Origin of the sequence: Tessaracoccus coleopterorum (assembly GCF_011174705.1) — a bacterium.
Lineage (GTDB): Bacteria > Actinomycetota > Actinomycetes > Propionibacteriales > Propionibacteriaceae > Arachnia > Arachnia coleopterorum.
The window spans coordinates 938,355-1,153,543 of the sequence record NZ_JAANIJ010000001.1; the positions used below are offsets into that span (position 1 = coordinate 938,355).

Here is a 215,189-nt window from a genome sequence, read left to right on the forward strand (position 1 = left end):
CTACCTGTCGCTGGCCATCTACACCTCGGCGTTCGTGGCCGAGGCGATCCGCTCCGGCATCAACGGCGTCCCGATCGGTCAGGCCGAGGCGGCGAGATCCGTCGGGTTGACCTTCGGGCAGACGGTGGGACTCATCATCCTGCCGCAGGCATTCCGGATGACCATCCCGCCGTTGATCAACGTCTTCATCGCCCTGACGAAGAACACGTCGGTGGCTGCCGGCTTCTACGTCGTCGAACTCGTCGCCGTCTCCAAGCAGCTCGCCAACGAGAACGGCAACGCCGTCATCCCGATCCTGATGGGTATCGCGGCGTGTTACCTGATCATCACCATCCCCTCGGCCAGATCGCCGGGTCATCGAGCGGAAGGTGGCGGTCCAGCGATGAGCACCCTCAACGTCCTCTACGACGCACCCGGCCCGCGCACCCGCCGGCTGTCGCGCGTGCTGTCCATCGTCCTGACGATCGCTCTCGCCGGGCTCGCCTTCTGGTTCCTGTGGCGCCTCGGGCAGCCCCGCACCACCGTCAACGGCGCTGTCCTCAGCGGCCTGTGGGACCCGAGCCGCTGGGACATCTTCGCCGAGGGCGACGTCTGGTACTCGCTCCTCGTGCGCGGCCTCCTGATGGGCACGCTGCGGGCCGCAGGCATCGCCGCCGTGCTCGCCCTGATCCTCGGCGTCCTACTCTGCTTCGCCCGCAGCGCCCGATCGGCCTGGATCCGGGTGCCCACCACCATCGTGCTGGAGTTCTTCCGGGCATGCCGGTGCTGCTGATGATGCTGTTCATCCTGCTCGCCCTCGGGCTCTCGGGCATGTGGCCCGTGGTGCTCGCGTTGACCGTCTACAACGGGCCATCATCGGTGAGGCGCTCCGTGCGGGGATCGCGTCGCTTCCCCGCGGCCAGCGGGAGGCGGGCCTGTCGCTCGGTCTGACGTCGACGGCCACCCGACTCATCGTGGAGTTCCCGCAGGCCTTCCGGCAGATGCTGCCGATCATCGTGGCGCAGCTGGTGGTGCTGCTGAAGGACACCTCGCTGGCCTACGTGGTCGCCTATCCCGAGATTCTGCGCACAGCGGGCACCCTGACCCAGTTCTTCGGCAACCGCTACGCCTTCTCGATCTTCGCGGTGGTCCTCGTGATCTACCTGATCGTCAACTTCAGCCTCTCCAGCTTCGCCAGGTGGTTGGCCCGACGCACCGGCCCCAAGGCCGAGGCCGCGCTGATGACGCAGAACACCAAGACAATGGGAGCGGCCGACGCCTGACCTGAGGGTCGGGCGCCGGCCGTTGGGGGTTCGGCTCAGGCGTTAACCTTCGCGGGCAGCGCCGCGACGATCTCCTGAGCGGTCGCCTTGGCGTCACCGAAGCACATCACCGAGTTCTCGTTGAAGAACAGCGGGTTCTGCACGCCCGCGTAGCCCGCGCTCATCGAGCGCTTGAACACCACGACGGTGCCCGCCTCCCAGACGCGCAACACCGGCATGCCGGAGATCGGCGAGCCTGGCTCCATGGCCGCGGGGTTGACGGTGTCGTTGGCGCCGATCACGAGGACCACATCGGTGTCCTTCAGGTCATCGTTGATCTCATCCATCTCGAACACGATGTCGTAGGGCACCTTGGCCTCTGCGAGCAGCACGTTCATGTGACCCGGAAGGCGTCCGGCAACGGGGTGGATGCCGAAGCCGACCTTCTTACCCTGCCCCGCAGCCGCTCGGTGAGCTCCGCGACGGCATACTGCGCCTGCGCGACCGCCATGCCGTAGCCGGGGACGATCATCACGGAGTCGGCCGCCTCGAGCAGGGCCGCGACCTCGGTGGTCGATGCCTCGCGGTGTTCCCGTAGTCACGGTCTCCCCGGTGGCGACGGCGTCGCCGAACCCGCCCAGGATGACGGAGACGAACGAGCGGTTCATGGCCTTGCACATGATGAAGGAGAGGATCGCGCCGGAGGCACCGACGAGCGCGCCGGTGATGATCAGGATGCTCATGTCGAGCATGAAGCCGCTCGCCGCAGCCGCCCAGCCCGAGTACGAGTTGAGCATCGACACGACGACGGGCATGTCCGCGCCGCCGATGGCCGCCACGAGGTGGGCGCCCAGCAGGAGCGACAGCACGGCGGCGATGATCAGCGGCAGGATCGAGCCGGTCGCCAGGTACCACCAGCCGAGCAGTGCGATCGCGATGACGACGGTGAGGTTCAACCAGTGCCGACCCGGCAGCGTCAGCGGCTTGGACTTGATCTTCCCGTTGAGCTTGCCCCACGCCACGAGCGACCCGGTGAAGGTGACGGCGCCGATGAACACACCGAGGAACACCTCGATCGAGTGCAGCGCGTCGGCGTGGCCGCCCGAATCGAGGTGCACGTTGAAGCCGACCAGTACGGCGGCGGCACCAACGAAGCTGTGCAGCAGGGCGACGAGTTCGGGCATGCCCGTCATCTCGACCTTCTTGGCCCGCCACAGCCCGATGGCGCCGCCGATGGCGAGCGCCGCGTACAGCATGATGGCCGCGTCGACCTGGAGGTTGTGGCTGGCATAGTCGCGGTATGCGATGGCGAAGTTGGTCGCCACAACGGCGAACACCATGCCCATGATCCCGTAGACGTTGCCCTTGCGTGCCGTCTCGTGCTTCGAGAGCCCGGCGAGCGCGAGGATGAACATCAGCCCGGCTGCGATGTAGGTCGCGTTGATGAAGTTCGTCAGCATGGCCGATCAGTCCTTCCTGAACATGCCGAGCATGCGCTGGGTCACGGCGAAGCCGCCGAACACGTTGATGGAGGCGAGCAGCACCGCGACCGCCGCGATGATCTTGACGAGCATGGAGTCGCTCGCCAACTGGGTCATCGCGCCGACGATGATGATGCCGCTGATGGCGTTGGTGACGCTCATCAGCGGGGTGTGCAGGGCGTGGGTGACGTTCCACACCACGTAGTAGCCGACGACGCAGGCGAGCGCGAAGATGCCGAACAGGCTGACGAAGGACGCGGGCGCGACCGTGAGCGTCGCGATCAGCACGATGGCCGCGACCCCGACCATGACGACCTGGTGCCACCAGGGCGGGGTTGCTTCGGCTCGGCGACGATGGGAGCGACCTCCGCGGCCGGCTTCGCGACCGGCGCGGCCGACACCTCGATCGGCGGTGGTGGGAACGTGACCTCGCCGTCGCGGACGGTGGTCATGGTGCGCACGACCTCGTCGTCGAAATCGACGACCAGTTGGCCGTCCTTCTCCGGGGTCATCAGCGTGAGCGCATTGACGAGGTTGGTGCCGTACAGCTGCGACGACTGACCGGGGAGCCGGCTCGCCAGGTCGGTCCAGCCGATGATGGTGACGCCACCGTCGGTGGTGTAGCTCTCACCGGGGCGGGTCAGCTCGCAGTTGCCGCCGCCCTGGGCGGCGAGGTCGACGATCACGGAGCCGGGCCGCATGGTGGCGACCATGTCGGCGGTGATCAGCTTCGGCGAGGGCCTTCCGGGGATGGCTGCCGTGGTGACGATGATGTCGACGTCTGCGGCCTGGTCGGCGTACAGCTGGGCGGCCTTGGCCGCGTAGTCGGCCCGACCTCCTTGGCGTAGCCGTCAGAGCTGACGCCCTGGCCCGCCGTGTCGACGTGCAGGAACGTGGCGCCCATCGACTCGACCTGCTCAGCGGTCTCGGGCCGCACGTCGGTGGCTCGGACGATGGCGCCGAGCGAGTTGGCCGCGCCGATGGCGGCGAGGCCCGCGACGCCGGTGCCCGCGACGAGCACCTTTGCCGGGGGCACCTTGCCCGCGGCGGTGACCTGGCCGGTGAAGAAGCGGCCGAACGCGTGCGCCGCCTCGACGACGGCGCGGTAGCCGGAGATGTTGGCCATCGAGCTGAGTGCGTCGAGCGCCTGGGCGCGGCTGGTGCGCGGCACCATGTCCATGCTCATTGCCGTCACACCGCGCGCGGCGAGTCGCTCGGTGAGCGCCTCGTCCTGACGCGGGAACAGGAAGCCGATGAGCACGGCTCCTGCTCTGAGGAGCGCGATCTGCGCGTCGGTGGGCGCGTTGACGGTGAGGACGATGTCGCTCCCCACGCCTCCGTCGCGCTCCCGACGGTCGCTCCCGCCTCCGCATATGCCTCGTCGGGGAACGCGGCGCGGACGCCGGCCCCTGTTTCGATCAGTACGTCATATCCAAGGGCGATCAGTTGCCCGACCGTCTTGGGGGTCGCAGAAACCCGGTTCTCACCGGGCCCGACCTCGTTGGGGATCCCTATCCGCATGTCCTGCACCGTATCGGTCTGGGCCAGGAAGGTCACAACCGGGGTCGCTCACCCGAACTGATCGGACAAAGCCCCTCGTCGGCGTCGCGTCAGAGGACGGAGCCGGGGTGTAGGCGGCGGCCTCCGGGTCGGCGGCGACGACCGCGGCGACCCGCTCGGAGACCCGGGCCACCTGCGCCTGCGCGGTTCCCGCGAGCTCAAGCGGCGACACGATCAGCGCGTCGAGGTCTGCGCGGGTGAGGCCGAGGCGCTCATCGGAGGCGAGCCGGTCGAGGAGGTCGTTGGTGCGGGCCCCTTGCGCAGGTCGAGCGCGACGGCCACGGCATGCTCCTTGATCGCCTCGTGGGCAACCTCGCGGCCGATCCCTTGCGGACGGCGGCCATCAGCACCTTGGTGGTGGTCAGGAACGGGAGGTACCGCTGCAGCTCGGCCTCGATGACGGCGGGAAGGCGCCGAAGTCGGCGAGCACCGTCAGGAACGTCTCGAACAGGCCGTCGAGGGCGAAGAACGCGTCGGGCAACGCGATGCGACGCACCACGGAGCAGGAAACGTCGCCCTCGTTCCACTGATCGCCGGCCAGTTCGCCGACCATCGACACGTAGCCGCGGACGACCACGGCGAGGCCGTTGACGCGCTCGCAGGAGCGGGTGTTCATCTTGTGGGGCATCGCCGACGAGCCCACCTGGCCCTCCTTGAACCCCTCGGTCACCAGCTCGAGGCCGGCCATCAGGCGGATCGTGGTGGCCACGTTGGACGGCGCGGCCGCCACCTGCGCGAGCGCGGTGACCGCGTCGTAGTCGAGCGAGCGGGGGTAAACCTGGCCGGTCGACGTGAACACCTGCGCGAAGCCGAGCTCGTCGGCGATCCGGCGCTCCAGCTCGGCGAGCTTGCCGGCATCGCCGCCGAGGAGGTCGAGCATGTCCTGCGCGGTGCCGACGGGGCCCTTGATGCCGCGCGCCGGGTAGCGACCGATGAGGTCGTCGAGCCGGTCGAGGGAGACGAGCAGCTCGTCGGCTGCCGTCGCGAAGCGCTTGCCCAGGGTGGTGAGCTGCGCGGCGACGTTGTGGGAGCGACCCGTGAGCGGCTGGTCGGCGTACTGGGTGGCGAGGCGCGCGAGCTGCGCCAGGGTGGCGACGACGCGGGCGCGGATGAGGCGCAGCGCGTCGAGCACCTGCAGCTGCTCGATGTTCTCGGTGAGGTCACGCGAGGTCATGCCCTTGTGGATGTGCTCGAACCCGGCGAGGTCGTTGAACTCCTCGATGCGGGCCTTCACGTCGTGGCGGGTGATGCGCTCACGGGCGTTGATGGAGTCGAGGTCCACCTGGTCGATGACGCGCTCGTAGGCGGTGATCACGGCGTTCGGGTCGGCGCCGCCGAAGTCGACGCCGAGGTCGCGCTGGGCGCGGAGCACGGCGAGCCAGAGGCGGCGTTCGGAGACGATCTTGGCCTCGGGGCCCAGATGTCGCGCATCTGCTTGGAGGCGTAGCGGTTGGCCAGGACATTGGGGACGCTCATGGGCCGCATTCTACTGAAGCCGCCCGTGGAGCGGCTTCGCCATCCGCGGCCATCAGCGGGCGCGCTCGGCGGTGACGGTCGGCCGGGGTTATCCACAGCCCCTGGGAACTCCGGGCGTGTGGGGAGTTGCGCTGCCTAAAGTCGAAGACATCTACCCGCTCCTGGGAGGAAGCTGCGATGCACCGTCTACTGCGCGCGATCCCGCTCCCGCTGACCGCCCTGGTCGCGCTCGGCTGCGCGCCTGCCCTCGCGCCGGAGGCGCCGACACCCACCCCTGCACGCTCACCCGCCGCGACGCCGTCCACCTCACCGAGCGCGACGCCCGTGGCGCCGGTGCGGTTGGCCTGGCAGAACCGGGTCGCCCTCGTGGGGGCTCCCGCCGTCACCGACGACGTGATCGTCGCCTATGTCCATGTGGGCTCCAGCCTCGCACTGGTCGGCTACGAGACCCTCACCGGCAACGAGTTGTGGCGGCGCGCAGCAGTGCCCGGGGCGGCACGATCGGGGTCGCCATCAATCCGCAGATCCTCCAGCATGACGGCGCGCTCTGGGCTGCCGCGCTCGCGGCGACCGGGTCCGGTTCCCACCGCGTGATGGTCCTCGATGCGCGCACCGGCGACGAGGTGCGGCTCCCCGCCCTGGAGTTCTGGGGGCTCACCCGGCCGCGGCGGTGCTCGGACGACCATCCTGCGTTCTGTTTCCAGATCCACCGCTCCGACGATGACGGCGGGACGCGGTACCGCGCCGACCCCGTGGCCGGCACCCTGGCGCCCGACCCGTCCTACGTCGCCGACGGCAACGTGCGGTTCCTCGGCGAGCACGTCTACTCGACCAACGACCGTGCGGACGAGGGAGGCACCGAGCTGCTCGGGTACCAGGCCGACGGCCGGACGCTGTGGGAGGTGCCGTATGTGGACGTGTTCGGGCCGCGGTCCAGCTCGGACAGCGGCTGGTCGTGGGACGACGAGGGCGCCGGAGAGCGGATCATCGGCATCGGCGGCGCGGGGTACTACGCGGGGATCAAGGCCGGCGATGAGATCCCGGCGGACGCGTTGCGAGCCGTCGGGCTCGACCGCTCGACGGGGCGGGTCGCCTGGAGCATCAAGGGCGCAAGCCACTGCCCCATGGACGTCGAGGCTCGGCCACGGGTCTCCGACCACTTCATCGCGTGCCGCTTCACCGGGAAGGAGGTGATCGTCGACGCCGGGCCGACGGCCTCAGAACCGACTTCAGCGGCCTGGTCGGCGAGTTGGTCGCGATCGACCGGGCCTCCGGCACCATCGCGTGGCGCCAGTCGATCAGCACCGGGTACTTCGACTTCGACTGGGCGTTCGTCTCGGACGACTCGGAGGCTGTGCTGCGCGGCGTCGGGGACACCGCGGTGCTGGTGGATCTGGCCACGGGCGACGCGGCCCCGGCCGGGGCCGACGAGGTGTTCGCGTGTGGGCGGGAGCGCGCCTGCGTGCCGCTGAGGATGGGTGATGAGGAGCACGAGTTCGCGGCGGGCGAGGGCCGGTTCCCCTGCGACCGCTCGGGCGGGAGGTGGACGCGTGGACACCCGGGTCGCTCAGACGGGCCGGCCAGGAGGGTGGGGCCTCGTGATCGTCGCGGGGCCGACACCATCTCCGGATACCTGGTTTCCCGCTGAGGAGCCGCGGGGTGGACCGACGCGTCCGACTCAGCCGAGGCCGTCGAAGAAGGCGACCAGCTCACCGGTGATCTGCGCCTCCGCTGCCGCCCGCGGTACGGTCGGCACGCCGTCGCCGGCCTGCGGCCCGTAACGACCGAAGAAGCTGTGCACCGCGCCGTCGATGACGACCAGCCGGGTGTCGGCGGGGAGCCTGGCGAGCCCACCACGGATGTCTGCCTCATCGGCCAACCCGTCGTGCTCGGCCATCAGGGACAGCGTCGGGACTCCGGCCGCGGTGAGGTCGTCGCCGTCGGAGGGTAGGCCGCCAGCAGCACGAGTCCGGCAACGGCAGGGGTCTTCCCGGCATGGGAGGCCGCCATCACTCCCCGAGCGAATGGCCGCCGACCACCACGTCGAGGCCCGGTGCCAGCTCGGTTGCGACCTGCCCGGCCCGATCGGCGTCGAGCACCGCCAGGTCGAACGGCATCTCCGGGATGAGGGTGCGCACCCCGTGCCCGGCCAGCGCGTGCCCGATCCACTCATAGGCCTGTGGACGGACCAGGCCGCCGGGGTACAGCACGAACGCGACGCGGGCCTCGCCGTCGGGCGGGTCGATCACGAGCACGTCACCACCCGCGTCCGCGAGGGTGACCCGGGGCACGGTGCCGTCAACCACGGCGTCCTGGCCGACGACGAGAGGGTCACGAACCACGATCGGCTGCGCGACGCCCACACCGTAGCCGACGAGCAGCGCGAGGAGCGGGATGATGAGGTGGCGGGGCTTCACGCGGCCATTGTGCAGGCTCATCGGCCTGCGGGTCGAGCACCCGTTCCGAGCCCGCTTCGCGCCCCCGCCCCGGCGCCGGGCCCGGGGGCACAATCGGTTGATGGGACACCCGATCGAGGACTATGCGCTGCTCAGCAACTGCCGCACCGCGGCCCTCGTCTCACGCAACGGCGACCTCGACTGGCTCTGCCTGCCGCGCTTCGACTCCGGTTCCATCTTCGGTGCGCTGCTCGGCGACGAGCGGCACGGACGCTGGTCGCTGCGCCCGGCCGACCCACACGCCCGGATGGAGCGAAGCTACGACGGCGACACGTTCGTCCTCGTCAACCGTTGGACCACCCCGACCGGCGAGGCCGAGGTCATCGAAGCCATGCCGATCGGCCACGACACGGCCGTGGTGCGACGCGTCCGGGGCGTCAGCGGCAGGGTGGAGTTCGAGTGCCACGTCCGCCTGCGCTTCGACTACGCCCGCGCCATCCCGTGGGTGCGCCAGACGGGTACCCACGACGAGCCCTGCCTGCGCGCCATCGCGGGCCCCGACGCCATCGACCTGCGCGGAGTTCGTCTGCAGGGCCACGGCCACCGGCACAGCACCAGGTTCACGGTGGAGGCCGGCGCCGTCCGCGACCTGACCCTCACCTGGCAACGGTCGCACCTGGACGGGACCCCACCCCGCGACGTGGACGCCGACCTCGCGTCGACCCGCCGTTGGTGGCAGGACTGGAGCGACAAGACCGAGCACGACGGCCCGGAGCACGCCCTGGTGACCCGATCGCTGCTGGTGCTGCGCGCCCTCACCGACGAGCGGACGGGCGGCGTCGCGGCGGCGGCCACCACGTCGCTCCCGGAGGCGATCGGAGGCGAACGCAACTGGGACTACCGCTACGTGTGGCTGCGCGACGCCGCCCTCACGCTCGAGGCGTTGATCGCCCACGGGTTCATCGACATCGCCCACCACTGGCGCGACTGGCTGCTCCGCGCAGTCGCCGGCGACGCCGCGCAACTGCAGATCATGTACGGGCTGGCCGGGGAGCGCGACCTGCCGGAGCGGATCCTCACCAGCCTGCCCGGCTACGAGGGCTCCTCCCCGTGCGGATCGGCAACGGCGCCGTCGACCAGTTCCAGGCCGACGTCATCGGCGAGGTCCTCGTCGCGCTGGACGCGGCGCGGGTGGCGGGCCTCGGTGAGGACAGGTTCTCCTGGTCGCTCCAGCAGGCCCTGGTCGAGCAGGCCATCGAGCGGATCGACATGCCCGACCAGGGCATGTGGGAGGTGCGCGACGAGCCGGAGATGTTCACGCACTCGAGGGTGATGGTGTGGGCCGCCCTCGACTGCGCCGTCCGGGCGGTGCGGACCCACGGGTTGCCGGGCGACGTGTCGCGCTGGGAGTCGTTTCGCGACCACATGCGCCGCGAGATCGAGGCCAACGGCTACGACGCGGAGCGCGGGCACTTCGTCCAGCACTACGGAACCACCGCTGTGGACGGTGCGCTCCTGTTGCTGCCCCAGGTCGGGTTCTGCGCGGCCGACGACCCCCGGATGGTCGCGACGGTGGCGGAGATCGAGCGCAGGCTGCTGGTCGACGGCTTCGTGATGCGTTACAGCACCGACGACGGAGTCGCGGGCGGCGAGAACGCCTTCCTGGCGTGCACCTTCTGGCTCGTCGAGCAGTACGCGATGGTGGGCCGCCTCGACGACGCCACCGCCCTGATGGAGCGGGCGTGCGCGACCGCCAACGACCTCGGCCTGCTCAGCGAGGAGTACGACCCGGCTGCCGCCAGGCAGACCGGCAACTTCCCCAGGCGTTCTCCCACCTGGCACTGGTGCGGGCCGCCGACGCCATCGGAGGCCACGGCGGCCGGGCGACCCACCGAAGGTGAGCCACCCGTCCTTCCGTCATCCCGCTACCCCGACCCCGCAGGTAGTGGCCGAAAGTTCCAACCAGACCGACCAGAACCGGCCACTGGCCGATTTTGCGAGGACACCCCACCGATCCGACCCCGCAGGTAGTGGCCGAAAGTTCCAACCAGACCGACCAGAACCGGCCACTGGCCGATTTTTCGAGGGCGCCCCACCGACCCGACCCCGCAGGTAGTGGCCGAAAGTTCCAACCAGACCGACCAGAACCGGCCACTGGCCGATTTTGAGAGGGCACCCCACCGACCCGACCCCGCAGGTAGTGGCCGAAAGTTCCAACCAGACCGACCAGAACCGGCCACTGGCCGATTTTTCGAGGGCGCCCCACCGATGTCCGAGGTCTGAGCTCCGAGGTCCGGCGCCGGGACGCCCTCAGTGCGGGGTGAGCTCACCGACCAGGTGCGGCTTCCCGTCCTTGTTCACCACCGAGAACCGACGGAGGTCGCCGTCGACCTCGGTGGCGAACCACACCTTGCCCGGCAGCAGGACCGGCTTGGCGAACTGCACCCGCACCGTGTAGGCGGCAGGCAGCCGGCCGGAGAGTGCCGCGAGGGAGCGGGCGTGCACCCACATGCCGTGCGCGATCGCCCTCGGAAAGCCGAACATCCTTGCCGTCACGGGAGACAGGTGGATCGGGTTGGCATCCTCGGACACCTTGGCGTACTGACGGCCGAGGTCGGCCGGCAGCCGCCACAGCTGCGACGGCGCGGCCGTCGGGGCGGCGAGGTGTTCGGCCTTCACCGGCTCTCCCCCACCCCCTTCGCCCCGATCGACAGGTAGTTCGACACCCCCTCCCACACGATCTCGTCGCCGACGTGGATCTGACCGCGCATGTCGAACGAGACCCCTTGGGATGCGGGCTCAGGTTCTCCGCGCACACCCTCATCCGCAGCCGCTCCCCACGGTGACGCGGCGGTGCAGCGTCATGGTGTTGCTGACGTGCACGAGGCCGGCCAGCGACATCGGGAAGTCGTCCTCGGCCATCATGGCCGCCTGCAGCGGGAAGGTCTGTACGTGCAACCAGGTGGCAGGCACCTCGTCGCGCAGCGTGAAGCCGCACACCCGGTCGTAGGCGGCGAGCCAGGTCAGGTCCTGCTTCTGGTCCATCAGCAGGTAGCTGCGGTCGGGCAGCGCGCCCACCTTCATGCCCCTCTTCCGGAACGACCCGACCAGGCCCTTCAGCAGCACCTTCTTCGCGTCGGGCGGCGCCGACAGCGAACGGACATCGCGACCCATGTCAGGCTCCGATCAGGTTCTGGCCGCACACCCGCACGATCTGCCCGTTGACGCCGCCGGAGGCGGGGTCGCACAGGTAGGCGAGGGTCTCGGCGACGTCGACAGGGTTGCCACCCTGCCCGAGCGAGTTGGTTCGCCGGAAGACCTCCCGCTGCACGAACGGGATCGCCGCCGTCATGTCGGTCTCGATGAAGCCGGGCGCGACGGCGTTGATCGTGACGGGCCTGTCCCCAGCGCGTCACGCAGGGCCCACACGTACCCATCACGCCCGCCTTGGAGGCCGCGTAGTTGGTCTGGCCCTTGTTGCCGGCCACGCCGGAGGTGGAGGCGATACCGACGAGACGGGCCTCTGCTGCGAGGCCACCCGGCCTGTCACCTGCGAGCAGGAAGTCGTTGATCCGGATCTGGGCGGCCAGGTTGACGTCCATGAGGCTCGCCCACTGCTTCTCGTCCAGGTTGGCGAGCATCTTGTCGCGGGTGATGCCCGCGTTGTGCACCATCGCCCAGATGCGGGTGTCCGCCCCGTGCCGCGATGCCACGTGCTCGGCGATGCGGGCCCCGGCGTCGGACACGGTGATGTCCAGCTGCAGGGCCGATCCGCCGATCTCGTTGGCCACCTTCGCGAGCGCGTCTCCGGCACCGGGGATGTCGATGGCCACGACGGTTGCGCCGTCACGCGCGAACGTGCGCGCGATCGCGGCGCCGATGCCCCGCGCGGCGCCGGTGACGACGACCAACCGCCCGTCGTAGGGCCTGGGGCTCACCTGATGGGTCACGGTGGCCGGACCGACCCGCCAGGTCTGCCCGTCGACGAACGCGGAGCGACCCTCGAGCAGGAAGGACAGCGTCGACGCCAGGTCGGAGGCGACGGCGCCCTTCCGCACGAACACGAGGTTGGAGGTGCAGCCGTCGCGCAGTTCCTTGCCGACGGTGCGGTTGACGCCGTCGATCGCCTGCGCGACCGCCTTCGCCTCCAGACCGTCGACGGCGAGCGCGTCGCTTGCCAGGAGGATGATGCGGCCCGACGTCTCCAGCGACCGCATCACCGGCCGCAACATCGCCCGGATGCCCTCGAGCTGCGTGATCTCCCGCAGCCCGGTGGCATCGACGATGATGGCGCCCGGCCGGGCCGGGTAGCGGGCCGGCACCGCGCGGCCCTTGTCGTCCTTGACCCGCGCCTCGGGCAGGTCGACGATGGGCTGACCTGGGGTGATGCCGAGCAGGGTGAGGGTCTCGCGGGCGAGCCCCCGCCGGGAAGCTCACCGAGCACGACTGGCCCGGTCGGCATCACGCGGCCGCGGCGCAGCACGGGCGGGTCGCTGAGGCCCACCTTGCGGGCCACGAACTTGCCGGCAGGGGTGCCGTAGATCATCTCGAGAACGCTCATGTGGCTCATGCCTCCAGGATCGCGACGACGCCCTGGCCGCCTGCCGCACAGATGGAAATCAGGCCGCGGGACCCGGGCCCCTCTCGGCCAGCATCTTCGCGAGCGAGGCGACGATGCGGGCTCCGGTCGCCGCGAAGGGATGCCCGGCCGCGAGCGAGGAGCCCTTGACGTTGAGCTTCGACCGCTCGACGTAGAGCCCCTTCTGCTCGAGCGCCGTCAGCGTGGCGAGCACGGTGGACGCGAACGCCTCGTGGAACTCGTAGAAATCGAAGTCACCCATGGCGAGGTTGTTGCGTTCGAGCAGTTCCGGGATCGCCGAGACGGGGCGAGCAGGAGGTCGCCGGCGCCGTTGACGTAGTCGGAGGCCGCCACCTGCGCGTCGACCACCCTCGCCAACACAGGCCACCCTCGACGGCGCGCCTCCTCCTCCTCCGCGAGGAGTGCGACGGCGGCGCCGTCGGTCAGCGCGGTCGAGTTGCCCGCCGTCATCGTGGCCGCGTCGCCCTTGCCGAACACGGGGCGCAGCTTCGCGAGCGCCTCGATGGACGTCTCGGGTCGCAGGATCGCGTCCTTGGAGACCCGCAGGTAGGGGTGACCAGGTCGTCGAAGAAGCCCTCGTCCCAGGCCTTGGCCAGGTTGCGGTGCGACAGGTAGGCGAGCTCGTCCTGCTCGGCGCGGCTGACGCCCCACTTCTCGGTGGTCAGTGCCTGCGACTCGCCCATGCTGAGGCCGGTGCGCGGCTCGACGACGCCGGGAGGCACGGGCATCAGGTCGCCGGGCCGGATCCTGCCGAGCGCCCGGAGCTTCTCGGCACGCTGCGCGCCCGGTTCAGCGCGAGCAGTGCCTTGCGGAGCGACTCGGTCACGACGATCGGCGCGTCGGAGGCGGTGTCGACGCCGCCGGCGATGGCGACCTGCGCCTGGCCGAGCCTGATCTTGTTCGACGCGTAGACGACGGCCTCGAGGCCGGTGCAGCACGCCTGCTGCAGGTCGCAGGCCGGGGTGAGCGGCGAGAGCGCCGAACCGAGCACCGATTCGCGCGTCAGATTGAAGTCGCGCGTGTGCTTGAGGACGGCGCCGCCGACCACCTCGTCGACCTTCTGGCCCGCGAGGCCGAAGCGGGCGACGAGGCCGTCGAGGGCCGCGGTCATCAGGTCCTGGGCTGAGGCGAGGGCGTACTTGCCGCCCGCCTTGACGAACGGGGTGCGGTTGCCACCGACCACCACCGCGTTGCGTGAAGTCATCGTTGATCCTCTCGGGACGTATCTGTTACCGACAGTAGCAGGTACTGCAAGTCTCGGGTACTCTTGCGGGCATGAACGACTCCGAAGCACCGGTAGACGGCCGCGCGGCGCGCTGGGAGCAGCACAACGCCGAACGCAGGCGCGCCCTCGTGGAGGAGGCCGTGCGCACCATCCGGGAACTGGGCCCGGGCGTCGGGATGGACGAGATCGCCGCGCAGGCGAAGACCTCGAAGACGGTCCTCTACCGGCACTTCGGCGACAAGGCCGGTCTCTACCGCGAGATCGTGTCCTCGGTGCACGACTACATCCTGCGCACCCTTCCCTCGAGGACGCCGAGCACCTCGGCCCGCGCGACCTGATCGCCGAACTGGCCGACACCTACCTCGCGGTGGTCGAGCGCGACCGCAACCTCTACCTGTTCGTCTCATCCCGCCCGACCGGCGAGACGCCGACGGAGGATCCCGTGGCGACCATCACCACCAAGATCGGCAACGAGGTCGCCAGGACCTTCCACGCCTGGCTGCACAACCAGGGCCGCGACGTCGAGCCGGCCAACATCTGGGCCCACGGTGCCGTCGGTTTCATCTGGGCCGTCGCCGACCGGTGGATCGTCACGAACCTGCGACGCCCCGGGCCGAGGTGGTCGCCTACATCGACCAGTTCTTCGCACCAGCATTCGAAGCCCAACAAAGGAGTTGAGACCATGACCATCTCGCCCACCGGCGAAGCCCTCCGCAGAGCCCTCGACGGCCCGTTCCACGCGATCAAGCAGCGGTGGCGCGACGAGGTGACCGCGGACGACGTCGTCCGCGACACCGCGCTCTCGATGGAGGACGCGCGCGCATGGACGCTCGATGGCGTCGTCCGCCTGGCACACCGCCAGTTCGTCACGGCCGGCTTCCCCACCGCGCAGGGCGGCACCGGCACCGCGGCCGACTCGGTCGCCAACTTCGAGATGGTGGCCATGGGCGACCTCTCGTTGACCATCAAGTCGGGCGTCCAGCACGGCCTGTTCGGCGGCGCCATCGTCAACCTCGGCACCCAGTGGCACCACGAGACCTTCCTGCCCGACGCCATCAGCGTCGATCTGCCCGGCTGTTTCGCCATGACGGAGCTCGGGCACGGTTCCGACGTGCAGTCGATCGAGACGTCGATCACCTGGGACCCGGAGACCTCCGAGTTCGTCGTCCACTCCCCACCCCACGGCCACGAAGGCCTACATCGGTAACGCCGGGCGCGACGGACGGATGGCCGCCGTGTTCGGCCAGCTCTGGGTGGGCGACGTGCACGAGGGGGTGCACGTGGTCCTCGTGCCGATCCGCGATGAGCAGGGCAACGCGCTGCCCGGCGTGACCCTCGGCGACCACGGCCACAAGGGCGGCCTGCTCGGCGTCGACAACGGCACCATCGCGTTTGAACACGTGCGGGTACCCGTGAGATGCTGCTCGACCGGTACGGCGGCGTCGATGTGGACGGGGTCTACCAGTCGGCGATCAAGTCGAAGAACGCGCGGTTCTTCACGATGCTCGGCACGCTGGTGCGCGGCAGGATCTGCGTCGGAGGCGGTGCCGCCTCGGCCACCAGGAAGGCGCTGACCATCGCCACCAACTACGCCGACCGGCGCAGGCAGTTCCGGGAACCCGGCCTCGGCGAGGAGATCCTGCTCCTCGACTATCTGGCGCACCAGCGACGCCTGCTCCCCAACATCGCGCAGGCCTACGCGTTCGGGTTCGCCCAGAACCAGTTGGCCCTCGACCTGCAGAAGGTGACCGACCAGGCGGGCTCCGACACGCAGGCCGCACGGACGCTCGAGACGTTCGCGGCCGGCATGAAGGCGGCCCAGACCCGCTGGGCCAACGACACCATCCAGCAGTGCCGCGAGGCGTGCGGCGGCGCGGGCTACATGAGCGACAACGCCATCACGTTGCTGCGCCAGGACGCGGACGTGTTCGCTACCTTCGAGGGCGACAACACCGTCCTGCTTCAGCTCGTGGCCAAGGCGCTGCTGCTGCACTACCGCACCTCCTGGGGGAGATGGACCTGCGCGGCACCGCCCAGAAGACGGCGCGTCTGATCGGCGGCACCGTCCTCGAACGCACGACCGCCCGCTCGCTGATCGACCGCCTCATGGCGACGGCAGACCGCAAGCCGGAGACGCAGCGGCTGCGCGCCCGCGGTTGGCACATCCAGATGTTCGAGTTCCGCGAGACGCACGTCATCGAGGGGCTGGCGCAACGGATGCGGGTGGCGAGCAAGGCCGAGGACGCGTTCGGGCCGTCAACCAGTGCCAGCCCCACATGCTGGAGGCCGCGCGGGCCCACATCGACCGCATGGTGCTCGAGACGTTCATCGAGGCCATCGAGGAGTGCGAGGACGACTACGTCAAGGCACTGCTCGTGAAGGTGTGCGACCTGTACGCGCTGTCGACCATCGAGGCCAACCGCGCCTGGTACCTGGAGCACGAGGCGTTCGATCCGCGCCGCAGCAAGGCGGTCACGGCCGCCGTCGACCAGTTGTGCGGTGAGCTGCGCGGCAGGGCGAGGGAACTCGTCGAGGGCCTCGGCGTGCCCGAGGGCTGGCTGACGCATCCGCGCCGGGCGATCGCCCCACTCGTCCCTGACCCGGGTCGACCCGACCCCGCTGACCGGAAGGTCGGCGGGGTCGCTTCTTCTTTCTGGGAATTCCTCTGCGCAAACCCTTGCCTCCCCGCTACTCAGTCTTACTATCTAGTAGTAGTCAATGACACTAGGTACCGGGAGGGCAGGATGGCCAGGCAGGACACCGAGATGCTCAAGGGGACGCTCGAGGGCATCGTGCTGGCCATCCTCTCCCGACGACCCGCCTACGGCTACGAGATCACCGCCTCCCTGCGGGACAGGGGTTTGCCGACATCGCCGAGGGAACCATCTACGCCCTCCTGGTGCGGATCGAGCAGCGGGGTCTCGTCGACGTGGAAAAGGTCCCATCAGAGAAGGGCCCGCCGCGGAAGGTGTACACCCTCAACCCACGCGGCTCGGACCAACTCGACGACTTCTGGAGGACGTGGCAGTTCCTCTCCGAGCGCATCGGAGAACTCCGCGCCCCGACGAACCCCATTCAAGGGAGCAATCATGAGCTGGCTTGAGACCCTCACGGGTCCATTTGAGGAGAAGAAGCAGTACCGGCAGGCCATCGCGCGGATCGCCGCCCTGCCACCGGCACACAGGAGGGCCGCGGAGGCCCTGCTGCGCTACCTGCAGTACCAGGGCGGCATCGTCGACGGCGCATCACTCGTCACGATGGTCGGCGACCTCGCCGACCTGTGGGAGCGGGCCGCCACCGACGGCACAGGCGTGCGCGACATCGTCGGCGACGACCCCGTCGGGTTCGCGGAGGACTTCGCGGAGGCCTACACGGGAAGGCGTTGGATCGACAAGGAGCGCGCCCGCCTGGTCAGGGCCATCGACGAGGCCGAAGGGATGAACGGCCGTGACCGCCGCCGCCATCCGGGCCTCCGGGCTGCGGAAGAGCTTCAAGCACGTGGAGGTGCTGCGCGGCGTCGATCTCGAGGTGCCCGTGGGCAGCATCTACGCGCTGCTCGGCTCGAACGGGGCGGGCAAGACGACCACCATCCGCATCCTCACCACCCTGCTGCGTGCCGACGCCGGCGAGGCGGAGGTGGCCGACCTCGACGTGGCGACCCGCGCCGACGCCGTCCGCGCGGCCATCAGCCTGACCGGGCAGTTCGCGGCGGTCGACGAGATCCTCACCGGACGCGAGAACCTGCGGCTGATCGGTCGGCTGCGTCACGTCGACGACCCGGCCGCGGTCGCCGACGAACTGCTCCGCCGGTTCTCGCTCACCGACGCCGCCGACCGGCGGGTCGGCACCTACTCCGGCGGCATGCGCCGCAGGCTCGACATAGCCATGAGCCTGATCGGAGACCCGGCCGTCGTCTTCCTCGACGAACCGACCACCGGGCTCGACCCGGAGGCCCGGCTCGAGGTGTGGGAGGCCGTCCGCGGGCTCGCCAGGCGGGGAACGACCGTCCTGCTCACCACGCAGCAGTTGGAGGAGGCCGAGCAGTTGGCCGACCGGATCGCGATCCTCCACGAGGGCCGCATCATCGTCGAGGGCACCCTCGAGGAGCTGCTCCGCCTCCTGCCACCCGTCGAGGTCACCTATGTCGAGAAGCGGCCGACCCTTGAGGAGATCTTCCTCTCGCTGGTCGGCACCGGGGCCACGGCCCGGTCGAGAGGAGCGCATCATGAGCGTCCATGTCTTCGGCGACACCGCCACCCTCACCGGCAGGGCGTTGCGCCACATCACCCGTAGCCCCGACACGATCATCACCACGACCGTGATGCCCATCGCGTTCCTGCTGTTGTTCGCCTACGTCTTCGGCGGCGCGATCCACACCGGATCAGACGCCGACTACGTCACCTACCTGTTGCCTGGCATCCTGCTCATCACGGTCGCCTCGGGCGTGGCCTACACCGCGTTCCGGGTGTTCCAGGATCTGCAGGGCGGTCTGTTCGAGCGCTTCCGTTTGATGCCGATCGCCCGCCCAGCGTGCTGTGGGCGCACGTTCTGACGTCACTGGTGGCCAACCTCGTCTCCGTTGCGGTGGTTGTCATCGTCGCGGTCGTGATGGGTTTCCGCCCGACCGCCAGCGCCCTCGGCTGGCTGGCCGCCATCGGAATCCTGGCGCTGCTGACGCTGGCCCTGACCTGGGTCGCCGTGATCCCCGGCCTGACGGCGAGCACCGTCGACGGCGCGAGCGCGTTCTCCTACCCGCTGATCCTGCTGCCGTTCATAAGCTCGGCGTTCGTGCCCACAGAGACGATGCCCGGCCCGTGCGGTGGTTCGCGGAGCACCAGCCCGTGACGGCGATCGTCGATACCCTGCGCAGCCTGTTCACGGGGCAGCCCGTGGGCGGCGACATCTGGGTCGCCCTGGCATGGATCGTCGGCGTCCTCGTGGTCGCCTACGTCGCCGCGATGGCCGTCTACCGGCGCCGCGGTGGGGTGTCGGCGGGGTGAGTCAGGCGACCACGACGTCTGCGGTGGGCCGCGGAAGCTCGATCCAGGTGGTTCCCGGGGCGAGCAGCAGCGGGTCGCCCGCCGCCGTGGTGAACACGAAGGGTTCCGCGATGGCGCCCTTCGTCCAGGTGCCGGTGACCGACGTCCCGCCGGTGGCGTAGGTGAACGCGCCGCTGGCGTCGATCAGGTCCATCACCGGGTCGGGCGCGTCACGGCCCTTGCCGATGCGCTTGTACTCCCAGTCGGCACCGACGATCAGCACGCTGTCGGCGGCCACCCGGGTGCCGTCGGCGAGCAGGTGCTCACCCCACGGCTGGCTGCGCAGGTACCGGCCACCCGCGGCATCGAACGTGTAGCCCATGTCGGCCTTGCCCGGCTTGCCGTACGGGATGGTGATGCTCGTCGCGGGGCACCGTCCGCCGCCGACGATGAGGCGGCGTCGGGCGCGAAGTCCAGGTAATGACCCGGTGCGCCGGCGCGGGCGGCGATCTCGGCGAGCTTCGCGGGTGGGCCTGGATGGCCCGGTCGTACTGGGTCTTGCCGCCGGCCTTGTAGAGGCGCGCCTTGTCGACGCTCATGGCGCCGGTCTTCTTGACCTCGAGGTAGGTCATGCGTTCGAGTCGCTCCGAGTTTGCGTCGATGTAGGCCAGCACCCAGTCGGCGGCACCTGTGTTGGCGACCAGCGGGAAGATCGGTGAAAGCAGCGGCACGTCGGCGGGTCGGAGCGACCTGACGGGCCCGACCGCCTCCGGGTACCGGCTCTGGAACACCGGCACGAGGCGGGTCGATCCGTCGCCGTTGGGCTGGACGATGACGATGTCTGCCGAGTCGATCCCCACTGCGGCTGCTCCACCTTGAGGTTCGGCACCTTGACGGCGACCGCCGGGCGGGTCAGGACCGCGGGGTCGGTGAAGCTGAGGCCGGTCAGCGGCGCCCGCGGCTCCGGCGTGGGCGTCGGGGTCGGCGTGGGCGTCGGGGTGGGCGTGAGCGTCGGGCTTGCGGTCGGGACGGGCCCGGCCTTGGGCGAGCAACCCGCCACCCCATGAGCATTCCTGTGACGAGCAGGCTCCGGCGGGTCGGCTTCACGGGTCTCTCCCTCTGACGCAGGCAACAATGACGCCGCCCAGTGTGGCACGCTCCGACCACCCCTGCGGGAGCGGGCAGGGGAAACGGTCCGCAGCGGTTGAGCGGATGCTGCCCTGGGTCTGTCGGGCAGGCGGAACGCTCCGGCGCCCACGACGTCGAGTGCCGATCCCGGTGGCTAGAGTGAGCCCGGAGACCACCTGGGAAAGGATGGGCGTGGCGTCGACCATCAGCTGGCTGGATGCCTCATCCGAGGAGCAGCGACGCATGCGCGAGATTGTCGAGTTGTTCATGGACCGCGAGAGTCGCGACGAACTCGGCATCGGGGTGATCCGCGACACCATCGCGGACGGCCTCTTCCCTGGCACCTCCACGCTTCTCACCCGGGCCAGGTATCTCCTGTTCATCCCTGGTGTCACCAGTTGGCGTCGCGCCAGAGCGACACGGCGTGGGCCGTCAACCACTACGAGCGTAGATTGATCGGCCCTCTCGCCGGATCGGAGGGCGCCTTTGGACGGGTCAGCGGGAGCGGCCTCAAGCGCCTGCCCAGCTCGGTCTACTGGGCGGCACTCACGCGATGGGGCATCCTCCTCGAGCCCGAGGCGGCGCTGGCGCCCGTGGTGCATCGACTGCAGGATGACGAGGCCGCCCGACACCCCGTCGATGCGTGGAGCCCCACGCTCCCCACCATCCCGGACGGATTCCCGGACGAGGTCCGCGACGGCTTCGATCTCAGCCTCCAGGAGGCCAGCTGGCTGCGCGACCGCATGCTGGCCACCGTCGATGGCTCGCTCCTGACATGGCTGCTCGCGCACCGTCCCCGGGAGTCCGGCCCCTTCTGGAGCGACCCTGCCATCTCCGACGCTCCGGGTGCGATCGGTGACCTCGTGCACCACGCCCGCATGTTCGCGACGGCGATGCAGGGCGCTTCACTTCTCTACAACCTGCTGCTCGCCGACGACCTGGGACGCCTCGCGGTGACCCTCCACCACGGCTTGCCGATTACCGGACCGACTCGCCCGCTGGGGGCCGATGCGGACGCGGTCGGTCTGCGGCAGTGGCGTCCCGACTGGCTGTGGGGGTGGGTCTCGGGGCAGGGCGTACGGATCCCGCCCTCCACCCGCAGGTTCGTCGACGGCTGGGTCACGCAGCTCGGGTTGGTGAGCGGCCTCCCCGATCTGTCGGATGCGACGGCGGCACGGGCGTTCATCCGCGACCGCGAGCGCCAGCACAAGCGTTCGCAGGCTCGGATCGGCAACCGGAAGCGGCTCTCACAGTGGGGCGGCTCCTCGGGTGCCGGCGAGCTGCAGTTCCGCTGGCCACAGGTCCGACGCATCCTGCTGGACATCCACGAGGGGCTGGAACGCGATGCTTGAGCCCGACAACCGCTCGGCCCTGACCGACCTGCTCAAGCCGCCGCGCGGTTGGCGGCTGGCGCGTGCGGTAGGCACGACGTACACCCTCGACCTTCACGCGGCGCTGCGGGTCCCCGTGTCCCTGGCGGCCCACGGCGTCGACGACGAACTGGGTGTCCTGGGTGCCATCGCCAGCGCTGCCGACCGGATCGACGTCTTCGCCCAGGCCGGCGTGATGTCGTTCGGGCATCCGCGCAGTGACCTGGTGGTGTTCCTCGAGCCCATGATCCATCCGGTCACCACCCGCCCAGGGGTCTGTTCCACCCGAAGGTCTGGTTCCTCGAGTTCGCCCGCGGGGACGAGTTGAGCTACCGCTTCCTGTGCGCCAGCAGGAACCTGACGTTCGACCGCTGCTGGGATGCCGTCGTCCGACTCGACGGCGCGCCGACCGTTGACGCCGCTGCCGCAAGCCTCAACGCACCGCTGACGGGGCTGCTGCGGGCGCTCCCCTCGATGGCGGTGAACCCCTCCCCGCGCGCGTCGCACGGCAATCACCGCACTGGCAGACCGCTTCGCGCGGATCGCCTGGGAACTCCCGAGGGTGTGAAGGAGCTTGGCTTCGAGGTGTGGGCATCGGCCAGGACCCGGAGCCGCAGCTCAAGGGTGGCCGCATGCTCATCGTCTCGCCCTTCGTGAGCGAGGGAGGCCTCCGCACCCTGGACACGCACCGGCAGCGGGTCGACCTGGTCTCGCGGGCGGAGAGCCTCGATCAGTTGCCGGCCACCAGTCTCGGACCCAGGCTGCGGCTGAGCACGTTCGACGTCGCCTCCGATCCAGCCGCACCGGAGTCCGACCCGGCCCCGGTTGGGATCGTCGATACTCAACTCAGCGGCCTACACGCCAAACTCACCGTCTCCGAGTACCGGAGATCCGCGTACGCCCGCATCGGCTCTCAGAACGCGACCGAGGCCGCCTTCACCCGCAACGTCGAGGCGATGGTGATGCTGCATGGCCGCATCGACGTGCTCGGCATCGACAAGACCCTGTCCGGGCTCGGCGATCTCCTCGTCGACCACGAACCGCAGCCACCCGCCGAAGCGGATCCGGACCTGGCCCTCGATCGGATGCTGACGGGTCTACTCACCCGCACCGCGGCCACACCGGTCCGCATCCGGGTGCAGCCTGCCGGGGACCACTTTCGCCTGTGCGTGAGCGTCGACTCCCGGGAGGTTGAGCCGCTGCCAACGGGAGTGTCCATCGAGTGGGCACCCGCGACCTCGCCAGGCATCCTCAGTGCGTGGCCTCCCGGTCCGCCCGCTTCACCCACTGTCCTCGAGGGTTCGACCTGGCCGACGTGACTCCTTTCCTGTTGATCACCGCGACCGCGGAAGGCAGGTCCTGCTCCACTGTGCTGCTGGCACGGCTCCAGGGCGACCCGCGGGAAGGCAGGAGGCCGTCATTGCCAGGAAGCTCTCCGATCCGGCCGCATTCCAGCGCTTCGTCGCGCTGCTGCTGGAGCTCGATCACGTCGGTGGCGGGACGGCCGGGGCTCGTGGGGCTCCGCAGGCACCGCCGACGGCCTGCTCGATGCGGACGGGATTTTCGAGCCCCTCGTGCAGGCGGTGGCGGAGGACCACGCCGGGCTCGCTGACGTCGACCGCCTGGTCCGCTACCTGCAGGAGGCCAGGCGCGACGTCCTCCCGGAGGGGTTCGAGTCGCTCTGGGCGGAGCTGTGGCGGGCGCACCAGAGCCTGACGGGCGGTGACGCAGGGTGAGCGGCATGGATCTGGGCCGGGTGCTGGCGGGCCTGAAGGGCTTCCAGCGCGACGCCGTCGAGCACACCATCGACCGCCTGTACGGCGACCCCACCGGCTCGGGTCGGTTCCTCATCGCCGACGAGACCGGGCTCGGCAAGTCGATCATCGCCCGCGGGGTCGTGGCGAAGGCGATCGACCTGCTCCAGGGCGACGACAGCGTCGGTCGCATCGACGTCGTCTACATCTGTTCCAACCAGGACCTCGCCACCCAGAACCTTCAGCGCCTCAACGTGACCGGCGACCCCGACGTGCGGATCGCGAGCCGCCTGACCCTGATGGCCCGCGACGCCGCCCGGCTCAACTCCCACCATGGGCCGGGCAAGAAGGTCAACCTGATCGCTTTCACACCCGCCACCTCGATGCCGGAGAACGGCTATGCGCAGGGCAACGCTCTGGAACGGGCACTGCTCACGTTGCTCCTCGACCGGGTCGAGGATTCGGATGCACAGCGCGGCCACGCGCTGCGAACCCTCATGCAGGGTGCGGTGGCGACCCGCGAGCGCTTCGCCCACTACATCAACGACATGCATACGAGCATCCGGGGACGGATCGACGACGCGATTCTCGAACGGTTCGAGTGCAGCTACCGCGCGGGCCACCGGAAGGCACTGCTGGACCTGATCGCCGCGGTCGGAGACCGCGACACGCTGCCGGACGAGCTGCGTGTCGCGACCAATGCCGTCATCGGCGGGCTCCGGCAGAGCCTGGCCGATGCCAGCATCGGTGCGCTGGAGCCCGACCTGGTGATCCTCGACGAGTTCCAGCGCTTCCGTCACCTCCTCAACCCGAGCTCGGGAGAGGCGGGAGAGCTCGCCGACGCCATGTTCTCCTATCCCGGTGCACGCACCCTGCTGCTGTCGGCCACGCCCTACAAGCCGTTCACCTCGAGCGACGAGATCGACGACGACCACTACCGCGACTTCTTCGCCACCGTCGACTTCCTCTTCGGAAGGGACACGGAAGGCTCCCGACTCGTCCACGCGACGCTGGGCGCGTACCGCCGGGCGATCCTGACCGGAGGCGATGCCCTCGGTGCCGCGGAAGCGGTGCGAACCGCGCTGCTGCCAGTCATGTCACGCTCGGAGCGACCTGACAGCGCCGTCGGCGCCACGCCGCGGCTGCTCAGCGTCCCTCCTCCACCGCGGACGACGTGCGGGAGTACGCGCAGCTTCGCAGGTTCGGCGATGAGATCGGCGCTCCGATCAGCCTCGAGTACTGGAAGTCGATCCCCTACTTCGCGAACTTCATGGACGGCTACAAGCCCGGGCTGCGGGCGCGCGAGTGGTTCGGGACCGAGGGGGGCGCCGAGGCCGAGCGCCTCCTCGGCGCGACCCGGGCGCTGACCCGCGAGCAGATCGAGACGGGCGATTGGCTGGATCTCGGCAACGGCTACCTGCGCTGCCTGGCCGACGAGACCGTCAACCGCGGCTGGTGGCGCCTCCTGTGGATGCCTCCGTCGATGCCGTATGTCGAGCCGGGGCCGGTCTACCGCGACGTGCTCGCCGCCTCCGAGGACCTGGGAGGGATCACGAAGAGACTGGTCTTTTCCGCATGGTCGGGGGTTCCCACGGCCGTCGCGTCACTCCTGTCGTACGTGGCCGACCGCTGCGTCACCCGGGCCGCCGGTGAGAGACAGGAGAGCCGGAGCCGCCTGACCTACCGCCAGGTCGACGGCGAGGCGGGCGCCCTCTCCACGCTCGCGCTGTTCTGGCCCCACGCCGGCCTCGCCCCGTTGGGCGATCCCCTTTCCGCCGCACGCCACGCCGGTCGCATCCTCGATGCCCACGACCTGGTGGAGCACGTCTCGTCAACGCTCCCGCTGGCGAGGGCACGCCACGCCCCTGGGACGCGTTCTTCTCCGTACCAGGCATGACGCCTGAAGGCCTCGACCCCTTGCTGCCCTGACCGCCGTGGCCGAGGGTGACGACGACGCCGGCGATGTCGGGCTGCGGGCCCACATCGAGAAGGCGGCCACCCAGGCGGGTGGGTCCGTCCCGCTCAGTCATCCGGAGCTGGCCCTGTTTGCGGCCTTCGCACCAGGAGTCACGGCGCTGAGGGCGGTGGGGCGCATCGCCGGCCCGACCTCGACCCCGCAGGGCAGGTGGAAGGTGGCCTTCCGGCTGGCAGATGCCCTCCGACGCTTCTTCAACCGGGAGGACGCGGTGGGACCTATCACGGCTGCGTACCCGGACGCGGGACCCTACTGGGGCTCACTGTTGGCCTACTGCGCCGACGGGAACCTGCAGGCGGTCCTCGACGAGTACCTGTTCCAGCTCCACAGCGAACTGGGTGGCCGCGTCGCAGATGACGCGGCGCTGGATCGGATCGGCACCCGGTTCATCGAGGCCCTCTCACTGCGGCCCGCGCGCTACGTCGCCCATGATACGAGCGCCACCCGTGGGCAGATTCCGATGCCTGCCCGGTTCGCCCTGCGCTACGGGGGCGCGAGCTCGGCGGAGGACTCGAAGCAGGCGGCACGCCAGGGTGAGGTGCGCTCGGCGTTCAACTCCCCCTTCGCCCCGTTCATCCTGGCCACGACGAGCGTCGGGCAGGAGGGCATCGACTTTCACTGGTGGTGCCACAGCGTCGTGCACTGGAACCTGCCGTCGAGCCCGGTCGACTTCGAGCAGCGCGAGGGCCGCGTGAACCGGTTCGGCGGTCACGCGGTGCGTCGCAACGTGGCACGCGCGCACTGGGATGACGTGCTCGCCTCCGACTCGCCGAGCCCGTGGAGCACCGCCTTCGACGCCGCGACCGAGGCCTCGCGCGGCGACGCCTGGGGCGAGTTCTCCCCTGGTGGTGTTACCCGCCCGCGGCTGGCGCCCGCGTCGAGCGGGTCATCGCCCGCTACCCGCTCAGCCGCGACGGCGCCAGGTACCAGACTCTGACCAGTTCGCTGGCCTTGTACCGCCTCGCCCTCGGCCAACCGCGCCAGGAGGACATGCTCAGTCTCCTGCAGCAGCGCGGGATCAGCGGAGGTGACGTCCCGACGATCGACCTGCGGCCGCCGCGGTTCGAGCCCTCCTGACGCGCGACACGCCGACGCGCAGGGCACACACACTTCACTTGCTATTTACAAGTTCACTTGCAAAGAGCAAGCTGGGGTTCGTGGTTCAACCGATCAGTATCGATCCGATGGAGGAGATCATGAGCACCACAGGCATCTTCGTCAACCTGCCGACCACCGACCTCGACCGCTCCAAGGCGTTCTACGAGGCCCTCGGCTTCACCATCAACCCGCTGTTCACCGACGAGAACGCAGCCTGCGTCGTGCTCGGCGAGAACATCTACTTCATGGTCCTCACCCGCGAGTACCTCGCCACCTTCACCGACAAGCAGATCATCGACCCGATGACCCAGGCGCAGGTGTCGATCGCGCTCAGCCGCGAGTCGCGCGAGGAGGTCGACGAAGTGATGGCGAAGGGCCTCGCTGCCGGAGGCCGCGAGCCGCGCGAGGCGCAGGACTACGGCTTCATGTACTCCCGCGATCTCGATGACCCCGACGGCAACAACCTGTCGTTCCTGTTCATGGAGCAGGCGGCGGCCGAGGTCGGGCCCGAGGCGTATCTGGCGAGCCGGTCGGCCGCGGAGTAAAGGGCGCCATGGCGACGCGTTCCCCCGCGGCTTCGGCCAGTACAGCGGCGTGGCGCGTGCCGTCGAACGGGTCGGCGAACGATGGGCCCTGCTCATCGTGCGCGACCTGCTCGGCGGCGCCCGCCGCTACAGCGACCTGAAGGCGTCGCTCCCCGCATCCCCACCAACATCCTGAGCGACAGGCTCCGCGAGTTGGGTGACGCAGGCGTGATCCGCCGCGTGCCAACGGTGCGCGGCGGCTACGAGCTCACCGAGCTCGGCCGCGGCCTCGAGCCCGTCCTCACCGCCCTCGAGCACTGGGGCTTCGGCCTGCTCGGCAAGCAGGGTGAGGCTGAGGTCGTCAGTGCCGACGCGCTCGCCTTCACGTTGCGCACAGCTTTCCGCCCCGACGCGGCAGAGGCGCTGCCGCCCACCCGGTACCTGCTGTCCGTCCTGTCCGTCGGGCCCTCCCGGCCGCCGTCACCGTGGCGGCCACCGTCGTCGGCCGCACGCTCGACGTGGCTCCGGTCGGGCCGGGGCACTTCCCCAGCCCCGCCGCTCCACCCACGAACCCGTGCCCGCCTCGGTGCTTTCGCTCGAGGTCGCCCCCGACGACCTGCGGGCACTGCTCGCGGGCACCACAGGCCCGACGGCGCGGCCGACTCGGAGTTGCTGGAGAGGTTCACCGCGACGTTCCGGCTCGGCGAAGGCGCCGTCGAGGGTAGGGCCTCCCAGGGCTCGCGTCAGTGCGGGACCCCGATGTCGCTGCGATGGAAGCCGCCCGGAAAGCCGACCTTGGCCAGAAGGGAGTAGGCGTTTGCGCGGGCCTGATCGACGTCGTCGCCGCGGCCCACGATGCCGAGCACGCGGCCCCATCCGACACAAGGTCGCCATCCCGGAGGCGGGTACCCGCCTGCAGGATGTAGGCGTCGGCCTCATCGACGGGAAGCTCGATGGGAATGCCGGTGGTCGGCGTGCCCGGGTACCCCTCGGCGGCCGACACCACCACGACGGCGGCGCCGTCACGCCACCGCAGCGGCCCGAACCCGTCCAACGCCCGCGGGCGGCCGCGTCGAGCAGCCCGCCGAGCGGGGTCTCTAGGAGGGCGAGCACTGCCTGGGTCTCGGGATCGCCGAACCGCACGTTGAACTCGACCACCCGCAGGCCCTTCGACGTCAACGCGAGGCCGGCGTAGAGCAGGCCGATGAACGGGGTGCCGCGACGGCGCATCTCGGCAAGCGTCGGCTCGACCACCTCCGCCATGATCTGGTCACTCAGGCCAGCGTCGGCCCAGGGCAACGGCGAATAGGCGCCCATGCCGCCGGTGTTCGGGCCGGCGTCGGCATCGCCGACGCGCTTGTAGTCCTGGGCGGGAAGCAGCGCGACGGCGCGCTCGCCGTCGCAGATGGCGAACAGCGACACCTCTGGGCCGTCGAGGAAGTCCTCGATCACGACGCGGCCACACTCCAGGCCGTGCGCGATGGCGGCGTCGCGGTCGTCGGTCACGACGACGCCCTTGCCTGCCGCGAGTCCGTCGTTCTTGACGACGTACGGTGCACCGAACTCGTCGAGGGCGGCCTCGATCGCGGCCCGGTCCTCGCACAGGAACGAGCGGGCGGTCGGCACGCCGGCAGCGAACATGACCTCCTTGGCGAACGCCTTCGACCCCTCCAACTCGGCGGCTGCGGCACCCGGCCCGAAGGTCGGGTACCCCGCGGCGCGCAGGGCGTCGCCGACGCCGGCGACGAGCGGCGCCTCGGGGCCGACCACAACGAGGTCCACGGCCAGCCCGGCGGCGAGCGCAACCACGGCCTCGGGGGACGAGGCGTCGACGGCGTGCAGCGTCGCGATGGCGGCCAGCCCGGGGTTTCCGGGAGCGACGTGGAGTTCGGTGACGGCGGGATCGGCGACGAGCGAGCGGCCGATCGCGTGCTCGCGACCACCGGAGCCAAGCAGGAGGATCTTCACCCGGCTCAGCCTACTGGGGCGCCCCTCTGCGGCACGCCAGCGCCCACGGCGACGGCACCGACCGGGATGGCGTGGTCGCCACGCGTACCGACCCGCCCACGATCCGACCACCCCTCCCACAGGGTCATCGTGGGACGATCGGTGACAGGCCGCGGGAGCCGTGCCACCCAACGCCGCCTGCGACCCGTCCATGCCACGGCCCTGCGTGGTCGGCTAGACTGGGCAAGCGTTTTCCGACCACGTCGCATAGGAGCACAATGGCCATCAGGGTCGCCGTCATCGGAACGGGAGCGATCTCCCGCGACCAGCACCTCCCGGGCCTGCGCGCCCTCGGCGACGCCGTCGAGATCGTCGCGGTCGCCGACCTCGACGAGGCGAGCGCCCGCTCCGCCGCCGCCGAGTTCGGGGTGCCGCACGTCTACACCGACGTGCCGACGCTGCTCGCCGAGCAGCACCCCGACCTGGTCACCCTCGCCACTCCCCCGGCGCGCACCGCGAGGCCGCCATCGCGGCACTCGACTCGGGCGCCTGGGTGCTCTCGGAGAAGCCGCCGACGCTGTCACTCGCGGAGTATGACGAGATCGCCGCGCACGAGGGAGACAACGGCCCTTCGTCTCCTACATCTTCCAGCACCGCTTCGGCTCGGCCGCCGAGCGCCTCCGGAAGCTGACCGCCGACGGCACCCTCGGGCGCCCGCTCGTGGCCCAGTGCCACACCCTCTGGTACCGCGACCCGGCCTACTTCGCCGTCCCGTGGCGCGCCAAGTGGGCCACCGAGGGCGGCGGCCCGACCATGAGCCACGGCATCCACCAGTTGGACATGCTGCTGTCGATCCTCGGCGAATGGACCCATGTGACCGCCGAGATGGCGACGCTGGGCCGCGACACGGAGACCGAGGACTCGTCGTTCGCGGTCGTGCGGTTCGCCTCCGGCGCCACCGCCTCCATCAGCACCAGCGCGCTGGCCCCAGGCAGACCAGCCAGGTGAGGATCGACTACGAACTCGCCACCGTCGAGGTCGAACACCTCTACGGCTACGACAACGACGACTGGCGCTGGACCCCGGCGCCCGGGGTCGATCCCGCAACGGCCGCGTCGTGGCTGCCCGAGGTCAACACCCACAGCTCCAAGCACATCCCCCAGATGCGGCACCTCGTCGACGCCATGGGGCGCGGGGTGCGGCCGCGGGTCAGCGGGGATGACGGCCGCCGCGTGCTGGAACTCATCGCGGGCATGTACAAGTCGGCGCTGACCGGCCGCCGCGTCACGAGGGCCGAGCTCACGCCGGACGACCCCTTCTACCATGCGATGCCCGGCACCGACCCCGCCGAGGCCACCGCCCGGATCCATGCCGCCACCATCACCCGGGCGATCTGAGTGACAGGCTTCCTGATCCGCCGCGACGAGCGGGCCCTCGCCGTCACCGTCGGCGGGGTCGAGGTGGCCAGCTACGTGTTCCATGACCCGACCTGCGACCCCTTCGAGGGCCCGAAGCCGTACCTCCACCCGATCAGGACCCTCGCCGGTCATGTCATCACCGACTTCCGCCCGGCCGACCACCTCTGGCACAAGGGCCTCCAGATGACGCTGACCGACGTGTCGGGGCAGAACTTCTGGGGCGGGAACACCTACATCGACGGCGAGGGGTACGTCGCTCTCGACAACGTCGGCTCCATCCGCCACGACGGCTTCGACGCCATCACGGAGTCGGCGGAGGCGGCGGAGGCGACCGTCGAGGAGAGGCTGACCTGGGTGACCAGGGCCGGAGCCCCGTGGCTCTCCGAGCGACGCCGGCTCCGGTTCCACGGCCTCGACGTGGCGGACGGCGTCTGGGCCCTCGAACTCACGTCGCGGCTCACCAACATCCACGCCGACGCCCTGACGCTCGGCAGCCCCGCGACACGGGGCCGCGTCGGGGTCGGCTACTCGGGCGCCTTCCTGCGGCTTGCCGCCACATTCACCGGCGCGACCGTCGTCACCCCCGGCCCGGTGTCGCATCCCGGCGCCGATGCCGACCGCCTGATGGGAGCGACCCTGCCCTGGTTGGCCTTCGCCTCCGACGACGCCACGGTGGTCGCGCTGGCGGGGCGTCCTCGGGCGCGCCGGCGCTCAGGTGGTTCGTCCGCTCACTGCCGGAACCCGTCGCGGCGCCGTCGCCCACCTTCGACGAGTCGGTGGTCCTCGCCCCTGGGAGCGACCTCACCCTCAGGCACCGGTGGATCTTCGCCGACGGCGCCCTCACACCTGAGGCCACCGCGGCGCTCGCCACCCGTCAGGCGTAGGTGCCCCGCAGGCTGATCCGGGCGACGCCGGGTGCGCGGCCCGTGAGGTAGACCCGCGGCCCACCCATCGCGTCGGTGCCGCCGACGTACTCGTACTCCTCGCCCGCCGAGTAGTGCGCGGAGCCCCGCTCTCCGGTTCCCGGGCCGAACTCGATGGCGGAGGTCCCGACGACGTATCGTCCGACACCCTCGTCCAGGCGCGCGCTGCCGTCGCCGAGCTCCACGCAGCCCTCGAAGGCACCGCCCTCGCGGAAGGCCAGTTCGAGCGCCCAGCCGAGTTGGGGTCCATCGGTGGTGACGGTCAGGTCGACGCCGTCGGCGGTGGGGGTGACGGACACCTCGGTGTGCAGGCGCACCTCGTCGGCTTCCCGCTGCCCGAACGACATGGAGGCCGAGAACCGGCCCTCGTCGACGAGGTCATAGGCGCCGTCGGCGCGGCGGAGGCCGGGCGCGAGGGGCTGGTAGTAGCCACCGGCCAGGTCCTCGACGAGCAGGTGCGCACCGTCGAGGTCGCGCAACTCACCGGGGCGGAACGGGCCGAGCCCGAAGAAGTCGCGGCTGAGCCGGACCGACTCGAGCAGCACCTCGCCGCATTCGAGGCGGAGGAACGTGGGGTTGTTGGCCAGGCCCGAGCGGATCCTGCGTTGCCGCGCGAAATCGGAACCGGCGTAGACGACGAGCCTCCGCCCGGGATCGTCATGGATCACGAGGCGGGACTGTGGCCAGGCGAAGGTGCCGTGGCCCGGCGCCGCGGCGGGTGGTAGTTCCTCGCCCAGCGTCGGGTCGAGGAGCAGCGCCGCGAGCACGGCATGCGGCTCCCCGATGCCGAGGGAACAGGCCAGCCCGGCCGCCCAGGCGAGGTCTCCCCGACCGGTGGCCAGCGCGGCCCGGCGGAGCGGGATCACGTAGGGGTCGAGCGGGTGCCGCGGGTCCTTCTGGTCCTGCCTGCGCGAGTGGATCGTCTCGATGGTCGCGTCGCGGCGGATGAGTCCGAGCGACGACACGAGGTTGCGCTCGACGAGCCCGAGCAGCTCCGGCCGGTCGAGCACCTCGGCCAGCAGCGTGAGCGACGGGTTCGTGACGTGCGACGCGTAGGTCGCGCTCCGCTCCGAGTACTGAGCGTCCCCGTCGATGTCGATCCCCTCGCCGAGCCACTCCTCGGCGCGCGCCACGAGCGCCCCGTCCGGACGCATCCGGTGCAGCCGCGCGAGCGCAGAGGCCAACTCCCAGCGGTGGTTCGGGGTGTGGACCCCGCCCGCCAGCATCGCGGCTCGCGCGTTGTCGGCGATCTCCACCAGCAGCGACTCGAGGACCGCCAGTTCGGAGCGGGCGGCGGGATCGGCGCGGCGGATCACCTCGACGGCGTCGCCCAGGTCGTTCAGGGTGAAGCCCGAATCGGGCGGCGACTCGAGGTTGTCCCCGCCGGTGAACAGTCCGGACGGCGCCTGCAGGTCGGCGAGGGCGGCTCCGTGGGCCACGGCGGCGTCGAGCGCGGCCGGGAACGGTGGTGTCTGGACGACGGCCACAGGTAGACCGCGACCAGGAGCAGGATCCGACGCATCGCCTGCCGGTGCGCACCGTAGGGCGCCCCAGGAAGCGACCCGACTGCCCCGGGGTCGAGCCAGAGGTCGGCGGTCTCGTCGGCCGCGGCGGTGGCCTTCGTCAGGAACGGCTGGTCGGGCATGGCTACTTCCTGTGGAGGAGGAGGGTGCGGACCTCGAACGGCCGCAGGTCGAGGGTGATCGAGTCACCCTCCGGGAGGATCTCTCCACCCGGCGTCTCGACGAGATCGGCGAGCCGTGCCCCTGCGAGCGGGAAACCCACCCGGAGGACGGCGCGGGTGCGGGAACCCTGCGCCTCGTACACGCGCACGACGACGTCGCCGCCCCTGTCCGCGGCCAGCTTCACCGACGAGAGCCGCGCGGAGCCGCCCTCGAGCGACACGAGCGGCTCCGGTGCCTCGGCACCGACGATCGCGCGGGCGGGGCTGCCGATCACGGCCCCCCAGTGGGCGGCCTCGAGCACCGTCGGCGCCGGGGCGACCAGGGTGACGAAGCTGTGGCGGCCCTGGTCGGCGTCCGGGTCGGGATAGGTGGGTGCCCGCAGCAGCGACTGGCGCACGGTGGTGACCACCCGGCCGTCGTCGCTGTCGCGCGTCACGTCGTGACCGTAGACGGCGTCGTTGACGACGGCGACGCCGAAGCCGGGCTCGCCGACGTGCACGTAGCGGTGCGCGCACGACTCGTAGCGGGCCGCGTCCCAGGACGTGTTGGCATGGGTGGGTCGCCGGAGGTGCCCGAAGGACGTCTCGTAGGCGGCGTCGGCGGCGTGCACGTCGAGCGGGAACGCGAGCTTCAGCAGGCGGTGCCGCTCATGCCAGTCGACGTCCGTGTGGATCAGGAGCGCCGCGCCGGTGACGTCCAGGCCGATGCGCTGGGTCACCGAGCTCCGGCCGAACTCCCGCTCGACGACGACCTCGCGCCCCTCGACCCGGACGACGCCACCGGTCAGGTCGGTCGTCGAGAGTCGGTAGGAACGGTCGAGCTCCCAGGCGTCCCACTTGGCGGGCGCGTCGACGTGGAGCTGCAGCAGGTTGCCGCGGCGGCCCTCCGCGATCAGTTCCCGGCCGCTCTCCGACTCGACGATGCTGGCGACGGTGCCGTCGGCGGCGATGAGGACAGTCAACGCCTCCGAGGTGAGTTCGACGGATCCGTCGAGCCTCTCCACCACCCGCACGTCGGCATCGGGCTTCGGCTCGCCGATGCCGAGGGCGGGGATCCCGGCGACGGGTTCGGTCGCCGGGTTGGCGGTGAGGGCCCGCCCGCCGGGGCCGGCGAGCGCGGTGAGGGCGCCGTCGACGAGTTCCTCGAGGCGTGCGGTGACGCGGGCGTGGGTCGCCTCTGCCTCGCGGTGCACCCAGGCGATGGAGCTGCCGGGCAGGATGTCGTGGAACTGGAGCAGCAGCACCTGCTCCCACAGCTCGTCGAGGTCGTCGTGGGGGTACTCGACACCGCGGAGCAGCGTGGCCTGCGCACACCAGGCCTCCGCCTCCACCAGGAGCGACTCGTTGCGACGGTTGCCGCGCTTGGTGCGCGATTGCGAGGTGAAGATGCCGCGGTGGAACTGCAGGTACATCTCCCCGACCAGACGGGCGGGTCGGCATAGTCGGCCTCGGCCTCGGCGAAGAAGTCGTGCGGGGTGCCGAAGCCGACGCGGGCCGAACCCTCGAGGTCGGCCTGCAGGCGCGCGTCGGCCATCATCTCCCGGGTGGGGCCACCCCCACCGTCTCCGAACCCGAACGGCATGAGCGATGTCGAAGAGCCGCCGTGGTCGGCGAAGTTCTCGACGCTGCGGGCCAGCTCGACCGGGCGCATGTCTCCGCTGTAGGTGTTGTTGGGCGGGAAGTGCGTGAAGATGCGGGTGCCGTCGATGCCCTCCCAGGCGAACGAGTGGTGGGGCATCGTGTCGACATCGTTCCAGCACATCTTCTGGGTGAAGAACCACCGGATCCCGGCCCGCTTCATGAGCTGCGGGAGCGACCCCGGGTACCCGAAGGAGTCCGGAAGCCACCCACCTCGCTGCGGCTCCCGAACTCGCGCTCGAAGAAGCGCGTGCCGTACAGCAGCTGCCGCGCCATGGATTCGCCGGAGATCATGTTGACGTCGGATTCCACCCACATGTTGCCCACCGGCAGGAAGCGGCCCTCCGCTACCCGTTCGCGGATCCGTTCGAACAGTGCCGGGTCGCCGCGCTTCACCCAGGCGAAGTGCTGGGCGGACGAGCTGACGAACACGGCCTCGGGTCGCGGTCCATGAGGTCGATGACGTTGGCGTAGGTGCGGGTGACCTTGCGCACGGTCTCCCGGCTCGGCCAGAGCCAGGCGGAGTCGATGTGCGCGTGGCCGGTTGCCACGATGCGGTGCGCGGACGGCACCGCGGGTGAGGCGAGCAGCGGCGCGAGGATCGCCCGCGCATCCCGGGCACCTGCGCAGGGCGCGTCCGGGTCGACGGTGTACAGCGCCGCCTCCAACCCGGCCAGGATCCTGGCCCGGCGCGGCTCGTGGCCGGCCAGCACGCCGGCAAGGCCACGCAGCACCGTCACCTCCCGGAGCAGCGCCTCCACCTCGGTGTCGATGAGACGCAGCCGCATCCCGCCGAGCCGGTAGCGGGGTTCCGAGCCTGCGGTGGCCTTGTCCCGAGGGGTTCGGCGCGTACGCCGTCGGCCCGGCAAAGTCGTTGCCGCCACTCAGGTCGGGGTTCGCGGCTCCCTCGACGAGGAAGGCGAAGCTCTCCCCGGGTGTCGCATCGACCGGAACGTGGTGGTTGCGCGGCTCGAGCCCTTGACCGCGCGGCCGTCGGTGGTGCGCACCAGGCCCTCGCACTGGAAGCCGGGCTTCGCCTGGTTGAAGCCGAGATCGAGCGACAGCTCGATACGGCCGTCGGCGTCCGCCCATTCGGCGGGCACCTCTCCTCGACGCGGAACCAGGTGGTCGCCCAGGGGGCACCCCAGCGGTGACCCTCGGCGACGCCCACGAACTCGGCCCGCTCGACGGCGTCCGCGAACGGGATCGGCTCCCTGCGCCGCACCCGTCACCGGGGACGGTCCATGCGCCCAGCCGGAGCGGCCTCTCGTCTGCGACCACGCCCCGCGGCAGGTACTCGTTGAGGAACCGGTCGACCCTGTTGAGGAGCAGCTCCGGGTGTGGTGCACGTCAGTCCTTCAGTCCCGAGTTGATGTTGGAGGAGGTGATGTACTTCTGGAACACGAGGTACAGCACGACCAGCGGGATCATCGACAGTACCGAGGCGGACAAGAGCACCGACCAGTTGATGTTCTCGGCCCCGACGAGCGCCCGCAGCGCGATCTGGAGGGTGAACTTCTCGGGGTCGCCCAGGATGATGAGCGGGAAGATGTAGTCGTTCCAGCGCCACTGGAAGCTGATGATCGCGAGCGTCAGCAGCATCGGTCGTGCGAGCGGGAGCATGATCCGGAAGAAGATGCCGTACTCGCTTGCACCATCAATGCGGGCGGCCTGGCTGAGTTCGTCGGGCACCGACAGGAAGAACTGTCGGAACATGAACACGCCGGTCGGGGTGACGATCGAGGGCACGATCACACCGGCCAGGGAGTTGTAGAGGCCGAGGTCGCGCACCACCATGAACATGGGGTTGAGGATGACCTCACCGGGCAGCATCGTCATCGAGAGGATGCAGAGCCCGAGCACGCTCAGCCAGGGTTCTTGTACTTCGCGAGGGCGTAGCCCGTCGTGGCGCTCAGGAACACCGTCAGCACGGTCGTGATGGTCGCCACGATGGTCGTGTTCAGCAGGTAGGTGCCGAAATCGACGCGTTCGAGGGCCATCCGGTAACCCTCGATGGTCCACTCACGCGGCAGGAAGGAGAGCGGGTAGGAGAACAGCTCGCTGCCCGGCTTGAAGGAGGACAGCAGGAACCAGAGCAGCGGAAAGGCCATCAGGATGGCCAGCACCCACAGGGCGCTGGTCGGCAGAATCTGCCTGCGGAGCGGCACCGCGCCCTCGCGTCGCCGCTTCTTCGGCTCGGCGGTCAACGTGGCAGTGGACATCAGAATCCCCTCCCGCTCGCCTGCTGATCTTCATCTGGATGATCGCGATCACCATGAGGATGACCAGGAGGATCATCGACGCGGCGCTCGCGTACCCGATCTCGGAGCGCTTGAATCCGGTCTCGTAGATGTACTGGACGATGAGCCGGTTCTGGGTGCCCGGCCCACCGCCGTTGAGCGCCTGGATCATGGCGAACTCCTTCATGTGGCCGAGCGTCGACAGCAGGATGACAAGCACCGAGGTCGGCGCGATCGACGGGAGCGTGATGTGCCAGAAGCGCCTCCAGGCCCCGGCACCATCGAGCTGGGCCGCCTCGTAGTACGACTGCGGCACGTTGTTGAGGGCGGCGATGAACAGCAGCATGTTGAACGCGGCGCCGCCCCAGGCCGACGCAAGGATGACGACGGCCAGCGACAGGTCCGCGTTGGTCGACCAGGGCAGCGGATCGGCGCCGAGTTCACGGATGACGAAGTTGACGAACCCGAAGCTCTCCCCGAAGAGCCAGCGCCAGATGACGCCCGCGACGATCGGGGACACAAGCCACGGGAGGAAGAAGATGATGCGGGCCGCAACCTTGCCCCTGGCCGCCGCCGAGTTGATGGCGACGGCCATGGACAGTGCGAGGCAGTACGCGATCGGCACCGCGAACAGGGTGTAGATGAAGGTGCGGCCGAGCGAGGTGTAGAAGGCGGAGTCGCCGAGCAGCTTCGCGTAGTTGTCGAAGCCGACGAAATTCGCCTCCCCCACCCCCGGTAGTCGGTGAGCGAGTAGGAGAGGCCCAGGATCCCTGGCCAGAGGAAGAACAACCCGAAGAGGCCCGCGGCGGCGACCGTGAAGATGAAGGGCGCCATACGGTACCGGCCGAACGGCTTTCTACGCCTGCCGTCGTCCGGGGCAGCTCCCGCCCGGACGGGGCGGGAACTGCGTTCACTGTGGTGGAGGTCATGGGCTTTCCTACGCTCGGTTCAGGAGAGCTGCTCGGTGGTGACTGTGTTGATCGCCTCGATGGTCTGCTCGAGGCTCTGCTCGCCGTTGAGGTACTTGACCGTCTCGTCCTTCAGCGGTTCGCTGTCGACGGACTTGCCGAGGTACCCGAAGAGCACACCGTCGGTGGTCTGGACCGCGGAAATGGCCGGGAGGCCGCGATCTCCTCGTTGTACAGCTCGAACGCGTAGGCGTCGTCCTTGTACTCGACGTCCAGGCCCTCCAGGGAAGGCAGGCAGCCCGAGATCTCGCAGTATGCCTTGTAGCTCTCCTGGCTGTACATCCACTCGACGAACTTCAGGGTCTCCTCCTCGACGCCTGTGCCGTCGAAGGCGACGATCCAGGAGGCGGCGCCGTAGTTGGTGGCGCGGACCGGCTCCTGCGGCAGCGGGACCGAGAGCCACTCGAAGTCCTTGATGTTCTCCTGGAAGTCGGCGATCTGCCAGACGCCCGACATGTAGGCGGCGACACGGCCGCTCTTGAAGGTGGCGCTGGGGTCGTCACCCGCGCCCCACACCGAGGCGGGCATGAAGCCGGTGTCGTGCATCGCCTTGAAGTACTCGAGCGCCTTGCCCGCCTCGGCGTCCAGCTTCCAGCTGCCGTCGGTCTGCTCGGTGACGCCCTTGCTTCCGAACTCGTAGAGGAAGGCACGGAGGCGGTGCGCGGAGGAGTCCATCACGGCGCCGTACTCGGCATCGGTGGTGTCGACGACCTGCTTGGCCGAGGCCTGGAACTCGTCCCAGGTCCACTGCTCATCGATGGTGGTGGGGTACTTGACTCCGGCCTCATCCCAGAGGGACTTGTTGATGAACATGCCGACGGCGGTCAGCGTGGTGGGGAGGGCCTTGACCTTGCCGTCGGCCGGGTCCTCGACCGCGAGGGTGTCGATGACGCCGACCCTGTCGAAGATGTCGGTGAGGTCGAGCAGTCGGTTGGTCCACGCCGGGTCGGTCGACGGCGATGCGGCGAGAGCGGGGAGGTCGTTGGCCTGGGCGGCGGTGCGGAGGCGGGTGCGGAGATCCGCGTTGGGAACCTCGACCACGTTGACCTTGACGCCGGTCTCGGCCTCGTACTTCTCGGCGAGCATGGCATAGCCACCGCCCTGGTTGATGTCGCCCGACTGGACCAACTCAAGCACGACCTGCTTGCCGCCGGGCTCACCGGATGCGCCACCCTCGGTGGCCCGGAACAGGCCACCAGCGCGAGAGCGCACGTGGCCACGCCGGCCGCTGCAAGTGCGCGGAAGGTACGGGAACGCTTCATTGTGTCTCCAATTTCTGTATCGCTCTCCAGCGAGCGGGGTTCCGGTCAACCCGCCGTGGCACCGCTGCCGGGCTGACTTTCCCCGAGCATAACCAGAACTCGCAGCATTGGCAAGCGCTTTCCACACGGGGAATGCGCTTGCCCGATCCTGCGTTCGCGGCTTCGGCTCGCTCGGTCCACGCGCGCCTCCCCGGGTTTCCGGATTGCCCGGCCCTGGCCGGGCCCCGGGGATCGGGGCCGTGAAAATCGCGTCGGCGCGGCGGTTGCCCGGAAACTGCCGACGTCGAAGCGACCCGGCCAGTGCCGGTGGCGCCGTGCTGTGAACCGGGTGGGCGCTGCCACCCGTGGCGCTGCACGTTCCCGCGGAGATCTCGCAGCACGCAGGCATCATCCGCGAGGCGGGCGACGGCACCGGGGCGTTGGGTTGCGCACCGGGCAACCTACCTGTCGCCAGGCTCGGCCTCCTGGGAGACGTCGGTCGCCTGGGCAGCCTCCGCCTCGCGGTCGGCCCGCTCCGCGGCCTCCTGGGCCCGCTGCACGAGCACCCGGAACCCGATCACGACCAGCAGGAACCCTCCCCGACGGGAACGGTCCACCACCAACCCCAGTTCAGTTCCTCCTGCCAGATCGCGATGATCACGGTTGCGACCATGAACAGCGACAGCAGGGTCACCAACGTCATGACCAGGCGCTGGGTGCTCATGAGGCTCAGATCAGGTCGTTGATCGCGACCGACTGTTCACGGCCGGGGCCGACACCGATACCGCTGATGCGGCAGCCGATGAGTTCCTCGAGCCTGTGCACGTAGGCCTGGCAGTTCTTCGGCAGTTCGTCGAAGGTGCGTGCCTCGGAGATGTCCTCGGTCCAGCCGTCGAGGTACTCGAAGATCGGCTTGGCGTGGTGGAACTGCGACTGCGTCATCGGCATCACGTCGTGACGCTCGCCGTCCACGTCGTAGGCCACGCACACCGGGACCCGGTCCCAGCCGCTCAGGATGTCGAGCTTGGTGAGGAAGACATCGGTGAAGCCGTTGATCTTGACCGCCTGCTCGACGAGCACCGAGTCGAACCAGCCGCAGCGGCGCGGACGACCGGTGGTCGCTCCGAACTCGCCACCCTTCGAGCGCAGCGCCTCGCCGTCCTCGTCGAACAGCTCGGTGGGGAAGGGCCCCTCGCCGACGCGGGTGGTGTAGGCCTTCGCGATGCCGATGGTGCGGTCGATCCGGGTCGGACCGACGCCGCCGCCGGTGGTGGCGCCCGCCGCCGTCGGGTTGGAAGACGTCACGTAGGGGTAGGTGCCCTGATCGACATCCAGGTGGTGCGCCTGGGCGCCCTCGAAGAGCACGACAAGGCCCTGTCGAGCGCGTCGTTGACGTAGCGACCGGAGTCGACGATGTGCGGACGGATCGTGTCGGCGTGCTTCAGCAGCGACGCCACGATCTCCTCGGAGTCGATCGGCCTGCGGTTGAAGATCTTGACGAGCTGCTCGTTCTTCTGGGCGAGGGCCGCCTCGACCTTCTGCCGGAGGATCGACTCGTCAAGGATGTCCTGGATCCGGATGCCGATGCGGTTGACCTTGTCGGAGTACGCAGGGCCGACACCGCGACCGGTGGTGCCGATCTTGCGCTTACCGAGGAACCGCTCGGTGACCTTGTCGAGCACCTTGTGGTACTCGGTGATGATGTGCGCGTTGGCGGAGATGAGCGGGTGGGGCACCTCGACGCCGCGGGAGCTCAGCACCTCGAGCTCCTCGGCGAGCACGTCGAGATCGACGACGACACCGTTGCCGATGACGGTGACCGTGTCGGGGTTGAGGATGCCGGAGGGCAGCAGGTGGAGCACGAACTTCTCTCCGCCGACGACCAGCGTGTGGCCTGCGTTGTTACCGCCCGAGTAGCGAACGCAGACGTCCACGCGGTCACCCAGTTGGTCGGTCGCCTTGCCCTTGCCCTCGTCGCCCCACTGGGCTCCAACCACAACAACACTTGGCATGGAGGTTCACATCCTTGGCTCACTGCATAGAGGAAGCCCACAAGATTCTCCCGGGGCCTTGCGACCGCAGTCTACCGGTCCACGGCCCATCGAGGGCGTTGCGCGTGTCCGCGCTTCGGCCGACGCCCCTGGGCGTTCTCCCACAGAGGCATGACTGCGGCGCACGACTGTGCCGATTCCTGATCCCTCAGAGCGCCCCGGTGCCACAATGGTGACGCGGGCGCCCAGGTAGGCGCCGCCAGTGCAAAGACGCAGGAGGCTCCCCGTGAAGAAGCTCATCAACAACCCCGACAACGTGATCGCAGACGCGCTCAAGGGGATCGCCGCATCCGACAAGGACGTGCGGGTCGATTTCGAGAACCGCGTGATCTACCGGGCCGCACCGAAGGAGGGTGGAAAGGTCGCCGTCATCTCCGGAGGCGGGTCGGGCCACGAGCCGCTCCACGGCGGCTTCGTCGGGGTCGGCATGCTCGACGCGGCGTGCGCAGGCGAGGTCTTCACCTCGCCGACGCCCGACCAGATGCTTGCCGCCACCACCACCGTCGACAACGGCGCTGGTGTGCTCCACCTCGTGAAGAACTACACCGGCGACGTGATGAACTTCGAGATGGCAGCGGAAATGGCCGCCGACGCGGGCGTCGAGGTCGCCACCGTCATCATCGCCGACGACGTCGCCGTCCAGGACTCGCTCTACACCGCGGGTCGCCGCGGGGTCGGTGCCACCGTCTTCGTCGAGAAGATCGTCGGCGCCGCGGCCGAGGAGGGCGGCGATCTCGCCTCCGTCACGGCCGTCGCGCAGAAGGTCGCCGACAACTCGCGCTCCATGGGCATGGCCCTCACGTCATGCACCGTGCCCGCCGCGGGCGCCCCACGTTCGACCTGCCCGAAAACGAGATGGAGATCGGCATCGGAATCCACGGCGAGCCGGGTAGGCACCGTGAGCCCATCGCAGACGCCGCATCCATCGCGAAGCAACTCGTCGACCCGATCCTCGCCGACTACGACTTCACCGGCGCACCGGTGGTGGCGATGCTCAACGGTATGGGCGGCACCCCGCAGATCGAGCTGTACCTGATGTACGGCGAGGTCGTCGCGCTGCTCGAGGCCGCGGGCGTCACCGTCGAGCGCAACCTGGTGGGCAACTACATCACGAGCCTCGACATGGCGGGCTGCTCGCTGACGCTGCTGCGTGCCGATGACGAACTTCTCCGCCTCTGGGACGCCCCGGTCCGGACGGCCGGGCTACGGTGGGGCCTGTGACTGCAACAGACCTGACACTCGACCAGCTGGCCGACTGGCTCCGCCGCTTCGCCGCAATCGTCGATCAGAACAAGACGTACCTGACCGACCTCGACTCCGCGATCGGCGACGCCGACCACGGGGCCAACATGGCGCGCGGCACCGCAGCCGTGGTCCAGCACCTCGATGAGGCAAACACCGTCGACGCGCTCCTCAAGAAGGCGGGCATGACGCTGGTGTCCACCGTCGGAGGCACCAGCGGGCCGCTGTACGGCACGCTGCTGATGAAGATGGGCATGGCCACCGGCGCTGTCACCGAACTGGATACCGCCGCCTTCGCGAAGGCCTTCCGGGCCGGGCTCGAGGGCTGATCGCCCGCGGTAAGACGGAGCTCGGCGACAAGACCATGGTCGACGCGCTCTCGCCCGCCATCGACGCGTTCGACGCGGCCGTTGCGGACGGGGCTGACTGGCCCGCGGCCGCGGCGGTCGCTGCGGCGGCCGCCGCGACGGGTCGCGACGCCACCACCCCGCTGGTCGCCCGCAAGGGTCGCGCCAGCTACCTCGGCGAGCGTTCGGCGGGCCACATGGATCCGGGGGCCACCTCCTCGACGTACCTGTTCGACGCGTTGGTCGAAGCGGTCGGCGCCTAGATGAGTGTCGGAATCGTCGTCGTCTCCCACAGCCTGAGGCTCGCGGAGGCGGCGGTCGAACTGGCACTGCAGATGGTGCACGGCGACCCACCCCGATCAGGGTGGCCGCCGGCACCGCCGACGGGGGCCTCGGCACCGACGCAACCGCCGTGATGGATGCGCTCGGTGAGGTCGACGGCGGTGACGGGGTCGTCGTGTTCGTCGACATCGGCTCAGCCATCATGAGCACCGAGATGGGCATCGAGCTCTACGGACAACCGGAATCCGACATCCGCATCCTCGCGGCACCCTTCGTCGAAGGCCTCGTCGCCGGCGTGATCCGCGCCGCTGGCGGAGCCGATATCGACGAGGTGGCCGGCGAGGCGGGCAACGCCATGGCCCGAAGCTGGCGGCGGTCGGACCCGCCCCGGGCCGGGGACGGCCACGCCGCCCGCGGCACCGGTGGAGGCGGGGCCACCGCGGAGGCCGTCCTGACCAACGAGACGGGCTGCACGCCCGCCCGGGCGCGCTGTTCGTCGCGGAGGCACGCAGGTTCGACGCCGACATCACCGTCAGCAACGGAGGCGAGCCCGTCTCCGCTTCCAGCAGCATCGGCCTCGCGATGCTCAACGCGCGCAAGGGCGACACGCTGCACCTGTCGGCCACCGGCCCAGATGCCGGACCCGCAGTCGCGGCCCTCGCCGCCCTGATCGGCAGCGGATTCGGCGAGTAGTGCACGGAAGGGGCGCCGGGCGTGGGTGACGCCCGGCGCCCCTTTCCGTGTCCGCAGGAGAACCGCGCCGGTTCCAGGGTCTCTGCGGGCCCGCGGCGGACGGCACTAGGCTGTGCTGCATGAGTGAGACGCACCCCAACCTGATGGCCTCGGATGTCGTCGTCCGGCTGCCGGAGGATCCGGCCCTTGCCGACATCGCTGAGCGCGGCCGGGAGCACTTCCTGGACGTCGTCGCGGCGCATCCCGCCTCGTCGCTCGTGTGGGCGCTGCTCGCCGAGACCTGCCTCGCCGAGGACGATCTCGGTAATGCGATCACCGCCTACGCGTACGCCCGCACCGGTTACCACAGGGGGCTGGACACGCTGCGCCGCAACGGCTGGAAGGGATCCGGCCAACTGCCCTGGGAGCACGAGCCCAACCGCGGCTTCCTCCGCGCCCTCTGGGCGCTCAGCGTCGCCGCCGGCCGGATCGGCGAGACCGAGGAGCAGGAGCGCTGCGCCCAGTTCCTGCGCGACTCGTCGGAAGAGGCCTTCCGGGTCCTGTCGCAGGACTGAGCCGCGGGCTCAGAGCCCGACCATCCGCATCCCCGCCTCGCCGTAGCGGTCCCCTGCACCCCGAGGGTCGTGACAAGGCCGTCGAGGGTGGCGATGTCGTCCGCAGACAGCGGCACGGTCGTCGAGCCCGCGTTCTCCTCGATCCGCTCCGGCCGTCGCGTCCCGGGGATCGGGACGATCCACGGTTGCTGGGCCAGCAGCCACCCCAGCGCGACCTGCCCGGGGTTGCCCCGCGCCGATCGGCGATGGCCCGGACGGCCACCAGGAGCTGCTCGTTCGTGGCCCTGTTCTCCTGCGTGAAGCGCGGGATGGTGGTGCGGATGTCCCCCTCGGTGAACCCTGTCGAGGGCTGACGGTGCCCGTCAGGAAGCCCTTGCCGAGCGGGCTGAACGCAGCGAGGCCGATGCCGAGTTCGGCGAGCGTGGCGAGCACGTCGCCCTCCGGGTCGCGCGTCCACAGCGAGTATTCGCTCTGCAACGCCGTCACCGGGTGGACGGCGTGGGCGCGGCGGATCGTCGCCGCCCCGGCCTCGGAGAGCCCGAAGTGGCGCACCTTGCCCTCGGCGATCAGCTCGCCGACGGTGCCCGCGACGTCCTCGATGGGGACGGTGGGATCGACCCGTTGCTGGTAGAGCAGGTCGATCGTGTCGGTCCCGAGGCGCCGGAGCGAACCATCGACCGCCGCCCGGATCCGCTCGGGCCTCGAGGTGACGCCCGCCATCCGGCCGTCGCGGATGTCGAAGCCGAATTTGGTGGCGATCACCACCGACCCGCGGATCGGGGCGAGTGCCTCACCGACCAGTTCCTCGTTGACATGGGGGCCGTACACCTCGGCCGTGTCGAAGAAGGTGATGCCCCGGTCGACGGCGCCGCGCAGGACGGCGATCATGTCGGCGCGGGTGCCGGGGTTGGGCCCGTAGGACTGTGACATCCCCATGGCCCCAGCCCGACGGCCGAGACCTCGAGGCCCTGTCCGAGTGCGCGTGTGTGCATGGCTGATCTCCTTGTTTCAGGTGGTGTGCGGGGTCGGTCAGGCCTCGGGACCGGCCGGCCGTGTGTCTCGAGGGTGATCGCATCAGGTTCGGGGCCGCCGCGCACTCCGGTGTCGAGGGCGTCGATGAGTTCGAGCTCCCGGTCCGTGAGCACGAAGTCGGTGACGTCGAAGTTGGCCGCGATCCGCCCCGGATCGACCGACTTCGGGATGGCGGAGCGTCCCTCCTGCAGGTGCCAGCGCAGCATCACCTGCGCGGGCGTCCGCCCGTGCGCCGCGCCGATCGCCGCGAGGGCGGGGTCCCCGAGCGTGCTGCGCCGTCCCTGGCCACCCCAGCCGGGTAGAAGGTGATGCCGCCGAGCGGCGACCACGCCTGGGTGAGGATCCCGTGCTCCGCATGGAGGGTCTGCAGTTCGCGCTGCTGGAAGTAGGGGTGGACCTCGATCTGGTTGACGGCGGGCACCACACGCGTCTCATCCAGCAGGCGGCCGAGATGGGTCGGCATGAAGTTGCTGACGCCGATGGCGCGGACGAGGCCGTCGTCCAGAAGTGTCTCAAGATCGCGGTACGCCTCGAGGGTGAGGTCGAACCTGGTGGGGAGCGGCTGGTGCAGGATGAGCAGGTCGATCCGTTCCACGCCGAGCTTGGCCGCCGACTTCTCGAACGCGTGGCGCGTGGCGCCCGTCCCGTAGTCGCTGATCCACACCTTCGTCTCCAGGAACACCTCCGCCGGGTCGATCCCGGACGCCGCGACGGCCTCTCCGACGCCGCGTTCGTTGCCGTAGGCGGCCGCCGTGTCGATGTGGCGGTACCCGGTCGCGAGCGCGAGGGCGACGGCGGCCGCCGTCTCGGCCGGCGGGGTCTGGAACACGCCGAAGCCGAGGGCCGGCAGCGTGACGCCGTTGTTGAGGGTGAGCATCGGGACGCCGTTGTCGGGGGTGAGCATCGGGACGGGGTTGTCGTCATGGATCAAGGTAGGTCGCCCGGTTGCGGTGCGGGAGGCCCCGGCATTACCTGGTTCGCCGGTACCCCTCCCGCGTCAGGGGTAACGCCGGCACCTGTCGGCGCCAGCCCTTTCCGAAGTAGCGTTGATGCCATGGATCTGCTGGTCGAGACGCGTGACTTCCTCACCACCCGGCGCGCCCGGATCACCCCGTCCGAGGCGGGTCTGCCTGCCTACGGGGCAAGCGGCGCGTGCCGGGGCTGCGCCGCGAGGAGGTGGCGATGCTTGCGGGCATGAGTGTGGACTACTACACGCGGATCGAGCGGGGCAACCTGCGTGGCGTCTCCGACGAGGTGCTCCACTGCCTGGCCGAGGCGCTCCGGTTGGACGAGGCCGAACGCGGGCACCTGTTCGACCTGGCCCGGGCGGCGAACGCGGGCGGCGCCGCACGGGCCCGCACGCGGCGGGGATCCGGTCAGCTACGCCCGGTCGTCCAGAGGATGCTCGACGCCATGGACACAATGCCCGCATTCGTGCGCAACGGCCGACTCGACATCGTCGGATCCAACCTCCTGGGCCGGGCCCTCTACTCGCCCGTCTACGACTTCGCCGCCCGGGCCGGCGCCGACACCGTCAACACCGCACGGTTCCAGTTCCTCGCCCCGGAGGCGGCCGCGTCCTACTGGGGAGACCAGGCGCCCCGGATCCGCCACGACGCCGTCGCCATCCTGCGTGCGGAGGCCGGGAGGAATCCCTACGACAAGGAGTTGAGTGACCTCGTCGGCGAGCTGTCGACGAGGAGCATGGAGTTTCGCCAGCTGTGGGCCAACCACGACGTGCGCTACCACCGCTCCGGCACGAAGGTGTTCCACCACCCCGTGGTCGGGCGGCTCGAGCTCGACTACGAGGCCCTGCTGCTGCCCGCCGACGAGGGCCTGCAACTCAACGTCTACACCGCGCCGGTGGGTCGCCGTCGCACGACGGGCTCCGGCTGCTCGCCGCATGGGCCGACGGGTCGTTGACCGGACCGGCGCCCGCATCGCAGGACGGCAGAGGCTGACGCCGCGGCGTCCCGCGGCGTCCCACGGCAGCCCGGTGTTAGGTCATGGGGCCTTCCGCGATTTACACTGGTCGACGGCCCTTTTTTCCAACCTGGGAGTTTCCGCCCGTGCCAATTCGCCAAGACCTCCGAAACGTCGCAATCGTCGCACACGTCGACCACGGCAAGACCACACTCGTCGACGCCATGCTGTGGCAGTCCGGGGCCTTCCGCGAGGGAGCCGATATCAACAACCGGGTCATGGACTCGATGGACCTCGAGCGCGAGAAGGGCATCACCATCCTCGCCAAGAACACCGCCGTGCGGCACACCCGCCCGGACGGCACCGGGGCCACCATCAACATCATCGACACCCCGGCCACGCTGATTTCGGCGGTGAGGTCGAACGCGGCCTCGAGATGGTCGACGGCGTTATCCTCCTCGTGGACGCCTCCGAGGGCCCGCTGCCCCAGACCCGGTTCGTGCTGCGCAAGGCGCTGGCCAAGAAGCTGCCGATCATCGTCGTGGTGAACAAGGTCGACCGCGCCGACGCCCGGATCTCCGCGGTGGTCGAGGAGACCTACGACCTCTTCATGGACCTCATCGACGATGACGCCACCGAGGTGCTCGACTTCCCGATCGTGTATGCCTCAGCCAAGGCGGGCCGCGCCTCCACCACGCAGCCCGCGGACGGCTCGATGCCCGACAGCACCAACCTCGAGCCTCTGTTCGCGACGCTGTTCGAGCACATCCCGGCCCCAGCTACGAGGAGGGGCCGTGCTGCAGGCGCACGTCACCAACCTCGACGCCTCGCCCTACCTCGGCCGCCTCGCGCTCTGCCGCGTCGTCGCGGGCGAGCTGAAGCGCGGCCAGCAGGTGGCCTGGTGCAGGACCGACGGGACCATCACCAACGTCAAGCTCACCGAACTGCTCAAGACCGAGGCCCTCGACCGCGTCCCCGCCGACAGCGCCGGCCCCGGTGACATCGTCGCCATCGCCGGCATCCCCGAGATCATGATCGGCGAGACCCTCTCCGACCCCGAGAACCCCAGGCCGCTGCCGCTCATCCATGTCGACCAGCCGTCGATCTCGATGACGATCGGCATCAACACCTCGCCGCTGGCAGGCCGCTCCGGCAAGAACCTGACGGCCCGCCTCGTCAAGGCACGCCTCGACCAGGAGCTGGTCGGCAACGTGTCGATCAAGGTGCACCCGACCGAGCGGCCCGACACCTGGGAGGTGCAGGGCCGAGGCGAACTCCAGCTCGCCATCCTCGTCGAGATGATGCGCCGTGAGGGCTTCGAGTTGACCGTCGGCAAGCCCCAGGTGGTGACGCAGGTCATCGACGGCAAGCTGCACGAACCCATCGAGCGCCTGACCGTCGACATCCCCGATGAGTTCGTCGGCGTCGTCACCCAGCTGATGGGACTGCGACGCGGCCAGATGGCTCAGATGGTCAACCACGGCACCGGCTGGGTCCGCATGGAGTTCCTCGTACCCGCCCGTGGCCTGATCGGTTTCCGCACCGAGTTCCTCACGGAGACGCGCGGCACCGGCATCATGAACCATGTCGGTGAGGGCTTCGCCCCTGGGCGGGCGACTTCCGTACCCGGCCGACGGGCTCGCTGGTCGCCGACCGCACCGGCTCCGTCACCGGCTACGCGCTGTTCAACCTGCAGGAGCGCGGCACGATGTTCGTCTCCCCGGCGCCGAGGTGTACGAGGGCATGATCGTCGGCGAGAACCCGCGCGCCGAGGACATGGATGTCAACCCCACCAAGGAGAAGAAGCTCACCAACGTGCGCTCCTCGACCGGTGACGAGTTGGAGCGGCTCATCCCCGCCAGGCAGATGTCGATGGAGCAGCAGCTCGAGTTCTGCGCAGGCGACGAGTGCCTCGAGGTCACCCCCGCCGTGGTGCGTATCCGGAAGGTGACGCTGAACGCCAACGACCGCGCCAAGGGGCGCAACCGCGCCAAGAAGGCCTGACGGGCCGCCCACAGCGGGCACTGCGAGGAAGACGCCGGGCGACCATCGCCCGGCGTCTTCCTCTGTCCTGACGCGCCGGGCGGGGCAGATCCACGGACTTGTCGGACCCGTCTGGTCGAATGAACCCATGGAAGCTCTCGCGATCGTGCTGTGTCTGCTGGCCCTCGGCATCGGAGCCGTGGCCGGCTACGTGTTCGGCAGGCGCACCGCCGGGTCGTCCCCCGCAGCCGACGCCGACCGGCTCGCCCTGACCGACGCCAGGCAGGACGCCTCGACGGCGCGGGCCGAGGCGAGCAGGGCCCGCGAGGAGGCCGCCGTCGCGAAGGCCGAGGTCGCGCAGATCCTCGCAGACAAGGCCGACCTGCGGGCGGCGGCCGCCGACGCGCAGCGGGCGGTGGCGGAGGCCCGCGCCGAGACGGCGCAGATCAACTCGCTGCTGGCGGGGCCACCGCCGAGCGTGACGCCGCCGTCGGCCGCGCGGCCGAGCAGGCCGCCGACCGGGAGTCGCTGATCGCCCAATTCAAGCTGCTCTCGGCCGAGACCCTCGAGCACCAGAACAGGCAGGCCGAGCAGGCCACCGAGCAGCGCTTCAAGGCAACCGAGCACCTCGTCTCGCCGCTGGCCGACGGGCTCCGCCAGATGCAGGAGAAGCTCCACCTGGTCGAGACCGAGCGGGCCAGGATGTCGGCCGAGCTCGGCGAGCAGGTCAACACGCTGCGCATCTCCAGCGACGCCGTCCGGCGTGAGGCGCTGAGCCTGAGCACGGCGCTGCGCACGCCCCAGGTGAGGGGCTCGTGGGGTGAGGCGAGCCTCAAGCGCATCGTCGAGATCTCCGGTCTCACCGAGCGCTGCGACTTCGACACGCAGCACACCTACGTCTCCGATGACGGCCGGTTCCGACCCGATCTGCGGGTCAACCTGCCGGCAGGCAAGGTCATCTTCGTCGACTCGAAGGTGCCGCTCGCGGCCGTCCTCGAGGCGTACAACACAGAGGACGAGACCGCCCAACGCGGCCACCTCCAGGCGTTCGCCAGGCACGTCCGCACACACATCGACCAGCTGTCGGAGAAGAACTACTGGCAGCTCGACGTCGGCTCGCCCGAGTTCGTCGTGCTCTACCTGCCAAGCGACGAGTTCTACCGGCTGGCCCTCGAGCAGGCCCCCGACCTGCACGACTACGCCTCGCGGCGCCACATCGTGCTGGCCTCCCCGGCCTCCTGATCCCGCAGCTCCAGATCGTGGCCAACGGGTGGAAGCAGGTGGCCGTCACGGAGACGGCAGCCCAGGTCTCGAAGCTCGGTCGCGAGCTGTATGAGCGGCTGGCCACCATGGGGCCCACTTCGACAAGCTCGGCCGCTCGCTGAGCGCCTCCGTCGGGAACTACAACAAGACGGTGGCCGCGATGGAGAGCCGCGTGATGGTGTCGGCCCGCCGCTTCCGGGACCTCGAGGTGAGCGGCTCCGAGTTACCCGAGCTGACGCCGGTGCACGACACCACCCGCGAGCTCGCCGTCGCGGAGATGCTCGACTACCAGGAGCTGCGCGCCCGTGAGGAGGCCGCCCTGGATGCGCCGCTTCTCCTCGACGACGGGCGCAGGCGCCACTCGCAGCGCGAGTCCGGCTGACGGCCCTCACGCGCTTCCGCTGGCGACTTCCCGACCGCGGCGCGACAATGGCGGTCATGACGACTCTCTCGGATCTCGCAGCCCTGATCCCCGACGCGGTCGAACGGCTGCGCGATGTGGCCGCCCGGACCCCGATCCAGCTCGACGAGCGGCTGTCCCAGGCCACCGGCTCGGAGATCTGGCTCAAGCGCGAGGACCTGCAGCCGGTGCGCTCCTACAAGCTGCGCGGCGCCTTCAACCTGATGTCCCAGCTCACCGAGGAGGAGCGGCGCACCGGTGTGGTGTGTGCCTCCGCCGGCAACCACGGCCAGGGCGTCGCCTACTCGGCGGCGGCGCTGGGGATCAGGGCCACCGTCGTGGTGCCCCACACCACCCCGCGCCAGAAACGCCAGCGCATCCGGGAGCTCGGCCGCGGCCAGGTCGATCTCGTGCTCCACGGCACCACCTACGACGAGGCCTCCGAGGAGGCCTCCAGGATGGCCGAGACGGGCAAGGTGCTCGTGCCCGCCTTCAACGATCCGCGCACGGCGGCGGGTCAGGCGACGCTCATCGTGGAGGCCTTCGACCAGCTGGGCTTCGTGCCCGACGTCGTGCTGATCCCCATCGGTGGCGGTGGCCTCGTCTCCGGCGCGGCGGCCTGGCTGCGGGAGCAGCACCCGGAGGTGCGCATCATCGGTGTGGAGCCCGACGGCGCTCCCTGCGTCGCGGCGGCAATCTCGGCGGGACGGCCGGTCACCTTGAACGAGATCGACACTTTCGTCGACGGGGCCGCGGTGCGTCGCATCGGAGACTTCACCTTCGACGCCATCCGTGAGGCCCGCATCGAGCTGACGCGGGTGCCGGAGGGCCAGATCTGCAGCGAGATGCTCGAGATGTACCAGACCGACGGCATCATCGCCGAGCCCGCGGGAGCCCTCGCGGCCGCGGCCCTCCCGACCGGGGGGTCGGCCCGCGGGTGCAGATCACGCCGGGGTCACGGGTGCTCGTTGTCGTCTCCGGCGGCAACAACGACGTGTCGCGCTACGCGGAGATCGTCGAGCGGTCCCTGATCCACGAGGGCCGCAAGCACTACTTCCTCGTCGACTTCCCGCAGCAGCCCGGCGCCCTGCGCACGTTCCTGGACACCGTCCTCGGCCCAGAGGACGACATCACGTACTTCGAGTATGTGAAGCGCAACTCCCGCGAGACCGGGCCGGCGCTGGTGGGCGTCGAGCTCGGCAACCCGACCGACTACCCGTTCCTGGTGCAGCGCATCGAGGACAGCGGCATGCACGCCACCGAGGTGGCCTACGACAGCCCTTCTTCCAGTTCCTGACCTGAGTCAGTCGTTGACCGCCGAGCGGCGCAGATCCTTGCGGAGCTCCGGCGGGAGCGCGAACTGCAGCGTCTCCTCGGTCAGCCGCTCCTCGACCGCGGCCGGGTAGCCCTTCGACTCCAGGAAGTGCAGCACGCCCTGCACCAGATCATCCGGCACCGACGCCCCGCTGGTCACGCCGACGGTGTTGACGCCCTCGAGCCATGCGGGGTCGATCTCCCCGGCGTTGTCGACGCGGTGCGATGCCTTCGCGCCCGCCTCGAGGGCCACCTCGACGAGGCGCACAGAGTTCGACGAGTTCTGGGACCCGACCACGATCATCAGGTCGCAGCCCGCACCCGCGATCTGCTTGACGGCGAGCTGGCGGTTCTGCGTGGCGTAGCAGATGTCGTCGGACGGCGGATCCATCAGCAGCGGGAACTTCTTCCGGAGCCGGTCGACGGTCTCCATGGTCTCGTCCACCGAGAGCGTCGTCTGGCTGAGCCAGGCGAGGTTGGTGCCCTCCGGGATGTCGAGCCCTTCGACGTCGTCGGGGGTCTGCACGAGCGTGGTCACCTCGGGCGCCTCACCCATCGTGCCCTCGACCTCCTCGTGGCCGGCGTGACCGATCAGCAGGATCTGGGTGCCCTGCGACGCGAACCGCTTCGCCTCGTGGTGGACCTTCGTGACGAGCGGGCAGGTGGCGTCGATCGTCTTGAGGGAGCGCTCGGCGGCCTCGGCGTGCACCGCGGGGACACCCGTGGGCCGAGAACACGACGGTTGCACCCTCGGGAACCGAGTCGAGTTCCTCCACGAAGATCGCGCCGCGCGCCTCGAGGTCCTCCACGACATGGCGGTTGTGCACGATCTGCTTGCGCACATAGACGGGCGCGCCGTACAGGTCCAGCGCCTTCTCGACCGTGACGACGGCCCGGTCAACGCCCGCGCAGTACCCGCGGGGGCGGCGACGACAACTCGCTTGGTGGTCTCGGTGGGGTGCTCATGGCACCCAAGTCTAGGTCGTAGGTGCCAATCGGCCCACCTCGCTAACCTTGGCGCATGCCAACGCCCCAACTGCACGCCATCGGCTTCGATGCGGCCACCGTCGACGAGATCATCCACGCCGCCTTCGAGGCGGGGGTCCGCGGGGCGCAGGTTCCCGGCTACTCCCTGATCGGTACCTACACCGATCCGAGCGGCGCACGCCTCGCCTTCGTCCAGCGGGAGGGCAGCCGGTCACCACCACCGGCGCCCTGCGCTCGGAGACGAGCTACCGCGCCCAGGTCGTGCGATTCACCGATGTCCTCGCCCGTGTGACGCTCTACGGGGCCGAGGGCGAAGGCCCGCTGCTCGCACAGTTCCTCGCCATCGTCGACGATCCATTCAGCTACCCGCAGCACGACCTGCGCGACCCCGCGCAGTTCAGCATCGCCGAGAACCTCAAGGTGGGTGCGCTGGCGATCGACGTCGAGGTGCACCCGGACGCGGAGGCGTTCCTCGCGTCGCCCTCGTCGAGGACCGGCGCACTGCAATTGGGCGCCAAAACGCTGATGTCCCCCGGCCTCGTGGGCCTCCAGGCCGCCGCGATCGGGCCGCAGGAAGCCACCCCGACCATGCTGATGGCCGTCACCGTCGACGAGGTCGAGGTCCGCACCAACGCGTTGACGGGCGTCGACTTCCAGTTCGTGCAGGGCGGGGCGCGGTCACGCTCTCGTGCGCGGTGCCGATGGAGCATCGCGTCTCGGTAGGCAACGTATTGTTCGGCACCTGGTTCGGCACCTGCTCCTCGGGGTCTGGGACGGGGGTAGCCCCTCGCGCGGGCGGGGCTAGCCGACGAGGGCCCGCGCAGGCTTCGCGAGCGCGCCGTCGGGCGCTGCGACGTAGAGCTGGACCACCTGCCGCGACGCTCGCGCCCCCGAGTTGGTTACGTCCACCGCGACCCGCACCACGTCACCCGCCTCGAACGTGACACCCGAGTGGCCGAAGGTGGTGTACGACAGCCCGAACCCGAACGGGAACTGCACCGCATCCGGCGCGAAGGTCTCGAAGTAGCGGTACCCGACGAACACGTCCTCGGCGTAACAGTTGTAGGCCTTGTGGCCGAAGTTCGCGGCGGTGGGATAGTCCTCGTACCGGCCGGCGATGGTGTCAGTGAGGCGCCCCGATGGCGACACGGCCCCGGTCAGCACGTCGACGAGCGCGCGGCTGCCCTCCATTCCGCCCTGCCACGCGAGGATCAGGCCGGCGAGGCGGTCCCCATACTCCTCCGCCCACGAGAGGTCCATCACGTTGCCGGTGTTGACGATCGCCACCACCCGCTCGAACCGCGCGACGACGGCGTCCAGCATGGCCCGTTCGGCGTCTGTGAGGTAGTAGGAGCCCTTCTCCAGGACGTTCTCGCGATCCTCCCCGCTGCGCGGCCGAGCACCACGACAGCGGTCCCGGCCGTGTTCGCCGCCCGCGACACCAGCCCGGGGTCCAGCGGCATCTCCTCGAAGTGTCGCGGCCAGTTGCCCCAGTACCCCTGATCGGGCGGGTTGGCGGCGGACCACGCCTCGTACACCTCGGCCACCTCGCCGCTCACCAGCACGCCAGCCTCGCGCAGCGCATCCAGCAGCGACACCTCGTAGGGCGCTTTCACGTCGCCGCCTGAGCCGTAGCCGACGGCGAACCAGTCGCACTGCACGCGCCCGAACACGGCGACCTCGCCGTGCGGCGCCAGCGGCAGGACGTTGCCCTTGTTGCGCAGCAGCACCACCCTTCCGCAGCAGACCGCCGGCACAGCCCGACGATCCGGTCCGAGACGGTCCGATCGGTGTCGACCAGCCCCGCCGACGTCTGGGAGAGGCCGTTGACGACGGTGTGCATCGCCTTGCGGTAGAGGCGCCAGAGTTCCCGCGGCATGGGGATCCTCGAGGGTGGTTGGTCAGTGGCGGATCAGGACGACAGAACGTCCATGATCCACCACTCTGTGGAGACCCAGCATAGGCGAAGCGTTTCGACGCCGCCAGTGGTCGTTCACCTCACGGCGCCAAGCCCGGCACGCGAACAGACCCACGTCATCCCTGTGGACGACGTGGGTCTGGTGGCTGACGAGCTCTCCGCTCAGAGGCCGAGCAGCTTCGCCTTCGCCGAGGTGAACTCTTCGGCCGACAGCAGGCCCTTCTCGTGGAGCGCCGCGAGGCGCTCGAGCTGGGCCAGCGGATCCACGGCCTCGGCGGCGAGTGCCGGGGCGGCGGGAGCCGCAGCCGCGACAACCGGGGCCTGCGCGACCACGGCCTGCTGAGCCGCGACCGCGCGGGCGGCCGCGTCGTCGAGCGCGGCCTGCTGGGCCTGTGCCCTGGCGGCGGCGAGTTCGGCCTGCTGGGGGCCTCGGCCTGCTGCTTGGCCGCGACGTTGCCGGAGACCTTGGTGGCGGTGCCGGCGATGACGGCGGTGCGGGCTGCGGTGCCGAGAAGGCCGGGGCGGCCCCTGCGTCGAATCATGATGGTTACCTCCTGGGTTGTGGACGGACACCCGGCAATCGCCGGGCCGGGACGCCTGATCCGCTGAGCGCGCACCAGGCCGGGAACCGGCCACCACCCGCGGGCGATGACAGGCTGTGGGCCCGGTCAGCTGCCGATGCGAGCCGCGATCAGGCCGGTGACGATGACTGACGTGATGGTCACCGTGGAGAAGCCGGCGATGATCATCTTGGGAAGGATCGCGCCCTCGATGGCCGCGACCTCCTCCGGGGTCTCGCCGGCGCCCTTGGCCGCTTCCTGGGACAGGATCATCGTGCCGGGAAGCCGTAGAGCGAGGTGAGACCGATGGCGATCGACATGGGGATGGTGTAGCCGAGCAGCTTACCCGCGACGCCGGCGAACAGCGCGATGCCCGCGATGCCGAACACGAAGGCGATGAGCAGCGGAACGGCGAGCGCCGCGACGTCGGCGGGCTGCACCGTGGCGAGGGGCCGAAGACCAGGATCATGATCGACAGCATCATCAGGCCGTAGGCGTCGATGCCGTTGAGGATGCCGGGCTTGAAGATCCCGAAGGCGCGCAGGGCGATGCCGAAGATCAGCGCCACCACGAAAGTGTTGAGGATGCCGTCAGTGACGTTGTTGATGAAGATCGAGATGAGCACCACGGCACCCACCACCAGCAGCGTGCCGGGGGTCGTGCTGAAGAAGGCGGGAATCTTCGACGGTGCCGCCTCGGCCGTGGAGGCGGCCGCGGCGGGGGCCTCCAGGCGACCGGAGCGGTACTCGCCCTTCAGCCGTGCAGCCTCCTTGCGCAGGATGATCGAGGTCAGCGGGAAGCCGACGAGGCCCTGGAGGGCGGCGATCAGCACCGGGAAGATGGCCACGGAGGTGAGGCCCACGCCGAGCGCCGCCTCCTGGATGATCAGCACCGAGATGGTGCCGCCGCTGAGCGAGCCGATGCCGGCCACCACGTAGTCCATCGCCTGGGAGACGCCGTCGTAAGCGCCCTGACGTCGGCCGCCGCCGAAGATGAAGCCGGCGATCCACAGCAGGACACCGATGCCGACGACGGTGCTGATACCCACCACAAGGGTCTTCCACTGGCGCTTGAACTCGTCGATGCTGATCAGCGTGCCGAGGTGCACGATGATGAAGCCCACGACGACGCCGCCGAGCCCCAAGAGGGACGAGCTGGCGAGCAGGTCGTCGGGGAAGATGTCGGTGAGGAAGCCGATGAAGAAGATGATCGACGCGACGAATAGCGACGACAACAGGGATTGGGTCTTCTTCGCCACCCAGTCGCTGAACGTCCACACCGCCATGACGATGGCGAAGGCGAGCACCGCGTTCATATGAGTCTTGTCCTCCCGATGGCATAGCTGAACACCGCAACACTTGCCGCCCTGGGTGGACTCGGCATCACCCGCAGCGGGTGACCCCGACGGCCTCCTGGGCTCCTCGCAGATCCCTGCCGCCCTACTCGCCGCCGGGCGGGAACGAGTGAGCCGGACATCGACCTCGATGGCCCGAAACGAACAAACAGGCCCTCGACGACGACGAGACTCGTCTCAGGCTCAACTCACCCCAACGACAGCCGTGTCAGGCTCAACTCGACGGGGAGGGAGGTCAGAAGGGAAGAACAGCGGCACCAGCAGGATCCCGGCCAACCCGTAGATGAGCAGGAGCGGGAGACCGAGCTTCCAGTAGTCGCCGAAGCGGTAGCCCGCCGCCTCCATCACCATGAGATTCGCCGGCGTGGCGACAGGGGTCAGCAGCGCCCCGGCCGCGAAGACCGCGATCGCCAGGAGCACCGGCACCGGCGACACGTCGAGCTGCGCGGCGGCCGACAACCCACGGGGATGACGATCAACGCCGTCGCCGTGTTGCTGATCAGCTGCCCTAGCACCGCGGTGATGAGGAACAGCCCCACCAAGAGGGCATACGGCCCAGCGTCGCCGATGAGGGCGACGAGGCGCTCGGCAAGCGATTGGGCGGCGCCGCTCGACACCATCGCCGTCGACAGCGACATCATGCCGCCCACCAGGATGACGGTGGTCCACGAGATGCCCCGGTAGGCCTCGTCGACGGTCAGCACGCCGAGGACGACCATCGCCAGCGCCGCGACCACGCCGGCCACGGGGGCTGGGACCAGCCCGGTTGCCAGCAGGATGACCATGGCGGCGAGCACGCCGAGGGCCCGCTTGGCGCCGACGCCGAGCGGCACCGCCTGGCGGCGGACGACGTCCGGGCTGTCGACCGCCATGATGTTGGGGTCCTTGGCCGCGTTGTCCAGCGCTTCCCACGACCCCTGAAGCAGCAGCGTGTCGCCGGCCGAGAGCCTGAGTTCCTCGCGCACGTCCTGGCCCTTGTGGTGCATCGCCGCGACCACCAGCTCGCCGCTCTCGGTGACCATCCCCGATGGACGCGGTCCCCGATGAAGGTCGAGCGCGGCGGGATGATGAACTCGGCAGCGCCCCGGCCCGTGCCATGAGCGTGGAGTGCGTGCCCTCGAGGCCGTAGTGCTCGGCCAGGGTGTCGCCGTGGGCGCCGAAGTCGCGCAGCGCCTTCGTGGGGGTGCGCGTGGGGATGAGCTTCGAGCCCAACAGGATCACCATCAGCATGGTGGCAAGCAGCAGCGGCACGCCGATCAACGCGATGGTGAACAGGCCCATCCGGTACCCGGAGGCCTCCTCGATGTAGTCCGCAACCAGAACGGTCACGGGCGACCCTGTGAGCATCAGCAGCGACCCCGCATGTGCGGAGAACGCCGTGGGCAGCAGCAGTTCCGACGGCGACCTCTTGCCGCGGACGGCGATCACCACGACCACCGGCGTCAGCGCCGCGACCGCGCCGTTGGGGCTGATCAGGGCCGTCAGCACCGCGACCACCAGCATGACGATCACCATGATCCGGGTCGGGCTCTCGCCCCCATGTTCCATGGCGAACTCACCCACCCAGGCCGTGACGCCCGACTTGTCCAGCGCCTCACTCACCACGAACAACGCCGCGATGAACAGGACGGTCGGGTCACCGAAGCCCGCGGTGGCCTCCCCAGCCCGATGACCCCGGTGGCCCAGAGGGTCAGCGGGACGATCATCGCCACCACCGCGACCGGGAGCCGGTCCAGGATGAACAGCACTACGGTCACGCCGAGGACGACGAGGGTGATCACACTGTCGGTCACTGGTGGTTATCTCCGTCGGTTGTCGGGGTGGCCTGGGATCAGGCCTCGGTGCCGGAGAGCTCCTCGGCCAGGGCCGCCTCGTCGGCGTCGGACAGCGAGGTCTTCAGGACGGTGCCGCCGAACTCGCCCATGGCGGCCGAGAACTTGTCCTCGGTGATCTTGGTGGCCATCACCACGAGGGCGGCCTTGCCGGGCTCGAGGAGGCCGTCGACGCGGTCACGCAGGCTGCGGTTCACGCCCGCCTTGCTCGCCACGCCGGCGAGGGCGCCCCACGCGCCGCCGACCAGCATGCCCAGCCCGGGACGAGGAACAGCAGGCCGATGATCATGCCCCACAACGCTCCGCCCGTGGCGGAGACCCGACGATGGATCCGGGGTGTCGATGTGCTTCTTGCCGTCCTCGTCGACGCGCACGACAGCGAGCCCGAGAGGTTCAGGACGAAGTTCCGCTGAAGTTCGATGACCTTGGACTGGGCGCGCTCGGCGGTGGCGTGATCGTCGTAGCCGATGATGATGAGTTCGGACATGGTGGCTCCTTGAACCTTGACCGCGCGGGCGCGCGGAACGTCAGGGCCCACCCTCCCCCGGCCCCTCACCGGGCATCACCCTTCACGGGTAATCCGCCGTCGGCCCTCCTGGCGGGAAGATGAGCAGGCGTCCCCGCGACCGCCGGGCCGGAGAGGAATCGAAGATGAGCAACAATCCGCAAGCAGGCAGCAGCTTCCTCCGGTCCCCGCGCACGTGGGTCGGGGTGACCATCGCCGTCATGGTGGCGGCGTTCATTCTGCAGAACCGGCAGACGGTGGGCATCGAATTGCTCATGTTCACCTTCAAGGCGCCGCTCTGGATCACGCTGAGCGCCGTCTTCGTCGCGGGAGTGGCCACGTGCGCTCTGATCAGCCGCCGGCGGAAGTGACGGGCGGCCGCCGTCGGCTGGACATCCGCATCCATGCCGAGGGCGAGGTCGACGCCGCGCTGCGCGCCGAACTGAGAGCGCTGAGGGTCCGCCGCGTGCCTGACGGCAGCGTGCTGGAGGGACGGTCATCGACACGGCCGAACTATGGGCCTGTTGCACCGCCTTCGTCGCGCCGGGCTACGGCTGCGCTCAGTGGACAGGATTCCCGGCCCGGAAACTCCGCGCGAACAGTCGACGCCGGCCGAGCGGCACTACGGCGACGGATTGACTGCCCGGGTAGAGGTGGACGGGTACGCGGCGGCGCTGGTCTCGATGGTGGTCGGCACCGCCGACGTCTATCAGACCCCACCGTCGACCACCCTGGTCTTCAAGCTGGGGACGACGACACGCTGTTCGACGTGCTGGCGGCGATCGAGGATCTCGCGCTGAACCTACGCGGCATCCACGTCGACGGCTGAAGCGCGGGCGGATCTGCCACGCGCTGTCGTTTAGGATGACCGGGAGGGACCCTAGCGACAGGAGCGAGGCCAGTGTGGTAGCAGTTCGGCCGATCCGTCCGTTCAGCGAGACGCGATTCCGCGTCCCCGCGCGGTCCGACCGGTTCGTCCGCCGCCGCCGCATCACGGAGCTTCTCGACGCACACCTGTCTCGCCCCGTCATCCTCGTCACCGGCCCGGCCGGCACCGGCAAGACGCTGGCGGTGGCGGACTGGACCCTCGAGGGCCACCTCCCAGGACCGGTGGCTTGGCTGTCGCTGGACCGCGGGGACGCTGAACTGTCCCGCTTCTGGACCTCGGTGCTGTCCTCGCTGCAGGTGGCCGTCCCCGAGGCGCTGCCCGGGCTGGAGCTTCCCGACGCGCCGGACCCGGACCTCCTGCACGCGGTGGCCGCGAATGCCGGCGGATCGCTGGTCCTCGTGCTGGACGACGTGCAGGAACTCGACGGCGGCAGCACCCTGGACTGGCTGGATGGCGTGCTGCGCTGGACGCCGGATGGCGTCCGTGTGGTGCTGGTCTCACGGCATGATCCCGCCGTCGCGCTACAGCGGTTGAGGTTGGAGGAGAAGGTAGGAGAGCTGCGCCTCGCGGACCTGGCTTTCACCGCTGAGGAGTCCGAGGAGCTGATGGCGGTGTCGGGCATCACGCTGAGCGCCGCCGGACTGGACCGCCTCATGGACACCACCGGTGGATGGGCAGCGGCGTTGCGCATGGCCGCTCTGACCCTGGCTGCCTCCGATGACCCGTCGAGCGCGCTCCAACGCTTCGGCGGGGTGACGTTCCTGGTGTCGGAGTATCTCTGGGACGAGGTCCTTCAGCTCCTCCCGGATCACTACAGCGAGTTCCTGCTGCGCACCTCCGTGACCAACCGACTCTGTGCGCCACTCGCGCTGGCACTGACCGGCGAGGATCGCTCCGACGAGATTCTCCGCATCCTGGCCCGGGAGCAGCTGCTGGCCCACGAGGTGGAGGGCACCGGCTGGTACCGCACCCACTCCCTCCTCACCGAGGTGCTCCGGGCGCGCCTGGAATCCACCAGGACCGAACTGGCGCAGGAATTGCGACGCCGCGCCGCCTTGTGGTTCGAGGAGAACGGGGCGTGGACCGAGGCCCTGATCCACGCCGCCGCGTCCGGGGACTGGGACTTCGCGGGGCGCATGGCCATGCGATCGGGGGCGGTTCCCCTGTTCACCACCGACCGTCAGCCCTACATCGAGGCGATGGCCAGGGTTCCCGCCGCGGTCACCGTCGACTACCCGGAGCTGGCCGTGGCGCATGCCGTGGCGGCCTACAGCCGTGGGGAGCGCGGCGCCGTCGAGGCCCTGCTGGACCGGGCGCATGTCGAGACCCTGCCGGAACCGCGCCGGACGCTGGCCACCATCACGGTCCAGTCGATCCGGGCGGCGCAGGCCCACCGCGACGGAGACGCCCTGGTCATGCGCCACGCCGCCGCGGAGGCCGACGAACTGCTTCAGGGGATCGGCGCGGCCGAGGCCCCGGATGGTCGGCCCACCGAGGGTTCACACACGCTCTACGTGGAGTGGCGGAGCTATGGGCGGGGCGCCCAGAGGAGGCCTGCCGGCTGCTCGCGCACGCCGTCGACTCCTACCCGCCCGGGTCGTTCAACGCCTACGGCGAGGTGTACTACCGGGGCGTGCTGGCCCTCGCCCAGGCAGGGGTCGGGCGGCTGTCCCTGGCCCGGGCCAGCGCCGAAGCCGCCCTGGAGACAGCCCGCCGGCACGGCCGCTCCCGCTCATACGAGAGCCAGTGGGCGTGGCTGGCGTTGTCGATCACCCTCCTGTACACCGGCGACGGCGACGGCGCCCGCGCCGCCCGCAGCCACTGCGGAAAGGCCGGCGGGGATCGGATCAACCCCTTCGTCGCCGCCACGGCACAGATCCTGGCCGCGCGGCAGTCACTGTCAACCGGGGACCTGGCCGGCGCCCGGCGGGGAACCGCGCTCGCGCAGGCGGCCCTGGCGCGCCGCCCGGCATGGTCACCCCCTGGCCCTGCTCACTTCCCTGCGCGTCGACCTGGCCCTGGCGGAGAAGGACCCGGCGGCGGCGGCCTCGGCACTGGCCGAGTACGACGCCTCGCCCGTCGGCCGCGGGACGTCGCCGGCATCCCGCCCCGACGCCGTGTCCAACGGGCGCGCCCGCTTCCTGCTGGCCACGGGACACCCCGAGCACGTGCGGCCCACCGTCGCGCACCTCCTCGACGTGGTGGGGGCGGAGGCCGTGCAGGCGTGGCTCTCGGTGGCCGCCGCAGAGCACCGGATGCGGCACGATTCGCTGGCGATCGAGGCGATCGGGCGGGCCCTGGACCTGGCGGTGTCCGAGGGTGCCGAGCTGTTCGTCCTGCGCCAGAGCCCCGCGGTTGCCCCGGCGCTGCGCCGCCACCGCGATGTGGTGGGCACCCACCGTGAGCTGGTGGAGCGGGCCCTCGATATCGCGGACGGGCCCGCGTCGTCGCCCGGGCCCCGCCCACTCGTCGCCCTGACCGAGCGGGAGCGGGCCGTGCTGTCCTACCTGCCGACGATGGGGTCAAATGCCGAGATCGCCTCGGCGCTCAGCGTGTCGCAGAACACGGTCAAGCAACACCTGAAGTCCGTCTACCGCAAGCTGTCGGTCAGCAGCCGCCGCGAGGCCGTGCGCGTGGCCCGCGACGCCGGCCTGCTGGACGGGCTCGGCGGCCGGGTCAGCATCCCTCCTAGCGTTACCGGCCGTCGTCGACGGCGGCCCGCGACTGGAGCAGGTCCAGCCCGAGGCCCCTGGCCAGGTGTCGGGCCACCAGCTGACCGCGCACGCTGTTGCCGGCGTCGTCGAGCGGCGGGGAGAAGGTGGCGAGGCCGCCCTTCCCGGGGAGACCGTGACGATGCCGCCGCCGATGCCGCTCTTCCCGGGCAGACCCACCTCGTAGAGCCACTCCCCGAGGTCTCGTAGAGCCCCGCCGTCAGCATCACCGCGAGCACCGGGTGGCAGAGGTCCTCGTCGAGCACCCGGACGCCCGTGACCGGGTTGACCCGCCGTCGGCCAGCGTGGCGCCCATGGTGGCCAGGTCCCTAGCCGTAACCCGGAGGCAGCTCTGGCGGGTGTACAGGTCCAGGGCGAGGTCCGGGTCCGCGCCCAGCACGCCCCGGCTGTGCAGCAGGTTGGCCGCCGCCCGGTTGACGTGATTGGTGGCCGACGCCGACGCGTAGGTCTCCTCGTCCACCTCCAGCTCACGCCCCGCGAAGGCTGACAGCCCGTCGACGATGGCGGTCCACTTCGCCTCGCCATCGCCGGGCACCAGGCTGGTGGCGGTCATGGCCCCTGGGTTGACCATCGGGTTGGTCCGGCCGTCGGGTGAGCGTTCGACGGCGGCGGCGGAGTTGAACGGCAGGCCGGTGGCGTTGGCGCCCACCCGTCGACGGGCCTCCGAGGCCCCCAGCGCGCGGCACACGAGCGCGAAGACGAAGGGCTTGGCCACGCTCATGATGGTGAACGGATGGTCCGCGTCCCCCGCCGTGAAGACCGCGCCGTTGACCCCACCACGCACACCCCGAACATGCCCGGGTCTGCGGCGGCGAGCGCCGGGTACACCTGGGAGGGCTGCCCCTCCGCGGTGTCGCGGTACCGCTCGTGCGCCTCGGCCACCAGGGCCGAGACAGTGGACGCACCCGGAGGCTTCCCGTCGAGACATGGGAGGGAATGAGGGACGCCTCCCGGGTGCCGGTCACGGGACGCTCGGCGGGTAGCCCGGCCCGAGCGGGATGCCCAACGCGAACCATGCGATGAACATGACGGTCCACACCACCAGCAGGATCACGGAGTAGGGCAGCATGAGCGCCACCACCGTCCCGATGCCGGCCTTCTTCGTGTAGCGCTGGGCGATGGTGACGATGAAGGGCAGGTAGACCATGAGCGGCGTGAGTGCGTTGACGGGCGAATCCGCGACGCGGTAAGCCGCGAGCAGGGTCTGCGGGGCCACACCGAGACGCATGAAGAGCGGCACGAAGATGGGCGCGAAGATGGCCCACTTGGGCAGCGCCCCGGGCATGATGAAGTCCAGCAGCACGATCACCAGCACGAACCCGATGAGCAGCGGGATGGCGCCGATGTTGGCCTGCTCCAGCAGCTCCGCCAGCGAGCCGGCGATGACGCGCGGCAGGTTGGTCCAGTTGAAGTAGGCGATGAACTGGCTGATCATCAGCAGCATCAGCACCATGCCACCGAGGCCGGCGAACGTCTTGGTGATGGCCTTGATCACGTCCGAGCTGCCCTTGATGGTGCCTGCGCCCGCCCGTAGGCCACGCCGGAGACGAGGAAGGCCAGCATGATGATGAACAGCAGGCTGTCCATGAACGGCGTGTTGCCGATGATGTTTCCGGTCTCGGGGTCCCGCAGGGGGCGCCGGGCAGGAACGTGGCCAGGGACACGATGGCCATCACGATCAGGAATCCGATGAGGGCGAACCGGCTGCCGCGCTTGTCCGCGTCCGCCGGGATGTCGCCCGCGTCGGAGTGGACGACTGCCCCAGGCTCGGGCGTCCAGGGCCCCAGCCTCGGCTCGACGATCTTCTCGGTGATGACCGCGGCCACCATGGCCATGACAAGGGACGACGCCACCATGAAGTAATAATTGGCCACGATGGTGATGGGTTCGCCGCCTGCCAGCGCGAGTGACTCGTTCGCGATCTCCGTGATCATCGCATCGGTGGGAGTCAACGAGATGTTGACCATGAAGATGGCCGCGACACCCGCGAACCCCGAGGCCAAGCCCGCCAGGGGATGTCTACCGACGCTGGCGAACGCCGCCGCCGCCAACGGGATGAGGATGAGGTACCCGGCGTCCGAGGCCACCGACGACACCACACCCACCAGGATGAGGATGAACGTCAGGGCCCACTTCGGGCGGCGCCCACCAGCTTGCGGATCAGTGACCCCAGGAGCCCGGACTCCTCCGCGACGCCTGCGCCCATCATGGCGATGAACGTCACCGCGACGACGCCGAACCCGGCGAAGTTGCTCACGAAAGAGGAGAAGATGAACCGGATGCCCTCCACCGAGAGCAGGCTCTTGATGGGAATGGTCTCCTCGACGATGGTCCAGTCCTCGTCATAGGGGGCGTGCCGGGCGCAAGCCGGGCTGGGTGGTGTCCTCGTAGTAGTCGTAATCGGGGGCGCCCTCGGCGATGGGCACGGCCACCTGCTCGGTAACGCTCACGCCCGCGAGGCTCAACCCCCACGACAGCACGATGACGAGCAGGATCAGGTACCCGAACATGAGCACCGGGTGCGGCACCTTGTTGCCGATGCGTTCCACCGCACCGAGCAACCCTCCGGGTGCCGACTCCATGTCCTCCACTGGCTTCGCGGTCATCTTGCCCCCCACTCCTTCCGTCAGGCCTTGAAGTTCAGGGCCAGGTCGATCAGCAGACGCGTGCCGAAGCCGGTGGTGCCCTTGTTGCGCCACTTGCTTGCGGTCCAGGACTGCGCGGTGCCGGCGATGTCGATGTGCACCCACGGCTTGCCGGCGACGAACTCCTGCAGGAACAGCGCGGCGGTGATGGTGCCGGCGTTCGCGCCGCCCATGTTGCGCAGGTCGGCGAGCGTGGAGTCCAACTCGGGCCGGTAGCGGTTGGCCAGTGGCAGCTCCCAGACCGGCTCGTCGACCCGCTCGGCGGAGGCCTTGACCTGGCTCATGAGGGCCTCGTCGTTGCCCAGCACGGCAGCGATGTCGGTGCCGAGGGTGCGCAGCGCCGCGCCGGTGAGGGTGGCGATGTCGACGATGGCGTCCACGGGCTCCTCGGTGGCGAGCACCAGGGCGTCACCCATGACCATGCGGCCCTCGGCGTCGGTGTTGATCACCTCGACCGTCTTGCCGCCGCGCATGACGACGATGTCGCCCAGCCGCAGCGCGGAGCCCGACGGCATGTTGTCGGTGCACATCAGGTAGCCGGTGACCTGAGCCTGGCAGCCGAGGTCCTTCAGCACCGTCATGGCGGCGAGGATGGCACCGGCGCCGGCCATGTCGTTCTTCATCACGGCGTGCACCTCGTCCCGGGCTTGAGGGCCAGACCACCCGCGTCGTACATGATGCCCTTGCCGACGAGCGCCAGCTTGCCGGTGGGCTCACCCTCTGGGCGGTAGACCAGCTTGATCATGGCCGGCGGCTCGACGCTGCCGAGGTTGATGCCGAGCAGGCCGCCGCAGCCGAGCTCGACGAGTTCCTCCTCGCCGAAGACCTGCACCTCGAGGCCGGCGTCGGGGCCCATCTCGAGGGCGATCTCTCCGAGCTTGGTGGCGGTCAGCATGCCGCCGGGGGTGCCGGCGAGGTCGCGGGCGAGCTTGGTGGCCTTGACCAGCAGCAATCCGCGGGCGACGGCGGCCTCGGCCTCCGCGACCGCCCCTCGTCGCAGACCAGCGCCAACGCGCTGAGCTTCGCGTCGGGTCCGTCTTCGCCGATGCGGTACACGTAGCGGGCCAGCGCGGCTCCCTCAATGGCCGCCACCACCGTGTCCGCCACGCTCGTGGAGGTCTGCGGAAGCACGACGGCGAGCCGGTCCTGGCCGGGACGGCGCGGGCGAAGTGCGACACCACGTCGCGCAGGACCGTGGTGTCCGCCTTCTCCCGGTCCCCGCCACCCACGAGCACCGTGAGCGGCCCCTCGGCGCCGACGAGCACCAGGGTCTTGCCGACGGCGGCGTCGAAGCCGAGCGAGGCGGCGCGCTCGGCCGAGATGCCGCTGGCGGCCGGGGCTGCTCGCCGGAGAAGACGATGTGAGCGGTCGCGTCGATGCCGTCGGGCAGCTCGCCGACGGTGACCGCCAGCTCACGGGTGGGAGGGAGAACGGGGGGTAGGGGCGGCGTGGGTCATGTGGGATCCTTCTGTGTCGCGGCTGGGTTGGTGTCTGGGTGCGCCGTCAGGCGCGGGTGAACTGGACTGCGATGGCGTCCTCGGCGGTGCGCATGTCAAGCGTGTCGCCCTCGATGCTGTACGTCGCGGCGCTCTCCAGGGCGGCCACGATGGCGGCCTCCTGCTCCATGAGGCCCTCGGGCGACATGCAGGCCATCTGGGTGGTGGCGATGGTGCCGAACGAGATCTCGCCGTCGCCCGCGGTGTAGGAGCCGAGGAGGCGGTTGCACCCGCCGGTGCCGGACAGGGTGCCGTCGTCGGCGAAGGTGAGCTTGGTCTCCGTGTCGGCCAGCGGGCTGACCGCCGCCGAGCCGTCGTTGTAGGAGGTGATGGCCCACGTGGTGCCGGCCAACTCCTGCGACTGCGCCATGAAGGTGCCGAGCGCGGCCCTCCCTCGTCACTGAGGGTGAGTTCCTCGCCGTCGACGGCGAATCCGCGCGCGTCGGTCAGCGCCGTGAAGAAGGCGGTCTCGAGTGCCATCACGTCGTCTGCGCAGGCCATCATCGTGGACGGCAGCGCGTCCCCGACGGTGAGGGTGCCTCCGTCGATCTCGTAGGTGCCCGAGAATCGGTTGCAGCCGCCCGAGCCGAAGAGGGCGCCGTCGTCCGCGAAGTGGACCGTGACCGGGAACCGTCCACGGGGCCTCGCCGGCGAGATCCTCCAGCAGCCAGGTGACGCCCACGAGGTCCCCCGACGAGGTGGGGCGGCAGGGGTCGCGGATGCGCACGAGGCGAGCAGCAGCGACATCGCCACCACCGCCGTCGTCCAGAGTGCCTTCGCCATTGATGTTCTCCTTCGTGGTCGGCCTAACCATCGTTTCCCCGATCCGGCCCTGGACATCACCCGAACTGGGTAGTCCGCGCCTCCTTGCCGGCGCAACGCGGCATCCCGGGTCACCCACCCGCCTCCCCACAACCCGACCCCCCCTTCGCTCACCACAGCCCGACCCTCCCCACGACACGGACCCCTGCGCGCGCACCACAGCCCGCCCCCTTCCCTCCCGACCCCCTTCCTCGCGCCCCCTACCCCGGCACGACACGCCGTTGCAGTGGGCCGCCGGCGCCTTGGGTGACGTCGAGCCGCACTTGGGCCTGTCATTCGTGCGCGCTCCGACGGCGGCGCAGGGGCGGCGCGCGTAGGCTTGGCGGCACCTGGAAGGACGGGCGATGAAGGCCGTTGTTGTCTACGAATCACTGTGGGGAAACACCGCGGCCGTCGCGCGGGCCGTGGCGGAGGGGATCGGGGAGGGCGCCGTCGCACTGCCCACCAAGGACGCCGGTGCCGACGAACTGGCCGGGGCGGACCTGATCGTGGCGGGCGGGCCGGTGTTCGCCTTCCACCTCTCCTCGGAGCGGACGCGGCACGACATCGCCGAGCACCCCGAGCCGGGCGCCCCCGCACCTGACCTCAGCGGGCCGTCGATCCGCGACTGGCTGGACGCGCTGCCCTCCGGCACGGCCGGGTTCGCCTCCTTCGACACCGAGGTCCGCGGTCCCTTCGGCAAAGGCGCGCCCACCATCGCGAAGGAACTCGAGGAGAAGGGCTACCGGAGGGTGGCCAAGCCGGAGGGGTTCATCGTTCAGGGCAAGTACGGCCCGCTCAAGGACGGCGAGCTGGACCGTGCCCGACGGTGGGCGCGTCCCTGCGCGCGGCGCTGTAGCCCGGCCACCTACCCGCCGCTGGCAGCTCCGCCGACGATCGGGCTGAGTGTCACTCGGGCTAATTGTCACTCTGAGTGTCGAGTACGGCACTCAGAGTGACAATTAGGGCTTGAGGCAGGCGCCGTGGGTCGGGCGATCTTCGAGTCGCGCCCTGTCCGCGGTGTTGTCCGTCTTCGCCCAGGTGTTGTCGGCCTCCCCCGCAAGGCTTGCGCCCCGCGGTCCGGCTGACAACCTCGGGAATGTGCATCCCAGGCAGTCCCTCGCCCCCGGACTCGAGGCCATCGTCCAGGCCCAGTCCGGCGCGATCTCCACGCACCAGTTCCTCGGCGGCGGCCTGACGGCCAGCGTGGTCCGGCGGATGGCCACGCAATGGGAGCAGCCGTCGCCGGGGTCCTCGTGACCACCACACCTACGTGGATGACGGCGGCCTGGGCGGGACTGTTGCGCGGCGGACCGACGGCGGCCCTGGGCGCCGACGCGGCCGCGTTCCTGCACAAGCTTGTGCGCGACGAGCCCTCCAACCTGGTGGTCTGGGCACCCTCCAGGAGGCGTGACTTCGCCGTCGGCCAGTGGACGGTGACGTTTCGACGCGGGCAGCCCAAGTCCATGGGTAGCCCGCCGCGCACCACCGTCGAGCGATCGCTGATCGACCTGGCTGGTCGGGCGACGGAGAATGCGGCTGTCGCTGCGACGGCTCGGGCCCTCGCCCAGGAAAGACCCATCCAGAGCGTGTCCTCTTGGAACTGCAGTCCCGGGGCGAACGCGCCATTCCGCGGTTCTGACGGAGCTGTGCACCCAGGCAGGCGAGGGGATCGAGAGCGCCTTGGAGTGGCGATTCAACCAGGAGGTCCTCGTGCGACATCGTCTGCCACCCGGCGAGCGGCAGGTGGTGGACGCGTCGACGCGCATGGACGTGAGGTACGAGACCGAGCGCCTCGTGATCGAGCTCGACGGGGCACGTGACCACACCGACTGGTCGAAGGACATGCTGCGCGACAACGAGCGGGTCCTCGACGACGGCGCTCTCACTCTCCGCTACGGCTGGAACGCCGTGGTGGGACAGCCGTGTGCGGTGGCTGCGCAAGTGGCGACGGCGCTGAGGTCGCGGGGACGGGCCGGCACCGTCGCGCACTGCCGACGATGCCCGACGGACTAAATGTCATGCTGAGTGTCGAGTACGGCACTCACCGTGACAATTAGCGCCCAAGCCTCCCCGGCACGCGCACCGGTACCCGCTGAGACGCTACGTCTGGGGACGGGGCGGCCAGGGAAGAGCTCGCGGAACTGGCGCTCGAACTGGCGCCTACCGACGAGGCGATACATGAACCTGATCGGCATCGGCAGCTCGTCGAACATCTGCCGCGACTCCCCAGGCGAGGCAGCCAGCATCATGCCCAACTGGACAAGGAGCCGCGACTTCGGGATGGCATCCATCGAGTGGTCGCCGAGGTGCTTCCACTCCTCGGCCGTGATCACCTTCTCGGCCACGGGCACCACCTCGACGACCTCGCGGCGGAGGTGGACCTTGAGCACGCTCAGCAGTTCCTCGTAGGCGTCGGCGAGCTCCGCTCCGTACTTCGGGTCGGCGCTCGCCCGCCAGGCGGTGAGCAGCGGCGCCGCCTTCGCGAGAAGCCGCGACACCTCCGCATGGTGCGCCCTCATCTGCCCCACGTGCAGCGCACACCCCGGAGCACGCTTCTCCAGCCGGTCCCACAGGAGCTCGTCCTCGGACTCGTGATGCGTGTGCAGGGTGGCGTCGATCTCGGCGATGTAGTGGCCCACGAACTCGGAACGTCGCGAGTCCCACGCGGGGTGGAGCGGATCAGCGCCGGCGCGTCCGTGTACCCGTACAGGAACGCGTTGTGCACCACGCGCATCTCGGCGGTCCCGTTGCAGAGCGTTGGCCCGTCGGGGATCGGCGGGCGGTCTCGCCCGGGGCTGCGCGGTAGAAGTCGGTCATGGTTCCCCTCCGTCCCGGGCGCGACGGCACCCCTGCGGGACATTGTGGGAACCACGGTGTTGGCGGGCAATGGGCGGCGGAATCGCGCTGTTCGCGCGCGCGGCGGTGGCCCGGGGGAGGGTGCGCCGGGCTACAAAAGAGCCTGCCCGGGGTCAGCCGATGTCGTGCACCGCCACCTGGAACCACGTCCGGTACTCGATCGGCGTGCCGTACAGACGGCCCGGGGTACTCGATGGTGGTCCACGCGTCCTCGGCGATGCCGCTGATGGCGGCCTTGACGCGGGTGTCGAGGCGGACGGTGACCGAGACCTCCGCCCCGGCCTTGACCGCGGCCCCGATGACGGGATGCCCGTAGTACGCCGAGTCCGCCCGCACCAGCACCCTGCCGCCTGTCTTGCTCTCGTCTCTGGCGAGGGTACGAGTCGTCTTCAACGCATCACGGACCAGCCGCCCCGCACCGCGGGCGGAGTTGGCCGAGCCCTTCCGCAACCGTTGCGCGACGATCACCGGAGCGCACGACTCGGTAGAGACGGTCGCGATCAGAGCGTTCAGGCCGCGGACCTTGGTGTAGCCGAACCCGGCGCCCTGCTTGGCGTAGCCGTGGACCTCGACGACGGTGTCGTCGATGTCGACCACCGCCACCTCCCCGACGCCCGAGGTCAGTGGCGTGGCCGCGGCCAACCCGGTCAGGAACCTCGAGGCGACCGCATCGAACTGACGCACGTGCCCGAACGTGAAGGCGCGCAGGAACGATCCCAGCGTGCTTGGGGCGTAGCAGCGGTCGAAGACCCGACCCATCCCACCGTGCCGCAACAGCGCCATGTCCTCGATGCTGTCGGCGCCGGCGACCATCCCCGCCACCAGGGCGGTGACCTTGGCGCCGGCGTTGGCGCCCTTGTCCGTGGGCACGCTCAGCCGCGCATCGGCCAACCCTCCCAGGCCCGCCGTTTCGGCCAGCCGCAGGACTGGGATCAGCCCGGCCGACCCGATCAGGTTCGGGTCATCGAAGACCGCTGATGCCGCTGCCGGTGTATGAGAGAGTTGCACCTACGAGATGTCCCTTGTGGTCAGGTCGAACGGAAGCCTCAAGAACTTCGATTCTCCTGCACCACAAGGGACTTCTCATGCTCCGACCCGCACGCAACCCGCTACAACCTCAACCCCATCGGTGGATCCGGGATAAGGAACCCTCCACGATTTCGGGGAACCACACACGGCGGCTTCGACACGAAGTGCGCCAATGGCAACAAGGAGGACCTCACCACGGTGATCTCCAACATGCCGACCGGGGACCTCACCGTCCTCGACGCCTACTACGACTTCCGTCTGGCAGTCACCGGCAAGGGCAAGGGCAAGAGCAAGGGCAAGCGCTGACGCTCTGCTCGTAGCACTGGCACGAGGGGCCGGGTCCGCGTTGCGGGCCTGGCCCCTCCGTGCTGACCACCCTGGACCCGCCCGCTCCGGCACCCTTCAGCCCGACCGCCGTGCCGCACCTCGAGATAGGCGAGGACGGCTCGCACTCGGCGGTGCTCCGAAGGGCCGCCCTCGCTGAGACCGAGCTTGGCGAGGATGCTGCCGACGTGGGACTCCATGGTGCGCTCGGCGAGGACGAGCCGAGCCGCGATGCCCGGGTTGGCCAGGCCCTCGGCCATGAGCGCGAGCACCTCGAGCTCGCGCGGCGTCAGCGCGGAAAGGGAGTCGCGGCCCCCGCGAGCAGCCGCGCGACGACCTCGGGGTCGAGCGCCGACCCGCCGGCGGCGACCCGGGTCAGCGCGTCCACGAACTCGTCGACGTCGAGCACCCGGTCCTTGAGCAGGTATCCGAACCGGCCGGTCGCGACGAGCTCGACCGAGAGCCGGGTCTCGACGTGCTGGGACAGCAGGAGTACCCCACCTCGGGGGTGCGCCGGCGCACCTCGGCCGCGACCTCGGCCCCGTCGTGCGCGTGGTTCGGGGGCATCCGAACGTCGAGCACCGCGACGTCGGGCCGGTGCTCGAGGATGGCGGCTAGCGCGCCCGGCGCGTCGGCGGCCGTGGCGACCACCTCGTGCCCGAGCTCGCCCAGCAGCGCCGACAACCCCTCGCGGAACAGGGCGGAGTCCTCGCCGATCACGATCCGCACGCCGCGCTGACGTTGACGTCCCCCAGTGCTCCGGAGGGATGGCCGCCTCGATCGCCGTGCCCTGTGCGAGTGGGCTGCTCACCGCGAGCGACCCGCCGTGGGCGTGCACGCGGTCCCGCAGCCGGGCCAGGCCCGACCCTGGCACGAGCCGCGCCCCGCCGGCCCCGTCGTCGCGCACCACGACCCGCAGCTCCTCGTCCTCGTGTCGCACGTCGATCGCGATCCGGGACGCGCCGGCGTGCTTGACGGCGTTCGCGACGCCCTCGCTGGCGACGTAGTACGCAGTGAGGCTGACGTGGTCGGGGATGCCGTTGGCCGAGTACGACACCTCGACGGGCAGTGCACTGGAGCGGGTGAGGTTGTCCAGCGCCGCCGGCAGCCCATCGTCGAGAGAGCTCGGCCGCAGGCCGTGGGCGATCGCGCGCAGTTCGCCCACCGCGTCCGCGATCTCGGTGACGGCGCTGTCGACGAGGGCGTCGAGGTCGACCGGCGCCCCCGAGGCGGCATGCCGCTGGGCCACCCGCAGACGCATGCCGAGCGAGACGAGCCGCTGCTGGGCACCGTCGTGCAGGTCGGTCTCGAGCCGCCGCCGCTCCTCGTACCCCGCCTCCAGCAGTCGCTCCCGGGTCGCCTCGACCTCGACGAGCGCCTCGGCGAGCTCCTGCCGCAGCCGGACCTGATCGGCGAGCAGCCCACTGGCCGTGAGGATCTCACTCGGCACGACCGCACACCGCGGCCCGGGCAAGACGACCCCGACATCGTGTCCACCAGAACGGATCGGCTGACCGCCCGCCTCCTCGACCGGGCGGCCCGCGACGTCGAGGTATGCGGTGGCACCGGGCCGCCGGTAGCCCACCCGCAGGCCGTCGTCCCGGAGCGCCTCGCGCAGCACCTCATCGAGCCGCTCCGGCTCGTCGCGCCCGGCGCCCACCCGCTCGGCCAGCGCTGCGACGGCGTCCAGGCCCGCGGCCCGGCGCGGGTGCAGCCGCCGCCCGAGAACCCGGAGCAGGAACGAGCGGGCCGGCAGGAGGGCGAGCATCACCACGACGGTCGCGACGACGGCGGCGGTGACCGAGTCCGCGCCGAGGGTGCGGCCGAGGACGGCGGACACCGTCGCATACCCGACGAGGACGCCGACGGTGAGGATCGAGTACACCCCGGCGAGCACGATCGCCCGGTCGACGTCATAGAGGTCGTGGCGCAGGATCGCGACGAACGTCGCCGCCGGCATCGCGACGTTGAACGCGACGAGACCGACGACGACCGGCTCGGGCCCGCCGGTGACGAGATAGCCGACCCAGCACAGCACGAGCGTCACGGGCAGCAGCCCCGCGGCGAGCAGCATCCACCGCAGCTGGGCGCGGGCCCGAGGGTCGGAGGCCGCGGCGTGCCGTCGCCAGAGTGAGACCCCGCCCCGATGAGGACGGCGAGGAAGATCGGCAGCAGTCCGAGCGAGACGTAGCCGACGGCGTGGGTGCCGAGCGGCCGGGGCCAGTCATCGAGCGGCGGCATGAGGGGGCCGGGGATGACCGCGGTGAGCAGGTTGAAGAGCACCGGGATCACGAGCAGCGCGACTGCGCTCGCCCGCCCGAGCCGACCCCAGGGCCGGCCGTCGGGGAAGAGGACGACGACCATCGCATACGGCACGAACCACGCCATCCACACGCCCTGGGTGAGGACCCAGAGGAGCGGGCTCGCGGGCAGCGCGCTCGGCTCGGCGGCGAGGGCGTCCTGCCAGGTGCCGTGCGCGTTGATGAGGGCGATCCCCCGTGCCGGCGGAGGTGAGCCAGGTGCCGACCCAGTTGCCCGGGTCGTGGCGGATCGCGAGGTAGCCGGCCGTCAGGGGCGCCGCGACGACGACCCACGACAGCGCGGTGATCGCGGCGTCGGCCCGGCCCCCGAGGTCCATCGTCGCCCAGATCGAGAGGACGAGCAGCACCGCTGTGGCGGCCCACAGGGCCACCGTCACGCGTTTGGGCCAGGGCACAGAGCACACGCTAGGGCCGCGGCGGCGGCCGTGTCATCCGTGCGGGCATGCAGACCGGCGTCGGTGGTCGCCCGGGCGACTCATTCGGTATGCGCCACGAGGCTTTCGCAGTCACGTATCGACAGGCTGGGACTCGGCTCGAGATCCGCTCGACGCCGGATCGACGCGTTCACAGTCATAGGAGACCGACATGTCCGAGACCCTCGCTCCCGCTCCCTCTCCCTCGTCCAGGGCGGCCGCTGTGTCACCCGATGCGCCGGCCGCGGTGCCCGTGTCGACGCGGCGGGATATGCGCCGGACCTGGCGCATCCTCGCCGCGGTCGTCATCCCGCTCGGGCCGCTTGCGGTGACCTTCATGCGGTGGGTGATGCCGTACTGGACCGATGAGTCGCCGGAGGCCGGGGTCGCCGCGATCGCCGACGACCTCGGCGGGATCGCCGCGCTCAACTGGCTCGCCCTGTTCGGGTACCCGTTCATGCTGCTCGGCGCGCTCGCGCTCGGCTTCGCCCTGCGTCGGCGGGTGCCCGTGCTGGCGACGCTCGGCTCAGGGGTGCTCTTCACCGCATACGCGCTCGGGCCATGGTCGGCGCCAGCGACGTCGTCGCCGAGGCGATGCTGCGGGCCGGCTACGACGAGGCGAGCACCGTCGATGTGACGACTCTCGTCATGGACCACCCCACCGGTCTCGTCGGCATCCTCGCCTTCGTCCTCGGGCACCTGCTCGGGCTCGTCCTGCTCGGGATCGCTGTCATCCGATCCGGGCTCGTGCACTGGTGGGTCGGCGCCCTCATCATCGTGGCCCAGCCGGTGCACGTCATCTCCGCCGTCGTCGTCCCCAGCCGGGCACTCGACGTCATCGGCGGCTGGGGTGCGACGACGCTGGGCTTCGCGATCGTCGCACTCGCCGTGCTGCGGATGAGCGACGACGAGTGGGACGCCCCGCCGTTGCCGCGCGAGGACGCGACGCCCTGAAGCAGGCCCCTCGCCCGCCCCGGCGGCTCAGGTCTCACCGGCGTGGCGGGTGGGCAGACGTACCCGCACCAGGGTGCCCTCGGGTCCGGACTCGATGGTGATCTCGCCGGAGTGGCGTCCGACGACGATCCGGCGCGAGATGTCCAGCCCCAGCCCGGTTCCCTTCCCCACCTCCTTGGTCGTGAAGAACGGCTCGAAGGCGTGCGCGCTGATCTCCGTCGGCATCCCGTGGCCGGTGTCGCTGATCTCGACGACGACCCATGGAGGGCCCCGGAACCCTGGGGTGTCGGGGAGGTCGTTGAGGACGGTGAACTGCTCCGGGGAGATGCCGGTCGCGGCGAGGTGGGACAGCGCGACGAGCAGGGCGGTGGAGGTGCTCTGGAGGGTGTCCTCCGCGCGCGTCGCCGCAGACGCCGGGTTGTTGAGCTCGTGCGCGAGACCGGCGGAGGCTGCGCGTCAGCGACAGCGGTGACGAGCCGGCGCCCACGGCCATCGCCCTGCGACTGGGAGATCGCGCCGGCGCTGGCGGCCGCCGGGCGGATGTCGAGTGGTGCGAGGAGGTCGCCCGGGGCCTTCCCGGTGCCGCCTCGGCCCCGCGATGGAGTGGGTGGGCGCCTCCCTCGCCAACGCGGCACTGCTGCGCGAGGTCAAGGAGGCGACCCGGCGCATCTCCACCCTCGTCGCCGCCGTCCGGTCCTACTCCCAGATGGACCGCGCCTCCCTGCAGACCACCGACCTCGTCGAGGGTCTCGACAGCACCCTGGTGATGCTGGCGCACAAGCTGGGCGACCGCATACAGGTCCAGAAGCGGTATGCATTCGGCCTGCCTCCGATCGAGGCCATGGCCGGTGAGCTCAACCAGGTGTGGACCAACCTGGCCGACCGCGAGGACGAGCTCTCCGGGTGGCTGGTGGACCACGAGGTGGACCGGCGTCGATGGCGTTGTCCACCGGAGGCTTCCGTGTACCCGGACCTGGCGGCGATCGTCACGGCAGCAGTTATGGGCATGATGTTCTACTTCGGCCCGTGGGCCGATCCGCCTGGGATGGACGAACTCTGGTGGCTACTCACGACCGCGGCGGTCATACTCGCGTCTTGGCGATGGTGGGGCAAGCCGACGAGCTACTTGATCACAAGAGTCTCCATCATCATCGCGGCAGATCCGGATGTCGCAGTCTCGGTGCCATCCGGTGCAACGCACGCAAGCACGCCCCGGGTTCCGGTGACGCTAACCCTCGACGTCACCCCGCGGCCGTCACCCTGCGCGCCAGCAACCCGCTGGCCGACCTCGCCGCCCCTGACCGGTCGGGAGCCGGGCTGGGGATCGTGGGCGGCGACGAGCCGGTCGAGCTCGTGGGCGGCTCGGTATGTCACGGCGTCCACGCGCGAGAATTCGTGGTCGAGGCCACGGCCCGGCGGGTGGAGACTCTGATCAGGCTGGGCATCGTCGACGATGATGCGATGGTCCGCACAGGGTTGACGTTCATCCTCGGCGGCGAGGCCGACATTGAGGTGGCTCGGCAGGCTGTCGACGGCGCCGAGGCACTCGCCCGGCTGGACACCGACGACGACGTGGTGCTGCTCGACATCCGCTCGCCCGGCATGGACGGGCTCGCGACCCTCGAGGCGCTTGGGTCGCGCCCGCGGCATCCTGCGGTGATTGTGTTGACCACCTTCAACACCGACGACGTGGTGCGCGCGCTGCGGCTGGGCGCCGAGGGGTTCCTGCTGAAGGACGCCGAGCCTGCCCGGCTCGTCGAGGCCATCGGGCGCGTCCACGCCGGCGAGCACATGCTGTCGCCCGAAGTGACGAGAGATCGCGGCGGTGACGGACGCCGCGCCGGCGGCCGCGCAAGCGGCGTCCACCGCTCGCCCTGCTCACCGAGCGCGAACGCGAGGTGGCGGTGCTCATGGCACAGGGCCTCACCAACGCCCAGATCGGGACGCGCCTGCACGTGTCCCTGGCGTCGGTGAAGGCCCACCTGTCGCACATCCTCACCAAGCTCGGCGTCGACAAACCGCGTGTCAGCCGCCCTGGTCTGATTACCAGTTCGGCGACTGGTTCGCCACCTGAAAGCACGGAAGGTCCCGAGCTGCTGGACGCTGATCATGCCGCCATGTTGCCGTTGATCCGGCCGCGATCGGAAGGCTCGACGTGAGCGATGACCGACCACGCCCGCGACACCGGCTGACCCACGAGGAGTACCTGGTCGCCGGCTAGCGGGCCCACCCCGCGGCGGCCAGGCGTTCCACCACGAGCGCGACGCCGTCCTCGTCGTTGCTGAGCGTCACCTCGTCGGCGAGGCCCGCCACCTCGGGAAGCGCGTTTCCCATGGCCACGCCGTGGCCCACCCACCCGAGCATCTCGACGTCGTTGTTGTTGTCGCCGAACGCGATGACCTCGGACCTGTCGATCCCGAGCCTGCCGCACAGCTTCTCCAGGCCGGTCGCCTTGTTGACGCCGCCCGCCGCCACCTCGAGGAACGGGGCACCCGACGTCGACACCGCGACCCCGGGAGGCCGAGCCGCTCGGCCGCGGCCCGCAGCTGCTCGGGCCCGACGTCGATCCCGCGGATCACCAGCTTCACCGAGGGCGCGCCGAGCACCTCCTCGAGGGGGTAATGGCGCATCTCCTCGCCGCGCCCATGGTCTCCCGGATCCATCATCCCGACGTAGCCGGGCTCGGGCAGAACGTGGCACCCGCGTCGCGCACAGAGACGCACGCCACCGACGGGTACAGCTCGCGCAACGCGTGGAACAGCCGCGTCTGGGCCTCGACATCGAGCAGGTCCTCGAACAGCACCTCACCGGTGCCGAGCTCGTAGCCGACCGCGCCGTTGGCGCCGACCACCGTCCCTCGGCCAGCCACGTGCCTGCCAGCACCTCGGCGATGGAGAACGGCTGCCGTCCCGAGGTGGGCACCACGAGGATGCCCGCGTCCCTGGCCGCGGTCAGCGCGCGCAGGGTGCGGTCGGAGACCCGCTGCGAGGAGTTGATGAGGGTGCCGTCGAGGTCGGTAGCGATGAGCCGGATCACACCCGAACCCTAACCCTCTGGGCGCGGGGACCCCATTCGTGGGCGCGTCACGGGCCCTCGTCGGTGGCGGGCAATAGGCTGTCGCGCATGGCCTTGGACTCGTCGCGGGAGCAGCCCCAGCAGCTGGGGCGCGTCATCGGCGCGGTCCGGGACTGGGTCGGCCGTTGCGGCGAGATCTGGGTGGATGCGCAGGTGGTGGAGATCAAGCGCCGCCCCGGGCCACCCAGTTCATGACGTTCCGTGACCGGATGGCCAACATGTCCGCCCAGGTCACCGCCTCACCCATGGTGCTCGACGCCGCGGGCCACTGCCGGAGGGCTCCCGCGTGACAGCGCGGGTGCGTCCGCGGGTGTTCGACCGCACCACGCAGCTGTCCTTCGAGTGTCTCGAGCTCCACCTGGCGGGCGAGGGCAGGCTGCTGGCGCAGCTGGAGCAGCTGAAGCGGAAGCTGCAGGCGGAGGGGCTGTTCGACGAGTACCGCAAGCGGAGGCTGCCGCTGCTACCGCGGACCATCGGGCTCGTCACCGGCCGCGACTCGGACGCCGAGCGGGACGTGCTCACCACGGTCAGCCGGCGGTGGCCCGCAGCCCGGTTCCGGGTTGCGCACGCCCTCGTGCAGGGGACCAACTCGGCCGGATCGGTGATGACCGCCCTCGCCCGGCTCGACGCCGACCCAGAGGTCGACGTCATCATCCTCGCCCGCGGCGGCGGCTCGCTTGAGGACCTGCTCCCGTTCTCCGACGAGGGGCTGGTCCGCGCCGTCGCGGCCGCGGCAACCCCCGTTGTGACGGCCATCGGCCACGAGCGCGACTTCCCGCTGGTCGACCTGGTGGCCGACATGCGCGCCTCGACGCCCACCGACGCGGCGAAGCGGGTCGTTCCCGACCACGCCGTCGAGCAGGCGGGGCTTCGGCAGGCATCCGACCGGCTCGCGAGGGCCATCGACGCCCTCATCTCCCGCGAGCAGCACACCGTCAGCACGCTCAGAAACCGACCGGTGATGGTCGATCCCACGTCGGCGTTCGCGGCCCACTTCGAGCGACTCGACCTGCTGCGGCACCGCCTGGCGGGCGGGATCGACCGCATCCTGCGGTCCGAGGAGGCAGACCTCCGGGCGGCCGTCACCTCGGTCCGGGCCCTATCCCCAAGCGCACGCTCGAGCGGGTTACGCGGTGCTCGTCGGAGCGGACCACGGGTCCGTCTCGAGCGTCGCCGACACCGCGGCCGGGGAGCGGATCCACGCCTATCTCGCCGACGGCGAGCTCACCCTCGACGTCGTCGGGACCAACGCGAAGGAGCAGCATGGCTGATCAGCAGGAACCCACCTACGAGCAGGCCCGCGAGGAACTGATGGCCGTCGTGGCGCAACTGGAGTCGGGTGGCGCGCCCCTGGCCGACTCGATGACGCTGTGGCAGCGGGGCGAGAAGCTCGCGGAGATCTGCCAGCGCTTCCTTGACGGGGCGAAGGAGCAGGTGGCGCGGTCGCGCGCCACGGCGGACGACGGGGCCACGGAACAGCCCTGACGGTGGCCGCCCCGTCAGGCGTCGGGGCGACCTGCGTCAGGGTCGAGACGAAGGCCTCCAACTCGATGAAGTCGGTGTCCGCGGTGACGACGGCCGTCGAGTCGCTCCCCTCGCTGACGAGGCTGTGGGTGCGGCCGTCCTGGCTCTCGAAGCGCTCCCACGTGAGGCCCGCCGCCTCCACCTGTCCGCCCATCGCGACGCCGTCGCGGGTGACCTCGGCGATGAAGGCCGTGGCCGACCTGTTGCGCTGCTGCACCCCGAAGTAGATGCCGTCGGGCGAAAGGTAGCCGACCTGCCACGAGTCACCGACCGCGGGCCGGGAGTCGATCCAGGCGTCGCCGTCGGCGGAGAACGCGACGCGCGCGGGCGTCCACGCCGGGTCCAGCCCCTCCGCCACGAGCAGGGGGTAGGCCGATTCGGCCTGCGCCCGGGTCAGCACCGGCGCGATGTCGACGGCCTCGGGCCGGTCATCCGGGGAGTCGGTGAAGAACAGCACGATCAGGAGGACGGGCACGAGGATCACCGCAAGCGAGATGACCATGTCGCGGCCCCGGGCCCTGGTGTTTCGTGCTGCCATGGCCGCTATCGTATCGGCGGCCCCAACGCATCGGAAAACCCGCGGTTCGGGCGTCAGCGGCCGAAGCGTCGCTCCCGCTGCGCGTAGGAACGCAGCGCGCGGACGAAGTCCACGCGACGGAAGTCCGGCCAGAGCGCCTCGCAGAAGTAGAACTCGCTGTGCGCGGACTGCCAGAGCAGGAACCCGGAGAGCCGCTGCTCCCCGATGTGCGGATGATGAGATCCGGGTCGGGCTGCCCCTTCGTGTAGAGGTGCTCCGAGATCTGCTCGATCTCCAGCGTGCCAGCCACCTTCTCGAGGGTGGCACCCTCGGCGGCGCGGGCCGCGAGGAGCGATCGGACGGCGTCTCGCAACTCCTGCCGGCCCCGTAGGCGATCGCGACGTTGACGTGCATCCCCGACACCTCGGCCGTCGATTCGGAGGCCCTCTGGAGCGACTCGGTCATGGTCGGGGGAGCAACTCGAGCGCACCGACGGCCTGGACACGCCACCGACGGGTGGAGGCGAGGTCTGTGACCAGCTGGTCGATCACATCCAGCAGCGGCAACAGCTCGTCGTCATCGGACCGGTTCAGGTTGTCGGTGCTCAGGACCCACAAGGTCACGACCTGGAGCTCGGCGTCGTCGCACCATTCGACGAACTCCATGAGGCGGGCGGCGCCGGCCCGGTAGCCGGCCACGAGCGGCTGTCCGGGGCATTGAGCCTGGCCCACCTGCGGTTTCCGTCGGCGAGCACCGCGACGTGGCGTGGGAGGCTGTCCTTGTCGAGTCCGCCGAGCACGCTCTGCTCGTAGGTTGTGTAGAGCCAGCGCGGCGGCCAGTGCCGCTCGACCAACCGACTCCACCAGGACATGGAAGCAGCGTAGCGTGGGCTTGGTTTCCCGTGTCCAACCGACTAACCTACGGTTGCGTAAGTTACGGAAGCGTAGGTATCCAGGATGACCGCTACTCTCCACATGGACGGGGCACCATGCCCACCCTTGAATCACCCGCCGATCTGCCGCTGAAGCCGAAGCTGCGCGGCTGGCTCCACCTCGGGATGGCACCGGTCATCCTGATCGCGGGCATCGTGTTCACCATTTTCGCGCCGACCCTCGAGGGCAGGATCGGCAGCGGCGTCTACACGCTGACCGCCGTCCAACTCTTCGGCACCAGCGCGGCGTACCATCGCGGCACGTGGTCACCGAAGACGCTCGCCCTCTTCCGCCGCATCGACCATTCCAACATCTTCGTCTTCATCGCGGGCAGCTACACCCCGCTGACACTCACGCTCCTGCAGGGCGCGTCCCAGTGGACGCTGCTCATCCTGATCTGGTCCATCGCCGCGCTCGGAGTCGGCTTCAGGATCGCCTGGCTGGGCGCACCCCGCTGGCTCTACACGCTGCTCTACGTGGCGATGGGCTGGGCCGCGCTCGGCTGGCTGAGCCAGTTCTGGGTCACCGGCGGCCCGGCCGTGGTCATCCTGCTGCTCGCGGGCGGCCTGGTCTACTCGCTTGGCGCGGTCGCCTACGCCACCAAGAGGCCGCGGCTGTCGCTGACCTGGTTCGGGTTCCACGAGGTGTTCCACTCCTGCACCATCATCGCGGCCATCCTGCACATGGTGGCCATCGGCATCGCCGTCTTCGGGGCGGCCTGAGGTTGTCGTGCCACGCGGGCGGGGATGAACGGAAAATGACAATCGTGTAATTCCCGCCCGCGGCGCACCGCCCCACCTAGAGTCGCTGGCATGGAGAGAGGCTCCATCTCAGCCACACCGGTCCCCTGACCCACAGTCTCGGGACGGTGAGAGCACCGCCCCGCGAAGGGAGAAGCAGTGCTCAACCACTCCGACCAACTCACGGGCGAACGCATCTCCACGCCCGACACGGCGATCCGCACGTACGTGCTCGACACCTCCGTCCTCCTCTCCGACCCACGGGCCATGCTGCGGTTCGCGGAGCACAACGTGATCCTCCCGATCGTCGTGATCACCGAGCTCGAGGCGAAACGCCACCATCCCGAGCTCGGCTACTTCGCACGGGCGGCGCTCCGCCACCTCGATGATCTCCGGGCCACGCACGGACGCCTCGACACCCCCATCGCGATCAACGGCGAGGGCGGCAACCTGCGCGTCGAGCTGAACCACAGCGGCCAGGAGTCGCTGCCGCCGGGGTTCCGGCTGGGCGACAACGACACCCGCATCCTCGCCGTGGCGCTCAACTACGCCAACGAGGGCCACGACGTCGTGCTGGTCTCCAAGGACCTCCCCCTGCGTGTGAAGGCCGCGGCGGTGGGGCTGGCCGCCGACGAGTACCGCAACGAGATGCCGCCGCACACCGGCTACACCGGCATGGCGGAGCTCAACGTCGGCCCCGGGATGTCGCGCGGCTGTACGAGGAGGGTTCCACCGCCCTCGACATCGACCTTCCGGTGAACTCGGGGTCGTGGCGCACGCGCCGGGCTCGAGCGCGCTCGGCAGGGTGCGCGCCGACGGCCGCGTCCATCTGGTCCGGCAGGAACGCGAGGTGTTCGGCATCCGGGGAAGGTCCGCCGAACAGCGCGTGGCGCTCGACATCCTGATGGACGAGTCGGTGGGGATCGTCTCGCTCGGCGGCCGGGCGGGCACCGGCAAGTCGGCGCTCGCCCTGTGCGCGGGCCTCGAGGCGACGATGGAGCAGCGTCGCTTCTCCAAGGTGATGGTGTTCCGCCCGCTCTACCCGGTCGGGGGCAGGACCTCGGGTATCTCCCCGGCTCCTCGACAGAGAAGATGCAGCCGTGGGCGAGGCGGTCTTCGACACCCTGTCGGCGGTCACGAACAGGTTCGTGATCGACGAGCTGCTCGCGCAGGAGATGATCGAGGTGCTCCCCTGACCCACATCCGCGGCAGATCGCTGCACGACGCGTTCGTGATCGTGGACGAGGCGCAGTCGCTCGAGCGCAACGTCCTGCTGACGGTGCTCTCGCGGATCGGTCAGAACTCGCGGGTCGTCCTCACCCACGACGTCGCCCAGCGCGACAACCTCCGGGTCGGACGCCACGATGGCGTGGTCGCCGTCGTGGAGAAGCTGAAGGGCAACCCGCTCTTCGCCCACGTGACGCTGACCCGCTCCGAACGTTCACCGATCGCCGCCCTTGTCACAGAGCTTCTGGAGGAGCTCTGACCCGGTCGCGACGGGGACGACCATCCGGCGCGACGGATCTGCCACATCCGTCGCGCCGCACGGCCGAACTCCGGCCGTGAGCGGGTCTGTCGCGACACGACGGCGGAGACCAGCGCCCACAAGCCCTTCCGCCCCGGGTTTTGCGTCGCCGCGGCACAAAAGTACCCCGCCGGTCACGAATGAGTTGCAACCAGGCAACTATTTTGTCGAGTTCTTGACGGAAGAATCCGATGCGGATTTAGTACCCGTCATGGACTCAACGATGACTGCCAGGGAGCAGCACCGGGTGGCGGTCCTCGGGCTGCTCCGCTCCGGCGCTACCTGACCCGCGGCCAGATCGCCAGCGCCCTCGGCATCACCCGCTCGACCATCTCCGAGGTGCTCAGCGAGCTACAGGACGAGGGCGCGGTCGTGGTCTCCCAGTTCCAGCGGGGCGGTGGACGCGGCCGCCCGGCTGAGGTGCTGTGCGCCCACCCGGCGCCGTCCGGTTCATCGGCGTGGACTTCCCCACACCCGGGTGCTCGCGACGCTGGCCAACTCGACCGGGCAGGTGGTGGCCCGCTCGTCGGCGACCTACGACCGCGGCGACGGCTGGGAGTAGCGCTGCCAGGGGGGCGTGAACCTGGTGCGGGCCTCGCAACCGACGAGATCCACTTCGCCTCCCTCAACAGCATCTCGATCGGCCTGCCGGGGCCGAACTCCCCCACGTGGGACTCCGGTCTGCCCAACGCGGTGCGCGACGAGCCGTTCCACATGGTCAGCGCGCGCATCAAGGAACTCTTCGGACAGGACTTCGGCGTTCCGGTCAGCGTGGACCACCACCTCCGGCTCGCCGCGCTCGCCGAGGCCTCCGTCGGCCGCGAGACCCCACTCCAGAACGTCATCTATCTCCGGCTGTCGGCCGGCATCGGCGGCGCCATCGTCTGCTCGGGGGAGTCGCGCGCGGGGCCCACCAGCAGGCGGGCGAGATGGGCCACGTCACCGTCGATCACAGCGCGAGCGCCATCCACTGCCGCTGCGACCGCTACGGCCAGGGAGCGCGACGCATACGGCTTCGGCGGTGCGCACCTCGAGGGCTGGCACAATCCTGTGGATCACCCCGACTACCTGGCCTGGCTTGAGGAGCGCGGCCTGCCCGGTTACGCCATCAGCGACCGGATCAGGGGCACGCTCCCCAACGGTGAGCCGGGCAACCTGCTCGCCGCGCGGCTGCACCAAGACGAGGAGGCCACGTTCGAGGCCTACCTCGCGGAGCGCACCATCGAACTGCTCCGCCGCTACGCCGCGGAGAACCAGGAGACCGGCAGGCCGTTCTTCCTCGCGCTGCACTACTTCGGCCCGCACCTGCCCTACGTGGTGCCCGACCGCTACTTCGACATGTTCGATCCGGAGGAGATCGAGCTTCCGAGATCGGTGGCGGAGACGTTGGCGGCCAAGCCCCCGGTGCAACGCAACTACTCGAAGCTGTGGTCGTTCGACACGATGAGCGAGGCGGACTCCCGCAAGCTGATCGCCGTCTACAGCGGCTACGTCACCCTGATCGACCGGCAGATCGGCCTGGTGCTCGCGGCGCTCGACGAACTCGGCCTCGCCGACTCGACCTCCGTGTTCTTCAGCTTCGACCACGGCGAGTTCACCGGCTCACACCGGCTCCACGACAAGGGGCCCGCCATGTACGAGGACATCTACCGCACGGCGGGCATCGTCCGGGTCCCGGGCGCGCCGAGCCAGGTCCGCGACGAGTTCGTCAGCCTGCTCGACTGCACCGCGACGATCCTCGACTGGTGTGGCCTCGACGCGTCGCCAGCCGTCGATTCGCGCTCACTGCTTCCGCTTCTGAACGGGAGCGACCCGCGTGGGACGACGCGGCGGTCCGGGCCGAGCTGAAGGAGGAGCTTGCGAGGCTGCAGCGCCAGTATGCCGACCAGCCCTACGTCGGGCCCGACACGCCGCGCCTGGAGTGGCCCGTGTGACGGCACCGGATCCGGATGCGCGGACGGTTCCCCCCGTACGGGCAAGGCCGCCGCGGCGACCCGGGTGAGGAGTGCGTGCGGGCCCGCTCCCGCCGTAGGCTCAACGGGTGCTCACCGCAGACGACCCGCTCCCCTCCACCCCACCCGGGTCACGGTGGCGGGCGTCTCCGGGGTCGGGAAGACGACCCTTGCGGGACGGATCGCCGGCATCATCGGGGCGCCGCACACCGAGATCGACTCGCTGTACCACGGGCCCGGTTGGACCCCGCGCCCGAGTTCCTCGCCGACGTGGCCGAGCTCCTCGCCGGGAGAGGTGGGTGACGGAGTTCCAGTACAGGCTTGCCCGTCCGATGATCGCCGAGCGGATGGAGCTGCTGGTGTGGCTCGACCTTCCCTACTGGCGCACGAACTTCCCGCGCGTCGTGGCCCGCACCGTCCGGCGTCGCATCCTGCGCGAGGAGATGTGGAACGGCAACCTCGAGGGCCCGCTCTGGAGGGTGCTGACCGACAGGGAGCACATCGTGCGCTGGTCGGTCGCCCACCGCAACTCGCAGCGCGGGTCGCTCCCGGGGCTGGCCGCCTCGAAGGGCTGGACCGTCGTCCGGCTGCGCTCGCAGGCCGAGGTGGAGCGCTGGTTGCGGGGCCCTCTCACGGCCGCGGCCGACCGCTGAGGCTCAGACCCGCGACCAGAGCGGCGTCTTCAGGTCCGCGTATCCGCTGACAGGGTCGAAGCAGACCGTGCCCCGGCACACGTACGCGAGGCCGTCGGCGCGGCCCTCCAGATGCGACCCGAAGCCGTCGGCGCCCTCCGGGGCCGTCAGCACCACGGACCCGGCGGGCGCGAGCCGCCACGCGGCGCGCGACAGCTCGCTGAACGGGTCGGACGACACCACGACGGCGACCGCGGGCTTCAACCCGCGGCGGGCCTCGTCGGAGATCATCAGATCGGCGAGGGCTGCGCCGGCGAACCGGGGGCCTCAGCCACGATCGACCAGGTTGTCACCGCCGCCTCGTCGGCGCGGGCGACGAGGTCGGGTCGCTCCCCGAGCAGGCCGGCCGCGCGCAGGCCCGCGATCAGGGCCGACGTGCCGCTCGGCGCGGCGTGGTCGGTCAGCGACCTCGGCCGCAGGAACAGGTCGGTGTCGACGGCGTCGTAGAAGCCGCCGTCGGGATGCGCGAACGCCTCGACGGCACGGTCGGCCAACAGCTCGGCGCGACGGAGCCAGGCGGCGTCGCCGGTTGCGGAGGCGACGTTGACGAAGGCCTCGATGACCGACCCGTAGTCCTCGGCCCCGCCCTCGGCCTCATCGGCGACGCCCTCCCGCGAGGAGCGGCGGAGCCGGCCGTCGACGACGTGCACCGACGCGAGGTGCCCGGCGGCGCGCAGCGCGAGCTCGAGCCAACCGGGCTCGTTGAAGATCAGGGCGCCCGTCACCAGCGACGAGATGGCCCAGCCGTTCCAGGCGGCGACGATGAGGTTGTCGGAGGCCGGGCGGAAGCGGCCGGCCCGCTCCTCGAGGAGGATGGCGCACACCTCCTCCAGCTTCGCGAAGTCGGGCCTCCCGCGCAGCTGCAGCGTGGAGAGGCCGTCCTCGAAGGTGCCGCCGCGGGTGACGTGGAACGTCTCCGCCGCCCAGTCGCCCAGTTCGGCGCCGAGCGCATCGTCGAGCAGTTCGGGGTTCCACAGGTAGAAGATGCCCTCGTGCACCGCGCCGCGGATGTCGCAGGAGTCGGCGTCGAGGCCGGAGATGAAGGCGCCCTCCTCGGAGACCATCTCCCGCTCGAGCCACTCGACGATGCCGTAGGCGGTGCGCTCGTACAGCGCGCGCAGGCCCTCGTCGTGGTCGGCCGTGCGCCGCCATCCCCGCACGTAGGTGCCGAGCAGCAGGGCGTTGTCGTAGAGCATCTTCTCGAAGTGGGGCACGACCCATCCGGCGTCGACCGCGTAGCGGTGGAAGCCGCCGCCGACCTGGTCGTAGATGCCACCGCGGGCCATCGACTCCAGGCTGCGCTGCGCGAGCTCGAGCGTGCGCGGATCGCCCTTGACGAGCAGCGCGTCCAGCAGGGTCGGGGCAGGGAACTTGGGGCCTGCCCGAAGCCACCGTGGATCAGGTCGAATCCCTTCTCGACCTCGTCGACCGCTGCCCGCAGGTCCGGGGCCGAAGGCTCCGCTTCCGCGGCGTCGGGGGTGAGGGTGGAGACCACGTAGTCGGCCGAGGCGGTGATCTTCTCGCGGCGGGTCCGCCAGGCGTCAGCCATCGCTCCGAGCACCTGCGTGAACGAGGGCATGCCAGGCTGCGGCTCCGGCGGGAAGTAGGTGCCTGTGAAGAAGGGCCTGCCGTCGGGGGTGAGGAACGCCGTCATGGGCCAACCGCCGTTGCCGTTGTTCATCGCCTGGGTGGCGGTCATGAACACGGCATCGACGTCGGGCAGCTGCTGCCGGTCGACCTTGATGGCGACGAAGTGCTCGTTGAGGTAGGCGGCCACCTCATGGTCGTCGAACGACTCGTGGCTCATCACGTGGCACCAGTGGCACGACGCGTACCCGATCGACAACATGATCGGGACGTCGCGCTCGGCGGCGGCGGCGAGGGCCAGGGCGACCACTCCCACCAGTCGACGCTCTGGTGGGCGTGCTGGCGCAGGTAGTCGCTGGATGATTCGGCGAGGCGGTTGACCATGGGCCCAACATTAGTGGGCCGGGTCGATCCGACCTTGCCCGAGGCTCTGGGACGCTGAGGCACACTGGTGTGCATGAGTGAGAAGAGCACCCAAGGTAAGCGGCCACTACTGGTGCAGGCGCTGATCGTCGTCGGCGGGTTGGTGGTTCTGATGTGGGGCCTCGAACTCCTCGATCAGCTGACCCTGAACTCGCTCGACAGCTTCGGCATCGAGCCGCGTCAGGCCAGCGATCTGCCCAACATCCTCTGGGCCCCGCTGCTGCACTTCGGCTGGGCGCACCTGGCGTCGAACTCGATTCCGTTCCTGGTGCTCGGTGTCGTCACCTACCTGTCCGGCCCGGCAAAATGGGTCGTCACGACGGTGGTCTCGACCATCGTGTCGGGACTGTTCGCATGGCTGCTCGCGCCGGTGGGCGCCATCACAGCGGGCGCATCCGGCGTCATCTTCGGCTACCTCACGTACCTGCTGGTGCGGGGCATCTTCTCGCGCAGGATCGGCCAGATCCTGCTGGCGGTGGTGGTGTTCGCCATCTACGGCTCGGTGCTGCTCGGCGTGTTCCCGACGCAGGTGGGCGTCAGCTGGCAGGCGCACCTCGGCGGCGCCGTGGGCGGCGTGCTGGCGGCCTGGCTCCTGCACAGCCGCAACCGCGGCCGTGCCGGGAGGAAGCAGCAGCAGACGTCGTACTGAGCGTCAGATCATGAACTCGGGCACCAGCGGCTCGGGTCGCAGCCCGGCGAACAGATCATCCTCGGGATCATGGTCGGCACGAGCGAGCGCACCAGCTGGTAGTCCTCCGTCGGCCAGCCCGCCTGCTGGATCGCGAGCGGCACCGAGAACCACGGCCCGTCCGGGTCGATCTGCGTGGCGTGCGCCCGCAGCGCCTCGTCGCGGATCGGGAAGTATCTCGAGCACTCCACGAAGGTTGTGAGCCGCCCGTACGAGAAGGGATCCTCGTCACGGTGCGGGAACTGGCAGTCCAGCCCCTGCTCGTGCATGGCCTGTTCGAGCTGCTCGAAACGCCGCCGATGGAAGCTCATGTGGTAGTACAACTTGGCCGCCTGCCAGGCCTGCCCGTGCTCGGCCACAGGTCGGGGTCGGCGGCGGCCCGGAACGCCTCGAGTGTGATCCGGTTGCACATCACGTGGTCGGGGTGCGGGTAGCCGCCCTGCTCGTCGTAGGTGGTGACGACGTGGGGCCGGAATCCACGGATCACCTCGACGAGGCGGCCCGCGGCAACCGCCGGGTCCTGCAGCCCGAAGCAGCCGTCCGGCAGCGGCGGCGCCGGGTCTCCCTCCGGCATGCCCGAGTCGACGAAGCCGAGCCACACCTGCGTGACGCCGAGCACCTCGCGGGCCCGCGCCATCTCCTCGGCCCGGATGCGGGAGATGTCCGCCAGCACTGCCGGGTCGTCGGCCAGTTTGGGGTTGAGGATGGAACCCCGCTCGCCCCGGTGCAGGTGGCTACCATGACCTCGACACCCTCGTCGACGTACTTGGCGGTGGTCGCAGCGCCCTTGCTCGACTCGTCGTCGGGGTGGGCGTGGACGTGCAGCAACCGCAACTGGGTGGGCGGCAATCCGGACATGGACGTATTCTGCCGCGTCCCCACCCGGCACCGCCCTTCCGTCTCAGGGCACAATGGGTCCCGTGACCGAAGACGAAGCCCGCATCAACGCAAGGTATCCGAAGCGTTCCACCCTCGACTACGTGCTGGGCATCGGCGCAACGGTCGCGGTGATCGGGGCGATCGGACTGGTCCTCGTCGACGGTCTGGACCGCGCCAATCCCCTGTGGCGGGCATGGTGCGCAGCTTCAAGGTGGTCGACCCGACGGTGATGACCGCCGAGATCGTGGTTCAACGCAGCGACCCGTCCCGCACGGCCGAGTGCAGCCTGTACGCGCAGGCCGAGTCGTACGAGAAGGTCGCCGAGCACACGTTCATCGTGCCGCCGGGCACCGACAAGCTGACCACCGTCACGGTCGAGGTGAAGACCGTCAAGAAGGCCACCACGGTCGTGATGGATCAACCGGCCTGCATTCTGCTCGACTGATAGGCTTCCCGGATGTCTGATACTTCTGCCGACATTGTGTGGCTCACGCAGGAGGCCTACGACAAGCTCGAGGCCGAACTGAATGAGCTGAAGACCGTGGGCCGCCCAGCGTGAGCTCCCGCATCGCCGCCGCCCGCGAGGAGGGCGACCTCTCCGAGAACGGGGGCTATCACGCCGCCCGCGAGGAGCAGGGCCAGATGGAGGGGCGCATCCGCCAACTGGAGGACATCCTCCGCCGAGCCAAGGTGGGCAAGGCCGAGGGACGCAGCGACGAGGTCGCCCCTGGCAGGCTGGTGACGGTCGCCTACGACGGCGACGAGGACGACACCGACACATTCCTGCTCGGCTCCCGCGAGGTGCTCGGCACCGACTCGTCCGTCGAGTACTCCGTCTACTCGCCGCAGTCGCCGCTCGGCGCGGCCGTGCTCGGCGCCAAGGTAGGCCAGGAGGTGCGCTACACCGCGCCCAACGGCAAGGAACTGATGGTCGTCGTCGCCAAGGTCGACACCCTCTGACACCCACCCCACCACGAACCGAATGAGGCCGCCACCCGAACGGGTGGCGGCCTCTCGCGGCTGGGAGCGGGTCAGGAGAGCAGCCGGGCCGCGTCCTCCGCGCTCAGCTCGCCCTTCGCGACGCGGGCGAGGATCTGGTCCTCGATGGATCCGGGATCCGACGGTGCCTCGTCGCCGTTCCCGCCCGGCTGCCCGGCGGGTTGCCCGGCAGGCTGGTCCCCGCGGCACGGGTGGCCTCGGAGGTCTGCGGGTCGCCGTCGAGCCCGAGCCGCGCGAGCACCGCGTCGAGCCGGGCGCGCGCCGTCGGGTAGGACACCTGGAGGTGCTTCTCGACCTCCCGCAGGTTGCCGCGTGAGGCCAGGAACACCTTGAGCAGGTCGAGGTCGGTCTGGTTGAGGTTGCAGAACTCGCAGCTCGCGAACTCGCCGGCGATCTCGGTGCCGCAGTGCAGGCAGCCCTTGCGGGTGGTGATCAGGGTGTCACCGCAGACGGGGCACTCCGACGGTGCGTGGTAGAGATGCTTCGCAGCCATGGAACTCACACCTCCGCCTTCACGGTCGCCATGCCCATCACGACGGCGATGTCGAGCCGCGCCGATCCGTTGCCGACCACGTACTCATCGACCTTGTCTCCCCGTCGGGCCAGCTGATACGCCCGAGCTTCGCCTCGCCACGGATGGTGACGTTGGCGCCGCGGGCCAGGTTCACCGTGAGGGAGCCCGACTCGACCTTCAGCCGGGATCGACCGAAGCTGATCGGCCCTCGACGCTGATGCCGCCGGCCTGGCTCAACAGGTCCTCGACCTCCTCGACGTCCTCCAGGGTCGACGCTGCGGCCGTGACCCGGATCCTCCCGAGACGCGGGACGCCGATGGTGCGGAGGCCGCCGGTGGTGATCTCAGCGTCGACGATGAGGTTGGGTTCACCCGGATGACCAGTTCCTTGCCGAGCCCGATGTCGCGCACATCGTCCCAGCTGCGCGGTGGCCGGATCAGGGAGAAGCCCCGAAGTTGGGGCCGATCTCCCCGGTGGAGCTGACCTCCATGGTCGTTCCGACGCGGCGCAGCACGTGCGGCCCGTCGATGGTGAGGGTTGCCACGCTCTGGTCGCCCTCGATACGCACCCGGCGGCCGACCGCGGTCACCGAGACGCGGGCCAGACCACCCGGCTTGCCTGCCTGCTCCGCGCTCTCGCGGGGCGGAGTCTTCGCGGCGCCGGGCTGCCCGTCCGCCGGGGCGCCGCGGCCTCACCCGCCGCGCGCTTTGCCGCCTCGATCCGGCGGCCCGCCTCCTGGGCGTCGATGCGCCCAGCGGCCAGATCGTCGAGGATCGGGCCGAGATCTACATTACTCATACCGTAAATGGTAACTCGACTTTTCATTATCTAAAGGAGCATTGAAGGATTCGCATCCCTGATCGTGTTCCTGGAGTCCCTGGGCAAGCGGCTGAGCGTGTGTCAGGGTTGTTCCATGCGCCAAAGCCTCACCGAACTCGTCGCTCCCGACTGGGCGGAGGCCCTCCGCCCGGTCGAGGGGAGGATCGCGGCGATGGGCGACTTCCTGCGCTCCGAGGGCAACGACTATCTGCCCGCGGGCGCCAGCATCCTGCGGGCATTCACGCTACCGCTGGCCGACGTCCGGGTGCTCGTGCTCGGGCAGGACCCGTACCCGACGCCCGGGCACGCCGTAGGGCTGTCCTTCTCGGTTGCCCCGAGGTGCGCCCGCTGCCCGGGTCGCTCCGCAACATCTACCAGGAGCTCAACGCCGACCTCGGCATCGCCCCTGCGATCCACGGCGACCTGACGCACTGGTTCACACAGGGGGTCCTGCTGCTCAACAGGGTGCTGACGGTGCGCCCCGGCGCCCCGGCCTCCCACCGGGGCAAGGGTTGGGAGGAGGTGACCGCCTGCGCGGTCGAGGCCCTGGCCCGTCGCGGCGGCCCGCTGGTGGCGGTCCTGTGGGGCGCGACGCGCAGACGGCGACGCCACTGCTCGGCGCGGTTCCGATCATCGCGAGCGCCCACCCGTCGCCCCTGTCGGCGCGCTCGGGTTCTTCGGCTCGCGGCCCTTCAGCAGAGTGAACCACCTGCTAGCAGAGCAGGGCGCCGACCCCATTGACTGGGCCATCCCGGCCGACCCATCGACTGGGCCATCCCGGCCGACCCCACCGACCAGACGATTCCCCGCTACTGGCACACTGATCCCATGTCGAACGACAACGACCCCATGACAGGCGAGCAGCCGCAGCCAGACGGGCAGCAACCCGAAGAGACCGCCGAGGCCACCGGCCCTCCCTGTGACCAGGCAGCGCAAGACGCTGTGGATGGTCGGCATCGGCATCGGGGTGTACATGATCGGTCGTGGCATCTGGCAGGCGATCACCGGCCAGCCCTGACGCTTGCCGCTCCCGGGTAGCGTGGGGACATGGACATCGACCTGCGCGCATGGATCCAGGGACACGTCACCCCGCCCGGATGGTGGCCCCGACAAGGCACTACCCGGCCGTCCCACCCCGATCCTCAACCCGATCCCCGTCCATGAGATCTACGGGATCCCGCTCGACGCGGTGCCCGCAGGTTCCGAGGTCGCCTACTTCGCGCTCGGCTGCTACTGGGGCGAGGAGCGGATGTTCTGGGAGACGCCGGGGTCGTCAACACGGCGGTCGGCTTCATGGGCGGCTTCACCCCCAACCCCACCTACGCGGAATCCTGCACCGGCCGGACGGGCCACACCGAGACCGTCAGGGTGGTCTTCGATCCCGTCAGGGTCGGCTACGCCGACCTGCTGCAGATGTTCTGGGAGAACCACGACCCGACGCAGGTGAACAGGCAGGGCAACGACGCCGGCACGCAGTACCGCTCGGCGATCTTCCCGTCGACGACGCACAGCTGGAGGCCGCCGAGGCGAGCCTCGCCGACTTCCAGCAGCGCCTCAGCGAGCAGGGCTACGGGGCGATCGCCACCGAGATCACCCCTGGCCAGACCTTCTACTACGCCGAGGTCGAGCATCAGCAGTACCTGCACAAGGTGCCCGACGGCTACTGCCCCAACCACGCCACCGGCGTGAAGTGCGGGCCGCGCCCGTGACGGACCCGCACGAGGAGACGCCCCGCAGGGCCACGACATCGGAGAGGTCGCCTTCGGCGACGTCATCTCCGACGACGACGGCATCCTCGTCGTCGGCGGCGAACTGGACGACCTGCCCGTCGTCGTCAAGCGGTTCGCCTCTGAGGCGGGCAGGCGGGAGATCTCGACCTACCACCAGCTGCGGCGGCTCGGGTCCCAACGCTCCCCTGCTCGGATCCGGCCCGACTGGATCATCCTCGAGGAACTGACCAGCGCCGGCTACCGCAGGGCCACCGCGGACGACCTGGCCGACCCGGCGATCGCCAGGCTCGTCGCCAAGTGGTACGACACGCTGCACGCCGCAGGCGACACCCTCCCTCCCACCGCGGTCGGGTTCAGCGAGCTCGACCTGATCGACGAGGCCGGCCTCACCGCCGTCGAGCGGAGGTGGCCGGACCTCGCCCGAGGCTCGCCTGGGCCAGGGGCCGGCTGCCGCGGTGGCGCGACGAGCTGGCCGGGATGCCGCTGACGCTGACCCACAACGACTTCTGGTTCACCAACCTCGCCGTCTTCTGGGACGGGTCCTCCGCACTGCTGTACGACTACAACCTGACCGGCATGGGGCTTCGCGCGAGCGACCTGCGCAACGTGACGCTGGGCCTCACGCCGCCGCGGGCCGGGCCTTCCTGGACCGGTACGGGGAACTGGCCTCGGCCCGCGGCGTCGCGCTGAGCGATGCCGCCGCCCGGCTCGACCGGGAGACGGCCCACCTGGTGGCGCTGATCATGGCAAGCGAGTCGGAGGACACGCCCCACTGGGCGGAGCCGTCGCTCAGCTGGGCGAGGTCCTCACCGAAGGCGTAGGCGCAAGGGTCCGCCTGCAACGCCGCGGGCGGAGTGAAAATGGGTGACGGCTCGCCGGAGAACCCGGCGGCCGCCACCCAGTTACAACCGATCGTCAGTCCTTGAACCTAACGATGTTGTTGAAGACCCAGCCCTCGGCGAGGCGGTAGTTCCACTTGCCGGCGGCATCCTTCCTCGATTCGATGTAGCTCGTCCGGATGTACGCGCGACAGCCGTTGCGTCCGGTCGCGGCCGTGTCACACTCGGTCTTCCACTGACGCCCGCCACTGGCGAACACCCCTGCATTTGCGAGGGGTTGCCTTGCCACTGCGCCCTCGTCATCAGAGGCAGGTAGGTCAGGTTGTTCAGGTGCCAGCCCGTCTTGTGCACATACCGGCCTCCCTGATGGACGACCTGGGTTGCCCAGATGTCGGTCCTACACCGCACCGTCTGCGAGTACGGCTCGCAGTCGGTGTACCAGAGACGACCGTTGACTTTATGGAAGCCCGGGGTCGAGTACAGGTCACCCGACGCATGTGGCGCCGAAGGCTTGGCCGTGGGGTCTGCGTCGGCTTGACCGTGGGGTCTGCGTCGGCTTGGCCGTTGGGCTCTTGGTCGGCTCGGGCGTCGGAGTCGGGGTCGGGTCGGGGTCGGGGTCGGGGTCGGGTCGGGGTCGGGGTGGCGGTCGGCTCTGGGCTGTGGGGCCTTCGGTAAATGACCAGTTGTCGACCTCGAGCAGGCGCCCTCCCGGGACCGTGGAACACGAAGAACAGGTCGTGCACGCCATCCGCGCCCTCGACCGTCGCCTCGATCTCGGTCCACTCACCGACGGAGTCTCCGGGCTCCAGCGTCGCCACGACGGGACCGGTCTCGGAGTCGAGACGGACCTCGATCGAGGTGCCGGCGACAATCGGCTTCACGCGGGCGGTGACGGTCGCTGCGCCATCGGCGAAGTCGACCTGCGAGATGCCGGTGAAGTCACCGTCGTCGATGCTGGTGAGGACCATGTTCCCACCGCCGTTGTGCTCCGGAAACTCCACCGAGGCGGTGGCCAGCGCCTCGGTGCGGACACCGAGCTGCCAGGCCAACGTCTCAGCCTCGAAGGTGCGGTAGGGATCGAAGTCCTGGATCTGCTCCACCCGGCGTTGGTGCCCTCGACCTCCTTGATGGTGCCGTCCGCGTTGAACTTCAGCTCGTCCAGGTGGACGCTGCGGTAGTTGACGACCTTCCCGTTGTTGAGCGCCTTGCCCATGCCAGACCGGCCACCTGCGTGTGGTAGGTGAAGTAGGAGCGCCCCTTGTAGTTGAACATGTCGGAATGGTTGTTGCCACCCGAGCCCGGGAACCACTTGCCGTGCGAGGCGAAGGCGGTGCCAGCGAACTTGTCGCGCGTGAGGTCCATCGGGTCGTCGGTCATCATGTAGGCGATCTGACCGCCGCCCGGGTAGGACTGCCCTCGATCTTCTTGTTGTCGTAGGCGGCGTTTCCGATCGCGAAGTTGGAGGAGTACGAGTAGTAGTACCTGCCATCGCGCTTGAACATCGAGGACGCCTCGAACATGCCGGGAGCATCGATCTCGGTGATGCCAGCACCCGTGGGATCGGCGAGCTTGGTGTAGTCGGACTTGTCGAGCTTGACGACCCGCGTCGACTTCGGGTGGTACGGATCCTTGACGTGGTCCCAGTTCCCACCGAAGTAGAGATAGGGCTGGCCGTCGTCGTCGACGAAGACCTCGGGGTCGAACAGCCACATGCCGCCGGGGAACTGGATGGGGTTGCCCTGCCCGATCAGCATCTTTCCGTTAGGGTCCTCCCACGGCCCAGTGGCGAGCCGCCGACGATGACGCCGGTGCCTGCACCGCCGTTGCAGAAGTAGAGGTACACCTCTTCCTTGCCGTCGCCGTCCGTGTCGGCCGAAACCGCGGCCGGGGCCCAGGAGTTGCCAGACCACTTGGCGACGCCGTCGAGGCCGGCCACCGGCACCTCGCCGTGATCGACCCAGTTGACCATGTCGTCGGTCGAGATGACGTTGAGGTGGGTGATGCGGTCATATCCGCCGTCGGTCACCGGCAGACCGTTGGCCTGCTTGACGGCCGTCCGGTACTGCTGGTCGTCACTGGTGGAGTAGATGTAGAGGCGGCCGTTGAAGATGACGTGGTGCGGGTCGGCCCCGAACTTGTGCCCATCAGCGGGTTGTGGTCGCCGACCGGCTTGGTCTGCACGCGCTCGACGGGCGACTCCGCGCCCTCGACGGGCACCTCGGGCTCCTTCTCGACCTTCACGAGCGAGACGTTGTCGATCTCGAAGTCCACGAGATCTGCCGCCTCTGGAGACGCCTTCCAGTCGGTCTCGAAGAAGGCGTAGGCCCAGTCGTCGACGCTACCGACAGCGGGGTTGGGGACGTCGGCGACGAACTCGGCATCGATGCTGGTCCACTCCGCCTGCTTGGCCACCACGCGGACGCCGTTGAAGCAGATCCCGTAGCTGAACGCGTCGTCACAGAGCGTGAACTGGAACCCCTGGGCCGCGTTGCCTCCGGTGTAGCGGAGATCGGCCTGCACCCGGTAGGTGGCTCCCGCCTCCAGCTTGCCCACGATGTCGGCGGCCGGGCCGGTGTTGGTCTGCGTGCGGCCCGTGATCCGCAGGGCACTGTCGGAATCGGCACCGGGAGCGACGATGCTCAACTCGCCCTCCCGGCCGTCGACGACGAACCAACCCTCGTGGCTGTCGTCCTCGAACGTGGCCTCCGGCAGGAGCCCCGGCGGGGTGTCGAGCCGGACGACGCTCACATCGTCCAACTGGAAGGGGACCGTCGACGACCAGGGGTCTCGAACTGGAACCGGCTGAACACCGTCGAGGCGTCGTTGTAGTTGGGTGACTCGCTGGGGACGAAATCCAGCGAGTATTCGTGCCACCCGTCCTTTGCGACCTGCTTGATGGCGTTGGCCGCGGCGACGCAGGAGCCTGACTCGGGCAGTAGGCAAACCCGAACGGCTCGGTGGCGTTGCCTGCGGTGTGCTTAACCTTCGCGGTGACCCGGTACTGGCCGTCGTGGGCCAACGGGCTGGTGAGGCTGCCCTTGAGTCCCTGGTAGAACGCGGTCCGGTTGCTGAGGGAGCCGCTACTGGCGCCGCTGGCTGCGTCGGGGACGATCCCGAACACGCCGCCGCTGGCCGACCAGCCCGTGATGCCCTGCTCGAAGCCGGGGTTGATGACGAGGTTTCCGGCCGCATCGGCCGAGGCGGTGGGAGAGCCGATCAGGGTGCCTGCCAGCAGCCCCACCGCGGCCAGTCCCGCGATGGCCCGCCCCCTCTGGGGCGTTGCGCCCGCGTGAGAGTTGTCTTCATTGTCTCTGTGTCTCCTTCGACTGTGTTTCGGATCTATCTGCTGAACCGGACGATGTTGTTGAACACCCATTGGGTGGTGAGGCGATGTGACCACGTCCCGTCTGCTCCCTGGCTGGAGGTCACGACACCCGTCCTGATGTAGGAGCGACACCCTCCGCGTCCTGTCGCCGCCGTGTCGCAATCGGTGCGCCACTGCCGGCCGTCGGCCGACGTCCACGACCCCGCACTGCCGAGTGGGTTTCCGGCCCACTGCTGTCTGGTGAGCAGCGGCAGGTAGGTCAGGTTGTTGAACGTCCAGCCAGTGGTACTGGCGAAGGCACCGTCGACCTGAGCCACGGTCGTGGCCCAGATCTCGGTCCGGCAGCGCCAGGTCTGCGAGTAGGGCTCGCAGGAGGTGTACCAGGTACGGCCGTTTACCCGGTGGAAGCCGGGTGTGACGTAGATGTCGACCGGGGCTGGCGGGTGGGCGTCGGGCTCGACGAGGGCAGTGGGGTCGGCGTGGGGTCGGGGTCGGCGTAGCCGTCGGTGTGGGGTCGGCGTAGCCGTCGGCGTGGGGGTCGGCGTGGGGTCGGGGTCGGCGTAGCCGTCGGAGTGGGGGTCGGGGTCGGTGTGGGGTCGGTGGCACCCACCTTGGCCTGCGCCACGAGGGCTGCGAGCCGGTAGGCGGGCGCATCGATCTGGTTCTGGGTGGAGGGCCCGGAGACGGCCCGGGCGGCCGTGAGCGCAGCCTGCAGTTCGGCCCACAGCTCGGCGTCGATCTGCGCCTCCCGGATCCCCTGTGCTTCACCGATGCTCGCATCGAGCAACGACCGGTCCAGTGCCTTGGCGTCGGCGGTGAGAGTGCCGCTGAGCAGGTAATGGTCGACGTCCACGTGCCCACCGGCCTGAGCAAGTGCGTAGTTGAAGATGCCGAACCGGTATCCCATGAAGTGGGAGAGGCTCCAATCCTGAACCAGGGGACCCGCCGGGGCGCCGAGCGGCGCCCAGTTCTGACCATCGAGGGAGTACAGGAACTGCACCCAGAGCTGGCCAGGCTTCGAGGCGAAGTCGGCATCGGCCTTCAGATGGACGACGGCAGAGTCCCCAGCTGCACCGTCGAGCCGGGGACGAATGCCTCGGCCGCGTCCTGATCGAAGGCATCGGAGAACGGCTGGAGCCGCTGGACGAGTCCGAGCGTGTTCTGACCCTCGACCCGCTTCACTGCGGCGTAGGCGAAGCTGCGCGCGTAGGTGGCGATACCCGCGACGTCGCCGTCGGACATTGCCGAGATGTCCAGGGCGACCTCGGCCGACGACTTTGGCCCGAAGGTCCGCTGCGAGAGTGTGTTGCGCGCCTCCTCCAGGTAGGCCAACTCGGTCTGGGGCGCCTTCGAGTAGGTGGCCTTGCCGGTGACGACCGATCCGTTTGTCAGGCGCAACCAGCCGGGGCGCTCGGTCAGCGACCAGTGGCGGTTGTCCGGGTTGTGGTTCCACTCCCAGGCGAGGTCGAGATCGGAGCCGTTGTAGGCGTACTCCGCCTCGGTCGGGAACTGCTGTGTCACCGCTGCCGGTTCGAAGGAAAGGTCATCGACCAGGTAGTCGACCTGGTCGGCCGACGTCTGGTTGGGTGCCCACGGGGTCTCGACGACAAGGGTCGCGCTGGCGACGTCAGCGTCGGCCGGCGCGGTGAGGCGCCCGGCGACGGTGACCCATTCGCCACGCTTCGCGGTGGCGGCCGCCACCTGGTTGATTCGCCCACCGTACGAGAGGCCGAGGATGAAGGTCATCGACTCGGGGCCCTCGTCGTAGCGCACGCGCATCGATCCCTCATAGGTGGCCGAGCGCATCAACCCACCCTCCACCGCCTGCCCGGGACCCGAGCCGTTGTTGACCCTCCCGGAGACGCTGAGCACATGCCCAGCGGCGTCGGCTGGATCCGCGACCACGTCCAGGGCAGCCGTGTACTGCAGCTTCCATGGCGCAAGGGATCCGGTCTCGAAGTCGCCATTGACCAGCCGCTCCCCGGGGCCGGTGCCTCGGGACGTCGGGCAGATCCCACTCGATGTCGCGGAAGGCGCGGTGGGGCGCGTCGTTGCTGAAGTCGTCCGAGGCGACGACGCTCTTGAGTCGCTGCGCGGCCGCGAGGTCGGCCGGAAGCTCGATGAGCTGCTCGAACTCGCTGCCCTGGGTGACCCGGCCGGCGTCGCCGAAGGTCGGCCAGCCGTCGCTCCAGGTGGCCGGGATCAGCGCGGGGATCCGACCGATGGGGTAGGTGTCACGGAAGAAGAAGCCGTGCCAGGAGGTCTCACCGTCGGTGGTGACGGGCACCAGGCTGCCCTGGGCGAACCCGTCTGAGGCAAGGACCGTCTTCGCCTCGTAGGTGTTGGCGCCACCCGCGGCCGTGTAGCGGCCCAGGAGTTCCTTGGAGCGCAGGAGGACGACCTGACGGTTGCCACCTGGCGGCCACGTGATGGTCGGGATGTAGTAGTAGCCGTCGAACCAGAACACCTGCTGCCCCTCGTAGGCGGGCGTGATGCCAGGGTCGGCGAGGTCGCGGTAGGTGACGATGTCGGGGTACTCGGCCACCACCTTCGTCAGATCGTCGCTGAGGCGCACCGCGCTGGTGGTTCCGCCGCCGTGGAAGATGTAGGGGGTTCCGCCGTCGGCCTCATCGAAGAACAGCGAGAGATCATGGAAGCCACGCCCGAGCGCGATCTTGGTCCAGGCCCCATCCTCGATGTCGTCGGTCCAGTAGATGTAGGCGCCACCGATGTTGTTGGTGTTGAACGCCACGTAGAACCTGCCGTCGTGGTAGCGCAGGGACCCTGCCCACTGCCCGGCCCCGTAGGAGTTCTGGCCGTTGCGCAGCGAGGAGGCATCGCCCATGCTGAGGCGGTCGTAGACGTAGGTGACCGTCTCCCAGTTGACCATGTCGTAGGACTTCATGATCGGCGCGCCGGGCTGAGGTGCATCGTCGTGCTCAGCATGTAGTAGACGTCGCGTCCCTCGCCGCTCTCGGCCGCGGGAACCACCGTGACACTCACATCCGGCACGTCCGAATTGAGCAGCGGCACGCTGAAGGTGCCGTCCCCGCCATCCGTGCTGGTGAAGCTCCGGACGGCATCTGGATCGAGTGCGGCGGCGGGATCTCCCGCCAACGCCCCCGTCGCGAAGATTGCGGCGGCGGTGGTGATCACCCCGGCCAGCCTGGGTAGTTTCGGTCTGCGCACGCCATCGGCTCCTCTGCCTCGGGCAGTCGCCTCTCAAGGCGACCGGACCCGCGCGAAGGAGCCCGATGACGGCACGTCGGATCGGGTTACATGGGGTTGTTGCCTGGTTTCAGCATCGAAAGAGCGACTGGTTGTTCCGACGCCCCTTGGCGCCGATGAGCGCGATGTTACCGGGAACACATCTGCTTCGCAACAACTTTCGAAGAATCTCCAATGAGCCGCCTTTGCGTCGCCTGTGAGCCAGGTTCTCCTCAGCGCTGCAGCCGGACATGGATGCTGCGGAAGCCGCCGACCGGGAAAACCTCCCGCTCATGTTCCTCGTCCGGCAGGATTGCGGAGGTCGCCTCCAGCAGCTCCTGCACCGCGATCCGGAGCTCCATCGTCGCGAGCGGACGCCCGGGGCACACGTGCGGCCCGGTGCCGTAGACCAGATTGGCCTCGGCGTGTCCGACGGGGTCGAACCGGTCCGTGCCGAACACCGACTCGTCGCGGTTGGCGGAGGTCCAGTTGAGCTTGACCACCTGACCCTCGGCGATGTCGACGCCCGCCACGTGGACCGGGCAGGTCGTGCGGCGACGGTTCGTGATGAAGGGGTCGTCGATGCGCAGGACCTCGTCGATGATCGCGTCGAGCTCCGCGTCCGCGACGCCGGCGCGGAGCCGCGCCTGGAGCCCGGGGTCGGTCGCGATGTGGGAGACGATGACTCCGACGCACAGCGCGATGGAGCCGAGATCGCCGCCCGTCCAGTTGCGCAGGATGGACACGAGCTCCTCGTCGGTGAAGTGCCTGCCCTTCCAACCGTCGGCCATCAGTGCGCTCGTGACGTCGTCGCTGGGAGCGGCCCGGCGCGGCTCCAGCACCGACGAGATGATCGCGTCGAACTCCTCGGCGACGTCCGCCATCCGCCTCCCCTCGCCGGAGCGGGTGGCCGCGTGGTTGTCGCGCATCCACTGCAGCAGGGGCTGCTCGAGGTCGGCGCTCCAGCCGAGCCACGCCGACTGCGCGCGGACGGCGAACACGGCCCCGAGATCGGCGACGGCGTCGATGCGGGCAGGCAACCCGGCGACGAGGTCCCGCGCTACCCGCCGGAACGTCGCGACGAACGGCTCGAGGGCCTCCGGCTCGAAGTAGCGGTCAAGCACCGCGCGCGCCTCGGCGTGTTCGTCGCCGTCCAACGCGTTGGGAATCTGCAGGAAGCGCGACACCGCGCTCGAGTAGGTGACGGCGTCGCGGGCCGCCTCCGCGACCTCGCGGTACCCGAGCAGCACCCACTCCCCGCGGGCGTTGCGGGCCACCGTGTGCCCCGCCCTCAGCTCGTCGGTCAGGCGTCGCACGTCCTGCCCCGTCGGATCGACCTCATCCGGCCAACTGTTCATCGTCCACCTCCGTGCCGAACCATACTCTCGAACTCTTCGTGCGAAACATCGGCCCGCCCGCGTGCGCCGCCACGGGGCGCGGCCGCCCGCTACCGTTCCACCCGCACCGACCGGACCCGGCCGGGTGCCGTCGGACCCTCCAGCCAGGCGACGAGGGCATCCAACGCGGCGCGCTCCCCACGGCCACGACGCGGACGGAGCCGTCCGGCAGGTTCTCCGCCCTCCCGCCAGGCCGAGATCGGAGAGCACGCCGCGGGTCGCCCAGCGGAAACCGACGCCCTGGACCTGTCCCGACACCCGGAGGGTGAGCCGCTCCATTGCCGGTCAGCCGACCGGAACCGCGGCGATCCGCCGGATGTGCAACGCGGACACCGCGAGACACGCCCCGTACACGATCGCCGCGAGCCCCAGCACCCAAACCAGCGCGCCGAGCAGGAGCCCCGGCCACACCATCCCCGCGAACCCCATCGCGACCGCGACGGCGCCCGTGACGATCAGCACCCACTCGCCGTCGATCTCCTTGCGGAGGCGCACGGCGAGGAACACCTCACGCAGCCCCGCGAAGACGAACCAGAACGCGGTCAGGAACGCCAGCGCCTCCACGGTGGCCGCCGGGTTCCATGCGATGAGCAGCCCCAGCGCCACCGTCACCACCCCTACCCCACCGACGAGCACCCTGTCGCTGGTGGCGCCGCGGCTGTCACTGACGCCCTCCACGATCATCCAGATGCCGTCCAGGATCACCCAGGCGCCCACGATGAGGGCGAGGGTGACGAGCGAAGCCCCCGCGACCGCGATCATCGCCGCCCCGACGATAACGGCCAGCATCCCCTGTGCAAGGAGCCACGGCCAGGTGTGGCGTTCGAAGTAGAGCATCTGTTCCTCCCCGGGCTCATCCGCTGCGGCCCAAGTTAGCGGGCCACCGCCCGGATACAGGGCGAGCACGAAACCTCACCGCGGTGCGCGCCGACCGGGCCCGGTGCGGCTGTGCGCGCCGTCCCCCTAAGCTTGGGCGCCATGGACATCCGGATGATCGCGGCCACCGCCTGCTGCGCGCTCGTCCTCGCCGGATGCACACCGGATGCGCCCCCACGAGCCGCACGCCGAGCGCACCGGCGACAACCGCGTCACCTTCCACCCCACGCCGTCCACGGCCCCGTCGCCGACGCCGACGTTCTCTCCGCTGCCGGACGGCAGCTTCCCCATCGCGTTTCCGATCGCCGACACGCTCACCACGGGCGGGCGGGGGCGGTGGTCGCGAGGTTGAGCGAGGTCGCGGGCGACCTACCCGCCCTCAAGCTGGACCTGACCCAGCAGCAGGCGACGCTGACCGTGCTCCAGCCGAACGGGAGCGTCGCGAGCTACCGCTGGGACAACGGCGAGATCACCCGGGTCGACTCCGACCTCCAGTACCTGAGCCAGGCCACGTTCAACCCGGCCGAGTACCCGCTCAACTCGCTCGGCAGGATGTTCGACATCGCCGACCTCCGCGGGGTGCGCGGCCAGCTCGTGCTACAGGTCGTCGAATACCGGGCCGGCCAGATCGTGATGACGGTCACGTCACGGCCGGAGTCGAAGACCGTGTTCTTCCGGCAGGACGGCACGGCCGTCGCGAGCCTCGGGCTCACGAGCGTCGCCGACATCACCGCGGGCATCGACGAGGTGATCGGTGACGCCGAGGAGGCGTACTCGGTCTCGTTGAACCCCACCGTCGGTTACTCGGCTGACCTTCCGGATGCGGAGGCGGGCGTCGTCCTCAACCGGACGAGGCCGGCCGAGATGCCGACCTTCGAGACCCGACGCACCGAGTCCCCGCGAACACGCCGTTCGACCCGGCGCTCATCCATCCCGAGGGACTCGCCCAAGCCATCTCGCGGGCCCAGACCTCCCCTGACCAGGCGTGCAGCGTCACGATCGACATGTCGCAGAAGCGCTCGGCGCCCGTCGCGGAGGTGCAGTGCGGCCCCACCACCACGTATTCCGACATGGACGGTCGCGACATGACCGACCTGATCGGCTGAGCGGCGCCTACCCTGGTGCGATGGACACCAACCCGGCCCTCGACGCGCTGACCACGTCAGGCCTCGAGTATGTCGTCACCCGGCACGGCCGGGTCTCCTCCCTGCGGGAAGCGGCCGCCGCACGGGGGTCGAGCCCGGAGACATCGTCAAGACCATGGTGGTGCGCCGCGGCGAGGAGGATCACCTGCTGGTGCTCGTTCCGGGCGACCGGACGATCTCCTGGCCCAAGCTCCGCTCCCTGCTCGGTGTGAACCGGCTCTCCATGCCAGAGGCCACGGAAGCGAAGCGGGTCACCGGGTTCGAACGCGGCACCATCACACCGTTCGGGACCCTGACGCCGCTGCCGGTGTTCGCAGACGAACGCATCGTCGGACGCAGGGTGTCGATCGGGGCCGGCGAACACGGCGTCGCGGCCACCGTCGATGGCGATGCCCTGATCAGGCACCTGGCCGCCACGGTGGCCGACATCACCGATCTGGAGGGTTAGCCTCCGAGCTCGTCGGTTGAGAACGTGTCGCAGCTGTTCGGGTTGCCGCTCTGGAAACCGATCGCCGTCCAGTACTGCCGCATCTGCGACGAGCCGTGGGTCCAGCTCTCGGGAACGACGCGGCCCCGGACTGGGACTGGATGTGGTCGTCGCCGACGGCCCGGGCCGCGGCCACGATCGCGTCGAGGTCCTCCTGGGTGACGGCCTCGATGGGCGAGGCCGGATCCTGGATCGTGTTCTTGAAGAAGACGCCCGCGTAGCAGTCGGCCTGCAGCTCGAGGCGCACCTGTGCCGAGCGGGGCCGGTGTTGTTGCCGCTGGCGCGGGCCTGGCTCATCACACCCGTGAGGTTGGAGATGTGGTGCCCGTATTCGTGGCCGACGATGTAGAGCTCCGCCACGTCGCTGCGCTCGGTTCCCAGCTGCTGGAGCAACTGCCCGGTGAACTGCGAGTCGAGGAAGATCTTCTCGTCGCCGGGGCAGTAGAACGGCCCCATCTCGGAGGTGCCGGTGCCGCAGGCGGTCGCGACCTGACCCGAGAACACCTCGACCCCCGCCGGGGCCTGAAGCCCTGGTTGAAGGCGGTGGACCAGTAGTTGGTCAGCGCGTTCTCGTAGACGACCCAACGGCATTCGGGGTTCGAGGCGAGGTCGTCGGTGTTGTCGCAGTCGGGCTGGCCCGCCGTGGACTGAGTCTGAGGCTCGGTGGTTCCGCCGAGGAGGCCACCGATGTCTCCGCCGAAGAACATGGCGAGCAGCAGCACGAGGAGGCCACCCAGGCCGCCCCGACGGCGATCTTGCGGCCGCCCCACCGCCGCCACGGCTTCCACCGCCGTAACGCACCCTCGACTGGTCGAGCTCAACGTTCTCGCGATACTCCATCGGACTCACCCTCACGTTTTCCGGGCCTCTTCGGCAGGCAACACATTAGTGGCTACGGCTTCGGTCTGCCGGTTTCGCGTACCGCGTCCCTGCCGGGCCTCCTGGCTACCGACTAAGCTTGCCGAATGCGCATCGTCGGTGTCACCCATCCCCTGGGGGCGCCGTCATCGGGTTCCGGATCGGGCACGGCGAGCACCCGAGGGGCAGGCTGTTCGATGCCGGCTTTGTGCCGATCAGGCCGCTCGCGGCCACGCTCTCCGATGGTGAGATCGTCTTCACCTGGCTGGTCAGGGAGATCACCGCCGCCGACCACCGCCCACCGGAACGCCACACCGTCTACGTCGCGCGCACCAGCGAGCAGCCACGCGAACACCAGCGCATCGGCGCCTACGCCCTCGTGCTGTCCGACCGGGGATCCTCGGCACCGTCAACTCGGCGGCGACGCTCGCGCCGGGCACCTGGACGCTGCCCGGTGGTGGAGTGGATCCCGGGGAGTCACCGTCAGAGGCGGTGCTCCGCGAGGTGCATGAGGAGACCGGGCAGGAGATCGTCATCGACCGCGTCCTCACCCTGGAGTCGGAGCACTGGGTGGGTCGCTCCATCGGCGGCGAGTTGGAGGACTTCCACGCGCTGCGGATCGTCTACGGCGCGACATGCGAAACACCCAGCGACCCCGTCGTCCACGACATCGGTGGATCGACTCAGGGGGCCGGCTGGGTGCCGTTGCGCACGTGGCGCTCGCTTCACTGGACGAACAGCTCGCGGACCCTGCTCGCGCAGTACGCCCGCAAACTGCCGCGGTTCTAGTTCCTGAAGTAGCTCATGATCCGGAGGATCTCGGTGTAGAGCCACACCATGGTGATCGTGATACCGAAGGCGGCGCGCCACGACTCCTGCGCCGGGGCCTGCGCAGCGATGCCGCGCTCGACGGAGTCGAAGTCGGTGATCAGGCTCAGCACGGCGAGGATGACGGCCACCACCGAGATGCCGATCGACAGCATGCCCGCACCGCTGCCGATCTCACGGATGCCGGTGTTGACGCCCAGGAGGGCCAGCACGAAATTGACCAGGAGGACGCCTGCCAGCGAGATGGTCGCGATGGTTACGACCTTGCGGAACTTCGCGCTCACGCGGATGTTGAGGAACTTGTAGGCGGCGAGCGTCGCGCCCGCGGCCACGAAGGTCGCGAGCACGGCCGACACGACGATGCCGGGGTACAGGTACTCGAAGAACTTCGAGAAGGCGCCGACGAAGATGCCCTCAACCGCGGCGTAGAAGAGCACGCCACCGACGGGGAGCTTCGCGCGGCCCGCGACAAGGAGCACGGTGACGAAGCCGACGATGCCGGAGCCGATCAGCGCCGGCGTGAGCAGGCTCAGGGGACCAGCATGAAGGCGGCGACGGCGAACAGCGCGACCGTGCCGAGCGTGATGGCCGTCTTCGCGATGACGTCATCCAACGTCATCACCGCGCCGGTGCCGGCGGGCTGCTGGTACGGGGTGTAGCCCTGCTGCTGGTACGGGTCGTAGCCCTGGCCCTGGGGCTGGCCGTAGGTCTGCTGCGGGGGTCGCTGTGACGCGTGAACGCGTCGGGGCGGCCGATGATCGGGTTTGCCATCTCAGTTGCTCTCTCTTCAGTCTCGCCAGGAGGCTCTCGTTGCATCCATCGTAGCGGCGCGTTCCCAGGACGCCAGGGAAGCCGGACGCCGCTTCGCCCGTTCCGCCAGCACCGGAACCCGTGGCGTGCCACGATCGAACATGGCTGAACCGACACTCACGTTCCTCGGTGCCGTCGGCACCGTCACCGGCTCGAAGTTTCTGGTGCGGGCCGACGGGAAGCAGATCCTCATCGATGCGGGCATGTTCCAGGGGCGAAGAAGTGGCGCAACCGCAACCGCGAGCCATTCCCCGTGGACCCGGCCGGCCTTGACGCGGTGCTTCTCACGCACGCCCACGCCGACCACTCCTCCTATCTCCCTGCACTGGTCAAGCACGGGTTCAACGGGCCGATCCTCGCCACCGGCCACACCGTGGAGCTTGCCGAGATCGTGCTGCGCGACGCTGGGAGGCTCCAGGAGCAGGCGACGGACGATGCACGGCGTGGGGGTTGGTCAAAGCACGCCGACCCCGTACCCCTCTACACCACGGCCGATGTCGAGGCGACGCTTCCGCTGTTCCGGGAGGTCGACTTCGACACCAACGTCGACATCGAGGGCGTCGCATGGGCGAGGTGGGTGCGGGCGGCCATATCCTGGGGTCGGCCAGTATCCGCCTGGACGTCGGGCCGGAGACCCTCCTCTTCTCCGGCGACCTCGGTCGCCACGACCACCCGATCCTGCGGCCCCGCGAAATGCCCGAGGGTGCGGACCTCGTCCTGTGTGAGGCGACCTACGGCGACCGGGAGCACCCGGAGCCCGAGGCGGCACACGAGGCGCTCGCGGCCGCGGTCCGTCGCACGATCGGGAGGGGTGGGCAGGTGGTGATCCCGGCATTCGCCATCGACCGCACCGAGGTGGTGCTGCACGCCCTGGTGCGGCTCCGGCGGGAGGGACGGATCCCGGACGTCCCCGTGGTGGTTGACGGGCCCATGTCGCTCGCTGCGATGGATGTGTACCGGGGAGCGGGAGACGAGCTTGCCCCTCGGTCGAGGTCGGCGACTTCACGGCGCTCAATCTGCTGGAGACGCGCGACAGCGGGGAGTCGAAGAAGCTCAACCGGCGCCGCGACCCCATGATCATCATCTCGTCGTCAGGCATGCTCGAGGGCGGCAGGGTGCTTTACCACCTCGAGCGGCTGTTGCCCGATCCACGCAACACGGTCATCCTCACCGGGTACCAGGCCGAGGGCACGCGCGGCAGGGCGCTACAGAACGGGGCGCACGGCATCAAGATCAACGGCCGCTACGTGAGTGTGCGGGCCGAGATCGTCCGCGACGAGGAGTTCTCCGTGCACGCGGACCGATCGGACCTGCTCGACTGGCTCGCCGACCTCGACCCGGTGCCGCAGGTGGTCTTCGTCGTGCACGCCGAGCCCGAGGTGGCCGTCAGGTTCGCGGCAGACGTCGAGCGGGAGATCGGGTGTCTCGCGGTCGTGCCCAGGCACGGCGAGGTGGTTCGCCTGGGCGCACATCACGTCTGAGACTCGACGCTCGGCTCAGCGGGCAGGGACGGGCCGACGGTCCGCGACCAACCGGTTTAGCCGCTCGCTCAGGAGGAGCCCGAGCGCGACGACGAGGGCGAGATACAGCGGCAGCACCCACATGCCCGTCCACGCCGAGACAACGCCGAACAGCGGCGGCATGAGCGCACTGCCGGTGTAGGCGGCGGCCATCTGGATACCGATCACGGCCTGGGAGTTGTGCCGCCCGAAGTTCACCGGCGTCGAGTGGATGATCGCGGGGTAGACGGGCGCACTCCCGAGGCCCGCGAGCACGAGGCCCGCGAGGGCGACGACGTCCGTGGGCAGCGGCAGCGCGATCATCGCGACGCCGACCGCGACCGCGATGAACCCGCCGCGGATGAGGAGGCGGTCGCCCACCCGGTCGGCGAAGAAGCCGGTGAGGAACCGACCGGCCGTGATGCCGAGGAGGTAGAGCGCCGCGAAGGCGGCGGCGGTCGCCGGCTCGACTCCCCTGCTGGAGACGAGGTAGGTCGATGCCCAGAGGATCGTCGTGCTCTCGACCGCGCAGTAGGCGAAGAAGGCACCGAGCATGAGGCGCACCCCCGGAATGCGGAGGGCGTCCTTCAGCGGCACGTGACCCCCGCCCGTCCCGCTGGATCCGCCGTCCGCATCGGAGGCGCCCTCCGCGACGGGGGCCCGGCATGCCCCACCCTCCCCCACAGGGTCAGGCTGAGGAACAGCACGACGGCGAGGCCGACCTGGATGAGGCCGACGCTCCGGTAGGCGCCGGACCAACCGGAACCTGAGCCGATGGCGTAGCTCATGATGAACGGGCTGATCGAGGCTCCTACCCCCAGAAGCTGTGCAGCCAGTTCATGTGCCGTGCCGCGTAGTGCAGCGCGACGTAGTTGTTGAGGGCGGCATCCACGGCGCCGGCCCCCAGCCCGTAGGGACGGCGAAGATGCAGAGCAGCCAGAACGTGCCAGACAACGAGAACCCGACCAGCGCGGCGGCCGTCATCGCGACGCTGATCGCCGTCACGAGGCCTGCCCCGAGCCGACGCGTCAGCCGCTCCGACAGCATGCTCGACACGATGGTGCCCGCCGAGATGATGACCGTGAGGAGGCCCATCGACCACTCGGGACGCCGAGGTCGCCGTGCATCACGGGCCAGCCCGCACCGATGAGCGAGTCGGGGAGCCCGAGGCTGATGAAGGCGAGGTAGATGATCGCGAGCAGCAGTGAGTACATCGTCGGCTTTCGGTACGAGGCGGTGCCCGTTTCCCGGCACTGAGGACGATCGTACACACAATGCGGACGACCGTACATATTGACGACTATGCTGTCCGACATGAGTGATCACCCCACCGCCCCCACTGCGGCCTGATGCCGGCCGGAGACGCGCAGCCCGCCCGGCGCGGTCGGCGGACCGATCCGGAGCGCAGGGACCGGATCATCGACGCCTGCCTTGACGTGATCACCGAGGTCGGGGTCGCGGGCGCCTCGCATCGACGCATCGCCCGCGCCGCCGACGTCCCGCTCGGTTCCATGACCTACCACTTCGCGGGGATCGACGAGCTCCTGCACGAGGCGTTCACCCGGTTCGCAACGTCGGTCAGCGAGGGGTTCGAGCGGAGGATGGCAGAGGCGACCGACGCGCGCTCGGCCCGCGAGGCCGTGGTGGCGATCATCCTCGATGACGTGTTCGGCACCCACCGCGATCTCGTCCTCACGCACGAGCTGTACACGCTCGCCGCCCGCGAGCCCGCCTACCGCGACCTGACGACGGCGTGGATGGCCAGGAGCCGCGCGGCGCTGGAACGGCACTTCACGCCCCTGACGGCGCGGCTGCTGGACGCGCTCATCGAGGGGCTGACCATCCACTACGCGCTGGACGAACTGCCCCGCGACCGCGACGAGGTCTCCATCGCGGTGGCCCGCATCGCGGGTTGAATCTGCGCTACCGCGAGCGGTTCGGCGCCTCCATCAAGGCGACCGCCACGACCCCGAGCAGCAGGAGGGCGGCGGGCAGGAACATCGACTGACCCATCGCCGCCGAGAACCCCTCCACCACCGCGGGCGGCATCGGTCCGCTCGCGCCGCCCTGCCCGGCGGCCCCGGGCCGAGTTCGGCCGTGATCCGGGCGGCGATCATGGCCGCGATGGCTGCCGAGCCGATCACGGAACCGATCTGCCGGGTGGTGTTGTAGACCCCCGATCCAGCGCCGGAGAGGTCCCGGGCAGGTTCCGGGTGGCGATCATCGCGAGCGGCCCCCAGACGGCCGAGGCCGCGATCCCGGTGGCGAGGCTCGGCAGCAGGAGCCACCAGGGGCTGCGGGCCGGATCCATCCAGAGCCCGTTCCAGGCCGTCGAGGCGGCGAGCACGAGCAGGCCCACGGCGACCACCGGCCGGGCGTCGCGCCGCTGCACGAACCGGCCGACGAAGGGCGCGAGGACACCGGAGGCGACCGCCATGGGGATCATCAGGTAGGCCGACTGGCTGGGCGTCAGGCCGCGCGCGCTCTGCACGTAGAGGAACAGCGGGATGCTGGATGAGGCGGCGAAGAACCCCATCAGGGAGATCGCGGCGTTGGACAGGACGTAGTTGCGGTCGCGGAACAGCTCCAGCGGCACCAGCGCCTCCCGCGTGGTGACCTTCTGCCACCACAGGAACGCGCCCATCGCCACCACCCCGGCGCCGATCACGACCGGCACCGGCACCGTCGCTCCCGTGCCCGCAACAGGCATCCGACCCCAGTCGTAGGTGCCGCCCTCCTGGATGCCGAACACGATGAGAAACAGGCCGAGCGCGCTCAGCACGACGCCGACGATGTCGAACGAGTGCGCGTGGGTCTCGAGCCGCGGCACGTTGACGATGACGAGGATCATCCCGATGATCCCGACGGGCACGTTGATGAAGAAGATCCACTCCCAACCGACCGCGTCGACCAGGAACCCGCCGAGCAGGGGCCCGACCAGCATCGCGACCCCGGCGACGCTCCCCACAGCCCCATCGGGGCTCCCCTGCGTTCCGGGGGAAGGTACGCATGATGACGGCCATGGTCTGCGGCGCCATGAGGGCCGCCCCGAGGCCCTGGACCACGCGGGCGACGATCAGCATGCCGATGGCCCCGGCCAGCCCGCACCACAGGGAGGACGCCGTGAACACGAACAGGCCGACCAGGAACACCGGCTTCGGCCCGAACCGGTCGCCGAGCCTCCCGGTGATGAGCAGGGGCACCGCGTAGGCGAGCAGATAGGCGCTGGTGACCCAGATCACGTTGTTCAGGTCGGTGTCCAGCTCGGTGACGATGTGGGGGATGGCAATCGTCACGATGGTCGAGTCGACCAGGATCATGAAGAAGCCGATGATCATCGACAGGAACCCCGGCCAGGCGGAGCGTGCCTCATTCATGCGCCTGCCTCCTTTCGCGACGTGGGGACGATACGCCCTGGGCGGCCCGGGGGAAGGGCGTGAACCATCCGCTCGGGCGAGCACACCGTCCCGCCGTGCTCCCGACGCGGAACCGACCCCGGGACGGCGTTTGACCCGCCGCGACAAGGGCCCGAGTGTTCCCCGGCTGCGACGTCTCGTACGCGGCCTCAGACGCGCACCCACATCGTCCCCTGGTGGGCCGGCGGCACTTCCTCCCTCGCCAACGGGGTGCTTCCGTGCCCGTTCCATCACCGGGCGGTAGAACCCCACCCGAACAGATCGCCCGAGCACCAGTGGCAGGTGGTGATCAACCCCGGAGACGGGCTCCCCGGGTTCATCCCGACGGGGACGACGACTGAGGGTGGTGCCCCGACGGGATTCGAACCCGTACTCGGGCGGGTTTAAGCCGCCTGCCTCTGCCAGTTGGGCTACGAGGGCGTCGTCGCCGAGTCTATTGCCCCTCACTTCCGGCCTGATCCGGCACGGTCCAGGTGGTCTGGACCCGGCTGCCGGTAGGCTTGGACGACCGGAGAAAGGGTGTGCGACGTGACCGCGTTTCTGATTATTGGAGGCGTAGGCGTCGCATTGGTTCTCCTGGCGCTCCTGGTGGGCGATGTCCTCGACGGCATCTTCGATGTCGATGTCCTCGGGGCGACCTGTTCTCGATGACCAGCATCGCCGCCTTCGTCGGAGCCTTCGGATTCGGTGGGGCCCTCGGCCTGGCCATCTTCGGCAACACGGTCCCCGCCGTCATCGTCGGGCTGATCGTGGGTGCGCTCGCCGCCTGGGCGCGATCGCGCTGACGCGGGCCCTCAAGCGCGGCGAGAACGCGGCGACCTTCCGCTCCGACTCGATGATCGGCTACTCCGGCCGTGTGATCACCGCCATTCCGGCGGACGGCTATGGGAGATCCGGATCTCGGTCGGCGGCCACGTGCGGAAGCTGAGCGCCAGGTCCGCCCTCCCCGTCGACGCGGGCCAGGAGATCTGGGTGTCTGCCATCCTCTCCCCACCGCCGTCGAGGTGACCCCACCACCCCCGAACTCACGTCCTGACCGACAACCGCCGACGGGAACGAGCAGCGCCTCGCCCGTCACGCAACAGAAAGGCGCAAGCCCTATGCCACCCGTCCTGACAGCCGTCCTCGGCCTGCTCGCACTCCTTGTGCTCATCGGCCTGCTGATCGCGAGCCGCTACAAGGTCGCCAAGCCCAGCGAGGCGTTCATCATCACCGGCCGCAAGGGCAAGGAGGTGCGCAACCCCGAGACCGGCCTCGTCTCGACCGACCTCAGCGGCCAGAAGGTCGTGATGGGTGGCGGCGTCTTCGTGGTGCCGTTCATCCAGCGGCTCCACGTGCTCGACCTGTCGTCGCGTCGCATCATGGTGACCATCCGCAACGCCGTCTCCGGCCAGGGCATCAAGCTCAACGTCGACGGCGTCGCCATCGTCAAGGTCGGCGGCAACGAGGACTCGATCCGCGCGGCGGCCCAGCGCTTCCTGTCCCAGCAGGACGAGATCGAGCCCTTCACGCAGGAGACCCTCGCCGGCTCGCTGCGCTCCATCGTCGGCTCGCTGACGGTTGAGCAGATCATCCGCGACCGCGCCGCCTTCGCGCAGCGCGTCACCGACGAGTCGGAGTCCTCGCTGACCGGCCAGGGCCTGGTGCTCGACACCTTCCAGATCCAGGACATCACCGATGACGGCACCTACCTGAGCGACCTGGGTCGCCCCGAGTCGGCGAAGCTCGGCCGGATGGCCGCCGTCGCCGAGGCCGAGGCCCGCCGCGAGGCGGAGCAGGCCCAGATCGCCGCCGAACAGCAGATCGCCATCGCGCAGCGCGAGCTCGTCCTGAAGCAGGCTGAGATCCAGTCCGAGACCGACGCCGCCCGCGCCACCGCGGCCGCCTCCGGCCCGCTGGCCCAGGCCGATCGCGACCAGGCCATCCTGCAGGAGCAGGAGAAGGTCGCCGTCGCGCAGGCGGCGCTGAAGGAGCGCCAGCTCGACACCGAGGTCCGCCGCCCGCGGACGCCGAGCGCTACCGCGTCGAGACCGAGGCAGAGGCCAAGCGCAACGCGGCCATCTTCTCGGCCGATGCGTCCAAGGCCGCCTCGATCGCCAACGCCGAGGCGGATGCCGAGAAGGCCCGCCTCACCGGTGTCGGCGAGAAGTCGCGTCGTTCGGCGCTCGCCGAGGCCGAGGCCATCGAGGGAGCCAAGCGCGGTGAGGCCGAGAAGGCCCGCCGCATCGCAGAGGCCGACGCCGTCCGCGCCGAGGGCGAGGCGAAGGCGGCCGCGGTGCTCGCCGTCGGCCAGGCCGAGGCCGAGGCGATGGAGAAGCGGGCCGAGGCGTTCGCCAGCTACAACGACGCCGCCACGCTGCAGATGCTGATCGAGGTGCTGCCGCAGATGGCCGAGAAGATCGCCGCCCCGATGGGTTCGATCGACACGCTGACCGTCATCTCCAGCGACGGCGCGTCGGCGCTGCCCAAGCAGGTCACCGAGAACGTCCTGCAGACCATGCAGATGCTGAAGGACACGACCGGCTTCGACCTGTCGGCGCTGCTCGACAAGTTCGCCAAGAACGACGGCGACGTCGTCAAGGGAGAGGTCGCCGAGTAGGCCCCCTTTCCCGTCAGAGGCGCCGGTCCGTGCAAGCGGGCCGGCGCTTCCGCGTTCCCGGGCCTCGGTCAGTATTTCTCCTCCGGGCCCTCATCGTCGTGCGGGGCATCGGTGTTCTGGTCGATCCAGTCGGCCTCGTCGGAATCGTCGTCCGGGCCACCCACCGGCTCGGTCTCCCGCTCGGTCGGGTCGGCGGGCTCCTCCTGCTGGGCGCGGTCGACCTCGTCGACCTCAACGTCGTCGGAATCATGCATCGCGAGGCTCCTTCCGCTCGAACCCGAGCCTACGTCGGCGCGACGCTGACCGGGGTGGATCGCCCGATCGTCCCACCCGCCGGGCGGGCTCGGCGACCCCGTCGGGCGGCACCCGGCGGCACCTGTCACCATGGCGCTGTGAACAACGTGACGGCGCGGCTCGCACGGCTCTACTGGCCTCCGGTCGGGCTCCTCCAACTCCTGGTGGCTCTGGCCGTCGCGCTCGCAACCGTGGCCGAGCTCTCCACGGCGCCGGAGACATCCCTCGCCCTCTCGGTGGCGGGATGCCACTGGTTGCCGCGGTGATCGTCGCCATCCTCGTGCCCTCTGCCTGCTGTACTGGGCCCCGGCCTGTGCTCCGGCGTGCTTGCGCTGGAGTGCCTGCTGCTGGCCGCGGTCGGTGCTCCCGTCGCGTACTCCGCGGCAGGGTGGGCGGTCGCAGGCCTGGTCGCCGCCTGCGCCTGTGGCTGGCTGGCGGTCAGCTACTGGTGGCCCGGGCCCGTCGGGCCGCACCGGCGCCTGCGTGCGACCGGCGACGGGGTCTCCCGTCGTGGCCGGGCCGGGTCGCCGTCGCCGCACCCCTGCTCGCCGCGGTGGTGTTGGCCATCGTGTTCTCCCAACAGCTGGCGGACCAGCGTGACTTCGACTCGCGGCGGAACCGTTCACCGCCGAGGTTCTCGCCAGCGACCCCGACGAGGGACCGTCACGCTCGCGCTGCCCTGGGGTGAGGTCGCAACGGACCTGTACTTCATTCAGGCCGAGGTCGGCGGCACCGTCACCGTCTGGGCCGACCCCGACGATCCGGGGCGACTCGTCTCGGACGATGAGCCCCTTGACCCGTCGTGGGCCCTCCCGCTGATCGCGCTCGCCCCGTCGTCGCGCTGGGCGGGTGGCTGAGGTGGGGTCTGCCCGCGAGGCGCCGCACCGCGCTTGTGGGCAGGGCGGCCCCGGGTGGGCGGCCCGCGCGACGTGGGCCCACGCCATCGAGGGTGAGGACGCGTGGGATTCCGACGTGGACGGCGAGGTCCTCCACCTGGTGCCCGTGGATGGCCTGCGTCCCTTCGTCCCGCTGACCAGGGTCACCGACCTCGACACCGGACCCGACACCCCGGGCGTCGGGCAGAGGACGGTTGCCGAGGAGTTGCCCGCCTCCGCGGGGACGCTGCGCGGGTACCTGGACGACGCTGCGGAGGTGGACGGCGACGGCTGCTGGCCGGTCGTGGTGATCGGCACGCCACGCCGCGGCGCGTCCATCGCGGTGGTCTCGGACGACGGCTCCCTCCTCGCCGAGGTTTCCACCGGTCCCCGCTCGCCCCTCGCGGCCCTGCGCCTCCTACGGACGGGGAGCCGCCGCCCGGGCACGGCACGCCCGGATCGCTCCTCGAACGGCATCCGGCCCCGGTGCGGGTCGCAGCGGGCCTGGTGGCCGCCGGCCTCTCGTCGGGCCTCACGTACCTGATGCTCACCGAGCCCGGAGATCCCGTTGAGGGGCTCATCCTCGGGCTCACGTTCGCGCTGATCCTCGGGTATGCAACCTCGTCGTGGCCGGGACAGGTGGGCCTCGGTCGTGGTGGGTTGGTGCTCACCGGCCGCTTCGTCGACCTGGTCGTCCCACAGGGTGAGGTGGATTTCCACGAGCTCGACGGCGACGAGGCCGTGGTGGTGCGCCTGAAGGATCCCGACGACCTGATCGGGCTCACCCCGTCGGCGATCCTGCACCGTAGGCACGCGAGGGTCGACCTGGCACTGGCCCGCTTCGAGGCGTGGCTCGCCGCGCCGGCCCGCAGCCCGCGGACGCGACGGCGACCATCGGTGCCGCTCGTCATGACCGCGCTGAGCGTCGTCGGCGTCGTGGCCGTGTACCTCGCGACCACCTGACCGACCCGTCCCGGGCCGCTCACTGCGCCGCGGCGAGCCTCCTGCGCATCCCCTCGGCGTACTGGTCGGCCTCGAGGCCGGCGACGAGGTGCCACACCCCCGGAGCGACCTGGACGGCGCCCCGGAGCCCGGCCCGTCTCAGGGCCTCCACGTCCACGAGCGACCCGTCCCTCACCTCGACGCGCACCCGCGTCTCGGCGATCGGTTCGACCGAGACGATGTTGTCCTCACCGCCGAGGGCCGTCACCCACTGGCGTGCCTGGTTGGTCTCGACGTCGCCGACGACGATGACGCGCGGCTCAGGCTCCCCGGCGGCGTCCGCGTCGCCCTTCGTCCTGGCGGCGGCCTTCTGCTCGGCGGTCCGGTAGTCGAGGAAGACCACCAGCAGCATCGAGGTGAGGAACGCTGCCACGACGGCGAGCGCGTACAGCGGCATGTTGTTGAACGCGGGGATCGTCAGCAGGGACGTGAACACGAACGCCTGCGTGGTGACGGGCGTGGTGAGGCTGCCTCCGATGCCGAGGATCAGGCCGCCGACGAGGCAACCGATCAGCATCCGCGGATAGATCTTCTTGAACCGGAGATGGATGCCGTAGAGGGACGGCTCGGAGATGCCGCCGAGCAGGCCCGCCGCGAGCGCACCGGTCGCCGTCTGGCGCATCTGCACGTCGCGGTCGCGGTAGGCCAGGAACAGCACGCCCGCCGTCGCGCCGAAGCAGGCGAAGTTCCAGGCCCCCATCGGGCCCTGGATGTAGTCGAAGCCGAGCTGCTGGATGTTGAGGAGCATGACGGCGTTGAGCGGCCAGTGCAGGCCGAGCGGCACCATGAACGGGTACGCCAGCGGGATGATGATGGCGAAGATCAGCGGGCTGAGCGTGTTGACCCAGCCGAGGCCGCCCGCGACCCAGGCGCCGATGAACACGCCGATCGGGCCGATCAGGAACGCGGTCAGCGGAAGCATGATGAGCATCGCGAGGAAGGGCACGAAGATCAGTTGCAGGTTGTCGGGATCAGCTTCTTCAGCAGCTTGTAGAGCGGCCCGAGCAGCGCGGCCATCAGCAGCGGTGGGAACACCTGCGAGTTGTAGCTGAAGATGGTCAGCGGCACGCCGAAGATGTCGATCAGCGTGACGTCGCTGCCTGCGACGGTCGCGGTGTAGGCGGCGTCGGAGGTGCCGAGGCTTGTGAAGCCGGGCAGCATGACGAGCGCCATGATGGCGAACCCGACCCACGGGTCGGCCCCACCTTCTTGCTCGCGTTGTAGGCCACCATCAGCGGCAGGAACACGAACACCGACTGCCACAGCAGGTTGACGAACTGCCACGACGGCGGCAGCTCCGTGCGCGGGTCGGCCCAGTTGCCGATCACCCCCAGCGTCGACATGAGCGACATGAAGGTGATGAACAGCGAGGCGCCGAGCAGGGCACCGAGGATGGGCCGGAACGAGTCGGACAGGAACTCGAAGAACGAGTCGATCCAGGCGAACCTGCCGCGCACTCCCCCGGCCCGCGCCGCCGCCTTGAGCTCGGCGTCGCTCAGCTCGCGTCGTCCCTGCATCCGGGGAAGCTCGTTGATCGCCTGGTAGGTGTTCTGGACGGCGCCGCCCATGATGATCTGGTAGCGCTCGCCCGCCTGCGGCACGGCGCCCATCACGCCCTTGATCGACTCGACCCGGGCCGCGTCCACGCCGGAGGCGTCGGCGAGCTGGAACCGGAGCCGGGTGGCGCAGTGGGTGAGGCTGACGATGTTGTCCGGGCCTCCGACGGCCTCGACGATCTCTTCCGCGGTGCTCATGGCGATCTCCTCACGCATCGATCTGGGGACGAGGGCTCGGACTTCCTCGGGGTGGAACAGGCGACGGCCTTCGCGGCCAGCTCCCGGCACTCGTCGAGCGGGCGGGCCCGGACGGCGGCCTTCACCGACGGGATCGCCGGGTTCGAGCAGCTCAACTCGTCGACGCCGAGCCCCACCAGGATCGGCACGGCCTGTGGGTCGGACGCGACGCCGCCGCAGACCCCGAGCCATTTGCCCCGCTCATGGAGCGCCTCGGCCGCGTTCCCGATCAGGGTGAGGACGGCGGGGTTGCAGGGATCGACCTGGGCGGCGAGCTTCGGGTGTCCCCGGTCCATGGCGAGGGTGTAGCTGGTCAGGTCGTTGGTGCCGACGCTGAAGAAGTCACACCCCTCCTCGGCCGCGAACTGGCGCGCCATCACCGCCACCGACGGCACCTCCATCATGATGCCGAGGCTCACCTTTGCCGTCGTCTGCGACTCGGCGCGGACCTCGTCGAACATCGCCCTGGATGTCCTCCAGTCGGCGATGGTTGCGATCATGGGGAACATCACACAGAGCTCCGCGCCCTTGTCGGCCGCCGCGAGGATCGCGCGCAGCTGGGTGCGCAGCAGCTCCGGCCGTTCGAGGCCGACGCGCACACCGCGGATGCCGAGGAACGGGTTCTCCTCGGCGGGGATCGGAAGGTAGGCCAGCGGCTTGTCGCCGCCGACGTCGAGGGTGCGGATGACGAGCGGGTCGCCCGGGCTGAGCGCCCTCGCGCAGTCGGCGTAGACCTCGGCCTGCTCGGCCTCGGTCGGCGCCGTGGTGCGGCCCATGAAGACGAACTCGGAGCGGAGCAGGCCGACGCCCTCGGCGCCCATCGCCTTCCCCTCGACGGCGTCGTCGACGCCGCCGATGTTGGCGACCACCTTCACCCGGTGCCCGTCGGGCGTGACGGCGGGCTCGTCCTTGGCGGCCTCCTCCCGCGCCCTGCGCTCGGCGATCCGCCTCTGGCGCGCCGCGATCTCGGCGATCTGCCCGTCGGAGAGGTTGATCCGGAGCGACCCGTTCGTGCCGTCGAGCACCACGCGGCTGCCGTCCGGGAGGTCGAGTGCCCGGGCCTCGATGCCCGCCACCGCGGGGATGTCGAGCGAGCGGGCGATGATGGCGACGTGCGACGACGCGCCGCCGCGCGCGGTGGCGAAGCCGACGACCTTGGTGCGGTCGAGCTGGGCGGTGTCGGAAGGGTCAGGTCCTCGGCGATCAGGATCGTGTTGCCGGGGAGCTCCTGCTGCTCTCCGCGCTGCCCGGTCAGCTCCTCGAGCACCCGCTGCCCGACGTCGCGCACGTCGTTGGCGCGGCCGGCGAGCACCTCGTTCGCGAGCCCCGCCAGCTGGTCGGCGAAGGAGTTGTAGGCGGCCCGCCAGGCGAAGGGGCGCTCTTGCCCTTGTCGATGGCGCTGACGGCGATGTCGAGCAGCTCGGGGTCCTGCAGGATCTCGCGGTGGGCCGCGAAGATGGCGGCCTTCTCCGGGAGGCGTCCCGTTCGAGCTTCCGCTCGAGCGCAGACAGGTCGAGCAGCGCCCGGTCGATCGCGGTGTTGAGCTTGCGCCGCTCGGTGTGGTGGTCGTCGCCGGTCTCCGCCACCTCGATGTCGTCGTGGCGCAGCTGCAGGACGGTCCCGATCCCGAGCCCCGGTGAGGCGGCGACGCCGAGCAGCAGGTCGGGGTCGCCGGAGCGGGGGCCACCGGCTCGGGGGCCGGTTCGTCGACGACGGCCGGCATCGCCGCGGTGTCGTCGGTGCCGGGCGGATCTCCTCGCCGAGCCCTCCGCGGATGGCCTCGGCGATGGCGGCGACCGCGTCGTCCGAGTCGCTCCCGTGGGCCGTGACCACCACCTTCTCGCCGTGTGCGACGGCCATCCCCATGATCGAAACGATCGACTTGGCGTTGGCCGAGTCGTAGCCGCGCCGGAGCCGGATGTCGGAGCGGTACCGCTTCGCCAGGTTCACCAGGGTCGCCGTCGGCCTCGCGTGCAGGCCCGTCGGGTTCGGCACGATGATGGCCTCGGAGCCGGCGGTGGTGGCGACGCCGGTGTCGGCGTCCCCCTCGCCCCGCACCGCGAGCCCGACGGTGGCGGCGACCTCGCCCGGTTCCACCAGGCCCGACTCGACGCTCAGCTCACCGACGAGCTCCATGTTGGTGATCACGACCTGGGTGAGCAGGCTCTTCGCGGCCCGCCCGACCGCGTCGAGGTCGAACTCGATCAGCGGGTCGCCGACCTCGACGGTGACCCCCTCCCTTGTCCTCGGGGTGAAGCCCTCCCCGAGCAGGGAGACCGTGTCGAGGCCGATGTGCATCAGGATCTCGAGCCCGTCGGGGGTCCGGATCGTGACGGCGTGGTGCGAGGGCTGGAGGTCTATCACCTCGCCCGCCACCGGCGCCATGAGGACGTTGCTCAGAGGGTCGATGGAGAAGCCGTCACCGACCATCCTGCGCGCGAACACCGGGTCCGGCACCTGGTCCAGGGGCACGAGGACCCCGGTCAGTGGCGCCGCGATCACGACGCGGGTCTGGGTCAACTGCTCGCTCATGGTGCGCCTTCCCGTCAGGCACAACGCTCGCCCCGTTGCGACGCTGCGCGGTGTACCGGCAGCCTAGTGAGCGTCGGGCCACGACACGCAGGTACGGACGAACCCTTCCCGATCCGGGACGGCCACCGGCCAGGGGCGTAGGGTGGACGGCCGGCGTCAGGCGACGCGGTCGAGCAGCTCGTGGGCGATGCCGTCGAGGATGTCGGTCTCGCTGACGATCACAGATCCCCGGGCACCCGGCGGGCGATCTCGGCCAGGATCATGGAGCCCGCGCCGATCACCGCCGCCCGCAGCGGTGGAAGGATCGGGTTGCTCGCGATCTGCTCCGTGGTCTGCGCCAGCCACCGCCGGCTGGCCTCGTCGATGGCCCGCAGGCTGAGCACCGACCGGTGCACCGCGGCGCGGGAGTACTCGCTGAGCCCGAGCACGTCGGCAGCGACGCTGGTGACGGTGCCCGCGACACCGATTGCGGACGCCACTGCGTCGAAGTCGGTGCCGGCGCCGTCGAGCTGGGCATCGATGAAGTCCCTTGCCGCCTTCTCCTCGGCCGCTGTCGGCGGCTCCGTGTGGAGGAAGCGTTCCCTGATCCGGACGGCCCCGATGTTGAGGCTGACGGCCGAGGCGACGGCATCGTCGCGCCCGACCACGACGAGCTCGGTCGAGCCGCCACCGATGTCGAAGATCAGGGTCGGCCGGGGCGACGTCACGCCGCTGAGGACGCCGGTCGACGAGAGTCGCGCCTCCTCATCGCCGCTGATCACGTCGACAGCGACGCCCAGCCGGGCCGTGACCCCGGCCTCGAAAACGTCGCGGTTGCTCACGTCGCGGGCCGCGGAGGTCGCCACGAACCGCACTTCGTCGACGTGGTCGTCGGCGAGGATGCCCGCGTACTCGTCGAGGACTGCGAACGTGCGCTCCAGCGCCTCGGGTGGAACTCCCCGTGGCGTCGACCCCCTGCCCGAGCCGCGCGAGCCGCGTCTGCCGGGTGACCTCTGCGACGGTGCCGTCGTCAGCGCGGCGCAGCACGAGCAGGCGGACCGAGTTGGTGCCGCAGTCGACGGCGGCGACGGTGCGGCTCATCCCGCGGCCGCGGTGTCCGCCGCGCAGGCCGCGTGCCAGTCGCCGAGCCGGGCGAGCGCCTCATCCCCGAACGGGTTGACGCCGGGACCCGCGGCGAGCGCGTGGCCGACCAGGACGTGGAGGCACTTGACGCGCGTCGGCATGCCGCCCGCGCTGATGCCCTCGATCTCCTCGACGTGGCCGAGTTCCTCACGGTCGGCGAGGTAGGCCTCGTGCGCGGCCAGGTAGCGGGCCGCGAGGTCCTCGTCGTGGGCGAGTCGCTCCGTCATCGCGGTCATCAGACCCGACGCCTCGAGCGTCGAGACGGCGGAGACGAGCCGCGGGTTCGTCAGGTAGTAGGTGGTGGGGAACGGCGTGCCGTTGGGGAGCCTCGGCTCCGTCTTCACGACCCCGGCCTGCCGCAGGGCAGCGCCACGCGACGGCCACGACGCCTCGGGTTCCCGGCCGAGCTGCTCCTCGACGATGGCGAGGTCGGCCTGAGTTGGTTCGCTCACAGGGTGTCCTAGTGTTTCGTGTCAGAGGTTAGTTGATGATAGGTGGCTCGCCGGTGGATGCATCGCAAGGCCGACGACCGGAGTCGCACCTTGCCGAACGCCCGAGGGAGGAGAACGCCGCGAGGCGCCAGCGGAGGGCCGCATAGCGCAGCGAATATCTGACACGGGACACTATGGGTGGGGCTTGCGGTGGGGTCGGGCCGGGCACGGGTTCTTCGGTGCCGCCCGTGGGATCGTCGGCCAGTTGCACGGAGCGCCACATCTGTTCCCACCACTGCCCGGGCGGTTCCTCGACGGTCTGCTCCATGGTCGCTCCCTCGAGCGGCAGGCCGTCGGCTCCGATCACGTGGTAGCCCACCTCGCCGGGCATCACCCAGCCGAGGCGCACACGCGCGATCGACTTGACGTACTCGTCGTCGTTCCAGCGGTTCAGCTTGTCCTCGAGGTCGGCGATCCGGTCCTGCTCCTCGGCGATCTGTGCCCGCACCTCGGCCAGTTCGTTGGCCTGCGCGAAGTAGACGCGCAGCGAGTTGGCCAGCACCAGCGACACGCCTGCGATGACCACGACGAGCACCGCGAGGCGCCAGGTGGCTGTCATCGCCCGCTGCGCACGGGGCGCGGGGCGGGCACGTCGGAGAAGGCCTGCGGCACGTCCTGCGGGCCAGCGGAGCTACCCGGGGCGGCTGGTGCGCTCCCCCGGACGCGCAGAGGTCCGGGACCGCGGCGTACCGCGACCCGGACCACTGCTAGCCGGAGTATTGCGAGGGTTCGAGGCACCCGACAAGTATTCCTCACCCCCGCTGTTATCAGCCCTTGAAACGCGGGAACGCGGAACGACCGGCGTAAACGGCCGCCTCGTCCAGGTCGTCCTCGATGCGCAGGAGCTGGTTGTACTTCGCGACGCGGTCGGTGCGCGCGGGGGCGCCCGACTTGATCTGGCCACAGCCCAGCGCGACGGCCAGGTCGGCGATCGTGGTGTCCTCGGTCTCACCGGAGCGGTGCGACATCATGGTGCGGAAGCCGTTGCGGTGCGCCAGGTCGACGGCGTCGATGGTCTCGGTCAGCGAGCCGATCTGGTTCACCTTCACGAGCAGCGCGTTGGCGGTGCTGGTGTCGATGCCCTTCTGCAGACGGGTGACGTTGGTGACGAACAGGTCGTCGCCGACGATCTGGACCTTGTCGCCGAGGCGATCGGTCATCAGCTTCCAGCCGTCCCAGTCCTCCTCGTTGAGCGGGTCCTCGATGGAGACCAGCGGGTAGAACTTCACGAGCTCCTCGTAGTAGGCCACCATCTGCTCCGAGGTCTTCTTCTCGCCCTCGAAGTTGTAGAGGCCCTCCTCGAAGAACTCGGAGGCGGCGACGTCCATCGCCAGCGCGATCTCCTCGCCGGGCTTGTAGCCGGCGTCGGTGATGGCGGTGATGATGAGGTCGAGCGCCTCACGGTTGCTGTCCAGGTTGGGGCGAAGCCGCCCTCATCACCCAGGCCGGTCGAGAGCTGACGGGCCTTGAGGACCTTCTTCAGCTCGTGGTAGACCGACGCACCCATCTCGAGGGCCTCGGCGAACGACTCGGCGCCGATCGGGGCGATCATGAACTCCTGGACGTCGACGTTGGAGTCGGCGTGGGAGCCACCGTTCAGGATGTTCATCATCGGGACGGGCAGGATGTGCGCGTTGGGGCCACCGACGTACTTGTACAGCGGCAGGCCGGCCTCCTCAGCTGCTGCGTGCGCCACGGCGAGCGAGACGCCGAGGATCGCGTTGGCGCCGAGCTTGGCCTTGTTGTCGGTGCCGTCGAGCTCGATCATGGCCTGGTCGACGAGACGCTGCTCGTCAGCCTCCAGGCCCAGGATCTCCTCGCCGATGACCTCGGTGACGTTCTTGATGGCGGTAAGGACTCCCTTGCCGCCGAAGCGACCCTTGTCGCCGTCACGCAGTTCGACGGCCTCGAAGGCGCCGGTCGAGGCACCCGAGGGGACGGCGGCGCGACCGCTCGCACCGGAGTCGAGCTCCACCTCGACCTCGATGGTCGGGTTGCCGCGGGAATCGAGGATCTCGCGAGCCTGGATGAATTCGATGGATGCCATGTAGCTCCCTTTCAAAGAGTCTTCTCTCTCGGCCTCAGCCTACCGGCACCGGTCGCCGTTTCACGCCTCGGGGTCGGGTCGGTGCCGACGCCCGATCGGGCAGGGCAGGGGGCTCAGCGGGCATGCCCCTCGGTGGTGGGAGCACCGGAGCGGGTGGGTGACGCGGCCGTGCGGGGCCGCTCAGGGCCTCGTCTCGGCCTCACGGACGTCGGCCTCCAGAGCGCGCAGCGCGCCCCTGGCCGCCGCGTCGGCGTCGACGCCGCCGGCCTGGGCGCGGGCGATGAGCGCGACGAGGGCCTGACCGAAGGCGACCTCGTCGATCGGATCGTCCGGGAGCGTGAGCGGCACCTGGTGGGAGCGGGACCGCGAGATGACCTTCTGGATCCGGGGCAGGGCGTTGAGCGACTCGGCGATCCCCTCGAGTGCGGAGGTGCGGCCCTTCTCGGCGCGTTTGCGTTCCTCCCACGACTGCCACATGTCGTCGGGCACATCCTCGTCGGCGAAGACGTGCGGATGACGGCGGATCAGCTTGTCCGAGATCCCGCGGGCGACGTCCTCGAGGTCGAAGCGGCCCTCGTCCTCGGCGATCCGGGAGTGGAAGTACACCTGCAGCAGCAGGTCGCCCAGCTCCTCGCGGAGGTCGTCATCGGTGCCGGTCTCGACGGCGTCGATGACCTCGGCGGTCTCCTCCACGAGGTGGTTCAGGAGCGACCTGTGGGTCTGCCCGGCGTCCCACGGGCACCTGGCGCGCAGCTCCGCCATCACCTGGCGGAGTCGCTCCAGCTCGGTGGTCACCGCAGGGTCGCGTCCGAGCTGACAGACAGTGAGGCGGAGCCGAAGAGGCCCTGGTCCGTGGGATCCCAGCGGCCGTAGCGGGGGTTCAGCTCGATGTCGGCGCTCTGGAGGGCCTGCGTGACGACCTGCTGGTCGAGCTGGCCGAGCAGCGACACCTTGACGGAGTCGCGGGCGAGGCGCCGGCAGTCCTCGTTGCCGAGCATGGCGGCGGACTGGCCGCCCTGCGAGGCGCCGAGCTTGTCGACCTGGTCGTCGCTGAACTCGCCGAAGTCGGCCACGACGGAGTCGAACACCGAGGCGAGGGCCATCGTCTGCACCGCACCCTGGCGCACCAGCTGGCTGGTGTCGACCTGAAGGGCCTCGGCGCAGCCGGTCATGGCCTGGTCGATGGACGCCTCGGTGATCACTTCACCGTTGAGGACGGCCGCGGTGCTCGCCGCGGGGCTGCAGGCTCCGAGCAGCGTGACCGCTGCGACGGCGGCGACGGCGGCGACGGTGGGGATGATGCGGTTCAGCTTCATCGGGGTCCTCTCACAAGGCAGGTCTTCTGGCGCTCGACGCGCCTTCGCCAGACTACCTCATCACCCACAACCGGCCGACCCCACGCGGCGCCACCCGCGACCCGGCCCGGGAGGGCCGAGTCGTCGGGTGGCCGCGGCCTCAGGCGTACATCTGCGTGAGGAAGGTCGTCGCCCAGCCGAGGTAGTCGCCCTCGGGCTTCGGGACGAGGATCTGGTCGAGGGCCGACTTGACGGTGGCGCCCGGGTACAGCCGTTGGAGCCGCACCTGCCGCGACTCGGGCAGCACCATCGGGGAGAACCGCACCACCCTGCCCTGCGGCACGATCTCCTGGATGCCATGTTCCCGGGCGAGGTTTCGCAGCCGCGCGACCCCGAGCAGCGCGTCGACGGGCCCGGGAAGTGAGCCGTAGCGGTCCTCCAGCTCGGCGCGCACGCCCTCGATGTCGGCGTCGGTGCGGATCTCCGCGATCTGCTTGTACATCTCGAGGCGGAGCCGCTCGGAGGCGATGTAGTCCTCCGGCAGATGCGCGTCGACGGGGATCTCGACGCGCATCGTCGGCTCAACGTCGGTGTCGATCCCGCGGTAGTTGGCGACGGCCTCGCCGACCATCCGCAGGTACATGTCGAAGCCCACGCCCTCGATGTGGCCCGACTGGTCCTCGCCGAGGAGGTTGCCCGCTCCGCGCAACTCGAGGTCGCGCATCGCGATCGCCATGCCCGAACCCAGATCGGTGTTGGCGGCCATCGTGGCGAGACGCTCGTGCGAGGCCTCTGTCAGGGGCTTGTCCGGCGGATACAGGAAGTAGGCGTAGCCGCGCTCGCGGGAGCGACCCACACGTCCGCGCAACTGGTGCAGCTGGGCGAGGCCGAGCATGTCGGCCCTGTCGATGACCAGGGTGTTGGCCGTCTGGATGTTCAGCCCGGCCTCGACGATGGTGGTGCAGACGAGGACGTCGGCGCGTCGCTCGCCGAAGTCGAGCATGACCTGCTCGAGACGCTTCTCGCTCATCTGCCCGTGCGCCGTCGCGATGCGCGCCTCGGGCACCAGTTCACGCAGCGTCGCGGCCGTCTTCTCGATCGTGCCCACCCGGTTGTGGAGGAAGAACACCTGGCCCTCACGGGCCAGCTCGCGCCGGATCGCCGCCTTCACCTGCCCCTGGTCGTAGGGCCCGCGAATGTCAGCACGGGGTGGCGTTCCTCCGGCGGCGTCGCGATGACGCTCATCTCGCGGATGCCGGTGATGGCGATCTCGAGGGTGCGCGGGATGGGGTGGCCGACATGGACAGGACGTCGACATCGACGCGCATCGACTTGAGGCGCTCCTTGTGGTCCACGCCGAACCGCTGCTCCTCGTCGATGATGACGAGCCCGAGATCCTTGTACCCGATCTCCTTGCTGAGCAGGCGGTGGGTGCCGATGACGACGTCGACCCTTCCGCTGGCCAGCCCTCGAGGACCTTCTTCGCCTCGGAGTCGGTCTGGAACCGGGAGAGCTGCGCCAGGTGGACGGGGAAGCCCGCGAACCGCGAGGCGAACGTCTGGTAGTGCTGGGTGACGAGCAGCGTCGTCGGGACGAGCACCGCCACCTGTTTGCCGTCCTGCACGGCCTTGAACGCTGCCCGCACCGCGATCTCGGTCTTGCCGTAGCCGACGTCGCCGCAGATGAGGCGGTCCATCGGCACCAGGTTCTCCATGTCGGCCTTCACCTCGGTGATGGCGGAGAGCTGGTCGGGCGTCTCGACGTAGCTGAAGGCGTCCTCCAGTTCCCGCTGCCACTGGGTGTCCGGCCCGAACGCGTGGCCCTTCGTGGCCTGCCGGCGGCGTAGAGCTTGATGAGCTCGGCCGAGATCTCGTGGACGGCCTTACGGGCCTTCGCCTTGCGCTTGGTCCAGTCACCGCCGCCCATCTTGTCGAGCGTGGGCGACTCGGAGCCGACGTAACGGCTGAGCTGGTCGAGCTGGTCCATGGGCACGAACAGCCGGTCACCGGGTTGGCCACGCTTGCTCGGGGCGTACTCGATGACGAGGTAGTCGCGGGTCGCTCCCTGCACCACCCGTTGCACGAGCTCGACGAACCGGCCGACGCCGTGCTGCTCGTGTACGACCGGGTCGCCCGCCTTCAACTCGAGGGCTGGATGGTGGCCTTGCGGCGCGACGGAAGCTTGCGCTCCGCCCTGTCCATGGACTGCTGGCCGGTGAGCTCGGCCGCGGTGATCACCTCGACGCGGGCTGCCTCCGCGCGCCAACCCTGGCGCAGTGTCGACAGCACGACGGAGATGTGGCCGGGCCGCGGGCCTCGTTGAGGTCGTCGATGTGGGCGCGGAGTCCGGCCTCCTGCAGCAGTTCCACGAGCCGCTGTGCGAGGCCGCGCCCCTCGACGGTGAGGACGACGTGCCAGCCGTCGGCGACCCGGGCTGCGATGTGCCGGGTGGCCGCGTCGGTATCGCCCCGGAATGTCTCCGACGGTCCGACCCGCAGGATCCGCGAGTGCACAGAGCCGGCGTCGAAGCTCGGCTCGTCGGCGCCGTCCTCCCCGGAGGCGAAAGGCGAGAGCGACCACCAGCGCTGGCCGCGGTTGAGCGCGTGCAGGCGCACGTCTGCGAGGCTCCAGTAGGCGGAGGCCCCAGATCGATCGGGGACGTGCCGCCGCCCGCGGCCGCGGCCCAGCTCGCCTCGAGGAACTCCTGGCTCGTCTGCACCAGCTCCGCGGCCCGGGTGCGGATCAGTTCGGGCGCGGCCGCGAGCACGAGCGCCCCTTCGGCAGCACATCGACCAGCAGTTCCAGCCCGTCGACCAGCGCCGGCGTGAGCGCCTCCATGCCATCGACCGCCTGACCCTCGGCGATGCGGGCGAGCATGTCGCTCAGTTCGGGTGTTGCACGGAGAGGCGCCGTGCCCTCTCGCGCACCTGTGGCGTGAGCAGCAGCTCGCGGCACGGTGGGCAGATGATCGACGTGGCGGTGTCGCCCGTGGAACGCTGGTCGGCGACGGTGAAGTAGCGGATCTCGTCGATGTCGTCACCGAAGAAGTCGATGCGGACCGGGTGTTCCTCGGTGGGCGGGAACACGTCGACGATGCCGCCGCGGACGGCGAACTCGCCGCGTCGCTCCACCATGTCGACGCGGTTGTAGGCGGCGTCCGTCAGGTCGCCGAGCAGGCGGCCCAACTCGTAGGTCTCCCCCACCGTGATCCGGACGGGGCCATCTCCGCGAGGCCCCTGACCTGCGGTTGCAGCACCGAGCGGATGGGAGCGACCACCACCTCGGGTGGCGGCAGGTCGTCGCGGCCCGCGAGCCGGCGCAGCACGGCGAGGCGGCGCCCGACGGTGTCGGCGCGGGGCGAGAGCCGCTCGTGTGGAAGGGTCTCCCAGGCCGGGTAGTAGGCGACGCGGTCCTCACCCAGCAGCCCGCCGAGCTCGGACGTGTACTGCTCCGCCTCACGGTAGGTGGAGGTGACGAGCAGGACGGTCTGGGCCGACCCTCGGCGATGGCAGCGCTCAGCAGCGGGAAGAAGGAGGGCACCGCGGTGACGTCGAGGGCCGTGACGCCGGGGCGTCCGGAGTCCGCGATCGTCGCCTCGAACCCGTGGTCGGCCTCGAGCAGGGTGAGGAGTCCTGGGTACTTCACGGGATCTTTCCTTAGCTGTGAGTCGCGCAGACGGGCCGAACCATTGTGCCGCGCCCGGTCAACCACCGCGGGCTAGCCGTTGAAGCGGTTCTGGGTGGCGGTAAGGCCCTCGCGCACCAGGGATTCGACGGCGTCGGCCGCGACGGACGCGTCGACGCGCATCTCCTCGGCCTGCGTCGGCTTGAGCTTGTTCAGCACGTAGTCGGCGGCGGGCTGCCGACCCGGCGGGCGGCCGATGCCGACGCGGACACGGAAGAAGTCACCGGTGCCGAGGTGGGCCCGGATCGACTTGAGGCCGTTGTGGCCGTTGTCGCCGCCGCCCAGCTTGACGCGCAGGCGCCCGGGATCGAGGTCGAGCTCGTCATGGACGGCGATCACGTGGTCGGCGGGATCTTGTGGAACGTGGCGATGGCCTTCACGGCCACGCCCGAGTCGTTCATGTAGGTCGTGGGCCGTGCCAGCACGAGCCTGATCTCCGCGGGCCGGGCAGCGTGACCTTCGCCACGTCGGCCCGCTGCCGCGAGTGCAGGGTGAACGATGAGCCGTAGCGGTCCGCGAGGTCCGCTACGGCCCAGTACCCGACGTTGTGCCGGGTGAACTCGTAGGTCGGGCCGGGTTACCGAGCCCGACCACGAGGAAGGGGTGTTGCTCACTCGCCAGCTTCGGGGCCTCGGCGGCCTCACCCTCGGCGGCCTCGGCCTCGGCGCTCGGGATGGCGACGACGGAGAGGACGAGGGTCTCGGGGTCGACGTGCGCCTCAACGCCCTCGGGCAGCGCGACGTCGGAGACGAGGATCTGGGCGCCGACCTCGAGGCCCTTGACGGACACCTCGAACTCGGTGGGGATGTCGGTGGCCGGGCCATGACCGGCAGGGCGGTGAGGTCGTGGTTGACCATGGCGCCGTTGACGACGTCACCGACGAGCACGAGCGCGACGTCGACGGCGACCTTCTCGCCGACCTTCACCAGCAGGAGGTCGACGTGCTCGATGATCGGGGCGATCGGGTCGCGGGTGACCTGCTTGGGGAGCGCGAGGACGGGCGTCTTCCCGCCGTCGATGGTGATCTCGAGCAGGGCGTTGGCGGTGCGGAGCGCGAGGAAGGTCTCCTGCGCGGGAGGGCCAGGTGCACCGGGTCGGTGCCGTGGCCGTACAGCACGGCGGGGGTCTTGCCGGAGCGGCGGAGGCGGCGGGCCGCGCCCTTACCGAACTCGGTGCGGGTGGCGGCGGAGAGGGTGACGTCTGCCATGGGAACTCCTCAAGCTGGGGTCGAACGGATTTCAGCGGACGCCGAGCGAGGATAGAGCTAGTCGATCACGGACCGGGGACGGTCCCTCGCCAGGCAACCCGCACAGTCTAGCCCAGCCCGCCGCGTGGCCCAAAGGCGACGGGGTCAGCCCTCGGCGGCCGCCAACTGGGTCTCCAGGTGGAACACCTCGTCGAGGAACTCCACGCCTCGTCCGGCGCCCCTCCCCTCGAACAGCTCGGCCATCGCCGCCTGCCAGCGGGCATTCACCTCGGTGGCCGCGACCCGCGCCTGGCAGCGTCGAGGTCGTCGGACTCGCAGTAGCCCACGAGCAGTCCGTCATCGCGCAGGTGCAACGAGTAGTTGTGCCAGCCCGCGTCGCGCAGCGCACGCAGCAGTTCCGGCCAGACTGCGGCGTGGGCCTCGCGGTAGGCGGCCAGGTTGGCCGGGTCGACGTGGCCCAGGAAGCAGTAGCGGTTCACGGTTTCTCCTTATGAATGGGTAAGGGGAGGGCAGGTGTGCACCTGCCCTCCCCTTGGAAGACCCGACGGATCAGAAGTCGAAGTCGTCGATGTTGTCCGCGTTGAAGCGGTAGGGATCGCCGAGCAGGACGGTGTTGTCAGCCCGACGGTGTAACCGCCGAGCTTGCCCGCCTCGAACTTGTCGCCCTCGGCGCCGGTGACGGTGCCTTCGATCAGGGCCTTGGCGGCGAACGCGCTCAGGAAGCCGAGGTCCTCGGGTTCCACAGGGCGAACTCCGTGACGGTGCCGTCAGCGATGTACTCGCGCATCTGGTTCGGGGTGCCGAGGCCGGTCACGGCCACCTTGCCCTTGGCGGCGGAGGTGGAGATGTAGCGGGCCGCGGCGGCGATGCCGACGGTGGTGGGCGAGATGATGCCCTTGAGCTCGGGTAGGTCTGGATCAGGGCCGCGGTCTTGTCGAACGAGGTCTGGTCGTCGTCGTCGCCGTAGACGACCTCGACGAGCTCGATGTTCGGGTGGTTGGCGGTGAGCTCCTCCTTCATGAGCTCGATCCACGCGTTCTGGTTGGTGGCGTTGGCCGATGCGGAGAGGATGGCGATCTGGCCCGCGTCGCCGATCTGCTCGGCCATCATGTCGACCTGCGTCTTGGCGATGCCCGCGGCGTCGGCCTGGTTGACGTACAGGTCGCGGCACTCGGGTTGGTGTCGGAGTCGAAGGTGACGACCTTGATGCCCGCGTCGCGCGCCTCGTTCAGCGCGTCGCAGATGGCGGCCGGATCGTTGGCCGACACGACGATGGCGCCGACCTGCTGCTGCGTCAGCGTGTTGATGTAGCTGACCTGGGCGTCGGGCGTGGCCGTCGCGGGGCCGACCTCGGCGAACGTGCCGCCGAACTCCTCGACGGCGGCCTTGCCACCCTTGCTGGAGGCGTCGAAGTAGGGGTTGCCGAGGTTCTTCGGCAGGAAGGTGATGGACAGGTTGGCGGCGTCGCCGCCACCGCCGCCGCCACCGGTGGTCGCGGGCGCGGAGGATCGGTTCCGGCGGCCCCGCCACAGGCCGTGAGGCCCAGGCTGACGGCTGCCGCCGCTGCGATGAGTTTGCCCGAGAGGGACGTGAGCTTCATTGGACTTTCCCTTGGTTTGGTTTGCTCAGCCGACGGGTGTCGGGTGAGTGGTCTGTTGTTTGCGGTTGGCAACCTGGGTGCGGCGCCGCTGCACCCAGTCGATGACCGAGCTCGCGACGACGGAGACCACCAGCAGGACGCCGGTGATGATGTTGATGACGTCGGCGGTGACGTTGGCGAGCCGGAGGGCGCTGGAGAGCGACCCGATCAGCAGCACGCCGGCGATGACGCCGTGCAGGGCTCCACGGCCGCCGAAGACGGACACTCCTCCGAGCACGACCGCCGCGATCACCTGGAGCTCGAGGCCGGTCGCGTTGTCGCCTCGGGCCGAGCCGTAGCGCAGGGTGTAGTAGATGCCGCCGAGGGCGGCCACCAGCCCGCTCAGGATGAACAGGATGAGCCGGGTGCGGGCGACGTCGACGCCGTAGAACGTGGCGGCGTCCTTGCTGAGCCCGATGGCGTAGATGCCGCGACCGAAGCGGCTGAAGTGGAGCATCAGCGCGAACGCGACGAGCAGGACGACGAACAGGATCATCACCATCGGGATGGGCGTGCCGGGGATCTTGGCCTTGGCCAGCGACGTCCATTCCTTCGGGAAGCTCGTCACCGCGGTGGTGCCGAGCAGGCCGACGGCGATGCCGCGGTAGAGGGCCATGGTGCCGATGGTGACGGCGAGCGCGGGAGGCCGATCTTCGTGACGAGCAGGCCGTTGAGTGCCCCGCCGATGGCGCCGATGATCAGCGAGGCGACCATCGCAAGCGGGATCGACCAGCCGGCCTGGAACATGACGCCGAACACCACTGAGCTGAGCCCCACCATCGACCCGACGGACAGATCGATGTCGCCGGTGATCATGATCGGTGTCATGGCCAGCGCGATGATCAGGATCGGGGTCACGTCGAGGAGGAGGTAGGTCAACGTCGCGGGGGTGGCGAACTTCGGCACCATCAGCGAGGCGGCGGCCAGCACGATCACCAGCAGCGCGATGATCGCCGACTCCCGGTTTATGAGCAGCCTGCGCCACAGGGGTGCGTGTACTCCTGGTAGGTGCGCTCACTCATGCCCGGTCCCGCTTCTCGATGCGACGCTGATGATCGCGCTTTGCCAGGACCCGGTCGAGGACGATGGCACCGAGGATCAGGACGCCGACGACCGCCCTCTGCCAGAAGTCCGGGATGCCGAGCACTGGTAGCGCGCGGTTGATGGTGATCAGCAGGAAGGCGCCCAGCGCCGCGCCGATCACGGTGCCGGTGCCGCCGGTGATGGCGACGCCGCCGATGACTGCCGCGCCGACCGCCTCGAGTTCGAAGCCGTCACCCGCCTGCGAGTTGATGGTGCCGTAGCGGGCGGCGAACAGGACGCCCGCAAGGCCCGACATGACGCCGGAGAACACGAACGCTGTCAGCACGCGCCTGGTCTTGTTCAGCCCGTAGAGCTCGGCGGCATCAGGGTCGGACCCGATGGCGTAGAACTCGCGACCGCCGCGGGTGTTGTGCATGTACCAGGCCACGAACGCGAGAGCGATGAGCGAGATGATCGTCAGCACCGGGATCCCGAGGATCTGACGGGTGCCGAGGCTCAGAAACCCGCTGGGCAGGTCGGAGGCGTTGATCCGGTTCGATCCGGTCCACCACACGTTGATGCCACGGAATGCGTAGAGGGTGCCGAGTGTGATCACCATGGCCGGAACCTTGCCGAAGGCCACGAGCGCGCCGTTGATGAACCCGAGCAGCCCACCGAACACGCAGCCGATCACGAAGATCAGCGGATCGGGAGGTTGGGCGCCGCGACGAAGACGGTGCCGACCAGGTAGGCGGTGAGGCCGAGGATCGAACCGACAGAGAGGTCGACGCTGCGGGTGATGATGACCACCGCCTGGCCGAGCACCACCACGAGCAGGATCGATGGGGTGACGAGCAGATCGCGGAAGCCGTCGGAGGATGTCAGGAATGCCGGATTCTTCAGCGTCGTGATGGCGATCACGAGGATCAGCACCAGCGCGACGCCCATCTCACGGGAGGTGAAGATCCTGCGCAGCAGCCCCGCCCGGCGGGGGCCTCAGGTGCCGGGGCGGGTGCCGCCGGTGTCTCAAGCGTGGCGGTCACGCTGCCTCCTCGGAACGGGTTGCTGCCTGCATCACGGATTCGGGGTCGCCTCGGAGCGGTCGAGGGTGGCGGTGAGCCGTCCCTCGCGCATCACCAGGACGCGGTCGGCCATGCCCAGCACCTCGGGAAGTTCCGAGGAGATCATCAGGATCGCCATACCCTGGCAGGCAAGCTCCGACATCATGCGGTGCACCTCGGACTTGGTGCCGACGTCGATACCGCGGGTCGGCTCGTCGATGATGAGCACCAACGGGTCGGTGGCGAGCCACTTGGCCAGCACGACCTTCTGCTGGTTGCCGCCCGACAGGGTGCCGGCGACGGCATCCAGCGACGCGGTCTTGACCTCGAGCCGGCGGGCCCAGTCGTCGGCCGCGATGTTCTCGCGGCTGTTGGTGATGAGGCCGAGCTTCACGAGCGTGCGGCGGATCGCGTCGGTCAGGTTGGTGCGCACGGCCGCGTCGATCACGAGACCCTGTTTGCGTCTGTCCTCCGGCACCAACGCGATGCCGAGGCCCATGGCGTCGCCCGGGCTCTTCGGTCTGATCGCCTTGCCGTTGATCTCGACGCGGCCCGAGGTGTAGCCGTCGACGCCGAAGATGGCGCGGGCGACCTCGGAGCGACCCGCCCGACGAGCCCCGCGAGCGCGACGATCTCGCCGGCGCGCACCTCGAAGCTGATGTCGTTGAAGACCCTGGGCTGGTGAGGCGATCGACCCGCAGCACGACGTCGCCGATCTCGGCCTCCTGCTTGGGGAAGAGTTCGTTGACGTCGCGGCCGACCATCATCTTGACGATCTGGGCCGAGGTGGTCTCGGCGGCGGGGACGGTGGAGACGTAGGAGCCGTCACGCATCACGGTGATGGTGTCGCAGAGGTCGAACACCTCGTCGAAGCGGTGCGAGATGAACAGCAGCGCCCGGCCCTCGTCGCGAAGCTGGCGCGCGACGGTGAACAGGCGGTTCACCTCGACGCCGGAGAGGGCCGCGGTGGGCTCGTCCATGATGAGGACCTTGGCGTCGAGCGAGATTGCCTTGGCGATCTCGATGATCTGCTGATCGGCGATGGAGAGGCCGTCTGCCGGGCGGTCGGGATCGATCTGGACGCCGAGACGTCGCATCAGCGCCTCGACCTCCGCCCGCATGGCGGGGCGGTCGATCATGCCGAAGCCCTTGACGAGCTGGCGGCCCATGAACACGTTCTCGGTGACCGAAAGGTCCGGGAAGAGGGTGGGCTCCTGGTAGATCACCGCGATGCCCGCCGCTTTGGAGTCGGCGGTGGTGCGGAAGTTGACGGGCTCCCGTCAAGCAGAAATGTGCCGGAGTCGCGGGAGTAGAGACCCGCGATGATCTTGACGAGCGTCGACTTCCCCGCACCGTTCTCGCCGACCAGGGCGTGGATCGAACCGGGGTGGAGCGTCAGGTTGCCGTCACGCAGGGCGACGACCGCGCCGAAGCGCTTGCTCACGCCGGTAAGCGTCAACATTGCGTCATCCGCCATTCCTAGCCTCCTTGCCGGGTCTGTGCTCGACGTCGGGCACAGTGCGTTGGTGACGACACTACGCAAAGATATTGAAACGTGTCAACCGGGGTCCGGTAACAAGTTGACAACAAACTCGGCACCCCGGCCGCCGTCGGCGGTGGTTCCCCGGTGGCTATAGAGTGGCGCCCGAAAACACAGGCGGCAACGGTGCCGCCGAGCGTATCCGGAGGTGTCACATGGCGAGGCTGAGCATGCGCGAGGTGGCCGCCTTGGCGCAGGTGTCGGTCGGCACGGTCTCCAACGTGCTCAACAACCCCGACCTCGTCTCCCCGAGACGCGGGCACGCGTGCAGAGCGCCATCGACGAGCTCGGTTGGGTGCCCAACCGGCAGGCGCAGCAGTTGCGCGCCGGCCGCGGCCGCACGATCGGGTTGGCCGTGATGGATGTGGCCAACCCGTTCTTCGCCGACCTGCTGAGGGGCGCCCAGAAGGAGCTGAGCAGCAACGGCTTCGGCGCCACCATCGGCGATGCCGACAACAACGCGGACCTCCAGCAGAAGGTCCTGCGCAGCTTCCTGGCCCAGCGCGTCAGGGGCGTGATCCTCGGCCCCATCGGTAAAGCGCCGTCCGTGGTCGACGAGCTGCAGCGGGCGGGCATCCCGACGGTCCTGGTCGACCGGGCCGCCAGCGACAAGGGCGCCTGCACCGTCGGCATGGACGACGAGGCGGGCGGCCGGATGGCCGTCGAGCACCTGCTGCGGCGGGGCCACCGCTCCGTGGCGTTCGTCGGCGGTCCCGCCACGCTCGACCAGGTGCGCGACCGACTCTCGGGGCCACGGCCGCGGCCCGGGAGGCGGCGGCGACACTGACCACGCTGGCCGTCCCACAACTCGACTTCCCTCCGGCCGGCTCGCCGCCGACCGGATCGGCGCCATGTCGGCGGCCGAGCGCCCCACAGGCGTGTTCTGCGCCAACGACATGGCGGCCATCGGGCTGCTCCAGGGCCTGACCTCGATGGGCATCCGGGTGCCCGACGACATCGCCATCATCGGTTACGACGACATCGAGTTCGCCGCCTACGCCGCGGTGCCCCTCACGTCGGTGGCCCAGCCGCGGCGCGACATCGGGGCGACCGCGGCCACCCTGCTGCTGGCGGAACTCGAGGATCTCGAGGCGGGGCGCCCGCACGTCCACCGCTCGGTGATGTTCACCCCGTCCCTCGTGGAGCGCGCCTCGACCGCGCTCGCCTGAGCGGGCCCTTGACTGCGGCGCGCAGAGGGGTTATCTTCATGTTTGAAACGTATCAACCTCCAGCGTGGGAGTGCAGATGACCAACTTCGCCAGCATCACCGACCAACTCGCCGCCCAGGCGATCGAAGTCCCGTCGTGGGCGTACGGAAACTCGGGGACCCGGTTCCGGGTGTTCGGAAGCCCGGGGACGCCCCGCAACGTCTTCGAGAAGCTGGCCGATGCGGCCCAGGTGAACCGCTTCACGGGTCTCGCCCCAAGGTCGCCCTGCACTACCCCTGGGACAAGGTCGACGACTGGAGCGCCCTCGTCGATTACGCGGCCGAGGTCGGCGTCGGCCTCGGAACCCTCAACTCCAACACGTTCCAGGACGAGGAGTACAAGTTCGGCAGCCTGGCCCACCACGATCCCGCCGTCCGGCAGCGCGCCATCGACCACCACCTCGAGTGCATCGAGATCATGGACATCATCGGCTCGCAGGACCTCAAGATCTGGCTGGCCGACGGCACCAACTACCCGGGCCAGGGCGACATCCGCCGTCGTCAGGACTGGCTGGCCGACTCGCTCGCCAAGATCTACGCCCACATCGGCCCCGAGCAGCGCCTCGTTCTCGAGTACAAGTTCTTCGAGCCGTCGTTCTACCACACCGATGTGCCGGACTGGGGCACCTCGTACACGCAGGTGGCCGCCCTCGGCGAGCGTGCCGTGGTCTGCCTCGACACCGGCCACCACGCGCCGGGCACCAACATCGAGTTCATCGTCGCGCAGCTGCTGCGCCTCGGGAAGCTCGGCTCCTTCGACTTCAACTCGCGTTTCTACGCCGATGACGACCTCATCGTCGGCGCGGCCGACCCGTTCCAGCTGTTCCGCATCCTCTGGGAGGTGCGCCGCGGCGGTGGCTTCGACCCGGCGACGGGCGTCGCATTCATGCTCGACCAGTGCCACAACATCGAGGACAAGATCCCCGGCCAGATCCGCTCCGTGCTCAACGTGCAGGAGATGACGGCGCGGGTGCTGCTGCTCGACGTCGACGCGCTGCAGGCGGCGCAGGAGGCCGGCGACGTGCTCGGCGCCAACGAGGTGTTCATGGACGCGTTCTACCGCGACGTCCGCCCCGACCTCGCCGCCTGGCGCGAGTCGCGCGGGCTGGCCGCCGACCCGATGCGTGCCTTCGCCGACTCGGGTTACCTCGCCCGGATCGCCGAGGAGCGCGTCGGCGGCGCCCAGGCCGGTTGGGGCGCCTGACATGACGGGGTCCGTCGTCGCCGTCGACCTCGGAGCGACCAGCGGTCGCGTGGTGCTCGCCACGCTGACCGGCGGTCGCCTCGGTCTCACGGAGGTGCACCGCTTCTCCACCGCGGCGCGGCAGGGCGACGACGGACTCCGCCTCGACATCGCGGCGATCCTCGCCGAGGTGCAGGCCGGGATCGGCCGCGCCATCGAGGCCGCGCCGGGGCCGGTGGCCTCGGTCGGGATCGACTGCTGGGCGGTCGACTACGGGCTGCTCGACCCCACCGGGAGCTGACGGGGCTGCCGTTCAACTACCGCGATCCGCGCACCGCCGTCGGCAGGGCCGAGGTGGCGCGGCTGATCGAGCCGGAAGAGCTCTACGCCCGCGTCGGCATCCAGGACAACGCCCTCAACACCGTCAACCAACTGGTCGAGGACAGGATCGCGGGCCGGCTCGAAGAGGCCGACCGGTTCCTGCTGCTCCCCGACCTGCTGGGCTTCTGGTTGACGGGCCGTGCGGTCGCCGAACGCACCAACGCGTCGACCACGTCGCTGCTCGACCCCGTCTCGGGCGACTGGGCCTGGGAACTGATCGACCGGCTCGGCCTGCCGCGTCGCATCTTCCCGCCGCTGATCGAGCCGGGCGAGGTTGTCGGCACCATCCTCACCGGCCCGGCCGCCGGGCTTCCGCTGGTGGCGGTGGGCTCCCACGACACGGCCTCGGCCGTGGTGGGGACGCCGCTGCAGGGCCCGGACGACGCGTACCTCTCATCGGGCACGTGGTCGCTCATCGGCATGGAGCTCGACTCCCCGTGCTCAGCGAGGCATCCCGGGCAGCCAACCTCACCAACGAGATCGGCGTCGACGGCACCGTCCGCTACCTCAAGAACGTGATGGGCATGTGGCTGCTCAGCGAGTGCCTGCGCGACTGGGAACGCGCGGGTCGCTCCCACACCGTGCCGGAGCTGATCGCGGCGGCCGCCGACGTCGGCGACGTGCCCCGGTTCGACGCCACCGACCCGTCACTGATGCAGCCCGGTGGCATGCCCGCCCGGATCCGCGCGCTCGCAGGCGACGACCCGCGGCTCGACGACCCGGCCTTCCTCACCCGCACCATCCTCGAATCGCTCGCCGACGCCTACACCGCGACGCTGGCGGAGCTCTCCGCGCTCACCGGGCGCAGGCCCCGTCGCCTCGCCATCGTGGGTGGCGGCTCCAACAACTGGCTGCTCAACCAACTCACGGCCGACCGCAGCGGCCTCGAGGTGACCGCAGGCCCCGCCGAGGCGACCGCGCTCGGCAACGCCCTCATCCAGGCCCGTGCCGTCGGGCTCGCCGACGGCGACCTCACCGACCTCAGAAGGATCGTCATGGACTCCTCCAACGTCACCACCCACGTCCCCACCCCGCTGGCCGCGATCACGGCACTCAGCAACGAGTTCGGCGCGGATCCCGCGTTCGTGCGCGCCGGCGGTGGCAACTCGTCGGCCAAGGTCGACGGCGTGTTGTGGATCAAGCCGAGCGGGGTGTCGATGGCCGCGATCGGGTCGGGCGACCTCGTGCCGCTCCGCCTCGACGTGCTGCTCGACTCGCTCGACGCCCCCGACCCCGACCCGTCGTTCGGCGACCCCGTCAACCACATCGCGACGCTCGCGCGCACCACCCCGGGCCGCGGCGCCCGTCCGTGGAGATCCTGTTCCACGCGCTCATCCCGACACCTACGTGCTGCACACCCACCCGGTGCTGATCAACGCGGTGACGTGCAACGCCGACGGGGAGCGCATCACCCGCGACCTGTTCGGCGACGACGTGCTGTGGGTCGGCTACGTCGATCCCGGCCTGCCGCTCGCGCGGCTGATCAAGAGGCGCCGTGAGGAGTTCACCTCCCGCACCGGCCAGGAACCGCCGAAGGCGACATTCCTGATGAACCACGGCCTGATTGTCTCGGGAGACTCCCCGACGACGTGCGGCGGATCAGCAACAACATCATGGCAACCGTCGTCGATGCCCTGGGCGGCTCGGCACGCGACGGGCTCTCCGAGCTTGCTGACGCGTTCGGCACGGCGGTCGGTGCCGGGGCCGTCGCCATCGACGACGGCAGGCTCGCCGCCCGCTACCCCGCGACCGATGAGGGGCGCGCGTACCTCACGGAGGGGCCGCTGATCCCCGACCAGATCGTCTACGCGGGGTCGTTCCCGGTGGTCCTCGAAGAGGGGGTCGCCGTCGCCGACGCCGTCGCCGCCTTCCGTTCGGCGCACGGCACCGACCCCGTCGTCGCCGTCGCTCCCGGGCTCGGCGTGATCGCCGCCGGCGAATCTGCGAGGTCGGCCGGGACGGCCCTCGAGGTGTTCGTCGACGCGCTGACCGTCGTCGAGGCCGCCAACCGGCTCGGCCGGGTGCGGGCGCTCGACGAGCGGGAGCGGTCCTTCATCGAGAACTGGGAGGCGGAGGCCTACCGACAGCAGGTCGCCAGGAGCTGACCGGGTCGGGGCCCGACCCCAGCCGGGGCCGGGCCCCGATCCTCAGTCGATGGCCAGCGCCTCCGTCGGGGTGGCGTTGGCCGCCCGACGGCCGGGCAGGATCGAGGCGAGCACCGCCGCCAGCAGGCAGACCCCGATCAGACCGGCCGTGTAGAGCCAGTCGAGGGAGAACCGGAGCTCGACATCTGCCTCGGGCATGAGCGAGATCGCGGTCGAGACGCCGAGCCAGCCGAAGAACGCACCCGCGAGCAGGCCGATCACGGTGCCGATGCCGACGAGCGCGACCGCCTCGATCAGCAGCATCGTGCGCAGGCTGGCGCGCTGCATGCCGAGCGCCCTCAGCAGGGCCGACTCCCGCTGCCTCTCGATCACAGAGAGGCCGAGCGTGTTGCCGACGCCAACCAGCGCGATCAGCACCGCGACCCCCAGCAGCGCCGTCAGCACGATGAGCATCACGCCGAGGATCCGGGTGAGCATCGAGGCGAACACCGCGCCACCGCCGTCGGCGTCGACCCCGGGTACGTCGCGACCACCCTCAGCACCGAGTCGAGGGCGCCGAGCGAGGTGCGGTCGGTCAGCTGGACCCACACCGTCGTGACCGTCGACTCCCCGCGAGCGAGGCGAGGGTCTCCTCGGTGACCCACCCCACGTCATAGGGCACAGCGTCGACGAACTTCGTCTTCAGTTCCACCGCCCCCGTGACCGTCTGCACCGTGAGCCGGTCACCGGCCGAGCCGGCCGGGCCGTACGGGTACACCACGATGGTGCCCTCCGCGGGCGTCTCGGAGGCGGGCGTGCCGAGCCCGATCGCGGCGTACCCCTCGGCGGGGCGAACGCGTCGATCACGCCGCCGTCCACCTCGATCCGCTTCGACGCGATGGGCGCGACGGCCTTGACGCCGTCGACGGCGCGCAGGTCGGAGATGAGCTCGTCAGGGTCGCCGTCCATCCCCCGCAGTGAGAGCGCCACGTCCACCGGGTACCGGGAGTTGATCGACTCCATGCCGGAGCTCCTGGCCGTGGCGAGCGCCACCTGGAGCGTCACGATGAGCCCGACGGCGAGCATCAGGGCCATCGCGGTGGAGGCCGCCCGCTGCGGGTTGCGCGCGGCGTTGGTGAAGGCGAGGCGGGTGGTCGGTGAGATCGGGCCGAACATGCGGGCGCCGAGCCGCAGCAGCGGGGCCACGTAGAACGGGCGGCGCCGAGCACGGCGATCGTCAGGAAGATCCCGACGCCGATCGCCCAGGCCATCGCCCAGGTGCCGCCCTGTCTGCTCATCACGAAGGCCCAGACGGCGAGCGCCCCGGCCAGGGTGCACACGACGACACGCACCACGCCGGCCCGGTGCGCCTCGGCCGGGTGGGCACCGTCTGCAGTGCCTCGAGCGGCTTGACGCGCGCGGCCCGCAGCGACGGCCCGACGGCGGCGACCACGGTGGCCAGCACACCGACCAGCCAGGCGACGGTCAGTTCGAGCGGGACGATGGTGAGGCCGAAGAAGTTGGACCCGGTGAAGGTGCCGCCGATCCAGGCGACCAGGAAGCCGAGCCCGAGGCCCAGCAGCGATCCGATCGCCCCCAGCAGGAGCGACTCGACCAGCAGCCGCCCTGTGACCTGCCCCGGGGTCGCTCCGATGGTGCGCAGCAGCGCCAGCTGACGGCGTCGCTGGGCGGCGAGGATGGTGAACGTGTTGGCGATGGTGATCATGCCCACCAGCAGCGCGATCGCCGCGAAACCCTGCAGCAGGTACTTGAAGACGTCGAAGTCGCCGGTCATGTCGACGAGGCTGGCGTTGCGCTCGGCCTGCCCGTCGAGGACCTTGCTGACATCGCCCAGCGCCTTCAACTCCGCGGTGACCCGCTCGACGTCTGCGCCCGGGCGAGCCGGACGGCGACGTCGGTGGCCCACTCGCCGGACACCGAGGGCGCGCCGGTGTAGCCGGTGACCGCCCACAGTGTCCTGGGGTCGTCGGTGCGGCCCACCACGGTGACCGCCTCCCCGTCCGCGGTGAGCTCGTCGCCGACGCGCGCCTCCAACGTGTCCATCGCCTGCCCGGAGAGTGCGACCTCATCGGGTGAGGAGGCATCCGGCCCTCGGTGACGTCTGCCCAGGCGAGGCCCTCCGCGGCGGTTGGTACAAGGTGGCGAGCATCGACACGCCTGCCCTGCGGAGGAACACGCCCGCCCCGCTGTCCACGACGCCGGTGGCGGTGACCCCTTCGACGGCGGTCGCGGCGTCCGCGACGGCGCCCGCCCTGCCCTCCGTCGTCTCGAGGACGAGGTCGGCCTTGGCGATCGGGAGGGCGCTGAGGCTGCCCATCGCCGTCTGCTGCGAGTTCACGAACACCGAGATGGCCGCGATGAAGCCGACGCTGATCGCGATCGCGATCAGGGTCGCGACGAACCGGCCCGGATGGAGCCGTAGCTCACTGACCGCTTGGCGCCACATCAGGCCACCGAGCCGGACAGGAGGGAGAGGATGGTCTCGGTGGTGGGGTTGGCGACGTCCTCGACGATGCGGCCGTCGAGCAGCATCAACGCACGGTCGGCGTAGGCGGCGGCCCTCGGATCGTGGGTCACCATGATGATGGTGCGGCCCTGGTCGCGGGCGCAGGAGCGCAGGTACTCGAGCAGTGCTGTGCCGCTCCTCTGGTCGAGCGCACCGGTCGGCTCGTCGGCGAAGATCACCTCGGGACGGGTGACCAACGCCCGGGCGACGGCGACGCGCTGCTGCTGGCCGCCGGAGAGCTGGCTGGGGCGGTGGGTGAGTCGGTCGCCGATACCCAGCGAGCCGACCACCTGCTCGAACAGCTGCCGGTCGGGCTTGCGGCCCGCCAGCTCGAGCGGCAGCAGGATGTTCTGCTCCGCGGTGAGCGTCGGCAGGAGGTTGAAGGCCTGGAAGACGAAGCCGATCTTGTCGCGGCGCACCCGGGTGACCGTCTTCTCGGGCAGGACGGCGATGTTGTCGGCGCCGATGTAGACCTCGCCCCGGGTTGGCCGGTCCAGCCCCGCCATGCAGTGCATCAGCGTCGACTTGCCCGAGCCGGAGGGCCCATGATGGCCGTGAACGACCCGGGTGCGATGGACACCGACACGTCGTCGACGGCGACCACCGGGGTCTCCCGGTGGTGAAGACCTTCGTCAGGTGCACCGCTCCGCACGCGGGCGGCTGGTTCAGGGGTGGCTCATCGGGGTCCTTTCGGCAGTGGTCGCAGGAAAAACTACGGCACAGGCCGTGGACGGCGGATCGGCCCGACGTCGCCGTCCGCGCCGATCCTCTGCGACCGCGGTAGCGGGGTCCCCTAGGATCGTGGCCATGCAGCGCAGAACCGTAGCCCTCCTGGGCCCCGCGTTCGTGGCAGCGCTCGCATACGTCGACCCCGGCAACGTGGCCGCCAACCTGAGCGCGGGCGCCGAGTACGGCTACCTCCTCGTCTGGGCGTTGGCGCTCGCCTGCCTGATGGCCATGCTGGTGCAGTACCTCTCCGCCAAACTCGGGTCGTGACCGGCACGTCGCTCAGCACCCAGATCCGGGACCACCTGATGAAGCGTCGCCTGCACGTCGTGTGGCGGATCCTGTACGGCGCGCAGGCGGTCGCGGTCGCCATCGCGACCGACCTGGCCGAGGTGGTGGGCGGCGCCATCGCGCTGCACCTGCTGTTCGGGCTGCCCATGTGGCTCGGGCCATCATCGTCGGTGGCGTGGCCATCGCCTCGCTGCACTGGATGCGCAGGAGGGCGAACACTTCTTCGAGGTGCTGATGGCCGGGGTGCTCGGCGTGATCGCCATCGGCTTCCTCGCGACGCTGTTCTGGCTGCCACCCGACCCGTCCGCTACCCTTGCCGGCCTGATCCCGCGCTTCGCGGACGCCGGCTCGGTGCAGTTGGCCGCTGCGATGCTCGGCGCCACCGTGATGCCGCACGCGATCTATCTGCATTCCGCGCTCGCCCGCGAGCGCCACTCCTACTCGAGCGAGCCGATCCCGCGGCTCCTGCACGTGCAACGCGTCGACGTGGCCGTGGCGCTGACCATCGCGGCCGCCGTCAACATCTCGATGCTGCTGTTCGCGGCTTCCGGGTTGCGCGGCTCATCGTTCGACTCCATCGAGGGCGCCTACGCGCAGATTCTCACGCTGGTGGGCGCGCTGCCGGCCACCGTGTTCGCCGTCGGCCTGCTGGTGTCGGGGCTCGGGTCGGCGATCGTCGGCACCGATGCCGGGCAGGGATGATCCACGACCTGGTGTCGCCCAGGATCACCCGACGGCGCGGAGGTTGGTCACGCTGGTGCCCGCGGTCGGCGTCCTGGGCGCGGGCTGAACGCGACGCAGGCCCTGGTCCAGTCGCAACTGGTGCTGAGCTTCGGCATCGCGTTCGCGCTCGTGCCGCTGGTGCTGCTCACGTCGAGCCGCACGGTGATGGGTGCCTTCAGGAACCCCCGTTCGTGACGGCGGTCGCGTGGGTCGTCGTCGCGGCGGTGCTGGCGCTCAACGCCGCCGTGCTGATCATCGGCTGAGCGGTCAGGGCATGACGAGGGCGGGCATCCTTCTTCCTGATGCCCGCCCTCGTGGAAGCGCGTGGTGTCAGGCCTGACCACCGAACAGCGACGTGACCGACCCGTCGAGGAACACGGCGTTGATCGCCTTGGCGATGAGCGGCGCGATCGACAGAGTCGTCAGGTTGTTGATCGGCTCGACCGGCCTGATCGGCAGCGTGTTGGTGACGACGATCTCCTCCATGCCGGACGCGTTGAGGCGCTGTGCGGCGGGCCGGAGAAGACGGCGTGCGTGGCGGCCGCGATGACCCGCTTCGCGCCCCTCTCCCGCAGGGCCTCGGCCGCCTGGGCGATGGTGCCCGCGGTGTCGATCATGTCGTCGACGAGCACACAGGTCTTGCCCGCCACGTCACCGACGACCTCGTGCACGGCGACCGTGTTGGCCTTGTCCATGTCGCGGCGCTTGTGGATGATCGCGAGCGGGCAGCCGAGCTTGTCGGTCCAGAGGTCGGCGAGCCGCACCCGGCCCGCGTCGGGCGAGACGATGCACATCTCGGAGGCGTCGTACTTCTCCGACACGTAGTCGGAGAGGACCGGCAGGCCCACAGGTGGTCGACCGGCCCGTCGAAGAAGCCCTGGATCTGCGAGGCGTGCAGGTCGACAGACATGATGCGGTCGGCTCCGGCGGCCTTGTACAGGTCGGCGACCAGGCGGGCCGAGATGGGCTCACGGCCGAGGTGCTTCTTGTCCTGACGGGCGTACGGGTAGAACGGTGCGACCACGGTGATGCGCTTGGCTGAGGCGCGCTTCAGCGCGTCGACCATGATGAGCTGCTCCATGATCCACTCGTTCACCGGTGCGGTGTGGGACTGGATGACGAACGCATCGCAGCCACGCACCGATTCCTCGAAGCGGACGTAGATCTCCGAGTTCGCGTAGGTGAGGGCGCGGGTCGGGACCAGCTCCTGGTCCATCAGCTCCGCCACCTCCTGCGCGAGCTCAGGGTACGCACGCCCGCTGAACAACATCAGGTGCTTGTCGTTCTTGGCGATCTGGGTCATCAAGGTCAGGCCTTCTTCTCTCTGGACTCGAGCACTGCTGGGTGGGCCGCCCCGTCCGAGTCGGCCGCTGCCGCGGCCCACTTGGATCCTGGACGACGTTCATTGATCCATCCCTCAACGTTGCGCTGGCGACCGCGCGCCACCCCAACGCCCCGGCGGGGACGTCTTCGGTGATGGCCGAGCCGGCGGCGACAAGGGCGCCGGCCCCGATGTCGACGGGTGCGACGAGGACAGAGTTGGAGCCCACGAAGGCGTTCTTGCCCACGTGCGAGGTTGACTTGTGGATGCCGTCGTAGTTGGCGAAGATCGTGCCTGCGCCGATGTTGGCGCCCTCGTCCACGATCGCGTCGCCGCAGTAGGCGAGGTGCGGCACCTTCGCGCCGTCGGCGATCTGGGCGTTCTTCGTCTCCACGAAGGTGCCGATCTTGCCTTCACGGCCGAGGATCGTGCCTGGCCGCAGGTAGGCGAACGGGCCGACGCTCGCGTGCTCGCCGATGACGGCGAACGAACCGTGGGTGCGGATGACCTCGGCGCCCTCGCCGACCTCGACGTCCATCAGGGTGGTGTCGGGCCCGATGGTGGCGCCGGCGCCGATGGTGGTCGCTCCCTGGAGGGTTACCCCGGGAAGGAGCGTGACGTCCTCGGCGAGGTCGACGTCGACGTCGATCCACACGCTGGTGGGATCGACCATGGTGACGCCTGCCAACATCCACGAGTCGCGGATGCGGCGGTTCATCTCGGCGTTCATCCGGGCGAGTTGGACGCGGTCGTTGACGCCCTCGGTCTGCCACACGTCGTCGATGCTGTGTGCGCCGACGCGCTGTGAGCGCTGGGCTGCGAAGTGCACGACGTCGGTGAGGTACTGCTCACCCTGCGCGTTGTCGGTGGTGAGCGAGGCGAGGCCCTCACGCAGGGTGGAGGCCTCGAAGACGTAGATGCCGGAGTTGATCTCGCTGATCGCGAGCTGCTCCTCGGTGGCGTCCTTGTGCTCGACGATCCCGGTGACGTTGTCGCCGTCGCGCACGATGCGGCCGTAGCCGCTCGGGTCGTCGACGGCGGCCGTCAGGATGGTGATCGCGTTGAGGTTGGCGCGGTGGGTGGCGACGAGGTCGCGGAGCGTCTCGCCGGTGAGCATCGGCACGTCGGCGTAGGTGACGACGACCTCACCCTCCAGGTCGTCGAGGCCCTCGAGCCCGCAGGCGACGGCGTGGCCGGTGCCGAGCTGGTCGCTCTGAACGGCGGTGCTGACAGCGGCCGACAGCTTTTCGAGGTGTGCCTCGACCTGATCGCGCAGATGCCCGACGACGACCACGAGATGATCCGGGTCGAGGGCCGCGGCGGCCGAGACCGCGAAACTCAGCATCGACTTGCCAGCCACTTCGTGGAGGAGTTTCGACCGGGACGACTTCATTCGGGTTCCGCCACCTGCGGCAAGAACGACGACGGCTGCGACTGGCGCGTCGGTTGACAACGGTTTCTCCTTCTCAGGCCGGGCGTCTTATCCGGGTGACGCCCGCCGCCCCACTGGGAGTTCCGCGCGCCACGATCAGAGTCGCTTCGCATCATACGGCGTCCGGAACCTCCGTGCCGACTCACGAGGACTCCGACCCGGACTCCGGCCCCCTCGACGCCCCGCGTCCCGGAAAAATCGGCCAGTAGCCGATTCTGATCGGTCTACCTGGAAGAAGTGACCACTGACCCGCGTCCTCCCCTGCCGGCCCCCCGGAAAAAATCGGCCAGTAGCCGATTCTGACCGGTCTACCTGGAAGAAGTGACCACTGACCCGCGTCCCCCCCTACCGGACCCCCGGAAAAAACGGCCAGTAGCCGATTCTGACCGGTCTACCTGGAAGAAGTGACCACTGACCAGCCGCGACGGCGTCAGGGCAGGTCTGTGCCGTGAGGCCGTTCGACGCCCCATGTGTGAGCAGAACTCGTGGGCAGAGCCCTCCGGCTCACTTGATCCGGGGCGTTTGGACCTTGCCAGAGCGGCTTTGAGCTCCCCGGGCAGGGCCGAACCTTCGCCGATGGCGGTGACTACAACTTCGCCGTCGGCGGCACCGGAAACGGGTCTCGGCAGAGCCGGAGCCCAGCCGGCCGCATGGGGGCGCCGGACGTCGGGGGTGGGGTCAGTCCGACAGCTGACCCCGTTTCCGTGTCCTACGCGTCAGCCTGACTACCGCGACGTCGCCGAGAACGCACCCAGCGGCCAGGGGAACCGGCGCTCGATGAACGTCGTCCCGTGGAAGTTCTGCTCCATCTCCACCACCGGCACGGGCAGGAAGTAGGTGCGCACGAACGCCGCCGGATCGCTGCCGAGCAGCGCGATCACCTCCCCAGGTCGTCGGCCCCACGGTTGGCGGCATCCAGCGTCAACACGTCGGTCAACTCAGCGATCAGCCCTGCGGGAACCTGCCGGTCCGTCTCCAGCGCTTCCCGCAGCACGCGGGCGAGGTTCGTCTCCCGGCAGTGGTAGACGTAGGCGAGCACCCGACGGCGGAACTCGCGGAGCTCCACCACGAACGCCCGGAACGCGTCACCCTCAGCCCCGGGGATCCTGTCCTGCACCGACTCGGCCAGCGCCAGGGCGCTCTCCTGCCGGTCCGCGCAGGACCGCCACCGCAGCCCGAGATCCTCCAGGAGCCACGGGTGCGGCTCCATGTCGTCGACCACCATGAAGGTCGCCGCCCTCGTCGAGCGCCACGACGGCGTCTCGGCCACATATCCCCTGATGGCCGCCGCCGTCAGCGCGTGGGCCGGATCGCTCTTGCCCACCTCACGCACGAACCACGACGCGTCCCACGGGAACAGCTCCATGGCCTCGCTGGCCAGTCGCCACACCTCCTCGACGATCCGCCGGGTCTCCTCGTCCCCGTACCCCTCCGACAAGGTGGCCAGCACCGTCGCGTCGGACAGGGGAGGCGCCTGCCAGCCGAGGGCCGCAGCGCGGAGGTTGGGGTCCACGGCATGCACGTTGAGGCCGTAGTACTCCTTGACGCCGGTCGCGCCCGGTACGTCGATCATCGCCCGCACCTGGCGGTAGGTGGTCAGCGGCGACTGCAGCGCCAGGAACGGCTCGACCTCCTCGCTCGCGGCGCCGAAGAAGCCCTCGAGGATCACCGGAATGCCCCGCGCTGCGGCGGCCCGCGTCAGGTTCCGCACGTGCCGGTCGGCCGGCAGCGCGGCCATCACCTCGGCGGCGTTGTTGTGTAGGGCCAGGGCGAAACCGGCGGTGTCGATGCGTTCGATGATGCGCAGGATCTGCCCGGCGGACAGCTCCCACGGCTCCCAGCAGATCCTGCCGCCAGGACGCACCTCCTGCCAGCGGGCGGTGAGCATCTCCAGGAAGGGGTCAGCCGACGGTGCAGCGGGATCCCGGCGCACCGCGGGCAGGCGCCGAATTCCGAGCACAGCCACGCGTCCTGGTCATACGTGTAGAGCCACAGGTCGTCGACGGCGAACTCGGCGGCGAAGGCGCCCAGCAGAAGCGCGTAGCGCTCGCCGACGGCGGGGTCGAGGATGCAGTTCGGCTGCGGGTCGGCGTGCGCCGTGTGGTTGTTGAACGGGATCCCGCAGTTGAAGGCCGTCCGGAACCCGGCCTCCTGCGCGAGTGCGAGCCGGAGGCGAAGGTCGTCGCGCCGTCCCTCGTAGCGGGAGGGTCGCTGTTCAGCCGGAGGGGCTGCGGGTACCGCGCCTCGTCTTCCGGCGCGAGCCGCACCACGTCCTCCAGGTTGAGGGGCTCGTCGGCCGGCCTCGCTCCCCACCCGATGTTGACCTGGACGCCTGTGAAGCCGAGCTCCCGCAACCGGTCCATGGCCCCCTCGCCCCAGCCGGCCGCATGCGGGTCGGCGGGATGGCCCAGGATGGCGATCCGCTCTGTGATGGTGTTGTGCACGATTCCTCATCTCGGGCCGTGGCCCGCTCGTATCGGGGTCCGGAAACCGGACCGGGCTGGCCGGGGCGCGCACGCACCCCGACCAGCCGTATGGACCTGGAAGCCGACTAGCGCTTCACCTTGACGGTGATCGGCGCGCTCGTCGTCGTCCCGGCGTGGTTGCGGAACTCCACGGTGTACTCGTAGGTTCCCACGGGCATACCGGTGACCGTGTAGGTGGCCCGCTGCGCCCCCGGCGTCGCCGCCGTGAGTTCGCCCTCGGCCACCGGTTCCCCGTCCTGGAAGAACGTGTACGCGGTGGCGTTGGTGCCCCACCACAGGTTCGCGGTCACCGTGTAGTCGCCGTTGCCGTCATGGTTGTCGTCGGACAGTGCCAGCTTGCCGGGCTTGGCGTCCTTGACGGTCACGGACACGGGCTTCACCCACGTCACGCCCTGGCTGTTGATCAGCTGGGCGGTGTAGGTGTAGGTGCCGTCGACGCGTCCCTGCACGGGACGGTGATGCTCTGCGCCGCCGGGCCGGCCGCCGCCAGCTCCGCGGTGTGGATGAGCACCCCGTTCTCGTACACCTTGACCCGCGAGGCGTTGGCGCCCCACCAGAGGTTCAGCCGCACCTCGTAGTTGCCGTCGGCGAGCCCGTTCTGCCACCCGCTGGTGGTCGAGAGGACCCCGACTGCCGGGGCCGCCGTCTCCATGTCGACGACCGCCGGCGGACCGGCGACCTCGATGGAGTCGACCCGGATGGTCCCGGCCGCCGCCGCACCGATCGTCAGTTCGGCGATCCGTTCCCCGGGCACACCCCAGCCGGGCATCCCCGTCATGTCGATCGTCAGCACGCCGTCGACGGCGTCGGCGACCGGAGCGGAGATCGTCCGGACAGGGGTCTCCCGGTTCTCGGACTGCAGCCGGTAGCTGACGACGAGCGCCTCGATGGCGGACGGGTCGGTGCCCTCGGCGAAGGTCACCTGGATCCGGTCCATGTCGGAGAGGTTGATGCGCGTCGGAGCGTAGTCGGCCCCGGTCCGGATCCCACCGGTGGCGCCCGCGAACTTCAGCACGGCGATGTCACCGCGCGTGATCGAGGCCCCGCCGAACGTCCGCCACGGGACGTAGCCCTTCCCTGCGAAGTCGAGGTCGTAGGTCGCCGCGGTCGTGAAGGACTTCACCGTCGTCGACGTCGCCGACCCGGCCGGGTTCACGGCCGTGACGTTCCAGTAGTAGGTCATGCCCGGTTCGAAGGCCATCCGCTGGGTCCCGCTGCCGTAGTTGAAGGCCGTCTTGAGGCCGGACTTGGCGTACGGGTGGACGGTGGTCGAGAGCACGAGCGTGTCGGTGGTCAGCGCCGGATCAGTGCCGACCCGGACGGTGTAGCTGGTCGCCCCGACGAGGTGGCCCACGAGAAGGCGTTCACGTTGAGGGGATCGAGGACGGCGCCGTCGGCCGGGCCCCGGAGCCCGAAGGCCTTCGGCGCAGCGGCGGCGGTCGGGTTCCCCGTGATCCGCACCGTGGCGAGATCCCAGGCGTCGGCATTCCAGGCGGTGCTGACATCGTCCTGCCCACCGAACATGATCCGCTTCACGCCGTCGGCCTCGTAGAGGCTGCCGTCGCCGTTGCGGAACCAGCCGGCGTTGTGGTTCATGCGGAAGTCGGTCAGGTACTCGCCGATCTCACCCAGGTAGTTCCACTCGGTGGTGAGCAGGTCGCTGCCGAGGGAACGGTAGACGTAGGTGGAGGCGTCACCGTTGGAGGGAGCTGGGACTTCGTGGCCACGTACCAGCGGCCCTCGGCCTCGGAGAAGGCGAGATCGGCGAAGGTGTCGCCGCCGGACATCGGGAGCATGTCGATCCGCTCCGCCAGCGTGCCGTCGGCGTTGACCTCGCGGATCAACATCGCGCTGTTTCGACCGGTATCGAAGTACGCCACGTGCGGCTTCCCGTCGACCGTGAAGAGCCCCGGCATGCCGACGCCGTAGTCGTACTGCATTCCGGGCTCCACGAGGAGCGGGGCGTCGCCGTACTTCTTCCACTCGGTGCCGTTGTTGGAGAAGGCCATCCCGAGTTTGGTGTTCTGGCTCGACAGGTCGGCGGCACCGTAGTACATCAGGTACGACCAGTCGTCTCCGTCGACGGTGAAGTCGCCGCGGATGACGCTCGGGTCACAGGCGTGTGTGACCTCCCAGGGGACGTCGGCCGCGAGCACGAGCTTCGGCTTGGACCAGGTGTCCTCGGCGACCGGGCCCTCGGAGTAGTAGACGCCGTCGCCGCCCGCGTTGTGGCCACACCACCAGGCCTTCTGGAGGCCGTCCTCGACGATCACGCTGGGGCGTAGTCGTAGGAGAAGCCGGTGCCGTCGTCGCGGCGGATGACGATGCCGTCGGAGTCGAACGTGACGCCCTCTGCCACGCCGTCGACGAAGCCGGGCGACTTGACGGGCCGCTCCATCATCGACTGGAGGTAGAGGCCGCGGTCGCCGCGCACGGGGACCCCGTTCTCGTAGGCGGTGCCGGACGTGTAGCCGTCGGAACTCAGGCTCCACCAGGCCACGGGGCCGTCGGGCGCGGTGGCCTCCAGGTAGTAGGTGCCGGGCGTCAGCGGGGCGGAGGTCTTCACTCCCTCCCACACATGGTCGCCGAGCCTGGTGATCTCGCGGCTGGCGACCACGTCACCCGCGGGCCGTCCTCACGGAGGGTGAGGGTGAGGCCCTTGCCCTCGCCGGAGTAGTTGGAGAAGCGGCCGCCGACGGTGTCGATGGGGGAGCCGTCTCGCCGATCATGAAGCTCTGGCCGAGGCTGGTCGTCGACGTTGCGTGCAGGTCGGCGGGGTAGTCCCACTTGGAGACAGGACGGGCGGTGCGCCCTCGAACCGCAGTTCGCCCTCGCCGAGCGGGACCACGGCCTCGATGGAGATCGTCCGGTCACCGGGACGGGGCTGTCGTTGCGCAGCGCCTCTCCCCGGCGTAGACGTCCTCGCTCGTCGACCACCAGGCCACCTGGCCGTCGGGCACGCTGGCCTCGAGGTAGTAGGTGCCGGGTGCGAGCGTCGTGGGCTGGTGACGGCGACCCACACGTTGTCCTTGAGCCCCAGGATGGCCTCGGAGACGAGCACCTCGCCGGCGGGCCCATCCGCCTTGAGGGTGAGGGTCATGCCCTTTCCTCCGCCGGAGTAGTTCGCGAAGCGTCCGCCGACGGTGTTGTAGTTCTCACCGTCGGCGGGGATCGTGACGCTCTGGCCGATCGAGGTGGTGCCGGGGTCGTGCAGGTTGCCGGGGTAGGTCCAGCTGTCGACGAGGTAGATGGGATCGGCGGCCGCGATGCCCGGCTGGGTGAGCATGCCGCCCAGCAGCGCAAGGCTGGCGCCGAACGTCACGATTCGACGCGTCCTGGCCCACCCTTCCGCGGTTCTGAGTGGTGTGTTTTCGCTGGTGGTCTCATGTTGCATCGTCTCCTTTGCCGACGCCAGGTTCCTGGTGGAACGTTTAATCATTATCCTTGCGACTACCCTCCGCCTGTCAATAGACGAAGGTTGACTGTGGTGTGACTAGCTGCGACCCACCCTCAGGGGTGCCGTCGAGGCTCGGGGAGCGAGTTCAGGCAGCAGCACCCTGCTGCTGTGTCGGTGGGGTTCCCTGGACCGCTCGGAGATCAGCATTTCGAGCGCGAGCGCGCCCAGCTCCTCCTTCGGCTGCCGGACGGAAGTCAGCGGGATGGGCAGATCCTGGGAGCGGTCGAGGTCGTCGTAGCCGACGACCGCCACCTCGCCGGGTACCGGAACCTTCGCCTCCCGCAGGGCGCGCAGCAGGCCGATCCCCACCAGATCGTTGGCCGTGGCGAGGCCGTCGAACGGGAGACCGCTGCGCACGAGCCGCTGGCCCACCTCCACGCCGGCCGCAACGTCCATCGCCTGGATCGGCACCCATTCGAGGCTGATGCCTGCGGCGTCGGCGGCCCGCTTGGCGCCGCGGTAGCGGGCGCGCGTGACGCCGTAGTCGTCGGGTGCGATGTAGCCGACGCGCGTCGCGCCGACGGAGATGAGGTGCTCGAGGACCAACTGCCCGCCGGCGCTGTCGTCGGCCGCGACCGAGCAGTAGGAGTCGGGGCCTCCGCGTCGACGAACACGACGCGGGTGCCCTTCGCGGGCGACCAGCGCTCGAGGATCGCCTTCGCGCTCTGGACCGGGAGCAGGACGATGTCCTCCACCTGCTGCTCGGTCAGGCTCAGCAGGGTGGCCGTCTCGTGATCCTCGTTCTCGAGGCTGTCGGCGACGACGACCAGCAGCCCGTGCTCGGCCGCGCGGTCGATGACCCCCGCGCCATGCTGGCGAAGAAGGAGTTGGCCAGGTTCGGCACCAGAAGGCCGATGATCGCCTTCTCCTTGGTCCGCAGCTCGAAGGCCGATCGGTTCCGCACGAAGCCGAGCTCGCGGATGGCCTCCTCGACGCGGTGCTTCGTCTTCTCCGAGAACCGGCCGGTCGAGTTCAGGACGTTGGAGACGGTGGCGACCGACACCCCGGCCGCGGCAGCGACATCCCGGATGCTGACGGTGCCTCCGTCTGCGGTCATGCGCCACCCCCTGTCATCCGGACGGCGGCCCCTCACACCCATGCTCATGGCGTCCGCCGAAGCAGGAGGGTGGACCGCCCACTCGGAGCATATACGGCTGAGACTCCGGGCGGCGTATCCCGCGGGGGTCACGAAAGTGGGGATGACGCCGTCGGGAATCTCGGTGCGGATCCGCAACTCGTCGCCGTCGGTCTCCCACTCGACGGCGATCCTCCCGTACGGGGTGGTGCGGGCGTGGCTGGCCGAGGTGATCTCCCGGCTCGGCAGTGGAGAGATCTCGACGCTGGCGTAGGCCGGGCCCGTCCGGCGGATGCCGCCGATCCGGTCGCAGATCCACTCGTCGACCGCGCCGTAGGCGTAGTGGTTGAAGGAGTTCATGGCGGGGTCCTGGAAGCCGCCCTCCTCCGTCCACGAGTCCCAGCGCTCCCACATCGAGGTGGCGTCGCCATGCTTGACCGGGTAGAGCCACGACGGCGGCGCGTCCCCCAGGAGCACCCGCAGCGCGACGTCGTCGCGCCCGACCTGGGTGAGGGCAGGCAGGAGGTAGGGCGTCGTCAGGAAGCCGGTCGACAGGCGGAACCGATTCTCCTCGAGCAGGGCGGCCAGGTCGGCGGCGACGGCGGGGATCTCGTGGTCGTCGAGCAGCCCGAAGTGCAGGGCCAGGACGGCGGCGCCCTGGGTCCGGGCGCTCGGCAGGCCGTCGCGGAGGAACCGTTCACGCCAGGCGTCGCGGACCCTTCCGGCGAGGGCGTCCCAGCCGTCGGCCCTCTCGTCGTCGACGGCGGCGGCGCAGCGGGAGGCGAGCAGGGCCGCCCGGTGGTAGAAGGCGGTGGCGACGAGGTCGAGCGGGGTCGGGTCGAAGGCCAGCCAGTCGCCGAACCCCTCGGCCGGGCGGATCAGGCCCTCGCTGTTGCGCTCGAGGTAGGCGAGCCAGCCCGCCATCGCGTCGAGGTTCTCGACGAGGATGCTGCGGTCTCCGTAGGCCTGATACATCTCCCACGGCACGATCACGATCGCGTCGCCCCAGCCGGCCGCGCCGTCGTGGCTGCCCGCAAGCGAGGTGGTCAGGACGTCGGGCGCCACGTTTGGCACGGAGCCGTCCGCGGTGATGGCGTCGCGGACGTCACGCAGCCACTTCCTGAAGAACTCCAGCGCCCGGAAGTTCAGCGCGGCGGTGGCCGCGAAGATCTGCGCGTCGCCCGTCCAGCCAAGGCGTTCGTCGCGCTGCGGGCAGTCGGTCGGGACGCTCAGCAGGTTTGCCCGGGCGCTCCAGAGGACGTTGTCGTGCAGCCGGGTGAGGTGGGGTCGGAGCAGCGGAACCCGGCCAGCGGCGCGAGGTCGGCGGAGACGGCGACGGCTTCGAGGCCCGTCAGGTCCGCGCCTGCCAGGCCGGTGATCCCGGCGTAACGGAATCCGTGGACGGTGCCGGTCGGGGCCAGCTTCGTGCGGCCGACCGGCCCTGCGAACGTGTACCCGTCGGTGGCGGCGGCCGACCGGAGGGAGTCGGTGTACAGGGCGCCGTCCGCCGTCAGGACCTCCGCGTGGCGCACGGTGATGGCCTGACCGTCGTGTTCCCACAGGTCGAGCTCGACCCAGCCGACCATGTTCTGACCGAAGTCGACGACGTATTCGTCGCCCACCCAGGAGCCGGACCTGGCCGGGAAGCGGCCGATCGGCACCACCGGCGGGCGACGCCCGCGACGCACTCCCCCACCATGGGGGCGACCTCGATCACGTCCAGCGGGGCTCCCGGGTCCGCCGCGACGCGCGTGTCGCAGCCGTTCTGCAGGTCGGCGTAGGTCAGCGACGATTCCCGGGCCGACCAGTGGGGCCCGGTGCCGGCGATCACGTCGCGTCCGCCGTCGCGGAGCGCCTCGACCTGGGCGAGCACGGCCCGGATGGGGCTGTAGTGCGCGGTGCCGAACCAGCAGATGTGCCCCACGGCCCAGCCGTCGGTGACGCGGATCTCGAGCCGATTGGCGCCGGGCCGCAGGAGATCTGTGACGTCGAGGGTCTGGTACTGCAGCGTCCTGGCGACGTCGGTCCAGCCGGGCGCGAGGCATTCCGCCGACACGGGCAGCCCGTTCAGCGTGATGTCGAGCACTCCGAGCGCGGTCGCCCGGAGGAGGTACAGGTCGCCCGGCACCGGTGACGCATCGAAGTCGACCGAGAAGAGAGGCGCCGGGCGCTGCGGACGCGACGCGTCCGGCGGCTCCTCGACGCGGCGGGGCCGACCGGGTCGAGCCCACCGAGGCGCGCCTCCTGGGCCGTCGAGATCCAGGCGGCAGACCAGGGCCGTCCGCACAGGCCCGTGACGAACTGTGCGTCATCGGTGGTCCACCGCCGCCCCCGTGGCCGCGGAAGGCGAGCCGCCACGAGTGGGTCGTGTGCGGCAGCAGCGTCGGCCCCGCGTAGTCCAGGAATGCGGGCCCCGGCCGCGACCATTCCGACTCCCAGCTGCGCCCGGCGCCGTCGGAGAGTTCGACCCGGAACGTGTCGATGCCGTCACCCTCGGTCCAGTCCCAGTCGAGGCGGGGCGCCCACGGTCGACGGCGAGGGGCGGAGGGCACCGTCGACGCGGAGGCCGGTCGCCCCGGCTGTCATTTGAGGGCCCCGGAGGTGAGGCCACGCTCGAAGTACTTCTGGAAGGCGACGTAACAGATCACGGTGGGCAGCGCGATCAGGCACGAGGCGGCAAAGACCTTGGTCTGGTCGGCGGCGAAGCGGCTGACGAAGAAGGAGGGAAGCAGCGTCAGGGTCTGCTGCTCCGTCTTCTGCAGGAAGATGAGCGGGAGCAGGTACTCGTTCCAGGCGCCGACGAACGACCAGATCGTGATCACCGCGATGACCGGCCGTGACAGGGGACGATGATCCGCGTGAACACCACCCAGGTGGAGGCGCCGTCGACGTGGGCGGCCTCGATCAGCTCGTCGGGGATGCCACTGATGAATCCGCGGGCCAGCAGGACGTTGAAGGCGATCTGGAGTGCGGCCAGGGGAGCACGACGGCGAGGGGGCTGTTGTAGAGGCCGAGCGTGCGAACGGTGATGAACAGCGGGACGGTGAGCGCCGCCGTCGGGAGCGTGAGCGCGGCCACCAGGAAATAGAAGATCGTCTCCCGGAACCGCAGGTCCAGCTTGGCGAGCGCGAACGCCGCGGTGAGCGTACACACAAGCGTCAGCAGGACGACACCGGCGGCGATGACGACGCTGTTGCGGGCGAACTGGCCGAGCTCGGGGCGGGCGAGCACGGCCCCGAAGTTGGCGATCGCCCCTCGCCGGAGCTGGCGAACGCCACCATGATCACGAACGGCACCACGAAGGGCACGATGGCCACCGTCAGGGCGACCTGCAGGAAGACCCGGGACGACCGGCTGCGCAACTCGATCAACTGACTGCCTTCCGGGTGACCCTCAACTGGAGGAATGCGAGCACCAGACAGGTGATCACGAGGAGAACTGTGAGCGCTGCGCCGTAACCGGCCGCGTAGTTCTGGATCGCCTGCTGATAGATGTATGTGGCCAGGAACTGGGTCGAGTTCGCGGGCCCGCCCTGCGTGATGATCTGCGGGATGTCGAAGATCTTGATGGTGCCGATGGTGGTGAGCACGAAGAGCGTGATCGTCGTCTGGCGGACCATCGGCAGGATGACGGACCAGAGGAGCCGGGCGTTGCCGGCTCCGTCGATGCGGGCGGCCTCGATCACGCTGGTGTCGATCTGGCTCAGCCCGGCGAGGTAGAGGACGAAGCAGAAGCCGGTTCCGCTCCAGATCTGGATCAGGCCGAGCACCCAGATCGCCGTGTTCGGGTCGGCGAGCCAGGCGTGGGAGAACGCGCCGAGCCCGATGGCTCGCAGGAACGTGTCGACCTGGCCCCGGGCTGAACATCTGGACGAACACCGGCGCCATGACCGCCGGGGCGAGGACGACGGGGAGGAAGATGATCACCTTGTAGAAGACCGCGAGCCGCACCCGCGATGTCAGCACGACGGCGAAGCCGAAGCCGAGCGCGAGCTGGATGGGGATCAACAGGAAGAAGTAGCCGACGTTGCGGACCGCCATCCAGAACCCGGGGTCCTGGATCGCTCGGACATAGTTGCCGAACCCGACGAAGTCCCGCCTGGGGCTGATGCCGTTGGTGTCGAACATGCTCAGGTAGCCGGTGTAACCGATGCTGAAGTACACGAGGCCACCGGTCAGGAGGATGGCCGGCACCAGGAAGAGGTAGTGGCGGGGTGGTAGAGCCGCCGGGAACGGCGGCCTCGCGACACGGTGGGCGTGTCGCCGGCCGGCACCTGTTCGGTGCGGGCCGCTGTCTGGCTCGAGCTGGTCATGTCTCTCCGGGTCAAGGTGACGGAGGACGGCGCGTGGGACACACACCGCCCTCCGCGGGGGAAGGTCGTCAGCCTCGCTTGACGGCGTCCGAGGCGGCCTGCAGGGTCTGCAGAACCGTGGCGGAGTCGACGCCGGTCGCCGACGACTGCAGGGCAGTGGTCAGCGCGGTGACGAGCTCGGGGTACGTGATCGCCCGGGACTCAGGGGCGTTCAGGCCCATCTCGATGATGTTGGCAAGAGGCTCCTTGACGAGCTCGGGGTAAGCGAGGCCCTGGGGCTCGATCGAGACACCCTGGACGCTCGGCAGGCCGGCGAGGCTCTGCGCGGACATCTCCTGGTACCCGGTGGGATCGATCGAGAACCAGTGGGTCCAGACGGCCGCGGCGGCCTTGTTCTCCGAGTCCTTGTTGATCGCCATACCGCTGGAGACCGAGGCGGCCAGCGTCGTCGGGCTGTCGCCGAGCGACGGGAACGGCACGAGGATCGTCTCGAGCGGGGTCGGGTTGCTCACGCCGGCGCTGCCCTGGTTGGTGATGCTGGTCTCGGCGATGAAGTCGGTGGCACCCAGTAGCCGATCGGCGAGGCGACGGCGTCACCCTGCAGCCACGTGTACCAGGCGTCGGTGTAGAGGTTCATGCCCAGCGCACCGTCCTGGAAGATGCCGTTGCTGAACATCTTCTGCCACATGTCCATGGTTTCAACCAGGCCGGGATCGGTCCAGTCTCCACCCTCGACGGCAGCCCAGAACTTGCCGGGCGCGACGCTGCTGGCCATGGCCTGGAAGACGTCCTGGGCGACCCAGCCGTCCTTGGCGCCCATCGAGATGCACTGCTTGCCCTTGGCGGTCACTTCCCCGCAGAAGGCGGCCAGTTCGTCGAGGGTCATCTGGCCCTCGGGAAGGTCAGGCCGAGTTCGTTGAGGAGTCCGACGTTCAGCTGGAGGGTGCCGGCGGCGCTGATGCCGTTGGGTGCACCCAGAAGGCGGTCGCCCGAGCTCAGTTCGGCGATCGCCGCCTCGGGGCGGCGTCCCTCCAGTCGGCGCCCACGCGCGCCTCGAAGATCGGGGAGATGTCCTCGATCAGGTCGGCGAACTGGACCGCCATGGCCGGCTCGACGTGGAAGGCGTCGGGCCCTCTCCGGAGGCGAGGGCCGCGCTCAGCGAGGCGACGTAGTCCTTGTAGGACACCGTCTTCGCCTCGACGGTGATGTTGGGGTAGACCTTGTTGAACGCAGCGATGGCCTCATCGGCCACGTCCGAGGTGTCGCCCCAGTTCCAGAACCTCACCGTGCCGGTGACGGACTCGGGGGCTGCACTCCACCACTCTTCGGTGGTTCCCGCGGACGACTGGGGTTCTGGGGAGCCGGCGGGCGTCGTCGACCCACAGGCGCTGAGCGAGACTGCTGCGGCGACCGTGAGGGCGGCCGCGGCGATCATCGTTGATCGGAACTTCATGAGTGACCTTTCTAGGGTTTCGTCGTACTCCTACCGTTCTCGCAGTGCGGCGTGACCCTTCTGAGGGCAGGCTCGTACCCGAGCCGAGAGGCGCTTCCTGGTGAATCTCAGCTGATCGGGACTGCCTCGTCCGTCTGATCGGGACTGCCTCGTCCTGGTACGGTGGTGGTGCTGCTCTGCAAGATTAAACGTTACATCAATCATGACCGAAGCACGTTTGCGCGTCAAGTCTTTGGTCCCGGGAAGTGAGAATCGGGCAGTACCGCAGGGTAGTCGGACGGGGCACAGACCCCGACGCGCGCGAGCGCGGCCGCCACGGCGATGTGCACACAGCGGTCGTTCCGCGAAGAGACGCGGACATACTTCAGCATCCGCTGCGCCGTCGGCGACTTCCGGCAGATCTTCGCCGCCCACTCCAGGCCGACGCCCTCCAGCTGCTCGCGCGGGCACGCCAGGTGCACCATGCCCATGCGGTGTCCATCCTCTGCATCGTGGACGTCGACGAGGAAGCCGATCGCCTACCCCGGCCGCATTCACACCATCCGCGATACCCTCGCGACCGCACGTTTGGAAGCAGGGGTCCCCGATCGCCAGGGGCCGACGTGTGACCCGGCAAACAGGAAAAAGCCCTCCAATCCGAACTTGGAGGGGTTTCGGCCTTGTCAGAGGCCATCTCGGCTCCCCGGGTAGGAGTCGAACCTACTTCGCTAATCCTGATTCAAAGTCAGGCGGGCCCTGCCGAAAGACCAACCGGGGAACGGCCCCTGCGGGCCGAGCCTTGAGTCTATCGTCAGCCACGTGACGCGACCAGCCGGACCCGCACGGTTTGTCCACAGGCCCGGGTCGACACGTGACGCGCGGGCGCTGCCGCCCGATAGTTGGACACAACCGATCTGATGAGAGGAGTGTCGGCCATGGAGAAGATCCGGTGCTTCGGCGCGGGCGACCCGCTGTACGAGGCGTACCACGACGATGAGTGGGGCCGTCCGGTCGACGACAGCCCCGACGAGCACGCGCTGCTCGAACGGATCTGCCTGGAGGGGCGCAGGCGGGCCTCAGCTGGATCACGGTGCTTCGCAAGAGGGAGGGCTACCGCGAGGCCTTCCACGGCTTCGACCCGGAGAAGGTCGCGGCGATGACCGACGAGGACGTCGACGCTCTGATGGGCAACGCCGGGATCGTGCGCAACCGGCAGAAGATCGAGGCCACCATCGGCAACGCTCGCGCGCTGCTGGAGATGCACCGTGACGGCGAGCGGCTGGGCGACCTGATCGCGCTGCACACCCCGGCGCCACGCGGGAGGGCACCCCTCACCTTCGCCGATGTGCCGACGCAGACGGCGGAGTCGGCCGCTCTCAGCCGGGAGTTGAAGAAGCGTGGTTTCCGCTTTGTCGGCCCCACCACGATGTATGCCACCCTGCAGGCGATCGGGGCGGTCGACGACCACATCCGAGGTTGCTTCCTGGCGCGGGCGGCCGACTGAGCCGGGCCCGGGCGGGATCAGGCCCGCGGCCCCCCATGACCGCAGGCCCGACTCCCCCTCGCCCTTCCCGGTATCGGCCAGGCACCGGCGCCGAGCCGTCCGCGTCGCCGGACACCCGTCAGGAGTCACCGTCGGCCCCCGTGATACATGCGCGCCACGACGAACCGAAGCAGACGTAGGCGCCCGCTGCGGGGGTGCCGTTGACGGCGGCCGAGAGTGCCGTCGCCGCGTCCAGGCCGGCGATCAGGCCCGCGTGGTAGCGGGCCATGACGGTGGCGGCGAGCCGGTCACCCACCGGCGCGACGGGCGCGACGACGCACGCCACACCCGCCGCGAGAAACGCCGCGGTGAGGCCCAGCGGCTGGTCCCCCGGGCTGTGCGAGGCACGGCCCACCTCGCAGGCCGACAGCACCACGTGGCTGGCGCGGACGGGGCCGACGTCAAGTTCGTGGGCGACGACGATGCCCTCGTCGAGCAGCAGATTGGAGAACAATGGGTTGTCACCGCGGTGGGTGCCGTGCGCCGCCACGTGCACCAGATCGCAGTCGGCGAGCGCCTCCGCGAGCGACCCGGGGTGGGGGTCGCTCCCCATGCGCGCTGTATCTCGCTCACCTCCCTACGGGCCCCATCCAGGTCGGGGCCGGCCAGGGCCCCGACCACGGGCCCCTCGATGCGTCGCGCACCGGTGGCCCATCCCGAAGCCGTCGGGGAGACCGTAACGGGACGGTCGAGCAACGCCGACCAGGGGACGCCGGTGAGCACGCGCGACGGCACCACCACCAGTTCGCGGCCCAACTCGCCCAACGGCTCGATCACGGCCCGGCGCAGCGCATCCAAACGGGCGGCGAGCGAGGCCCGCACCACCGAGCCGACCGGATGCCCGTCGGGCAACGACGCCTCGGCGGCGAGGTCGCTGTGGACGGCGGCCACGAGCGCGGCCAGCACGTCCTCGTCACCGAGGCGGACCCGCCGGGCCCCACGGCCGTCAAGCAGCGCAACCCACGTCTCCCTCCCCCGGGCACACAGATCGCCAGGGTCGCCCCCGCCTCACGTGCGGCGGTGCGCAGCCGGGACGCTGGGAGGGTCTCGGCCGACAGGGGGACGGTCGGACGGGTCGTCCAACTCCTCGCCCGGAGCTCCCGTTCGGCCTCGATCACGTTCCGGCGCAGCGCGGCGTCTCCGGGGCGCCCGCGAACTCGGCGCGCACCCTTCGCAGCTGAGCCACCGCCATGGCGACCATCGGGTCGGGGTCGGGACGGACCCTCGGCATCGGCCGGGCGGCGGCCCGCCACCGCTCGGCCGCGTCAACGAGGGCGTCGACACCCCGCCGACCTGGGAGCCGCTCGGCCAGGTCCAGGTCGAGGGCCAGCGCAGGCTGCCCGTGGAGGGCGACCGCTGCCCGCAGGTCGAGGCTAGCCACGCCCAACTGCGCCCTGAGCAGCTCGGCGCTCGCAGCCCGCATCCGACGCCTGGCCGAACCGGTCGCGCCCATGGCCGCGTCGTAGCGGGCGAGCGCGACGAGGCCCGCGATCCGCCGCGACACGACCGGTGACGAGGCCAACGCCCGCACCGCCCGGAGCAGCTGCACCGGCGGTTCCCCTGCCAGCTGCTGCAGCGCGATGGCCGCGGCCGGTTCCGCCACCCACCGGTCACGCTCCGTCGAGGCCTCCTCCCACAACCGGAGGGCCGCCGGGGCTCGGGCGGGCGATCAGCGCCGCGAGCCGACATCGTCGTTCCCAGAACGGCTCGTCGCGGGCGGCGAAACTACGGGCGGCGCGGCGCGCATGCCGGATGGCGTCGTCGGAGCGGCCGAGCAGCAGTTCGGCCCGGGCTCGCTCGAGGTCGGCCTCGGCGCTCACCTGGCGTCCGGCCCGGGCAGCGCTCCGAGGACGTCGAGCGCCTCCTCGGCCAGGCCCGCCTCCAGCATCACCCGGGCCCTGTCGAGCCTGGCCACGCCACGGTCCACATCGACCTGCAGGTCGTCAGCCTCCCCGTCGCGGCCAGCGCCGCGGGCAGGTCGCCGCGGAGGAACTGCACCCAGCCGAGGTTGTGCCCGGCGATGAACGCGAGCGGCAGCAGTTCGAGGGAGCGGGCCAGCTCGGTTGCCTCCATCAGGTCGGCCGCGGCCTCGTCGAGGCGCCGGAGTTCAGAGGCGAGCGTCGCACGGTTCACCAGGAACCGCACCCGGTCGGGGTCGGGTAGGGCGGCGCCGTCGATGCGGGACAGCACCCGCCAGGCTCCGCGCAGGTCACCGCCGCGGGCCCTGAAGATCCCGCCCTGCACGGCCGCTGCCGCCGTGACGGCCGGTAGGCCCGCGCGGGAGGACGACCTCCGCAGCCGGTCGAGCACCGCGAGCGCCGCGTCCAATCCCTGCCGCTCGAACGTCACCCATGTCGAGGAGATCCGGATCCGGAGCCGCAGCTCGACGTCATCGGGGCGCACGCCTCGATGGCGCGCCGCAGGAGACGGTCGGCCCGGTCGGTGCGCTGCTGTGCCAGCGCAGTCCGGGCCGCGTCGTAGAGGTCCTGCGCCTGTGCGCTCACCTACACCTCGATGCTCGGAGTGATGACCGGCCTGGCCCCTCCCTGTCCGGGTGATGCGGAACCGGACGGGCCCGTGCGGCACCGAGGTCCACACCAGTCGGCCGGTCGCATCCGAGACCGTCTCGAGCACCTCGGCACCGGTGAGGAGCTGGACGGCGATTCCGCCGCCGGTGACCCAGCCATCGATCCGCACCCGTCGCTCCACCTCGGTGAGGGTGATCATCAGGCTGAGGGAGGAGGCCGTGAAGGTGATGGTGGTTGCCGGTTCCGACCGTACGACCTCGAGCCCGCCGTCCACGAGGACCGCCAGTTCAGCCTCCATGAGGGCGACGGAGACGGCCGTCAGCATCCGGTCGGTAAGGCCTTCGGGACGGGGTCGTGCAGGTCGGCCGCCCACCCGATCCGGTCGATCAGTTCCATGTCGTCGGCTGTGAGGAAGGCATCGGGGTCGTAGGCGTTCATCGGTCGCTCCAGGCAGGATCGGTCAGCAGTGCGTCGCGCAGCGCGGCGAGGCAGCGGCCCCGCGTCGGCCCGATCGAACCGACCGGCATCCCGAGGGCGGCCGAGATGGCCGAGTAGTCGGGTACGGCGGCGAACGCGACGACGCGCAGCAGCGCCTGGCAGCGGGGTTGAGGGAGGTGACGTGTCGCCACAGGAGCGCTGCGCGGTCGTTGGTCTCGACGACGGACTCGGGGCCCGGCGCCGGGGAGACGGGCTCGACCTCCATCGGCTCGGTCCGCGGACGGCCCGCCACCCGCCACGCCTCGCGACGGACGGTGGTCAGCAGCCAGGCGAACACCGCCTGCGGATCGCGGACGGCCTGCGCGTTGCCTGCCAGCGTGACCCACCCGTTCTGGACCACGTCCTCGGCCTGGGCGTGGTCGAGGCCGCTCGAGCGGGCGACGGCCCAGAGGCACGGGGTGAGGAGGGTGACGAGGTCGGCCATCCGTCCGGTGTCTCCGCCGAGGTAGTCGCGGAAGGCCTCCGCCGCCTGCCCGGCCAGCGACCCGGTCGCCCCGGGGTGCTCACGGCCTCCACCCCAGCTCACCGTCGAGGGCGACCCAGGCCCGCTTGAGTGCCACTCCGGGATCGGTGTCGGCCAGGCTCCTGTCGGCGGCCAACCGGGCCGCGAGCTGCCCGGCGAGGACCGAGCCGGCGAAGGAGGTGCCCGACCAGGTGCCGAAGCCACCGGTGAAGTCGTCCGGGTCGATCGTGGCGCGGGCGGGTCGCCGTCGAGCCTCGCCGTCGGCTGCAACTCCCCGTTCAGAGTCGTCGGCATGGTACTGACCAACGCGGCCCCGGGCCGGTGGCAGGAGATCCAGTCGCCCGCGTTGCTGAAGTACGACGCGGTCGACCCGTCGGGGTTGAGCGACCCGACGCTGACCAGCGGCACCCGTCCCGGGTCCAGCGTCGGCTCGGTCTGGCCCGCGAAGGCCGCCGGGTAGAGCCGTCGGGTGGTTGCCTGGTTGCCCGCTGCGGCCACCACCAGCACTCCGAGTCGACCGAGCTCCTGCAGGAGGGCCCTGAGCGGCGCATCCTCCAGTTCATCGTCGGGATCCTCGTGGTAGTAGCCGAGCGAGAGCGACAGCACGTCGATCGACTGGGCCGGGTCCTCGAGGCCGCTGACCACCTGCAGCTGCCGCACGAGCAGCAGCGCCAGCACCTGGAGGAGTGCGCCCTCGGGCATCGTGCCCGCATCGTCCAGCAGCGGGATCACCTGGATCCGCGCCTCGGGGCACAGCTGCCTGATGATGCCCGCGATGAAGGTGGCGTGCCCGGCGTCGGCCGGGAGGGCGCCGTCGAGCGGGTTCGAGGGGGCTCCGGGGCGACGGCAGGCACGTCGCCGCCGAGCCCGAGCCGGAGCCCGGCCGCGCTGACGTCGTCGGTGGCCTGCGCCGGATCATCGAACCAGGGATGCTCACCGAGAGCCGTGTCGGGGACGACCACCAGCGGTTGGCGCTTCAGCCCCTGCGGCGCGCGGCCGGGTCGGGAAGCACCACGCTCGCGGGGGCGCGACCGCCGCTGCCTGGGCGGAGATACTCGGTGCCGGCCGGCGCACCCGCAGGCATGGAGACGTAGTAGGGCATGGAGACGTAGTAGGGCATGCCCTGGTACTGCGGGCCGGCCGTAGCCATCACGTGGTCGAGCTGCAGCCCTCTGGCGACCCTGGGTCGGCCCGCCGGGCGGCCTGCAGTACCGGCCAGGCGTCGACGGGGCGCCGCCGTCGAAGCGTTCGAGGCCGAATGAGGTCACCCAGACGTGGTCGAGGACCTGGGCGAAGCGGTCGTCGTCGAGGACCCGGCGGAGCACATCGCCCCGGGGCTCGACCACGCGGATGCCGAGGCCCTCGGAAACCTTGCGGAGGAGCTCCAGCGGAGCGTCCTGCGAGTGTCCCGGGAGCCCGCGGACAAGGACGCGGTTCCCGAGGTACGTGACGGGGTCGGGTGCCCTGCCGGAGGGCAGCGCCTCGGACGCGTTGGGGTCGAGGATGAGGAGAGTGGTTGGGGACACGGAACTTCCTCCGATCGCAGGCCTGCTACACCCGGCAGGAGTCCCCACTCCCTCTCCTGATACAGCTGAGATTCTGGCACCGGCGTGGTGTGGTCCGCGGGCCAAACGCCGAACCGGCCACGGTCGCTCGCCGGGCGTCGCCCACCTTCCGCCGTCGACGCATGCCCGGACGGGCGCGACCTGTGCACTACGGCACGTGACAAGCACGAACGCCGGTGTCGGCGACATGGCTGGCGTGCGCAGGCGAGGTCCGGCCGTCGGGGATCCGGCGGCAACGCCGTCCAAGCTGACACCCGGGCAATCAGTGGCCACTATTTCCAGGCAGACCGACCAGAATCGGCTACTGGCCGATTCTCACGGGGAGGCCCGGCAGGGTCGGCCCGGCCAGGACGACGACGGCAACGCCGTCCAAGCTGACACCCGGGCAATCAGTGGCCACTATTTCCAGGCAGACCGACCAGAATCGGCTACTGGCCGATTCTCACGGGCAAGCCCGGCAGGGGTCGGCCCGGCCAGGACGACGACGGCAACACCGTCCAAGCTGACACCCGGGCAATCAGTGGCCACTAATTCCAGGCAGACCGACCAGAATCGGCTACTGGCCGATTTTGGGGGAGGCCCCAGCCGGGGTGCGGCGGACGGTCGTACGGTAGGTTTCGGAGCGTGACCAGAGCTGTGCGGGTGCGCGTCCCTGCCAAGGTGAATCTGGCCCTGCGCGTCGGCGGGACCGACCCCCAGGGTTTCCACAAGCTCGGCACCGTTTTCCAGGCCGTCAGCCTCGGCGACGAGGTGATCGCCCAGGCCGCCCCGGCGGGCCAGTTCCGCCTCTCCTTCCAAGGTGAGGGCGCGGGCTTCCTGCCCGTCGACGACACCAACCTCGCGATGCGGGCCGCCAAGCTCCTGGCCAGGCGCTTCGGCGTCGACGACGCGGGCGTCACCCTCACCATCCGCAAGCGCATCCCCGTCGCGGGCGGCATGGCCGGAGGCTCGGCCGACGCCGCCGGGGTCCTCGTCGCCTGCAACGCCCTCTGGCATCTGGGGGCGACCCGCGACCAGCTCCAACCCCTCGCAGCCGTCCTCGGCTCGGACGTTCCGTTCCTGCTGCTCGGCGGCACCGCCATCGGCACGGGGCGCGGGATCGACCTCGCCCCCGTCATCACCTCGGGCACCTACCACTGGGCGTTCGCCCTCTCCCACAGCGGTCTGTCCACCCCGTCGGTCTTCGGTGAGTTCGACCGGACGAGCGAGCCGGGCCCACCACGGTCCCGGCCCCGTTGCTCGAGGCGCTCCGCTCGGGCGACGCCGCCGCCGTCGGCGCGAACCTCACCAACGACCTCGAACGCCCCGCGATCGCCCTCCAGCCGAGCCTCGCCCACACCCTGCGGCTCGGCCTCGAGGCGGGGCGTTGGGCGCGATCGTCAGCGGTTCCGGGCCCACCTGCGCCTTCCTCGCCGGCTCCGACGCCCACAGCATCGAGCTCGCCGAGGCCCTCACCGTGTTCAGCGGTGTGCGCGCCGTCCGCCGCGCGTTCGGCCCGTCGCGGGCGCCCAGGTGTTGCCGTGAACGACGAGGTCGACGGCGTCGTCGAGGCCTGGGCGCGGGCCCGGCCTGACCTGAGCCTCGACTCGATGGAGATCTGGTCGCGCATCGACCGGCTCTCGGGCATCCTCGACGGCCACCGCAAGCGCGCCTTCAACGCCCACACGATCGAGGGTTGGGAGTTCGACGTGCTCGCTGCCCTCCGCCGGTCGACGCCGCCCCACCGCCTCTCCCCGGCCAACTGCTGCGCGAGACGCACGTCACCTCCGGCACCATGACCAACCGGGTCGACCGGCTCGTCAAGCGTGGCCTCGTGACGCGGGAGCAGGACCCGAACGACGGGCGCGGGGTGCTCGTGGCCATCACCCCCGACGGCTCCGCCCTCGTCGATGCGGCCATGACGTCGCTGCTGGATCTGGAGCAGGAACTGCTCGCCGGCTGGACGGGGCCGAGCGTTCCCTGCTGGCCGCGATGCTCCGCCGGCTTCTGCTCGCGTCGGAGTGACCCCGCGGGGCCGGCCTCGCCCCGGCGGCGGGGCGCTAGCTGTACTTCCCCGGCAGGTTGTGAACGGGTGAGGTAGGCGAAGACCTCCGTGCAGGATGTGGGTTACCACACTCGCATCTTGCTCACGGAGGTCTTCATGTCCCACGCTAACGCGCCTTTGACGCCGGAGGGGCGTCGTCGTCTTGTTGTTCTCGTCGTCGATCGCGGCTGGTCGCTGCGACGCGCGGCGGAACGGTTCCAGTGCTCGCCGGCGACGGCGAAACGGTGGGTCGACAGGTATCGGGCCGGGCAGCCACTCACTGACCGCAGCTCGAGGCCGGCGTCCTCGCCGAATCGACTGCCGCGGAAGTTGGAGCGGCGCATCATCGCGTTGCGGTTCACGCGCCGGTGGGGTCCGCACCGGATCGCGTATCACCTGCATCTGGCACGCTCGACGGTGGGTCGTGTGCTGGCCCGGTACGGCATGCCGAAGCTGGTGGACATCGACCAGGCCACCGGGCTGCCGGTGCGAAAGCCGAAGCCGAAACGGTACGAGGTCGCCGCGCCCGGGCAGCTCGTGCACGTCGACATCAAGAAGCAGGGCCGGATCCCCGACGGCGGCGGCTGGCACGCCCACGGCCGCGGATCCACGCAGGACCGCGCCGCGGGTTCCGCCCGCGACAAGGCAACGCGGGCAGGAGCGGCAGGCTCCCGCGGCTACCGATACCTCCACCACGCCGTCGACGACCACTCCCGGGTCGCGTACTCGGAGATCCTCGACGACGAACGCAAGGAGACCGCCGCGGGGTTCTGGACCCGCGCGAACGCGTTCTTCCAGGGACTCGGCGTGACCGTCACCGCGGTGATGACCGACAACGGCGCCTGCTACCGATCCCACGCCTTCCGCGACGCTCTCGGAGAGGGCGTCAAACACAAGTGGACCAAGCCCTACCGGCCGCAGACCAACGGGAAGGTCGAGCGCTTCAACCGCACCCTCGCCGCCGAGTGGGCATACGCGAAGCCCTACACCAGCGAAGCCGAACGAGCCGCTGCCTACGAAACGTGGCTGCATCACTACAATCACCACAGACCCCACACCGGGATCGGCGGCCAAACCCCTCAGAACGCGTTCACAACGTCACGGGGAAGTACAGCTAGCTCTTGGCGCCGCGGCGACGCGGTGCCGGCTCGGCGACCGCCGTGGGAGCGACCTGAACGGTCCGCCGGTCCATGTGCTCCATGACGAGCCGCGGGTCGGGCTTGAGGTGGGCCATCCCGTTCCAGGCGAGGTTGATCAGGTGCCGTGCGACGACCTCGCGGGACGGCTCGCGGTTGTCGAGCCACTGCTGCCCCGTCTGGGCGACCAGCCCGACGAGGGCCTGGGCGTAGAGGCGGGCGAACTGCGGGTCGTGGCCTGTCTTGGCGAACTCGGCGCCGAGCAGGTCCTCCACCTGCACTGCGATGTCGCTCAGAATGGACGCGAACGACCCGGACGGCTGGCCCGACGGCATCTCCTGGGGGTCGCGGACGGGTCGCGCGAGAGGATCCGGAAGCCGTCGGGGCATTCGTCGATGTAGCGCAGCAGCGCCATGGCGCCACGCTCGAGCAGCTCCCGCGACCCTGCGCCAGGCGTCGTCAGGGCGTCGCGGATCGCTGTGTGCAGGGTCTTGGTCTCACGGTCGACGACGACTGCGTAGGCGCCCTCCTTGCCCCGAAGTGCTCGTAGACCACGGGCTTGGAGACGCCGGCCCGGGCAGCGATCTCCTCGACGGAGGTGCCCTCGAAGCCGCGCTCGGCGAAGAGTTCGCGGGCGATCTCGAGCAGCTGCTCACGTCGCTCGGCGGCGCTCATCCTCGTGCGGGGACGGCGGGCTCGGGACGCGTTGGGGCGGCTTGACACGCCGCCCATTGTGTCACGCCCCGCCACGGACGGGTCGGGGCCCGACCCGGTCCGCGCGCAGGGACGTCAGTGGGCCGCGAGCCGCATCTCGGCCGCGATGGCCGCGAACGCGTTGACGTCGAGCATCTCGCCCCGCAGCGTCGGGTCGATCCCGGCCCGCGCGATCACCTCGGACGCGGCGGTGGCGCCTCCGAGCGAGCCGGACAGCGCGGCCCGCAGCATCTTCCGGCGCTGCGCGAACGCCGCGTCGATGACGGCGAAGGTCTCCTGCCGCGTGGCCGTCGTCTCCGGGCGGGGCGGCGGGTGATCCGCACCAGGCCGGAGTCGACGTTGGGCACCGGCCAGAACACCTTCGGCGGCACCGTCCCGACGCGGGAGGTCTCGGCATACCAGGCGGCCTTGGCCGAAGGGACGCCGTAGGTCTTCGAACCGGGCGGAGCGACCAGCCGGTCGGCCACCTCCAACTGCACCATCACGAGCCCGCGCGTCCAGTCGGGGAACAGCTCGAACATGCGCAGCAGCACCGGCACCGACACGTTGTAGGGCAGGTTCGCCACCAGCGCGGTCGGCGCGATCGGGAGCGACCCGATCTGCAGCGCGTCCGCCGCGACGACGTCGAGGCGGGACGCCACCTCGTCGCCCATCCGCTCCGCGACCGTGCGCCCCAGGCGCTCCGCCAGCCGTTCCTCGATCTCGACGGCGACGACGCGGGCGCCCGTCTCGAGCAGCCCGAGCGTGAGTGACCCGAGCCCGGGCCCGATCTCCAGCACGACGTCGTCGGCGGTCACGCCCGACAACGCAACGATGCGGCGCACCGTGTTGGGGTCGGTCACGAAGTTCTGGCCCCGCTGCTTGGTGGGTTTGAGGTCGAGTTCGGCGGCGATCCTGCGGATCGACGCCCCTCGAGTAGGCCGGTGTCAGGCATCGGTGCCCCATTTCCCGTAGGCGTTGAAGGTGTTGGTGACGATCTGGTCGCAGAACCGTGCGAGGTCGACGCCGAGCAGGTCGGCGAGGAACCGGACGGTGTGCGGAAGCAGGTAGGGCGCATTGGCCCGGCCGCGGCACGGCTTGGGCGTCAGGTAGGGGCGTCGGTCTCGACGAGGATCCGGTCGAGGGGGTGGCGAGCGCCGCTTCACGGAGGGCTCCGGCCGATCCGAACGTGACGACCCCGGGAACGACAGCCACGCCCGCGCTCCAGACACCGCGCGGCGAAGTCGGCGTCGCCGGAGAAGCAGTGCATCACCATCCTCTCCGGCACGCCGGCATCGTCGACCACCCGGAGGATGTCGTCGTGCGCGTCGCGGTCGTGGATCATCAGCGTGCGACCGTGCTGGTGCGCCCACCCGATGTGTCGCCGGAACGACCTCTCCTGCGCGGCGCGACCCTCCGGTTCCCGGGTGCGGTAGTAGTCGAGGCCCGTCTCCCCGACGGCGACGACGGCGTCCCGGCCCACGAGCGACCCGATCGCCTCCAGTTCGGCCTCGAGCTGCGCCTCGCCTCCCTGAGGTAGGCGCGGGCCGCGTCGTTGGGTGCAGCGCGACGGCGGCCCGCACCGACGGCTCGCGTTCGGCCAGGTCGACGGCAAATCCCGCGCCCGGCACGTCGCAGCCCACCTCGATCACGCGGGTGACGCCGACCGAGCGGGCGAGCCGGAGGTTCTCGTCGACGGGCAGCGAGGAGTACTCACGGGTCGAGTCGAGGTGCGTGTGGTTGTCGATGACGGGGCGCGGCAGCGGCTCCGGCAGCGGCGGCAGGCCCAGTTCGTCGGTGACGCTCATCGGTTCTCCTTGTCGGCCAGCGCGGCCGCGTACAGCTCTTTCCGGTTGGCGCCGGTCAGCTTCGCGATCTCTCCGACCGCGGCTGACAGTTTCGCACCATCTGCCACCCGCTGCCGAACCATGCCGAGCGCGTCGTCGACGGAGGTGGCCACCTCCTCGGCGCCGGAGACGACCACCGTCACCTCGCCGCGGACGCCGTCATGGGCCCAGTCGGCCAGCTCGGCGAGCCCTCCCCGTCGGATCTCCTCGTACGGCTTGGTCAGCTCCCGGCAGACGGCGGCCCGCCGGTCGGCGCCCAGTTGGGCGGCGGCGTCGCGCAGGAACGCCTCGAGCCTGTGCGGCGCCTCGAAGAACACCATGGTGCGCGGCTCGCGGGCGAGGTCGCCGAGCCTGCGGCTGCGCTCCCCCGACTTCCTCGGCAGGAACCCTCGAAGCAGAACCGGTCGACGGGCAGCCCCGACACGGCCAGGGCGGTCAGGACGGCGGACGGCCCGGGCACCGCCGTGACCCGAAGCCCGGCGTCGATGCAGGCGACGACGGCGCGGTAGCCGGGGTCGGAAACCGACGGCATGCCCGCGTCGGTGGCGAGCACCACACGCTGGCCGGCGGCGACGGCGGCGACCAGCTCGGCGGTGCGGGAGCTCTCGTTGCCCTCGAAGTAGCTGACCACCCGGCCCGCGGCTCGATCCCGAGCCGCTTGGTGAGGGTGACGAAGCGACGGGTGTCCTCGGCGGCGATGAGGTCGGCTTCGGTGAGGGTGGTGCGCAGGGCCTCGCTGGCGTCGGTGGACGATCCGATCGGGGTCGCCGCGAGGACCAACATTCCGGCTGGCAGGGCGTTCATGGCATCACCCTATGATGTTTCGTGTGCTGACGACCTTGGCTGCGCTCGATGACGGGCGGCTCCGTGACCGGACCCGCGGTTGGGTCGTCACGCTCTCGATCACCCTGATGGCGTTCCTGCTGCGGCTCTACAACGTGGGATTCCCGAGCAAGGTCCTGTTCGACGAGACCTACTACGCCAAGGACGCCTGGGCGGTCCTGCAGAGCGGCTACGAGCGCAACTGGGCCGAGGGCGCCAACGACCAGATCGTGAACGGCGACACGAGCGGGATGCTGGACACCGCGGAGTTCATGGTGCATCCGCCGCTCGGCAAGCTGCTGATCGGCTGGGGTGAGCAGCTGTTCGGCATGAACTCGTTCGGCTGGAGGTTCGCCTCCGTCGTGTTCGGCACGCTGCTTGTGATGTTCACCATCCGGCTCGCTCGGAGGCTCTCGCGCTCGACGCTGGTCGGCGCGATCGCGGGCATCCTGCTCACCTTCGACGGCCTCGCCTTCGTGATGAGCCGCATCGCGCTGCTCGACATCTTCCAGGCCACGTTCGCCGTGGCGGGCGTGGCCGCGATCGTCGCCGACCGCGACTGGTTCAGACACAAACTGGCCGACCATCTGAGGAAGATCGGCGAGCCTGACCTCGGCGGACGGTTCGGCCCGCTGCTGCTGTGGCGCCCGTGGCGCTTCGTGGCCGGCATCATGCTGGGCGCGTCGTGCGCCGTGAAGTGGAACTCGATCTACCTGATCGCCGCCTTCGGCATCCTCGTGGTGTTCTGGGACATCGGCGCCCGTCGCCTCGCGGGGGCGGGCGCGAAGCAGTGGCTGTCGGTGCTCATCGACGCGCCGATGGCGTTCGTGCAGCTGGTCGTGGTGGCCGTTCCCGTCTACGTCGCCACTTGGTACAAGTGGCTGACCACAACGGGCGGCTGGGGCCGCGACTGGGGCATGCAGAACCCCGACCATCCGTGGGTGAAGCTGCTGGGCGCGCCGCTGGCGTCGCTGCTCGAGTACCACCGCCAGATCTACGAGTTCCACGTCGGCGACTACATGGCGGGCGTCACGCACCCGTACGACGCCAATCCCGCCGGATGGCTGCTGATGCTGCGGCCCATCGGCATCGAAGCCGTCAACTCCATCGAGCCGGGCACCGACGGCTGTCAGGCGGTCGGCACCACCTGTATCCGGGTGATCTCCGGCATGGGCACCCCCATCCTCTGGTGGGCCGCGTTCGCGGCGATCATCTGCGCGCTGGTGTGGTGGATCGGGCGGCGAGACTGGCGCTTCGGCGTGCCGCTGGTGGCGATCGCCGCAGTCTGGCTGCCCTGGTTCCTGCACACCGACCGTCCCAGTTCTTCTTCTACGCCATCATGATCGTGCCGTTCAGCGTCACCATCCTTGCGATGGCGCTGGGAAAGCTCCTCGGACCCGCGAACAGCCCGCAGCGGATCAAGCGGGCGGTGCTGGTCGGGTCGCTGATCGCGCTCATCATCTTCAACTTCGCGTTCATCTATCCGATCCTCACCTCCGAGCTCCTCACCACCAACGAATGGCGCTGGCGGATGTGGTTGGGTAACGCCTGGATCTGAGCCCGGAACACCACCATCCGGCTCGGTCCCACAGGTCTTTTCGGGGCGTGAACGGGTAACGGGTCGGGGTCAGCGCTTGAGGAGACGCATGCCCGCGGCCCTGAGTTGGCTGAGCGGGGGAAGCGCGTTGCCCGAGTTGCGCGCGTCGGCGAGCAGCCGGTAGAGGTACCATCCGCTCGCGGTGCCGTTCATCAACTCGCCGCGCCCGTTGCCGCGGGCGTAGAAACCGCCCGGGATGGCGGAGGCGCCGACGACGGGCGGCCGTGGTCGCTCGGGTCGATCGCCAGCCGGCCGACCTCCAGGTCGCTCCCACCGAGCCGCTCGGCGACGTGGACGCGCAGCTCATCGGTGGCGGCCTCGATGCGTGAGAGGGTCACCTTCTGGCCGAGCACCAGCATCGCCTCGCCCAGCGGGCGCACCATCCAGATGGTGCCACCTGCGCCGAGCGTCACCTCCGTCAGCGGCTCGGGCGGGCCCCGTGGACGACGGGCACCCACTGCGCGGGCCCGACGCGGGCGGTGCGGCCCACGGGCTGATGCCCAGGGTGTCGATGACGGCGCGGCCGCTGGTGGCACCCGGCTCGCGCACCCAGGCCCGGTTGTCGCGGAACCGCACCTTCGTCACACCCTCGCGGCGGGCGATGTGGGTCACCGTGATGGAGTCGACCACCTGGGCGCCCGCCGAGACGGCCGCGGTGCGCAGGGCGGTGCCGTACGCGGCCGGGTCGACGCACAGGGCCTCGCTGACGATGGTGGGGCCGTCGGGCCCGATCAGCAGTTCCGCCTCGGCTCCCACCTCCCGGAACAGCTCGACGATGCGCCTGCTCTCCTCGGGGTCGCCGCCGGGCAGCGACCGGTCGCGCAGCGGGAGCCGGGTCACGTCGTCGGAGATCCGGGCGATCTCCCGCATCCCTCGATGTTGCGCATGACGTGTTCGCGTGCGGCAGGTATGCCGTAGGCGTGGGCCATGTTCGCGATGGTGGACGCGTGGCCCACGCCCGCGATGCCGTGGCCGATCGCGGCACTCATGCCCTCGGGGTTCGGATCGAGCACCACGACGTCGTAGCCGACCTCCGCCAGGCGCCGCGCGGCCGTGAGGCCGGCAACGGTCGCCCCGAGGACAAGTACGTCGTGTGCCATGGGCCAACCCTAGCCGGGCACACGCCGCGGGGTCGGGGCCCCGCCGTTCAAACAGTGGGTGGCGTCCCACGGCCGCGTCGCCGCTCGCTAACATGCCTCGGACGAAAGGAACCACCCCATGTGGAAGCTGCACAACAACGGACGACTCCTCCCGGAGCGGTCGTGAAACCAACGGAACGGCTCTCATGGGGCAGGACCATCGGTCTCGGAGCCCAGCACGTGGTCGCCATGTTCGGCGCAACCTTCGTGTTCCCGCTGCTGATGGGCCTCAACCCGCAGCTCGCGGTGATGATGTCGGGCGTCGCGACACTCATCTTCCTGTTCGTGGTCAAGCACCGGGTGCCGAGCTACCTCGGCTCGTCCGCGTCGTTCGTCGGCGTGGCGACGGCGATCTACACCGCGGGTGGTAACCCGGCAGACCTGACGGGCGCACTGTTCGTCGTCGGCCTGATGCTGTTCATGGTCGGCCTGATCATCCACTTCGCCGGGGCCCGGGTGATCCACCGCGCCCTTCCGCCGGTGGTCACCGGCGCGGTCGTCATGCTGATCGGCTTCAACCTCGCCCCGTGGTGGCCAACGTGTACTGGCCGGTCGACCCGTGGCTCGCCTTCACCGTCATGATGATCGTCATCGTGTTGTCGATCGGACTGCGCGGCTTCCTCGGGCGCATCGCGATCTTCCTTTCGCTCGTGATCGGCTACCTCCTCAGCTGGGTCGTCGACAGGGTGGCCGGCCCACTCAGCACCAACGAGGCGGGCAACCCCGTCTACCGCGTCGACTGGTCGGGCGTGCAGAGCGCCGACTGGTTCGGCCTGCCGCCGGTCACCGACCTGCAGAACTGGGTCTACAGCACCAACCCCGCTGAGATGGCGGGCAACGTCGTCGGCTTCCACCTGCCCCACTTCAGCCTCGCGGCCATCGTCGTCGCACTGCCTGTCGTGATCGCGCTGATCGCGGAGAACGCGGGCCACGTCAAGGCCGTCGCCGAGATGACGAAGGAAGACCTCGACCCGATGATGGGCCGCGCGATCGCCGCCGACGGCGCCACCTCCATGCTGGCCACCGTCGTGGGCGCCGGCCCGACCACCACGTACGCCGAGAACATCGGCGTCATGGCCGCCTCGCGCGTCTACTCGACGGCCGCCTACTTCGTGGCCGCGATCGTGGCGATCCTGTTCGGCTTCTCGCCGAAGTTCGGGGCCGTGATCTCGGCCACCCCGTCCGCGGTGCTCGGTGGCATCACCGTCGTGCTGTACGGCATGATCGGCCTGCTCGGCGCGAAGATCTGGCGCGAGAACCACGTCGACTTCGGCAACCCGCTGAACCTGATCCCGGCCGCGGCGGGCATCATCATCGGCATCGGCAACGTGTCGGTCCCGATCGGCGACAACTTCCAGCTGGGTGGCATCGCGCTGGGCAGCCTCGTCACGATCGGCGTCTACCACCTGGCCCGCCTGATCGCCCCGGCGCAGATGAAGGCCGAGGCAGACGGCGCCTCACTCATCTACGACACCCCGGCATGTACGCCGAAGGCGACTCCGAGGACGAACAGGGCCGCTGAGCCCTGTCAGCCGGCGCCGTCCGCCACCCAGCGGGCGGCGCCGAGCATCGGGGCGTCGTCCCCCAGCACCGCCTGCCGCACCGCCAGCCCCGGAAGCACCGCGAGCAGGCGCGGCACGAACAGCCTCTCGATCAACTCCCAGGAGCGTGCGATCGACCCGCCCACCACGATGGCCTGTGGGTCGAAGGCCTCGAGCCACGGGGTGAGCCCCTCGTCAGGTCGGCGTAGGCGGCATCGAAGACCGCCACGGCGTCTGTGTCGCCGAGGACCCCGCAGCCATCTCCCGACATCGGGACTTCGCCCCGTGCGCTCCTCGTAGCGCCGGATGAGCGCGCGGCGGGAGAAGGCCTCCTCGAGCGGTCTGCCGTCGAGCGTGGCGTGGAACAGCCAGCCGCGCGGCGGCACCCGTGGGCCCGACTCGATGATCCGGTCGCCTTCGATGAACGCCGACCCGAGCCCGGTACCCAGCGTCAGGAAGAACACCCGCTCCGCGTCGTGCGCGGGGCCGTAGCGCGCCTCCCCCAACCCGAACGCGGCGGCGTCGTTGATGAATCGGCAGCGCGCGATGCCCGGCACCCGCGCGGCGAGCTCGGACCCGACGTCGACCCCTCCAGGGCACCGAACTTGTCTGCGCCCGCGAAGTCGCCCACGCCGGTGTCGTAGTGGAACGGGCCGGGGATCGCGACGCCCCACGTCACGGGCCGGGGGACGGACATCCGGCCCGCCATCTCCGTCATGCCGGCCAAGATCCCGGCCAGGGACCCGGACGAGTCGAGACGCTCCCGCTGCCGCCCGACGACGGTGCCCGCGACGGGATCGACCATGGCTGCCGCGACGTGCGTGCCCCCCACCTCGAGCACCGGGACCGGGCTCATCTGGCCCGCTCCGTGCCGCGCACCGAGGCGGTGACGATGCCGATCCGGCCGCCCTCCGCCGCCCCGTGGGCCCGCACCGAGTAGGGGCCAACGGCGGCGGGGATGATGAACGTCTCGGCGTAGTGGACGATGAACGGCTCGAATGCCCCGATGGGCGACTCGATGACGGCCTCGGCACCCTCCACCAGGTTCGCCACGTGAAGGGTGCCGCGGGTGTCCATGGCGCGCGTGCCGGTGAGCCAGGTGCGGCGCACCTCGATGAACTCGAGTTCGTGCAGGCCGGTGCGCTCCTCGCTCCAGCCGTCGCCCTCCCCGTCGGCTCGACCCGGCCGACGAGGTTGCGCCCGACCCATTCGGTGTCGCGCTCCCACTGCACGTTGGCCTCGGCATGGTCGAGGCTGATGGGGCGCGGCTTTCCGTCGAGGCCGAGCCGGTCCCAGTCCCACATCTTGAAGGTGAAGATGTAGGGGGTCGCGGAGATCTCCAGCACGAGCGAGTTGGCGCCCGAGCAGTGCACGGTGCCCGCGGGGATCGGGAAATGGTCGTGCCTGCGGGCCGGGAACGTGTTGACGTAGGTCTCCGCCGGGAAACTGAAGCCGCCCCGCTCGGCCCTGCGCAGGTCGCTGAACATGGCCTCCCGGTCGACCCCGGTGTGCGTGCCGAGGTAGACGACGGCGTCGTCCCCGGCGTCGAGCAGGTAGTAGCTCTCATCCTGCGTGTAGTGCATGCCGAAGTGTTCCTGGATGTAGCCGGTGAGCGGGTGCACCTGCAGCGACAGGTTGCCTCCGCCCATGGTGTCGAGCAGGTCGAAGCGGATCGGGAACTCCGGGCCGAAACGGGCGAAGGTGCGGGCTCCGAGCAGTTCCCGGGGTGGGTCATCACGAGGTTGAGTGCGGGGATCTCGACGGTCACGCCGCCCGCGTCGAGGAGCAGCGAGTTCTCCTCGGGCACGCAGTCGAAGCACCAGGCGTAGTTCGGGGCCTCGTCGTCGAGGCCGCACACCTCGCGCATCCACTGCCCTCCCCAGGTGCCGGGGTCGAAGTAGGGAACGACCCGGAAGGGGCGGTGGGCCGCGGCCTCGAGGCCCACCCGCAGCGCGTCACCGGTGATGAGCCGGGGCACGTCGGCACCCTCGACGGTGTCGAGGAGGTAATCCACGTCGGCCCACAGCGACCGCTTGTGCGCGTCGGCGGTGCGCCATTCGACGAAGTAGGCGCGCTTGTACTTGCGCAGCACGTCCTCATCGGTGTTGTCGGAGCGCCAGTTCGGCGTGCCCGCACGGAACCGGAGTTGCGCCTCCCAGCGCGGCAGGTCGGCGAGCACCAACGTGTCGGCCTGCGGCACGGCCAGAGCTGCGCCCCAGCCCACCACGATCGCCCCGGTGTCCCGGGCTCCGGCGCCGATCCGGGCGAGGGCCTCGAGGTCGTAGAACTCGCCGAGGTCGATGTGGGCGAGCACGCCGAACACGCGGTCGTCGGTGAGGTGCGGTGCGATCCGCGCGTCGATCTCGTCGATCGGCCGGGCCGCATCCTCGACGTTGACGACGTCGCGGTCGGGGAAGCGGGCGGTGAGCACCCGCACGAGGCCCGCCACGTCGACGCCGGGGTAACAGTCGACCGCCAGGACCGACCCGGGAGGGCGGTCGCCGCCTCGAGTTCGTCCCAGACGGCTCCTACCGTCCAGCCTCCCGGCGCCCGGGAACGGCCACCGTCGGCCGAAGGTCGTAGTTGCCGTGTCCGTACATGCATCCACCTCGTTCACAACGCTGGAACCGCCGGATCGGGTTAACGATAACGACGTTTGAGGAGCTTCGCCACCGGATCGGTCAGATCCACCTCAGGGCGCCGGATGCCCCTGACGCTGCCGGCCCAGCGCAGCGCGGTGGGCAGCGTGAGGGTCAGGGGAGGATGCTCCTCGTCTGGATGGTCGAGTCGCTCGAGGACGCGGTGGGCGGCCGTGCGCCCCACTGCCCGCGGATCGTGGTCGACCAGCAGGACGGGGAGCGGGACGAGGCTCGACATCGGGAAGTCGTCGACGCCGGCCACCGCGACCCGTCGCCCTCCTCCGCGAGCCGGAGCAGGGTCTCGATGATGCCGAGCATCACCTGGTTGTTCGCGGCGAAGACGGCGGTGGGCGGGTCCGCCGCCGAGACCATGGCCTCGAACACGTCATGGGCGGTGTCCGGGTCGGCGCACACGCGCGACACGAGGGCCGGGTCGACGGACAGACCCGCCCCTGGTGGGCGGCGGCGTAGCCCTCGTAGCGGCGCTGCGCGGTGGTGACGGACGGGGCGTTACCCAGGAACGCAATCCTGCGGTGACCAGCCTCGACGATCGTGTCGACGGCGGCGCGCGAGCCCCCTCGTCGTCGATGAGCACGCTGTCGGCCGCGATCCGGTCGCTCGAGCGGGACGCGAAGACGATGGGGGTGTCGCGCATCTCGACCGCCGCCAGATGGCTGGCGTCCCCTCCCCCGGGACCACGATGAGGGCGTCGACCTGGCGCGAGACGAAGTCGGCCACGAGCCGGGCCTCCCGATCCGAGTCGGCATGACTCATCCCGACCAGCAGGCGCATGCCTGCCCGGTCGAGCACCTCCTCCACACCGAGCAGGAACTGCGCGTAGTAGGGGTTGCCGATGTTGGTGATGATGACGCCGGCCAGCCCGGTGCGGTGACCCCGCCGGAGGCTCCGGGCGTTCTCGTTGCGGCGGTAGCCGAGCCTGGCGGCGGCCTTCTCTACCCGCCTGCGGACCTCGGGTCCCGCGCCGGGCGCGCCGTTGAGTACCCGCGACACGGTCATCGCCGAAACACCCGCCTCGGCGGCCACGTCGTGCAGCGTCGGACGCTTCTGCACCCCACCCGCCGCAGCCCTCTTCATACCGATACGGTAACGCTTCGCCGGGGAATATGGCCAAACGCTACGTTAACGATAGCGTCGCGTGCGAGACTCCTCTCATCGAAGTGCTCACGAGGGAGTGACATGACCGGACAACACATCACCACGCGCCGGAGCCTGCTCACCGCGGCCGGGCTCGGGGTTCTCGCCGTCCCGGGTATCGCGCATGCGGCACCCGGCACCCGGGCCTCGGGCCGCTGCAGGTCAGCGCGGCGCCCTACACCGAGCTCAACGCGCTCCTCACCGCCTACGGCAACACCGGAGGTAGGTGGGTGGGCGCCGACAGCACCTACTCCGTGCGGCTGAAGAACGGCAACATCGGCTGGATCTTCTCCGACACCCTCTACGGCGACGTGGTCGACGGCACGCTGTCGCCCACCGACTCGTTCTTCATCAACAACTCGATGATCGTCCAGGACGGTGCCCACCTCACCACCGTGACCGGCGGCACGGCGGATGCCCCGACGGCATCGTCGGGATGGACGGCGACGCGTGGCACTGGTTCGGGCGGGCCAGACGCGACCCAACGGCGACGTCCAGATCGGCGTGCTCCGCTTCGAACGGTTCGGCCCGGCCCCTGGGACTGGGGCTGGAAGCGCAACCGGCTCGTGACGCTCGACAGGGCCACCCTCACGCCGAAGGCGATGACGGAACTGCCCTCGGCGGCCAACGTCGCGTGGGCGTCATGGTTCCTGCAGCGGCCCGGCGTCACCTACGTCTACGGCGTGGAGGACCTGGGCGCGAGCAAGTACATGCACCTCGCCCGGGTGCGCTCGGGCGACCTGTCATCGGTCGACAAGTGGGAGTTCTGGACGGGCTCGGGCTGGTCGGCGGAGGAGACCGACTCGACCCGCATCATCGTCGGGGTGTCCAACGAGTACAGCGTCACGGCATTCGGCGGTGGCTACCTGCTCATCACCCAGGACACCAACGAGCTGTTCTCCGCCCGGATCCTCGCCTACCGCGGCGACTCGCTGACCGGCCCGTTCACCGATCCGGTCGAGGTGTACCGGATGCCCGAGGTCGGCCTGTTCGGCAGCTACGGCAACCCCAACATCTTCGGCTACAACCCTCACGAGCATCCCGAGCTCCGGCGCGGCAACGAGCTGGTGATCAGCTACAACATCAACTCCTTCGACAGCTCCGAGCTCTACAAGGACGTCACCATCTACCGGCCGCGCTTCATCCGCGCGACCTTCTCCAACCGCTGAGAAAGGACATCACCCATGCGTAGGCGCCACTTCATGGCAGGCACGCTCGCCTCGGCAGCCGTGCTTACCCTCTCCGCCTGTTCCGGAGGCAACACGCCGACCGGAACGACGTCACCCACGTCCGGCTCCACGGGCACGCCCACGAAGCCGGCCGAACCGACCACGATCAACTTCTACACAGACAAGGCCGCGTGGGAGCCCAGCTTCGACGACATGAACAAGGCCTCGGCGTCGCAGAACCTGACGCTGAAGTTCACCGGCTACTCGGATTCGACGGCCTACGACACGTTCATCAAGCAGGCGTTCCGCACCAAGAAGATCCCCGACCTGTTCACGTGGCACACGGGAAGCCAGACCGCGGAACTCGTCAAGGAGAACCTGGTGGCCGAGACCACCGACCTGTGGAACGCGGCCGAGTCGGCCGACCAGGTACCCCGGGCCTCAAGGACAACTACACGATCGACGGGAAGCAGTACGGTGTCCCGCTGAACATCGCCTACTGGGTCATGTACTACTCGAAGCCGGTCTTCAAGGAGTTCGATCTGAGCGTCCCGACCAGCTTCGCTGACCTGACCGACATCGCCGACAAGCTCGTCGCCGCGGGCAAGGTGCCCTTCCACCAGATGAACATCATCTTCGAGTTCGTCTGGTTCCAGGCTCTGCTGATGGGCTACGCGCCCGACGTGTACGACAAGCTGTCGAAGGGCGAGGCGAAGTACACCGACGAGGCGGTCGTCACCGTTGCCAACAAGTGGAGCGAGATGATCGGGAAGAAGTACTACATCGATCCCGGCTCGACGACCGACCCGCAGACGCTCCTCAAGACCGGCGAGGTCGCCATGATCTACATGGGCACCTTCTTCACCGGGCAGCTCAACAGCCTCAACCTGGTCTCCGGAACCGACTACGGCGTCTTCCTGTTCCCCAACATGAACCCGGACGTCGCCCGCCCGCAGATGGCCCTCGAGACCGGGCCCCTGCTCGTCGGGAAGGGCTCGGAGCACGAGACCGCGGCGCTCGACTACTCGAGCTGGTGGATGGGCACCGACGCACAGGAGGCGTGGGCCAAGTCCAGGGCGACATCTCGTTCAACCCCGCGGTGCCGAGCGATGACCCCGAGATGGCGCCGATCATCAAGGACATCTCCGACAAGGCGTTGGACTTCGAGGTGCACACGCGCTACCTGGAGGCGACGCCCAACCCGATCTACACGGTCGCCTCCGAGGTGTTCGGCAAGCTCGTCACCGACGGCGGCGACCCGATGCCCGGGCTGCAGAAGATCCAGGCGGCGGCCGACACGTACTGGGCTTCGAACTGACGGCCGGTCCCCCGGGCCCCGCGGCCCGGGGGACCACCACCGCCCCGCAGGCAACGACGGACGAGGAGGTCCACGCCCATGAGTCGATCGGCGCACGCACGGCTCAACCGACGCACCCAGGTCGCCGCACACGGCTTCGCGGCACCGGCGATCATCCTCACGATCGTCGTGTTGTACGTCCCGTTCCTGTGGACCGGATACCTGAGTTTCACCGAGTTCAACGGATTCGGCGACCCCACCTGGGTGGGGCTCGCGAACTACGTCGAGATGCTCACCAACCCCGACAACCTGCAGTCGGTGATCAACACGCTGATGTGGGTGGTGGGCACGCTTCTGCTGCCGGTCGGCCTCGGCCTGCTCATCGCGCTGCTGTGCCACGACCTGAAGGGTGGCATCTGGTTCCGGCTGCCGTTCCTGATCCCGTTCGCCATCTCCGGCATCGCGGTGGGTGTCGTGTGGAGCTTCCTGCTGGAGAGCGGGGTGCCCTCAGCCAACTGCTCACCTTCCTGCACCTGCCGGGCGCCGGGTCGCGCTGGCTGCTCGACTGGCCCCTCAACACCATCATGATGATCGTCGCCGCGGCCTGGCAGGGCGCGGGCGTCAACGCGCTCCTGTTCGGCGTCGGCCTGCAGTCGATCCCGCGGGAACCGGTCGAGGCCGCCCGCTTGGACGGCGCGAGCGGATGGCGGATGTTCCGCTACATCACCTGGCCCCTGCTGCGCCCGCTGACCGCGGTCGTCGTCGGGCTGGCGATCGTCGGGTCGCTGAAGACGTTCGACATCGTCTGGGGGATGACGAAGGGCGGGCCCGGGCGTGACTCCGAGACGCTCGCGCTCAACATGTTCAAGCAGACCTTCAGCGCAGGCAACTACGGCCTCGGCGGCGCGCTGGCGATCTTCCTGACGGTGATCACCATGCTGGCGAGCATCATCTACCTGCGTCAGCAGCTGTCCCGGGACAAGGAGCCGTGATGCAGATCCTGCGTAGGACGATCCTCGTCGTGCTCGGCGTCATCTGGCTGATTCCCGTCTATCTGATGATCGCCAACGCCATGAAGGACATCGACCAGTACGGGACGGTCAACGTCTGGCTCCCGGGGGCTTCACGGGGCTCGTGGAGAACTTCGCGGACGCTTGGACGCGGGGCCGCATCTCCGACGGCATCGCCTCCACCCTGCTGTACGCCGTCGTGTCTCCCGCGATCGCCGTGATCCTGGGCGCCATGGCCGGGTTCGCGATCATCGCGCTGAGGCTGCGCAACGGCTTCGCCTGGTTCGTGCTGATCTTCTGCAGCACCGTGTTCCCGATCCAGATGGTGCTGATGCCGCTGTTCATCGGCTACGTCGAACTCAATCTGTTCGACACGCACCTCGGCATGGTGATCATCTACATGGTGATCTCGGTGCCGTTCTCGGCGTTCGTGATGCGCAACTTCTTCTCCAACTTCGCCTACTCCCTGTACGAGGCCGCCGTCATCGACGGGGCGTCGCCGTGGCGGATCTTCTGGCGGATCTACATGCCCAACGCGAGCAGCGCCCTGGTGGCCATCTTCATCCTGCAGGCCACCCTGATCTGGAACGATCTGCTGCTCGGCCTGACGCTCAGCCAGTCGGAGACCGTCCGCCCGGTGGTGCCCGCGCTGGCCGCGCTGCAGACCACCTACGGCGGTTCGACCATGCCGGTCGTGCTCTCCGGTGGCCTCATCGTGTCGATCCCCACCGTCGTGCTGTTCCTCTGCACCCAGCGCTACTTCGCCAAGGGCCTCGCCCTCGGCCAGTACTGACCCACACCGGAAGGGCCACCCATGCGATCGCCCCGCGTCGACGACTTCACCAGCGCCACCCTCACCGACCGCTACGACGACATGGTCAGCCCACCCGGGCTGACGAACCACTGGGCGGTGGCCCAGGTCGACCACGACGTGGTGGCGGTGCGCTCGCTGAACGTGCCGCCCATCTCGCAGGGCGACTCGGTGAGCGCCCGGCTCTACCTCGATGGCGCGCTGGCGCAGGCCTCGGGTGGGAGCGTGGAGTCGGTGTGGCGGCCCGACCGGGTGACCCGCACCACGCTGGTCAACGGCTGGCGGGTCGACACCGTCACCGTCTGCCCGCCCGGGCAGCCCGGCGTCCTCGTGCGGATCGACCTGACCAACACCGGCGAGGCCCGCGCACTGCGGTTCGGGCTCTGGATCGACTCGACCGTCACCCGGAGCGACTCGCCGTGGTTGCGGGCCGAGCCGCCGCAGGCGGCCAACCGGCTCGAGGTCGACGGCGGTCGACGCTGGGGGTGCCCGACGGCGGGGCGCCGTCAGCCTGCAGGGCTGGTCGGCGACCCGGAGGGTCTGGTCGGCGGCGACGCGCGCGTCATCGAGGTGCGCCGGGAGCTGGCCGCCGGGCAGACGGTGAGCCTCTGGTACGCGCACGTGATCGCGGCCGGGCGCGCCGACGCCGAGGCCGCCTGGGCCGCCGTGGCCGCCGACCCCGAGGGCTGCGTCACCGCCTCGGAGGCCATGTGGAACCACGAGCTGGAGGCGATGTTCACGCCCGGCAACGACGTCTTCTCGGGGCACCTGCCGGCGTTGGAGACCGATCACGACGCCGTCCGGGAGCTGTACTGGTGGGGTGCGATGGGCACGCTGTGGTTCCGCCGCACCAATCCCGCCTCGGTGCTCGGCACCGTCTACGACACGCTGATGCCCGCTACTGGCAGACGACGACGTTCATCTGGGACTACTCGCTGAGTTCCTGGGTGCACGCGCAGCTCGACCCGGCCGTGATGCGTCGGCAGATCCTGCACTGGGTGGGGCTGGACATCAACTCGCACTTCGGCACCGAGTGGCTGACCGGCGGGCCGGTGGGCTACTGGTACTCGGTCAACCAGTACGCGCTGGTGCGGCTGGTCGCCGACTACGTGCGCTTCACCGGAGACGTCGCGTTCCTCGAGGTCGAGGTGGAGGGCCGCGACGGCTCGAGGCGGAGGATGATGCGGCACGTGCGCGACTGGGCGCTGGCCTGGCGCGACAAGCGCACCCCGTCGGGGCTGGCCGACTACGGCGGCATCGACAACCTGCTGGAGTGCGTCAGCACCTACATCCACGAGGTGGCGAGCCTGCAGGCGGCCAACGTGTGGTCGATGCGGACGGCTGCCGGGCTCAGCCGGCTGCTCGGCGAGACGGACGAGGCCGCCGCGCTGGAGGCGGAGGCGGAGGCGCTGCTGCCGAAGGTTCTGGAGTTGTACCGGGAGGGCGACGGCTTCTTCGACGCCCGCTATCCCGACGGCACGCGGCACGCGACGCGGCACTGCTACGACTTCGCCACCGTCGGCACCACGATCGCCGACGACCTCCCGGAGGCGCAACGCTCCGAGATGGTGCGGTTCTTCGAGACCGAGCTGCGCAGCCCGTCGTGGATGCGGGCGCTCAGCCCGAGGGACGCCGACGCCGGGTTCTCGGTGCGGCCCGACCATCAGTGGAACGGCGCCTACCCGGCGTGGCCGGCCGACGCGGGTCGCTCGGCGATCGCGCTCGGAGGCAGGGCCGGGGTGATGGAGTGGCTCGAGGGCCTGCGGCGAACCACGCGGCAGGGCCCGCCCGGGCAGGCGCACTTCGTCGAGGAGGCGGCCCCGACGGTCGACGGCGGCGCCAGGAAGGCGCCGGGCCAGTTCCCGTACCTGATCGACTGGGCCTGCTCGTCGGCGGGCGCGTGGTGCGAGTTCATCGTCGAGGGGTGTTGGGGTCGAGGTCGGCCTCGACGGTGCCGTCACGGCGACCTGGCCGTCCGACGTCGGCGGAGGCCTCACGATGACGACGGCCGCGGGCAGCAGCAGGCTGGGCGGCTGAGTGCCACGGGGCCGGGGTTGGCCCGGTGGCTGAGATTGCGCACCGTGTCGGGAGTGGTTGGCTTCGTCACGGCCCGGCGCTTCGCGCTGGGGCCGGCTCAACCCAAGTCGTCACGGCCCGGCGCTCCGCGCGGGGCCGGCTCAACCGACTGCTGTGCCCAGGTCCTTGCCGTGATCGGGCAACACGTCGGGGACGGCCAACAGCAGTCGGGCCTCCTCCTGTGGCGGGGTCTCCACACCAAGTCGAGAGAGATCGTCGGGGACGGCCAGTAGCAGTCGGTTGAGCCGGGCCGGCGACGAGGAACGAGACGCCGCCCGTGTCGAAACCACCCCCATCGACAGGCAGGGACCGAACCACAAGTCTCTCCTGGGTTGTGGTGGCAGAGATCGCACACCAAGTCGGGAGAGATCGTCGGGGTCAGCCAGTAGGAGTCGGTTGAGCCGGGCCGGCGAGGAGGAACGAGACGCCGCCCGTGTCGAAACCACCCCATCGACAGGCAGGGACCCAACCACAGGCAGGTCAGCTCTACTCAGGTCGCTGCACCAAATCGAGAGAGAACGTCGGGGACGGCCAACAGCGGCCGGGTGTCCTGCTGTCGTCGGGTTCCTGCACCGAGGCAGGAGTAATCGTCAGGGCGCGGTGGGCGTCGGGCCGGGCGGGTCGCCGTCCACACCGCCCGGGCGACCAGCGCCACGGCGATCGCGATGCCGACCCCGCGCCACAGCCAGCCCCCGTCAGGAAGATCAGCGCCATCGCGGCCAGCACCGGCACCAGGTAGCGCAGGCTGTAGACCAGGTAGCCCCCGAACGACGGTGTCGCCACCCGGCGGAGTCGGCCACCGACTTCACCATGAAGTTCGGCCCGTTGCCGATGTAGGTGAGCGCCCCGCCGAAGACGGCGCCGAGCGACACCGACACCAGCAGCACCTCGGGCACCCCGGCGACCCGCGGGTCGCCGGGAAGGGCGGACGCCATCTCGAAGAACGTCGCGTACGTCGGGGCGTTGTCCAGCACCCCGGAGATGCCGCCGGTGAACAGGAACATCGTGATCCGGTTGAGCGGCAGCCGGTCGGCCACCTGCCCGAGGAAGTTCAGCGCGGGGATCATCGTCAGGAAGATCCCGATGAACAGGGCGGCCACCTCCAGGATCGGCTTCCAGGAGAACTGGTTGAGCTCGAACCGGGCCACCTTGTCACCGAACGCATAGGACGCGGCCGCCGCGGCAAGCATGATCGCCTCGCGCCACGGCACCCACTGCCACCAGGCGGCGTGGCCGGCCTCGATGGCGTGCAGGTCGATCGACGGGGCGAACGCGACGGCGCAGATGATGGCGACGAAGAACAGCAGGTTGACGGCGCCACGCAGGCCGAGCGGCACCCTGTCGGTGTCGTCGGCGCGGATCGCCTCGGGATCCTCGGCCGCGTAGGCGCGTCGATCGAGCGCGTAGTAGGTGACCAGCAGCAGCGCGTTGACGAACAGCCACTCCCAGAACAGGTTGAACGTCCACTGGAACGGGACGCCTCGCAGCATGCCGAGGAATAGCGGCGGGTCGCCGAGCGGGGTGAGGACGCCACCGCAGTTGGCCACGACGAAGATGGTGAACACGACGGTGTGGGCCTTGTTCCTGCGCTCGCTGTTGGTGTTGAGGAGCGGGCGGATCAGCAGCATTGCGGCGCCGGTGGTGCCGATGAACGAGGCGATGGCGCCGCCGATGGCCAGGAAGACTGTGTTGTTGCGAGGGTGGCCCGGATGTCACCGGAGAGGAAGATGCCGCCGGAGACGACGAACAGCGCGAGCAGCAGCACGATGAACTGGAAATACTCCAGCAGCGCGTGGACGACCTCACCGCCCGCCCCGCGAAGGTGAACCACGCCGCGATCGGGACCCCGAGCACCAGCGCGGTGGCCAGCTTGACCGAGTTCCTCTCCCAGGCGTCCTCGGTGGCCCTCACCAGCGGCAGCACGGCGATGCACCCGAGGAGGACGACGAACGGGATCATGCTCCACCACTGGACCTGCATGCGGCTCCTTCTGTTCTGCGCACAGGTCAACTTACTCCTCCGGTCTCCCGTCTCAGCGCGACGGCGATCCCCCACACGGCTTGGGAGCGGGGCTACCCTCGGCATCGTGGACGAACTCGAAACCGCCTTCAGGGACGCCATGGCGCGGGTAGCGGCGCCGGTCACCGTCATCACCACCGACGACGGAAACCGACCCTCCGGCACCACCGTGTCGGCGTTCGCGTCGCTCTCGGTCACCCCACCGATGGTGATGTTCGCCCTCGACAACCGTGGCGGCATGATCGACCGGCTCCGCGAGGCGGGGCGCGTCGGAGTGAACATCCTGGCCGGCGATCAGGCCGACGTGGCAATCAAGTTCGCAGGCAAGCACCTGGCGGAGCGGTTCGCCGGGATCGACTGGCACCGCGACCACGGGCTCCCCGGATCGACGGGATCGTGGCCTGGGTACGCTGCGAAGACCTGACCTTCCTGCCCGGCGGAGACCACACCATCGTGACCGGCACCGTGGCGGCCGCCGAGATCTCCGGTGACTCGTCGCTCGGCTACCACCTGCGCGAGTTCAGGGACAACCAGCCCTCGTTCCTGGCCCACTGAGCGACCCGGGTCGGGGCTCACCCCGATCGCGCGTGCGACCGGGGTCGCGATCCGCTCCGGACGGGGTTTGCCACCGGCCGGTTGGCCCACGCCGTGGAACAATGACTGACATGACCGACGATCCCTATGGCGCACTGGACGACGCGACGAACCCCACGCCTCCGGCACGACAGGCCGAGCCGGCCCCGTCGACGACCCGGAGCCCGGCTCTACCGCGCTGGCCCCGCCCCGGCCCTGCGCGGGCCGTGCCTCCGGCCCAGGCAGAGCCGCTCGGTTACGTCTATGAGGACGCCAACACCGACTACGCCTACGGCCCGCCGCCGCAGGGCCAGTATCAGCAGAACCCCTACGCTCAGCAGAACCCTTACGCTCAGCAGACATACGCTCAGCAGGGCCCGTACGGCCAGCCGCAGCAGCCGTTCGTGCAGGGTGCCTACGGCGTCCCGTTTGCCAGCCAGCCAACCGCCCAGTACGCGCCCGTCCCGTTCTACGGCAAGCAGCTGCTCGACGACCCGACGGCCGACGATGCGCCACGCCGGGGCGTCAACCCCGTCGAGGCGTACAAGCTCTTCTGGAAGCGAGGCCTCACGTTCACCGGTCGGGCCAGCCTCAGCGAGTACTGGTGGGTCGCGGCCATCCACGCCGCCGGATTCCTCGGCACGGGCTTCCTCACCGGGGCTTCGAATCGGCCCCGGGCTGGTTCATGGCGCCGTTCATCATCTACATGCTCGCGGCGATCGTGCCCGGGATCGCGCTGGGCATCCGCCGCCTGCACGACTCCGACAACTCGGGCTGGCTGCAGATGATCAACTTCGTCCCCTACCTGGGCTCGTTTGTGATGATGTTCCTGATGGCGCAGCGCCCCAAGGAGGGCGGCAAGCGCTACGACAAGATCAACCAGGGCCCGCGCTTCTGAGTCAGAGCTCCGCCAGGCTGACGCCCGGGTCGCTCACCCGCTGCGGGTCGAGGGGCCTGCCTGCGCGGAGCAGGGCGTCGATCGTGTCGCCCTCCCACGCGTTGACGTTGATCGCGGCGCGCGGCACGCCGTCGGGGCGCAGCCAGAAGCCGATGTAGCCGTCGTCGGTGTCGCGCTGCACCATCGTCGTGTCGGCCTCGATGACGCCACGGAACTCCATGCCGATGTCGTACTGGTCGGTGTAGAAGAACGGCGGCCCTCCGTAGTGGGCCTCGTCCCGACGAGGGTGCGGGCGGCGACCTCCGGTTGCGTCAACGCCATCGCCCAGTGTTCGACGCGGATCCGGTGCCCGACCCAGGCGTTCTCGGCGTTGGCGATGTCACCGACGGCGACGATCTCGGGGCGGCTGCTGCGGAGCGAGTCGTCGACGAGCACGCCGTTGTCGATGGCCAGGCCCGCCTCACGGGCGAGCTCGACGCGCGGTTCGGCGCCGACCCCGATGAGCAGCCTCGAGGCGTCGATGCGACGCCCGTCGTGCAGCGTCACCGCCTCGACGGTGCCGCGCTCGCCCGCGCCGTCGATGCTGGCGATGGTGGAGTTGAGGGCGAACTCGACGCCGTGGTCGCGGTGCGCCTGCAGGAACCGGTCGGAGATCAGGTCGCCCAGTTGCCGGAGGATCCGGTCCTCGCGGACGACGACGGTGACGGGCACGTCCTTGGTGCGGGCGACGGCGGCGATCTCCATGCCGATCCAGCCGCCGCCATAGATCACGAGGGCTCGCCCGTGTCGAGGAAGGCCTTGAGGAGGTCGGCGTCGTCGAGGTTGCGCAGGGTCTGCACGCCGGGGCGTGACACCCCGGGCAGGTCGACCGAACGGGGGCGCGACCCGGTGGCGAGCACGAGGCCGTCGTAGCGCACGCTCCTGCCGTCGGAGGTGTGCACGATCCGTTCATCGGCGTCGAGGTTGATGGCGAAGGTGCCGAGCCGGGCCTCCACCTGATGGTCGGCGAACCAACTGCCGGCCAGCGGGGTGAAGTCGGCGATCTGCTTCTCACCCAGGAGGTAGTCCTTCGACAGCGGCGGCCGCTCGTAGGGAAGCATCGGCTCGCCGCCGATCAGGACGATCCTCGCGTCGCCGTCCAGCTCCCGCAGTTCCTCGACGGATCTCGCTCCGCCCAGCCCGCCGCCGATCACAACGTAGGTTGCCATCTTCGCCCTCCTGCTCGTGCCCCGAGCCTAGGCCGGGGCCGGGCCCGGGGTGGCCGAACCGTCGGATCGGGTTCAGCGGCGCCCGAGGATCCGGCGCGCGCTGGCCTCCGGGGTGAGGTCGAGGCGGCGCAGCAGCTGCGCGTTGAGCGCCACCAGCACGGTCGAGGCCGACATCAGGATGGCGCCGACGCTCATCGGCAGCACGAACCCGACCGGTGCGAGCACGCCCGCGGCCAGCGGCACGGAGACGAGGTTGTAGCCCGCCGCCCACCAGAGGTTCTGCCTCATCTTCCGGTAGGCCGCGTTGCTCAGCTCGATCACCGACAGCACCGAGCGGGGTCGTCGGAGGCGAGGATCACGCCTGCCGACGCGATCGCCACGTCGGTGCCTGCGCCGATGGCGATGCCGACGTCGGCGGTGGCCAACGCGGGGCGTCGTTGACGCCGTCGCCGACCATCGCTACCTTGCGTCCCTCGGCCTGCAGCTCGGCCACCTTGGACGCCTTGTCCTCGGGGCGGACGCCTGCGAACACGCGGTCGATCCCCAGCTCGCGGGCGACCGAGGCGGCCACGTCGTGGGCGTCTCCGGTGATCATCACGACCTGGATGCCCGACGCCTGCAGGGCGGCCACGGCCTCTGCGGACTCGGGCGGATGTCGTCGGCCAGCTTGAGCGCCCCGACTGCGGCGCCGTCGACGAGCACGTGGAGGATGGTCGCCCCGTCGCCCCGCCAGCCGTCGGCCTCTGACAGCCCTGCGACGCCGGCCCCGGTGAACAGATTGGGGCCGCCGACGGCGACCTCGCGGTTCCCGACGGTGGCGCGCACGCCCACCGCCGGCGACGAGGCGAAGTCGGCCGAGGCGGGCACGGTGAGGCCGCGTTCGGAGGCGGCGCGGACGATGGCGCGGGCGAGCGGGTGCTCGCTGTCTCCCTCGGCGGCCGCGGCGAGCGCGAGGACTGCGTCGCCGTCGAGCCCGGCCGCGGTGGCGACGCCGGTGACGGTGGGCTCGCCGCGGGTGAGGGTGCCTGTCTTGTCGAAGAGCACCGAGTCGACGGTGCGCATCTGCTCGAGCGCGAGGCGGTCCTTGATGAGCACCCCGCCGCGGGCGGCGCGTTCCGTGGCGATCGAGACGACCAGCGGGATGGCCAACCCGAGGGCGTGCGGGCAGGCGATCACGAGGACGGTGATGGTGCGCACCACCGCCTGGTCGGGATCGCCGAGCAGCGTCCAGGCGATGGCGGTGACGATGCCCGCGCCGAGCGCGTACCAGAAGAGGAGGGCCGCGGCCTTGTCGGCGAGCAGTTGAGCCCGCGAAGACGAGTTCTGGGCGTCACTGACGAGGCGGCGGATGCCCGCCAGTGCGGTGTCGTCGCCGGTGGCTGTGACCTCGACGCGCAGCCCGGAGTCGGTGGCGACGGTGCCCGCGACGACCGCGTCACCGGTTCCTCGCCGGACGGGCCTGGACTCGCCGGTGATCATCGACTCGTCCAGGTGGGCCGATCCGTCGACGATGCGCCCGTCGGCGGGCACGGAGGCGCCGGGGCGGACGATGACGACGTCGCCCACCCGCAGGTCGCTCGGGCAACCTTGGTGACGGTGTCGCCGTGGACGCGCTCGGCCTCGTCGGGGAGGAGGGCGGCGAGGGAGTCGAGGGCCGAGGTGGTCTGCGCGAGGGAGCGCATCTCGATCCAGTGGCCGAGCAGCATGATGACGATCAGGAGGGCCAGCTCCCACCAGAAGTCGAGTTGCTCGTGGAGCAGCGCGAGGGTCGCTCCCCAGGAGGCGACGAAGGCCACGGTGATGGCCAGGCCGATGAGCAGCATCATGCCCGGGCGGCGGCCGCGGATCTCGGAGACGGCGCCCGTCAGGAACGGCGAGCCGCCCAGGCATACATGACGGTGCCGAGGATCGGCGAGACCCAGGGCACCCAGGCGGCGTCGGGGAGGTGGTAGCCGAGGAGGTGGGCGAACATGGGCTGAAGGCGACGACGGGGACGGCGAGGAGGAGCATGACCCAGAAGAGCCGCCTGAACCTGTCGACGTGCCCGGTGTGGCCGCCGTGACCCGAGTGGTCCATCGCAGCCATGTCGTGCCCGGCGTGCTCTGCCGAGGCGTGGTCCATGCCTGCCATGTCGTGCCCGGCGTGATCCGCCGACGCGTGATCCATACCAGTCATCTCGTGCCCGGCGTGCTCCGCCGACGCGTGGTCCATGCCGATGGCGTGGTCGGCGTGCCCCATCGGAGCGTGACCGGAACTCCGGTGGTCAGCGTGACGCATGGCCGTGTGATCAGTCGCCGTCACCTCGTGATCGGGGTGCGCCTTGTGCTCCACGGTGTCATGACCAGCGTGAGCCATGGCCGCGTGGTCGATGTCGTGTTCGACGTGGCTCGTTCCGGCCATCTGCTGGGCGTGGCCGGCGGCCAGTTCGTCGCTCGTTCCGTGCTCCGCGTTCCTGTCCATGGGCGAAACTATATACCCCCGGGGGTATAGGCAAGGGTCTCGGGAGACTGCTCGCTATCACGCGTGTCGCCCAGGACCCCCATCCCCGCACACCTTTAAGAAAGCGACCGGAACAAGTGCCCCTGGTCGAGATCCTGCCCATCGACCGGAGTGATTGGTTTCGACAGTCATGCTTTGGGTGTTCTGAATCGGCCTGACTTTCGTTCCGTTCTTCAAGCAAGGATGGAACATGATGAATAGGAAGTACTCGCCGGAGATGCGTGAGCGTGCGTTGCGGATGCTCACGGAGGCGCGGCCGGAGCACCCGAACATGATGAGCGCGGTACGGCATGTGGCCGGGCTGCTCGGGATGAGCCCGGAGACGCTGCGACTGTGGCAGCGCCGGGCCGAGGTCGACGCCGGGTGAAGCCCGGGCTCACGACGGATGCTGCCGCGGAGATCAAGCGGCTGCAGAAAGAGAACGCCGAGCTCCGCAAGGCCAACGAAATCCTGAAGGCTGCGGCTTGATATGTAGGTGATCTGGACCCCGATGAAGCAGGCCGTCGATGCGGCGGTGACGATGGTGGTGTCTTCGAGTGGCTGGGGCCAGTGATGGATGGGTTCGTGCCACAGCTGGTCTTCGTGGAGGGGCAGCCACCCAGGTTGGGTGAGCAGTGGGTGGACGAGTATCTGAGGTTCACCGCGGCGCGTCTGCGACCCAATTCGGTGTTGGCGCAGGCCTTCGACTTGAAGGTCTTCTTCACGGTGGTGGGCAAGCCACCGGTTGGGGTGGGCACGGCGGATGTGTTGGCTTTCATCGAGCAGCAGCGTGAACCTCGCCATGGCGGCAACGTGGTCCGGTTGGTCGACGGCGAGCAGGGCCTGGCGGCGTCCACGATCAAACGCCGCCTGGCCACGGTCACCTCGCTGTTCGACTACCTGCTGGCCCGCGGTGTGTGTGAGCGGCAGCCGGTTCCTCGGTCGATGACGCCCCGGTCGCGGTCGTTGCGGGCTCGCCGCTGGTCCGTGCTCCAAAACGGCTGCCGCAGGTGCTGTCGCCGGGCGAGGCGGTCGCGTTGATGGGCGCGTTGCGCACCGAGCGGGACCGGGCGATGGTCACGCTGATGCTGCACGCCGGACTGCGACGCTGTGAGGTGCTGGGCCTGCGTCTGGCCGACATCCAGCTGGGCGATGGACGGGTCTTCGTCCACCAGGGCAAGGGCGGCCACGAACGTATCGTCCCGGTCGTCGACGCGTTCTTCACCCACCTGGCCGCCTACCTGACCACCGAGCGTCCCCGGAGTGTGACACCGGGTTGGTGTTCGTGGTGTTGAAGGGACCCCGCCGCGGCATGCCGTTGAGCGCAGCAGGGCTGGACGAAGTCCTTGCTGGGGCCCGAGGTCGCGCGGGGTTGCGACACGCGACCTGCCACGAACTGCGTCACACATGCTTCACCCGGCTGAGGGAGGCGGGCATGGCCTTGGAGGCGATTCAGGCCCAGGCCGGCCACGCCAACCTGGAGACCACCCGCATCTACCTCCACTTGTCCAACGACTGGCTCGCTGACCAGTACCGCGACGCCATGCAGGTGTTGAGCGACGTCTACCCACCCATCGAGGAAGGGCCCCGTCCATGACCGCTGTTGCCCCTACCAGCACCAGTCCGGCTCTTGAGGAGGTGACGGCCTCCTACATTGCGGCTGCTTCCAGCTCAGCGTCGGCGAAGGGCCGTCGCTTGGCGGCACAGCGCTTCGGTCGGCTGTTCGGTGATCTCGACGGCTGGAACCACGCCAGCGTCGAGCAACGCCGCCAGGTCCGCACCGAGGTGATGTCGTTCGCTGCTCACGCCGCCATCGCCAGCAGCCTGCCGGTCACCCCGGACTTCGTCTCCCAGTCATGCTGCCACTGGGGCATCTACATCGCTGACGCCTATCCCGAGCAGCGCGACAGATTCACCACCCAAGCCCTCGAGCTGGGCTTCACCACGGCACAAAGCCGACGCATGTGGTCCCATCTGGCGCGCATCTGCGTGATCGCCGGCACCAGCCCTGATGCCCTGACCACACAGACCTACCAGCAGGCGCGCACCAGCTACTTCGATGCCGTGATGGCCTCCCGAGCGAGCGCGCCGCCCCGATGGTTGTCGACGCCACTGTTCGGGCTGGATGCGGTGATGTTCCACCGCGGGCAAGCACCGCAACCGGCTGTCCGCCGGCCATGGGCGACGCGCAGCGCCGCCGAGGTCGACTGGGAACAGATCACCACCCATGTTCCGGTGATGGCTGCCACGATGCGCCGCTACCTGCAGCAATGCCACGCCTCACTACGGCCCTCATCAGTGACACTGTTCGAGACCACCCTGCGGCAATTCGCCGGATACCTCATCGCCCACCACCCCGAGGTCAATCGCATCGCCGACCTGCAGCGCTGCCACATCGAGGACTACCGCTCCTGGCTTGATCAACGACCCGGCTACCGCGGCCAGACCGGGTTGTCAAAGACCACGTTGGGCATGCGGATGGGTCACCTGCATACCTTCTTCACCCGTATCACCGAATGGAGCTATCCCGACCTGCCCACCGGCGCTCTGGTCTTCCGCGAAGACCGTCCACGCTTGGACAAGCCACTGCCCAAGTTCCTCGACGATGCCCGTGCTGCCGCGTTCATGACCGCCGCCGCACAGCTACCCGACGAACTCGACCGGTTGATGATCCAGATCCTGGCCCGCACCGGCATGCGACGCGGCGAACTACTCGGACTACGCATCAACGCCGTCGTCCAGATCGGCACCGGCTACTGGCTTCGCACCCCGGTCGGGAAACTCCACACCGACCGCTACATCCCCTCGACCCGGCCCTCAAAACCCTCATCGACGCCTGGATCGCCCACCGCCCGTCCTGGCAGGCCAGCGACCTGCTCCTGCTCGAACGCGGACGACCCATTCCACCAACCCGCGTCGACAAAGCCGTCCAGAAAGCCGCCACTGCCGCGGGCATCGGCCACGTCCACCCCCACCAACTGCGCCACACCCTTGCCACCCAAGCCATCAACCGCGGCATGAGCCTCGAAGCGATCGCCGCGCTACTGGGCCACGCCGACTTGTCGATGACGATGGTCTACGCCCGCATCGGTGACCGCACCGTCGCCGACCAGTACTTCCAAGTCACCAGCAAGATCGAAGCCCTCTACCAAGATGCTGAGCCCGCCATCCCCGTCCTGCCCGCCGAGGCCGCCGGGCCAGCCATGACCGCCCTGCATGCGGAGGTCAACAAACGACTCTTGGGCAACGGCTACTGCCGCCGGCCCGTCGAGCTCGATTGCCGCTACGAAACGATCTGCGAAACCTGCCCCATGTTCTTCACCACCCAGCAGCACCGGCCCACCCTCATCGCCCAACGAGACGACGCCTGCGCCAAAGGCCAAACCCGCCGCGCCGAGATCTACACCAACCTCCTCGAAGGCCTCGATCAAGCCACCGCTTGACAGCGATCACCCACATAAGAGCGTGTTTTTCGCGAAGGAGCTCGACCGGCCCTGACCGAGATGATCCGGTTCATCAACGAGCATCGGGATCGTTTCGGGGTCGAGCTCATCTGCCGCGTCCTCCGACCGGCAGTGCAGGGCTTCCTCACCTCCCGCGGCTACCGCGCCGCGGTCGGCCGCGCACCGTCCGCCAGACACCTGAAGGACGAGCTGCTGGTGCCCGAGATCGCGCGGTTGCATGCGGAGAACTATGGCGTCTACGGGCGCCGGAAGATGCATGCGTTGATGCGCCGACAAGGCTGGGACATCGGACGCGACCAGACCGAACGCCTCATGCGTCTGGCCGGGTCCGTGGCGTCCGGAAATCGAAACGGGTGTTCACCCACCCGCTCCGACAGCACGGCGGCGCTACCGAGCGATCTCGTCAATCGTCGCTTCACCGCACCGGCGCCGCGACGGCTCTGGGTGTGTGATGTGACCTACGTCGCGACGTGGTCCGGGTTCGCCTACGTCGCGTTCGTCACCGACGTCTACTCCCGCCGCATCGTCGGATGGAACGTCGCCTCCACGCTGCGATCCGAGATCCTGCCCATGCAGGCTCTCGACATGGCCGCCTGGAACGCCGGCGGCCGGCTCGACGGGCTGATCCATCACGCCGACCACGGCTCGAACTACACCGCGATGGTCTACACCGACCGCATCGTCGAGCTCGGCGCCGTACCCTCCACCGGAACGGTCGGGGACTCGTTCGACAACGCCATGGCGGAGGCCGTGAACAACCTCTACAAAACCGAGCTGATCCGTCAGCGCGGTCCCTGGCGGACCGTCGAGCAGGTCGAACTCGCGACCCTCGGATGGGTGTGGTGGTGGAACAACCAGCGCCTCCACGGCGAGCTCGACATGCGCACCCCGGTCGAAGTCGAGCACGCGTACTACGCTGACCTGGAATCAGGCCAGCCGGCACCTGCCGGACAAGGCTCCCGATAGGAACGAAAGTCAGGCCGATTCAGACCGACCCCAAACAGGGAGGACCGGCCGACACCCCCAATGTCAGCCGGTCCTCGTCCATGGTGGACGGCGTCAGTGCGCGATGGCCTCCCCTGCGCCGGCGCCCGTCATCGAGCGCATCTCCATCTCGATCGCCAACTCCTCGTCGGCCGTGTTCCTGCTCGTGATCGTCCCGAGCCATCCGGCGAAGAACGCGAGCGGCACCGAAACCAGTGCAGGGTTGGTCAGCGGGAACCAGGCGAAGTCGACCGACTCGCCCAGCATCGCTTTCGCGTTACCCGACACCGACGGGCTGAACACGATGAGCAGAACAGAGCTGATCAGGCCGGTGTAGATGCTCCACACCGAGCCGCGCGTGTTGAACCGGCGCCAGTACAGCGTGTACAGGATCGACGGCAGGTTGGCCGAGGCCGCCACCGCGAACGCGAGCGAGATCAGGAACGCGATGTTCTGGCCGTTGGCGAGGATGCCACCGAGGATCGCGAGGATGCCGATCACCACCGACGTGATGCGGGCGACCTTCACCTCCTGCTCCGGGTCGGCCTTGCCGTCCTTCAGGATCGAGTTGTAGACGTCATGCGCGAACGACGCCGACGCCGTGATCGTCAGGCCGGCGACCACCGCGAGGATGGTCGCGAACGCGACGCCCGAGATGATGCCCATGAACACCTCGCCGCCGAGGTGCAGCGCGAGCAACGGGCCGCCGAGTTGGCCGCCCCCGGGCCTCCAGGATCGTCTTCTGCCCCACCAGCTTGGCGGCGCCCATGCCGAGCACCAGCGTGATGAGGAAGAATGCCCCGACCAGCGCGATGGCCCAGACGGCGGAGCGACGCGCCTCCTTGGCGGTGGGCACCGTGTAGAAGCGCATCAGCACGTGCGGCAGGCCGGACGGCCCTGCCACCAGCGCGATGGACAGCGACAGGAACGACAGCTTCGTGAAGTCGGTGGCACCGTACTGCTGCATCGGCTGCAGGACGTCGACGCCGGTGCCGGTGGCTGGGTCGAGGCCGGCCGCCTGCGCGGAGGCGAGCAGGGTCGACAGGTTGAACCCGCTGCCGAACAGCACCATCGCGGCCATGATCGCGGCACCCGTGACGAGCAGGACGGCCTTGATCATCTGCACCCAGGTGGTGCCCTTCATGCCGCCGATGAGGACGTAGACCACCATCAGCGCACCGACGAGCGCGATCACGAGGCCCTGCATGTTCTTGTCGGAGACGCCGAGCAGGAGGGCGACGAGGCCGCCGGCGCCGGCCATCTGGGCGAGCAGGTAGACGAACGAGATCACGAGTGTCGACGTGGCGGCCGCGGTGCGCACCGGCTTCTGGTTCATCCGGAAGCTGAGCACGTCGGCCATCGTGTATTTGCCGGTGTTGCGCAGCGGCTCGGCCACCAGGAACAGCGCGACGATCCACGCCACGAAGAACCCGACGGAGTAGAGCAGGCCGTCGTAGCCGTAGAGGGCGATGGCGCCGGTGACGCCGAGGAAGGCGGCCGCCGAGAGGTAGTCGCCGGTGATGGCGAGCCCGTTCTGGCGGCCGGAGAAGGCGCCGCCGCCGGTGTAGAAGTCGGAGGCCTTCGACTTCTGGCGCGTCACGGCGATGACGATGCCGAGCGTCGCGGCGACGAACAGTGCGAAGACGGCGATGTTGATCGCCGGGTTTCCGTAGGACTCGAGCTGGATCATGCGTGCTCCTCCCCGACGAGGCGGGCCTTCAGGTCTGCGGCGATGGGGTCGAGCCGCCGGTTGGCGTATCGGACGTAGATGGCGGTCCACACGTAGGTGACGAGGAACTGGAACAGGCCGAGCGTCATGCCGACGTTGAGCGACCCGAACAGGGGCTTGGCCATTGCCTCGGTGGCGTAGATGGACAGGATCACGTACACGAAGTACGAGGCGAGCCCGGCGACGGTCATCGGGAAGGCGAACCTGCGGAACGCGCGACGGAGCCGCCCGTACTCGGGCGTCGCCGCGGCGGCGATGAACTCACTGGTGGTGGGCTGCGTCTTCGCGGCCCCGGTGTCAGTGGCTCCGGAGGTACCGGGCCCCGGCTGGCAGGGTGGATTCTGATGTCCCGGCCCGGTGGTTGGGCTCGTGGTCACGGCTGTGCGTCATGTGGGCGCTCCTCACGCGGCCTCCGGGCCCCCATTGGCCCGGGTGCGATGACAGTAAAGTACGCCGGATATATCTCCAAATCCGAGAAATTGGTGTCCATTTCGCGCTGACTACGATGTTAGCGCTGCCAGTTCCGTCGGGAAATTGCGGTCAGCCAGGGGAGGCCGCCCCTCCAGCGCGTCCGGATCGAGGATCCGAACCTTCCGGCGCCCCGTCAGCTCGATCGCTCCGGACGCCGCGAGCGCGGCCAGGCGACGGCTCAGCGTCTCGGGGTGGTGCCGAGGTAGCGGGCCACCTCCTGCTTGGCCATCGGCAGTTCCACGTCGACGGCGCCGTCGACGTAGGCGCCGGGCAGGTCGAGCAGGTAGGCCGCGACCCGGGCCGTCACGTCGCTCGAGGTGACGGCGGCCAGCAGCCGCTCCACGGATGAGAGCCGGTCGGAGAGGGTGCGCAGCATGCGTTGGCTGATGTCGGGGTAGTCGCCGAGCAGGGCGGCGAGGTCGGCGTGGTCGAACACGCACATGCGGCTGTCCTCCAGCGCGACGACCAGGTCGCTCGGACGGTGACCCGTCAGGAATGCGCGCTCCCCCACGACGTCGCCGTCGGTGACGGTGCGGAGGATCTGTTCCTGCCCGTTGAGCGACTCGTGGCTCACCTTCAACCGGCCGCTGTGCATCACGAGCAGCCGCGATGTCGGCTGCCCCGGCACCTGCACCGTCGCCCCCTTCACGACGGCGAGCGGTCGCGCGAAGCGGGCGACCCTGAGCTGTTCCTCGTGGGTGAGCCCTGGAAGATCGGGACGCGGGTGACGCACAGATCGGCCATGTCCGCGAGCCTACCTGCGGCCTTTCCGGCCAACTTGATCCGGGTCAAGGAGTTTCCCGCGCCGGCTTCGTACCTTGGTGGACATCAGGCAGTCAACACTCGAAAGGAACCTGACATGACCACCACCAACACCACCGCCACCCACACGATCCTGCGTGCCGAGGGCTTCTCCTGCCCCTCCTGCGTCGCCAAGATCGAGGACCGCGTCGGCAGGCTCGACGGCGTCCAGGCCGTGAAGGTGCACTTCGCGTCGGCCCGCATCGAGATCGACCACGACGCCGGCCGCGTCTCCGTCGACGACCTCGTGGCGGCCGTCAAGAAGGCCGGCTACACGGCCAGCCCGTCCGCATTCTGACCCACCCATCCCGCCACCCCGGCGGGCTCCCAGAAAGGCCGAAACCATGAATCCCTTCCGCAGGCTGCTCGCCGGGCGCTGGGCCGTCCCCGCCGTCTCGGGCGCGCTGATCGTCACCTCGTGGCTGATCGGTTGGCTCGGCGACGGCGCGGCCGACATCATCCTCTCCCCCAGGTGGTGGCTCGATGCAGGCGGGCACGCCACGCACACCGGCGGCTACACGCTGTCGGCGGCCTTCATGGTCGCCGCGGCCGTGGTGGCCGGGTACGGCATCGTGGTCAAGGCCACCCGGGCGCTCGCCGTCCGCACGATCGGGATCGACCTGCTCGTCTCGGTGGCCGCCATCGGCGCCGTCGTGATCGGCAACTTCTGGGAGGCGGCGGCGGTGACGTTCCTGTTCGCCGTCGGGCACGCCCTCGAATCGGCCACCCTCAACAAGACGCGTTCGGCGTTGGCCGAGCTCGTCGCCGTCGCCCCCGATTCCGCCGTCGTGCTGCGCGACGGCGCCCAGGTGGAGATCCCGGCCGGGCAGGTGCTGATCGGCGAGACGGTGCTCGTGAAGAACGGCGCCAAGGTGCCCGTCGACGGCGAGGTGACGGGCGGCACGGGCGCCGTCGACGAGGCGTCGATCACGGGCGAGTCGCTCCCGGTGGAGAAGGCGGCGGGCGACCGCGTGTTCGCGGGCACCGTCTCGCGGGCGGGTTCCTGCAGGTGGAGGCCACGGGAGTCGGGGCCGACACCACGCTCGCGCGGATCATCCACCGCGTCGAGGAGGCGCAGGACGCGAAGGCCCGCACGCAGGCGTTCATCGACCGGTTCTCCCGCTGGTACACGCCCGCCGTGATGGCGTTGGCGCTGGTGGCGGGCTCATCTCCGGTGACGTCGTGCTGGCGCTGACGCTGCTGGTGATCGGCTGCCCCGGTGCCCTGGTGATCTCCATCCCGGTGGCGATCGTCGCGGGCATCGGCCGGGCCGCCCGCAACGGCATCCTCATCAAGGGTGGCGAGTTCCTGGAGACGTCGGCGAAGATCACCGCGGTGGCGCTCGACAAGACCGGCACCCTGACGCAGGGCAGGCCCGAACTGGCCGACGTGCTGCCGCTGGGCGGGGCGGGTCGCTCGGAGGTGCTGCGTTGGGCGGCCGCAGCCGAGGCGGGCTCGGAGCATCCCCTCGCCCGGCCGATCCTCGAGGCCGCCGAGGCCGAGGGCGTCGGCGCGCGGGAGTGCCCGGCGCCGTCACGCCGGTGCCCGGGCAGGGCATCGTCGCGGAGGTTGACGGGGTGGTGGTGCTGGTCGGCAACGCCCGGCTGCTCGAGGGCAACGGGATCGACCCGTCCGTCGCCGGCCCGGCGGCCGACGCGCTCGCCGCGCAGGGCCGGACCCCATGATCGTGGCTGTCGACGGCGTCGCCGTCGGCGTGATCGGGTGGCCGACCGGATTAGGGACGACGCGGCCGAGATGGTGTCGCGGCTCCACGCGGCCGGGGTGCGGAAGGTCGTCATGCTCACCGGCGACACCCGCGAGGTGGCCGACGCGATCGGCCGGGCCACGGGCATCGACGAGATCCACGCGTCGCTGCTGCCCGAGGACAAGCTCGAGGCGGTGGCCGCGCTGCAGCGCGAGGGGCACACGGTGGCGATGGTCGGCGACGGCGTCAACGACGCCCCTGCCCTTGCCACGGCCGACATCGGGGTGGCGATGGGGCCGCCGGTTCGGCGGTGGCCGTCGAGACGGCCGACATCGCGTTGATGGGCGACAACCTGCTGCGGCTGCCCGAGGCCATCGGGCTGGCCCGGCGCACCACGTCGGTGATGCGGCAGAACATCTGGGTGGCGCTGGTGACGGTCGTGGTGCTGCTGGCGGGCGTGTTCGCCGGCGGGGTGACGATGTCGATCGGGATGCTGGTGCACGAGGCGTCGGTGCTGATCGTGATCCTCACGCCATGCGGCTGCTGCGCGCGGTGCCCGCTCAGGCGGCCAGCCCCGCGAGCCGCAGCAGCGCGGCGGTGACGGCGCCGAGCAGCACCACCACGATGAACGGGGCCCGCAGCCAGAGCGCCACCACGGCCACGACCAGCGACGCCACCCTGGCGTCCAGTGTCAGCGAGGAGCCCGACGCGAACGTCTGCGTCATCACCAACGCGGCGAGCAGCCCGACGGTGACGCCGGCGGCGGTCTCGGCGACGCGCGGGTTCTCCAGCGCCTCGGACGGCATGAAGTAGCCGATCAGCTTCTGCCCGAGGCAGGCGAGGGCCGCGACGACCACCCAGATCGAGAGCGTCATGCGGTGGCCTCCGCCTTCCGGCCGTGCTGGAGCCAGGCCACCAGCGCGGCCGCTGCCCCGGCGGCGAGGATCGGTATCCCCGCCGGGGCCAGCGGCACGAGCACGACGGCGACAACGGCGGCGACCACCCCGATCGCCCGCGCCTCCCGCTGCCGCAGCCGCGGCCAGAGCAGGGCGACGAACGCGGCCGCGGCGGCGCCGTCGAGGCCCCAGGCGCGGGGTCGCCGAGCACGTCGCCCAGCAGCGCCCCTCCGAGGGTGGCGAGGTTCCAGAACACGAAGACGCCGAGCCCGGCGGCCCAGAACCCGACGCGGCGGGTGCGGGCGTCGGGTTGGGCGAGCGAGACGGCGACGGACTCGTCGATGGTGACCTGCGCGGCGGCGAGCCGTCGCCAGCCGGTGAGGCGCAGCAGCGGCGCCATCTGCAGGCTGTAGAGGGTGTTGCGGACGCCGAGCAGGAACGCGGTGGCGGCCGCGGCGGGGGCCGCCCTCCCCGGCGATGACGCCGATGAACGCGAACTGGCTGCCGCCTGTGAACATCAGGAGGCTGAGCAGGCAGGTCTGCCAGAGGTTGAGGCCGCTGGCCACCGACAGGGCGCCGAACGAGATGCCGTAGGCGCCGGTGGCCAGCCCCACCCAGACGCCCTGGCGGAGGGCGGGGGTGGTGTCGGGCTGTGTGGTGGTGGCCGTCATGTTTCCGGGTGCTCCATCACGAGCGTGATCCAGGTGCCGGGCTCGAGGGCCTCGTAGCTGTGGGCGACGTCGCCGGGGAAGGAGCCGTAGTCGCCGGCCCGCAGCTCGATGAGGGCGCCGTCCGGGCCGACCAGCGCCGCGCCCTGGGCGACGACGACGTGCTCGACGGTGCCGCGCAGGTGCGGCTCGGAGCGGTGGGGCGGCCGGGCTCGAGGGTGACGGCGTACAGGTCGCGTCGCTCGTGGGTGCCTGGGGCGAGCAGCGCGGCGGAGTAGGCGGCCCCGGCCGCGGGGACGGCGGGTCGCTCCCCGGCGCGGACCACGCGCATCGGGTTCTTCGGCGGGCGACGAGCCGCGCGAACGGCACGTCGAGGGCGACGGCGATGGCCCAGAGCGTCTCGACCGACGGGTTGCCCTGGCCCGCCTCCAACTGCGACAGCGTCGACTTGGAGATGCCGGCCAGCCGCGCGACGGCGCTCAGGGAGTGCCCTGCGCGGGCGCGCTCGGCGCGGAGGTTGGCCGCGATGAGGGCCACGGGGCCCGGGTCGCTCCCGGTGGGCTTGGCTTCGGTCACCGGCTCAGCATAACGGCCGTTCGTTCGCTTCGCCGAACGCTGCCCCGTCGGGCGCCCACGTCAGCCCTCCCGCGGTCGTCAACCTTCGCGCGCCCCCCCGCGCCCAGGCACCGACCGCCGTCCGGCGGGTGCGGCGCCCCGCCGTCGGAGGCGGGCGTCGGAGGCGGGGCGCCCGCCGCTACGCGGCCCCGGACACTAGCTGCAGGTAAGCGCAGCCTCGAGCGCCTCCTGCGCGGCCTCGACCTCGGCGAGTTCGTCGGTCAGCGTCGCGGCGGCCTCGGGCACGGTGAGGTCGGTGTCGATGTCCTTGATCGCGTCCTGGAGCTGCGTCCGGGCGGCCGCGAGGTCGTCCTTGCGATCCGCTTCGATCTTGTCGATCGCCGTGGTTAGTTCGTCGTAGCTGGCCTTGACCTCGTCACGGGCAGCGGTGATGTCGGCGATGCTGGAGGACGACGAGAGCGAGACCTTGGCCTTCGCCACCGCGCCGACCAGTTCGGTGTGGGCCGCGCACGCGGCGGCCTGCTACTCCTCGGGTCGGAGCCGCAGGCGGTGAGCGTCAGGGCCATGGCCCGCAGAGCGCGAAGACGGATGACCGGAGAACGTTGGCGTGCATGATTTCCTTCTGCCGGGTGGGGGACGGCCCCACCGTAGGGCGCGTGACAGGGCGCGGGCCCTGCCCGTGGGCAAAACTCATCACAATCTGATGATCCGGTTCGGGCATGGCTCCGCGTGCGGGACGCCGTCACCACCCCACCGCCGTCGGCTCAGAGGGCGTCGGTTGCCCGCAGCAGCGTCCGGCCAGAGTGCGCGGGATTCTCGTCGAACGGCTCGTCCGACAGGTCGACGATGACGTATCCGGCGGGGATCAGCGCCGGATCGAGCGGGAGCCGCACGGAGCGCCCCGGGGGAAGGTGCCGACCGTCACCATGCGCGCAAGGTCCTCGTTGATCAGCCACACCTCGATGTACCCGTCGGGATTCGAGATGTCGGCATCGAGCTGGATGTCGAGCAGGAGCCCGGCACCGTCGCGCAGGAGCCGTGCCCGCCCCTGGGGTGAGCCCTGGTCGTCGAGCGGCGCGAGTTCCACCTCGCGTTCGACGGCGGGCTCGGGCTCGGCAGCAGCCGGCTGACGGCGAGACCGGCCAGCGCTCCGCCGACAAATCCGGCCGCGACCCCGAGGAAGAGGCCTCTCCTCGTCACGGTGGACGCCGGAGCCTCTGCGGCCTCGGCGCCGATCCCGAGGTCGGCAGCGCCGATCCCGATGTCGGCGGCGATCCCGTCCCAGAGTCGATCGGGTGGCGTTTCGAGCTCCGGCGCGGGCGCCGCGAGGGCCCGGCTCACCCGGGCCTCGAGGTCGCCGGGTTGCGTCCCATCAGATGGTCGGGGCATCGTCCACCTCCTCGAACATCGCCTTCAGCATCGCGAGCCCGCGTCGGACGTGGCTCTTGACGGTGCCGAGACGCATCCCCAGCGCGTCGGCCGCCTCCTGGTGGGTCTGGTCGTACAGGAACACGGCCCGCAGCACCGAAGCCCTCGGCTCACCCAGCTGCCGCAGCGCATCGTGGACGAGCATCCGGTCGGTGAGCTCGTCGACGCGGTCAGCGACGCTCCCGTCGGCCGCGTCCTCCGTCGGCCCGGCTGTGCGGCTGCGGGCCCGCAGCGCGTCGATGATCTTGTAGCGGCAGATGCCCATCAGCCAGGCCGGGAGCGCCGTGTCACTCGCCCGCAGGGTCTGCCGGGAGCGCCACGCGGCGATGAACACCTGCTGCGTGACGTCCTCCGCGTCGGCACGTGACCCCAGGGAGGTCAACGCGACGGTGAACACCAGCGGGGCCCACCGCTGGTAGACCACCCGCAGCGCAGACTCGTCACCGTGGGCGAGTCGGTCCGCCAACTCGCCCACGGTGGGCACGGTCTCCTGCGCCGGGTCGGGCACCCTGTCAGGCTATCGGCTCAGTTCATGACGTGGCGCCCGCGAGCCAAGATCACCGCCCCGGCGACGCCCACCACCACGATGAGGCCGACCAACGCGACGGGCCAGCGGGTGCCGGGCCTTCGGCACCGGTGTGCGGCAGCCCGGATCCGCGGTGAGCGTCACCTGCTGGGTCGCCAGCGCCAGGTTGTCCGCCTCGAGGCTGCCCCACGCGTACACGACGGTGAGCTGATCCTGCTTCAGGGTGACGTCTGCGGGGCCGAGCACCACGGTGTCGGTGCCTGCAGCCACCACGTCGGCGCTCACGGTGCCCGGGCAAGATCGAGGCTGGCCTCCTTGGGGTTGGCAAGGGACTCCACGACGACGGCTCCGCCCGCGCGGATGTCGACCTCGGGCGCGGCCGCCACGTGACGCACCGTCAGCCGGGCGCCCTTCGCGGAGGCGGAGATGTCATTGACGAACGGCATCAGCACCGGGTCTCCCTCGGAGTTGAGGTGCGCGACCACCGTGATGTTGGCGCCGGCGGGCACCTGCACGCCCTTGGCCTCGATGACGGCGTCACCGTCGGGCCCGCGTCCACCGCGGTCACCAGCAGGTCGTAGCTGCCTGCCGGCAGGGAGACGGGGTCGGTGAGGGTGCCGGCGGCGAAGTCGGTGAGCAGCTCGTCGCCGTTGGCGTAGACGTCGACGGTCACGCCCGGAACGGCGTGCAGCACAGAGATGTGTGCGGTGTCGTCTGCGGAGGCGGAGGTCGCCCCGAGAGCGCGGCGCCCGTCAGCAGCATCGCCGCGAGCACTCTGGACATGGTCTTCATGACTGGATCCTTTCCTGCGCGGCGGCCGAGCGACCGCCGACATCCGAGTACTTCGTCCGGATGCACCTGGATGGATGCAGTGCTTCGACTTTTTCTTCCGGGACTATTCCCGGAGCCGTTGCGCGAGCCAGTCCACCAGGGGCGCGGCCGCGCGCCAGGCCTCCGCGACCTCGGGGGCGAAGCTCGCGACACCCTCCGATGAGACCTCCCGCTCCACCGCGAGGCTCTTGTGGCGGAGGAGTTCGATGCGGGGTGGTCGCGGGGATATCCGCGCGGCGCCGTCGCCACCTGGTCACCCGTCACGAGCCACCCGTCGCCGAGCAGCGGCCGTAGGAGCGCCTGGATTCGCGGGCCCTCCTCGTCGTCTGCGACGGCCCGACGGATCCGGGCCAGGGCCACCGGGGTCGCGGCGTAGAATCCGGCGACGCCGCGGGCCTCGGACGAGTTGACCTCGAGGTAGAACCCACACGCGGGTGCCGTCTGGAAGAACACCCCTGATGCGTCTTGTAGGGCGCCTTGTCGGCGCTGAACCGGACATCCCGGTGGGGCGAAACAGCTTGTAGCCCCGAACTCGGGGCGAGCAGCTCGGCGATCGCGACCAGCGGCGCGCGGACCTTCCCTCGTAGCGCGTCTTGTTGGCCTCCCAGAACTCGCGGGTGTTGCTCTGCTCAAGCTCGCGGTAGAAACTCATGGCGTCGGAGGGGAAATCGGTCACGCTGACATCCTGCCACCGGCACCGACGTGGGCGCCGGGCGGTGCGTCCACCGGTTCCGCTCCCCGCCGAGCCGGTCGCGTCCGGATTCTCGCCCGGTGCGGGCGATGCGACTTATCGTTGTCCATGGCCTACTGGTTGTTCAATGTCACCCACGCAACCGCCGCCGCGTCCGATGCCCGCGGCGCCGCCGTCGGCTGGCTCAGGTCGGGGATGTGGCCCGTCGGGGATGACGAGGCTCACCGCGACGAACTCGCTGCCGGCGATCGTGCCCTGATCTACGCGGCGCCCGATCGGGTGTTCGTCGCCGTCGCCACACTCGGCTCCGGGATCCGCCCGGGCCACCTGGGGCGACGGTGTGTTGATCGGCGCAGTCGAGTGGTGGACGCCGGAGGTGCCGATGGCGGAGGTACTCGCGCGCATCGACCCTGCGAACAACGCCAAGGCCGAGTTCACCGCGGGAGTCGTCGGGATCATGCCCGACGAGTACGAGGCAGCACTCGCGGCGGCGGCGGACCGACCTGCCTGACGTTTCGTGGCCGCGCCTACATGCGGACACCATCCGGCGGCCTCGGGCTCGGAAGGCGTCTGCGGCGCTGGCGTGGTCCGCGACCGTCCGGGTGGGTGTCCTTCGAGACGGCGCGGGCTCCGAGCCGGAGTCGAATCCCGGCTGCCGGCGGTGATGGGTTGCCCAACCTGTGGGGCCGTGGCGCATGCAACCAGGACCACCGTGCAGATCCCCGGAACTGTCGGTGTCCGCTGCTAGGTTGAGAAGTGCCGCGCGGGGATCAACATGAGCGCGTCAAGCGCAGGGAGTAGACACAAAGAGATGGCCGGACCGACCAAGGAATCACAGCGAGCAGAACTGCACAAGACGATCTGGCGCATCGCCAACGATCTGCGCGGCAGCGTCGACGGGTGGACTTCAAGAGCTACGTGCTGGGCATGCTGTTCTACCGGTTCATCTCCGAGAACCTCTGCGCCTACATCGACGGCTTCGAGCGCGACGCCGGGGTCGCGGGCTTCAGCTACGCGTCGCTGTCCGACAAGGAGGCCGAGTTCGGCCGCGAGGTCACCGTCGCCGAGAAGGGCTTCTACATCCTGCCCTCGGAGCTCTTCCACAACGTCCGCGAGCGGGCGCCCCGTGATCCGGACTTGAACGAGACGCTGGAGCGGGTCTTCAAGAACATTGAGGGCTCGGCCCTCGGCTCCGCCAGCGAGGACGACCTGAAGGGCCTCTTCGACGATCTCGACGTGAACAGCTCCAAGCTCGGCAACACGGTGGCCAACCGCAACAAGAAGCTCGTGGGGCTGCTCGATGCCATCGGCGACCTGCCGCTGGGCAACTTCGAGGACAACTCGATCGACCTGTTCGGCGACGCCTACGAGTACCTGATGCAGATGTACGCCTCGCAGGCGGGCAAGTCCGGCGGCGAGTACTACACCCCGCAGGAAGTCTCAGAGGTCCTCGCCCGGATCACGGTTGTGGGCAAGGAGCGCGTCAACAGGGTCTATGACCCCGCATGCGGCTCCGGCTCACTGCTGTTGAAGTTCGCGAAGGTGCTGGGCACCGACAACGTGGGAGGCTTCTACGGCCAGGAGATCAACCTGACCACCTACAACCTTGCCCGCATCAACATGTTCCTGCACGACGTCAACTTCGAGAAGTTCGACATCGCGCACGGCGACACCCTGCTCGACCCGCAGCACTGGGACGACGAGCCGTTCGAGGCGATCGTCTCCAACCCGCCCTACTCCATCAAGTGGGAGGGCGACGCCAACCCGCTGCTCATCAACGACGAGCGCTTCGCTCCCGCCGGGGTCCTGGCGCCGAAGTCGAAGGCGGATTTGGCCTTCACGATGCACATGCTTAGCTGGCTCGCCGTCAACGGCACCGCGGCCATCGTCGAGTTCCCCGGCGTGCTCTACCGAGGCGGGGCCGAGCAGAAGATCCGCAAGTACCTCGTCGACAACAACTACGTCGACGCCGTCATCCAACTCCCGCCGGATCTGTTCTTCGGCACCACCATCGCCACCTGCATCATCGTGCTCAAGAAGTCGAAGACCGACAACGCCGTGCTCTTCGTCGACGCCTCCGCCCAGTTCAAGCGCGTCGGCAACAAGAACAAGCTCCAGCCCGAGAACCAGGAACGCATCCTCGATCTGCTCGCGCAGAGGCAGAGCGTGGAGCATGAGGTCGCGCTGGTCTCGAACGTCGACATCGCCGACAACGACTACAACATCGCCGTGTCCTCCTACGTCCAGCCCGAGGACACCCGCGAAGTGGTGGACATCACCGAGCTCAACGCCGAGATCGCACGGATCGTCGCCCGCCAGGCGGAACTGCGCGCCTCGATCGACGCCATCGTCGCCGACCTGGAGGGGCAGGCAAGTGAGCACAATGCCGACATGGGAGGGCTTCCTCATGCCGTGCCTGCGGGCGCTGGAGGACGGCTCGACGCGCACCCGCCGAGAGATGAGCGACTTCGCCGCCAATGTGGCCGGGCTCACGGACGAGCAGCGGGCGACCCCTCTGGCCTCAGGGCAGATGATGCACGCGAACCGCATCGGCTGGGCCCTGTCCTTCCTCTCCCGCACAGGGGCGTTGTCCAAGCCGTCTCGTGGGCACTTCATGCTCAGCGACGCCGGGCGCGAGGTCCTCTCCAGGCATCCTGGCGGGGTCACGGAGCGCGACATCGTGGCGATGGGCGAGGATCCCCGCTCGGGCATCCAGCCGTACGAGCCGTCAACGACGAAGAACCTCGACGCTCCCTCAGCAGACCAGGCAACCGCCGAGCTGGACCCGACCGAGCAGATCGAGTTGGGCGTCGCACGCGTCCACGAGGCCGTCGCGAAGGACCTCATCACCCGGCTCCTCGACCGCGAGCCCGCGTTCTTCGAGCAAGCTGTTGTCGACCTCCTCATCGCCATGGGCTACGGCGGCACGGGCGGACGAGGCCTCGCTACCCAACTCGTCAACGACGGCGGTATCGACGGCGTCATCGATCAGGACGTCCTGGGGCTGAACAAGGTCTACGTCCAGGCGAAGCGCTACAAGCGCGACAACTCCGTCGGACGCCCCGAGCTTCAAGGCTTCGTCGGGGCACTCAGCGGCAAGGCTGATCGCGGGTGTTCATCACCACCAGCTACTTCAGCGCCGGCGCGGTCGACTACGCCGCCCGCGACACGAACTCGCGCCTCATCCTGATCGACGGCGCCCGGCTCACCGATCTGATGATCCGCTTCGGGTAGGTGTGCAGGTCAAGCAGACGGTGCACGTCGTCGAGATCGACGAGGACTTCTTCGAATGAGCCGTGTCGATGAGTTGATCACAGAACTCGCGCCGAAGGCGTCGCATTCAAGACTCTCGGCGATATCGCACAACTCGTGCGTGGCAACGGCATGCCCAAGTCCGACTTGACTGACGAGGGCGTTGGTGCGATCCACTATGGCCAGATCTACACTCGCTACAGTGCCTGGACGGAATCGACCATCTCGTTCGTTTTGCCCGAGACAGCAGCGAGGCTCGCGACCGCCGAACCGGGCGACATCATTATCACCAACACGAGTGAAAACCTCGATGATGTCTGCAAGGCCGTCGCTTGGCTGGGTTCAGATCCGATCGTGACGGGTGGCCACGCCACGATCATCAAGCACAACCTTGAGCCGAAGTACCTTTCCTACTGGTTCCAGTCCCCAGCATTCGCGAGGCAGAAGCGGGCGCTCGCAACGGGCACCAAAGTCATTGACGTCTCGGCACGGCAACTCCTGAAGGTGCGTGTTCCGGTGCCGCCGGTCGAGGTGCAGCGCGAGATCGTGCGGATTTTGGATCAGTTCACCCAGCTGGAGGCGGAGCTGGAGGCGGAGCTGGAGGCGGAGCTGGAGGCTCGCACTCGCCAGTACGCCCACTATCGACAGACGATCCTTGAACCGAAAGCTGAGACCCTGTGGTCCACCCTCGGCGCAATCAGCTCAAAGGTTTCATCTGGAGGCACGCCGCCCTCTGGACGCGCCTCC

At 69.8% G+C, this 215,189-nt stretch carries 264 protein-coding genes, 2 tRNA genes and 71 pseudogenes (2 of these 337 cut by a window edge); 143 read left to right on the forward strand and 194 right to left on the reverse strand.

The window, feature by feature from the left end; translation table 11 throughout:
* The 3 genes in view from G7085_RS05860 to G7085_RS05865 are tightly spaced (each overlapping or abutting the next) and all read left to right on the forward strand, a layout consistent with a single transcriptional unit that may run on beyond the window.
* A protein-coding gene (locus tag G7085_RS05860; RefSeq protein ID WP_197510257.1) for an ABC transporter permease subunit crosses the window boundary here: on the forward strand, window positions 1-772 show its 3' portion. It extends 260 nt beyond the left edge of the window; 772 of the gene's 1,032 nt are visible here — the last part of the coding sequence; the start codon falls outside the window, past its left edge; its stop codon occupies window positions 770-772.
* Window positions 763-930, forward strand: a complete 168-nt coding sequence (locus G7085_RS24495) for a hypothetical protein (protein WP_231980815.1) — start codon at window positions 763-765, stop codon at window positions 928-930. Before G7085_RS05860 ends, G7085_RS24495 begins: the two co-directional genes overlap by 10 nt.
* On the forward strand, window positions 915-1,262 hold the full coding sequence (locus G7085_RS05865) for a hypothetical protein (RefSeq protein WP_231980006.1): 348 nt from the start codon (window positions 915-917) through the stop codon (window positions 1,260-1,262). The genes G7085_RS24495 and G7085_RS05865 overlap by 16 nt, the downstream gene beginning before the upstream one ends.
* A gap of 35 nt (window positions 1,263-1,297) precedes the next feature.
* On the opposite strand, the pseudogene G7085_RS05870 reads toward G7085_RS05865, so the two are convergent.
* The 3 pseudogenes from G7085_RS05870 to purB all read right to left on the reverse strand — a co-directional run.
* Window positions 1,298-2,701: pseudogene (locus G7085_RS05870) on the reverse strand (NAD(P)(+) transhydrogenase (Re/Si-specific) subunit beta).
* Window positions 2,702-2,707: 6 nt separating this feature from the next.
* A pseudogene (locus tag G7085_RS05875) lies at window positions 2,708-4,243 on the reverse strand (Re/Si-specific NAD(P)(+) transhydrogenase subunit alpha).
* Window positions 4,244-4,346: 103 nt separating this feature from the next.
* A pseudogene (gene purB, locus G7085_RS05880) lies at window positions 4,347-5,758 on the reverse strand (adenylosuccinate lyase); the annotation flags it as partial.
* A 126-nt stretch (window positions 5,759-5,884) separates the two neighbouring features.
* Here purB and G7085_RS05885 point away from each other — a divergent pair.
* Window positions 5,885-6,352 carry a hypothetical protein gene (locus G7085_RS05885; RefSeq protein ID WP_197510259.1) on the forward strand — a complete coding sequence of 156 codons (468 nt, stop codon included), beginning with the start codon at window positions 5,885-5,887 and terminating at the stop codon, window positions 6,350-6,352.
* Complete coding sequence (locus G7085_RS05890) at window positions 6,352-7,230, forward strand: hypothetical protein (RefSeq protein WP_197510260.1); 879 nt, start codon at window positions 6,352-6,354, stop codon at window positions 7,228-7,230. Before G7085_RS05885 ends, G7085_RS05890 begins: the two co-directional genes overlap by 1 nt.
* A gap of 206 nt (window positions 7,231-7,436) precedes the next feature.
* On the opposite strand, the gene G7085_RS32155 is transcribed toward G7085_RS05890, so the two are convergent.
* On the reverse strand, window positions 7,437-7,844 hold the full coding sequence (locus G7085_RS32155) for an alpha/beta hydrolase (protein ID WP_331715934.1): 408 nt from the start codon (window positions 7,842-7,844) through the stop codon (window positions 7,437-7,439).
* Entirely contained in the window at window positions 7,768-8,196 is a 429-nt protein-coding gene (locus G7085_RS29580; RefSeq protein WP_197510261.1) for an alpha/beta hydrolase, read from the reverse strand. The genes G7085_RS32155 and G7085_RS29580 overlap by 77 nt, the downstream gene beginning before the upstream one ends.
* Before the next feature lie 79 nt (window positions 8,197-8,275).
* Here G7085_RS29580 and G7085_RS32160 point away from each other — a divergent pair.
* Window positions 8,276-10,185 (forward strand): annotated as a pseudogene (locus G7085_RS32160) (glycoside hydrolase family 15 protein).
* Between the two features lie 279 nt (window positions 10,186-10,464).
* On the opposite strand, the gene G7085_RS05910 reads toward G7085_RS32160, so the two are convergent.
* The 8 genes from G7085_RS05910 to G7085_RS29605 all read right to left on the reverse strand — a co-directional run bounded on the left by G7085_RS05910 (window position 10,465) and on the right by G7085_RS29605 (window position 13,958).
* Window positions 10,465-10,833, reverse strand: coding sequence for a MaoC family dehydratase (locus tag G7085_RS05910; RefSeq protein WP_197510262.1), 369 nt, complete (start codon window positions 10,831-10,833; stop codon window positions 10,465-10,467).
* 141 nt (window positions 10,834-10,974) lie between these two features.
* A complete protein-coding gene (locus tag G7085_RS05915) occupies window positions 10,975-11,280 on the reverse strand; it encodes a hypothetical protein (RefSeq protein ID WP_197510263.1) in 306 nt (101 codons plus the stop codon).
* The gene (locus tag G7085_RS05920) at window positions 11,271-12,476 is read right to left on the reverse strand and encodes an SDR family NAD(P)-dependent oxidoreductase (protein WP_197510264.1); all 1,206 of its coding nucleotides are present in this window, start codon (window positions 12,474-12,476) and stop codon (window positions 11,271-11,273) included. The genes G7085_RS05915 and G7085_RS05920 overlap by 10 nt, the downstream gene beginning before the upstream one ends.
* Window positions 12,371-12,715, reverse strand: a complete 345-nt coding sequence (locus tag G7085_RS05925; protein ID WP_231979277.1) for a hypothetical protein — start codon at window positions 12,713-12,715, stop codon at window positions 12,371-12,373. The genes G7085_RS05920 and G7085_RS05925 overlap by 106 nt, the downstream gene beginning before the upstream one ends.
* Before the next feature lie 58 nt (window positions 12,716-12,773).
* Window positions 12,774-12,995: a hypothetical protein gene (locus G7085_RS24505; protein ID WP_231979278.1), complete on the reverse strand. Its 222-nt coding sequence runs from the start codon at window positions 12,993-12,995 to the stop codon at window positions 12,774-12,776.
* Window positions 12,932-13,300 carry a thiolase family protein gene (locus G7085_RS29595; protein ID WP_331715935.1) on the reverse strand — a complete coding sequence of 123 codons (369 nt, stop codon included), beginning with the start codon at window positions 13,298-13,300 and terminating at the stop codon, window positions 12,932-12,934. Before G7085_RS29595 ends, G7085_RS24505 begins: the two co-directional genes overlap by 64 nt.
* On the reverse strand, window positions 13,201-13,476 hold the full coding sequence (locus G7085_RS29600; RefSeq protein ID WP_331715936.1) for a thiolase family protein: 276 nt from the start codon (window positions 13,474-13,476) through the stop codon (window positions 13,201-13,203). Before G7085_RS29600 ends, G7085_RS29595 begins: the two co-directional genes overlap by 100 nt.
* 5 nt (window positions 13,477-13,481) lie before the next feature.
* Entirely contained in the window at window positions 13,482-13,958 is a 477-nt protein-coding gene (locus G7085_RS29605; protein WP_269451786.1) for a thiolase family protein, read from the reverse strand.
* 71 nt (window positions 13,959-14,029) lie between these two features.
* Here G7085_RS29605 and G7085_RS05935 point away from each other — a divergent pair, with 71 nt between their 5' ends.
* The 12 genes and pseudogenes from G7085_RS05935 (at window position 14,030) to G7085_RS29625 (ending at window position 18,979) form a co-directional block, all read left to right on the forward strand.
* Window positions 14,030-14,317 carry a TetR/AcrR family transcriptional regulator gene (locus tag G7085_RS05935; RefSeq protein WP_197510266.1) on the forward strand — a complete coding sequence of 96 codons (288 nt, stop codon included), beginning with the start codon at window positions 14,030-14,032 and terminating at the stop codon, window positions 14,315-14,317.
* Window positions 14,318-14,346: 29 nt separating this feature from the next.
* Window positions 14,347-15,186 (forward strand): acyl-CoA dehydrogenase family protein, encoded by an 840-nt coding sequence (locus G7085_RS05940; protein WP_197510267.1) that lies wholly within the window; start codon window positions 14,347-14,349, stop codon window positions 15,184-15,186.
* Window positions 15,187-15,205: 19 nt separating this feature from the next.
* Entirely contained in the window at window positions 15,206-15,553 is a 348-nt protein-coding gene (locus G7085_RS05945) for a hypothetical protein (protein WP_197510268.1), read from the forward strand.
* The gene (locus G7085_RS05950) at window positions 15,481-16,032 is read left to right on the forward strand and encodes an acyl-CoA dehydrogenase family protein (protein ID WP_197510269.1); all 552 of its coding nucleotides are present in this window, start codon (window positions 15,481-15,483) and stop codon (window positions 16,030-16,032) included. The genes G7085_RS05945 and G7085_RS05950 overlap by 73 nt, the downstream gene beginning before the upstream one ends.
* A complete protein-coding gene (locus G7085_RS24510; RefSeq protein WP_231979279.1) occupies window positions 15,993-16,358 on the forward strand; it encodes a hypothetical protein in 366 nt (121 codons plus the stop codon). The genes G7085_RS05950 and G7085_RS24510 overlap by 40 nt, the downstream gene beginning before the upstream one ends.
* Window positions 16,256-16,471, forward strand: a pseudogene (locus G7085_RS24515) (acyl-CoA dehydrogenase); the annotation flags it as partial. The gene G7085_RS24510 and the pseudogene G7085_RS24515, both read left to right, overlap by 103 nt.
* Before the next feature lie 407 nt (window positions 16,472-16,878).
* Window positions 16,879-17,082, forward strand: coding sequence for a PadR family transcriptional regulator (locus G7085_RS36225; protein WP_456300391.1), 204 nt, complete (start codon window positions 16,879-16,881; stop codon window positions 17,080-17,082).
* Window positions 17,069-17,338, forward strand: a pseudogene (locus G7085_RS05965) (DUF1048 domain-containing protein); the annotation flags it as partial. The gene G7085_RS36225 and the pseudogene G7085_RS05965, both read left to right, overlap by 14 nt.
* Window positions 17,339-17,426: 88 nt before the next feature.
* A complete protein-coding gene (locus G7085_RS05970; protein WP_197510270.1) occupies window positions 17,427-18,272 on the forward strand; it encodes an ABC transporter ATP-binding protein in 846 nt (281 codons plus the stop codon).
* Window positions 18,205-18,531, forward strand: a complete 327-nt coding sequence (locus tag G7085_RS29615) for an ABC transporter permease (protein ID WP_269451787.1) — start codon at window positions 18,205-18,207, stop codon at window positions 18,529-18,531. The genes G7085_RS05970 and G7085_RS29615 overlap by 68 nt, the downstream gene beginning before the upstream one ends.
* Window positions 18,510-18,824 (forward strand): ABC transporter permease, encoded by a 315-nt coding sequence (locus tag G7085_RS29620; protein ID WP_331715502.1) that lies wholly within the window; start codon window positions 18,510-18,512, stop codon window positions 18,822-18,824. Before G7085_RS29615 ends, G7085_RS29620 begins: the two co-directional genes overlap by 22 nt.
* On the forward strand, window positions 18,821-18,979 hold the full coding sequence (locus tag G7085_RS29625) for a hypothetical protein (RefSeq protein WP_269451788.1): 159 nt from the start codon (window positions 18,821-18,823) through the stop codon (window positions 18,977-18,979). Before G7085_RS29620 ends, G7085_RS29625 begins: the two co-directional genes overlap by 4 nt.
* 1 nt (window position 18,980) lies before the next feature.
* Here G7085_RS29625 and G7085_RS05980 read toward each other — a convergent pair whose 3' ends face one another.
* The gene (locus G7085_RS05980; protein WP_197510271.1) at window positions 18,981-19,340 is read right to left on the reverse strand and encodes a DUF3048 C-terminal domain-containing protein; all 360 of its coding nucleotides are present in this window, start codon (window positions 19,338-19,340) and stop codon (window positions 18,981-18,983) included.
* Window positions 19,282-20,010, reverse strand: coding sequence for a DUF3048 domain-containing protein (locus G7085_RS05985; RefSeq protein ID WP_197510272.1), 729 nt, complete (start codon window positions 20,008-20,010; stop codon window positions 19,282-19,284). The genes G7085_RS05980 and G7085_RS05985 overlap by 59 nt, the downstream gene beginning before the upstream one ends.
* 262 nt (window positions 20,011-20,272) lie before the next feature.
* Here G7085_RS05985 and G7085_RS29630 point away from each other — a divergent pair, with 262 nt between their 5' ends.
* The 12 genes and pseudogenes from G7085_RS29630 (at window position 20,273) to G7085_RS34270 (ending at window position 27,620) form a co-directional block, all read left to right on the forward strand.
* Window positions 20,273-20,542: a DUF6361 family protein gene (locus tag G7085_RS29630; protein WP_269452051.1), complete on the forward strand. Its 270-nt coding sequence runs from the start codon at window positions 20,273-20,275 to the stop codon at window positions 20,540-20,542.
* On the forward strand, window positions 20,539-21,438 hold the full coding sequence (locus G7085_RS05995; RefSeq protein ID WP_197510274.1) for a DUF6361 family protein: 900 nt from the start codon (window positions 20,539-20,541) through the stop codon (window positions 21,436-21,438). Before G7085_RS29630 ends, G7085_RS05995 begins: the two co-directional genes overlap by 4 nt.
* Window positions 21,431-21,784, forward strand: a complete 354-nt coding sequence (locus G7085_RS06000) for a hypothetical protein (protein WP_197510275.1) — start codon at window positions 21,431-21,433, stop codon at window positions 21,782-21,784. The genes G7085_RS05995 and G7085_RS06000 overlap by 8 nt, the downstream gene beginning before the upstream one ends.
* A complete protein-coding gene (locus tag G7085_RS06005) occupies window positions 21,781-22,113 on the forward strand; it encodes a hypothetical protein (protein ID WP_197510276.1) in 333 nt (110 codons plus the stop codon). The genes G7085_RS06000 and G7085_RS06005 overlap by 4 nt, the downstream gene beginning before the upstream one ends.
* Complete coding sequence (locus G7085_RS06010; protein WP_197510277.1) at window positions 22,044-22,775, forward strand: phospholipase D family protein; 732 nt, start codon at window positions 22,044-22,046, stop codon at window positions 22,773-22,775. Before G7085_RS06005 ends, G7085_RS06010 begins: the two co-directional genes overlap by 70 nt.
* Before the next feature lie 255 nt (window positions 22,776-23,030).
* A complete protein-coding gene (locus tag G7085_RS06015; RefSeq protein ID WP_197510278.1) occupies window positions 23,031-23,192 on the forward strand; it encodes a hypothetical protein in 162 nt (53 codons plus the stop codon).
* A gap of 5 nt (window positions 23,193-23,197) precedes the next feature.
* Window positions 23,198-24,577, forward strand: a complete 1,380-nt coding sequence (locus G7085_RS06020; protein WP_197510279.1) for a hypothetical protein — start codon at window positions 23,198-23,200, stop codon at window positions 24,575-24,577.
* Window positions 24,481-25,107, forward strand: coding sequence for a hypothetical protein (locus G7085_RS06025; RefSeq protein WP_197510280.1), 627 nt, complete (start codon window positions 24,481-24,483; stop codon window positions 25,105-25,107). Before G7085_RS06020 ends, G7085_RS06025 begins: the two co-directional genes overlap by 97 nt.
* 37 nt (window positions 25,108-25,144) lie before the next feature.
* A complete protein-coding gene (locus G7085_RS32170; protein ID WP_197510281.1) occupies window positions 25,145-26,122 on the forward strand; it encodes a helicase C-terminal domain-containing protein in 978 nt (325 codons plus the stop codon).
* A 14-nt stretch (window positions 26,123-26,136) separates the two neighbouring features.
* Window positions 26,137-26,262, forward strand: a complete 126-nt coding sequence (locus tag G7085_RS29635) for a hypothetical protein (protein WP_269451789.1) — start codon at window positions 26,137-26,139, stop codon at window positions 26,260-26,262.
* Between the two features lie 119 nt (window positions 26,263-26,381).
* Window positions 26,382-26,828, forward strand: coding sequence for a VOC family protein (locus tag G7085_RS06035; RefSeq protein WP_197510282.1), 447 nt, complete (start codon window positions 26,382-26,384; stop codon window positions 26,826-26,828).
* Window positions 26,728-27,620: pseudogene (locus G7085_RS34270) on the forward strand (winged helix-turn-helix transcriptional regulator). The gene G7085_RS06035 and the pseudogene G7085_RS34270 overlap by 101 nt, the downstream one beginning before the upstream one ends.
* Here the strand turns inward: G7085_RS34270 and purD are convergent.
* Window positions 27,551-28,775 (reverse strand): annotated as a pseudogene (purD, locus tag G7085_RS06045) (phosphoribosylamine--glycine ligase). The pseudogenes G7085_RS34270 and purD sit on opposite strands and share 70 nt — an antisense overlap.
* A gap of 257 nt (window positions 28,776-29,032) precedes the next feature.
* Between purD and G7085_RS34275 the strand changes: the two are divergent.
* From G7085_RS34275 to G7085_RS34280, 6 genes and pseudogenes are all read left to right on the forward strand, one after another.
* A pseudogene (locus G7085_RS34275) lies at window positions 29,033-29,248 on the forward strand (Gfo/Idh/MocA family oxidoreductase); the annotation flags it as partial.
* Window positions 29,249-29,307: 59 nt separating this feature from the next.
* Window positions 29,308-29,445 carry a hypothetical protein gene (locus tag G7085_RS06055; RefSeq protein ID WP_197510283.1) on the forward strand — a complete coding sequence of 46 codons (138 nt, stop codon included), beginning with the start codon at window positions 29,308-29,310 and terminating at the stop codon, window positions 29,443-29,445.
* 29 nt (window positions 29,446-29,474) lie between these two features.
* On the forward strand, window positions 29,475-29,762 hold the full coding sequence (locus tag G7085_RS06060; RefSeq protein WP_197510284.1) for a Gfo/Idh/MocA family protein: 288 nt from the start codon (window positions 29,475-29,477) through the stop codon (window positions 29,760-29,762).
* Window positions 29,759-30,151: a hypothetical protein gene (locus G7085_RS06065; RefSeq protein ID WP_197513042.1), complete on the forward strand. Its 393-nt coding sequence runs from the start codon at window positions 29,759-29,761 to the stop codon at window positions 30,149-30,151. Before G7085_RS06060 ends, G7085_RS06065 begins: the two co-directional genes overlap by 4 nt.
* Window positions 30,152-30,856 (forward strand): annotated as a pseudogene (locus G7085_RS06070) (DUF6807 family protein); the annotation flags it as partial.
* A 47-nt stretch (window positions 30,857-30,903) separates the two neighbouring features.
* Window positions 30,904-31,056, forward strand: coding sequence for a DUF6807 family protein (locus G7085_RS34280; RefSeq protein WP_408647182.1), 153 nt, complete (start codon window positions 30,904-30,906; stop codon window positions 31,054-31,056).
* Here the strand turns inward: G7085_RS34280 and G7085_RS06075 are convergent.
* From G7085_RS06075 to G7085_RS06130, 11 genes and pseudogenes are all read right to left on the reverse strand, one after another.
* Window positions 31,047-32,582, reverse strand: a complete 1,536-nt coding sequence (locus tag G7085_RS06075; protein ID WP_197510286.1) for a hypothetical protein — start codon at window positions 32,580-32,582, stop codon at window positions 31,047-31,049. The two genes, G7085_RS34280 and G7085_RS06075, sit on opposite strands and share 10 nt — an antisense overlap.
* Before the next feature lie 160 nt (window positions 32,583-32,742).
* Window positions 32,743-34,191, reverse strand: coding sequence for a glycoside hydrolase family 38 C-terminal domain-containing protein (locus G7085_RS06080; protein ID WP_197510287.1), 1,449 nt, complete (start codon window positions 34,189-34,191; stop codon window positions 32,743-32,745).
* 65 nt (window positions 34,192-34,256) lie between these two features.
* Window positions 34,257-35,205, reverse strand: a pseudogene (locus G7085_RS34285) (glycoside hydrolase family 38 N-terminal domain-containing protein); the annotation flags it as partial.
* A gap of 96 nt (window positions 35,206-35,301) precedes the next feature.
* Window positions 35,302-35,520 (reverse strand): hypothetical protein, encoded by a 219-nt coding sequence (locus G7085_RS06100; RefSeq protein WP_197510289.1) that lies wholly within the window; start codon window positions 35,518-35,520, stop codon window positions 35,302-35,304.
* A 247-nt stretch (window positions 35,521-35,767) separates the two neighbouring features.
* Window positions 35,768-36,280 (reverse strand): carbohydrate ABC transporter permease, encoded by a 513-nt coding sequence (locus G7085_RS06105; protein ID WP_197510290.1) that lies wholly within the window; start codon window positions 36,278-36,280, stop codon window positions 35,768-35,770.
* A gap of 2 nt (window positions 36,281-36,282) precedes the next feature.
* A complete protein-coding gene (locus tag G7085_RS29640) occupies window positions 36,283-36,417 on the reverse strand; it encodes a hypothetical protein (RefSeq protein ID WP_269452262.1) in 135 nt (44 codons plus the stop codon).
* A gap of 22 nt (window positions 36,418-36,439) precedes the next feature.
* Entirely contained in the window at window positions 36,440-37,387 is a 948-nt protein-coding gene (locus tag G7085_RS06110) for a carbohydrate ABC transporter permease (protein WP_331715503.1), read from the reverse strand.
* 218 nt (window positions 37,388-37,605) lie between these two features.
* Entirely contained in the window at window positions 37,606-37,743 is a 138-nt protein-coding gene (locus G7085_RS06115; protein WP_197510291.1) for a hypothetical protein, read from the reverse strand.
* Window positions 37,698-38,837, reverse strand: coding sequence for an extracellular solute-binding protein (locus G7085_RS06120; protein ID WP_197510292.1), 1,140 nt, complete (start codon window positions 38,835-38,837; stop codon window positions 37,698-37,700). Before G7085_RS06120 ends, G7085_RS06115 begins: the two co-directional genes overlap by 46 nt.
* 606 nt (window positions 38,838-39,443) lie before the next feature.
* Window positions 39,444-39,590 carry a hypothetical protein gene (locus G7085_RS06125; RefSeq protein WP_197510293.1) on the reverse strand — a complete coding sequence of 49 codons (147 nt, stop codon included), beginning with the start codon at window positions 39,588-39,590 and terminating at the stop codon, window positions 39,444-39,446.
* Between the two features lie 5 nt (window positions 39,591-39,595).
* Window positions 39,596-40,878 (reverse strand): annotated as a pseudogene (locus tag G7085_RS06130) (adenylosuccinate synthase).
* Between the two features lie 265 nt (window positions 40,879-41,143).
* On the opposite strand from G7085_RS06130, the pseudogene dhaK reads away from it, so the two are divergent.
* The 5 genes and pseudogenes from dhaK to G7085_RS06155 all read left to right on the forward strand — a co-directional run bounded on the left by dhaK (window position 41,144) and on the right by G7085_RS06155 (window position 44,035).
* Window positions 41,144-42,138, forward strand: a pseudogene (gene dhaK / locus G7085_RS06135) (dihydroxyacetone kinase subunit DhaK).
* Window positions 42,139-42,266: 128 nt separating this feature from the next.
* Window positions 42,267-42,769: pseudogene (gene dhaL, locus G7085_RS06140) on the forward strand (dihydroxyacetone kinase subunit DhaL).
* Between the two features lie 149 nt (window positions 42,770-42,918).
* Window positions 42,919-43,062 (forward strand): annotated as a pseudogene (locus tag G7085_RS34290) (PTS sugar transporter subunit IIA domain-containing protein); the annotation flags it as partial.
* Window positions 43,063-43,277: 215 nt separating this feature from the next.
* Window positions 43,278-43,481 carry an HPr family phosphocarrier protein gene (locus G7085_RS34295; protein ID WP_408647183.1) on the forward strand — a complete coding sequence of 68 codons (204 nt, stop codon included), beginning with the start codon at window positions 43,278-43,280 and terminating at the stop codon, window positions 43,479-43,481.
* A gap of 119 nt (window positions 43,482-43,600) precedes the next feature.
* Window positions 43,601-44,035: a DUF3151 domain-containing protein gene (locus tag G7085_RS06155; RefSeq protein WP_197510294.1), complete on the forward strand. Its 435-nt coding sequence runs from the start codon at window positions 43,601-43,603 to the stop codon at window positions 44,033-44,035.
* A 134-nt stretch (window positions 44,036-44,169) separates the two neighbouring features.
* On the opposite strand, the pseudogene G7085_RS29645 reads toward G7085_RS06155, so the two are convergent.
* From G7085_RS29645 to G7085_RS32180, 3 pseudogenes are all read right to left on the reverse strand, one after another.
* Window positions 44,170-44,244: pseudogene (locus tag G7085_RS29645) on the reverse strand (hypothetical protein); the annotation flags it as partial.
* A gap of 199 nt (window positions 44,245-44,443) precedes the next feature.
* Window positions 44,444-44,971, reverse strand: a pseudogene (locus G7085_RS29650) (aldo/keto reductase); the annotation flags it as partial.
* Window positions 44,920-45,971 (reverse strand): annotated as a pseudogene (locus G7085_RS32180) (aldo/keto reductase). The pseudogenes G7085_RS32180 and G7085_RS29650, both read right to left, overlap by 52 nt.
* A 248-nt stretch (window positions 45,972-46,219) precedes the next feature.
* Here G7085_RS32180 and G7085_RS06170 point away from each other — a divergent pair.
* From G7085_RS06170 to G7085_RS24555, 8 genes and pseudogenes are all read left to right on the forward strand, one after another.
* Window positions 46,220-46,990, forward strand: coding sequence for a helix-turn-helix transcriptional regulator (locus G7085_RS06170; protein WP_331715505.1), 771 nt, complete (start codon window positions 46,220-46,222; stop codon window positions 46,988-46,990).
* 146 nt (window positions 46,991-47,136) lie between these two features.
* A pseudogene (typA, locus tag G7085_RS06175) lies at window positions 47,137-48,994 on the forward strand (translational GTPase TypA).
* A gap of 127 nt (window positions 48,995-49,121) precedes the next feature.
* Window positions 49,122-49,505, forward strand: coding sequence for a hypothetical protein (locus G7085_RS24545; RefSeq protein WP_231979280.1), 384 nt, complete (start codon window positions 49,122-49,124; stop codon window positions 49,503-49,505).
* Between the two features lie 14 nt (window positions 49,506-49,519).
* The gene (locus G7085_RS24550; protein ID WP_269452054.1) at window positions 49,520-50,215 is read left to right on the forward strand and encodes a DNA recombination protein RmuC; all 696 of its coding nucleotides are present in this window, start codon (window positions 49,520-49,522) and stop codon (window positions 50,213-50,215) included.
* Window positions 50,216-50,232: 17 nt separating this feature from the next.
* Complete coding sequence (locus G7085_RS29665) at window positions 50,233-50,358, forward strand: hypothetical protein (protein WP_269451792.1); 126 nt, start codon at window positions 50,233-50,235, stop codon at window positions 50,356-50,358.
* Between the two features lie 38 nt (window positions 50,359-50,396).
* Window positions 50,397-50,618: a hypothetical protein gene (locus tag G7085_RS06185; RefSeq protein ID WP_231979282.1), complete on the forward strand. Its 222-nt coding sequence runs from the start codon at window positions 50,397-50,399 to the stop codon at window positions 50,616-50,618.
* A gap of 56 nt (window positions 50,619-50,674) precedes the next feature.
* Window positions 50,675-51,667 (forward strand): pyridoxal-phosphate dependent enzyme, encoded by a 993-nt coding sequence (locus G7085_RS06190; RefSeq protein ID WP_231979283.1) that lies wholly within the window; start codon window positions 50,675-50,677, stop codon window positions 51,665-51,667.
* Entirely contained in the window at window positions 51,631-51,933 is a 303-nt protein-coding gene (locus tag G7085_RS24555; protein ID WP_331715506.1) for a hypothetical protein, read from the forward strand. Before G7085_RS06190 ends, G7085_RS24555 begins: the two co-directional genes overlap by 37 nt.
* A 6-nt stretch (window positions 51,934-51,939) precedes the next feature.
* Here the strand turns inward: G7085_RS24555 and G7085_RS06195 are convergent.
* Window positions 51,940-52,873, reverse strand: a pseudogene (locus G7085_RS06195) (4-hydroxy-3-methylbut-2-enyl diphosphate reductase); the annotation flags it as partial.
* A 98-nt stretch (window positions 52,874-52,971) separates the two neighbouring features.
* Between G7085_RS06195 and G7085_RS06200 the strand changes: the two are divergent.
* Both G7085_RS06200 and G7085_RS06205 read left to right on the forward strand, forming a co-directional pair.
* Complete coding sequence (locus G7085_RS06200; protein ID WP_197510297.1) at window positions 52,972-53,229, forward strand: hypothetical protein; 258 nt, start codon at window positions 52,972-52,974, stop codon at window positions 53,227-53,229.
* Window positions 53,199-53,660 (forward strand): hypothetical protein, encoded by a 462-nt coding sequence (locus G7085_RS06205; protein WP_197510298.1) that lies wholly within the window; start codon window positions 53,199-53,201, stop codon window positions 53,658-53,660. Before G7085_RS06200 ends, G7085_RS06205 begins: the two co-directional genes overlap by 31 nt.
* Window positions 53,661-53,738: 78 nt before the next feature.
* Here the strand turns inward: G7085_RS06205 and G7085_RS29670 are convergent, their stop codons facing one another.
* From G7085_RS29670 to G7085_RS06265, 9 genes and pseudogenes are all read right to left on the reverse strand, one after another.
* The gene (locus G7085_RS29670) at window positions 53,739-54,260 is read right to left on the reverse strand and encodes a glycoside hydrolase family 3 C-terminal domain-containing protein (protein WP_197510299.1); all 522 of its coding nucleotides are present in this window, start codon (window positions 54,258-54,260) and stop codon (window positions 53,739-53,741) included.
* Window positions 54,197-54,667: a glycoside hydrolase family 3 protein gene (locus G7085_RS29675; protein WP_197510300.1), complete on the reverse strand. Its 471-nt coding sequence runs from the start codon at window positions 54,665-54,667 to the stop codon at window positions 54,197-54,199. The genes G7085_RS29670 and G7085_RS29675 overlap by 64 nt, the downstream gene beginning before the upstream one ends.
* Before the next feature lie 350 nt (window positions 54,668-55,017).
* The gene (locus G7085_RS24565) at window positions 55,018-56,730 is read right to left on the reverse strand and encodes an SHOCT domain-containing protein (protein ID WP_231979284.1); all 1,713 of its coding nucleotides are present in this window, start codon (window positions 56,728-56,730) and stop codon (window positions 55,018-55,020) included.
* A 222-nt stretch (window positions 56,731-56,952) separates the two neighbouring features.
* Window positions 56,953-57,189, reverse strand: a complete 237-nt coding sequence (locus G7085_RS06245; protein WP_231979285.1) for a hypothetical protein — start codon at window positions 57,187-57,189, stop codon at window positions 56,953-56,955.
* Entirely contained in the window at window positions 57,147-57,791 is a 645-nt protein-coding gene (locus G7085_RS06250; protein WP_197510306.1) for an SLC13 family permease, read from the reverse strand. Before G7085_RS06250 ends, G7085_RS06245 begins: the two co-directional genes overlap by 43 nt.
* 52 nt (window positions 57,792-57,843) lie before the next feature.
* A pseudogene (locus G7085_RS34300) lies at window positions 57,844-58,374 on the reverse strand (SLC13 family permease); the annotation flags it as partial.
* A complete protein-coding gene (locus G7085_RS24570; RefSeq protein ID WP_231979286.1) occupies window positions 58,368-58,550 on the reverse strand; it encodes a hypothetical protein in 183 nt (60 codons plus the stop codon). The pseudogene G7085_RS34300 and the gene G7085_RS24570, both read right to left, overlap by 7 nt.
* Before the next feature lie 50 nt (window positions 58,551-58,600).
* Window positions 58,601-58,852, reverse strand: a complete 252-nt coding sequence (locus G7085_RS06260; RefSeq protein ID WP_197510307.1) for a DUF1269 domain-containing protein — start codon at window positions 58,850-58,852, stop codon at window positions 58,601-58,603.
* Entirely contained in the window at window positions 58,795-59,088 is a 294-nt protein-coding gene (locus G7085_RS06265) for a hypothetical protein (protein WP_197510308.1), read from the reverse strand. Before G7085_RS06265 ends, G7085_RS06260 begins: the two co-directional genes overlap by 58 nt.
* Window positions 59,089-59,312: 224 nt before the next feature.
* Here G7085_RS06265 and G7085_RS06270 point away from each other — a divergent pair, with 224 nt between their 5' ends.
* The 3 genes and pseudogenes from G7085_RS06270 to G7085_RS29680 all read left to right on the forward strand — a co-directional run.
* A complete protein-coding gene (locus G7085_RS06270; RefSeq protein WP_197510309.1) occupies window positions 59,313-59,477 on the forward strand; it encodes a LapA family protein in 165 nt (54 codons plus the stop codon).
* A gap of 144 nt (window positions 59,478-59,621) precedes the next feature.
* The gene (locus tag G7085_RS06275) at window positions 59,622-59,906 is read left to right on the forward strand and encodes a hypothetical protein (RefSeq protein WP_197510310.1); all 285 of its coding nucleotides are present in this window, start codon (window positions 59,622-59,624) and stop codon (window positions 59,904-59,906) included.
* 2,344 nt (window positions 59,907-62,250) lie between these two features.
* Window positions 62,251-62,622, forward strand: a pseudogene (locus G7085_RS29680) (helix-turn-helix transcriptional regulator); the annotation flags it as partial.
* Window positions 62,623-62,689: 67 nt separating this feature from the next.
* On the opposite strand, the pseudogene G7085_RS34305 reads toward G7085_RS29680, so the two are convergent.
* From G7085_RS34305 to G7085_RS34315, 10 genes and pseudogenes are all read right to left on the reverse strand, one after another.
* Window positions 62,690-62,886, reverse strand: a pseudogene (locus G7085_RS34305) (glutaminase).
* Window positions 62,887-62,932: 46 nt separating this feature from the next.
* Window positions 62,933-63,442: a glutaminase gene (locus tag G7085_RS06285; protein WP_408647065.1), complete on the reverse strand. Its 510-nt coding sequence runs from the start codon at window positions 63,440-63,442 to the stop codon at window positions 62,933-62,935.
* Window positions 63,443-63,444: 2 nt separating this feature from the next.
* On the reverse strand, window positions 63,445-63,609 hold the full coding sequence (locus G7085_RS06290; protein WP_197513048.1) for a hypothetical protein: 165 nt from the start codon (window positions 63,607-63,609) through the stop codon (window positions 63,445-63,447).
* Between the two features lie 79 nt (window positions 63,610-63,688).
* A pseudogene (locus G7085_RS34310) lies at window positions 63,689-65,017 on the reverse strand (AbgT family transporter).
* A gap of 52 nt (window positions 65,018-65,069) precedes the next feature.
* Window positions 65,070-65,333: an AbgT family transporter gene (locus G7085_RS29705; RefSeq protein ID WP_197510315.1), complete on the reverse strand. Its 264-nt coding sequence runs from the start codon at window positions 65,331-65,333 to the stop codon at window positions 65,070-65,072.
* 20 nt (window positions 65,334-65,353) lie between these two features.
* Entirely contained in the window at window positions 65,354-66,007 is a 654-nt protein-coding gene (locus G7085_RS06320) for a leucyl aminopeptidase family protein (RefSeq protein WP_197510316.1), read from the reverse strand.
* Window positions 65,995-66,324 (reverse strand): M17 family metallopeptidase, encoded by a 330-nt coding sequence (locus G7085_RS29710; RefSeq protein ID WP_197510317.1) that lies wholly within the window; start codon window positions 66,322-66,324, stop codon window positions 65,995-65,997. Before G7085_RS29710 ends, G7085_RS06320 begins: the two co-directional genes overlap by 13 nt.
* A complete protein-coding gene (locus G7085_RS06330) occupies window positions 66,261-66,503 on the reverse strand; it encodes a hypothetical protein (RefSeq protein ID WP_197510318.1) in 243 nt (80 codons plus the stop codon). The genes G7085_RS29710 and G7085_RS06330 overlap by 64 nt, the downstream gene beginning before the upstream one ends.
* A 372-nt stretch (window positions 66,504-66,875) precedes the next feature.
* Window positions 66,876-67,238: an META domain-containing protein gene (locus tag G7085_RS06335; protein ID WP_197510319.1), complete on the reverse strand. Its 363-nt coding sequence runs from the start codon at window positions 67,236-67,238 to the stop codon at window positions 66,876-66,878.
* Window positions 67,239-67,315: 77 nt separating this feature from the next.
* A pseudogene (locus tag G7085_RS34315) lies at window positions 67,316-67,525 on the reverse strand (META domain-containing protein); the annotation flags it as partial.
* On the opposite strand from G7085_RS34315, the gene G7085_RS24585 reads away from it, so the two are divergent.
* The 4 genes from G7085_RS24585 to G7085_RS06355 all read left to right on the forward strand — a co-directional run bounded on the left by G7085_RS24585 (window position 67,488) and on the right by G7085_RS06355 (window position 69,685).
* The gene (locus tag G7085_RS24585; RefSeq protein WP_231979287.1) at window positions 67,488-67,724 is read left to right on the forward strand and encodes a hypothetical protein; all 237 of its coding nucleotides are present in this window, start codon (window positions 67,488-67,490) and stop codon (window positions 67,722-67,724) included. The pseudogene G7085_RS34315 and the gene G7085_RS24585 sit on opposite strands and share 38 nt — an antisense overlap.
* A 310-nt stretch (window positions 67,725-68,034) precedes the next feature.
* Window positions 68,035-68,628 (forward strand): flavodoxin family protein, encoded by a 594-nt coding sequence (locus G7085_RS06345; RefSeq protein WP_197510320.1) that lies wholly within the window; start codon window positions 68,035-68,037, stop codon window positions 68,626-68,628.
* 10 nt (window positions 68,629-68,638) lie between these two features.
* Complete coding sequence (locus tag G7085_RS06350) at window positions 68,639-68,929, forward strand: hypothetical protein (RefSeq protein ID WP_197510321.1); 291 nt, start codon at window positions 68,639-68,641, stop codon at window positions 68,927-68,929.
* 423 nt (window positions 68,930-69,352) lie between these two features.
* A complete protein-coding gene (locus G7085_RS06355) occupies window positions 69,353-69,685 on the forward strand; it encodes a DUF559 domain-containing protein (RefSeq protein ID WP_197510322.1) in 333 nt (110 codons plus the stop codon).
* On the opposite strand, the gene G7085_RS06360 is transcribed toward G7085_RS06355, so the two are convergent.
* From G7085_RS06360 to G7085_RS06380, 4 genes and pseudogenes are all read right to left on the reverse strand, one after another.
* Window positions 69,682-70,311, reverse strand: coding sequence for a hemerythrin domain-containing protein (locus tag G7085_RS06360; RefSeq protein ID WP_197510323.1), 630 nt, complete (start codon window positions 70,309-70,311; stop codon window positions 69,682-69,684). The two genes, G7085_RS06355 and G7085_RS06360, sit on opposite strands and share 4 nt — an antisense overlap.
* Window positions 70,312-70,714: 403 nt before the next feature.
* Window positions 70,715-71,536: pseudogene (locus G7085_RS06365) on the reverse strand (IS1380 family transposase); the annotation flags it as partial.
* Between the two features lie 634 nt (window positions 71,537-72,170).
* Entirely contained in the window at window positions 72,171-73,955 is a 1,785-nt protein-coding gene (locus G7085_RS32185; RefSeq protein ID WP_456300392.1) for a sensor histidine kinase, read from the reverse strand.
* A complete protein-coding gene (locus G7085_RS06380) occupies window positions 73,925-74,269 on the reverse strand; it encodes a hypothetical protein (RefSeq protein ID WP_231979288.1) in 345 nt (114 codons plus the stop codon). The genes G7085_RS32185 and G7085_RS06380 overlap by 31 nt, the downstream gene beginning before the upstream one ends.
* A 518-nt stretch (window positions 74,270-74,787) precedes the next feature.
* Between G7085_RS06380 and G7085_RS06385 the strand changes: the two genes are divergently transcribed.
* Together G7085_RS06385 and G7085_RS06390 are read left to right on the forward strand one after the other, a co-directional pair.
* On the forward strand, window positions 74,788-75,252 hold the full coding sequence (locus tag G7085_RS06385; RefSeq protein ID WP_197510325.1) for a hypothetical protein: 465 nt from the start codon (window positions 74,788-74,790) through the stop codon (window positions 75,250-75,252).
* On the forward strand, window positions 75,210-75,569 hold the full coding sequence (locus tag G7085_RS06390; RefSeq protein ID WP_197510326.1) for a hypothetical protein: 360 nt from the start codon (window positions 75,210-75,212) through the stop codon (window positions 75,567-75,569). The genes G7085_RS06385 and G7085_RS06390 overlap by 43 nt, the downstream gene beginning before the upstream one ends.
* A gap of 27 nt (window positions 75,570-75,596) precedes the next feature.
* On the opposite strand, the gene G7085_RS29715 is transcribed toward G7085_RS06390, so the two are convergent.
* Window positions 75,597-75,794, reverse strand: a complete 198-nt coding sequence (locus tag G7085_RS29715; protein ID WP_197510327.1) for an ATP-binding protein — start codon at window positions 75,792-75,794, stop codon at window positions 75,597-75,599.
* Here G7085_RS29715 and G7085_RS29720 point away from each other — a divergent pair.
* The 4 genes from G7085_RS29720 to G7085_RS24600 all read left to right on the forward strand — a co-directional run bounded on the left by G7085_RS29720 (window position 75,751) and on the right by G7085_RS24600 (window position 77,728).
* A complete protein-coding gene (locus G7085_RS29720; protein WP_197513050.1) occupies window positions 75,751-76,041 on the forward strand; it encodes a hypothetical protein in 291 nt (96 codons plus the stop codon). The genes G7085_RS29715 and G7085_RS29720 overlap by 44 nt on opposite strands.
* Window positions 76,042-76,176: 135 nt before the next feature.
* Window positions 76,177-77,001 (forward strand): HAMP domain-containing histidine kinase, encoded by an 825-nt coding sequence (locus G7085_RS06405; protein ID WP_197510328.1) that lies wholly within the window; start codon window positions 76,177-76,179, stop codon window positions 76,999-77,001.
* Window positions 76,989-77,543 carry a response regulator gene (locus G7085_RS06410; protein ID WP_331715507.1) on the forward strand — a complete coding sequence of 185 codons (555 nt, stop codon included), beginning with the start codon at window positions 76,989-76,991 and terminating at the stop codon, window positions 77,541-77,543. The genes G7085_RS06405 and G7085_RS06410 overlap by 13 nt, the downstream gene beginning before the upstream one ends.
* Window positions 77,480-77,728, forward strand: a complete 249-nt coding sequence (locus tag G7085_RS24600; RefSeq protein ID WP_231979289.1) for a response regulator transcription factor — start codon at window positions 77,480-77,482, stop codon at window positions 77,726-77,728. Before G7085_RS06410 ends, G7085_RS24600 begins: the two co-directional genes overlap by 64 nt.
* 58 nt (window positions 77,729-77,786) lie before the next feature.
* Here G7085_RS24600 and G7085_RS32190 read toward each other — a convergent pair whose 3' ends face one another.
* The 3 genes and pseudogenes from G7085_RS32190 to G7085_RS34320 all read right to left on the reverse strand — a co-directional run.
* A complete protein-coding gene (locus tag G7085_RS32190) occupies window positions 77,787-78,074 on the reverse strand; it encodes an HAD-IIB family hydrolase (protein ID WP_331715508.1) in 288 nt (95 codons plus the stop codon).
* A 157-nt stretch (window positions 78,075-78,231) separates the two neighbouring features.
* Window positions 78,232-78,420: a hypothetical protein gene (locus G7085_RS32195; protein WP_331715509.1), complete on the reverse strand. Its 189-nt coding sequence runs from the start codon at window positions 78,418-78,420 to the stop codon at window positions 78,232-78,234.
* Window positions 78,421-78,455: 35 nt separating this feature from the next.
* A pseudogene (locus G7085_RS34320) lies at window positions 78,456-78,605 on the reverse strand (HAD family hydrolase); the annotation flags it as partial.
* Between the two features lie 87 nt (window positions 78,606-78,692).
* On the opposite strand from G7085_RS34320, the pseudogene xseA reads away from it, so the two are divergent.
* Both xseA and G7085_RS06425 read left to right on the forward strand, forming a co-directional pair.
* Window positions 78,693-79,915 (forward strand): annotated as a pseudogene (gene xseA / locus G7085_RS06420) (exodeoxyribonuclease VII large subunit).
* Window positions 79,908-80,129 (forward strand): exodeoxyribonuclease VII small subunit, encoded by a 222-nt coding sequence (locus G7085_RS06425; protein WP_197512773.1) that lies wholly within the window; start codon window positions 79,908-79,910, stop codon window positions 80,127-80,129. The pseudogene xseA and the gene G7085_RS06425 overlap by 8 nt, the downstream one beginning before the upstream one ends.
* 52 nt (window positions 80,130-80,181) lie before the next feature.
* Here the strand turns inward: G7085_RS06425 and G7085_RS24610 are convergent.
* Together G7085_RS24610 and G7085_RS06430 are read right to left on the reverse strand one after the other, a co-directional pair.
* Window positions 80,182-80,706: pseudogene (locus G7085_RS24610) on the reverse strand (DUF4245 domain-containing protein); the annotation flags it as partial.
* A 53-nt stretch (window positions 80,707-80,759) separates the two neighbouring features.
* Window positions 80,760-81,556, reverse strand: a pseudogene (locus G7085_RS06430) (isoprenyl transferase).
* A gap of 117 nt (window positions 81,557-81,673) precedes the next feature.
* Between G7085_RS06430 and trhA the strand changes: the two are divergent.
* From trhA to G7085_RS06455, 5 genes are all read left to right on the forward strand, one after another.
* On the forward strand, window positions 81,674-82,339 hold the full coding sequence (gene trhA, locus G7085_RS06435) for a PAQR family membrane homeostasis protein TrhA (RefSeq protein WP_197510330.1): 666 nt from the start codon (window positions 81,674-81,676) through the stop codon (window positions 82,337-82,339).
* Between the two features lie 177 nt (window positions 82,340-82,516).
* Window positions 82,517-83,116 (forward strand): PIN domain-containing protein, encoded by a 600-nt coding sequence (locus G7085_RS24615; RefSeq protein ID WP_331715511.1) that lies wholly within the window; start codon window positions 82,517-82,519, stop codon window positions 83,114-83,116.
* Between the two features lie 10 nt (window positions 83,117-83,126).
* Entirely contained in the window at window positions 83,127-83,843 is a 717-nt protein-coding gene (locus tag G7085_RS24620; RefSeq protein WP_331715512.1) for a PhoH family protein, read from the forward strand.
* 321 nt (window positions 83,844-84,164) lie between these two features.
* Window positions 84,165-85,730, forward strand: a complete 1,566-nt coding sequence (locus G7085_RS06450) for an ROK family protein (protein WP_269452059.1) — start codon at window positions 84,165-84,167, stop codon at window positions 85,728-85,730.
* A 403-nt stretch (window positions 85,731-86,133) separates the two neighbouring features.
* Window positions 86,134-86,487, forward strand: a complete 354-nt coding sequence (locus G7085_RS06455) for a hypothetical protein (protein ID WP_197510331.1) — start codon at window positions 86,134-86,136, stop codon at window positions 86,485-86,487.
* A gap of 3 nt (window positions 86,488-86,490) precedes the next feature.
* On the opposite strand, the gene G7085_RS24625 is transcribed toward G7085_RS06455, so the two are convergent.
* From G7085_RS24625 to G7085_RS24635, 3 genes and pseudogenes are all read right to left on the reverse strand, one after another.
* On the reverse strand, window positions 86,491-86,757 hold the full coding sequence (locus tag G7085_RS24625; protein ID WP_231979291.1) for a hypothetical protein: 267 nt from the start codon (window positions 86,755-86,757) through the stop codon (window positions 86,491-86,493).
* Window positions 86,757-87,812, reverse strand: coding sequence for a thioredoxin domain-containing protein (locus G7085_RS24630; protein WP_231980816.1), 1,056 nt, complete (start codon window positions 87,810-87,812; stop codon window positions 86,757-86,759). Before G7085_RS24630 ends, G7085_RS24625 begins: the two co-directional genes overlap by 1 nt.
* 254 nt (window positions 87,813-88,066) lie before the next feature.
* Window positions 88,067-88,375, reverse strand: a pseudogene (locus G7085_RS24635) (DUF255 domain-containing protein); the annotation flags it as partial.
* A gap of 273 nt (window positions 88,376-88,648) precedes the next feature.
* Here G7085_RS24635 and G7085_RS06465 point away from each other — a divergent pair.
* On the forward strand, window positions 88,649-89,185 hold the full coding sequence (locus tag G7085_RS06465; protein ID WP_408647184.1) for a rhomboid family intramembrane serine protease: 537 nt from the start codon (window positions 88,649-88,651) through the stop codon (window positions 89,183-89,185).
* An 8-nt stretch (window positions 89,186-89,193) separates the two neighbouring features.
* Here G7085_RS06465 and G7085_RS34325 read toward each other — a convergent pair whose 3' ends face one another.
* Both G7085_RS34325 and G7085_RS34330 read right to left on the reverse strand, forming a co-directional pair.
* Window positions 89,194-89,535, reverse strand: a complete 342-nt coding sequence (locus G7085_RS34325; RefSeq protein WP_408647066.1) for a hypothetical protein — start codon at window positions 89,533-89,535, stop codon at window positions 89,194-89,196.
* A pseudogene (locus G7085_RS34330) lies at window positions 89,532-90,082 on the reverse strand (PIG-L family deacetylase). Before G7085_RS34330 ends, G7085_RS34325 begins: the two are co-directional and overlap by 4 nt.
* 62 nt (window positions 90,083-90,144) lie before the next feature.
* Here G7085_RS34330 and G7085_RS06475 point away from each other — a divergent pair.
* The 3 genes and pseudogenes from G7085_RS06475 (at window position 90,145) to greA (ending at window position 91,063) form a co-directional block, all read left to right on the forward strand.
* A complete protein-coding gene (locus G7085_RS06475; RefSeq protein WP_197510333.1) occupies window positions 90,145-90,333 on the forward strand; it encodes a hypothetical protein in 189 nt (62 codons plus the stop codon).
* The gene (locus G7085_RS06480; protein WP_197510334.1) at window positions 90,297-90,548 is read left to right on the forward strand and encodes a DUF4307 domain-containing protein; all 252 of its coding nucleotides are present in this window, start codon (window positions 90,297-90,299) and stop codon (window positions 90,546-90,548) included. Before G7085_RS06475 ends, G7085_RS06480 begins: the two co-directional genes overlap by 37 nt.
* Window positions 90,549-90,560: 12 nt before the next feature.
* Window positions 90,561-91,063 (forward strand): annotated as a pseudogene (gene greA, locus G7085_RS06485) (transcription elongation factor GreA).
* 103 nt (window positions 91,064-91,166) lie between these two features.
* On the opposite strand, the gene G7085_RS06490 reads toward greA, so the two are convergent.
* From G7085_RS06490 to G7085_RS06505, 4 genes are all read right to left on the reverse strand, one after another.
* A complete protein-coding gene (locus G7085_RS06490) occupies window positions 91,167-91,595 on the reverse strand; it encodes a DUF2089 domain-containing protein (protein ID WP_197510335.1) in 429 nt (142 codons plus the stop codon).
* A 37-nt stretch (window positions 91,596-91,632) separates the two neighbouring features.
* Complete coding sequence (locus G7085_RS06495; RefSeq protein ID WP_197510336.1) at window positions 91,633-91,770, reverse strand: hypothetical protein; 138 nt, start codon at window positions 91,768-91,770, stop codon at window positions 91,633-91,635.
* Window positions 91,771-91,849: 79 nt separating this feature from the next.
* Entirely contained in the window at window positions 91,850-92,026 is a 177-nt protein-coding gene (locus G7085_RS06500) for a hypothetical protein (protein WP_197510337.1), read from the reverse strand.
* A gap of 26 nt (window positions 92,027-92,052) precedes the next feature.
* The gene (locus tag G7085_RS06505; protein WP_197510338.1) at window positions 92,053-92,205 is read right to left on the reverse strand and encodes a hypothetical protein; all 153 of its coding nucleotides are present in this window, start codon (window positions 92,203-92,205) and stop codon (window positions 92,053-92,055) included.
* 324 nt (window positions 92,206-92,529) lie between these two features.
* On the opposite strand from G7085_RS06505, the pseudogene G7085_RS06510 reads away from it, so the two are divergent.
* The 4 genes and pseudogenes from G7085_RS06510 to G7085_RS06525 form a co-directional block, all read left to right on the forward strand.
* Window positions 92,530-93,180: pseudogene (locus G7085_RS06510) on the forward strand (uracil-DNA glycosylase); the annotation flags it as partial.
* A 393-nt stretch (window positions 93,181-93,573) separates the two neighbouring features.
* Window positions 93,574-94,144 (forward strand): annotated as a pseudogene (gene msrA / locus G7085_RS06515) (peptide-methionine (S)-S-oxide reductase MsrA).
* Window positions 94,141-94,392 (forward strand): hypothetical protein, encoded by a 252-nt coding sequence (locus G7085_RS06520; RefSeq protein WP_197510339.1) that lies wholly within the window; start codon window positions 94,141-94,143, stop codon window positions 94,390-94,392. The pseudogene msrA and the gene G7085_RS06520 overlap by 4 nt, the downstream one beginning before the upstream one ends.
* A gap of 178 nt (window positions 94,393-94,570) precedes the next feature.
* Window positions 94,571-94,855, forward strand: a complete 285-nt coding sequence (locus G7085_RS06525) for a hypothetical protein (protein WP_197510340.1) — start codon at window positions 94,571-94,573, stop codon at window positions 94,853-94,855.
* 225 nt (window positions 94,856-95,080) lie between these two features.
* Here G7085_RS06525 and G7085_RS06530 read toward each other — a convergent pair whose 3' ends face one another.
* The 14 genes and pseudogenes from G7085_RS06530 to G7085_RS06585 form a co-directional block, all read right to left on the reverse strand.
* Window positions 95,081-95,293, reverse strand: a complete 213-nt coding sequence (locus G7085_RS06530) for a hypothetical protein (RefSeq protein WP_197510341.1) — start codon at window positions 95,291-95,293, stop codon at window positions 95,081-95,083.
* 37 nt (window positions 95,294-95,330) lie between these two features.
* Window positions 95,331-96,104 carry a carbohydrate-binding protein gene (locus G7085_RS29725; protein WP_197510342.1) on the reverse strand — a complete coding sequence of 258 codons (774 nt, stop codon included), beginning with the start codon at window positions 96,102-96,104 and terminating at the stop codon, window positions 95,331-95,333.
* A 49-nt stretch (window positions 96,105-96,153) separates the two neighbouring features.
* Window positions 96,154-96,384 (reverse strand): hypothetical protein, encoded by a 231-nt coding sequence (locus tag G7085_RS06540; protein WP_197510343.1) that lies wholly within the window; start codon window positions 96,382-96,384, stop codon window positions 96,154-96,156.
* Window positions 96,381-96,758 carry a family 43 glycosylhydrolase gene (locus G7085_RS06545; RefSeq protein WP_197510344.1) on the reverse strand — a complete coding sequence of 126 codons (378 nt, stop codon included), beginning with the start codon at window positions 96,756-96,758 and terminating at the stop codon, window positions 96,381-96,383. The genes G7085_RS06540 and G7085_RS06545 overlap by 4 nt, the downstream gene beginning before the upstream one ends.
* Window positions 96,752-97,030, reverse strand: coding sequence for a glycoside hydrolase family protein (locus G7085_RS06550; RefSeq protein WP_197510345.1), 279 nt, complete (start codon window positions 97,028-97,030; stop codon window positions 96,752-96,754). Before G7085_RS06550 ends, G7085_RS06545 begins: the two co-directional genes overlap by 7 nt.
* On the reverse strand, window positions 97,027-97,878 hold the full coding sequence (locus tag G7085_RS24650) for a carbohydrate binding domain-containing protein (protein WP_331715513.1): 852 nt from the start codon (window positions 97,876-97,878) through the stop codon (window positions 97,027-97,029). Before G7085_RS24650 ends, G7085_RS06550 begins: the two co-directional genes overlap by 4 nt.
* 79 nt (window positions 97,879-97,957) lie before the next feature.
* Window positions 97,958-98,380 (reverse strand): annotated as a pseudogene (locus G7085_RS34335) (carbohydrate binding domain-containing protein); the annotation flags it as partial.
* Window positions 98,344-98,646, reverse strand: a complete 303-nt coding sequence (locus G7085_RS06560) for a hypothetical protein (RefSeq protein ID WP_197510347.1) — start codon at window positions 98,644-98,646, stop codon at window positions 98,344-98,346. The pseudogene G7085_RS34335 and the gene G7085_RS06560, both read right to left, overlap by 37 nt.
* 77 nt (window positions 98,647-98,723) lie before the next feature.
* On the reverse strand, window positions 98,724-99,329 hold the full coding sequence (locus G7085_RS29730; protein WP_331715514.1) for a beta-xylosidase family glycoside hydrolase: 606 nt from the start codon (window positions 99,327-99,329) through the stop codon (window positions 98,724-98,726).
* Window positions 99,330-99,370: 41 nt separating this feature from the next.
* Window positions 99,371-100,342 (reverse strand): beta-xylosidase family glycoside hydrolase, encoded by a 972-nt coding sequence (locus G7085_RS29735; RefSeq protein WP_331715939.1) that lies wholly within the window; start codon window positions 100,340-100,342, stop codon window positions 99,371-99,373.
* Between the two features lie 220 nt (window positions 100,343-100,562).
* Window positions 100,563-101,234, reverse strand: a pseudogene (locus tag G7085_RS24655) (family 43 glycosylhydrolase); the annotation flags it as partial.
* The gene (locus G7085_RS06575) at window positions 101,231-101,485 is read right to left on the reverse strand and encodes a hypothetical protein (RefSeq protein WP_197510350.1); all 255 of its coding nucleotides are present in this window, start codon (window positions 101,483-101,485) and stop codon (window positions 101,231-101,233) included. The gene G7085_RS06575 and the pseudogene G7085_RS24655, both read right to left, overlap by 4 nt.
* Window positions 101,486-101,769: 284 nt before the next feature.
* Entirely contained in the window at window positions 101,770-102,852 is a 1,083-nt protein-coding gene (locus G7085_RS06580; protein WP_331715515.1) for a cytochrome P450, read from the reverse strand.
* Between the two features lie 366 nt (window positions 102,853-103,218).
* Complete coding sequence (locus tag G7085_RS06585) at window positions 103,219-103,770, reverse strand: HdeD family acid-resistance protein (protein WP_197510352.1); 552 nt, start codon at window positions 103,768-103,770, stop codon at window positions 103,219-103,221.
* Between the two features lie 205 nt (window positions 103,771-103,975).
* Between G7085_RS06585 and G7085_RS06590 the strand changes: the two genes are divergently transcribed.
* The 3 genes from G7085_RS06590 to G7085_RS06600 all read left to right on the forward strand — a co-directional run bounded on the left by G7085_RS06590 (window position 103,976) and on the right by G7085_RS06600 (window position 105,402).
* Window positions 103,976-104,161 (forward strand): hypothetical protein, encoded by a 186-nt coding sequence (locus tag G7085_RS06590; protein ID WP_197510353.1) that lies wholly within the window; start codon window positions 103,976-103,978, stop codon window positions 104,159-104,161.
* Entirely contained in the window at window positions 104,158-104,898 is a 741-nt protein-coding gene (locus G7085_RS06595) for a hypothetical protein (RefSeq protein ID WP_197510354.1), read from the forward strand. Before G7085_RS06590 ends, G7085_RS06595 begins: the two co-directional genes overlap by 4 nt.
* Window positions 104,899-105,075: 177 nt before the next feature.
* Window positions 105,076-105,402, forward strand: a complete 327-nt coding sequence (locus G7085_RS06600) for an aminoacyl-tRNA deacylase (RefSeq protein WP_331715516.1) — start codon at window positions 105,076-105,078, stop codon at window positions 105,400-105,402.
* On the opposite strand, the pseudogene G7085_RS34340 reads toward G7085_RS06600, so the two are convergent.
* Window positions 105,399-106,281, reverse strand: a pseudogene (locus tag G7085_RS34340) (neutral zinc metallopeptidase). The gene G7085_RS06600 and the pseudogene G7085_RS34340 sit on opposite strands and share 4 nt — an antisense overlap.
* Before the next feature lie 112 nt (window positions 106,282-106,393).
* Complete coding sequence (locus G7085_RS24675; protein ID WP_231979294.1) at window positions 106,394-106,654, reverse strand: hypothetical protein; 261 nt, start codon at window positions 106,652-106,654, stop codon at window positions 106,394-106,396.
* 107 nt (window positions 106,655-106,761) lie between these two features.
* On the opposite strand from G7085_RS24675, the gene G7085_RS06610 reads away from it, so the two are divergent.
* Window positions 106,762-107,088: an NUDIX hydrolase gene (locus G7085_RS06610; RefSeq protein ID WP_331715517.1), complete on the forward strand. Its 327-nt coding sequence runs from the start codon at window positions 106,762-106,764 to the stop codon at window positions 107,086-107,088.
* Here G7085_RS06610 and G7085_RS06615 read toward each other — a convergent pair.
* From G7085_RS06615 to G7085_RS24680, 3 genes and pseudogenes are all read right to left on the reverse strand, one after another.
* Window positions 107,085-107,606 (reverse strand): Bax inhibitor-1/YccA family protein, encoded by a 522-nt coding sequence (locus tag G7085_RS06615; RefSeq protein ID WP_331715518.1) that lies wholly within the window; start codon window positions 107,604-107,606, stop codon window positions 107,085-107,087. The genes G7085_RS06610 and G7085_RS06615 overlap by 4 nt on opposite strands.
* Before the next feature lie 50 nt (window positions 107,607-107,656).
* Window positions 107,657-107,773 (reverse strand): annotated as a pseudogene (locus G7085_RS29740) (hypothetical protein); the annotation flags it as partial.
* Window positions 107,746-107,898 carry a hypothetical protein gene (locus G7085_RS24680; RefSeq protein ID WP_231979295.1) on the reverse strand — a complete coding sequence of 51 codons (153 nt, stop codon included), beginning with the start codon at window positions 107,896-107,898 and terminating at the stop codon, window positions 107,746-107,748. The pseudogene G7085_RS29740 and the gene G7085_RS24680, both read right to left, overlap by 28 nt.
* Before the next feature lie 316 nt (window positions 107,899-108,214).
* Between G7085_RS24680 and G7085_RS24685 the strand changes: the two genes are divergently transcribed.
* The 3 genes from G7085_RS24685 to G7085_RS24695 are packed head-to-tail and all read left to right on the forward strand — an operon-like array spanning window position 108,215 to window position 109,418.
* On the forward strand, window positions 108,215-108,763 hold the full coding sequence (locus tag G7085_RS24685; RefSeq protein WP_331715519.1) for an MBL fold metallo-hydrolase: 549 nt from the start codon (window positions 108,215-108,217) through the stop codon (window positions 108,761-108,763).
* The gene (locus G7085_RS24690; protein ID WP_231979296.1) at window positions 108,760-109,014 is read left to right on the forward strand and encodes a hypothetical protein; all 255 of its coding nucleotides are present in this window, start codon (window positions 108,760-108,762) and stop codon (window positions 109,012-109,014) included. Before G7085_RS24685 ends, G7085_RS24690 begins: the two co-directional genes overlap by 4 nt.
* Window positions 108,957-109,418, forward strand: coding sequence for an MBL fold metallo-hydrolase RNA specificity domain-containing protein (locus G7085_RS24695; protein WP_331715940.1), 462 nt, complete (start codon window positions 108,957-108,959; stop codon window positions 109,416-109,418). The genes G7085_RS24690 and G7085_RS24695 overlap by 58 nt, the downstream gene beginning before the upstream one ends.
* A 15-nt stretch (window positions 109,419-109,433) precedes the next feature.
* Here G7085_RS24695 and G7085_RS06625 read toward each other — a convergent pair.
* Window positions 109,434-110,650: pseudogene (locus G7085_RS06625) on the reverse strand (MFS transporter).
* A gap of 135 nt (window positions 110,651-110,785) precedes the next feature.
* Between G7085_RS06625 and G7085_RS06630 the strand changes: the two are divergent.
* Window positions 110,786-111,352 carry a TetR/AcrR family transcriptional regulator gene (locus G7085_RS06630; protein ID WP_197510355.1) on the forward strand — a complete coding sequence of 189 codons (567 nt, stop codon included), beginning with the start codon at window positions 110,786-110,788 and terminating at the stop codon, window positions 111,350-111,352.
* 224 nt (window positions 111,353-111,576) lie between these two features.
* Here G7085_RS06630 and G7085_RS06635 read toward each other — a convergent pair whose 3' ends face one another.
* From G7085_RS06635 to G7085_RS06640, 3 genes and pseudogenes are all read right to left on the reverse strand, one after another.
* On the reverse strand, window positions 111,577-112,380 hold the full coding sequence (locus tag G7085_RS06635) for an MFS transporter (protein WP_269451796.1): 804 nt from the start codon (window positions 112,378-112,380) through the stop codon (window positions 111,577-111,579).
* Window positions 112,381-112,489: 109 nt separating this feature from the next.
* Window positions 112,490-113,083 (reverse strand): annotated as a pseudogene (locus G7085_RS34345) (MFS transporter); the annotation flags it as partial.
* 113 nt (window positions 113,084-113,196) lie between these two features.
* Window positions 113,197-113,272 (reverse strand) — tRNA-Leu (locus G7085_RS06640).
* Between the two features lie 108 nt (window positions 113,273-113,380).
* Here G7085_RS06640 and G7085_RS29750 point away from each other — a divergent pair.
* The 4 genes from G7085_RS29750 to G7085_RS24700 all read left to right on the forward strand — a co-directional run bounded on the left by G7085_RS29750 (window position 113,381) and on the right by G7085_RS24700 (window position 115,451).
* Window positions 113,381-113,503, forward strand: a complete 123-nt coding sequence (locus tag G7085_RS29750) for a hypothetical protein (RefSeq protein ID WP_269451798.1) — start codon at window positions 113,381-113,383, stop codon at window positions 113,501-113,503.
* The gene (locus G7085_RS06645; RefSeq protein WP_197510356.1) at window positions 113,500-113,637 is read left to right on the forward strand and encodes a hypothetical protein; all 138 of its coding nucleotides are present in this window, start codon (window positions 113,500-113,502) and stop codon (window positions 113,635-113,637) included. Before G7085_RS29750 ends, G7085_RS06645 begins: the two co-directional genes overlap by 4 nt.
* 315 nt (window positions 113,638-113,952) lie before the next feature.
* Window positions 113,953-115,221 (forward strand): flotillin family protein, encoded by a 1,269-nt coding sequence (locus tag G7085_RS06650; protein WP_231979298.1) that lies wholly within the window; start codon window positions 113,953-113,955, stop codon window positions 115,219-115,221.
* Window positions 115,161-115,451, forward strand: a complete 291-nt coding sequence (locus G7085_RS24700; protein ID WP_331715520.1) for a flotillin family protein — start codon at window positions 115,161-115,163, stop codon at window positions 115,449-115,451. The genes G7085_RS06650 and G7085_RS24700 overlap by 61 nt, the downstream gene beginning before the upstream one ends.
* A 68-nt stretch (window positions 115,452-115,519) precedes the next feature.
* On the opposite strand, the gene G7085_RS06655 is transcribed toward G7085_RS24700, so the two are convergent.
* Entirely contained in the window at window positions 115,520-115,705 is a 186-nt protein-coding gene (locus tag G7085_RS06655; RefSeq protein WP_197510357.1) for a hypothetical protein, read from the reverse strand.
* Between the two features lie 147 nt (window positions 115,706-115,852).
* Here G7085_RS06655 and G7085_RS06660 point away from each other — a divergent pair, with 147 nt between their 5' ends.
* From G7085_RS06660 to G7085_RS06675, 4 genes are read left to right on the forward strand one after another with little or no spacing between them, the layout of a single operon-like run.
* The gene (locus G7085_RS06660; RefSeq protein WP_197510358.1) at window positions 115,853-116,011 is read left to right on the forward strand and encodes a hypothetical protein; all 159 of its coding nucleotides are present in this window, start codon (window positions 115,853-115,855) and stop codon (window positions 116,009-116,011) included.
* Window positions 116,012-116,068: 57 nt separating this feature from the next.
* Complete coding sequence (locus tag G7085_RS06665; RefSeq protein ID WP_197510359.1) at window positions 116,069-116,602, forward strand: hypothetical protein; 534 nt, start codon at window positions 116,069-116,071, stop codon at window positions 116,600-116,602.
* Window positions 116,595-117,164, forward strand: coding sequence for a hypothetical protein (locus G7085_RS06670; RefSeq protein WP_197510360.1), 570 nt, complete (start codon window positions 116,595-116,597; stop codon window positions 117,162-117,164). The genes G7085_RS06665 and G7085_RS06670 overlap by 8 nt, the downstream gene beginning before the upstream one ends.
* Window positions 117,128-117,583, forward strand: coding sequence for a hypothetical protein (locus tag G7085_RS06675; protein WP_197510361.1), 456 nt, complete (start codon window positions 117,128-117,130; stop codon window positions 117,581-117,583). Before G7085_RS06670 ends, G7085_RS06675 begins: the two co-directional genes overlap by 37 nt.
* A 19-nt stretch (window positions 117,584-117,602) precedes the next feature.
* Here G7085_RS06675 and G7085_RS06680 read toward each other — a convergent pair.
* From G7085_RS06680 to G7085_RS24745, 24 genes and pseudogenes are all read right to left on the reverse strand, one after another.
* A pseudogene (locus G7085_RS06680) lies at window positions 117,603-119,376 on the reverse strand (PTS transporter subunit EIIB).
* Window positions 119,373-120,782 (reverse strand): phosphoenolpyruvate--protein phosphotransferase, encoded by a 1,410-nt coding sequence (gene ptsP, locus G7085_RS24705; protein ID WP_231980028.1) that lies wholly within the window; start codon window positions 120,780-120,782, stop codon window positions 119,373-119,375. The pseudogene G7085_RS06680 and the gene ptsP overlap by 4 nt, the downstream one beginning before the upstream one ends.
* Entirely contained in the window at window positions 120,667-121,947 is a 1,281-nt protein-coding gene (locus G7085_RS34350; protein ID WP_231979299.1) for a glucose PTS transporter subunit IIA, read from the reverse strand. The genes ptsP and G7085_RS34350 overlap by 116 nt, the downstream gene beginning before the upstream one ends.
* Window positions 121,948-122,103: 156 nt before the next feature.
* Window positions 122,104-123,027 (reverse strand): annotated as a pseudogene (locus tag G7085_RS06690) (Ppx/GppA phosphatase family protein).
* A pseudogene (locus G7085_RS06695) lies at window positions 123,024-123,521 on the reverse strand (DUF501 domain-containing protein). The pseudogenes G7085_RS06690 and G7085_RS06695 overlap by 4 nt, the downstream one beginning before the upstream one ends.
* Window positions 123,522-123,549: 28 nt before the next feature.
* A complete protein-coding gene (locus tag G7085_RS06700; protein WP_197510363.1) occupies window positions 123,550-124,119 on the reverse strand; it encodes an FtsB family cell division protein in 570 nt (189 codons plus the stop codon).
* Window positions 124,120-124,327: 208 nt separating this feature from the next.
* Window positions 124,328-125,607: pseudogene (eno, locus tag G7085_RS06705) on the reverse strand (phosphopyruvate hydratase).
* A 180-nt stretch (window positions 125,608-125,787) separates the two neighbouring features.
* The gene (locus tag G7085_RS06710) at window positions 125,788-126,369 is read right to left on the reverse strand and encodes a MazG family protein (protein WP_197512778.1); all 582 of its coding nucleotides are present in this window, start codon (window positions 126,367-126,369) and stop codon (window positions 125,788-125,790) included.
* A 29-nt stretch (window positions 126,370-126,398) separates the two neighbouring features.
* Complete coding sequence (locus G7085_RS06715; protein ID WP_197510364.1) at window positions 126,399-126,923, reverse strand: hypothetical protein; 525 nt, start codon at window positions 126,921-126,923, stop codon at window positions 126,399-126,401.
* A gap of 139 nt (window positions 126,924-127,062) precedes the next feature.
* A pseudogene (gene mfd / locus G7085_RS06720) lies at window positions 127,063-130,576 on the reverse strand (transcription-repair coupling factor).
* 42 nt (window positions 130,577-130,618) lie between these two features.
* A pseudogene (gene pth, locus G7085_RS06725) lies at window positions 130,619-131,206 on the reverse strand (aminoacyl-tRNA hydrolase).
* 114 nt (window positions 131,207-131,320) lie between these two features.
* Window positions 131,321-131,374 (reverse strand): annotated as a pseudogene (locus G7085_RS34355) (hypothetical protein); the annotation flags it as partial.
* A 133-nt stretch (window positions 131,375-131,507) separates the two neighbouring features.
* A complete protein-coding gene (locus G7085_RS32220; RefSeq protein WP_331715522.1) occupies window positions 131,508-131,792 on the reverse strand; it encodes a hypothetical protein in 285 nt (94 codons plus the stop codon).
* A 144-nt stretch (window positions 131,793-131,936) separates the two neighbouring features.
* Window positions 131,937-132,059 carry a hypothetical protein gene (locus G7085_RS29755; RefSeq protein WP_269451799.1) on the reverse strand — a complete coding sequence of 41 codons (123 nt, stop codon included), beginning with the start codon at window positions 132,057-132,059 and terminating at the stop codon, window positions 131,937-131,939.
* On the reverse strand, window positions 132,056-132,271 hold the full coding sequence (locus tag G7085_RS24720; RefSeq protein WP_331715523.1) for an L-rhamnose mutarotase: 216 nt from the start codon (window positions 132,269-132,271) through the stop codon (window positions 132,056-132,058). Before G7085_RS24720 ends, G7085_RS29755 begins: the two co-directional genes overlap by 4 nt.
* A 9-nt stretch (window positions 132,272-132,280) precedes the next feature.
* Entirely contained in the window at window positions 132,281-132,535 is a 255-nt protein-coding gene (locus G7085_RS24725) for a hypothetical protein (RefSeq protein ID WP_231979300.1), read from the reverse strand.
* Window positions 132,508-133,324, reverse strand: a pseudogene (locus G7085_RS34360) (substrate-binding domain-containing protein). The gene G7085_RS24725 and the pseudogene G7085_RS34360 overlap by 28 nt, the downstream one beginning before the upstream one ends.
* Before the next feature lie 93 nt (window positions 133,325-133,417).
* Window positions 133,418-134,047 (reverse strand): ABC transporter permease, encoded by a 630-nt coding sequence (locus tag G7085_RS06750; protein ID WP_269451800.1) that lies wholly within the window; start codon window positions 134,045-134,047, stop codon window positions 133,418-133,420.
* Window positions 133,996-134,361: an ABC transporter permease gene (locus G7085_RS29760; protein ID WP_331715524.1), complete on the reverse strand. Its 366-nt coding sequence runs from the start codon at window positions 134,359-134,361 to the stop codon at window positions 133,996-133,998. Before G7085_RS29760 ends, G7085_RS06750 begins: the two co-directional genes overlap by 52 nt.
* 88 nt (window positions 134,362-134,449) lie before the next feature.
* The gene (locus tag G7085_RS06755; RefSeq protein ID WP_197510367.1) at window positions 134,450-135,148 is read right to left on the reverse strand and encodes an ABC transporter permease; all 699 of its coding nucleotides are present in this window, start codon (window positions 135,146-135,148) and stop codon (window positions 134,450-134,452) included.
* Between the two features lie 5 nt (window positions 135,149-135,153).
* Window positions 135,154-135,402: a hypothetical protein gene (locus G7085_RS06760; RefSeq protein WP_197510368.1), complete on the reverse strand. Its 249-nt coding sequence runs from the start codon at window positions 135,400-135,402 to the stop codon at window positions 135,154-135,156.
* Between the two features lie 126 nt (window positions 135,403-135,528).
* Window positions 135,529-136,206 carry an ATP-binding cassette domain-containing protein gene (locus G7085_RS24740; RefSeq protein ID WP_331715944.1) on the reverse strand — a complete coding sequence of 226 codons (678 nt, stop codon included), beginning with the start codon at window positions 136,204-136,206 and terminating at the stop codon, window positions 135,529-135,531.
* A 331-nt stretch (window positions 136,207-136,537) separates the two neighbouring features.
* Window positions 136,538-136,741 (reverse strand): annotated as a pseudogene (locus G7085_RS29765) (D-xylose ABC transporter ATP-binding protein); the annotation flags it as partial.
* Complete coding sequence (locus G7085_RS24745) at window positions 136,738-136,959, reverse strand: ATP-binding cassette domain-containing protein (RefSeq protein ID WP_231979301.1); 222 nt, start codon at window positions 136,957-136,959, stop codon at window positions 136,738-136,740. The pseudogene G7085_RS29765 and the gene G7085_RS24745, both read right to left, overlap by 4 nt.
* 251 nt (window positions 136,960-137,210) lie before the next feature.
* Between G7085_RS24745 and G7085_RS34365 the strand changes: the two genes are divergently transcribed.
* The 8 genes from G7085_RS34365 (at window position 137,211) to G7085_RS34370 (ending at window position 141,614) form a co-directional block, all read left to right on the forward strand.
* A complete protein-coding gene (locus G7085_RS34365; protein WP_197510369.1) occupies window positions 137,211-137,414 on the forward strand; it encodes a LacI family DNA-binding transcriptional regulator in 204 nt (67 codons plus the stop codon).
* Entirely contained in the window at window positions 137,321-137,842 is a 522-nt protein-coding gene (locus G7085_RS06775; RefSeq protein WP_331715525.1) for a LacI family DNA-binding transcriptional regulator, read from the forward strand. Before G7085_RS34365 ends, G7085_RS06775 begins: the two co-directional genes overlap by 94 nt.
* A gap of 55 nt (window positions 137,843-137,897) precedes the next feature.
* Window positions 137,898-138,224, forward strand: a complete 327-nt coding sequence (locus G7085_RS06780) for a substrate-binding domain-containing protein (RefSeq protein ID WP_331715945.1) — start codon at window positions 137,898-137,900, stop codon at window positions 138,222-138,224.
* 135 nt (window positions 138,225-138,359) lie between these two features.
* On the forward strand, window positions 138,360-139,466 hold the full coding sequence (locus G7085_RS06785) for an L-rhamnose isomerase (protein ID WP_331715526.1): 1,107 nt from the start codon (window positions 138,360-138,362) through the stop codon (window positions 139,464-139,466).
* 1 nt (window position 139,467) lies between these two features.
* On the forward strand, window positions 139,468-139,746 hold the full coding sequence (locus tag G7085_RS06790) for a hypothetical protein (RefSeq protein WP_197510371.1): 279 nt from the start codon (window positions 139,468-139,470) through the stop codon (window positions 139,744-139,746).
* Between the two features lie 53 nt (window positions 139,747-139,799).
* Window positions 139,800-140,345, forward strand: coding sequence for an FGGY family carbohydrate kinase (locus G7085_RS29770; RefSeq protein ID WP_197510372.1), 546 nt, complete (start codon window positions 139,800-139,802; stop codon window positions 140,343-140,345).
* Window positions 140,264-141,325 carry an FGGY-family carbohydrate kinase gene (locus G7085_RS06800; RefSeq protein ID WP_197510373.1) on the forward strand — a complete coding sequence of 354 codons (1,062 nt, stop codon included), beginning with the start codon at window positions 140,264-140,266 and terminating at the stop codon, window positions 141,323-141,325. Before G7085_RS29770 ends, G7085_RS06800 begins: the two co-directional genes overlap by 82 nt.
* Window positions 141,207-141,614 carry a hypothetical protein gene (locus G7085_RS34370; protein WP_197510374.1) on the forward strand — a complete coding sequence of 136 codons (408 nt, stop codon included), beginning with the start codon at window positions 141,207-141,209 and terminating at the stop codon, window positions 141,612-141,614. Before G7085_RS06800 ends, G7085_RS34370 begins: the two co-directional genes overlap by 119 nt.
* A gap of 359 nt (window positions 141,615-141,973) precedes the next feature.
* Here G7085_RS34370 and G7085_RS06810 read toward each other — a convergent pair whose 3' ends face one another.
* From G7085_RS06810 to G7085_RS06840, 7 genes and pseudogenes are all read right to left on the reverse strand, one after another.
* Window positions 141,974-142,408 carry an ABC transporter permease gene (locus G7085_RS06810; RefSeq protein WP_197510375.1) on the reverse strand — a complete coding sequence of 145 codons (435 nt, stop codon included), beginning with the start codon at window positions 142,406-142,408 and terminating at the stop codon, window positions 141,974-141,976.
* The gene (locus G7085_RS06815) at window positions 142,384-142,521 is read right to left on the reverse strand and encodes a hypothetical protein (protein WP_197510376.1); all 138 of its coding nucleotides are present in this window, start codon (window positions 142,519-142,521) and stop codon (window positions 142,384-142,386) included. Before G7085_RS06815 ends, G7085_RS06810 begins: the two co-directional genes overlap by 25 nt.
* Before the next feature lie 91 nt (window positions 142,522-142,612).
* Window positions 142,613-143,116: an ACT domain-containing protein gene (locus G7085_RS06820; RefSeq protein WP_197510377.1), complete on the reverse strand. Its 504-nt coding sequence runs from the start codon at window positions 143,114-143,116 to the stop codon at window positions 142,613-142,615.
* Between the two features lie 91 nt (window positions 143,117-143,207).
* Window positions 143,208-143,774: an ABC transporter permease gene (locus G7085_RS06825; RefSeq protein ID WP_197510378.1), complete on the reverse strand. Its 567-nt coding sequence runs from the start codon at window positions 143,772-143,774 to the stop codon at window positions 143,208-143,210.
* Window positions 143,771-143,965 carry a hypothetical protein gene (locus G7085_RS06830; RefSeq protein ID WP_197510379.1) on the reverse strand — a complete coding sequence of 65 codons (195 nt, stop codon included), beginning with the start codon at window positions 143,963-143,965 and terminating at the stop codon, window positions 143,771-143,773. The genes G7085_RS06825 and G7085_RS06830 overlap by 4 nt, the downstream gene beginning before the upstream one ends.
* Before the next feature lie 31 nt (window positions 143,966-143,996).
* Window positions 143,997-144,377, reverse strand: coding sequence for a hypothetical protein (locus G7085_RS06835; protein WP_197510380.1), 381 nt, complete (start codon window positions 144,375-144,377; stop codon window positions 143,997-143,999).
* Window positions 144,377-145,050: pseudogene (locus G7085_RS06840) on the reverse strand (ABC transporter ATP-binding protein); the annotation flags it as partial. The gene G7085_RS06835 and the pseudogene G7085_RS06840, both read right to left, overlap by 1 nt.
* Before the next feature lie 194 nt (window positions 145,051-145,244).
* Here G7085_RS06840 and G7085_RS29775 point away from each other — a divergent pair.
* Both G7085_RS29775 and G7085_RS29780 read left to right on the forward strand, forming a co-directional pair.
* Window positions 145,245-145,552: pseudogene (locus tag G7085_RS29775) on the forward strand (Nramp family divalent metal transporter); the annotation flags it as partial.
* A 136-nt stretch (window positions 145,553-145,688) separates the two neighbouring features.
* Window positions 145,689-146,372: pseudogene (locus G7085_RS29780) on the forward strand (divalent metal cation transporter).
* A gap of 135 nt (window positions 146,373-146,507) precedes the next feature.
* On the opposite strand, the pseudogene G7085_RS06850 reads toward G7085_RS29780, so the two are convergent.
* The 12 genes and pseudogenes from G7085_RS06850 to G7085_RS06905 all read right to left on the reverse strand — a co-directional run bounded on the left by G7085_RS06850 (window position 146,508) and on the right by G7085_RS06905 (window position 155,419).
* A pseudogene (locus G7085_RS06850) lies at window positions 146,508-147,447 on the reverse strand (ribose-phosphate diphosphokinase).
* Window positions 147,419-148,951, reverse strand: a complete 1,533-nt coding sequence (glmU, locus tag G7085_RS06855) for a bifunctional UDP-N-acetylglucosamine diphosphorylase/glucosamine-1-phosphate N-acetyltransferase GlmU (RefSeq protein WP_408647068.1) — start codon at window positions 148,949-148,951, stop codon at window positions 147,419-147,421. The pseudogene G7085_RS06850 and the gene glmU overlap by 29 nt, the downstream one beginning before the upstream one ends.
* A 704-nt stretch (window positions 148,952-149,655) precedes the next feature.
* Window positions 149,656-149,811 carry a hypothetical protein gene (locus tag G7085_RS06860; RefSeq protein ID WP_197510381.1) on the reverse strand — a complete coding sequence of 52 codons (156 nt, stop codon included), beginning with the start codon at window positions 149,809-149,811 and terminating at the stop codon, window positions 149,656-149,658.
* The gene (locus G7085_RS06865; RefSeq protein ID WP_197510382.1) at window positions 149,808-150,818 is read right to left on the reverse strand and encodes a hypothetical protein; all 1,011 of its coding nucleotides are present in this window, start codon (window positions 150,816-150,818) and stop codon (window positions 149,808-149,810) included. Before G7085_RS06865 ends, G7085_RS06860 begins: the two co-directional genes overlap by 4 nt.
* Before the next feature lie 13 nt (window positions 150,819-150,831).
* Window positions 150,832-151,374 carry a hypothetical protein gene (locus G7085_RS06870; protein ID WP_197510383.1) on the reverse strand — a complete coding sequence of 181 codons (543 nt, stop codon included), beginning with the start codon at window positions 151,372-151,374 and terminating at the stop codon, window positions 150,832-150,834.
* 107 nt (window positions 151,375-151,481) lie between these two features.
* Entirely contained in the window at window positions 151,482-151,865 is a 384-nt protein-coding gene (locus tag G7085_RS24760) for a chitinase N-terminal domain-containing protein (protein ID WP_197510384.1), read from the reverse strand.
* Entirely contained in the window at window positions 151,820-152,770 is a 951-nt protein-coding gene (locus G7085_RS06880; protein WP_197510385.1) for a hypothetical protein, read from the reverse strand. The genes G7085_RS24760 and G7085_RS06880 overlap by 46 nt, the downstream gene beginning before the upstream one ends.
* Window positions 152,710-153,012 carry a hypothetical protein gene (locus G7085_RS06885; protein ID WP_197510386.1) on the reverse strand — a complete coding sequence of 101 codons (303 nt, stop codon included), beginning with the start codon at window positions 153,010-153,012 and terminating at the stop codon, window positions 152,710-152,712. Before G7085_RS06885 ends, G7085_RS06880 begins: the two co-directional genes overlap by 61 nt.
* A gap of 11 nt (window positions 153,013-153,023) precedes the next feature.
* Window positions 153,024-153,689, reverse strand: coding sequence for a hypothetical protein (locus G7085_RS06890; protein WP_197510387.1), 666 nt, complete (start codon window positions 153,687-153,689; stop codon window positions 153,024-153,026).
* Window positions 153,686-154,033 carry a hypothetical protein gene (locus G7085_RS06895; protein WP_197510388.1) on the reverse strand — a complete coding sequence of 116 codons (348 nt, stop codon included), beginning with the start codon at window positions 154,031-154,033 and terminating at the stop codon, window positions 153,686-153,688. Before G7085_RS06895 ends, G7085_RS06890 begins: the two co-directional genes overlap by 4 nt.
* A gap of 108 nt (window positions 154,034-154,141) precedes the next feature.
* On the reverse strand, window positions 154,142-154,738 hold the full coding sequence (locus G7085_RS06900) for a hypothetical protein (protein ID WP_197510389.1): 597 nt from the start codon (window positions 154,736-154,738) through the stop codon (window positions 154,142-154,144).
* 171 nt (window positions 154,739-154,909) lie between these two features.
* Window positions 154,910-155,419 carry a LacI family DNA-binding transcriptional regulator gene (locus tag G7085_RS06905; RefSeq protein ID WP_197510390.1) on the reverse strand — a complete coding sequence of 170 codons (510 nt, stop codon included), beginning with the start codon at window positions 155,417-155,419 and terminating at the stop codon, window positions 154,910-154,912.
* Between G7085_RS06905 and G7085_RS06910 the strand changes: the two genes are divergently transcribed.
* Window positions 155,405-155,608, forward strand: a complete 204-nt coding sequence (locus tag G7085_RS06910) for a hypothetical protein (RefSeq protein ID WP_197510391.1) — start codon at window positions 155,405-155,407, stop codon at window positions 155,606-155,608. The genes G7085_RS06905 and G7085_RS06910 overlap by 15 nt on opposite strands.
* On the opposite strand, the gene G7085_RS06915 is transcribed toward G7085_RS06910, so the two are convergent.
* The 8 genes from G7085_RS06915 to G7085_RS06940 form a co-directional block, all read right to left on the reverse strand.
* The gene (locus tag G7085_RS06915) at window positions 155,586-157,244 is read right to left on the reverse strand and encodes an alpha-L-rhamnosidase-related protein (protein WP_331715946.1); all 1,659 of its coding nucleotides are present in this window, start codon (window positions 157,242-157,244) and stop codon (window positions 155,586-155,588) included. The genes G7085_RS06910 and G7085_RS06915 overlap by 23 nt on opposite strands.
* Window positions 157,178-157,534: a family 78 glycoside hydrolase catalytic domain gene (locus tag G7085_RS24765; RefSeq protein WP_231979304.1), complete on the reverse strand. Its 357-nt coding sequence runs from the start codon at window positions 157,532-157,534 to the stop codon at window positions 157,178-157,180. The genes G7085_RS06915 and G7085_RS24765 overlap by 67 nt, the downstream gene beginning before the upstream one ends.
* Window positions 157,459-158,076: an alpha-L-rhamnosidase N-terminal domain-containing protein gene (locus G7085_RS06920; RefSeq protein ID WP_197510393.1), complete on the reverse strand. Its 618-nt coding sequence runs from the start codon at window positions 158,074-158,076 to the stop codon at window positions 157,459-157,461. The genes G7085_RS24765 and G7085_RS06920 overlap by 76 nt, the downstream gene beginning before the upstream one ends.
* Window positions 158,077-158,530: 454 nt before the next feature.
* A complete protein-coding gene (locus tag G7085_RS06925) occupies window positions 158,531-158,770 on the reverse strand; it encodes a carbohydrate ABC transporter permease (protein ID WP_197510394.1) in 240 nt (79 codons plus the stop codon).
* Window positions 158,767-158,925 carry an ABC transporter permease subunit gene (locus tag G7085_RS34375; RefSeq protein ID WP_408647185.1) on the reverse strand — a complete coding sequence of 53 codons (159 nt, stop codon included), beginning with the start codon at window positions 158,923-158,925 and terminating at the stop codon, window positions 158,767-158,769. Before G7085_RS34375 ends, G7085_RS06925 begins: the two co-directional genes overlap by 4 nt.
* Entirely contained in the window at window positions 158,853-159,179 is a 327-nt protein-coding gene (locus G7085_RS06930; RefSeq protein ID WP_231979305.1) for an ABC transporter permease family protein, read from the reverse strand. The genes G7085_RS34375 and G7085_RS06930 overlap by 73 nt, the downstream gene beginning before the upstream one ends.
* Window positions 159,107-159,310: a hypothetical protein gene (locus G7085_RS34380; RefSeq protein ID WP_197510396.1), complete on the reverse strand. Its 204-nt coding sequence runs from the start codon at window positions 159,308-159,310 to the stop codon at window positions 159,107-159,109. The genes G7085_RS06930 and G7085_RS34380 overlap by 73 nt, the downstream gene beginning before the upstream one ends.
* A 5-nt stretch (window positions 159,311-159,315) precedes the next feature.
* Window positions 159,316-159,717, reverse strand: a complete 402-nt coding sequence (locus G7085_RS06940) for a carbohydrate ABC transporter permease (protein ID WP_331715527.1) — start codon at window positions 159,715-159,717, stop codon at window positions 159,316-159,318.
* A 10-nt stretch (window positions 159,718-159,727) separates the two neighbouring features.
* On the opposite strand from G7085_RS06940, the gene G7085_RS06945 reads away from it, so the two are divergent.
* Window positions 159,728-160,168 carry a hypothetical protein gene (locus G7085_RS06945; protein WP_197510397.1) on the forward strand — a complete coding sequence of 147 codons (441 nt, stop codon included), beginning with the start codon at window positions 159,728-159,730 and terminating at the stop codon, window positions 160,166-160,168.
* 160 nt (window positions 160,169-160,328) lie between these two features.
* Here G7085_RS06945 and G7085_RS06950 read toward each other — a convergent pair whose 3' ends face one another.
* The 5 genes from G7085_RS06950 to G7085_RS06970 form a co-directional block, all read right to left on the reverse strand.
* The gene (locus tag G7085_RS06950) at window positions 160,329-160,772 is read right to left on the reverse strand and encodes a type 2 periplasmic-binding domain-containing protein (protein ID WP_197510398.1); all 444 of its coding nucleotides are present in this window, start codon (window positions 160,770-160,772) and stop codon (window positions 160,329-160,331) included.
* The gene (locus G7085_RS06955; protein ID WP_197510399.1) at window positions 160,769-161,146 is read right to left on the reverse strand and encodes a hypothetical protein; all 378 of its coding nucleotides are present in this window, start codon (window positions 161,144-161,146) and stop codon (window positions 160,769-160,771) included. The genes G7085_RS06950 and G7085_RS06955 overlap by 4 nt, the downstream gene beginning before the upstream one ends.
* Window positions 161,147-161,338: 192 nt before the next feature.
* Window positions 161,339-161,695 (reverse strand): extracellular solute-binding protein, encoded by a 357-nt coding sequence (locus tag G7085_RS06960; protein WP_197510400.1) that lies wholly within the window; start codon window positions 161,693-161,695, stop codon window positions 161,339-161,341.
* Window positions 161,696-161,937: 242 nt separating this feature from the next.
* Window positions 161,938-162,183 (reverse strand): hypothetical protein, encoded by a 246-nt coding sequence (locus G7085_RS06965; protein ID WP_197510401.1) that lies wholly within the window; start codon window positions 162,181-162,183, stop codon window positions 161,938-161,940.
* Window positions 162,184-162,391: 208 nt separating this feature from the next.
* Window positions 162,392-162,470: transfer RNA gene (locus G7085_RS06970), tRNA-Gln, on the reverse strand.
* A gap of 157 nt (window positions 162,471-162,627) precedes the next feature.
* Between G7085_RS06970 and G7085_RS06975 the strand changes: the two are divergent.
* Window positions 162,628-163,196 (forward strand): annotated as a pseudogene (locus tag G7085_RS06975) (DNA-3-methyladenine glycosylase I).
* Between the two features lie 118 nt (window positions 163,197-163,314).
* Here the strand turns inward: G7085_RS06975 and G7085_RS06980 are convergent.
* The 6 genes from G7085_RS06980 to G7085_RS07005 all read right to left on the reverse strand — a co-directional run bounded on the left by G7085_RS06980 (window position 163,315) and on the right by G7085_RS07005 (window position 168,250).
* Window positions 163,315-163,788: a CHAT domain-containing protein gene (locus G7085_RS06980; protein WP_197510402.1), complete on the reverse strand. Its 474-nt coding sequence runs from the start codon at window positions 163,786-163,788 to the stop codon at window positions 163,315-163,317.
* Between the two features lie 561 nt (window positions 163,789-164,349).
* On the reverse strand, window positions 164,350-164,838 hold the full coding sequence (locus G7085_RS06985) for a hypothetical protein (RefSeq protein WP_197510403.1): 489 nt from the start codon (window positions 164,836-164,838) through the stop codon (window positions 164,350-164,352).
* A gap of 7 nt (window positions 164,839-164,845) precedes the next feature.
* Entirely contained in the window at window positions 164,846-165,055 is a 210-nt protein-coding gene (locus G7085_RS06990) for a hypothetical protein (protein ID WP_197510404.1), read from the reverse strand.
* A gap of 67 nt (window positions 165,056-165,122) precedes the next feature.
* Window positions 165,123-166,088, reverse strand: a complete 966-nt coding sequence (locus G7085_RS06995; protein WP_197510405.1) for a tetratricopeptide repeat protein — start codon at window positions 166,086-166,088, stop codon at window positions 165,123-165,125.
* A gap of 135 nt (window positions 166,089-166,223) precedes the next feature.
* Complete coding sequence (locus tag G7085_RS07000) at window positions 166,224-167,501, reverse strand: sigma factor (RefSeq protein ID WP_331715947.1); 1,278 nt, start codon at window positions 167,499-167,501, stop codon at window positions 166,224-166,226.
* Complete coding sequence (locus G7085_RS07005) at window positions 167,453-168,250, reverse strand: hypothetical protein (protein WP_197510407.1); 798 nt, start codon at window positions 168,248-168,250, stop codon at window positions 167,453-167,455. The genes G7085_RS07000 and G7085_RS07005 overlap by 49 nt, the downstream gene beginning before the upstream one ends.
* A 699-nt stretch (window positions 168,251-168,949) precedes the next feature.
* Between G7085_RS07005 and G7085_RS07010 the strand changes: the two genes are divergently transcribed.
* The 4 genes and pseudogenes from G7085_RS07010 to G7085_RS07020 all read left to right on the forward strand — a co-directional run bounded on the left by G7085_RS07010 (window position 168,950) and on the right by G7085_RS07020 (window position 171,430).
* The gene (locus G7085_RS07010) at window positions 168,950-169,813 is read left to right on the forward strand and encodes a GHMP family kinase ATP-binding protein (RefSeq protein ID WP_197510408.1); all 864 of its coding nucleotides are present in this window, start codon (window positions 168,950-168,952) and stop codon (window positions 169,811-169,813) included.
* Window positions 169,810-170,067, forward strand: a complete 258-nt coding sequence (locus G7085_RS32230) for a hypothetical protein (RefSeq protein ID WP_331715528.1) — start codon at window positions 169,810-169,812, stop codon at window positions 170,065-170,067. The genes G7085_RS07010 and G7085_RS32230 overlap by 4 nt, the downstream gene beginning before the upstream one ends.
* Window positions 170,064-170,369: a MarR family winged helix-turn-helix transcriptional regulator gene (locus G7085_RS32235; RefSeq protein WP_331715529.1), complete on the forward strand. Its 306-nt coding sequence runs from the start codon at window positions 170,064-170,066 to the stop codon at window positions 170,367-170,369. The genes G7085_RS32230 and G7085_RS32235 overlap by 4 nt, the downstream gene beginning before the upstream one ends.
* Window positions 170,370-170,429: 60 nt before the next feature.
* Window positions 170,430-171,430, forward strand: a pseudogene (locus G7085_RS07020) (IS481 family transposase).
* On the opposite strand, the pseudogene G7085_RS34385 reads toward G7085_RS07020, so the two are convergent.
* The 4 pseudogenes from G7085_RS34385 to rsmI all read right to left on the reverse strand — a co-directional run bounded on the left by G7085_RS34385 (window position 171,427) and on the right by rsmI (window position 174,792).
* A pseudogene (locus tag G7085_RS34385) lies at window positions 171,427-172,123 on the reverse strand (TetR/AcrR family transcriptional regulator). The pseudogenes G7085_RS07020 and G7085_RS34385 sit on opposite strands and share 4 nt — an antisense overlap.
* A 114-nt stretch (window positions 172,124-172,237) precedes the next feature.
* Window positions 172,238-173,096, reverse strand: a pseudogene (rsmA, locus tag G7085_RS07030) (16S rRNA (adenine(1518)-N(6)/adenine(1519)-N(6))-dimethyltransferase RsmA).
* Window positions 173,089-173,949: pseudogene (locus G7085_RS34390) on the reverse strand (TatD family hydrolase). Before G7085_RS34390 ends, rsmA begins: the two co-directional pseudogenes overlap by 8 nt.
* Window positions 173,946-174,792: pseudogene (gene rsmI / locus G7085_RS07040) on the reverse strand (16S rRNA (cytidine(1402)-2'-O)-methyltransferase). The pseudogenes G7085_RS34390 and rsmI overlap by 4 nt, the downstream one beginning before the upstream one ends.
* 14 nt (window positions 174,793-174,806) lie before the next feature.
* Between rsmI and G7085_RS07045 the strand changes: the two are divergent.
* Window positions 174,807-176,368: pseudogene (locus G7085_RS07045) on the forward strand (dolichyl-phosphate-mannose--protein mannosyltransferase).
* Between the two features lie 69 nt (window positions 176,369-176,437).
* Here the strand turns inward: G7085_RS07045 and G7085_RS29800 are convergent.
* From G7085_RS29800 to G7085_RS07060, 4 genes are read right to left on the reverse strand one after another with little or no spacing between them, the layout of a single operon-like run.
* Complete coding sequence (locus tag G7085_RS29800) at window positions 176,438-176,560, reverse strand: hypothetical protein (protein WP_269451801.1); 123 nt, start codon at window positions 176,558-176,560, stop codon at window positions 176,438-176,440.
* Window positions 176,560-176,745, reverse strand: coding sequence for a hypothetical protein (locus G7085_RS07050; RefSeq protein WP_197510409.1), 186 nt, complete (start codon window positions 176,743-176,745; stop codon window positions 176,560-176,562). The genes G7085_RS29800 and G7085_RS07050 overlap by 1 nt, the downstream gene beginning before the upstream one ends.
* Window positions 176,711-177,277, reverse strand: a complete 567-nt coding sequence (locus tag G7085_RS07055; RefSeq protein ID WP_197510410.1) for an FAD-dependent oxidoreductase — start codon at window positions 177,275-177,277, stop codon at window positions 176,711-176,713. Before G7085_RS07055 ends, G7085_RS07050 begins: the two co-directional genes overlap by 35 nt.
* On the reverse strand, window positions 177,244-177,507 hold the full coding sequence (locus G7085_RS07060; RefSeq protein ID WP_197510411.1) for an FAD-binding protein: 264 nt from the start codon (window positions 177,505-177,507) through the stop codon (window positions 177,244-177,246). Before G7085_RS07060 ends, G7085_RS07055 begins: the two co-directional genes overlap by 34 nt.
* 118 nt (window positions 177,508-177,625) lie before the next feature.
* Here G7085_RS07060 and G7085_RS07065 point away from each other — a divergent pair.
* Window positions 177,626-179,068: pseudogene (locus G7085_RS07065) on the forward strand (uracil-xanthine permease family protein).
* A 6-nt stretch (window positions 179,069-179,074) separates the two neighbouring features.
* Here G7085_RS07065 and G7085_RS34395 read toward each other — a convergent pair.
* The 4 genes from G7085_RS34395 to G7085_RS07085 all read right to left on the reverse strand — a co-directional run bounded on the left by G7085_RS34395 (window position 179,075) and on the right by G7085_RS07085 (window position 182,797).
* Entirely contained in the window at window positions 179,075-179,551 is a 477-nt protein-coding gene (locus G7085_RS34395) for an ROK family protein (protein ID WP_408647069.1), read from the reverse strand.
* A complete protein-coding gene (locus tag G7085_RS07070; RefSeq protein WP_231979306.1) occupies window positions 179,539-181,536 on the reverse strand; it encodes a hypothetical protein in 1,998 nt (665 codons plus the stop codon). Before G7085_RS07070 ends, G7085_RS34395 begins: the two co-directional genes overlap by 13 nt.
* Window positions 181,537-181,840: 304 nt before the next feature.
* On the reverse strand, window positions 181,841-182,140 hold the full coding sequence (locus G7085_RS07080) for a hypothetical protein (RefSeq protein ID WP_197510414.1): 300 nt from the start codon (window positions 182,138-182,140) through the stop codon (window positions 181,841-181,843).
* 96 nt (window positions 182,141-182,236) lie between these two features.
* Entirely contained in the window at window positions 182,237-182,797 is a 561-nt protein-coding gene (locus G7085_RS07085; protein WP_197510415.1) for a LacI family DNA-binding transcriptional regulator, read from the reverse strand.
* 126 nt (window positions 182,798-182,923) lie between these two features.
* Here G7085_RS07085 and G7085_RS07090 point away from each other — a divergent pair, with 126 nt between their 5' ends.
* From G7085_RS07090 to G7085_RS07135, 10 genes are read left to right on the forward strand one after another with little or no spacing between them, the layout of a single operon-like run.
* Window positions 182,924-183,145 carry a hypothetical protein gene (locus G7085_RS07090; protein WP_197510416.1) on the forward strand — a complete coding sequence of 74 codons (222 nt, stop codon included), beginning with the start codon at window positions 182,924-182,926 and terminating at the stop codon, window positions 183,143-183,145.
* On the forward strand, window positions 183,112-184,050 hold the full coding sequence (locus G7085_RS32250) for a DUF4185 domain-containing protein (RefSeq protein WP_197510417.1): 939 nt from the start codon (window positions 183,112-183,114) through the stop codon (window positions 184,048-184,050). The genes G7085_RS07090 and G7085_RS32250 overlap by 34 nt, the downstream gene beginning before the upstream one ends.
* 15 nt (window positions 184,051-184,065) lie before the next feature.
* Entirely contained in the window at window positions 184,066-184,539 is a 474-nt protein-coding gene (locus tag G7085_RS07100) for a hypothetical protein (RefSeq protein WP_197510418.1), read from the forward strand.
* Window positions 184,452-185,450, forward strand: a complete 999-nt coding sequence (locus G7085_RS07105) for an ABC transporter substrate-binding protein (protein WP_197510419.1) — start codon at window positions 184,452-184,454, stop codon at window positions 185,448-185,450. The genes G7085_RS07100 and G7085_RS07105 overlap by 88 nt, the downstream gene beginning before the upstream one ends.
* On the forward strand, window positions 185,447-185,935 hold the full coding sequence (locus G7085_RS07110; RefSeq protein WP_197510420.1) for a carbohydrate ABC transporter permease: 489 nt from the start codon (window positions 185,447-185,449) through the stop codon (window positions 185,933-185,935). The genes G7085_RS07105 and G7085_RS07110 overlap by 4 nt, the downstream gene beginning before the upstream one ends.
* Complete coding sequence (locus G7085_RS07115) at window positions 185,932-186,339, forward strand: carbohydrate ABC transporter permease (protein ID WP_197510421.1); 408 nt, start codon at window positions 185,932-185,934, stop codon at window positions 186,337-186,339. Before G7085_RS07110 ends, G7085_RS07115 begins: the two co-directional genes overlap by 4 nt.
* Window positions 186,339-186,578 carry a hypothetical protein gene (locus G7085_RS07120; protein ID WP_197510422.1) on the forward strand — a complete coding sequence of 80 codons (240 nt, stop codon included), beginning with the start codon at window positions 186,339-186,341 and terminating at the stop codon, window positions 186,576-186,578. Before G7085_RS07115 ends, G7085_RS07120 begins: the two co-directional genes overlap by 1 nt.
* On the forward strand, window positions 186,557-187,150 hold the full coding sequence (locus tag G7085_RS07125; protein WP_197510423.1) for a carbohydrate ABC transporter permease: 594 nt from the start codon (window positions 186,557-186,559) through the stop codon (window positions 187,148-187,150). Before G7085_RS07120 ends, G7085_RS07125 begins: the two co-directional genes overlap by 22 nt.
* A gap of 21 nt (window positions 187,151-187,171) precedes the next feature.
* Entirely contained in the window at window positions 187,172-188,107 is a 936-nt protein-coding gene (locus G7085_RS07130) for a hypothetical protein (RefSeq protein WP_197510424.1), read from the forward strand.
* Complete coding sequence (locus G7085_RS07135) at window positions 188,005-189,477, forward strand: glucosidase family protein (RefSeq protein WP_197510425.1); 1,473 nt, start codon at window positions 188,005-188,007, stop codon at window positions 189,475-189,477. The genes G7085_RS07130 and G7085_RS07135 overlap by 103 nt, the downstream gene beginning before the upstream one ends.
* A 471-nt stretch (window positions 189,478-189,948) precedes the next feature.
* Here the strand turns inward: G7085_RS07135 and G7085_RS07140 are convergent.
* Window positions 189,949-191,177 (reverse strand): annotated as a pseudogene (locus G7085_RS07140) (sodium:proton antiporter).
* Here G7085_RS07140 and G7085_RS32255 point away from each other — a divergent pair.
* The 4 genes from G7085_RS32255 to G7085_RS07160 all read left to right on the forward strand — a co-directional run bounded on the left by G7085_RS32255 (window position 191,067) and on the right by G7085_RS07160 (window position 192,734).
* Window positions 191,067-191,687, forward strand: coding sequence for a flavin reductase family protein (locus G7085_RS32255; protein ID WP_331715533.1), 621 nt, complete (start codon window positions 191,067-191,069; stop codon window positions 191,685-191,687). The pseudogene G7085_RS07140 and the gene G7085_RS32255 overlap by 111 nt on opposite strands.
* A complete protein-coding gene (locus G7085_RS07150) occupies window positions 191,660-191,818 on the forward strand; it encodes a PNPOx family protein (RefSeq protein WP_197510427.1) in 159 nt (52 codons plus the stop codon). Before G7085_RS32255 ends, G7085_RS07150 begins: the two co-directional genes overlap by 28 nt.
* Window positions 191,819-191,919: 101 nt before the next feature.
* Window positions 191,920-192,624 carry a DUF805 domain-containing protein gene (locus tag G7085_RS07155; protein ID WP_197510428.1) on the forward strand — a complete coding sequence of 235 codons (705 nt, stop codon included), beginning with the start codon at window positions 191,920-191,922 and terminating at the stop codon, window positions 192,622-192,624.
* Window positions 192,543-192,734, forward strand: coding sequence for a DUF805 domain-containing protein (locus tag G7085_RS07160; protein ID WP_197510429.1), 192 nt, complete (start codon window positions 192,543-192,545; stop codon window positions 192,732-192,734). The genes G7085_RS07155 and G7085_RS07160 overlap by 82 nt, the downstream gene beginning before the upstream one ends.
* A 1-nt stretch (window position 192,735) precedes the next feature.
* Here G7085_RS07160 and G7085_RS34400 read toward each other — a convergent pair whose 3' ends face one another.
* The 7 genes and pseudogenes from G7085_RS34400 to G7085_RS32275 all read right to left on the reverse strand — a co-directional run bounded on the left by G7085_RS34400 (window position 192,736) and on the right by G7085_RS32275 (window position 195,768).
* A complete protein-coding gene (locus G7085_RS34400; RefSeq protein ID WP_408647070.1) occupies window positions 192,736-192,954 on the reverse strand; it encodes a hypothetical protein in 219 nt (72 codons plus the stop codon).
* A 155-nt stretch (window positions 192,955-193,109) separates the two neighbouring features.
* Window positions 193,110-193,478, reverse strand: a pseudogene (locus G7085_RS34405) (FAD-dependent oxidoreductase); the annotation flags it as partial.
* A gap of 23 nt (window positions 193,479-193,501) precedes the next feature.
* Window positions 193,502-193,942 (reverse strand): FAD-dependent oxidoreductase, encoded by a 441-nt coding sequence (locus G7085_RS29810; protein ID WP_197510431.1) that lies wholly within the window; start codon window positions 193,940-193,942, stop codon window positions 193,502-193,504.
* Between the two features lie 72 nt (window positions 193,943-194,014).
* Window positions 194,015-194,272, reverse strand: coding sequence for a hypothetical protein (locus G7085_RS32260; RefSeq protein ID WP_331715534.1), 258 nt, complete (start codon window positions 194,270-194,272; stop codon window positions 194,015-194,017).
* 25 nt (window positions 194,273-194,297) lie between these two features.
* On the reverse strand, window positions 194,298-194,675 hold the full coding sequence (locus G7085_RS32265) for an HAD-IC family P-type ATPase (RefSeq protein ID WP_408647186.1): 378 nt from the start codon (window positions 194,673-194,675) through the stop codon (window positions 194,298-194,300).
* Window positions 194,666-195,508, reverse strand: a pseudogene (locus tag G7085_RS32270) (HAD-IC family P-type ATPase); the annotation flags it as partial. The pseudogene G7085_RS32270 and the gene G7085_RS32265, both read right to left, overlap by 10 nt.
* Entirely contained in the window at window positions 195,418-195,768 is a 351-nt protein-coding gene (locus G7085_RS32275; RefSeq protein ID WP_331715535.1) for a hypothetical protein, read from the reverse strand. The gene G7085_RS32275 and the pseudogene G7085_RS32270, both read right to left, overlap by 91 nt.
* A 223-nt stretch (window positions 195,769-195,991) precedes the next feature.
* On the opposite strand from G7085_RS32275, the gene G7085_RS07180 reads away from it, so the two are divergent.
* From G7085_RS07180 to G7085_RS07210, 7 genes are all read left to right on the forward strand, one after another.
* The gene (locus G7085_RS07180) at window positions 195,992-196,432 is read left to right on the forward strand and encodes a hypothetical protein (RefSeq protein ID WP_197513052.1); all 441 of its coding nucleotides are present in this window, start codon (window positions 195,992-195,994) and stop codon (window positions 196,430-196,432) included.
* Window positions 196,433-196,631: 199 nt separating this feature from the next.
* The gene (locus G7085_RS07185; protein ID WP_197510432.1) at window positions 196,632-196,808 is read left to right on the forward strand and encodes a transposase; all 177 of its coding nucleotides are present in this window, start codon (window positions 196,632-196,634) and stop codon (window positions 196,806-196,808) included.
* A gap of 197 nt (window positions 196,809-197,005) precedes the next feature.
* The gene (locus G7085_RS07190) at window positions 197,006-197,461 is read left to right on the forward strand and encodes a site-specific integrase (protein ID WP_197510433.1); all 456 of its coding nucleotides are present in this window, start codon (window positions 197,006-197,008) and stop codon (window positions 197,459-197,461) included.
* Window positions 197,461-197,715 carry a tyrosine-type recombinase/integrase gene (locus tag G7085_RS29815; RefSeq protein ID WP_269452072.1) on the forward strand — a complete coding sequence of 85 codons (255 nt, stop codon included), beginning with the start codon at window positions 197,461-197,463 and terminating at the stop codon, window positions 197,713-197,715. The genes G7085_RS07190 and G7085_RS29815 overlap by 1 nt, the downstream gene beginning before the upstream one ends.
* A gap of 17 nt (window positions 197,716-197,732) precedes the next feature.
* On the forward strand, window positions 197,733-198,017 hold the full coding sequence (locus G7085_RS29820) for a tyrosine-type recombinase/integrase (RefSeq protein ID WP_269452073.1): 285 nt from the start codon (window positions 197,733-197,735) through the stop codon (window positions 198,015-198,017).
* A 919-nt stretch (window positions 198,018-198,936) separates the two neighbouring features.
* A complete protein-coding gene (locus G7085_RS07205) occupies window positions 198,937-199,863 on the forward strand; it encodes a tyrosine-type recombinase/integrase (protein WP_197510436.1) in 927 nt (308 codons plus the stop codon).
* Between the two features lie 60 nt (window positions 199,864-199,923).
* A complete protein-coding gene (locus tag G7085_RS07210; protein ID WP_197510437.1) occupies window positions 199,924-200,850 on the forward strand; it encodes an IS3 family transposase in 927 nt (308 codons plus the stop codon).
* 93 nt (window positions 200,851-200,943) lie between these two features.
* Here the strand turns inward: G7085_RS07210 and G7085_RS29825 are convergent, their stop codons facing one another.
* From G7085_RS29825 to G7085_RS07225, 5 genes are all read right to left on the reverse strand, one after another.
* A complete protein-coding gene (locus G7085_RS29825) occupies window positions 200,944-201,534 on the reverse strand; it encodes a solute symporter family protein (RefSeq protein WP_269451803.1) in 591 nt (196 codons plus the stop codon).
* On the reverse strand, window positions 201,446-202,558 hold the full coding sequence (locus G7085_RS07215; protein WP_269451804.1) for a solute symporter family protein: 1,113 nt from the start codon (window positions 202,556-202,558) through the stop codon (window positions 201,446-201,448). Before G7085_RS07215 ends, G7085_RS29825 begins: the two co-directional genes overlap by 89 nt.
* Window positions 202,555-202,974, reverse strand: a complete 420-nt coding sequence (locus G7085_RS24790) for a DUF485 domain-containing protein (RefSeq protein ID WP_197510438.1) — start codon at window positions 202,972-202,974, stop codon at window positions 202,555-202,557. The genes G7085_RS07215 and G7085_RS24790 overlap by 4 nt, the downstream gene beginning before the upstream one ends.
* A gap of 123 nt (window positions 202,975-203,097) precedes the next feature.
* On the reverse strand, window positions 203,098-203,250 hold the full coding sequence (locus G7085_RS34410; protein WP_408647187.1) for a hypothetical protein: 153 nt from the start codon (window positions 203,248-203,250) through the stop codon (window positions 203,098-203,100).
* Window positions 203,247-203,801 (reverse strand): Crp/Fnr family transcriptional regulator, encoded by a 555-nt coding sequence (locus tag G7085_RS07225; RefSeq protein ID WP_197510439.1) that lies wholly within the window; start codon window positions 203,799-203,801, stop codon window positions 203,247-203,249. The genes G7085_RS34410 and G7085_RS07225 overlap by 4 nt, the downstream gene beginning before the upstream one ends.
* Before the next feature lie 126 nt (window positions 203,802-203,927).
* Here G7085_RS07225 and G7085_RS07230 point away from each other — a divergent pair, with 126 nt between their 5' ends.
* From G7085_RS07230 to G7085_RS07245, 4 genes and pseudogenes are all read left to right on the forward strand, one after another.
* A complete protein-coding gene (locus G7085_RS07230; RefSeq protein WP_197510440.1) occupies window positions 203,928-204,167 on the forward strand; it encodes a heavy-metal-associated domain-containing protein in 240 nt (79 codons plus the stop codon).
* A gap of 238 nt (window positions 204,168-204,405) precedes the next feature.
* Window positions 204,406-205,064 (forward strand): annotated as a pseudogene (locus tag G7085_RS07235) (HAD-IC family P-type ATPase).
* Window positions 205,052-205,915 (forward strand): HAD-IC family P-type ATPase, encoded by an 864-nt coding sequence (locus tag G7085_RS07240; protein ID WP_197510442.1) that lies wholly within the window; start codon window positions 205,052-205,054, stop codon window positions 205,913-205,915. The pseudogene G7085_RS07235 and the gene G7085_RS07240 overlap by 13 nt, the downstream one beginning before the upstream one ends.
* Entirely contained in the window at window positions 205,885-206,175 is a 291-nt protein-coding gene (locus G7085_RS07245; RefSeq protein WP_197510443.1) for a hypothetical protein, read from the forward strand. The genes G7085_RS07240 and G7085_RS07245 overlap by 31 nt, the downstream gene beginning before the upstream one ends.
* Here G7085_RS07245 and G7085_RS07250 read toward each other — a convergent pair.
* The 14 genes and pseudogenes from G7085_RS07250 to G7085_RS36230 form a co-directional block, all read right to left on the reverse strand.
* Entirely contained in the window at window positions 206,135-206,449 is a 315-nt protein-coding gene (locus G7085_RS07250) for an AzlD domain-containing protein (RefSeq protein ID WP_197510444.1), read from the reverse strand. The genes G7085_RS07245 and G7085_RS07250 overlap by 41 nt on opposite strands.
* Window positions 206,446-206,577, reverse strand: a complete 132-nt coding sequence (locus tag G7085_RS34415) for a hypothetical protein (RefSeq protein WP_408647072.1) — start codon at window positions 206,575-206,577, stop codon at window positions 206,446-206,448. Before G7085_RS34415 ends, G7085_RS07250 begins: the two co-directional genes overlap by 4 nt.
* A 158-nt stretch (window positions 206,578-206,735) precedes the next feature.
* Window positions 206,736-207,141 (reverse strand): annotated as a pseudogene (locus G7085_RS34420) (AzlC family ABC transporter permease); the annotation flags it as partial.
* Between the two features lie 16 nt (window positions 207,142-207,157).
* Window positions 207,158-207,469 carry a hypothetical protein gene (locus G7085_RS24795; RefSeq protein WP_231980817.1) on the reverse strand — a complete coding sequence of 104 codons (312 nt, stop codon included), beginning with the start codon at window positions 207,467-207,469 and terminating at the stop codon, window positions 207,158-207,160.
* 86 nt (window positions 207,470-207,555) lie between these two features.
* Window positions 207,556-207,714, reverse strand: a pseudogene (locus G7085_RS32280) (helix-turn-helix domain-containing protein); the annotation flags it as partial.
* A 195-nt stretch (window positions 207,715-207,909) separates the two neighbouring features.
* Window positions 207,910-208,194: a hypothetical protein gene (locus G7085_RS07265; RefSeq protein WP_197510446.1), complete on the reverse strand. Its 285-nt coding sequence runs from the start codon at window positions 208,192-208,194 to the stop codon at window positions 207,910-207,912.
* A gap of 284 nt (window positions 208,195-208,478) precedes the next feature.
* Window positions 208,479-208,607, reverse strand: coding sequence for a hypothetical protein (locus G7085_RS29830; RefSeq protein ID WP_269451805.1), 129 nt, complete (start codon window positions 208,605-208,607; stop codon window positions 208,479-208,481).
* A gap of 55 nt (window positions 208,608-208,662) precedes the next feature.
* Window positions 208,663-209,055 carry a hypothetical protein gene (locus G7085_RS07270; protein ID WP_197510447.1) on the reverse strand — a complete coding sequence of 131 codons (393 nt, stop codon included), beginning with the start codon at window positions 209,053-209,055 and terminating at the stop codon, window positions 208,663-208,665.
* Window positions 209,056-209,086: 31 nt separating this feature from the next.
* Complete coding sequence (locus G7085_RS07275; RefSeq protein WP_197510448.1) at window positions 209,087-209,626, reverse strand: RNA polymerase sigma factor; 540 nt, start codon at window positions 209,624-209,626, stop codon at window positions 209,087-209,089.
* 33 nt (window positions 209,627-209,659) lie between these two features.
* Window positions 209,660-209,953: a hypothetical protein gene (locus G7085_RS07280; RefSeq protein ID WP_197510449.1), complete on the reverse strand. Its 294-nt coding sequence runs from the start codon at window positions 209,951-209,953 to the stop codon at window positions 209,660-209,662.
* Window positions 209,950-210,183 carry a hypothetical protein gene (locus G7085_RS07285; RefSeq protein ID WP_331715536.1) on the reverse strand — a complete coding sequence of 78 codons (234 nt, stop codon included), beginning with the start codon at window positions 210,181-210,183 and terminating at the stop codon, window positions 209,950-209,952. The genes G7085_RS07280 and G7085_RS07285 overlap by 4 nt, the downstream gene beginning before the upstream one ends.
* Window positions 210,114-210,341 carry a DUF4397 domain-containing protein gene (locus G7085_RS07290; protein ID WP_197510451.1) on the reverse strand — a complete coding sequence of 76 codons (228 nt, stop codon included), beginning with the start codon at window positions 210,339-210,341 and terminating at the stop codon, window positions 210,114-210,116. Before G7085_RS07290 ends, G7085_RS07285 begins: the two co-directional genes overlap by 70 nt.
* Entirely contained in the window at window positions 210,338-210,460 is a 123-nt protein-coding gene (locus G7085_RS29835; protein WP_269452263.1) for a hypothetical protein, read from the reverse strand. The genes G7085_RS07290 and G7085_RS29835 overlap by 4 nt, the downstream gene beginning before the upstream one ends.
* Before the next feature lie 300 nt (window positions 210,461-210,760).
* Window positions 210,761-210,952 (reverse strand): annotated as a pseudogene (locus G7085_RS36230) (TIGR02453 family protein); the annotation flags it as partial.
* A 581-nt stretch (window positions 210,953-211,533) separates the two neighbouring features.
* Between G7085_RS36230 and G7085_RS07300 the strand changes: the two are divergent.
* From G7085_RS07300 to G7085_RS07315, 4 genes and pseudogenes are all read left to right on the forward strand, one after another.
* Window positions 211,534-211,701 (forward strand): hypothetical protein, encoded by a 168-nt coding sequence (locus tag G7085_RS07300; RefSeq protein WP_197510453.1) that lies wholly within the window; start codon window positions 211,534-211,536, stop codon window positions 211,699-211,701.
* A gap of 416 nt (window positions 211,702-212,117) precedes the next feature.
* Window positions 212,118-213,461 (forward strand): annotated as a pseudogene (locus tag G7085_RS07305) (type I restriction-modification system subunit M); the annotation flags it as partial.
* A gap of 136 nt (window positions 213,462-213,597) precedes the next feature.
* Window positions 213,598-214,424: pseudogene (locus tag G7085_RS34425) on the forward strand (restriction endonuclease).
* Between the two features lie 150 nt (window positions 214,425-214,574).
* Window positions 214,575-215,189: the 5' portion of a restriction endonuclease subunit S gene (locus tag G7085_RS07315; RefSeq protein WP_231979308.1), read on the forward strand. 57 nt of this gene lie beyond the right edge of the window; the window shows 615 of its 672 coding nt (coding positions 1-615); its start codon is at window positions 214,575-214,577; its stop codon lies off the right edge, out of view.

Excerpts from the sequence above, each read along its gene's own strand:
- G7085_RS06125 (WP_197510293.1), bottom strand. The coding sequence starts at position 39,590 with ATGAGCACCCAGCGCCTGGTCATGACGTTGGTGACCCTGCTGTCGCTG.
- G7085_RS24700 (WP_331715520.1), top strand. The coding sequence starts at position 115,161 with ATGGAGAAGCGGGCCGAGGCGTTCGCCAGCTACAACGACGCCGCCACG.
- G7085_RS06425 (WP_197512773.1), top strand. The coding sequence starts at position 79,908 with ATGGCTGATCAGCAGGAACCCACCTACGAGCAGGCCCGCGAGGAACTG.
- G7085_RS29640 (WP_269452262.1), bottom strand. The coding sequence starts at position 36,417 with ATGGCCCTCGAACGCGTCGATTTCGGCACCTACCTGCTGAACACGACC.
- G7085_RS07250 (WP_197510444.1), bottom strand. The coding sequence starts at position 206,449 with ATGACGCTCTCGATCTGGGTGGTCGTCGCGGCCCTCGCCTGCCTCGGG.
- G7085_RS05950 (WP_197510269.1), top strand. The coding sequence starts at position 15,481 with ATGCTCGGCACGCTGGTGCGCGGCAGGATCTGCGTCGGAGGCGGTGCC.
- G7085_RS06490 (WP_197510335.1), bottom strand. The coding sequence starts at position 91,595 with ATGGCTGCGAAGCATCTCTACCACGCACCGTCGGAGTGCCCCGTCTGC.
- G7085_RS06585 (WP_197510352.1), bottom strand. The coding sequence starts at position 103,770 with ATGCTCTACTTCGAACGCCACACCTGGCCGTGGCTCCTTGCACAGGGG.
- G7085_RS06650 (WP_231979298.1), top strand. The coding sequence starts at position 113,953 with ATGCCACCCGTCCTGACAGCCGTCCTCGGCCTGCTCGCACTCCTTGTG.
- G7085_RS29810 (WP_197510431.1), bottom strand. The coding sequence starts at position 193,942 with ATGGCAACCTACGTTGTGATCGGCGGCGGGCTGGGCGGAGCGAGATCC.
- G7085_RS34365 (WP_197510369.1), top strand. The coding sequence starts at position 137,211 with ATGGCGAGGCTGAGCATGCGCGAGGTGGCCGCCTTGGCGCAGGTGTCG.
- G7085_RS24510 (WP_231979279.1), top strand. The coding sequence starts at position 15,993 with ATGGACCTGCGCGGCACCGCCCAGAAGACGGCGCGTCTGATCGGCGGC.
- G7085_RS34400 (WP_408647070.1), bottom strand. The coding sequence starts at position 192,954 with ATGGAGTTCCGTGGCGTCATCGAGGCCGACACGACGATGGTGCAGCGC.
- G7085_RS29705 (WP_197510315.1), bottom strand. The coding sequence starts at position 65,333 with ATGACCGCGAAGCCAGTGGAGGACATGGAGTCGGCACCCGGAGGGTTG.
- G7085_RS24795 (WP_231980817.1), bottom strand. The coding sequence starts at position 207,469 with ATGCGCGTGGTCCGCGCCGGGGAGCGACCCGCCGTCCCCGCGGCCGGG.
- G7085_RS06790 (WP_197510371.1), top strand. The coding sequence starts at position 139,468 with ATGACGGGGTCCGTCGTCGCCGTCGACCTCGGAGCGACCAGCGGTCGC.
- G7085_RS29605 (WP_269451786.1), bottom strand. The coding sequence starts at position 13,958 with ATGACTTCACGCAACGCGGTGGTGGTCGGTGGCAACCGCACCCCGTTC.
- G7085_RS24565 (WP_231979284.1), bottom strand. The coding sequence starts at position 56,730 with ATGAACGCGGTGCTCGCCTTCGCCATCGTCATGGCGGTGTGGACGTTC.
- G7085_RS06335 (WP_197510319.1), bottom strand. The coding sequence starts at position 67,238 with ATGGCGCAGTCGCAGGAGTTGGCCGGCACCACGTGGGCCATCACCTCC.
- G7085_RS07210 (WP_197510437.1), top strand. The coding sequence starts at position 199,924 with ATGATCCGGTTCATCAACGAGCATCGGGATCGTTTCGGGGTCGAGCTC.
- G7085_RS07160 (WP_197510429.1), top strand. The coding sequence starts at position 192,543 with ATGCTCGCGGCGATCGTGCCCGGGATCGCGCTGGGCATCCGCCGCCTG.
- G7085_RS29835 (WP_269452263.1), bottom strand. The coding sequence starts at position 210,460 with ATGAAGACCATGTCCAGAGTGCTCGCGGCGATGCTGCTGACGGGCGCC.
- G7085_RS06080 (WP_197510287.1), bottom strand. The coding sequence starts at position 34,191 with ATGTACCTGCAGTTCCACCGCGGCATCTTCACCTCGCAATCGCGCACC.
- G7085_RS06545 (WP_197510344.1), bottom strand. The coding sequence starts at position 96,758 with ATGCTGATCGGGCAGGGCAACCCCATCCAGTTCCCCGGCGGCATGTGG.
- G7085_RS29800 (WP_269451801.1), bottom strand. The coding sequence starts at position 176,560 with ATGAACGGCACCGCGAGCGGATGGTACCTCTACCGGCTGCTCGCCGAC.
- G7085_RS32235 (WP_331715529.1), top strand. The coding sequence starts at position 170,064 with ATGACCAACCGGGTCGACCGGCTCGTCAAGCGTGGCCTCGTGACGCGG.
- G7085_RS06540 (WP_197510343.1), bottom strand. The coding sequence starts at position 96,384 with ATGATGACCGACGACCCGATGGACCTCACGCGCGACAAGTTCGCTGGC.
- G7085_RS07110 (WP_197510420.1), top strand. The coding sequence starts at position 185,447 with ATGAGTCGATCGGCGCACGCACGGCTCAACCGACGCACCCAGGTCGCC.
- G7085_RS07115 (WP_197510421.1), top strand. The coding sequence starts at position 185,932 with ATGATGATCGTCGCCGCGGCCTGGCAGGGCGCGGGCGTCAACGCGCTC.
- G7085_RS06250 (WP_197510306.1), bottom strand. The coding sequence starts at position 57,791 with ATGGTCACCGAGAGCGGCGAGCTGGTGGTCGCGGCGATGCACCACAAG.
- G7085_RS07215 (WP_269451804.1), bottom strand. The coding sequence starts at position 202,558 with ATGATCCAGCTCGAGTCCTACGGAAACCCGGCGATCAACATCGCCGTC.
- G7085_RS06185 (WP_231979282.1), top strand. The coding sequence starts at position 50,397 with ATGGAGAGCCGCGTGATGGTGTCGGCCCGCCGCTTCCGGGACCTCGAG.
- G7085_RS24630 (WP_231980816.1), bottom strand. The coding sequence starts at position 87,812 with ATGGCCCGCGGTGGCATCTACGACCAGGTCGGCGGCGGCTTCCACCGC.
- G7085_RS05980 (WP_197510271.1), bottom strand. The coding sequence starts at position 19,340 with ATGGGCTACACGTTCGATGCCGCGGGTGGCCGGTACCTGCGCAGCCAG.
- G7085_RS29670 (WP_197510299.1), bottom strand. The coding sequence starts at position 54,260 with ATGCTGGACGCCGTCGTCGCGCGGTTCGAGCGGGTGGTGGCGATCGTC.
- G7085_RS29715 (WP_197510327.1), bottom strand. The coding sequence starts at position 75,794 with ATGCCGACGGAGATCAGCGCGCACGCCTTCGAGCCGTTCTTCACGACC.
- G7085_RS24680 (WP_231979295.1), bottom strand. The coding sequence starts at position 107,898 with ATGGCAAACCCGATCATCGGCCGCCCCGACGCGTTCACGCGTCACAGC.
- G7085_RS07155 (WP_197510428.1), top strand. The coding sequence starts at position 191,920 with ATGACTGACATGACCGACGATCCCTATGGCGCACTGGACGACGCGACG.
- G7085_RS34350 (WP_231979299.1), bottom strand. The coding sequence starts at position 121,947 with ATGAGCGAGCAGTTGACCCAGACCCGCGTCGTGATCGCGGCGCCACTG.
- G7085_RS34325 (WP_408647066.1), bottom strand. The coding sequence starts at position 89,535 with ATGAGCTTCCATCGGCGGCGTTTCGAGCAGCTCGAACAGGCCATGCAC.
- G7085_RS06865 (WP_197510382.1), bottom strand. The coding sequence starts at position 150,818 with ATGCTCACCGCCCGCTGGCAGGAGGTGCGTCCTGGCGGCAGGATCTGC.
- G7085_RS06810 (WP_197510375.1), bottom strand. The coding sequence starts at position 142,408 with ATGCTCACCCGGATCCTCGGCGTGATGCTCATCGTGCTGACGGCGCTG.
- G7085_RS07060 (WP_197510411.1), bottom strand. The coding sequence starts at position 177,507 with ATGGCACACGACGTACTTGTCCTCGGGGCGACCGTTGCCGGCCTCACG.
- G7085_RS06885 (WP_197510386.1), bottom strand. The coding sequence starts at position 153,012 with ATGAACCACAACGCCGGCTGGTTCCGCAACGGCGACGGCAGCCTCTAC.
- G7085_RS06345 (WP_197510320.1), top strand. The coding sequence starts at position 68,035 with ATGAAGGCCGTTGTTGTCTACGAATCACTGTGGGGAAACACCGCGGCC.
- G7085_RS06020 (WP_197510279.1), top strand. The coding sequence starts at position 23,198 with ATGGATCTGGGCCGGGTGCTGGCGGGCCTGAAGGGCTTCCAGCGCGAC.
- G7085_RS06655 (WP_197510357.1), bottom strand. The coding sequence starts at position 115,705 with ATGCATGATTCCGACGACGTTGAGGTCGACGAGGTCGACCGCGCCCAG.
- G7085_RS29580 (WP_197510261.1), bottom strand. The coding sequence starts at position 8,196 with ATGAGCCTGCACAATGGCCGCGTGAAGCCCCGCCACCTCATCATCCCG.
- G7085_RS06465 (WP_408647184.1), top strand. The coding sequence starts at position 88,649 with ATGTGGGGCCTCGAACTCCTCGATCAGCTGACCCTGAACTCGCTCGAC.
- G7085_RS06710 (WP_197512778.1), bottom strand. The coding sequence starts at position 126,369 with ATGGCGGAGCTGCGCGCCAGGTGCCCGTGGGACGCCGGGCAGACCCAC.
- G7085_RS29615 (WP_269451787.1), top strand. The coding sequence starts at position 18,205 with ATGAGCGTCCATGTCTTCGGCGACACCGCCACCCTCACCGGCAGGGCG.
- G7085_RS07090 (WP_197510416.1), top strand. The coding sequence starts at position 182,924 with ATGACCGGACAACACATCACCACGCGCCGGAGCCTGCTCACCGCGGCC.
- G7085_RS06635 (WP_269451796.1), bottom strand. The coding sequence starts at position 112,380 with ATGCTGGTCGGGCCCCTGCTCGGCGGGTTCCTGGTCGACGCGGTCGGT.
- G7085_RS29825 (WP_269451803.1), bottom strand. The coding sequence starts at position 201,534 with ATGGGCATCATCTCGGGCGTCGCGTTCGCGACCATCCTCGCGGTGGTC.
- G7085_RS05935 (WP_197510266.1), top strand. The coding sequence starts at position 14,030 with ATGAACGACTCCGAAGCACCGGTAGACGGCCGCGCGGCGCGCTGGGAG.
- G7085_RS29820 (WP_269452073.1), top strand. The coding sequence starts at position 197,733 with ATGCCGTTGAGCGCAGCAGGGCTGGACGAAGTCCTTGCTGGGGCCCGA.
- G7085_RS06835 (WP_197510380.1), bottom strand. The coding sequence starts at position 144,377 with ATGTGGCGCCAAGCGGTCAGTGAGCTACGGCTCCATCCGGGCCGGTTC.
- G7085_RS06275 (WP_197510310.1), top strand. The coding sequence starts at position 59,622 with ATGGGCCTGTTGCACCGCCTTCGTCGCGCCGGGCTACGGCTGCGCTCA.
- G7085_RS05890 (WP_197510260.1), top strand. The coding sequence starts at position 6,352 with ATGGTCCTCGATGCGCGCACCGGCGACGAGGTGCGGCTCCCCGCCCTG.
- G7085_RS07230 (WP_197510440.1), top strand. The coding sequence starts at position 203,928 with ATGACCACCACCAACACCACCGCCACCCACACGATCCTGCGTGCCGAG.
- G7085_RS06000 (WP_197510275.1), top strand. The coding sequence starts at position 21,431 with ATGCTTGAGCCCGACAACCGCTCGGCCCTGACCGACCTGCTCAAGCCG.
- G7085_RS06590 (WP_197510353.1), top strand. The coding sequence starts at position 103,976 with ATGCGCCCCCACGAGCCGCACGCCGAGCGCACCGGCGACAACCGCGTC.
- G7085_RS06025 (WP_197510280.1), top strand. The coding sequence starts at position 24,481 with ATGGACGGCTACAAGCCCGGGCTGCGGGCGCGCGAGTGGTTCGGGACC.
- G7085_RS06750 (WP_269451800.1), bottom strand. The coding sequence starts at position 134,047 with ATGGCCCTCTACCGCGGCATCGCCGTCGGCCTGCTCGGCACCACCGCG.
- G7085_RS24765 (WP_231979304.1), bottom strand. The coding sequence starts at position 157,534 with ATGGTCGGCTGGGTCGAGCTCGACCTGTGGGAACACGACGGTCAGGCC.
- G7085_RS06955 (WP_197510399.1), bottom strand. The coding sequence starts at position 161,146 with ATGACCCTCGACGAACTGGCCGCCTTCTGCGGGGAAGTGACCGCCAAG.
- G7085_RS06980 (WP_197510402.1), bottom strand. The coding sequence starts at position 163,788 with ATGGGGAGCGACCCCCACCCCGGGTCGCTCGCGGAGGCGCTCGCCGAC.
- trhA (WP_197510330.1), top strand. The coding sequence starts at position 81,674 with ATGCCCACCCTTGAATCACCCGCCGATCTGCCGCTGAAGCCGAAGCTG.
- G7085_RS06200 (WP_197510297.1), top strand. The coding sequence starts at position 52,972 with ATGCCAACGCCCCAACTGCACGCCATCGGCTTCGATGCGGCCACCGTC.
- G7085_RS29815 (WP_269452072.1), top strand. The coding sequence starts at position 197,461 with ATGGGCGCGTTGCGCACCGAGCGGGACCGGGCGATGGTCACGCTGATG.
- G7085_RS07100 (WP_197510418.1), top strand. The coding sequence starts at position 184,066 with ATGCGTAGGCGCCACTTCATGGCAGGCACGCTCGCCTCGGCAGCCGTG.
- G7085_RS07205 (WP_197510436.1), top strand. The coding sequence starts at position 198,937 with ATGGAGCTATCCCGACCTGCCCACCGGCGCTCTGGTCTTCCGCGAAGA.
- G7085_RS06965 (WP_197510401.1), bottom strand. The coding sequence starts at position 162,183 with ATGGGCATGGTGCACCTGGCGTGCCCGCGCGAGCAGCTGGAGGGCGTC.
- G7085_RS07055 (WP_197510410.1), bottom strand. The coding sequence starts at position 177,277 with ATGCGGGAGATCGCCCGGATCTCCGACGACGTGACCCGGCTCCCGCTG.
- G7085_RS06155 (WP_197510294.1), top strand. The coding sequence starts at position 43,601 with ATGAGTGAGACGCACCCCAACCTGATGGCCTCGGATGTCGTCGTCCGG.
- G7085_RS06035 (WP_197510282.1), top strand. The coding sequence starts at position 26,382 with ATGAGCACCACAGGCATCTTCGTCAACCTGCCGACCACCGACCTCGAC.
- G7085_RS07120 (WP_197510422.1), top strand. The coding sequence starts at position 186,339 with ATGCAGATCCTGCGTAGGACGATCCTCGTCGTGCTCGGCGTCATCTGG.
- G7085_RS06390 (WP_197510326.1), top strand. The coding sequence starts at position 75,210 with ATGCTGCGGGCCGGCTACGACGAGGCGAGCACCGTCGATGTGACGACT.
- G7085_RS32220 (WP_331715522.1), bottom strand. The coding sequence starts at position 131,792 with ATGGCAGACGTCACCCTCTCCGCCGCCACCCGCACCGAGTTCGGTAAG.
- G7085_RS24505 (WP_231979278.1), bottom strand. The coding sequence starts at position 12,995 with ATGGGTGACTTCGATTTCTACGAGTTCCACGAGGCGTTCGCGTCCACC.
- G7085_RS24600 (WP_231979289.1), top strand. The coding sequence starts at position 77,480 with ATGGCACAGGGCCTCACCAACGCCCAGATCGGGACGCGCCTGCACGTG.
- G7085_RS32275 (WP_331715535.1), bottom strand. The coding sequence starts at position 195,768 with ATGATGCTGCTCATCGGCCTGGCCATCACCGTGGCCTTCGTCGCCTCC.
- G7085_RS06995 (WP_197510405.1), bottom strand. The coding sequence starts at position 166,088 with ATGCTGACGGCCGTCTCCGTCGCCCTCATGGAGGCTGAACTGGCGGTC.
- G7085_RS24545 (WP_231979280.1), top strand. The coding sequence starts at position 49,122 with ATGGAAGCTCTCGCGATCGTGCTGTGTCTGCTGGCCCTCGGCATCGGA.
- G7085_RS05945 (WP_197510268.1), top strand. The coding sequence starts at position 15,206 with ATGGCCGCCGTGTTCGGCCAGCTCTGGGTGGGCGACGTGCACGAGGGG.
- G7085_RS06715 (WP_197510364.1), bottom strand. The coding sequence starts at position 126,923 with ATGAAGCTGAACCGCATCATCCCCACCGTCGCCGCCGTCGCCGCCGTC.
- G7085_RS06260 (WP_197510307.1), bottom strand. The coding sequence starts at position 58,852 with ATGCTGGTCGGCGGCGCGTGGGGCGCCCTCGCCGGCGTGGCGAGCAAG.
- G7085_RS06760 (WP_197510368.1), bottom strand. The coding sequence starts at position 135,402 with ATGGGCGTCGCGCTGGTGCTGATCCTCGTGATCGCCATCACGACGCTG.
- G7085_RS07185 (WP_197510432.1), top strand. The coding sequence starts at position 196,632 with ATGATGAATAGGAAGTACTCGCCGGAGATGCGTGAGCGTGCGTTGCGG.
- G7085_RS29630 (WP_269452051.1), top strand. The coding sequence starts at position 20,273 with ATGGGCGTGGCGTCGACCATCAGCTGGCTGGATGCCTCATCCGAGGAG.
- G7085_RS07130 (WP_197510424.1), top strand. The coding sequence starts at position 187,172 with ATGCGATCGCCCCGCGTCGACGACTTCACCAGCGCCACCCTCACCGAC.
- G7085_RS06960 (WP_197510400.1), bottom strand. The coding sequence starts at position 161,695 with ATGATCGCCGCGGCCGCCCTCACGGTCGCCGCAGCAGTCTCGCTCAGC.
- G7085_RS06630 (WP_197510355.1), top strand. The coding sequence starts at position 110,786 with ATGCCGGCCGGAGACGCGCAGCCCGCCCGGCGCGGTCGGCGGACCGAT.
- G7085_RS24625 (WP_231979291.1), bottom strand. The coding sequence starts at position 86,757 with ATGATCTCCGACGAGGCCCGCCGCGGGTTGAAGCCCGCGGTCGCCGTC.
- G7085_RS06645 (WP_197510356.1), top strand. The coding sequence starts at position 113,500 with ATGACCAGCATCGCCGCCTTCGTCGGAGCCTTCGGATTCGGTGGGGCC.
- G7085_RS06380 (WP_231979288.1), bottom strand. The coding sequence starts at position 74,269 with ATGGCGTGGTTCGTGCCGTATGCGATGGTCGTCGTCCTCTTCCCCGAC.
- G7085_RS06190 (WP_231979283.1), top strand. The coding sequence starts at position 50,675 with ATGACGACTCTCTCGGATCTCGCAGCCCTGATCCCCGACGCGGTCGAA.
- G7085_RS06385 (WP_197510325.1), top strand. The coding sequence starts at position 74,788 with ATGTCCGAGACCCTCGCTCCCGCTCCCTCTCCCTCGTCCAGGGCGGCC.
- G7085_RS06265 (WP_197510308.1), bottom strand. The coding sequence starts at position 59,088 with ATGTCCGAACTCATCATCATCGGCTACGACGATCACGCCACCGCCGAG.
- G7085_RS32185 (WP_456300392.1), bottom strand. The coding sequence starts at position 73,955 with ATGCTGCTCGCCGCGGGGCTGCTGCCCGTGACGCTCGTGCTGTGCTGG.
- G7085_RS05925 (WP_231979277.1), bottom strand. The coding sequence starts at position 12,715 with ATGAGCGTTCTCGAGATGATCTACGGCACCCCTGCCGGCAAGTTCGTG.
- G7085_RS06700 (WP_197510363.1), bottom strand. The coding sequence starts at position 124,119 with ATGACAGCCACCTGGCGCCTCGCGGTGCTCGTCGTGGTCATCGCAGGC.
- G7085_RS06480 (WP_197510334.1), top strand. The coding sequence starts at position 90,297 with ATGGTGCGCAGCTTCAAGGTGGTCGACCCGACGGTGATGACCGCCGAG.